This is a genomic window from Trinickia acidisoli, assembly GCF_017315725.1.
GTDB classification, from domain to species: domain Bacteria; phylum Pseudomonadota; class Gammaproteobacteria; order Burkholderiales; family Burkholderiaceae; genus Trinickia; species Trinickia acidisoli.
Map to the genome: position 1 here is coordinate 288,358 of NZ_JAFLRG010000002.1, position 230,686 is coordinate 519,043.

Below are 230,686 nucleotides of genomic sequence, written 5' to 3' on the forward strand. Positions count from 1 at the left end.
GGTATCGAAAGGACGTCGGCGATATTTGAGGCAGGCCAGGCTAACTCGATGGGGCCGGCTTCGCCCGCCATGGCATCCAGATACCAGCAGGGCTCGGTTGCCGTGATGAGTAACGTGGCATCAGGTTCGGTTTGCAAGGATGGACGCACTCTTGTGTCGGGTAGCGTGTGCCACGCAATGCGTCCAGGGCGAGCCGATCCGCCGCGCAGGGGGCTCGGTTGTCCAGAATGCATGGTACTGACCGTGGGCGAAACAAAGGCGCGGCCGGTGGCAATGAGTTTTTCGAGAAGAGCGGCACCGTTGGTGCCTTGCAGGCCAAGCTGACCGGAAAATGCGTTGCGCGAGCGCCCGAGCCACAGTCCGCGCAGGATCGGCAAATCTTCTTCGCTCACAAATTTCGGCGGCTTAACGAGCGCATTCTCGATGTTGTGCCACGCATCATCGAGCGAGCGGATCGTGCCGTCAGCGGCCACGCGCGATTTGTACAATACAAGCTGCGGGCAGCCCTGATACGTGCCGGTGATCACATAGGCAAGCGCATGGGATGACCTTGCACTTGCCTTTTTGCTGCCTGGAGTCGCGCCCAGATGCCTGGCCCGAAAACCCTCGAGCCAGCCTACCAGTTCGGGGCGCACGCCGGTGACGGCTTGTTTGGGTAGGTGGGCGAGGCCCGCGATCAGGAGAGCAGCCACGTGCTTGCAATGGCCGCCGACCGGACAGGTGCATTCGCTCTCGATCCAGATGTCCTCATCGATGTCGTTGAACCAGATCCGCACCTCATAGGGGTGTGAACGGTTACCCTGAACCTTTCCGGTTAGCGTATCGCCGTCCTGCCACTGTAGATGTGAGACGGCATGTGCGTAGTCGTGGGCCTTGATGACCGTGTGGGAGTCCAACCACGCTGTGATTTGTTTGCGATCGTATTGGATGCTCATTGGCAGAAGATCCAGGTCATGCTTAACGTGGGTGGTTTGAAGGCGTTCTCAGGAGCAAGCTGAAGCGATCGTATTTTACGCGTGCGCCGGTAGTGTCAAGTTATTTGGCAGCCGGACAACCGGGTGCGATAGGAATGTCAACTGATTGGTTTGGGCTCACGAAGCCCAGGCCGCCCTGGCCGAGTACGTGCTTCGCGTTTGCACTGCGCGTTGCAGTTGTAACGGTAGCCCATGAACAGATTTGAAACCTGCCCATGGACCGAAGCGAAACGTTGTAGCGGGTGGGCCGATTTGAACTGCCGCATGATCTTCTCGCGCACCCGTGTGGCAGGTGCGCATTCTCCGCCCGGTTGTTCAAGCCTTTGCGTGTAGATGCGCGACGTTCACGCCGGCTGAGCGTGAAGCAAATTACATGAGGCGATGACCCTGGCTTGGTCACAAATAACCTGAGTCAATGCGTGATGAAGTCGCGCCAACCTCGAGATTCTCTTAACGGGCCAATGCCGACGCACCTGTTCGAGCAATTAGTACGGGCCGCGGAGCCACTGCAGCTGCTGAGGAAGTTTGGTGGTCAATTACAACAGGCTGAATGGGAGGAAAAGGCAATGCCATCGCGAAATCGCCGGCATCTGAACAGTCGGGTCGATACAATGATTCGCAAAACTCCTTCAAGAGTATCGCCTCTATGTTTCGCCCAAATTCATGTATGCGTTGTATTGTCTTTGTATGACGACGATCACGAGAATCATCTAGCAGCGAATGTCCATAGTCGGGGTGCTTTTGCACGACCCTCACCTGCTGCGCCGCCGGCGGCGGCTCGCCCGCCGTTAGTGAGGGTAAGAACAATTGCCCGGCATCACATCGGACACACCAATCCTGTGGTGCATCCATCCAGCCGATTTTGGCCTCTTGCCAATACTTTCTTGCCCGGTTGGCCTTCAATTGCATGTCACCCAACCTTGGTGGATCTGCAAAACAGTCGTTAGCGCAGGCCGCTGTCTCAGCGAGCGCTTGTAATGCCCAATACAGGGCGCGGGCTTGCTGAGAGTAGGGCGAATCTTTGTCAAGATACGGCGCTAGGCGGGCACTCGCTTCATCGTATGGCTTTGGATTGAAGACCATACCTTTGCGGCGGTACGGGCCTCGATTCAGTACATCGACTGCTGCCTTGAAATCGTCTTCATACGACATAACGTAGTGACCCGACGTGGTTCATTTTGGGGTTACGCTCGAAACACGGAATCGCTATACCAGTTCGGCTCCGCGCATTCTCAGCGTGATGCGGAAAGCGGGCTTCCGAACCGCGCCGGATTTTTAGAACCGACGGGTGGTGATTGGCCGTGAGGAAAATACCGCGCGACATGAAATCGCTCATCGATACTCTCGTCTGCTCGGGCCCACCGAAGACTTACTGGATCCTTGTTCCAATCGACTTTGTTCGACAGGGGTATGCGGGGCGATTGCATTTGGCCGAGCGGCGCCAGTAAAGAACTTGCAGCCATTCTCGATGCATGCGTCGTCGACCAAGCAACGCCTTCCGCCCATGGCGCTCTTGCTGCAATGCTTGGTTGTCAGCTTGAAAGCCATATCCAATAGGCCTTTGCCAAATGCGATGGTCGTGCGACTAGAAACCCCGTTCATGAATCTGTAAGCAGTTTGTTGTGCGACGTGTGACACCCTGCTTCGAAGCATTTGCGCTCACATACGTCGTCGGAGCGACAGCTAGATCGCCCATAAATGATTAAGCCCAATGCAACAGCCGAGGTGGCCCGGCGAGACCTATCTGAGGCAGGTTAGTTGCAGACGAAGCACCAGTCCTATGCAAAGGAGGTCGCATGCATACCCTGCGCGCGCAGCCGTCCCCAGCAGACCTCGCAAGCTCGACATGGCTTGAGGTCGGCGAGGAAACGGAATGGTGGGTCAGAAGTGGAGTTGCGCCGGACATCACGTTGTGTTCGTCCTTTCAGCCGATCTTTAGTCTACGTTCCGGTAATGTGGCAGGGACGGAAGCCTTACTCAGGGCGTATCTCAATGATGGGGCGCAAATTTCACCGCCGGCAATGTTCGCCCAACGTTCCATGGACGAAGCCGTTTCGCTCGACCAGCGTTGCCATCGCACGCATCTGCATAACGCCGCCAGCGTGCTCTGCAGCGGCGAACAACTTTTTCTCAATTTCAGACCCGAGACGCTGCTCGTGGCCGGCTACGCTAGCGAGCTCGTTCAAACGGTGAAGCGAGCCAGCCTGGCACCGGGGCAGGTCGTCATAGAAGTGGTCGAGGCTGGCGGTTCATTGCATCAGCTTGCTGATGCGGTAGTGGAATTTCGTAATAGTGGTTTTCAGATTGCGCTCGACGATTTCGGTGTCGGCCTGTCTAACATAGACAGGCTGGTCCAGCTTCAGCCGGATGTTGTGAAACTGGATCGCTCGCTGCTTACGTTTGCAATGCGCAATTCGCGGGCAGCAGCGGTGTTTTTGAAACTCGTTGCCCTGCTGCGCGAGGCGGGGAGTGCTGTGGTTGTGGAAGGGGTTGAAACGCAGGCTGATTTGGATTTTGCCGCCATGGTTGAAGCCGATATGGTACAGGGCTTCTATCTTGCTCGGCCCGCGTCACTTCGAATGCCGTACGGCCATGCTAGCACCGTGATCGATAACGTGTGGTTTGTAGCGCGCTCGTTTCGACGTGCACGTAGACGGAATATGGAAGAGTCCAAAATTGTCCGTGACGGTGCGGCCTGCCAGTAAATGAGAATGAATAGGTGGCCCTCTGGATTTAGATCTTCTCGTACTGACCCATATCCTCGATGGCAGTCTTATCGGATTCTATGCGAGCAACCCTTGTACACGCCAGGTGCGAAGGACTGACCGAGAGGATGCGCAACTATTCGCGTCAAGGTTGTGTAGCGTGGCACGATACTGCGGTTGCCGAGTTCGAACGTTTGAAAACAGATATCAAAATTCAACCCATGATCGTCTCCGGGATTCCTCTGGCAAAATGACGTGAACTCGAAGATCCAAATCGACCCGGTAGTCAGCTTCCGCAATTCGCAACGCGAGCAAGTGCGGGGCACCATCATTAATCTCCGGAGAAATTCTCTGGTGATGGAGATTTACAATCCTTACTCGATCGTTCAGGTGAGTGAAGTGCTGAGTGATCTGACTGTTCGCATAGGCACTAGAAACGCATATCTGGGCAAGGCTGTGGTCATTAGCCTTGTGAACACCGGCCTCACTGCCGTAGCTTCTCTGACACTCATCGACGAATGGCGGGACTTGGCCGATCTTCCCAGCGGAGGAAAGTCGGTTGGCCGCGAAGCAGAGCTATTTGTCAGTGATTGGGACGCGCGTTTTAGCATACGCCGAGATTATCAGATCGTGGTAAATGAAATGCGTGCATTTCTAGCGGAAGTTTCGCGCTGGGTCGAGCAAGTTGATCTGACCGAAGATCTTCCGAAGGAAGACGGACGGCTGCGGGTGGATGTGTTCCGCGAACTTGCAGAGCCGATCATGTTAAAGGTCAAATCTTACCTCGGAGGGCTCGAGGAAGAGGCCGCAAGGGTTGATTCTGAAATCGCGCCCGTGCATCGTAACTATGCTCAAATGGCACTGCACCCTTTACTGCTGCGCGCACCTTTTGTGTATAGAACCTTCACTAAACCACTTGGTTATGCAGGTGACTACGAAATGGTCAACCAGATCCTGGGTGACCCGCAGCAAGGCCCCACCACGTACTTTCAAATTGTCAATAGTGCCTTTTTGATGGCACCCGTTGCCACCGCACATCGAAATCGGATCAATATTTTGGTCGATTTCTTGACGCGCCAGGCCGATGCGGCAAACGCCGCAGGTAGGCCGTTTCGCATTCTCAATGTCGGGTGTGGGCCGGCCTGTGAAATCCAGCGCTTCGTGCGTGAATATGTCAGGCCTGAGCTACTGTTATTTCAGTTGGTGGACTTCAGCAAGGAAACGCTATCGTTTACAAAGGACTCGATCGAACGATTCGCCAGTCATGAGGGCTGCAAAGTGTCGGCCGAATTCGTGTGTCAATCCGTGCACGAATTACTTAAGCGAAGGCTTGGTCCGGATCCTGATTTGCGAGAGTTCGACGCGGTGTACTGTGCTGGCCTGTTCGACTATCTCTCGGATAAGGTGTGTGCACGGCTACTTGCCTATTTTGCGGCACGTACGCGACCCGGAGGTCAAGTGCTGGTCACTAACGTTCATTCGTCTAATCCCCAGAAATACGGGATGGAGCATTTGCTCGAGTGGTACCTGATCTACCGGGATGAGGCGGGTATGAACGCCTTGCTGCCGGCGAACTGTGTGGAACGCAATCTTTACGTCGACGAAACAGGTGTCAATGTATTCGTGGAAGCCACCATCAAATGAAACACGGGCAGTCAACCTCGGCCGTGAGTACCGGCCAACTTCATACAGGCTATCAAGCTGAATTGTCGGATTTTCGACTAGTATTCAGTCGTGGTGGAGCCTATACAGCTATCGCATTGGTGTTGTTGGGAGCAGGGCTGGACTATGGACAGTACCCTCATCTGCAGGTGGCATTCGCTGCGGTGCGTGTGCTGGTTTCGCTGCTGATCGCTGGAATTATCATGATTTTGTACAGCGAATACGGAAAGCGCTTTACCTCGGGGTTGACTTTTTTATGGTTATTGCTTCCGCAGATGATGATTTCCTGGATGATTTTCAGGACTGACGGCGCGCAATCTCCCTACTACGTAGGGCTAAATCTGGCTATATTTGCGTCTGGCATCGCTCTGCCTTTCGGCCTGTGGCAGAACGTTGTATTTGGAGGGGTGTCCTGCTTGCTGTATCTGTTGGCCTGTTTGCTGCACAGAGATGGAGGCACGGGGCAGGTGGGCGCGCTGCTGGTCAATACACTATTGTTGTTGTTTGCCGCAGTGGCCAGTGCCGTTTATACCTTTTTCAATGAGCGTGCGCGCTTCATGTTGTTTAGCCTCAAGGTCGAGGTGTCGGAGAAGAATACGGAACTCGAGGCCATCAACCGCAAGCTCGTCGACATTAAAGGGCAATTGCTTCAACAAGAAAAGATGGCTGCAATCGGTACGTTGGCGGCAGGTTTGCTTCATGAGGTGAACAATCCCGTCAATTTTTCTTTGATGGCTATCGAGGTAGCCATGGAAGAGCCTGCTGCGAAGTTTGAATCTGCGTTGCATGAATGTCTGACGGACGCTAGGCAGGGCATGCAGCGTGTTCAGCATATCGTCTCGGATCTCAAGACCTTTGCTTATCGAAAGCCCGGCGCCGAGGTGGAGCAAGGAACGCCTTTCCTGTTTGAAAAGGCGCTTGAGTCTTCGATGCGTTTGACCTCGCATGAACTGCGCGGTGTTGCTACGACACGTGATTTGCCTGCCGATACCCTTGTGCTCGGCGATGAGGCCGCAATCATCGGAGTGCTGATAAATCTCATCTCCAATGCTGTGGTGGCGATGCGTAAGGCGGGGACAGTCGTGCCAGCGATTCATACGTCGGCGAGGTGGATAGAAGAGCGTCTGCATATCACTGTTCGCGACAACGGTCCTGGGATAGCTAGTGAAAATCTTGCCCGAGTATTCGAACCGTTCTTCACTACGCGCGACGTTGGGCAAGGATTGGGCCTTGGTTTGTCGATCAGTTATGCGGTCATTGAACGCCATGGAGGCGTTCTTTACGCTGAAAGTGAGCTAGGTAGCTGGGCCGCGTTCAGCTTCGATCTTCCTAGAGCTAGTTAAGCGATGTTGATTTTCTCATTGTGGTGCAGATGATTTCGGATTGTATGGGTATCGAGAGTCGTATACACAGGAGTTGCTGATGAATGAACCGTGTGCCATAGAGGCAAAGCCGCCAATGATCCTGTTCATTGACGATGAGGCGACGGCCGTCAAATACTTTCAGCGAGCTATCGGCAACCTCGCTCCGGTACTGGCCGGTGGCTCGGTTGAAGAAGGCAAGGCCTTGCTGGATGCGCACTCTGATAGAGTAGCTGTTCTAGTGTCTGATCAGCGTATGCCTGGCGAGTGTGGAAACGAGTTACTGCGCTATGCGAGTGAGAGGTATCCGCATGTTGTGCGAATACTGACGACTGCCTATTCTGAAATCGATCAAACCATCGAGGCGGTCAATCACGGACAGATTCATCGGTATATCAAGAAACCGTGGGACATTACCGCATTGCGGCTGGAGTTACGGCAGGCGCTTGAGCTGGCGGGGCTGCGCAAGGAGCGTGATCAGTTGGTGCGAGAGAAACTCACTGTGTTGCAGCGGCAGACTATTGCTACGCGCATTGCGGTAATTCGCACTGTTGCGGCCAGCCTGATCGGTCCGGAGCGCTTCCAGCCAGTGGAAACATATCTCGCTTGCGCCGCGCTTGCGGGGGTTCATGCACCGGAGCTCGATTGGTTGCTGATGGACTACGCTGATCTCGTGGAAGCGGAGAGCCTTCGTGGAGGTGCTTTCGGATATAGGGTGGCAAACCATCTCACCGCTCTGCGCACGCGAGGCACTGGACCTCGGGAAGGCCAGGCCACGATTGTGCTGGCCGAGCTTCTTGAAGCAGCGGGAGGCGCGGTACGGCGCGAGGCCGATACGCTTATTTGGGGCGATCCTGCGGGATTTGCCGAGTTTCTTGGCGCTTCCACAAATACTGCGGTATCGGCTCCGCACGCTGTATGGATGGCTACGCTCCTCTGGCTTGACGAGAATGGCCTCGCACTGGCAGCCGCAAAAGAAGGTGAAGTCATAGTGTTACGGCCTACCATTCCGGCGGCCGAGTGGGGGGGGGACCGGCTAGCAACGTGGATCGAGCATTTCCGAGTGTGAATGTTTCATATGCTCCGTGGAAAATGCGTGAGTCGGTCGAACTCATTCCATTACACACAAGTCGGCATGAGCGGTTTGTAAACTGTCGCGGTTTGCCGTTTGCTCTTGCTTTTTGCGCGGCACGCGAATGGCACGAGCAACGGAGAGCTGGGCGGCAATGGAATTCAAGGGCATCGATCTGGGCGACAAGCGCCTGAACCGGCGGGCGATCCTGCTGGCCGAGCAACTGTCGGGCAATCCGACGGCGAGCATTCCGCTGGCGTGCGGCGGCTGGGCTGAGACGGCGGCGGCTTATCGGTTCTTCGCGCAGGACAAGCTGGAATGGACCGACGTCATGGAGCCGCACTGGCAGAGCTCGACCGAGCGGATGCGGGCATGTGAGGTGGTGCTGTGCCTGGATGACACAACCGAGCTGAACTTTAACGGGCAGGAGATCGCTGGACTGGGGCCGTTGTCGTATGAAGCACAGCGCGGCATGTACGTTCACGCGACCTACGCGGTCACGCCACAGCGTGAACCGTTGGGCGTGCTCAATGCCTGGATGTGGTCGCGTGAGCGCAAGGACGCCCGAGGCAAGCGTGGCGGCCTCAAGGAAAGCACGCGCTGGATCGAGGGATACGAGCGGGTGGCCGAGCAGGCGGTGGATCTGCCCGGCACACGGCTGGTGTATGTCGCAGACCGTGAGTCGGACATTGTCGAGCTGATGGCCAAAGCGCGCGATTTGGGTTATCCGGCCGACTGGCTGATTCGCGCCCAGCACAATCGCGTGTTGCCCGAGGGTCAAAGACTCTGGGATCACGCCACGCAAGGCGAGGCGCTTGGTGAAATCCGCTTCACGTTGCCGGGTCGCCAGCGACAGAAGGCGCGGGAGGTTCAGCAGCAAATCTGGAGTCGTCGGATCGACGTGCCCGATGGCCAGGGCGGTGTTGTGTCGATCAATTGCCTTGTTGCGCGAGAGATTGACGCGTCCGCCGGGGCGACGCCGATCGAATGGCGCTTGCTGACCAATCGCGACGTGCCGGATATGACCGAGGCCGCGCGACTGATCGATTGGTACCGCGCCCGCTGGGAGGTGGAAACCTTCTTTCATGTGCTGAAGAACGGTTGCCGGGTCGAGGCGCTACAACTGAGCACGATCGAGCGCATCGAGCGGGCGCTGGCGGTGTTCATGGTGGTGGCGTGGCGCATTGCCCGTCTCATGCGCTTAGGTCGAACTTGCCCCGACCTCGATGCCGGACTGCTATTCGAGCCCGATGAATGGAGGGCCGCCTTCATCCTCAACAAGAAGGCCCCGCCCGAAAAGCCGCCGCGGCTAAACGAAGTAGTACGGCTCGTCGCCAGGCTCGGCGGTTTCCTCGCCCGCAAAGGCGACGGTGAGCCTGGCGTCAAAACCATCTGGCTAGGCATGCAGCGAGTGGTGGATTTTGCTGCCGGCATCAGATACGCACGCGAGCTTGAGTAGCAGACTTGTGTGTAATGGAATGGGTTTAACCATCATCGGCTCATGGAACCGCTCTGCTATATGACGCCCGCTGAAGCTGACGCAAACTACTATTGCCAATTCAGCGGCGCCATTGCTGTGCCGGCATCAACTTAAACCAACCAGCCTTCAGGATTCCCGGGCGGTTCTGTATTCCAAGGAAGGAGCTGAGGATGCCTTTAATCCCCACGGTGCCACTGGATGCGTTGCAAATCGTCTTCAGTTTTTTGATGCCGCCCGATCTGTGGGCGTTTGCACGGACGAGTTCAGATGCTTGCCATGCGGTAGGGCTTTGGAGATTGGCTGATGCGTGGTTACAACATATGTATGACAACGGGCTCAAGTGCACCCATGGGCCGCTAGGCGATCGGGCAGCGGTAGACCGTCGGGCAAACGCGCTGTGTGGGCTGGCTGAGACCATCCGACACCTGCCGCCAAACCGGCGAGTGGCTGCATATAAAGACTTGTGCGTGGCCGTCAAGCCGCTGCTGTGTCAAGAGCGGTTGGAGTATGCGGCACGCGTGTTGCCCAGGCTGGGTATATCCATCCTGGCCTTGCCGGAACGCGAGCTACAGGAAGAGTATGAAGCGTTGTTCCGCTGCTCACCATTCGCGCGGAGCGGGCTGGTCACGGCCATCTCAGGCTTGCCGCTAGGCACGCGAGCGAAAGAGTATGACCGTCTGTGGGCGGCCTGCGGCTCGTTCCCAACTCGAGCCGAGCTGTGCGCGTTTAGCGCGGTCATCTCAAGCCTGCCGGAAGCAAAGCAAGAGGCGGCGTATCGCAACGTGTGCGAGGTCGCGAACAAGCAGGGGCCACGCGATAAGGCAGCTGTACGAGGCGCGGCCATCCTGGGCCTGCCGGAAGACAAGCGAGTGGCGGAGTATAAGAGCGTGCTCAGGGCCGCCACGAGTCTGAGTTCTCGCGATCGGGCGTGCGTGCTGGACGTGCTATGCACGGTCGTCCCGAGGCTGCCGCAAGACGCGCAGGAGGCGGCTTATCGCAAGCTGTGCAAGGCCGTCATGAAGCCGGATCCTTGCGATCCTGGCTTGCTGGTTAGGCTATGTATGGTCATCCCGACCCTGGAAGGCGGGCGAGAGGTGGCGTATCGTAAGTTGTGCGAGGCCACCGACCAGATGAGGGAGCTGGATCCGGTATTCAGGCTGGGCATGCTATGCGCGGCCATCTCGAGCTGTCCGGCAAACAAGCAAGAGGATGCGTATCATGCGCTGCGCGCGGTCGCCGACAGGATGTCGCCGTTGGACGTGACATGCATGCTGGGCGCGCTGGGCGCGGCCATCGAGCGTTTGTCGACATCTAGATTAGCAACCATGCCCCCATCTGTAGCCGCCGGTGGCTCGGCTGCACCTGCCGGAGGGCCTCAGAGTGGCGCCCCGATCGACAGGAGTCTCAATGTTCTCGACGGGCACTCATGCCGTGCAGACGCACCACCAAGATCGCGCAGACCAGTACGGGTCCCCGACCGTGGTGGTCGTTGTGTGGTGGCGTGAGTGGCGTTGGTGCGTAGAGGAAAGTGAGGGGGCAATGGTCCCTTCCCTCATGCGCGAGGCGGTCTATCCCTTGCTGTCAAATAAAGTACTAAGTTTTTAGAAAGTAATTTCACATCCGTGAGACAATGGCTGGATGAAATGCAAACGTTCATCAGACGGCCGCAAGCTGGATCACCACACGCTCCAGGTCATGCGCCAACAAGCGGTTAAGGCGGCGCACGAAGGCACAACGGTGGCATCGATAGCGGCTGCGTTCGGTGTGAGCACTCGCACGGTTTTTAACTGGCTCGCCCAGTTCGCCGAAGGCGGACAGAATGCACTTTTGGCCAAGCCGATTCCGGGGCGGCCACCGAAGATCAGTGCCGACGAAATGCGTTGGATTGCCCAGGCGGTTCGCGACAACTCTCCCCAACAGTTCAAGTTCGAATTCGGTCTGTGGACACTGTCGTTGATCAGCGAACTGATCAAGCGCCAGTTCGGCAAATCTTTGGCGTTGGCCTCGGTCAGCCGTGTCATGAAGCTGCTTGGCTTTTCCGTCCAAAAGCCGCTGTATCAAGCTTGGCAGCAAGACACCCAACTCGTGCACGAGTGGGAAACCAAGACGTATCCGGCGATCAAGGCGCAAGCCCGCGCGCAAGGCGCGGTGATCTATTTTGCCGATGAAGCGGGCATTCGCTCCGACTACCATACCGGCACGACCTGGGCTCCGGTCGGCCAAACGCCCGTCGTCGAGGTAACTGGGCGACGCTTCTCGTTCAACATGATCTCGGCGGTCAGTCCTGGTGGCGAATTTCGCTTCATGATTCACGAGGGATCGGTGAGGGCGACGACCTTCAAGGAATTTCTCGCTCGTCTGATGGTCGGTGCAAGCAAGCCAATCTTCTTGATCGTCGATGGTCATCCGATCCATAAATCCAAGCTCGTCAAAGACTACGTCGCATCGCTCGATGGGCAGCTCACGTTGTTCTACCTGCCGCCCTACGCGCCGCAGTTGAACCCCGATGAACAAGTGTGGGCACACGTCAAACGGCGAGTCAGCCGGCAGCTTGTGCAAAGCCTGGACGACATGAAGTCGCTCGCCCTCGGTGCGTTGCGACGCATTCAAAAACTGCCCGACCTCGTCAAATCGTTCTTCCGTCAGCCCGAGTGTCAATACGCTAGCGAGTGAGGCTACTTTCTAAAAACTTAGTAACTCTATGGTTCACCCCATTTTTGCAACCCCGGATTATCAATGTCGCGTTAGCTTGCCTAAACGTAGGGGAAAATAAAATTGACTTGGTTTTGGCTGACGCGATAGCCCGAGAATTCGCCAATTGCGGCGACATCCGTAGGTGACGTGTAGGTTGTGCGATGACAGATTGGTTTCAATAGACCGCGCAGTGATTGGCACGGCTTTATGCAGTTTGTCTTTTATTCGGTTTGAATTTGTCCATCTTTAGCGTCACGTCGTAATCAGTGTCTCGCCATCTGGCTATCGTTGCTGCGAGCTTTACCCGGTGAGTCGAGATATGACCATTGGTGCGACGAATATCCGTGCGCAAAAAGTTCCATCGAGAATACACGGCCCTGGTAGGCAGGGTGAACCGGAGAGTCTATGAGCTTCAAACATCGTACTTTGCTGGCTGCTTGCCCCAGGCGCTGCTGGAGAGAAGCACGATGACGCCCGGCGGTGAAGGCGAGGTTATGGGGTTTGCTCAGGCGGCGCCTTCTTTGGCGGTTGCCGACGAAGCAAAGATAGCAATCGCGACCATGGAGCGCGTGCTGGCTCAATTGAGCGAGCTTCAGGACGACGAAACAAGCGCCTGTGCGAAGCAGCTTCAGGTATTGGTTGATGCGTCGATCAGTGCGTGTTGCCTGCTGTGGCAGTACTGTCAAGCATCCGATGCTACAGACGATGTGCGCGAGCAAGTGTCCGCTGTTGCGTGCGACCTCAGTGCCCGCTTACTGCGGACATATTTGGCCCGGGTTCGTGCGCTTGAACAACGAATGTTGGCCAGTCTCAGCGCGCAGTGGGCCGGCGTATTGTTGCGCTCGATGACGACCGCGCGTTGGAGTGCTCGATGGTCATGGCTGCGCTATGAGCGTCCATCTGAGCAGTTCTGGGCGTTTTGCGCTTATATCTACGAAAACGCCGAGCGTGGAGGCGTTGCCCGCACCGAATCCCAGTTGGTGGCCGGCCAAGATCCCGTATCCATTGAGATGGAATACCTTGCGCTATTGTTTGCACAATGGATCAACCCGCTTTCTCTCTCTCCGACGGCATACTTTCTCGTCGAACGCGTTGTCGATTCCTGTCGCAGGGATCTCTCGTTTAGTCCGCTGGAAGGTCCGGACAACGACGAGATCGTGGATCTGGACACCGGGCGGGTCGTGCTGCCCCAAAATGCCATTGCGCCTCGCCGTAAGAGCCGTCATCGCTATGTGCCGCTCGGGCGCTTGCGAGACCGAGTGCGCGCGCAACTACTGCAGGTTAGCGAAGATCGGGCGGCGAGCGTTTTGCTCGATGCGATCGCGCAGATATCGCGCACGGTTATCGGACACCAGCAACGGCATCTAGTTCGTCTGGGATACCGGACCAATATCGTGCGTACCGTTCATGCCACGTTCGGCTATGAACAAATCATGGCCACCTGGGAGGCAGCCGATGCTCAGGTAGCGCAACCTTGGGGGCATGAATGTATGTTGCGCGATCGTAGCATTCAGGGATGTAGGCTTTTCGTCCCATTCCCCAAGGTCAGGATCGGCATGCTGGTTGCGGTTGCGGGCGTGTTCGGCGCCGAGCGTGCGTTGGGCGTCATTCGCTGGCTGACGCGCGCGGGTACGGACAGTTGGGAAGCGGGAGTGTGGTTGTTGCGAGGCACGATCTCCGTTCTGCAAGCTCAGCCGCAAGAGGGCCTTTGGCCCGAAGGGCAGGTTATGCATCCTGTCATGGTCGTCGATACGGAGGAGGCCGAATATAACGGTCTAACGCTCGTTCTACCCAAGCACAGTTGTAAGGCGCAGTGCTCTGCGGAATTGATTACGCCACAGGCACGGCTTCGGTTTCTGCGGCGCAAGTATCTGGAATCAGGCGTCGATTTCGACTTGGGACTATACGTTGCGGAGGAGATCGCGTAGAGCGAAGCTCGCGCGTTGCTGGTTGATAGTCGATTCAAGCTAACGATGAACAATGAACGTTGTCGGTTGCTTCAGCGGCGCCTTGAGACAATGAACGCCTTAGCGTTCGGTGATGGACATGGAACGTTTCTGCAACGAACGTTTCGGAATGATTTCGTAATAATTCCTTTGCTTGCGCGCATTGCTCTGGGGTGAGCGCTAACGGACGCCCAGGCTTGCTGCCACGCTGACGTGCTGCTGCAACGCCGGCGCGAGTGCGTTCGCTAATCAGCGAACGCTCGAACTCAGCGAGCGCGGCGATCATATGGAACATGAACATGCCGGCCGGTGAGTTAGTTTGGATGCTCTCGGTGAGGGAGGCAAATTCAACACCGCGCGCGCGCAACCCGCTCATCACTTCGACCAAATGGCCGAGCGAACGTCCTAATCGGTCAAGGCGCCAGACGACGAGCGTGTCGCCCTTTTGTGCAAGGCTCAATGCCTCTTTGAGTCCGGTTCGATCAAAGCGGACACCGGATATGCCTTGATCAGTCAAAACGCGGTCACAGCCAAACGTATTCAAGGCGATTAGCTGCAAGTCAAGATGCTGTTCTTCTGTCGATACTCGAGCGTAACCAATTTTCATGATGTTATTTGTCGAGTCGTAAAGAAATGCGCGTTGCGTGAATATTTATGATATGGTCTTGCTCGGGTGATATGGATTTCACCTGAAATTTAACAGTACAAATCTATATTTCGCCCAAGAATTCTTCTTGGAGAAATATTTGACTCTAAATAGCATGTCGTGTGGGGACTCGGTGGCGTAGATGTGGCTGTTACTACTCGCTGTGAATTCCCTGATAGCCGCACCGATGCGATCCAGTTGGTTAGTGCGAGCTGCTCCTGATGGAAGGTGCCTTCGCACACAGCGACGCACTCCCATATGCCGCTTGGCATACGTTCCTGAAGTTCAAACATGATGAGTGTCCAACATAACGCTGGGACCCATTGACAGATGGGTGCATCGAGTCGATCCACATGACGGTAAATTCAGTCTGATAACTCGCGAATAAAATTTTCGGCGGCATAGCATCCCGCGAGTACCGCTTCTTGTCGATCAGTGAACGGTACGCCATCTGCCGCATTTAACGTGAAGGTAACGGACGTGGATGATCTGGGTGGGCGGTGAATCTGAACCCTGCAGATGTAGTTTTGTTGTTGCTCCATCGACACACTTCGTTGCGTAGGAGAGACGAGAAGTGGGGCGATGGCGATTTGGAAGTCGCGATAGCGATAGAGGCTCTGTGTCATGGCGCTGCCTTCTCAAGAACATTACGTGTGATCATGGTAGGCAGAGGTGCTTGATGACGGGGGTGTGCAACTATGAAAATTTATGATCAACTATTTTTATAGTTAGGATTTTGTTAGCTTTCCGGGGGGTGGGTGGTAGGGCGAGCGGAATTGCTCATGCGTGGCTCGATCCCGCCCCGATCTCCTCCTTGTCGTGCAACGTGCTTGATGTCGCGCTCATCTGCCGACGCTAGCTACCGTGTACCTGCGCATCTAACGAATTGCGTACCGATTGACTTCGTTGCTCACTGCTTGGTTTGTTGTTATGACATGCTGATTTCTGAGATAGCGGCGCGCGACAGGTTCGTTACGGATCGAGTGAGTTGAAAATTTGCTTCGAGAAACAGAGGAGACCGCCATCGTGAGATGCCGAGTGCAAGTCTTGCTTTTGGTTTTAGTAGGGATGGGATTTTGCCGAGCGGCTTTGGCACAAAACGCAGGCGATACGATTGTCTCGGTCGGTGGTGCTTGGATAGACTTCGCCTACTCATCATCGTCCAATTTTCAAAGTGCCTCGGCGATTGGCGATGTCGTCTCCCCGGGAACTAACGCGCAAATTCACAATGCCGTGACAGGTGAGTTTCAGTTTACGCATTTCTTGTCAGGCCACGCCGCGGTTGAACTCATTATGGGTTGGCCTCCCACACTGAATATGTATGCGCAAGGCAGCGTTGCCCCTCTAGGTGCTGGTGGTCCGCAACTGCCACTTGGTAATTTTCAGCCGCTCGCTAGTGCCAGTGCATGGGCACCGATGGTGCTATTCAAATATTATTTTTCCGGGGCGCAAGCGCGCCTTCGCCCGTTCATTGGATTTGGGGCCAACTACACTTGGTATTCGAATATCGGACTGAATTCGGCGTTTGAACAGGTTGCTCAACAATTTGCTGGTGCTGGTGGTAGTGTGCAGTCTTCTGTCAGCCCATCGTGGAATCCTGTTGCTGAGGCTGGATTTTCCTACCGGCTGGCTGATCGCTGGTTTGCTACGGCCACACTTTTGTATATGCCTACGCGCACCAATGTGACGATCACTTCCGTTGAGGTTAATGGCGTTGCCACGCTGACAAGTAAGACCCGTCTCGTAGCAAATCCGATTATTGCTTATCTTGGCGTTGGATATCGATTCTAAGGGAAGATTATTTGTCCCAGGGCCATCTATCTGAACGTCTGATTTGCCGTTACCATAGCACCATAGATACAGGTTAATGAGTTCGGCCTTCGATCAACTCACATCGATACAAGCGGCGTTCCGCGCAACAACAAATCGGGCGCAAACGCCACGCGAACGCATCCCCAATGCTGGCCTTCGACATGGATCGGTAGCGATAACACGCAGGTGACGTCGCCCGTATCGCGAACATACGTTTGCAACAGATGATGACTGCGGGACATCGCCGCGCGTTTGCCCGTATCGTCGGCAAAGATGCGCTTGTGACGACTGTGTGCCAGATCGATGTGCGGATCGCCGGTCATTGGCGCGGAGAAACGTCGATGATGCGCCGGCATATAGCAGTTGCAATCGTAGGCGACCGCGAAAATCAATCCCTCTCGCGTTTCGAGCATCGCGTCGAAGAGTTGCTGCAACTCCGCTTCGACCGCTTCGTCGTACGATGTCGTGTACTTTTGCGGCGAGGTGCCGGGCACCTCGCGGTAATTTCGGTCGAAGATGTCGATACCGCTTGCCGCTGCTTTGCATAAGTACCGCTGCACTCGATCGCGAAAGGATTCCGAATCCGCTAGCAAGGCATCGTGGACGCTGCCGGGAAGGCGCACCGTCGAGCCGATGCCGTGTAGATTTTCCGTTTCATCGCGCAGCACGACACTGCTAGCCTTCGCACTCGACATCGCATCGGCGACCGTGATCGACCGTTCGTGCATCTCGCGAGACTGAACGGAAAGCGATGCGTTTGCGCGGTGGACGTCCTCGAATGCGCGTCCCACGTGCGCCATGTTGCGGTCCGTCGCTTCGAGCTGAGCGACGACGTCGGCAAAGCGGTCGACGCTATGGTCGATGACCCGCGAGCACTCATTGCTGTCGCTGTGCACGCGCTCGATTTCTTCGCGGAGCCGTTTGATGTCGGACGATATCAGGCCGGCGATGGCGGCGATCGATTGGTTCGCGTCCTGCACGCGCTGCGCGAGCGCCTTCACCTCGGCCGCTACGACTGCGAAGCCGCGGCCGGCGGGGCCCGCGCGCGCCGCCTCGATCGACGCGTTGATCGCCAGCAGCTTCGTCTGTGCCGATACGCCCTCGATGAGTTGCACGACATCGTGGATCTTGGTCGTGTTGCGATGAAGGCCGCTGATGTCGTCGGCAACTTGCCCCAGCCGTTCGTTCGCGGCACGGTTGGTCACCGAGACGCCTGCGAGATCGCCGTGGGCGTTGCGTATCGCCTGAAGATTGGCGGCCGTCGCGTGACACACGGTGTCCACGTAGGCGCGCGCTTCATCGACGACGCGCGTCACTTCCATGGCTTGGCTATCGGCACCCGTTGCGAGTTCGAACTGTTCTTGCGCGAGCTCGGCCGTTGCGACGATGCATCGCCCGAGCCGAGCCGACTCCACGCCGATGCGCGTACTTGCGCTGCGCAGGTCTTCGATCATGGCGGTGCCGAGCCCTTTCTCGCTCCACATCCACGCGCCGATCGCGGTTCGCAGCTTTGCCAGCAAGCTTTTTCGGCCGTCGGTATGCATGCCTTTCGGCGAGCGTGAGGGATGGGGTGAAACTGGCGGCATTGGATTTTGACTGATCGAACCGTGATCCATACATCCTTCCTTGCTATGCCGACGCGCGTTGGCTGGATCGCCTGCGCGCTACCGGTCATGGCTCTTTCGGGCGGATTGTGAAAGGGGCCCTCGCAAGGCGTCCAGGGAGAAAAATAAATCGGACGCATAAAAAAAATGAATGTGATGGTCGAGCGGGGATATGCGACATGTCCGCGGGCGATAGTTTGCGTTTCTACTCCTCAACGCCGGCTGCGGCGCAATTTCTGCCTCGAAATCAGTGTTTCCCCGTACCGCTTATGAAATTTTATTTCCCGGGCTCGACCCTACACTGTGCACGCACCCGGCGCATGCGGAAGGGCGCCCGGAAATGGGCGCTTTCCAACTGGCGTACTATCCATCCTCTTTCAATCAAGCGACATCGATCATGTTCGAACACGTTGACGCCTACCCCGGCGATCCTATCCTGTCCCTGAACGAGAATTTTCAGAAGGACCCGCGCGAGGACAAGATCAACCTGAGTATCGGCATCTATTTCGACGACGACGGCCGTTTGCCTGTCATGCAGGCAGTACGCGAGGCCGAAGGGGCCATGCTGTCCGACCTGGGGCCCAAGCCGTACTTGCCGATGGCGGGCTTGGCCCCCTATCGCGATGCCGTGCAGTCGCTCGTATTCGGGCAGCAATGCGCCGCGCGTACCGAACGGCGTATCGCGACGGTGCAGACGCTCGGCGGCTCGGGCGCGCTGAAGATCGGCGCCGATTTTCTGAAGCGTTATTTCCCGCAGGCGCAAGTTTGGGTCAGCGATCCTACTTGGGAAAACCATCGTTTTATTTTCGAGCGCGCCGGGTTCGCGGTGAACACGTATCCGTACTATGACGATGCAACCGGCGGCCTGAAGTTCGATGCCATGCTGGCCGCGATCGATACATTGGAAAAGCGCAGCATCGTGGTACTGCATGCGTGTTGCCACAATCCGACTGGCGTCGATTTGACCAACGCGCAATGGGAACAGTTGATCGCGGTATTGCAAAAGCGCGAACTGCTGCCGTTCGTCGACATCGCTTATCAAGGATTCGGCACCAGTCTCGAAGACGACGCATTCGCCGTACGCGAACTCGCGCGCCGCGGGATACCCATGCTGGTTGCAAACTCATTCTCGAAGAATTTCTCGCTCTATGGCGAACGTTGCGGCGGGCTCAGCGTGCTTTGCGAAAGCGTGGACGAAGCCGATCGCGTACTCGGCCAACTCACTAGCGCCGTGCGTTCGAACTACAGCAATCCGCCGACTCACGGTGCAAAGATCGTCACCAAGGTTTTGACGACGCCGGCGTTGAGTCAGATGTGGCGCGATGAGTTGTCCGCGATGTGCCGGCGGATCGCCGATATGCGCGTGGCGATTCACGATCGCTTGAGCCGACACATCGGCGGCGAAGCCCTTTCGCGCTACGTCAAGCAACGCGGCATGTTCACCTATACGGGGCTCGACGCCGAGCAAGTCGATCGTCTGCGCGAACAATACGGCGTGTATATCCTGCGTTCGGGCCGCATGTGCGTAGCCGGCTTGAACGAGCGCAACGTCGGGCCGGTAGCGGATGCGATCGCGCAGGTCCTTCCGAACGGCGCTTGACCTAGACGATAGGCATGCAGACGACAGAAATCGAATGCATTGCCGCATCGAAAGACGAACCTATGCATAGGAAAGGTATTTAGCTACATGACACTTCTCAAGACACTCTCTCTCGTCTGCCTGGCGGCTATCGCGGCTTCGGCTTTGCTGCACTATCTGCTTGCGCATCCGCACCTGTAACGAGGTTGTCCGTCCTCGTATCGTTGCCGCTAGTGCGAGTGACGATGGTGAATGTCCGGGTAGTGAGCATGCGTATGCGCGATGGCCGCGTGACGGTGCGGATGCGTATGCGGCTCCGCCCCGTCCCATTCGAAATCATGCTCGTGCTGATGATGTTGATCGTGGCGATGTCTATGGGTGTGCTGCAATGGCTCGTGCGTGTGGGCGTGTTCGTGCCGTTCGCGCAGATGCAGCCATACGCCGATCGCCATTAGTGCAGCCGCGCACCAGAATAGCGGCGACGGCATGGCGGGCCACAGTGCAAGCGATAGCGCCACGCCGAACAGCGGAGCCACGGAGAAATAAGCGCCCGTGCGCGCGGTGCCCAGATTGCGCAGCGCGACAATGAACAGCACGAGGCTTACGCCGTAGCCGGCGAATCCGGTTGCCATTGCCGCAGCCGCTTGGCCTACGCCGGGCGCGGATGCCCCGAGCAAGTGTGCGATGACGAGATTGACGGGCCCCGCGACGAGGCCCTTCAGGCAGGCGATCACCATAGCGTCGTTCGTCGATACCTTGCGCGTCAGATTGTTGTCGATCGCCCAGCACACGCAGGCGCCGGCAACCAGTAACGCACCGATAGGAAGACCGGTAGCAGCGCCGCTTTTCCACGACAGCAAGACTCCGCCGGCGACGATTGCAACCATGCCGAGAAAGATTTGCCGGTCAACGTTCTCGCGAAATACCACCCACGCGATGATCGCGGTGAATACCCCTTCGAGATTGAGCAGCAACGAACCGGTCGCGGCCGGCGTGCTGGTCAGTCCCAACATCAGCAGCGCGGGCCCGGCGACGCCGCCGGCGATGATCGCACCGGCGAGCCACGGAATTTCAGTCTTTTGAATCTTGCTTTCGTGGTGCTGTGCCTGCTCCGTACGGACGGCGCGCCGCGCGAGTATCGTCAGCCCCAGGCCGACGCCGCTTCCCAGATAGAAGAGCCCCGCCAACATGAAAGGGGACAGCGTACCCAGTAAAAGTTTGGCTAGAGGGGTAGTCGCGCCGAACAGGGCGGCGGCGAGCAGGGCGGTCAGCGCTGCGTTCAAGCGGGCATGCATGAGAATTCTCTGTGGGGTGTCAGGCAAGAGAAGAGCATACAGAAATGCTCGCGCAAAGCGTACCTCCCTCATGGGGCCGGCTGCGCCGGAACCAGCATGCCCGGATTGTTCGGCGATACGGCGTACAGGTCAGGCTTTTCGCCATTCAGTGCCGCCAGCACAGCGTTCTTCACTGCGTTGCCGCCGTGTTGACCGACGATATATTTCGTCCGCCCATCCGAATGTCCCATGGCCTTGTGATAATTGAGCAGCGCCACGGCCAGCGTTGCGGCGATCCCCTTGGGCCGGACCGACGGCGGCGGATTCAGGAAGACGCGGTCCGCGTGGAAGTCCAGCGTGTTCGTCGCCGCGTCGTAGCCTGCGCTCGCCCGAAACACGCCGTCCTGAATGGCCTGTCCAACGAGGCGATGCGCTTCCTCGGCGCGCTTCGCGTTCGTGCACGCCGAGATCGTCACGCTGTAGGCGATGGCTTCATGACTCGCCGGCGTATCGTTCGCCGCAAGCGCTCGGGCTTCCTCTAGAAGCCCGAGCGCTTCGCTCAGCCGATTCGCCTTTGCACATGCCAAGATCGCCGCGTTGTAGACGATGATGTCCGGTTGCATCGATCGATCGCGCCGCGCCAGTACTTTCAGTTCTTGGAGTAGGGCCAGCGCCTCGTTCGCCCGGCCCGCTCTCCCGCACGCCGAAACCGCGGCGGTGTAGGTGAGGACGTTTGGATGCATCGCTTGATTCTGTCGAGCCAAGGTTTTCAATTCGCCGAAAAGTTTGAGCGCCTCGTCGGCCTCGCCTTGTGCTTCCCACGCCGAAATCGCCGCGGTATAAGTCACGACGTTCGGATGCATCGACGCATCATGCTCGGCCAGCCCTTGCAGTTCCGCGAGCAGCTTCGCGGCTTCGGTCCCGCGGCCCGCTTTCGCGCACGCCGAAATCGCCGCGGTGTAGGTCATCACGGAAGGCCGTATGGCGAGTGCCTTGAGTTCGCCCATGAGCCCGAGCGCCTCGTCCGCGCGACCCGCCTTTGCGCATGCGGAAATCGCCGCGTTGTAAGTGATGACGTTCGGGCGCATCGACGCATCCGTCCGCATCTGCGCTTTCAGATCTGCAAGCAGCGCTAACGCTTGGTCCGGCCGGCCGGCGTTTCCGCACGCGGAAATCGCGGCGTTGTACGTGGCGAGATCCATGCGCATCGACGGATCTTGAGTGGCCAACGCGTTGAGTTCTTCGAGCAGGCCGAGTGCCTCGTCGGCGCGCCCGGCCTTGACGCACGCGGAAATTGCCGCGTTGTATGCGATAAGGCTCGGACGTATGCCGGCTTTCTGCACCGTCCGGAATAGGTTCATCGTCGTCTCGAAGCTTCCCGGCTGACTTAGGAGCGATGCCGTGACCTTCAGCACGTCGAGCGATGAACGCTTGCCGGCGTTGTACTGCGCGATCACCGTTGCATTCGAGCGTGTATCGGTGCCTTGAAAAGAACCTACGCCTCGGCCGCGCGTATCGCGTGCCCGAAAGCCCGACAATGCCGTGTCGTTTTGCCCACGTAGATCGTAGGCGGGGATGTTTCCCGGCGCGGGCATCGCCCGACCTGCGGCGGGGAGCAGGCGCGCGCTGCCAAAGGCCCGCTGCGATACGGCCGGCCGGGGCTCGGCGGGCCATGTGTGTCGCGCTTCATCGGATACAGCGTCGCTGCGCAGCAGAGATCTGCGCGGGTTATGCGAGCTCGGCGACGGTTGCGTGCCGGTACCGTTGCCCGGAGAGATGACACTGCCCGGCAGGACACCGCGTCGCGGAGCGGAGCGCTCGCTCGGGATGCCGCCCGCCGTGCCTGCGCGAATGGACGCAAGCGCATCGAGCGGGCCGCCGGCCGATGCGCGGGGACTGCTTGACGATGACGACCGTTTCTGCCCCTGGGGCGGTAACGACAATGTGCCGGAAGCCGTGCTCGATGGGGTGTTGGCGACTTTCGAAAGGCTCATTGACTCGCCCGCAGATACAAATAGACTTGGCTGAGGCGCTTCGAGGCAATCGCAAACATCTTCCTTCGAGGCGACCCCTGCCAGGCACTCCGGCACGACGCTGCGACTCTACCGACTTCCAAGATTGCGATGACGCAAAAAGCGAAAGTGCGATTCCGGAAACGATACGAATGAGTCTGTCGAATAAACGGCAGCGGCCCGGAAGCTTGCGCTCGGCATCTGATTCCGCACGCTGTGTCCTGCGCCGTCGGCTATGGATGGATTACCCGGCGCCGTACCGCGAATCGTCCAGGACTCCTCCCCAGAACTCATCGGGCGAAATCCTTGCGGCCCGCGCTGGCCTGACGTCCGAAGTGCCGTCTGCCGTCGCTACGTTGCTGAGCCTCGAGCGCCTACCGCTTGCACCCGCGCCGGCTAGCACCTCGATGGAGGCTCCGCTGAACCGGCTCGATCCATCGTATGAAGTGAGCCTGCGGGACGAATCGCTCGAGTAGGCGAGACGCCGTGATGCAAGCGCGCCGGCGAGATCATGGCGCTCGGACAAATGAAAGCTGCTGTCGGTAGGCGTCGAGGCCCGACTTTCCGTATAGACGCTACCGCGGCCCAACCGCCCCGTGTCGAGCGCGTTGAGGATGTCCTCGCGATCGGTCAGATGCAAGCTGCTCACGTCGGTGGGCGTGGATGCGCGGCTTTCCGCTCGAATGCTGGGCGCAGCGAGCCGCCCTCGAATACGCGCAACCTGCAGCGCGAACTGTCCCGATGGCGTGAGGCTGCCGCGGTAGCTGCGTGTGATGGTCATGGTGTCGCTGGCCACGCTCGACCCCTCATATGACGTGAGCCTGCGAGACGAATCGCTGGAGTAGGCGAGACGCCTTGACGCAAGCCCTTCCATCACGCTCCCATGCTCGGACAGATGGAAACTGTTGTTCTCGTCGAACGAACTCGCTTCCGATGGCGGATTGCCGCGGGATTGATTCGACACGCTCAAGTGGCCGCTGCTCGACCTGGATAGGTTTGGACTTTGACCTACGCTAAAGTTGTAGTCGATCCAATCGCTGCTGCGACTGTGATGCTCGCTGCTCGTTCGGGAGGAGACAAGGCTGGAATTGGCGTGCCGATTACCGTTCGCCTGAGAGAGTATCTCGACGACTCCGGCGTCTCGATCATGCTCCTGAGAGCCTACCTCGCTGGAAAATGACGAGGTCACGGAAAAGAACGACTCGTGGCTGCTTGTTCGGGACAGAACGTTCGAGGTTGGCTGAGACTGCGAGTAGGTGGAATTGACATCCGAGGCATTCGCACTGGAATACGACGATTCACTCTGCGCGTGTGGGCGGGAATCAACGCTGCGCCGCGACAAGTGACTGAGTGCGCTGTTGGTTCCGCGTCGGCTTCGCGGGGAGCCGGATGAGGACTGTTCCGTCACTCCGGCATCGTTAGCCGTATACGTGGATTGAATTTCGGATGAGCTACTGATTTTGCTGAACATAAAGATTTTTTCCTTCACTTCGAACTTGGCATTCTTGCTGCGTTACGCCGAGCGTGAGCACCTTGGTGCACAGCCGCGATCGCAGGGCGCAACGCATCGCTGACGAGCGAAAGCCCACTCGATCGGCTAGTCTTCCCTGAACATCGAAAATGCATTTTCAAACGCCTTGACCCAGTCGTTCTGCGCTTCTGACGTCGCGCCCGATGCACTCCGCGGCGGGCTCGACCAGGCGTAACTGCTGGTTGCCTGTGTTTCAGGTTCCGGAGCGGGTTGCTCCGGCGGCTTCGCCGATACCCATGCGGGTGGCGCCCATGAATGGGTATCGGCTGCCTCAGCGCTTCTTGCCGTGGATCCCGAAGTGGTCCACGGCGGCGGGCTCGGCCAGTGGCGCGCGCCGACTGCCGATGTCGAGGGCTCCGGCTGCCCCGAGGCATGAGGGCTGGATTGCGGCACGCCGAAGCTGCCGAGCGGCGGCTGCTGCGGAGTTGGCACCGGCATGAAGTGTGGCGTCGGTGCATCGTTCAGCGGCGCGCCGATGCCCGATGCGCCGCTTGAATGCTCCGCGTTTTGCAAGCGGGCAAGCTCGGCCATCAGCACGGGCGTGGGCACGCTTGCCAGCAGCGAAACTTTCTCGGCCATTTCAGCCTGCGGCAAGCTCAACAATTGAGTCAATAACGCCCCCACTACGTTTGGGGCGACCTGGGGTGCAAGCGCTGGCGGCGCATACGAATCGAGCATCGGCGCCGCTTGCGCGGCGCTTAACGGGGCCCCCATAGCCATCGAAGAGAAGGTATTCCAATTGGCCGCGTACTGCTGCGGTTGCGTTGGTGGCACGTGAGCGGGCGCGGCACCATACCGATTGCCATAAGCTGCACCCCGTTCATCGAGCCAAGCCCCTGTTCTCTCTTTCGTCCAATCCGGTTGCGCTCCGTACGCGCCGGGCCCCGGCACAGGTTGCTGCTGACCGACACGTTCCATGCCGAGAACCTGTCCGGGTTCGGCGTGTTCCCTGAAGTAGTCGAGCACCGAATAGATCGAATCGCAGTCGGGATCGAACTGCCCCCGGACGGGGGGGCGTTCCTGCGTACGCAATGGCCGATCGCCGACATCGATGCCACGCCCGGGCAGCAAGCGGCCCTCCTGCACCAAACCTTGGCGGATTTGCGTCCCCTCGGTGTCAACCACAATATTGCCGGCGGCATTCTTGAGGAAATGGTCGTTGTATCGGCTCTCATATTGGAATCCCTCGAAGTCTTTCGGCAAACTCACCATGTTTCCGTTTTTCTTGAGATGCAGAGTGAGTTTCTTCACAGGCAGGCCAAATTCCAGAGAGCCGAATGTGGCGGGCAACGCTAGTAAATTGTTGTCATTCAGATCGAGTTTCCGTAGGCGGGCAAAGAGTGAATCCCACTTATCAGGAAGATTGCACAACTGATTGTTGTTGAGATTGATATCGCGCAGTTGCGATAGCTTGTGCATTGACGCCGGGACCTGCGAAAGTCTATTGAATCCCGCGGAAAGGACTTTGAGATTGCTCAGGCAATCCATTTCATCGGGGAACCGACTCAACCTGTTGCGATCCAGATAGAGATGGGTCAACGACGACATCTTGCCGATAGATTTCGGTAGTTCACTCAGTTGGTTGTCTCTCAGATCAAGCCTTCGCAGCCGATGCCATGTACCGAGTTCTTTCGGCAGACGCTGCAGGTCGTTCTCCTGAGCGTGCAATGTCGTGGTTCGCCTGAGCTCCCCAATTTGCTCGGGCAATCGTCGCAAACCGAGTTTCGATAGATCGACCTCGGCTCGATCCGTCAGCTCCGCGGTCTCGAGACGCTCGACCGCCTCCTTGCGCTGTTCCGTGTCGCGTCCGCACTGCGCCCAGCCGTCGAGGCTCTGTTTGAACACCGTACGCTCGCGTGGCGTCAATGCAGCCAGCGCACCATCGCGCCTTCGCGGCCGGGATGCACCGACCTCGGCCACCTGGTGACTTTGCGCACTGCGCTCGCGCGATCCCTGAGCTTGCGGAATGCAATTGACTGCGTCGGCACCGCAGAGTAGCAAAGATAACTTATTGTTTCCCATAGGAAGCTCTTCAATTGGATGACGTGCATGCCGGAAGGCGCGAAAGCCTTCCGCATGCATGTTCAGAACCCATGCGCATAACGCCAGGCTGCCCTGGCTCCCGTTTTCTGCTCCTGCAGAAACTGCTGCCAGAAGGGCTGCCGCCTGACGAACTCGGCCAGATGGCGGCCGCCTTCCCGCGTTTCCGCCTGCCGCACCTCGTCCTTGATCTGCGTTCTGACTACGTCATACCGCTCCGGGGCGGCCACGGACTTGAACATCCTCTTGAAGTCTTCGTTTCCATCCAACTGATTGCGCAAATCGTGGAGCCCGAGGATTTGCAGCTCCGAGGGCTTGCAAACGAGCGTTTGGTAGACGAGTGCGATCGACAACGGATCTTCTATGAGATCGGTTCTGCTCGGGTCCTGCGTTTTCTTCTCTTTATTGACCACTGCGACTCGCTCTGCCAGATTGCAGATGACGTGCTGGCGGAACATCATGATTCCGAGACTCCACAAATCTCTTGCGAGCAGATCTCTTGGGTGGGCTGGGTCTCGTCGATTGGCCTGGGCCTTGAGCTTTGCTTCCTCCACGTACTGTTCCAATCGCGGGCCTTGCAAGTAGATCCGCTCCCGGTGCTCCTCGGCCAGTCCCGCAAGTAAGTTCTGCTGGACCTCCTCTATGCCATGCATGTCGAGTTCGAACTGGTGCTCCGCGTCGTTGTACGCCGGCGTCGAGTAATCGAACAACGTCCTGCGATGATTCGCGGGGGCAACCGGCGCCGAATGAATGTATGGCGCGTATGGCGGTTGCGCTCCATAAGAGAGCGTAGTCAGCCGCTGAAACAACTCCGCGAGAAGCGGGGCTTGCGTGGCCGCCGATGTTTGCGGCGCAAATCCACCGAGAGGATTCGAAGAACTCGGCGGCATATTCGAGGGCGCCGCCGGCGGCGGTGTGAACGAAGGCACGCCTTCGGGCTGGCCCGTTCGTGGGTTGCTCGCGGGAACAGCGGACAGAGGTGGAGAGGCATGAGCCGGGGCGAACGTGGGCGGTTCGCTGGAAGACTCGCTGTCGACGCTCTCGACTTCCGCAAAGTGAACGGCGCGCCGCGGCGGCACGATTCCGGCGTGCTGCTGCGTAGGTGCGCCGCCGTTCGAAGGCATGGCGGTACCCGATTGTTCTTGTGACGCTTGTGTGGAAGCCACGGGTTGCGCGCCGCCCGCCAGGCGTCGCAGCAGTTCATTCAGCGGGCCGAGGTGGGTCGTACCCAGCGCCGTCTGTGCCGCAAACAATTCAGGCATGACCGGTGCCATCGTTGCGATGGGGGGCTGCGTGAACTCGGGTGACGGGCCGTCGTCGTCTGCTTCTTGCAATGCCCTGGCTTCTTTGAAGTAGAGCGGTTCGTATCGCGGTGGCGGTGGTGCATCCGCACCTCTCAAAGCAGTCAGGCGACCTGCCAATGCCATGGGCAGCGGCGTATTGCCGATATGGATCGTCGGGCCACGGGAAAGCAGCGTTCCTTTTCCCAATTGCCTGATGGTCAGCCGACGTTTCGATGCGTACTCGAACGCACCGAAGCTGCTCGGCAGCGACGTCAGCGGGTTGCCCGACACATCGAGTTCCTCGAGATACTTCAATTCTCCGATCGGCTCGGGAATGGCCCGCTCGCGGATTTCGCCCGCCTGGTAGTCGGCCAACTGATTGTTGGCGAGGTTGAGCTTGCGAAGCTTGACCAGCGCACCGACTTCGTTCGGCAACAACGCAAAGTGATTGCGCGAGAGATCGAGCGTTTCCAGGCTGGTGCAGCCCAGGATTTGCTCAGGAAGGTCCGACAGCATGTTTCCGCTGAGGGTCAGTTGCTTTAGTTTGCTAAGGTTGCCGGTCGCGGCGGGCAGGACTTTGAGTGCGTTGTGTCCGAGATTGAGCGACTTGAGTTTGCGAAGATTGCCAATTTCGGGCGAGATCTCTGCAAGCCCGTTATGTGATGCATCGAGCGACCGTAGCTGAGTCAGTTGTCTTAGCTCTGGCGGCAGCGTCCCGATCTCGTTGCGCGATAGGTCGAGCTTCTCCAGTTTGTCGAAGCTCAGCAGCGTGGGTGGAATGGCCGGCAGGTTGTTGCCCGATAGCGACATGCCCTTCGCTCCGGTAGCCGGTTCCAGCACGAACCCTGGCAGCTCTGTCAGCCCCAGTTGGTCCAACTTGAGGTTCGCGTCCGGTTGCGCTTCGTCGATCCTTTTGATGGCCTCATTTCTGCGCTCGTTAGCGTTTCTTCTTCTGTCGTTGATCCAGTTCAATGTCGCGAAATGATTCTCTTCATTTCGGCGGGGTTGAGGCGCATTCGATGCATTCGACTTCGATCCCGGCAGGCCGATCGGGATCGAAATGCTCGTTATTTTCCTGAGATACATCTTGGTTCCCTAAAGACGAAAGGGCGATGAGAAGCAGCCGGCCTGCAAAGGCCGGGCTTCTCGATCAAGCAGGTTTTCTCCGGCGCGCGGCCGGGTGGCGAGCGCTTCCTGGCGTGCCGCTTACGGCTTCGGTGGAAGCGGCGGCCGGCGCGATGGCGGCGGCGCCGATGAGGGGGCGGTGTTCAGATAAAGATCCGAGGCTGTCAACCACTCTTCGTCGCGACGGCGAACGGGACTGCTGACGGCACTGGCGGGTATGTCGACGTCGAGGCCCTCGCGTACGGCAGCCAGTCTTCGGGCTATGTCCGCTCGTTCCGCTGAACTGCTACGACCGGTCATCTCGGATGGCGCTGCTCCACGCCGGCCGAAGCGGCCCGTATCGCGTGCCGCAGCGATCGCCGCAATCTCCGAGTCGTTCAGACTGCTCGGGTTGCCGGACGCTATTGAGCGAAGTTTGCGACGTTCGCTGCTGGCCCCGGAAGACACAACGTTGGAGCTCGACGAAAGTGGGAGGTGAGAGCCACGATCCGACGACCACGAGGAGTGCGAGGACATCTGAATGTGTGACGATGGGCGGTCACCTGCCTCGGAAAGATTCTCACTGACATCGCTGGGGTGGGACGAGAGCGGGAGATGAGATCCACGATCCGATGACCACGAGGAGTGCGACGACATCTGAATGTGCGACGATCGGTGATCGCCCGACTCAGACAATGTGTCGATTGAACTGCTCGATTGATTGGATCCTGCATTCGATCGGCTATCGTTCGAGAACGACGTATTCGCAGTGACGAACGACGCGTCGCTTCCCTTCTCCGTATGGCGAACCCATGCCGAGTGCATTGACGGGTTGTAGAAGGGATTGTCCCAATGCTCCGAAGATGCATGCCGCCAGTCGGTGGCGACGGAGCCGAAGTCGCTGTCTGCCGCATGCCGCGACTGAATTGCGCTGAGTGCAGCGTTGGACGAGCGCCTGCTTCGTCGTGATTCGGGCTCGGACCGAACCGTCGTGGAGTCGTTTGCTTGAGAATAATAAGTTGATGCACCAGATGAACTGCCGACTTTGTCTGGCATGTTTTCCGTCCTTTCATTGATGACCTTCGCCGAATTTTCTGGTGAAACATTCGGCGAACCATAGCCTCCGAATTTATCGGCGGCCCCAAAACACAACGACCGGGTAGATGGCCGAGTGAATTGAGTATGTTGTCGATGTCGAATGTCGAGTGCCTTGCCGGCGAGCGAAAATAGGGCGACGGCAGCGAAACGAAAAATCGCATCGACGAGTGAGTTGCTTTTCGAAAGGATTGGGAGTGTCGTCGAGACGAGGTCACCTCACGCTGCGTAAGCGCCCCATGCGTCGCGGGGCACGTGCAACCTTTTGTCTTCCGCGAATGTTTCCTGCAGGTAGTCCAACGTTACGCTCACGCGTGGCGCCAGCAATGCTCTGTGCGGATATTGCAGGACCATCTCGTAGCTTCCAGGCTGGTGATCGCGATGGAGTACGACTTTCAGCGCACCGGAGCGAAGATGATCCCAGGCGAGATGGACGCCGACTTGGGCGATGCCCACGCCATCGCATGCCGCTCTTACGACCGCTTCGGGTGCCGACAATGTCAGCACCGCGGTTTCCGCTGGATCGAATGCGATGAGGCTGCCGTCTTCCGCCTTACAGCTCCATGGCGAAACCTGGCCATTCAAAAAGCGTCGTGCAATGAGCCTGTGCTCCCGCAACTCATGCGCAGCTTGCGGCACACCGTGGCGAGCCAGATATTCGGGCGATGCGACCAATGCCAGGTTCAAACGAAAGATCGGACGCGATACTAAAGCGGAATCCGGAATGTTGCCGCCTCTGATTGCGATATCGTAGCCGTCGCGCACGAGATCGACGATACGGTCATCGAAATCCACGTCGACGGACAATGCCGGATAGCGCGACAACAGTTCAGGCAGCACGGGCATCAATTGTTCTCGTCCGAACGCCCAGCTCGTCGAGATGCGAACACGTCCGCTGGGTAGGGCACGTTGTGCCGAGACCGTGTCGATTGCCGCATCGAGTGCTTCGAGGGCGATACGGGCCTGCCGGAGAAATGCGATGCCTTCCTCCGTGAGCTTCAGTGTCCTCGTCGTACGGTTCATGAGTCGTACGCCCAGTGCTTTCTCGAGGCTGGCGACGTTCTTACTCACTGCCGCTGAACTAATGCCGATCATGCGGCCCGCCGCTGCGAAACTCCCTGCGTCCGCGGCCTGGACGAACGAAAGAATTGCGCGGACGCGTTGCGATGAATCCAAGCCGTTCTCCCTCTTTTAGCGCGCCGGCACGCGGACGATCCGCATGCGCTTGCGAGGAGGCGTCATTATCAACCTTAGGTTGAGAGCGGTTCAACCTGCTCACGACTTCTGGCAGGCGCCGGTGCCGCGCAAAATGCCGTGCATCGACAACCCATCGCAAAGGATGAAATCCCATGTTGGCAACCATCATCTACGACAGTGGCTATGGCCACACTGAAAAACAAGCGCGTGCTGTCGCGGAAGGCGTTCGTCGCGTGCAGGGCGCCGAGGTGCAACTGATCGCCGTGACCGACGGTGAGATTCCGTGGGACACGCTGAGCGCCAGCGACGCAATCATCTTTGGTTCGCCAACGTACAACGGCACGATCAGCGCACGTCTGAAGAAATTCATGGAGGACTCGACGCGTTCTGCGTGGTTGCCGCAAACCTGGCGCAATAAGGTCGCTGCGGGCTTTACCAACTCTGGCGCTCAGCACGGCGACAAGCTCAATTCGCTGGTCACCATGGCGCTGTTCGCCGCCCAACACGGCATGATTTGGGTCGGGCTCGACCTGTTCGCCGGGCGCGCGGCGGACGAGCCGAACCGCATCGGCGGCTGGCTCGGAGCCATGGCTCAGTCCGACGATGTATCTCCCGACCTCTCACCGATCGCCAGCGATTTGCAGACCGCCGCTCATCTCGGCCAGCGCGTGGCTGAAATAGCAAGCCGATTCAAGGCTACCGCTTGATCTGATTGCCGTATTTCTACACGGGAGCTTGATCGTGAAACTGCTATGCCTTGACATTCCATTGCCCGGCGCGAGCGCGAAAAGTTATCAGCCTCATCTGCGGGACGAAGTGCGTTACGGCTGGGCGCTCTACAAGAGCGGCATCGTTCGCGATATTTATTTTCGGCAAGATCGCCCTGGCGTCGCCATCATTGCCGAGTGCGATTCGGTGGAAGCCGCCAGGCAGGCACTGCGCGAGTTTCCGCTGGCCAAGGTTGGGCTCATTGAGTGGGAAGTCATTCCGCTCGGTCCTTTCGTGGGCTGGGAAGCACTCTTTGCAGCCGACAACGCCTGAAGTTGACGACGATCAATACGTCGATCGAGTGACCTACCTTGACCGCGCAATGGCGTATTTCGGTCAGGCCATTGGAGCAGAAAGCGCGCAAGTACTCGCTAGCATGGGCAACGTAGATCTCTCATCGACCGATATGCAGCAGCCAGGGGCTAGTTGGCGGCGAGAGTGGGGACCCAATCCGGGATCGGCACAGCCGTCCGTGAATGCCGACAAACATACCGATTCGTGATTCGGACGAAGGACACGGCAACATAGCCCCGAGCCTTAGACTCGCCGCCGCCCGCGCGACCTCGGTTTTGCCGGGACGCTTTTTCCATACTCACTCCACCAAGCTGTCAGCGCCTCCATCGTTGGTCCAAGCCCGCGCGCCTTCTGCGTGATCTCGTATTCAACACGAGGAGGGACTTCCGGGAAGACAGTGCGTGACACGAGGCCATCCGCCCCGAGCTCGCGGAGCTGCGCCGTCAACATATGCTGAGTGATGCCGGGAATGGCCTTCCGCAGTTCCCCAAAGCGGTAGATCTGCCGGTTGAGCAGCCACATGACACAGAACGCCGCGCGCGAAGTGCCCTCGCCTTATGCTCCCGCGGCGATGGTGCAGCAGGGAATGCCCGATTGATGCGAGCCGCCATGCGACGCTATATGGGATGTCGGGGCACCTGGTTCACGTTGACCACTTTTGCAGAATGAGAGGCAAGCGGCATCTGGTTCCATCACAGCGATACGACTTGCGAGCGGGGATATACAATCGCTCGTTGGCCGATGCTCGCATGCGGATCGAGATGAGGGCCCAGTCGCTGTGGAGCACGGCCGTGGCGATCTTGGCGGCAACGACGGCACTTTGGCAGGTCGCGGTAGTCCTTGGGGCACCTGCGGCAACGTGAAGGAACACCAATATGATCAAGAGCATCACGCTGACCAGCTTCCTGAGCTATGGGCCGGCGGCAATTCCGATCGAACTTCGTGCATTGAACGTAATCATCGGTGCGAATGGCTCGGGTAAGTCCAACCTCATTGAGTCGCTCGAACTCCTGCGCGCCACCCCGAAGGATCTGCTGACACCCGTGCGAGATGGTGGCGGCGTCCGGGACTGGCTTTGGAAAGGGGCCGCTAAGCCACCAATCGCCAAGATCGATGCGGTGATAGACAACCCAAAAGGTCCTGTTCCTCTTCGCTACGTCCTGAGTTTCACGGAAGTCGGACAACGCTTCGAGATTGTGGACGAGCGAGTAGAGAACGAGACTCCTGATCGCGGGCATCCGAAGCCCTACCTGTACTACAAGTTCGAGCATGGGCACGGCGTCCTCAACGTGAAGGGCAAGGAGCGTCGCTTGCAACATGAGGACATCGACCCGGTGTCATCGATCCTTGCGCAGCGCAAGGACCCTGACCAATACCCGGAGTTGACCTACCTAGGAACGACCTTCGGCAAGATGCGGTTGTACCGAGAGTGGAGCTTTGGCCGCTACACCGTTCCGAGATTGCCCCAGAAGGCAGATCTTCCCAACGAACGTTTGGAGCCGGATGCGAGCAACCTGGGATTGGTGCTCAATCGTCTTCGCCGCGAGCCCGCAGTCAAGAAGCGCTTGCTGGAAGCGCTGCAGGCGTTGTACGAGGGCATCGATGACTTCGACGTGCAGATCGAAGGAGGGACGGTGCAGGTATTCTTTCACGAAGGCCGATACACTATCCCTGCTACACGCCTGTCGGACGGTACGCTCCGCTACCTCTGCTTGCTCGCTGTTCTGTGTCACCCCAGCCCGGGGCCGTTGGTATGTATCGAGGAGCCTGAACTCGGTTTGCACCCCGATGTCCTTCCCGCGTTAGCTGGGCTCCTCAAGGAAGCGTCCGAGCGCACACAGTTGATCGTCACCACGCACTCTGACGTCTTGGTGGATGCGCTGACCGATACGCCCGAGGCCGTTCTAGTCGCCGGGCGCTCGGAGCAGGGCACCACGCTCCAACGGCTGGATGGGGAAAAGCTCAAGCCCTGGCTGGCAAAGTATCGTTTGGGGCAGCTCTGGACTCGTGGCGAGATCGGGGGGACGCGGTGGTAAAGCTCTATGTCGAAGGCGGGGGAGACGCTACCGTACTGAAGACGGCGTGCCGAGAAGGCTTCACGACCTTCTTGACGAAAGCGGGCATTAGAAATCGCCCGCGTGTGGTGGCATGTGGCAGTCGTCAAGATGCCTATGACTCGTTCCGCACGGCCGTCGCGCAGGGAGAAGAAGCGTTGCTGCTCGTGGATAGCGAGGCTGCGGTAGCGGAACAACATCAAACGGGCGACGCGGACCAGTGGCTGCCGTGGGGACACTTGCTTCAGCGCGACAACTGGAACAAACCAGCCGGCTCAAATGAAACCGACTGCCATTTAATGGTGCAGGTGATGGAGACGTGGTTTCTTGCGGATTCGGCGACCCTGAAGTCCTTCTTCGGACAAGGGTTCAGCGCGAACGCATTGCCTGCGGCTGCAAATCGGGTTGAAGACACTGCCAAGGTCACGGTCTATAACACCTTGCAGCAGGCGACGAAGCGCTGCAAGACCAAGTCGGCCTACGGGAAAGGAGAGCATTCATTCAAGTTGCTGGCCAAGATCGATCCAGCCAAGGTAATCGATGCATCGCCCTGGGCGATGCGCTTCATCGACGAGATCAAAAAGAAGATGGACGCATGAACGATCTCGGGCACCGCCCCTATACCCCCCGATGCCAAATCATCGGCACCACCGACGCGACCAGCAACGCCGCCATGCTCCAATTGAAAGCCCGCAGCATCGCCGGACCCGATAAAAATCGCCTTACCCCAAGGCCAAAAGCAGCCCACACCGTGATGCTCGGCAGGTTGACGATGGCGAACGCCACGGTCAAGAAAAGCGCATTGATCAGTAGATTGTCGCTAAGGTGGAACGCCGTTGCGCCGGTGACCGCCATCATCCACGCCTTCGGGTTCACCCATTGAAATGCGACGGCTTGAAAAAACGTCATGGGTCGCTCATGGGCGGCGCTAACCGAGAAGGCACGTGACGCGGCGATTTTCCACGCGAGATAAAGCAAGTAGGCCGCACTAGCGATCTCCATCACGGCGTATAACGTGGGGAAACGCGTGAATATCTGCCCCAGCCCCAGCGCAATCGCCACCATCATGACCATACAGCCGCAGGTAATCCCCAGCATGTGCGGCACCGTGCGGCGAAAACCGAAGTTCACGCCCGAAGCGAGCAGCATCGTGTTGTTCGGCCCCGGCGTGATCGACATCACCAACGCGAAGGTCATGGCCGCGGAAAGCGCGGCGTAAGGCAAAGCAGGCAGCATGGTGTCGGTAACGTGTCGTGTGGTTGCGCGTGAAGACAGTCTACGAGCAGACGACGGCACAGTACCGGTACAGTCTAGTGGATAGTCGACGGTACGGAATAGGGTGATCCTCGAAAGGCTATCCATGAAGACGCGCCGTCTGCCCGCCTAGGTACGCGCTGGGTCCGCTACTTGCTTGCTTCGATGCGTTAACGTATTTGCGTATTTGCGCTGTCCGAAGCGAAGGAGTAAAGCATGGAGAAAGCAATGAGAATGCAAGGGAAGATCGCGCTCGTTACCGGCGCGGGACAAGGCATTGGCCGCGCGATCGCCGTGCGCCTTGCGCAGGAAGGCGCGAAAATCATCGTCAACGATCTTCACGACGACAGCCGCGCCGAGCAGACACTGGCGGCCGTGCGCGCGGCGGGCAGCGATGGATGCGTCGTGGCGGGCGATGTCAGCGTGACGGAGGCGAGTCGCCAATTGGTCGCGCAAGGTATCCGACAGATGGGCCGGATCGACGTGCTCGTCAATAACGCAGGCGTTGAACACAATGCGGCGTTTCTCGATGTGACCGAAGCGGACTACGACCGCGTACTCGACATCAATCTGAAAGGCGCATTCTTCATCACGCAAGCATTCGCCAGTCATTTGCGCGATACGCAGCGCGGCGGCCGCATCGTCAATATCAGCTCGGTCCATGAGGAACTGCCGTTTCCGCATTTCACCAGTTACTGCGCCAGCAAGGGCGGGATGAAGATGATGATGCGCAATCTCGCGATCGAACTCGCTCCGCTCGGCATTACGGTCAACAACATCGCACCGGGGGCGGTCGGCACTTCGATCAATGATCGCTTGCTTCACAATCCGACTGAGCTCAATGCGCTGCTCGCCAACATTCCCCTCAAACGGTTAGGCGATCCGCTCGACGTCGCGAATGCCGTGTTGTTTCTTGCGTCGGACGAGGCCGCCTATGTCACCGGCACGACGCTCTATGTCGACGGCGGTTTGCTGTGGAACTACGCTGAGCAATGAGAATGACGATCACCGCGGAAAAAATGCTGGCGGCCGGCGGCGCCGCACCGGATGTCGGGCACGTCGCGTCCGCCGACGTGCTGACGCCGACCGATCGCTATCAAGAACTGTTCGTCGCTGTGCAGACGGGGCGCGTGTTCGAGGACAGCAAGTCATTCGTGGATTGCGTGCCGCTCGTAGAACCCGAGGAGATCATGCGGCGCTACCGCGCCGATCATGCGCTGCCGGGTTTCGATCTGAAGGGCTTCGTCAACGCGCATTTCGCACACGAGCCCGTGCCGGCCGATCACTATGTGGCCGATCCGCAGCAGACGCTCGCAGCGCACATCGACGGGTTATGGCCGGTATTGAGCCGTCATCCGACCGAGCATCCGGCAAACAGTTCGCTGCTGCCGCTGCCCTACGACTATGTCGTGCCGGGAGGCCGCTTCAGCGAGATGTACTACTGGGACTCGTATTTCACGATGCTCGGTCTCGCGCAAAGCGGTCGGCACGATCTGCTGCGCAGCATGGCGGACAATTTTTCGTTCTTGATCGATCACTACGGACACATCCCGAACGGTAATCGCACCTATTACCTGAGCCGTTCGCAGCCGCCCGTGTTTGCGCTGATGGTCGACTTGTTCGAAGCCCATGGTGTGAAGCGGGCGGTCCGGTATCTGCCGCAGTTGAAGCGCGAGCACGCGTACTGGATGGAAGGCGCGGAGGGTCTCGCGTCGGGCGATGCGGCGCGGCACGTCGTGCGTTTGCCCGACGGCGGTCTGTTGAATCGCTACTGGGATGAGCGCGAGACGCCGCGCGACGAGGGGTATCTCGAAGACATTGCAGCGGCGGCGCACAGTACGCGCGCGCCCGGCGAAGTCTATCGCGACCTGCGTGCCGGGGCGGAATCGGGTTGGGACTTCAGCTCGCGCTGGCTGGCCGATCCGAACGATCTATCGACGATACGTACGACGTCGATCTTGCCCATCGATCTCAATAGCCTCCTGTATGGGCTCGAAGTGCAGATCGAGAAGCTTGCGCGCGTGCAGGGCGATACGGCGACGGCCGATTCGTTTCGAGGCCATGTCGACGCGCGGCGCCGCGCTATCGATCGCTATTTGTGGAGCGAAACGGACGGCGCATTCGTCGATTACGATTGGCAACTCGGCGCGCAACGAAACGAGCTCAGCGCCGCGCTCGCGGTGCCTTTATATATGGGGCTTGCAACGCGCGAGCAGGCGCATCGGAGTGCACGCGCGCTGGAGGCCCGGCTATTGGCGCCGGGCGGGATCAGGACGACCGAGCAAGCGAGCCCGCAGCAATGGGATCGATCCAACGGATGGGCGCCGCTGCAATGGATGGCGACGCGCGGATTGATTCGCTACGGCGAAGGCGCGTTGGGGCGCGATATCGGCCATCGCTGGCTCGCTACCGTAGCGGCGCTCTACGAGCGCGAGTACAAGCTCGTCGAGAAATACGCCTTGCATGTCGACGTCGACGCGACCCGTGGCGGAGGCGGCGGCGAGTATCCGCTGCAGGACGGCTTCGGTTGGACTAACGGAGTAGTACGCAAGCTGCTCGAGGACCATCCGGACCATGAGGCGCATAGCAGCCGAGCCGGTGAGCCGCGCCGACGGAGCAAGCGGTAGTGTTGCGTCGACGGGCGGTTCTTTGAACGGTTGATCAAAGCACATTCAGCATCGCAAGCGCGGTTTCTTGCAAACGCGGCAATACGCGCTTGAGCGCGGCATCGGCGCTTTCATTGCCGATGGGCATGTTCGTGCTGAGCGCGGCGATGACTTCTCCGTGCCGATTCCTGAGCGGTACCGCGATGCCGCGCACGCCGACCTGCAATTGTTGTTCGATCAACGCGTAGCCGTCGGCGCGCGCCTGTTCGATCTTTTCCTGCAAACGTGCTTTGATCGTCAGCGTGTGCGGCGTGTACGGCGGCAACTCGACGCTATCGAGCCACGCTGCGACGGCGTCCTGGTCGTCGTCGTAAGCGAGCAGCACGACGCCGGGTGAAATCAGCGGTGCAGGCACGCGAGCGCCTAGCACGAAGCCCGTGGTCATCACGCGCGAGACGCCGTTTCGAGCAATCACGACGAGTTCCCAATCGTCGAGCACGCTCACGTACGCCGATTCGTTGATCGATGCGCTGAGCTGCTGCAAGTACGGCTGAACGGTGCGCGGCAACCGCGCCGAATCGAAGTAGGACCAGCCGACCCGAAGCACGCGCGGCGTCAGGCCGAACAGGCGGCCGTCCGTATAAACGTAGCCGAGCGATTCGAGCGTCAACAGATAGCGGCGCGCGGCGGTACGCGATAGCCCCGTTCGTGCGGCGGCTTGCGTTGGCGTCATGCGCGCATGCTCGTTGTCGAAAGCCTCGAGTATCGCGAGGCCCTTCTCGAGCCCCGCAATCCAGTCGCGCTTGTCGAGCGGAACCTTCTTCATGCCAGCCGTGGCCTCGTCGTCATGTCATTGTGGCTTCATTCGTGCGCCGACGATCAGCGAAAGCAAGCAGCCTATTGCCAGATAGCCGGCAACGAGATGCCACGAGCCGCCCGCGAGGCTCGTGAGCGCCACCGCGATGAACGGCGTGAAGCCGCCGCCGACCACGCTCGCGAATTGGTAGCCGACGCCGGCGCCGCTATAGCGATACTCTGCGCCGAACAGTTCGGTGAAGAGCGGCTGTTGCACGCTGACGACCATGTCGTGCGCGATGTTGGCGAGGAGCACCGCGAAGATCACGATCCAGACCGTCGCGCGCGCCTCGAGCGCCATGAAGAACGGCACCGCGGATACGAGGCCGATCGTCGCGCCGACGAGGTAGATGCGCTTGAGCCCGAAGCGGTCGGCGAGCCAGGCGAAACAGGGGATCGTCACACAACTGACCGCGCCGACGAGCAGCCCGATGTTGAGGAACAGATCGCGCGACATGCCGAGGTTGGTCGTCGAATAGCTCAATGCGAACGCGGTGACGATATACATCGAGAACAACTCGGCGAGCCGCAACGCGATGATGTACGCAAACGCCTTCGGATGACGCGTGAGTGCTTCGACGACGGGAAGCTTCAGCTTGCGATGCTGGTGCTCGACGTTTTCGACGAACTCTTGCGACTCATCCATGCTCGCGCGCACCCAGAGGCCGATCGCGACGAGGACGATGCTGAATACGAAAGGCAACCGCCAGCCCCACGCGCGAAATGCCGCATCGCCGAAAGCATGACTCAACAAGGAGACGATGCCGGTGGCGAGCACGAGGCCGATCCCGTATCCCACTTGCACGCCGCTGCTGTAGAACGCCTTGTTGCCGCGCGGTGCGGATTCGACGGCCATCAGCGCCGCGCCACCCCATTCGCCGCCCACGGCAAAGCCCTGGATCGCACGCATCGTCACGAGCAGTACAGGGGCCCACCAGCCGATCGATGCGAATGTCGGCAAGAACCCGATCGCAACCGTGGACAGGCCCATCATCATCACGGTCAGTACCAGCATCCGCTTGCGCCCGAGCCGGTCGCCATAGTGGCCGAACACGATGCCGCCCAATGGGCGAAACAGAAAACCTACGCCGAACGTTGCGAAGGCGGCGAGGGTGCCCATCGTCGGGCTGACCTTCGGAAAGAATGCGGTATTGAATACCAAGGCGGCGACGATGCCGTAGAGCAGAAAATCGTACCAATCGACGACGGCGCCCACGGCACTGCCGATCGCGGCTCGATGCGCCTGGCTCTTGGGTTGATAGTGGCTCGTGGTATCCGCGGTATGAGCGGTATCGAGGTGCGGGGTCATTCGGTGTCTCCTACTGTATTGGCTGCCGAGTCGTTGCAGCATAGGGCTGCCGGCACACCATACGCAATGCGGCTTTCGCGCTTTTCGCGCGATTATCGCGCAAATATGTTCGATAATCGCACGGTTTTCGGGTTTGCCCCGACCCGGTCGATTGCCTCTAGCGTTTCCCTGCGCTGCCGCACGGTGAACGATTTGGTTAAAATTGGCGCAACGCCGTTCGGAGGTTTTGCATGTGCCCTGTCGTTTCACCGTCTGACGATGCATCGGCCCCGGTTACCGGTCCGTTCAATCAGTTCAACCCGCTCGGTTTGGCCGGCCTCGAGTTCGTCGAATTCGCCGCGCGCGAGCCTGCGGAACTCGGCCGGCGGCTCGAGCAGCTCGGCTTCAAGGCCATTGCTCGGCACATCAGCAAGGAAGTGAAGCTGTATCGGCAGGGCGACATGAATTTTCTCGTCAATGCCGAACCCGACTCTTTTGCGGCGCGGTATGCGCAAGAGTACGGCATGGGCATCTGCGCGCTCGGCATGCGGGTCGAGAACGCGTCACGCGCGTTCAAGCGGGCGATCGGGCTCGGTGCTTGGCCGTTCGAGGGGGAGCGCACCGGTGAGTCCGAATTGAAGATTCCGGCGATTCAAGGGATCGGCGATTCGCACATCTATTTCGTCGATCGTTGGCGCGGGCGCGGCGGCTTGCGCGGCGGCGTAGGCGACATCTCGATCTTCGACATCGACTTCAGGCCGATCGACATCGCAACCGCGCATGCGGACCTCGCCCATCCGGGCACTGGCTTGCAGCGCGTCGATCATATGGCGCAAACGGTCGGTGCTGGGCGAATGCAAGAATGGCTCGAGTTTTATCGGGACCTGCTGCATTTCAGCGAAATCCACGAAGTCGATCCGGACGGACGCGTCTCGAACGATTCGCGTGTAATGGTGTCGCCTTGCGGGGAAGTGCGGATTCCGCTCTACGAGGAAGGGACGGCGCGCACGGAACAGATGCATGCGTATCTGCCCGATCATCCGGGCGAAGGCGTGCAGCATATCGCGCTCGCGACCGATGACATATTCGCGTGCGTCGATGCGCTCGGCGGCAACGGCGTGGAGTTCATCGAGCCGCCGCCCGCCTATTACGATGCCATCGATGCGCGTTTGCCCGGCCATGGCGTCGATATCGACGCGCTGCGTTCGCGCGGTATTTTGATCGACGGAGAAATCGGCGCGGATAGCGTGCCGCACCTTTTCTTTCAGACCTTCGTCAAGCATCGGCCCGGCGAAATCTTCTTCGAAGTCGTGCAGCGCAGCGGTCACCACGGTTTCGGCGAAGGCAATCTCGCGGCATTGGCGAGCGCGCGCTCGGCGGCTCGATCGGCGTAAGCCTAGCGTTCCTTCTTCACGAACCGCAGGATCGCATCGACGATCATCTCGCGATGCTTCGCGCGTAGGCGCGGATGCGAAGGATCTCGCCCGAACGCCGTGCCGAACGTCGATCGATTGCTGACGCGATGAAAGCAAAGCGAGCTGATCATGAGATGCAGATCGATCGGATCGACGTCGCTTCTGAATTTCCCCGACGCCATGCCGCGTGCGAGCAAGTCTTCGATCGTGACGATCGCGCTCGCGTTGCGGCTTCGGAACGTCTTCAATTGCTCGAGATACTTCGCGCCGTGAATGTTTTCGATCGTGACTAAACGGACGAAATCGCGATGCCGGTCGTGGTAATCGAAAGTGAATTCGACGAGCCTGCGCATGCCCTCGACCGGCTCGAGCTCGCTCACGTGCAAATCTTGCTCCAATGCACGGATGTCGCCGTATACCTTGTCGAGCACCGCTTCGTACAGCCCTTCCTTGCTGCCGAAGTAGTAATAGAGCATGCGCTTCGTCGTATTCGTGCGCTCGGCGATAGCATCGACGCGCGCGCCGGCGAGGCCCATTGCGGAGAACTCGGCCGTCGCTACTTCGAGAATATTGCGCTTGGTCTCTTCCGGATCGTACTTACGCCGAGCGTCGACTTTGGCGCGGCTGCTGTTGGACGAGGCCGCCGGTCTTCCCATGTCGTCTTGCATCTTCAGAGTGGAATGCGCGCGATTCTAGCATGGCGCCTTTCTCCAAAAAACGACCAAGCCCGGCGATAGAGCTTGGTCGTAGGGCGGCCGGCGGTGCCTACAGTTCGATGCGCTTGATGTCGCCGACGATGAAGATATAAGACGCCGCACCGATCAGCGCGATGACGCCGATGAACGCAAGCGCCCAGACGAACGAGCCCGTTGCCGCCACGATCAGGCCGATGACGAGCGGCGTGATGATGCCGGCGAGATTCGCCGCGACGTTGAAAATCCCGCCGGTCAAACCGAGCAAGTCGCTCGGGGCGATGTCGGAAACGAGCGTCCAACCGAGCGCGGCCATGCCTTGCGCGAAGAACGCGAGCGACAGAATCGCAATGACGGCCATGTTGCTCTGCACGAAGTTCGCGAGGACGATCGTCGACGCGAGCAGCAGCCCGGCGATGATCGGCAGCTTGCGTGCAACGTTCGGCGATTTGCCGCGGCGCAGCAGCCAATCCGAGAACGTACCGCCGAACATCACGCCGATCGATGCGGCGATGAAAGGCATGACCGCGAAAAAGCCGATCTTCAGCCAACCCATATGGCGCTCCGTTGCCAGGTAGGTCGGAAACCAGGTCAAGAAGAATACGAGCGTCGAGTTGCCGGCGAACTGGCCGAGGCAAATGCCCGTGAGTTGCCGGTGCTTGAGTAGCCGGCCGATATCGCGCCAATCGACCTTGGCATGCTTGCCCGCTTGTTCGCTCGGGCTGTGCCGAGTGACACCGCCGCCCGCTTCGATGTACGCGAGTTCGGCATCGTTGGCTGCGGGATGATCGAGCGGTTCGCGATAGAAGCGCCACCACACGAGACCAAAGACAACACCGACACCGCCGACCACGTAGAAGAGGGAGCGCCACCCGAACGTGCCCATCAGCGCGAACAGAAGGGGACTGAAGAATGCGAGGCCGATATATTCGCCGACCGTATAGGTGCCCGTGGCGAATGCGCGCTCCGTTTGCGGAAACCACGTCGCCACGATTCGGCTATTGGTCGGAAAGCACGGCGATTCGGTCACGCCGAGGCCGAGCCGACAAGCGAAGAGCGCGCCGACGCCATTTACGAGTCCCTGCGTTAGCGTGCACAGCGACCACAGCGTCATCGACAGAAAATAGGTCAGCTTGCTGCCGAAGCGGTCGAGGAATACACCGCCGGGTATCTGCGATACGACATAGCTCCACGAAAACGCCGAAAAGATCAAACCCATCAACGCCGCGTTGATGCCGAGCTCCTTCGTCATTTGCGGAGCCGCAATACCGAGCACGGTTCGGTCGAGGTAATTGATCATCGTCCCCGCGGCCAGCAGACCTAGGACACGGTAGCGGGCGCGCGAGCGCCGAACCGTGGACGGTTGCGCAGCCGCTTGCGGTGGCGCCGAGCCGAGCGAGCGCGGTGAAATCGGAGGGGCCATGTCGTTGTGTCTCCTATCGACCTGAGTCGAGGTTATTGAATGAGCGCGAGCTATCGCGCGAGCAGCGCTTGCAGATGCGCGAACATCCGGTCGGCGTCCGGCTCTACGCCGGTGAAAATGCGGAACGCGTCCACGGCTTGGTAGACGGCCATGCCGCCGCCGCTCAGCGTGCGGCAACCGATTTTTTCGGCGGCTTCGATGAGTGCGGTGCGGATTGGGAAATAGACGATGTCGGCGACCCACAGCGCGCGATGCAGCAACTCGGCGGACAAAGGCATGCCCGGCAGCTTGGCCATGCCCGTCGGCGTGGCGTGAATGAGACCGGTTGCCTCGCACATCGCGTCCGCGAGCGAGCCGCCCGACACGATCTCTGCCGTGGTGAACCGTTGTTGCAATTCGGCCGCGAGCGAGGCTGCGCGCGTCTCGTCGACGTCGAACAACATCAGTTGCTCGACGCCGAGGCTCAGTGCAGCGTGCGCCACCGCGGCGCCCGCACCGCCCGCGCCGAGTTGCACGACGCGCGCGAGCGATGCATTGGGCAGGCCGCGCTGAAACGAGCGCGTGAAGCCGGACCAATCGGTGTTGTAGCCGAGCCGCCGGCCGTCTTTGAACAGCACGGTGTTCACCGCGCCCAATGCGTTGGCGTCGTCGGACAGTTCGTCGAGCAGCGGAATCACCGCTTGCTTGCACGGATAGGTGATGTTCAGGCCGTCGAAGCCCATGCGCTCGGCGGCCGTGAGCAGGTCGGGCAGTGCGCTCACGTCGACGCCGAGTGCTTCGAGATCGATGCGCCGATACACGCAGGTGAGCCCTTGTTGCCGCGCTTCTTCCTCGTGCATCGCCGGGCTCAGCGATCCGCCGATGCCCGCGCCGATCAGCCCGAGCAGGATCGAACGCTGATCTCGCTTCGTCTCGGCGCTCATTGCTTGCCTCCCTTATCGAGCAGGGCTGCCATCCGTTCCAGCGCCAAGACATACCCTTGGGTGCCGCAGCCGATGATGATCGCCTCGGCAATGGGCGAGACGAACGAATGATGTCGGAATGCTTCGCGCTTGTGCACGTTCGAGATATGAACTTCGATCACGGGCTTGGCGATTGCCGTCAGCGCGTCGGCCAGCGCGATCGACGTGTGCGTATAGGCGGCGGGATTGATCACGATGCCGTCGACGCGCTCGCGTGCGTCATGGAGCCAGTCGATCAATTGATGTTCGGCGTTCGACTGCCGGAAGTCGACGGCCAGCCCGAGACGTTCGGCGGCTTGCGTGCAGCGCAAAGCGACATCGGCAAGCGTCTCGCTGCCATAGATAGCCGGCTCACGTGTGCCGAGCAGATTGAGATTCGGTCCATTGAGGACCAGAACTGAAGCCAGTGCCATAACAACCACTCCATCTTGTAAGGGAACGCTGCACGAACCGCGCAGGTATCGTTCCGAATGCACGCAAGTGTGCAGCCGATCGCGTCACAAGTCATTCTAGGGTTTTCTCGAATTTGTACCAACTAGTTAGTTCACGTACAGTTCGCCTTATTCTCGCAAGCGGGCATACCGCCGCCTCGTTACCAGCCGCATTCGTATGAACGGAGTGCGGAAAGATCGGCGCGAAGCGGCAGTTCGTTTGCTTCATCCATCGTTTCCAGCGCAGCACATAGCCCATGCAGACCCATTCTTTTCGTCGTGCCGATGCGCCGTTGCAGCGCTCGATCGCCACCGTTTCGATCAGCGGCACGCTCGTCGAGAAGCTGCGGGCGATTCACGCGGCGGGGTTTCGCTGCGTCGAGATCTTCGAGAACGACTTGCTCTACTACGACGGAACGCCCGCCGACGTCCGCCGCATTGCCGACGATCTCGAGTTGCGGATCGTGCTCTATCAGCCGTTTCGCGATTTCGAGGGCGTGAGCGTCGAGCGGCTGATGCGCAACGTCGAGCGCGTCAAACGCAAGTTCGACGTGATGCATGCGCTCGGCACCGACCGGCTGCTCGTCTGCAGCAATGTGTCCCCTGACACGGTTCGTGACGACGGGTTGATCGTCGATCAACTGGGCGTGCTCGCGCAGCAGGCGCAAGCGGCCGGCGTGACCGCGTGCTATGAGGCGCTCGCTTGGGGACGGCACGTCAATTCGTATCGTCATGCGTGGCGGCTCGTCGATGCAGTCGATTCACCGAACCTTACGCTCGCGCTCGACAGCTTTCATACGCTGTCGATCGGCGATTCGCTCGATGAAATCGCATCGATTCCGGGGGAGCGGATCGGATTCGTGCAGATTGCCGATGCGCCGCAAATGAGCATGGACGTGCTCGAATGGAGCCGCCACTATCGCTGTTTTCCCGGGCAGGGCGATTTCGCGTTGGCCGAGTTTTCCGCACGCGTGATCGAGAGCGGCTATCGCGGCCCGCTTTCGCTCGAGATCTTCAACGACGGCTTTCGCGGTGCACCGCCTGTTGCGACTGCTGCCGACGGGTACCGCTCGCTTCTGCTGCTGGAAGAGGACACGCGTGCAGGGTTGGGCGGCGGGGAAACGACCGCCGCGTTGCCGCTCTATGCGCCGCCCAAAGCACCCGCGCATCTGTCTACGCAATTTCTGGAGTTTGCCGTCGATACCGCGTCGCGCACGCATCTCGTCGACTGGCTCGAGAAACTGCACTTCCATTGCGCGGGGCAGCATCGATCGAAAGACGTCACGCTGTATCGGCACGGCGCGGCCGCCATCGTGCTGAACTCGGAACCCGATTCGTTCGCGAGTTCGTTCTTTCAGCAACATGGTCTTTCGCTTTGCGCGTCGGCGTTTCGTCTCGACGATGCGCAGCTTGCGCTCGAACGTGCTGCCGGTTTCGGCTATGTCCCGTTCTCGGGACGCATCGGGCCGAACGAGCGCGTGGTGCCGTCCGTGCGTTCGCCCGATGGCAGTCTTAACTACTTAGTGAACGAAAAGTCGGGGCAGCCGACGTTGTTCGAAGCCGATTTCGTGCTGACGGACATCGATGTTTCGAGCGAGGCCGGGCCGTTGATCGGCATCGATCACCTATGCCTAGCGCTGCCGATGGGGGCGCTCGATAGCTGGACGTTGTTCTTGAAAGCCGTGTTCGGGCTTGAAGCATCGCCTGGCGTCGTAGTGCCTGATCCGTATGGGCTCGTGCGATCGCGTGCGTTCTGCAATCGCGATCGCACGCTGCGCCTCGTGCTCAATGCGTCGGTCGATCGCCACACGGCCGTGGCCGAGACGATTCAGGCGTATCGCGGCACGGGGCTCAACCACGTCGCGTTCGGTACCGCCGACATCTTTCGTGCGGTTGCCGACTTCGAGGCGGCGGGCCTTCCGCTTTTGCGCATTCCTCGCAACTACTACGACGATCTGGAAGCCCGTTATGCATTGCCCGAATCCGTTCTCGCCAGTCTGCAAGCGCACAACCTGCTCTATGACCGCGACGAGCGTGGTGGCGAGTTTTTGCATGCCTATACGGAAACGCTCGATCAGCGCTTCTTTCTAGAAATCGTCGAGCGGCGCGGCGGGTACGACGGCTACGGCGCGCCCAATGCCGCGGTGAGATTGGCCGCCCAAGCTCGGCACCGGCAGGAACGTGCTGCGAATTAGCAGCCGGTCGGCCCTCGGAGCAAGAGGCCGAGCATGTGTTGTTCCCATTTGCTTTATCACAGAGACCTCGGACGCAACCTGGGGCGATGACCTTTGGAGTGGAGAAAAAAGCTAGATGAAGACCTACAGCAAACAGATCGGCCGTGTGGCCGCCGCCGCAGCGACCCTCGCGTGCACGTCGGCGTTCGCGCAGAGCAGCGTCACGCTTTACGGCGCGGTGGACGACGCCTTGACCTACGTCAGCAATCAGAAGGGCAGCTCGAACGTTTATCTGCGGCAGGGCAACCTTTACGCATCGAAGTTCGGTTTGCAAGGCAAGGAAGATCTCGGCGACGGCACGACCGCCGTCTTCGATCTGCAAAACGGCTTCGATCCGAACACGGGAGCGCTTTCGTCGTCGGGCGTCCTGTTCAATCGCGAGGCATACGTAGGACTCCAAAACGTTCGCGCGGGCACGCTGACGGCCGGACGCCAATACACACCGTATTACATGTTCGTCGGCCCGCTGACCGGCAGCTCATGGCTCACGGGTGCAACGGGCGCACACCCCGGCGACATCGACGGACTCGATACGACAGTGCGCATCAATAGTTCGTTGGTCTATACGTCGCCGAACTGGGGCGGGTTGCAGGCGAGCGCGATGTACGCGCTAGGCGGCATTGCGGGCAGTACGGGGAAGGGGGAGACCTATAGCGGCGCGCTGCGCTACGCGAGCGGCCCGGTTTCGCTCGGGCTCGGCTATCTGCGCATGGACAACGCACAGCAAACCACCGGCTTCGATTCCGCGTCGACGGGCAGCTTCGGTGTCTCGGCGCTCAATGCCGGCTATGTGTCGGCGAAGGCGGTTCAACACGTCGCCGCGGCCGGCAACTATACGCTCGGCAATCTCGTGCTCGGGCTTTCGTATTCGAACGTCGAGTATCAGGCCGGCGCGCATTCGCTGTTCGGTTCGACGGCGGTCTTCAATACGTACGCCGCGCTGGCCGTCTATCACTTCACGCCCGCGTTCGACGTCGGCACGGGTTTCGCGTTCACGGCGGCATCGAAGGCGAACGGCATCAGCGATGCGGCACGCTATGAGCAATATTCGCTCAAGGAGGCGTACCACTTGTCCAAGCGCACGACGCTCTACGCGTTGCAGGCTTATCAGCATTCGAGCGGGCAAACGCTCGGCAGCGCCGGGGCCGGCGATATCATCGACGCGGCACCGGACGTGGGCGATTCGCAAGATTCAACGCCGTCGTCGACGCATGGACAATTCGTCAGCATGTTCGGTATCGCGACGCTGTTCTGATCGCGTTTCCTGACGAGCGCCGCGCGGTCATCGCGCGGCGCTCGTAGCCAGCGTTCGTCGGTGCCGCTTACCTGTGTGCCGGTCACCGGTACGAACGCGATTCAAGCCTGCCCGTCTTCCTCACGAAAGATCCGGTCGGCCAGGTGGAAGGCCGAATTCGCCGCGGGCACGCCGCAATAGATGGCCGTTTGCATCAGCACTTCCTTGATCTCGTCGCGCGTCACGCCGTTGTTCTTCGCGGCGCGCAGATGGAGCGCCAACTCTTCGCCGCGGTTGAGCGCGACCATCATCGCGATCGTCAGCAGGCTGCGCGTATGGCGCGGCAATCCCTCGCGCGTCCAGATCTCGCCCCACGCATAGCGTGTGATCAGTGCCTGAAATTCTTCGGTCAAAGCGGTGCGGTGGGCAAGCGAACGGTCCACATGGGCGTCGCCGAGTACCGCGCGTCGCACCTGCATGCCTGCTTCATAGCGTTCTTCGTCTTTCATTTTCGTAATCGCAGATTTCGGTAGTCGCAGATCGATTCAAACAAGCATTTCACGAGCGCGCAGCCCGATAGCGTTCGAGCACGGCATCGACGAACTGTTGCGCCTGCCCGCTGTAATTGGCCGGATCGAACAGGGTGTCGAGTCGAGGTTCGTCGAGCGCGCGCGTGACGTCGGGATTGTCGCCGAGCACTTGACGCAGGGTGCGTCCGCTTCGGATGGCTTCATGCGATGCGTGCTCGACGAGTTCGTGAGCCCGCAGGCGTCCGATCGATGCGCCGAGCGCGAGCATCACGGCCTCGCCGAGGATCAGGCCACGCGTCATATCCAGATTCGTCGCCAGTCGTGCGGTATCGACGTCGATACCGTCCACGATTTCGGTGACGCTCGCCAGTGCGCCCGCGCAGAGCCTTGCGATGTCCGGCAACGTTTCCCATTCGGCTTGCCAGCCGCCGAGCGCGCGTTCGTGCTCTTGCACCATCGCGGCGAGCATCGTGGCGACGAGCCCCGGTACGCGCGCGGCAGCCGTCAGCGCCGCGGCGCAGCCGACGGGATTGCGTTTATGCGGCATGGTCGACGAGCCGCCTTTGCCCGACGATGACGGCTCGGTCAACTCGCCGACTTCGGTTTGCATCTGCAGCGAGACGTCACGCGCGATCTTGCCGAGCGTGCCTGTCAGAAGGCCCAGCACCATTGCCGCTTCCGCGATGCGATCGCGTTGCGTATGCCACGGCACGGTAGGCAAGGGCAATTCGAGCGTGTGCGCCAGCGCTTGCGCGACGCCCTGTGCCGCATCGCCGAGGCTGGCCAGCGTACCCGCTGCGCCGCCGAACTGTAGGGCGAGGGAGCGCTCGCGCAACTGCGCGAGCCGTGTGCGATGGCGCTCGAACGCATCGAGCCATTGCGCGCATTTCAACCCCAACGTGATCGGCAACGCGTGTTGCAGCCATGTGCGGCCGATCATCGGCGTATCGCGGTACTTCGCGGCTTGACGCGCGAGCACGTCGCACAGCGTATCGACGCCACGGTCGATGAGATCGAGCGCATCGCGCAACTGCAGCACCATGCCGCTGTCGATGATGTCCTGGCTCGTCGCACCCCAATGCACGTATTTGGCGGCGTCAGGCGCTTGTTCGGCGACGCGCGTCGTCAACTGCTTGACGAGTGGTATGGCAAGGTTGCCCGCGCTTGCGGCCGCCGCGGTCAAGGCGTCGGCATCGATTCGATCCGCATCGCAGGCCGCTTCGATCGGCGCGACCGCGTCGGCCGGAATGACGCCGCCTTTGGCGAGTGCGCGCGCGAGCGCCGCTTCGACGTCGAGCATCCGTTGCACGGTGGCCTTCGGCGAAAACACGGCGAGCATGGCGTCGGTCGAGGTTAGCCTGTCGTTGAGTCGTCCTTGATACGCGAACATGGGCGCCGGATTCAGCTATGAAGAGAAAGGAGAGCGATGACGCGGGCGTCGTGGGGCGAGCGCAGCGCAGTCACGCATTCGATAACCGAATCGTTCATTCGGCGATTTGTTCGATGGCTTGTGCGATTATCGAACAAGTTAGTGAATATCGAGCAAGTGCCTAGATCGTAAGCTCGTGAGATGGCGATGGTCAAGTCTGTTCTCTCCACTTTGTTCGCCGCCTGGTTCACCAGTTAGTTCACCCGCTATGTTCGCGCGGTCAGCGTTTTTGTTCGCGTGATGCGGGTGGGCGGCGCACGGGACGACGCGCACGCGATTGTTCCGGCTGTGCCTCTGCGCTCGTCAGGTCGCGCAAGATCTCGGCTAGCGCTTCGACGATCTCGGACGGTTCGACTTCGCTGCGGCGCAGGATACCGACAGGCTCCTCGGCATTGGCGATCGCGAGCGGCAGCCTGGCCAGTTCGCCGCGTTCGAGATCGTCGCGGGCCGCCGATTCCGGCGTAATCCAGACAGCGTCGGAGCGCCGCGCGAGCAAGCGGGCGACGGATACGGATAGCGTTTCCGTGCAACTGCCCGGCACGCGCAACGCGTGGGCGTCGAAGAACGCATCGGTGTGGAGCCGCGGCACCGTGCCGCTCGGCGCCACGACGAGCGGATAGGCGAGTACGGATTGCGGAGATACCGATCGTGCGCGCAGCAAAGGGTGCCGGGTTTGCACGGCCATGACCAGCGGCTCCGCGTACAGCAATTCGAACGACATGCCTTGCATCATCGATGGCTCCGCCATGCGGCCGATCGCACAATCGAGGCGCCCCGCTTTGAGGGCCGATAGCAATGCTTCATTCGTCGCCGTATGCAGCCGCACGCCCGTTCGAGGCTGACGTTCGCGCAGCCGCAGGAGGGCATCGGGGAGGATGCCGCTCGCGACGGTCGGCAACGCGCCGAGTTCGAGGATGGTGGCCGGCGGCGCGCCCGGGCCTTGCAACGCGGATGCCGCCGATTCCATGGCCTGTTCGACACCGATGGCATAGCGAAGGAAATGCTCGCCGGCCGGTGTCAAACGCGCGCCATGTCTACCGCGTTCGACGAGACGAACGTTCGCGAGCGATTCGAGCTCGGACAGCGTTTTCGAAACGGCCGGCTGCGTCAGGTTCAGTCGCCCGGCGGCGCGGCCGAGATGGCGCTCGCGAGCGATCGCGAGAAAGCAACTGACGTGACGAAAACTGATTCTGGTTTCCATTACCGGAGGTTATGGATTGACGGAACGGAAGTCAATTTACGCGCGCGTGCGTGCGCCATAGAGTGGACCTCGAAAATATCGGCCCTGCGGCGGCTAGCGGCGGGGCGTTTATGCGCAGGAGAGCGATCACCATGTCAGACCTACCGACGGCTGTTCCTGGCCGCCTTTACGGCGACTTTGCCCAGCGCGACACGGCCGCGCATCCGGCGGCTTATACGCCGGGCTATAAGACGAGCGTGCTGCGCTCGCCGCGCAACGCGTTGATTTCCACGCTCAACACCTTATCGGAGCGGACCGCCCCGGTTTTTCGCGCCGACGAGCTGGGGCCGCTGGACAACGACCTCATCCTCAACTTCGCCAAGGACGGCTTGCCGATCGGCGAGCGCGTCGTCGTGCACGGCTATGTGCGCGATGAATTCGGACGTCCCGTGCCGAATGCCCTGGTGGAAGTCTGGCAGGCGAATGCGGGCGGACGGTATCGACATCGCAACGACAAGTACATCGCCCCGATCGATCCGAACTTCGGCGGCTGCGGGCGCATGCTCACCGACGAAAACGGCTATTACGTCTATCGCACGATCAAACCGGGACCGTATCCGTGGCGCAACCGGATCAACGATTGGCGGCCCTCGCATATTCATTACTCACTGAGCGGCGACGGTTGGGCTCAGCGCCTGATTACGCAAATGTACTTCGAAGGCGATCCGCTCATTGCGCAATGTCCGATCATCAAGACGATGCCGAGCGAGGAACAGGTGCGAGGATTGATCGCGCTTCAAGACACCGGCAACAACATCGCGCTCGACAGCCGTTGTTATCGCTTCGACATCACGCTGCGCGGGCGGCGTATGACCTATTTCGAGCCCACGAAGCAAGGGGATAAATAATGAGTCGCTTCGCGTTTTCTCCGCTTCCTCCGAACGTCCCGTTCGCTCCGGTTCGTCTGCCCGAGACGGCCTCGCAGACGGCCGGCCCCTATGTGCACATAGGGCTCGCGCCCAAACAGGCCGGCTTCGATATCTTCGAAAACAATTTCGGCCCGGTGCTCGTTGCACCTGATACGCGCGGCGAGCGTATCGCCATCGAAGGGCGCGTGTTCGACGGATCGGGCTCGCTCGTCCGCGATGTTCTCGTCGAGATCTGGCAGGCGAATGCGCAGGGCAAATACGCGCATCCGGGCGATCGCCAAGATTTACCGGCCGATCCGTCGTTCCGGGGTTGGGGACGGGCGTGCGCCAGTTTCGAAACGGGCGTGTTCCGCTTCGACACGATCAAGCCGGGACGCGTGGCTGGGGTCGGCAACGCGCAGCAAGCGCCGCACGTGTGTCTCGTTCTATTCGCGCGCGGCATCAATCTGGGGCTGCATACGCGACTCTATTTCGACGATGAGGCCGAAGCGAATCGGAGCGACCCCGTCCTGACCGGTATCGAATGGGAAGTGCGGCGCCGGACGCTGATCGCGCAACGCGGCGAGCGCGATGGCGCCGTTGTCTACACGCTCGATATCCGTCTGCAAGATACGCCGGACGGCGGAATCGAGACGGTGTTCTTCGATATTTGAGCCCGTGCCGATCCGGATCATGTGTGTTCGATAATCGAACAGTATTTCGATAATCGCCGTTGACTGAGAGCGGGTAGCCCTCTACATTGTTCGGCAACCCGAAGCTGGAGGCGCTACCGCTGGCGCATATACGATGATCGACAAGACTATTTCTTCGCTCGAAGCCGCCGTTGCCGATATTGCCGATGGCGCTACCGTCATGATCGGCGGCTTCGGCTCGGCCGGGCAGCCGGCAGAGCTGATCGATGCACTGATTGCGCAAGGCGCGCGCGAACTCACTATCGTCAACAACAACGCCGGCAACGGCGAGATTGGCCTGGCGGCATTGCTCAAAGCGCGGCGCGTGCGCAAGATCATTTGTTCGTTTCCTCGGCAGGCGGATTCGCAAGTGTTCGACGCGCTGTTCCGTGCCGGCGAAATCGAGCTCGAACTCGTACCGCAGGGCAATCTCGCGCTGCGGATACAAGCGGCCGGCGCTGGACTCGGTGCGGTCTTCACGCCGACCGGTTATGGCACGCGCTTGGCCGAAGGTAAGGAAACGCGCGTGATCGACGGCAAGCCGTACGTGCTCGAATATCCGATCAAAGCGCAATTCGCGCTGATCAAGGCGCATCGCGGCGATCGCTGGGGCAATCTTGTTTACCGCAAGGCGGCGCGCAATTTCGGCCCGATCATGGCGATGGCGGCAACGACGACGATCGCGCAAGTTTCGGAGATCGTGCCGCTCGGCGCACTCGATCCCGAGACCATCGTCACCCCGGGGATTTTTACGCAGCGCGTCGTTGCGGTGCCCCAAGCGCATGCGCGCGCCGCGTGAGGAGATTCAGATGAACAAATGGACGCGCGATCAGATCGCTCAACGTGTTGCCCGCGACATTCCCGAAGGTTCGTACGTGAACCTCGGCATCGGCCTGCCGACGAAGGTCGCCAATTACTTGCCGGCCGAGCGCGAGATTTTCCTTCATAGCGAGAACGGTTTGCTGGGCATGGGCCGCGCGCCCGAGCCGGGCGAGGAAGATCCCGAATTGATCAATGCCGGCAAAGAGCCGGTGACGTTGCTCGAGGGCGGTGCGTTCTTCCACCATGGCGATTCGTTCGCGATGATGCGAGGCGGCCATCTCGACATCTGCGTGCTCGGTGCATTTCAGGTATCGAAAACCGGTGACTTGGCGAACTGGCACACGGGTGCGGCCGATGCGATTCCCGCGGTCGGCGGCGCCATGGATCTCGCGATCGGGGCCAAACAGGTTTTCGTCATGATGGATCATCTGACGAAGTCCGGGCAATGCAAGCTCGTGCCGGAATGCACTTATCCGCTGACGGGTATCGGATGTGTCGATCGTATCTATACGGATCTGGCCGTGATCGACGTGACGGCGCATGGCCTTGTCGTCGTCGATATCGTCGAGGGGCTCACTTTCGAAGCACTGCAGGAAGTGACGCCTGTGCCGCTTGCGCGGTCCTGATCTAGCCTGAAGTTAGGAATCCTAATTATCTACCTGACCTGGATGCCGGATCGAATCGGCATCGCGGTGAATCATCGGCATTTCGTCTCATCGGGACACTGACATGCAGCATGCGCACGGCATCGCCTATACCACCGCAGGCCCGGACGGCGCACCTGCCATCGTCCTATCGAACTCGTTGGGCACGACGCTCGACATGTGGCTGCCGCAACTCGACGCGCTGGCGCAGCGGTATCGCGTCGTACGCTACGATACGCGCGGCCATGGGGCCTCGCTTGCGCCATCGGGTGAATGCACGCTCGACGTACTGGGCCGCGACGTCCTTGCCGTGCTCGACGCGTTGAATATCGAGCGCGCGCATTTTTGCGGCATCTCGATGGGTGGTTTGACCGGGCAATGGCTCGGCGTGCATGCAGCCGAGCGCATCGGTAAGTTGATCGTCGCCAATACTGCCGCGCGCATCGGATCGTTCGAGGGATGGCATGAGCGGGCAGCGCTGGTGCGCGCTCGCGGCATGGACGAGGTGGCGGCCGGCGCGGCAGGGCGTTGGTTCACGGCCGATTTCATGGCGCGAGAGCCGGACGTCGCGGCACGACTGACCGATCAATTGCGCGGCACGCCCGCTGACGGCTACGCGGCTTGTTGCGATGCGTTGTCTTCGGCGGACCTACGTGAAGAGATCGGCCAGATCGCGGCACCGATGCTCGTGATAGCGGGCCGATACGATCCGGTGACGAGCGTCGACGATGCACGATTCATCGCCGAGCGCGTGCCGGGTGCGCGTACCGTCACGCTAGATGCTTCGCATTTGTCGAACATCGAGGCGGCGGACGCATTCACCGCGGCAGTCTTGGCGTTCTTGGCGTAGTCAGAGCGCGAGCAGCGCCAACTCTTGGGCCCCCTCACGCAGAACCGGCAGGATGCGGCTCTCCATTTCCGCCGTCGATACGCGCGCGGCCTGCACGCCGACATTGAGCGCGGCAATCGCACGGCCGTTCGCGCCATAAACGGGCACGGCGATCGAGCGCAGCCCAATCTCCAATTCTTGATCGACGAGCGCATAGCCATTGGCGCGCACGGAGCCGAGCGTACTGCGCAATCCTTCCCGCGAAACGATCGTGCGCGGCGTGTATTGAATCAGCTTCGTGCGATCGAGATAGGCGTCGAGCGCTTCGGCGCTAAGTTCTGCCAGCAATACACGGCCCATCGACGTGCAGTACGCGGGCAGCCGGCTGCCGATATGAAGATCGATCGACATGATGCGCGAGGTCGACGCGCGTGCGATGTAGAGGATTTCATCGCCGTCGAGCAGCGCGACCGAACTCGACTCGTTGAGCGTGCCGCTGATATGGCGTAAGACAGGCTGTGCTGCGTGCGCCAGCGGCGTGGTAGCGAGGTACGCGTGGCCGAGCTTGAGTACGCGAGGGCGTAGCGAAAACAATCGATTGTCTTCCTCGGCCACGAAGCCCAGCTTGGCGAGCGTATAGAGGCAACGCCTGACGGCCGCACGCGGAATGCCCGTGCGCTGACTGATCTGAGACGTCGTCAAGACGCGGCGTTCTTGCGAAAACGCTTGAAGCACGGCCAAACCCCGCTCGAGCGAGGTCATGAAATTCGGATCGCTGGGCGGGGCCGCATCCGCATTCGCATCCGATGATTCGGTGTTGTCGGGCGTGGCGTGCTCGATGGTCTCTTCGGGTGTTTCCGGTTCCGGACGGCGGCTCGCTCGTTTCATGGTGTTCGCTTATTTCCGTATGAGGTTCGATAATCGCACGGTATTCTGATAATCGCACTTGACGATTGTGCCATGCATCCCCAAGATTTGTCTTCGAATGCCATGAAGCGGGGACTGCCGGCGTGTTGATGGGCCGACGATGTTGAAACACCCTAGCGCCAGGCATCGTTGCCAATCTGATGCGCGGCGTGCGATGGCCGCGCCTATGCCAAGGACTTTCGATGGAAAACGCCTTTATCTGCGATGCAATTAGGACTCCTATCGGTCGCTACGGCGGCGCGCTGGCGGCAGTGCGGGCCGATGACCTCGCCGCGGTGCCGATCAAGGCGCTGATCTCGCGCAATCCGGAAGTCGATTGGAGTGCAATCGACGACGTCATCTTCGGTTGTGCGAACCAGGCGGGCGAAGATAACCGCAACGTTGCGCGCATGGCGAGCCTGCTTGCTGGTTTGCCCGAAGGGGTGCCGGGGGGCACCGTCAATCGTCTTTGCGGTTCAGGGCTCGATGCGCTGGGGAGTGCGGCACGCGCCATCAAGAGCGGAGAGACTGAACTGATGATTGCGGGCGGCATCGAGAGCATGAGCCGCGCCCCGTTCGTCATGGGCAAAGCCGAGAGCGCGTTCAGTCGTGCCGCCAAGATCGAAGACACGACGATCGGCTGGCGATTCGTCAATCCCGCGATGCGCGCCATGTACGGCGTGGATTCGATGCCCGAGACCGCGGAGAACGTGGCGGCCGAATTCGGCGTGAGCCGTGAGGATCAAGATGCGTTTGCGCTGCGCAGTCAGCAGCGCGCGGCGGCGGCTCAAGCGAGCGGTCGCTTCGATGAAGAGATCGTCTCGGTCACGATTGCTCAGAAGAAAGGCGATTCCATCGTCGTCACGAAGGATGAGCACCCGCGCGCGACGACGCTCGAGGCGCTCGCCAAGCTCAAGGGTGTGGTGCGTCCCGACGGCACGGTGACGGCGGGCAACGCATCGGGCGTTAATGATGGCGCTTGTGCGCTCTTGCTGGCCAACGAACGGGCGGCATCACGGTTTGGCTTGCAGCCGCGTGCGCGCGTCGTAGCGATGGCGACCGCGGGCGTTGCGCCGCGCATCATGGGCGTGGGGCCGATCGATGCCGTGCGTAAGGTGTTGAAGGTTGCGGGGCTGACGCTCGATCAAATGGACGTGATCGAACTGAACGAAGCGTTTGCCGCGCAGGCACTGGCTGTCGCACGCGTGCTCAATATCGATGCCGACGACGAGCGCGTCAATCCCAATGGCGGCGCGATTGCACTCGGCCACCCGCTGGGCGCTTCCGGTGCGCGTCTCGCGACGACGGCGGCGTATCAGCTCGCACGCACAGGCGGCCGTTATGCGCTGTGCACGATGTGCATCGGCGTGGGGCAGGGCATCGCGGTCATTCTCGAACGCGTTTAGATTGGAGCGCGGTGCTTATTTGGCGTCGTTGTAGACGGTTGCGCGCGATACGCCCACATGTTGCGCCACGGTCTCCATCGACCGCCGCAAATCCAGATAGCCTTCTTCCTTCAAGGCCTGCATCAGCGCCTTGCGCTGCTCGGTGCGAAGGGCCTGCGGTGTCGTTGCAAGACTGACCGCGAAGCGGTCGATTCGCTCGCGCAGCGAGTCGGCCGTCGACGGGTCCAGCGATTCCTTGACCACGGCCCCTTTCGGAACGGAAAACTGTTCGAGCATCGTCGCGATGCTGCGAAACAGGGTCACGTCCACATTCAGACAGAGTGCGGCGAAGTAATGCCCCTCGGAATCCTTGATGCCGATCGAGGTGCTCTTCGCCTGGCGGCCATCGCTAAATCGGTTCGCGTAGTTCGCGAGAATCTGCGGGTAGTCGTCATCCGCAATTCGGGCTAGACCCAATTCCGTCGTGGGGTCGCCGACTTGGCGTCCCGACAGATTGTTGTGGATCGCCAGCACGGAATGCTTCGGCGAGCGCAGATCGTGGACCACCACCTCCGTAAACGGCGCAAACGTTTCCCCCAGGCCCTCCGCGATTTGCTTGACTTGGTCGAGGATGGCCTGTTGTTCGCTGGTGAATTTTCTTTTGCCCATATTAGACGCTTCATCTAATTTTGGCCTCATTGTATAGGGTACTTCGGCGATCTAGCAAACCGGCTCGATTCGCAGCTCGATTCACAGCCCGATTCACAGCCCGATTTGCAGCGGATTCCCCGTAGTTGAAGGTACCGTCGAAGTGGCGCTTCCAGCCTCCAGCGCACGATCGCGTCGATTTGACAATCGGTAGAAAATTGGACACACTGTCTAACGAGGTCGATGGTCTCGGCTATCGAACCGAATACCGTGGCCCACGAAAATACCGGGATGGGTCAGTTCGTCATCGTCTTTTTTCGCCAATGCCTACCGACGCCCAACTCCTTCTTCTCGATCGCGATGCGGTTGAGCCTGCCTTGCAAAGCGAGCACGTGATGGCCGCGGTTCGCGAAGCCTTCGTCTTGCATAGCCAGCGAGCCGGACGGGTTTTCCCGCTTGTCCGTGAGAAGCTGCACACCGGCGGCGTCTTTGGAATCAAGTCAGGGGACGTCGCAAGCCAAGATTTGCTCGGGTTCAAAGCGGCCGGGTTTTGGCCAGGTAATCGAGCGCTGGGTGGCGAACCTCATCAGGCGACCGTCGTGCTCTTCGATCCGCATACGGGGCGCCCGCTGTGCATCATGGACGGCAATGCGATTACCACGGCGCGCACCGGTGCGGCCGGCGGCCTGGGGCTGCAGCTTCTCGGGAGGCGGGACAGTACGCGCATTTGCGTGTTCGGCACCGGGGTGCAAGCACGTGTTCAACTCGAGTACACGCTGCAGGTTCTTTCGCAACCATGCACGGTCCAATATGTCGGCCGCAGCGCAGAGCCCGAGCCGGCGTTCGAGGCCGCGTTTCAGGGCCGATGCGCGATTGGCCTCGCGCGGGAGCGCAATGAGGCGGTGGCCAATAGTGACGTCGTCATTACGGCGACGACGGGCAGCGGCACGTTGTTTGACGGTGACGCTGTTCAGCCCGGCACGCATTTGACTTGCGTGGGCACCGATACGGCCGGCAAACGCGAACTTCCGGAAGGCGTGTTGAAGCGCGCGCATATTTTCGTCGACGATCGAGCGCAGGCTCGCAGCATCGGAGAATGCCAGTGGGCGCCGGCGCTGCCTTGCACGGAAATTGGCGATCTTCTTGCCGGTACGGCTACCATCGAGCGGTCACCTACCGACATCACCGTATTCGACATGACCGGGCTCGCGCTTCAGGACCTGACGGTCGCACGCTTTCTTTATGATTCGGCTATCCGCAAGGGATTTGGAACGGCCGTTGCATGGCCTTGGTAAATGACATCCGACTAGCGAGTCACTTATATGACCACCGTTGAACTTCCCACCTATGCAGACGTCGAGGCAGCAGCGAAGCGTATCGAAGGGCACGCAAATCGCACCCCGGTGCAAACGTCGCGCACGCTGAACGAACTCGTCGGCGCCGAGGTTTTTTTCAAGTGCGAAAACTTCCAGCGCATGGGCGCCTTCAAGTTTCGCGGCGCCTTCAATGCGCTCTCCAAGTTCTCGCCCGAGCAGCGTCAAGCGGGCGTAGTGGCTTTTTCTTCAGGAAACCACGCGCAGGGCATCGCCCTTTCCGCGCGGATTCTGGGTATGCCCGCGACGATCATCATGCCGCACGATGCGCCCGCGGCAAAGGTTGCGGCGACCAAAGGCTACGGTGCCAACGTCGTCGTCTACGATCGCTATACCGAAGATCGTGAAGCGATCGGGCGTCGCCTCGCGCAGGAACAAGGGCTCACGCTGATTCCGCCCTACGATCATCCTGATGTGCTTGCTGGGCAAGGCACCGCGGCGAAGGAGCTGTTCGAGGAAGTCGGCGCGCTCGATAGCCTGTATGTGCCGTTGGGCGGCGGCGGGCTGCTGTCCGGCACGGCGCTCTCGACGCGGGCGCTTGCGCCGCGGTGCGCGTTGTACGGTGTCGAACCCGAAGCCGGCAACGATGGCCAGCAATCGTTTCGCCGTGGCGAGATCGTGCATATCGATACGCCCAAGACCATCGCCGATGGTGCGCAGACTCAGCACTTGGGTGCTTATACGTTTGAAATCATCAAGCGCGATGTCGACGATGTCCTCACGGCGTCGGATGCGGAGTTGGTGCAGGCCATGAAGTTCTTCGCCTCGCGCATGAAGATGATCGTGGAGCCCACCGGGTGCCTCGGGCTCGCCGCGGTGCTGCGCACGAAAGACGCGCTCAAGGGTAAGCGTGTGGGCGTCATGATCAGCGGCGGCAACATCGACCTCGATCGATTTTGCTCGCTCGTGTCGGCTGAGTAGGTGTCGATTGGTCGTCGAGTGTGCTGGACTTGAAAATGACTCGAGAGGGGAGTAATCATGCAAGTCGCAAAATGGGGCGATAGCCTTGCCGTCCGACTGCCCGCGAGCGTCGTAGAGGCGCTCGGACTGCAGGAAGGTGACGACATCGAAATTTACGCCGACAAATCTGGTGCGTTCTCTGTGAGCAAAAAGCCCACGGTCAATGAACGGATCGAGCGTCTGCGGAAGTATCGTGGTCGCCTGCCTGCCGACTTCAAGTTTGATCGGGAATCGCTCAGCGAGAGGGGAAACGCAGAATGACCGTTGACGCGCCGGCGCAGTTCGCCGTCGATAGTAACGTGATCGTGTTCCTGCTTTCTGGCGATCAGGCAAAGGCGGAATTCAGCCTACCTCAGTCCGACGCATCCTCCGATTCCGTCACGCGTTCGAGATACGCCCATGGGTAGATTCCGCGCGTGTGGCCGTCGCTGAATCGGAACTGGACGCCATAGCCCATCGGTTCGATGCCGAGCAGCATGATGTCTGTTTCTATGTCGATGTGGCCGCCGCTACGACGGTGCGCCGTGCATTGCGCGCAGCGACAGGCGGCACGCAACCGCGCGTACTCGATACGCTGCGTGCGTCCGTCCGGCCACGACAGATTCAGCGTGCGCGTGGCGGCGTCGAGCGAGATCTGCGCGGGTATCGTCATCGATCGTCCTCTCCGATTTGTGCGATTGCGATCCGCGCTGCCTTGCGTACGTCCGGATCGCTGTCGAGTAGCGCGTCGCGCAGCGCTGGCAGCGTGCCTGTATCGCGCAGCTCGCCAAGTGCAAGCGCCGCCTCACGGCGCAGATTGCCGATCGGGTGGGTGAGCAAAGCGGCAACGGCGGGCGCTGCGCGCGCATTACGGATCTGCCCGAGCGAGCGAACGGCGCGCAACTGAATTTGCCAATAGGGATCGTCGAGCGCGGCGACGAGCGGATCGACGGCCGATGGCGTGCGCAGTTTGCCGAGTGTTGCCGTGGCTTCTTCGCGGACCTGCCACGCGTCGTCGCGCAATGCAGCGAGCAGCGCGCGCGCCGTCGTCTCATCGGCGGCGGGCGCGAAGCCGAGTGCGCCAACGGCCGCACGGCGTACCCCGGCGTCGGCATCGCCGGCGGCGCGTTGAGCAAGCGGCCCGAGCGCACGCTCGTCTTTCAGCCAGCCGAGCACCGCGACGGCTTCGAGCCGCACGGTGGCATCGTCGTCGTCGAGCGCCGACAGGGCGTGACCGAATGCTTCGGCACAGCGCAGCTCTCGCAGGCCGCGAAGAACGGAACGCCTAACGAATGGGTCCGGCTGTCGTACCCAGCGTTGCAGCACCGCGCCGGAGGATGCCTGCTTCAATTCCGAGAGGCTGTCGGCCGCGGCGGCTCGAACGTCGTCGTCCGCGTCGAGCAGTGCCGCGCAGAGCGCGTCGACTACGTCGTCACGTTCCCACGCGCCGAGTATCGATGCAGCTTCTTGCCGGATCTCGGCTGCCTCGTCGCCGCGTAGTGCGGCGATGAACGCAGGTATCGTCGCGGCGCTTTCGAGATCGGCGAGTTGGAGCAGTGCGATGCGGCGCACGGCTTCGTCGGGTGATTGCAAGCGCGCGAGCGCATCGGCTGCGCGGTCGGCGATTGCGTCGAGGTCTTGAAGAACAATGGGACTCGTATTCATCGGGGCAGGGCGAGATCCGTCAGGTCGTGGCTGGTCGGGGCATCCGCCGCGCGTCGCGGCGAAGCGGGCGGATGCGCGGCATCGCGCAGTGCGCGAATGCAGCGGCGTTTGAGTTCGATGAATGCCGGCTCTGTCGTGCTTTCTTCGCGACGAGGCCGAGGCAACGGCACCGCGAAGTCGTCGACGATACGCGCGGGGCGGTTCGACAGCATCACGATGCGATCGCCGAGGAAGAGCGCTTCGTCGATATCGTGTGTGACGAATACCACTGTCGTGCGGATCGTCGACCAAATATCGAGCAATAGCGTCTGCATCATCCGGCGCGTTTGCGCATCCAGCGCGCCGAATGGTTCATCCATCAATAGGACTCGCGGGCGGTTGATCAGCACGCGGGCGATCTCGACACGCTGCTGCATGCCGCCCGACAAGTGTGCGGGATAGTGATGCTCGAAGCCGGCGAGACCGACGAGCGCAAGCAACTCTGCCGCCTTCTGCCGCCGCTCATGCTGAGCGATACCCTGCATCTTCAATCCGAACGCAACGTTGTCGATCACGCGCTTCCACGGGAACAGCGTGTGCTGCTGAAACACGAGCCCGCGCTCGGGATGCGGGCTATCGACGAGGCGACCATCGATGCGGATTTCGCCGTGCGTGGGCGGCACGTGTCCGGCGATCGCACCGAGCAGCGTGGACTTGCCGCAGCCGGACGGGCCGAGCACGCAGAGGAATTCGCCCGGCGCGATGTCGAGGTCGAGCGAGCTGAGTGTGCTCAGGCGTGCGTCGGGGGGGCCGACGTCGATCGATAGCGCCTGCGCTTGCACGCGCGCGGCGCGATTCGTGGCGAGTTCGCTCATCGATGGCCTCGGCGTGCTTGATGCCAGGGGGTGAGCGCGATGCCGACGCGCTTGAGCAGCAGGCTGCTGCCCATGCCGAGCACGCCGATGAATGCCATGCCGACGACGATGTCCGCATAGTTCTGCAGCGTGTACGACTCCCACGTGAAATAGCCGATCCCATACTGGCCCGCGATCATCTCGGCGGTGACGAGGCAGAACCACGCGGTGCCCATGCCGATCGCGAGCCCGGCGAAGATCGCGGGTGCGGCAGCCGGCAGGATCACCTCGGTGTACACGCCGAGCCGAGTCGCGCCGAGGCCGCGTGCGGTGGCGACGAGGCGCGGGTCCACGGTATCGACGCCATGCAGCGTATTGAGCAGGATCGGGAAGAGGGCACCGACGAACGTGATGAAGATCATGCTGATTTCGGACGACGGAAAGAGCAGGATCGCGAGCGGAATCCACGCCACGGCCGGGATCGGCCGCAGCATTTCGAGCGGCGGAAGCAATAGGTCTTCGAGCGCGCGATGGCGGCCGATCGCGAGTCCGAGCAAGATGCCTGTCGCGGCAGCGGCACAGAAGCCGGCGAGCACGCGATAGACGCTGGCCGCGAGATCGAGCGGCAGCTTCATCGAATGCAGCAGACTCCACAGCGCAGGCGCGACATCGGCAGGCGCGGGCACGTTCCCGAAGGAGATGAAGCCAAGCGATAGCTTGTACCGGACCGCAAGCTGCCACAGCCCGATGCAAAGGGCGATCGAACCGACGCGCAGGAACCGCCTGCGTCGTTGCGACGTGACGTTGTGAGTGCGGTTGGCTAAGCGCGGAGCCGGGGTTTCGGTTTCGGGTCGTTCCGTAAATTCGAGTATGGCTGCCATCTGCGTTTCCGTTCGATTGAGGTGCGTCGGAGGTCTGCGGGTTTGTCAGCGTGCTGCAACCGCTTCGGTCGCGCCCGATGTCGCGTTGGCGTAATCGACGACGGCGCCGGCCGTCGAGCGGGCATAGGCGTCGGCGCTCGATTTGAGCAGGAACGCGGCCAGGCCGCCGTGCGCATCGCGCACATACCACGCTTGTTTCGCGAAGAGTTCGAGCCCGCTCGTGTGGTCATGCACGAACACGGCCCTGACTTTGCCGTCGGATCGCTCGATCGTCTTCAGCGATGCGAAGGCTTCGGCGGGTTTGTCGTAGCTGCGGACCTTCGATTCATTGACGACCCACACTCGCGCGACGTCTTTGAAGTTGCGAATCGGCTTGCCTGTCACGGCATCGTTGGCGACGAGCGGCTCCGGCGCGTAGTTTTTGAGTGCGGCTTCATAGTCGAGCCCGGATTCCTTGAATGCCTCGCGGATGAAGCGATCGTCGACGAACGTATCGACGTTCAGATCCACATCGGTTTTCTTGAGCAGCTTGAGCGTGGCGATAGCGGTGGCGACCGCACGGCGATATTCGGGCTTCCACGTCAGGTCGCGCGTTTGCAGGCCGAGCGGGCCCAGGTAGAGGTAGTCGACGGGCGCTTCGATGCCCGTGACCTTTTCGATCATCAGGCTATATTTCTCGGGGTCCTGCGTGAGAAGGCGATTGGCTTCGAGTGCCGCGCGCAGATAGGCGACCACCACTTCCGGATATTGCTTTGCATAGGCGGCGTCGACGAGCGAGCCGTGGAAGGTGGGCGCGTGGCTTTGCGAGCCGTCATAGATTTTGCGGGCGATGCCGCGGTATTCGAATAGTTCGGAGAACGGCGCGAAATCCGCATGCGCGGCGATGCGCCCTGCCTTCAACGCACTGCCGGCCACTTCCGGAGCCTGCGTGATGACGTTCACGTCGACATCCTGTTTCCATCCTTGCGCGGCGATCGCACGCAGCAACATGCCGTGCGACGTCGATGCGAATGGAACGGAAATCGTCTTGCCTTTTAAATCGGCGAACGAGTGAATCTTGGAATCGAGCGGCACCACGATGCCGTTGCCGCTGCCGTCGATACTGCCCGACAACACCGTGATGAACACGCTTTTCTTGCCGGCTTTTTGAAACGCGGCGCCGTTGAGGGAGCCGGGGAAGTCGGCCATTACGCCGAAATCGAGCTTGCCGGCGACCATCTCGTTCGTGATCGGCGCGCCCGACGTGAAGTCTTTCCATTGCACGTCGTAGGTCACGTGTGCATATCGGCCAGTATGCGGCAGGTATTTGTCGAGCAGATGCAATTCGCGGATCAGCAGGCCGCCTGCCGCGCAATTGATGGTCGTATCTTGCGTACCGATGGCGACGCGGATCGTTTCGGCGCGGACGGTGCCGACGGTGGCGAGCAGCGCGAGCGCGAGCAGGCCGAAGATCGGATGACGAAGTTTCATGGTGTGCCTGGCTTTGTCGTGTTTCGTTGTAACGGAATCGAGTCGCGCGTCAGCGCAGCAGATACGGAATGTCGACCTTCACGGCGCCCGTCGGGCAATCCTTTTCACACGGCATGCAGTACCAGCATTCGTCGAACTGCATATAGGCCTTGCCTTTCGTCAGGTCGATCGCGAGCAGGTCGAGCGGGCAGACGTCGACGCAGACCGTGCAGCCCTTATCGGCGATGCAGCGCGTTTCGTCGATCGTCACGGGCGCGCTCGTGCGGCTCGCGATGGTTCGTGGCAAGTAGGACACGGTGTGATCTCCTTAGATTGCGGTGGCAGGTGTCCGGATGCGCAGGCGCTCGTAAGCGCCGCGATCGACTTCGTCGAGCGGCACGACATAGGGCTCGACGCGATGTTTCTCGGTCAACATGTGGCCGCGCTCGTCCTTGCGCAGCCACGTGTGGCAGAACCATTCGGCGTCGTTGCGCTGCGGATAGTCGACACGATGGTGGTAGAGTCCCCAGCGGCTTTCCGTGCGAAATAGCGACGCACGTGCTGCCATCTCCGCACAGTCTCTGATTGCGCGCACTTCGGCCGCACGCATCAGTTCGTGCGGGTGCTGCGCCGAAATCGCGTCGATGTCATCGGCGATTTCCTCGAATCGCTCGAGGCCGATCTCCATCTTGCGGGTGACCTTCGGCGGTTGCAGATAATCGTTCACCATGCGGCGCAGCTTGTATTCGACCTGAGCGGGCGGTAGGCCATGCTCACGGTCGAGCGGCGCGTAAATGCGTGCGCGTTCGGCTTCGACTTGAGCCTCGTCGACGCTCGCATGCTCGCGGCCGGCAATATAATCAGCGGCGTTCTGGCCGGCGAACCAACCATAGGTGAACGCGCCGAGCATGTAGTTGTGCGGGACGGCGGCCATGTCGCCCGCCGCATAGAGCCCGGGCACCGTGGTTTCCGCTCGTTCGTTGACGTAGACGCCCGACGCGCTGTGGCCGCTGCAGAACCCGATCTCGGAGATATGCATTTCCACCATCCGTTGCCGGTAGTCGGTGCCGCGTCCGGCGTGAAAGCGGCCGCGGCTCGGCCGCTCGTTCGTGTGGAGAATTTGCTCGATGGTCTGGATCGTTTCTTCCGCGAGATGGTCGAGCTTCAGGAATACGGGACCGTTGCCGCCCTGCAGTTCCTGGTAGAACTCCCACATCATCTGTCCGCTCCAGTAGTCGCATTCGATGAAGCGCTCGCCTTTGCCGTTCGCCGTGAAGCCGCCGAGCGGCCCCGTCACGTACGCACACGCGGGACCGTTGTAGTCCTTGATGAGCGGGTTGATCTGAAAGCATTCGAGGTTCGAGAGCGCCGCACCCGCGTGATAGGCCATCGCGTAGCCGTCGCCGGCATTGGTCGGATTTTCGTAAGTGCCCATCAGATAACCGGACGCGGGCAGACCGAGCCGCCCGGCCGCGCCGCAGCAGAGGACGACGGCCTTCGCGCGGATCACTTGAAACTCGGCCGTCCGGCAGTCGAAGCCGAGTACGCCGCTCACGTGTCCGTTCGAATCGGTCAACAGGCGCGTCGCGACGATTCGGTTCGTGATCGCAATGCGCGAGCGCTTCAATTGCCGATACAGCATCTTCTTGATGTCGTGACCTTCGGGCATGGGCAGAACGTACGATCCCATGTGGTGAACCTTCTTCACCGCATAGTCGCCGTTGCCGTCCTTTTCGAATTTCACGCCCCAGCGGTCGAGTTCTTCGATGGTGGTAAAGCTGTGCTTCGCATAGGCGTAGACGGCCGACTGATCGACGATGCCCTCGTTCGCGAGGGTGATCTCGCGCGTGTATTGCTCGGGCGTGGCGTGGCCGGGAATGATGGCGTTGTTCAGACCATCCATGCCCATCGAGATTGCGCCGCTGCGCTTGACGTGCGCTTTCTCGAGCAAAAGCACCTTGAGTGCGGGGTTGCGCTCCTTGGCCTTGATGGCGGCCATCGGGCCGGCTGTTCCGCCGCCGACAACCACTAGGTCGTATTCGTGGACTTGCGTGTTCATTGCGGGTTTCCCATGTCGTGCTTATCGTGCATGCCGTGCTTATAGTGCTTGCGGTCCGTGTTGTGCCGGCCTGTTGCGATCGGTCCTGAATCGGTACTGAAACGCGTCGCCGCGGAAATAGAGGTGCTCGTAGTCGATCGGCTTGCCCGTCGCGTCGTGGGTGAGGCGATCGACGCGCAGCACCGGGCTGCCTTCCGTGATATGCAGGGCGTCGACGATGTCATCGTCGGCAAGGACGGCGTCGATCGCGATGTCCGCGTGACCGAGCGCGATCGCGCAGTCGTTCTCGAGTACCAGAAAAATGTCGCGTGTCGCGAGGTCGGCATTCATGACGCGTGCGCCGAGATCGCGCGGCAGCCAAGTGATCTCGAGCGATACGGGTTCGCGATTGAGCAGGCGGACCCGACGAATCTGCGTGACGGGCGTGGCGGGCTCGAGGCGAAGGCGCGCGGCGACTTGGCGGTCCGCCTCGACCGTTCGGGCGCTGCGCAACTGGTTGACGATTTCATATCCCATTGACGACATCGCTTCCGCGAAGCCTTGAAGCGAACCGATGTTTTGAAATGCCTTCGGCTTGGATACATACGTGCCTTTGCCATGCAGCTTGAAGAGCAGGCCTTCCTTTTGCAGATCGCCGAGCGCCTGGCGCACCGTAATGCGACTCACGCCGAACGTCGCGCAGAGCTCATGCTCGGACGGCATCTGGCTGAGCGGCGCATACGTGCCGTCGAGGATGCGCGTGCGCAAAATGTCCTTGATTTGGGCATAAAGCGGCGCGGCGGTTAGGGCAATGAGGTTGCTGGCTGGGTTCGTCATGGCTCGACTTGTTATGACAAGCTGCATCGCAGTGTATGGAGGCTGCGTGCCGAGCCAAACCAACTATTTCTGCTATCGATATCGCGACACGGTGTCGCGGCACTGTGATTCGACTCATTCGAATCACTCGAATGGCGCATTGCCTGCCGTGGCGCGAGGTAGCGTTCGAGCGCAGGACGTCGGGTGAATGCGCGCCGCGGACTTTGCTTAGTCGAAAGTATTCGTTCGCTTTCGTTTCCTGGCTTTCGATAATCGTTGTTCGATATGCGTGGACCAAGACGCCCGCGCGATGGACACGACAGGGGATAAACGATGAGCGGACCTCAATCCGGCGCGGCTCATGCCGGGAACGTGAATGGGCACGAAGGCGAGCACAACGCGGGCCGTGACGCGACGCGGCGCGGCTTCTGGCGCGAGTGGACGGCGAAGGAGGATGGGTGGGCGATCTGGATCGGCTTGGGTCTGGTTCTTGTCGCTTACGTCCTTTATGCGAGCGGTACCAGCATCCGTTGGCTCGCCGTGGCACCGGCGCAATGGGCGAGCATCGACAACGCCGCGCATCACTTCGCCGTGCATCTGCCGAACTACATCGCGCTGTTCGTCGTACTCGGCGGACTCTTTTCGATCGCCGTCGCGGCGCTCGGCCAGCGGGTTACGCACTTCATTGCGTCGTTTGCGATCGTGTTCATCGGTTCGGTCGTCATCTTCGAACTCGGCGCGTGGGTCGATGCGTCGAAGTACAACCTCGAGCCGCCGCTCGTCGCGCTTCTTGCGGGTCTTCTGCTGTCGAACTTGTTCAAGCTGCCTGAATGGTTTCATGCGGGGCTGCGCGTTGAGCTTTACATCAAAGTCGGCATCGTGCTGCTCGGCGCGACGTTGCCGTTCACGTTGATCATCTGGGCCGGCCCCGTCGCGGTGGGACAGGCGAGCATCGTGTCGCTGCTGACGTTCTCCACGATATTTTTCGTTGCTTCGGCGCTGGGTCTCGACAAGCGCTTCGCCGCGGTGCTGGGCACGGGCGGCGCGGTGTGCGGCGTATCGGCATCGATTGCGATCGCGGGCGCGGTGCGCGCGAAGCGCGAGCATGCATCGGTTGCGATTACGCTCGTCATCGTCTGGGCCATTGTGATGATCTTCGCGCTGCCGTTCGTGTCGCGTGCGTTCGGCTTGCCGACGGGCATCGCTGGGGCATGGATCGGGACGTCCGAGTTCGCCGATGCCGCCGGTATTGCCGCGGCACAGGCGTACGGCGATTTTGCGAAACATGGGGTCGGTGCGATTGCCGGTGCGCCCGAAGCGTCACTGCAGGCATTCACGTTGATGAAGGTCGTCGGCCGCGATATCTGGATCGGCATTTGGGCATTCGTCCTCTCGATCGTCGCGACGACGCTTTGGGAGCGCGAGGGCGATCTAACCGCGCGGGCGAACGCGAGCGAGATCTGGGCGCGTTTCCCGAAGTTCGTGATCGGCTTCGTCGTCGCGTCGGCGTTCGTCACGTGGGTCGCGAGCGGCCATACGCTCGGCGATTACCGTAAGGTCGTTACGCCGGCATTTACCGCGCCGGTGACGGTGCTGCGCACGTGGGCGTTCATCTTCTGCTTCTTCTCGATCGGATTGACGACGCGCCTGAAGTCGCTGTCCGCGACGGGCGTCAAACCGTTCCTCGCATTCACCACGGGGGTGGTGGTCAACGTGATCGTCGGGTACGTGCTGTCGGTACATGTCTTCGGACACTACTGGGCGGGCCTTGGGCAATGAATACAACTTCTCGTGGTTTCCTGCAGGGCGCATCGTTCGCCTCGCCCGAGTTGCCCGCTTCGCTCGCATTGCAATGCGCCAATTGCATCCATGGCGACCACGATCCGGCCAGCATCGAACGTGCGATCGCAGGGCTCGTTGCATTCGGCTCCGCATACGGATCGAGCATCGCCGACAGCCTGCTCTGTATGGTGCTCGACCGATTCGTGTCGCCGGGCGATTGCTGCTCCGACTTCGCGCCGAAGCAGGCCGGCCGTCAAGTGTGAGCGGGACGGCTGCTCTAACTGCCATTGGTGGAGAGATAAATGCGCACGTGCGGTAGGAACGATTGGCCCCCACGACTCGTGACGGTCCCAGGCCTGCATGGCAGTGAGGACGCTCATTGGCAAAGCTGGCTCGAGCGGCAGTTCGCTCGCTCGCTTCGCGTCGAACAGTCCGATTGGGATGCGCCGAGTCTCGAGGAATGGGCCAAGACGATCGACGATCAGCTCGCGAACGAGCGAGGGCGGTTCATCCTCGCAGCCCATAGCTACGGGTGTCTTGCGGCCGCGCACGCGCTTGCACGTAGCGGACGCACGGCGGACGTTGCCGGCATTCTGTTCGTTGCCCCCGCGAGCCCTGGGAAGTTTGCGTCTTGCGGTAGGTTCGATGCGCGGCGGCTCAACGTGCCGTCGATTTTGATCGGCAGCGAGAACGATCCGTGGATGCAGGCGGACGAGGCGCGCGAACTGGCACGGCGCTTCGGTAGCGCGTTCGTCAATTTAGGCGAGGCAGGGCATATCAATACGGTGGCGGGTTTTGGCCCTTGGCCGCGCGCTAAATTCTTCGTCGATACGCTGATTCATTGCGCTGCTGCTAGAGCCTTCGGTCATGCTAATGAGGAGCGCGTGAGCGAGTTGAACTGACGATCGGGTTTTTCCCTGGCACTCGTGACAAAGCTCGCGAAGACGGCTCTCGTGACCGCGCACCTGTCGCGGCCTGAAACAGTCCGTCGTCACATTCTGAAGCAGTGATCAAGGAGGTAGATCCTTTCGGCGTTCGCATCGCCAACGCCGAAGCCCATCGAGCTCGTCCCGCATGGTTGGCATACATGTTGCTCTTCTCGCGCCGCATTGATTTAGATCGATATCAGCGGAGAGACATCAGTGACCTCGATGGAATTGACCACGCAGAAGCATCGCAGCTTCGAACCGTCCGACGACGCGCGCGCCGGCGCGAACATTGCCGGCATGGAGGCTTATCGCGCGTTGGTCGCGCAGGCCGAACATGATTACGAAGGGTTCTGGGCGCGGCTCGCGCGCGAAACGATCGAATGGCACGAGCCGTTTTCCAAGGTGCTCGACGAGTCCAACGCGCCGTTCTATACGTGGTTCGAAGACGGTGAACTCAACGCGTCGTACAACTGCCTCGATCGCCATGTCGCCGCCGGCCACGGCGAGCGCGTAGCGATCATCTTCGAGGCCGACGACGGCGCCGTCACACGCGTCACCTACGCACAGATGCTCGCGCGCGTCTCGCGGTTGGCCAATGCGCTCAAGCGGCGCGGCATCGCACGCGGCGATCGGGTCGTCATCTACATGCCGATGTCCGTTGAAGGCATCGTCGCCATGCATGCCTGCGCGCGGATCGGCGCGACGCACTCGGTCGTCTTCGGCGGCTTCTCGGCGAAGTCGCTTCATGAGCGCATCGTCGACGTGGGTGCGGTGGCCATCATCACGGCAGACGAGCAGATGCGCGGCGGCAAAACGCTGCCGCTGAAACCCATTGTCGACGACGCGCTTGCCATGGGTGGCTGCGAAGCCGTTGAAAGCGTGATCGTCTATCGCCGCACCGGCGGCGAGATCGCATGGAACGCGGGCCGCGATTGCTGGATGCACGACGTCGTGGCCAACGAGTCTGACGTTTGCGAGCCGGAGTGGGTCGGCACCGAGCATCCGCTCTTTATCCTTTACACGTCCGGTTCCACCGGCAAGCCAAAGGGCGTGCAGCACAGCACGGGCGGCTATCTGCTCTGGGCCGCGCAGACGATGAAGTGGACGTTCGACTGGAAGCGCGAAGACGTCTTCTGGTGCACGGCCGACATCGGTTGGATCACGGGCCACACCTATATCGCCTATGGCCCGCTCGCATTGGGCGCGACACAAGTCGTGTTCGAAGGGGTGCCCACTTATCCGAACGCCGGGCGCTTCTGGAAGATGATCGACGATCACCAGGTATCGCTTTTCTATACGGCACCGACCGCCATCCGTTCGCTCATCAAAGCGGCCGAGGCCGACGAGCGCGTGCATCCCGCACGTTATGACCTCTCGAGTCTGCGTATCATCGGCACGGTCGGCGAGCCGATCAACCCCGAGGCCTGGTTGTGGTATCGCCAGCACGTCGGCGCGCTGCGCTGTCCGGTCGTCGATACCTGGTGGCAAACCGAAACGGGCGGCCACATGATCACGCCGTTGCCGGGCGCCACGCCAACGGTGCCAGGCTCGTGCACGCTGCCGCTTCCCGGCATCATGGCTGCCGTCGTCGACGAGACGGGGCAGGATGTGCCCGACGGGCAGGGCGGAATACTCGTCGTGAAGCGGCCGTGGCCATCGATGATCCGAACGATCTGGGGCGATGCGGAGCGCTTCACGAAGAGCTACTACCCGCAAGAGCTCGGCGGCGCGCTGTACCTCGCCGGCGACGGCGCGGTGCGCGACACGAACACGGCCTACTTCACGATCACGGGCCGAATCGACGATGTCCTCAATGTGTCGGGTCACCGGCTGGGGACGATGGAGATCGAATCGGCGCTCGTTTCGCACGAACTCGTCGCGGAAGCGGCCGTGGTCGGGCGGCCTGACGAGACGACGGGCGAAGCTGTCGTGGCGTTCGTCGTGCTCAAACGCGGCTGCCCGCGGGGCGAGGAGGCCGCGCAACTCGCGAAGGCGCTGCGAGACTGGGTCGGCAAAGAAATCGGTCCGATCGCGAAGCCGAAAGACATCCGATTCGGCGACAACCTGCCGAAGACACGCTCGGGCAAGATCATGCGGCGCCTCTTGCGTTCGCTCGCGAAGGGCGAGGCGATCGCGCAGGACACCTCCACACTCGAGAACCCCGACATCCTCAATCAGTTGGGTCAAGCGCGCTAACGGCGGCTGAAGCGCTGAGTATCGCAATATCGCTCAGCCGAGTACTCACTCGTCAAAATAATTAGTACTCCTATTTAATCAATAGGGTGAGTTGTTCGATAAATCAAAGTCAACACAACGGAGGTAGACAATGAGTAGCAAAAAAATGTTTTGGTCGGTAGCCCTGCTCGGCGCGGTTGCCAGCGCGCCGTGCTTCGCACAGAGTAGCGTTACGCTTTACGGGGATCTCGATGGTGGGCTCCTTTATACGAACCGCACACCCGGTGCGAGCGCCGGCCAGAATGCAGGCCATCAGTTCTCGTTCATGGATACGGGCTTGACCCCGTCGGCGTTCGGGCTGATGGGCACCGAGGATCTGGGCGGCGGCCTGAAGGCGAAGTTCCAACTCGAGAGCGGCATCAGCGTGGCGAACGGCGCGCTGAGCCATTCGAACGGCAATTATTTTGGACGCCAAGCCTGGGTTGCGCTCGACGGCGGTTTCGGCGAGGCAAAGGCCGGATTGCAGTTTTCGCCGTTCTTGCTTGCGATCGACGGCTCCGATCCTCGCAGCTTCGCGCACTTCGGCAGCGGCCTCATTACCTACGTCGACAATGTGCTCGCCACCGGCCTGTTCAATTCGAACGCGATCTCGTACACGAGCCCGACGCTCGCGGGCCTAACGGGCAGCGCGATGCTCGCGCTCGGCGGCCAGGCGGGCGACTTCCAGGCAGGACGCCAGTACTCGGGCAGCCTCACCTACCAGAGCGGCGGCCTGATGATCAACGCGGCGCTTTATGACGGCAACAGCGGCGGCACGGCCATCACGCCGCTTTCGAGCACGGTCGCCTTCGTGGGCCGCACGGTCGGCGCAGCCTATCAGTTCGGCGCGCTGACGGGCAAGGCCTCGGCTACAAGCTACAAGGTAGCGGGATCGTTCAGCAATAACGTCTATAGCGGGGGGATCGATTATCAAGCGAGCCCGGCGCTCGATCTGAACGGCGGCGTTTGGTTCACGAGCGACCGCAACGATACGAAGAACCATTCGGTGATGGCGGCGCTCGGCACCGTCTACAGCCTCTCGAAAGCAACGCAACTCTATGGGCAAGTTGCCATGGTCGACAACCATGGTGCGATGGATACCGGGTTCGGCCTCAGCGACAGCACGGTTTTTGGGTTGCCGGGTACGACCGTTGGTGTCGATCTCGGTGTGCGCCACACGTTCTAAAGCAATTTAAAGCGTTATAAAGCGTTTTAAATGTAAAGACCGCTCGAGCGCCGCTTGCAGTTGCGGCGCTCGAGCGAATGTTTCGCCGTGGTCGAATCCACGGCTTCGTCAATGCGCGCTCGCGCTGACGTAAGCCTTCAGGCCGGCAAAACCCGGCTCGCCCCTCAACCGCTCGAACGCCATCACTTCGATCTGGCGCACACGCTCGGCGGATAGGTTCAACTGTCGGCCGACTTCGCGCAGCGAATGCTCGTCGGCGACGCCGATTCCGAAGCGCAGCCGCAGCACTTGCGCTTCGCGCGCGGGCAGTTGATCGATGGCCGCCATTACCGCACGCCGCATATGTCGGACCATCGTGATTTCTTCGGGCGTCGGCCTATCGGCGTCGGCGATCGCGTCGCCGACCGTCGTGTCGCTTCCCGGCCCAACGAGCGTTTCCATCGAAACGGGATCGCGAACGATGTTCGTCAGGTCGCGGACTTTGTCGAGCGACATGCCCATCTTTTTCGCCAGCGCCGCGTGCGTGGGCCTGCCGCCCACGCGGTTCACATGATCGAGCGTGATGCGGCTGAGCTTGCTTAGCGAATCGGCTGTGTGCACGGGCACGCGGATCATCCTTCCTTGGTCGCCGAGCGCATGCAGCACGGCTTGGCGTATCCACCAGGTCGCATACGTGGAGAACTTGAAGCCGCGCCGATGATCGTATCGCTCGATGGCCTTCACGAGCCCGATGTTGCCCTCCTGCACGAGATCGGCGAGCGGCAGCCCGCGTTCGGCATAACGCCTCGCAATCGAAACGACGAGGCGTAGGTTGCCTTTGAGCAATCGCACTCTCGCCTGGGCTGCACAGTGATCGATGGCGTGCAGGCGATCATGGATACGTCGAGCAAGCTGCTCCGGCATACCGTCCTGCCGCTGTACGAGCGACTGAGCCAGGCGCTCGATGGTGCGCGCCGTGAAGCGTAGCGCCGCCAGTCGCGCGCGCAGTTTGCGACGTGCGCGCCGATAAGGCGCCGAGCCGTAGCGATCGTGTCGCATCGTTTCGCGCAGCGTCGAGGCGGCTTCGTCGATGCAAGTCAACTGGGCGACGATTGCCGCCTGCCATGCAGGCGATTCTTCCTCTTCAAAGACGCCGCTCGGCGCCATGCCATCGAGCAAAGCCGAATCGGCCCCCTCTTGAATGAGGCCGATCACATAACTGCCGATAGGCGCGCGGCGCTGGACGATCTCTTGTCTGATCGACGCGAGTGCGTCCAGCGCCGCCGGATGCGCTGCGAACTGCATCATGCTCGTGGCGCGTGCCGCTTCGATTTGCCGCGCGAAGCCGAGCTCTTGCTCGCGCGTGAGAAGGGGCGTCGCCGCCAGATCGCGCAGATAGAACGAGACGGGGTCGTTCGATGCGGAGCGGCTCGGTTGCAGCGCCTTTGCCAAGGGGCTCATCGATCACGCACTCACTTCGACGAAACGGTGCCCGCGCCCGCATGGGCGGCGCCGAGCGGGCCCGCGTTGAGCAGCATGGTTGAACCGCGCGCACTGTCGCCCGTCATTTTGGCGCTGCCGGGAGCGTATCCGTTCGCGTTCAGCAAGTACGCCATGAGGTCGGCATACTCGTCGTCCTTGAGTTTGCCTGGGCGGTCGGCCGGCATGTTGGTCGACATGTAGGTATAGATGCCGCCGATCGTCAGATGCGAACCGGTTGCGGGTGCAAACGCCGGCCCGCTCAGCGCCGGCGCCGTGATGCCTTGCATGTTCGCGCCATGACACTTGGCGCAGTTGCTCCCGTAAAGGCTCTTACCGTGCGCGATTTGAGCGCGGTCGAACGAGGGGGAGGCCAGCGTCGCCGCCGCTGACGACGAAGCGATGGCGAGTGCGGAGGCGGCCACCGCGGCCACCGCAAAATGCTGAAGATGCGTTTTCATGATCGTACTTTCGATGAGTGCTGCGTCGCGCCACGACCGCCGCACCGAGCGGGCGGCCGTGACGCTTCATACCAGCGCTTGAGATGAGGCGGGCTAATCTAGGCCGCGCGAATCAGCCGTGATGCAAGGCGAACACATAGAGCGTGCCCCCGCGCGGCACCTTGTCCGCAATCTTCGCCATCGGGCCGCCCCAGATCGGGTTCGCCCCGCCGTAACCGGCGAGCACGGCCACGTACTCTTGCCCGTGCGCTTCGAACACGGAGGGCTGCGCGACGATGCCGCTCGCCAGCTTCGGGCTCTGCCAGAGGACCTTGCCCGTCGCTTCGTCGAACGCGTAGAGGTGACCGTCGAGCGAACCGCTGAACGCCAGGCCGCCGGCCGTGCTCGCCACGCCACCGTTCCACGGCATCTTGCTCCAATGGCTCCAGACCTTCTTGCCCGTGTCCACGTCGATCGCCTGCAACTCGCCGTAGCCGTGGCTGCTGGGTTCGGGCTCGATCTCGAAGCCTTCGCCGAGATAGGGCAAGCCCTCCATGTAGCTGACCGACTTGCCCGAGAGGCTCATGCACGCATGCAGCGACGGCACGAACGCCAGATGCTTGGCCGGATCGTACGAGACGGACCACCAGTTCTTGCCGCCCAGAAAGCTCGGGCAGGTATCGATCGTCGTGCCGACGTTGGGGTACTTCGAAGCGTCCTCGATCGGCTCGCCGTCATGCGTATAACCGGTGACCGAAGTCGCCTTCACGAACGCGCTGGCGTAGATGAGCTTGCCCGTCGCGCGATCGATCGCGTGGAAAAAGCCGTTGCGATCGGCATGGATGATGGCGTCGTAGTCCTTGCCGTCGTATTGGATCTTCGCAAGGACCGGCGTGTTCACGCCGTCGTAGTCCCACGTGTCGTTACGCGTGTATTGGTAGTGCCATTTGATGTCGCCTGTTTTCGGATCGAGCGCGAGCAGCGAATCGGTGTAGAGGTTGCTGCCGGGGCGCAGCTTCGCGAGCCACGGGCCCGGATTGCCGACGCCCCAGAACAGCGTCTTCGTGGCCGGATCGAAGGTGCCGGTCAGCCACGAGGCGCCGCCGCCGTGCGCCTGCATGCCGTTGGGCCAGGTGTCGCCGCCTTTTTCCTGGGCGCTTGGAATCGTCGTGCGCTTCCACAGCACGTTGCCGTTGTCGGGATCGAGCGCGGCGATGAACCCGCGTGCGCCGTATTCGCCGCCCGAGTTGCCGACCACGATCGCGCCGTCGATCGCAAGCGGGGCGAGCGAGAACGCGTAGCCGGTGCCCGGATCGAACATGCGCTTTTTCCAGGCGACGGCCCCCGATTGCGCATCGAGTGCGACGATTTCACCGTCGAGCATCGCGATATAAGCATTCTTGCCGTAGAGCGCGACACCGCGATTGACGACGTCGCAGCAGGCGTTCTTGAACGCTTCGGGACCGAGCTTCGGCTCGAACTTCCAGAGCTGCTTGCCTGTGATCGCATCGAATGCGTAGACGTTATCCTTAGGCGTACTAACGAAAAGATAGCTGCCGTTGACGATCGGGGTTGCCTCGAATCCTTGCTGCAGATCGGCGGGAAATTTGTAGCTCCATGCGAGCGAGAGCTTGCTCACGTTCGACGTATCGATTTGCTTGGCGGGGGAATGCGACTGCCCGTCGTACGTGCGGTAGTAGGTGAGCCAACCCGGATCGCTCTGCGCGTTCGAGAGGCGCTCGTAGGTGACCGGTGGATAGTCGCTGCCCGCGTGCGAGCATTGCGGGGCGAGGCCGATGGCGGCGAGGGCGCATGCTGCGAGCGCTTTTCGCCAAACGGTCGAAGCGGAACTTCGATTCATGTATGTCTCCTGTGTCGATCCGAGTGGGGGCCTCAGCGCTGGCTCCGCTCTCATGCGGATCACTCGAACAGAGTCAGCGCTTTGGAACCCAATGCGGTCCTATGCCAAGCTTTGGTTTGTCGATTTATCGCGGCGCGACTGCGTCGAGTGCGAGTACTCGGCGCTCGAGCAATGGCCGCGGGCCACGCTGAACGCAAATGGTGTGCCATCGCCGCTGCGATGCCGCGTGAAGCTGCGCGAAGCGCCGATGGCCGTCTTGCGCTTACGTTTATCGCGCATCGATCTCGATGTGACCGGCGAAACCGGTCGCTAAAAACTGAAACACCCTTGGCGAGCCAAGTGTCGCGAAACGAAACACTGCGTTCGCCGTGAGATATCCCGATCGAGCGTCATGGCGCAGCACGTCGACACACATGGGATTGCCCCGTCGATGGAAGCGGGGGTATCCCCCGATACTCGTCGGCGCACTCGAGCGTCATCGTATTGGATCGATGCGCTCGAGATCACGCTTTGACGGGAGGGCATCGCAGGCGGTTGAGAGCTGGCGCAATTTTTGCTCTTGTGGGAGTCAAAAGCGTTTAGGCTGCGAGCCGACGCTCGATCAGGAGGAGACAATGCGCAACGTCGTTCATCGCCCCACGGATCCCGTGGCGGGTGGCGAATCGAGTTGGCCTACGCCGTGCATTCAAAAGGCGCATGAACGCTCGGAGGGCTACGGCCTCATGATGGGCGCGCGGCCCGACTACGACATCCTGCCGGCCCCCGAGCTGGCGCTGAAAGTCGAGCAGAACCGCATTCTCTGCGCGCACGCCATGCCGGTGATGGAAACGCTGCGCGAGCAGATCGTCAACACGCAAAGTATGGTTGCCCTGACCGACGCGCAAGGGCTCATCCTGCATTCGATCGGCGACGACGACTTTCTCGCCCGCGCCGAAAAGGTCGCGCTGCGCCCCGGTGCGCAATGGTCGGAGGATAGGCAAGGCACTAACGCGATCGGTACGGCGCTCGCCGAGCGCAGCCCCACCGTCGTGCACGGCGACCAGCATTTTCTCGAAGCGAATCACTTCCTGACTTGCTCGAGCGTGCCGATTCTCGACCCCTACGGCGATCTCATCGGCGTGCTCGACGTGACGGGCGACTACCGCAGCTACCATCAGCACACGATGGCGCTCGCGAAGATGTCGGTGCAGATGATCGAGAATCACCTGTTTGCCACCACGTTTCGCGACACGCTGCAGGTGGCTTTCCATAGCCGCCCCGAGTTTCTCGGCACGCTGATGGAGGGCATCGCTGCCTTCACCGGCGACGGCCGCTTCCTATCGGCCAATCGCAGCGCTCAATTCCAGCTCGGCATGCCGCTCGCCGCGCTTCGCGCGCATACGCTCTCGTCGCTGTTCGGCATGACGAGCGCTGAACTCGTCGACCGCTTGCGCACGAGCCACGACCCGATGCTTTCGCTCAATCTGCACAACGGCGCTGTCGTCTGCGCGAACGTGACGTTTCGACGGGCGCTGCTCACGGCCAGCGGCTGGCAGTCCGAGGCACGCCGCGAGACGAGCGTGCAAGGACAAGCGTGCGCGGCCGCGGCGGCGCGCAGCAGCCTGCGCATGCTGCGCCTCGATCAACTCGATACCGGTGATCCGCAAATCGCGGCTGTCATCGCGAAACTGCGCAAAGTGATCGGCAAGGACATTCCGTTGCTGATCACCGGCGAGACGGGTACCGGCAAGGAACTGCTCGCTCAGGCCATCCATAACGAATCGTCGCGGCGCTCGGGGCCATTCGTCGCCGTCAATTGCGCATCGATTCCCGAGACACTGATCGAATCGGAGCTGTTCGGCTACGAAGAGGGTGCCTTCACCGGTGCGCGGCGCAAGGGTGCGGTTGGCAAGATCGTGCAAGCGCACGGCGGCACGCTCTTTCTCGATGAAATCGGCGACATGCCCTACCCGTTGCAAGTGCGGCTGCTGCGCGTGTTGCAGGAGCGCGTCGTCAACCCGCTCGGTTCGACGAAGACGATTCCCGTCGACATCGCCATCGTCTGCGCAACGCACCGCGATCTGCGCGAGATGATCGCGCAAAACCGCTTTCGCGAAGACCTTTATTACCGCTTGAACGGCCTCGTCGTGAAGCTACCTCCGCTGCGCGAACGCAAGGATCTCGCGATCGTGATCGGCAAGATGCTCGAGCGCGAGGCGCTGACGGGCGGCGACGGGCAGTGCCTATCGGTTGCGCCCGAGGTGATGACGCTGTTCGAGCAATGCACGTGGCCCGGCAACTTCCGTCAGCTCGGCAACTTGCTGCGCACGGCGGCCGCCATGGTCGACGAAGACGGCGAGATTCGCCGCGAACACCTGCCCGATGACTTCTTCGACGATCTGCAGCAGGGCGATACGCAACCGCCGCCGGTTGCCGCCGTGGAAACACCTGCGCAGCAAGGCACGCGGCTCGAGGATGTCGCCGCTCAAGCGATCGCGGCCACGCTCGCGCAATATGGCGGCAACGTCTCGGCCGCGGCGCGCGCGCTCGGAGTTTCACGCGCCACCCTCTATCGCAAGATGCCGAACGTCGGGCTCGCGAAGCGCGACGATCGAGACTAGCGCTCATCGCTTGGCATTCGCCTGTGTCGCATTTTGCGACATGTGTCGCGGATTGAAACACAGGCTGTCACATGATTGCGTCCACAACGAGTTGGAGCCAATCCGCGCGACCCCGCATGTAACGGCACATTCGCGGTAGGCGCAACATCCCCCCACTCATCCGCTCGACGATGTGGCCCCCGCACGGGCCGTACGTTCCCATCGCATCGCTTCCATTGCGTTGAACTGCCGCACCCATTGCGTTCGGCATAGGCCTTGCTTTAACGAAGCGGCCGCACATTGAACAACCGCGGTTGCTCGGCATCATCGAGTTTCACTCAATCAAGGAGACAGTTATGCAGTGGACTACGCCCGCCTATACCGACCTGCGCTTCGGCTTTGAAATCACGATGTACATCGCCAACCGCTAACTCCGGATCGCGAAAGGCGAGATGAAACTACAGGTGCAGCCGTGAATACCCTATCGACCCCCGCCACCCCGACAGAGCAGCCGAGCGATTCGCCCTGGACACCGGATCAGTTCGAAGCGCATTTGCGTGCGCTCGGTGCGCGCTACCACATTCATCATCCGTTCAACGTGCGGCTGAACAGCGGCCAGTGCTCGCCCGATGAGATTCGTGGCTGGGTGGCGAACCGCTTTTACTATCAAATCAATATTCCGCTGAAGGACGCGGCGATTCTTTCCAATTGCGACGATCGCGAGACGCGGCGCCTTTGGGTTCAGCGCATCCTCGACCATGATGGATATGGCGACGATGCGGGCGGCATCGAAGCCTGGGCGCGGCTCGCCGATGCCGTGGGCCTGTCGCGCGATGCGCTCTGGTCGCTCGAGCATGTGGTGCCGGGCGTGCGTTTCGCCGTCGACGCCTACGTCAATTTCGCGCGCCGCGTGCCGTGGCAGGAAGCCGTTTGCTCGTCGCTCACCGAGATGTTCGCGCCGCAGATTCACAAGGACCGGCTCTCGGGGTGGCCTGCGCTCTATCCGTGGATCGACCAGCAAGGGCTCCATTACTTTCGAAGCCGCATACCGCTTGCCACGCGCGATGTCGAGCATGGACTGGCCGTTACGCTCGACTACTTCCGAACGCGTGCGACGCAACGGCGCGCGCTCGAGATTCTCGCGTTCAAACTCGACATCCTATGGTCGATGCTCGATTCCGTCGAAAAGGCGTACACGTGATGAACTATGCCAACGCCGAGGGCGGTGCGCCGTTGCGTCCTCGCCTACGTCCGATGTTCAGATTGCAATGGGAAATCGAGCAAGACGCTTATGTGCTGCTCTATCAGGAGGAGCGGGTCAAGCTCAACCCGAGCGCGGGCCAGATACTCGCGCGTTGCGACGGCACACGAGAACTCGACGACATCATCGCCGAACTCGAAGCGCTGTTCAACGCGCAGGATCTCGCGGCCGACGTCTATCGGTTTCTCGATCACGCGCGACAACTCGGCTGGGTCGACTGACATGAATGCGATCGCTCCCGCACCCGTATCGGCACCGCTCTGGCTGCTTGCCGAGCTCACTTACCGCTGCCCGCTTCATTGCGCGTTCTGCTACAACCCGGTCGACTTCGCGAGTCACGGCCCCGAACTCGATACCGAAACATGGCTTCGCGTCATCACGGAGGCGCGGGCATTGGGTGCCGTCCAGATCGGGTTTTCCGGCGGCGAGCCGCTCGTGCGCGACGATCTCGAAACGCTCGTCGCGCATGCGCGCAGGCTCGGTTTCTATACGAATCTGATCACCTCGGGCGTCGGCCTCACCGAGCCGCGCATTGCCGCGCTGAAAACAGCCGGGCTCGATCACATTCAACTCTCGTTTCAGGATTCCACGCGCGAGCTCAACGATTTTCTCTCGAGCACGCGCACGTTCGAGCTCAAGCGCAAAGTGGCGCACTTGATCAAAGCGCACGGTTACCCGATGGTGCTCAACTGTGTGCTCCATCGCTACAACCTGCCGCACGTTGCACAGATCATCGAGATGGCGCTCGATATCGGCGCCGAGTATCTCGAACTTGCCAACACGCAGTACTACGGCTGGGCGCTGCTCAATCGCGAGCAATTGATGCCGACGCATGAGGCGCTGCGCGAAGCCGAGGATACCGTCAATCGCTATCGAGCCCTGGTAGGCGAGCGCTGCCGAATACTGTTCGTCGTACCCGACTACTTCGAGACACGCCCCAAAGCCTGCATGAACGGATTGGGTTCCGTGTTTCTCGGCGTTGCCCCCGACGGCACCGCACTACCGTGCCATGCCGCTCGCTCGCTACCGGGGCTCGATCTGCCGAACGTGCGGGAGACGCCGTTATCGACGGTTTGGTACGAGAGTGCCGCGTTCAATGCATTTCGCGGCGAGCATTGGATGCGCGAGCCGTGCCGAAGCTGCGATGAGCGCGCGACGGACCACGGCGGATGCCGCTGCCAAGCCTATCTTCTGACGGGCGACGCACGCGCGGCAGACCCCGTATGCGCGAAATCGCCGCATCACGGCGAGGTCGAACGTGTCGTCGCGTTTGCCCGACAATCGCCGCGTAGCGATGAGCGACCGCTCGTCTTTCGCAGCATGAAGTTGGACTCGAAGCGGGAGTAAGCCCATGTCACCGATCGCCCTACATTTCATCGTCGATGCTGCGTTGAGTCTGCTTGGCGCAGCTTCGGCGCTTACGTGGATCGTCATTCTGCAAAAGGGTTCGGGGTATTGGCGCCTCGCCATCCAGAATCGCGGATTCGATACGGCATGGGGCGAGGCACTCGAGCAGGCTTCGTTTGCATCGATGCGTATCGGGCTTGCCGATGCAAAAGGCCCCAAAGCGCGCGTGACGCGTGCCGCAGTGGCCGCGTTGGCGCTTGCGGCGCCCTTTGATGGGGCCGATCGTCCGCTTCCTCCCGAGGTGGCACGGCAAGCGCGCAGGGCGCAGCTCGAGCGCGTGCTTGCGCAGCAAATCCAGCGCGAGCGCCGAATGCAGGAAGCCGGACTGACGCTGCTCGCCTCGGTCGCGAACGTCGCGCCGTTCATCGGGCTGTTCGGTACGGTCTTCGGCATCATTCATGCGCTCCACGCCGTGACGGCCGATGGCGCCGGCGGCATCGGCGATATTGCCGGGCCCGTCGGCGATGCGCTCATTGCGACGGGGCTCGGGATCGCCGTCGCGATTCCGGCCGTGCTGGGCTATAACGCCTTCGTGCATCGCACGCGAACGAGCATCGATGAACTCGAGGAATTGAGCGCCGAATTGGTCGATGTTGCCGAGCGGAGTGGCTTTCGGATTCGTGAAGGTGAAAGCGGCATGCGCCAACCGAGCGCGCAGGCGAGTGCGTTTTCGGATCGCGAGGTGGCGGCGTGATCTCGGGCTCGAAAGGCGGCCGTCACGATGTGCCGCTTGCCGACATCAACGTGACGCCGCTCGTCGATGTCATGTTGGTGATGCTCGCGATCTTTCTTGTCGTGGCGCCTGTGATGACGAAGGCGCTCAAGGTCGAATTGCCGAGCGTTGCGGCACAAGCGGCCTTGCCGCGTAATCATGCCGTGACGGTAAGCCTCGATGTCGGCAATCGGGTTTTTGTCGATGGGCGGCAAATCGAGGCGGGTCAGCTAGAACCGGTGCTCGCGCGTGCCGTCGCGCGAGATGCCGACGCGAGTGTGAGCCTGCGGGCCGATCGTCGGGAATCGTTCGATCAGGTGGCTAAGGTGCTTGCTGTGATCGGGCAGGCGGGCGTGACGCAGGTATCCGTTGTGACGGCGGCCGGTGCTTTGCCGGCTCGGGCTGCACCGTGAACAAGGCACCTGAGGCATTCGGCGCGCGTGGCGAGAATCACGACGCGCGCGCTTCTTGCTCGGCGAGGGCACGCAGCGCGAGTTCGGACGTGCGCTTGATATGCGCGCAGGACGCCGCCGCCGCCGTTTCCCCGTCGTGACGCTCGATTGCGTCGAGCAGCGCGTTCATCTCCCGGTTCGATTCCTCGCCGCGGCCTGGCGTTGCGATGGTCAGCGCACGCAACCGGTTGATCCGAGCATTGAGCGATTTCACGACGCTCAGTGACACGAGCTTGTCCGCGCCTTCGAACATCGCGTCGTAGAACGCTTCGGTATGGATGAGCACATCGCGCATGTCGCCTTCGGCGAACGCAGCTTCGATCTTGCGACGGACGTCGCGCAGCCGGAGGACGAGGTCCGGCGTCGCCCGCTCGGCGCATGCACGTGCCGCGTTGGCTTCGAGCAGGCTGCGCAGCTCGTAAATCTCCCCAACCTGGGATGGATCGAGGCGCGCGACGATCGGCCCTTGCCGCGCGACGGTTTCGACTAGACCTTCGGTCTCGAGGTGCCTCAGCACTTCGCGCACGACGGTGCGGCTCACGCCCAGTTCGTCGCACAGCGTGCGCTCGACGAGGCGCGCCCCCGGCTTGAAATAGCCTTGCACGATCGCGCCGCGCAGTTTGTCCAGCGTGAGTTCTCTCAGCGTCTTAGCCGTTCGATCGATTTTGAGGTCAGACATGGCGTAGAAAAGGAAAAGCTTCCTTCCAGAAAGTGGCCGGAACCGGTCGGTCCGTACGTTGGCATTCCGTATTATCGGCGATCTCGCGCTCGCGAGCGCATCTGTCCTGACCCCAGCAGCCTACGCCCCGAACACCTGCGAGGATCGTGCCAGTTTCCCTGCAACTCATATCATGGTATTCCATAATATATAGACTTCAGTGCGTGCCATAAGCTGGTATACCATAATCTCAACCAATGACACACGCGGCCTCGCGGCCCGGTCAGGAGAACGTGATGAACCTCGAAGTGCGCAAGCTGGTTACCTATGTCGAAGACACCTTTATCGAAGGCGGGAGGGCGGCGCCGCGGCCGCTGAAGTTGTTTGGCGTCGCGGCCGTGCTCCGTAACCCGTGGGCCGGTCGCGGCTTCGTCGAAGATCTGAAACCGGAGATTCATGGGCTCGCGCCGCAACTCGGCGAACTGCTGACGTCGCAGATCCTGCGGCTCGCGGGCTCGGGAGACGCCGTCGAAGGCTATGGGAAGGCGGCGGTCGTCGGCACATCCGGCGAACTGGAGCACGCTTCCGCGCTGATCCACACGCTGCGATTCGGTAATCACTATCGCAAGGCGGTGGGGGCGAAGAGCTATTTGAGCTTTACCAATTTGCGCGGCGGCCCGAATTGTCCGATCTCGATTCCGCTGATGCATAAGCACGACGAAGGGATGCGCTCGCATTACTTGACCGTGCAGTTCTCGATCGTCGATGCTCCCGCGCCCGATGAACTCGTGATTGCGTTGGGCGCGTCGATCGGAGGACGGCCGCATCATCGCATCGGCGATCGCTATCAGGACCTGAAGGAGCTCGAGTCCCATGAAGCCTGAGCGCGCGCTCGACCACGAGGTGGCGCACGGCATCGCCGCGGGGACGAGCTACGGCGTTCACGCGTCGCAAGCGCGCGGCGCGTGCGAGACGGTCGTGTTGATCCACGGCGTCGGCATGAACCAGAGCGTGTGGTCCGCACAGATCGATGCTTTGACCAAGCGCTTCCGCGTCGTTGCCTACGACATGCTCGGTCATGGCGGCAGTGCTTTGCCGACGGCGAAGCCCACGCTCGACGAATATGCCGCGCAACTCGAAGGGTTGCTCGACGCCTTGCACATCGAGCGCGCGCATGTGGTCGGTCATTCGATGGGCGCACTGGTTGCCCTTGAATTTGCCTTGACGCATCCGGGCCGCACGCTCAGTGTCGTCGCATTGAATGCCGTGTACGACCGCACGCCCGGGCAACGCGAAGCGGTGATGAGCCGCGCGTCGATGCTTGGCGAGGCGCCGCTCGATGCGGGCGTCGACACCACGCTCGAGCGTTGGTTCGGCGATCCTGTTCCGGCTCATCTGACGAAAGCGGCGGAGGCGGTGCGCGCGCTGCTGCTGGCGGTCGATCCGATCGGGTACGCCCGCACGTACCGTCTCTTCGCATCGTCGGACAACGCGCACGTCGGACGGCTGGCCGGTCTTGCCGTGCCCGCGCTCTTCCTGACCGGCGAATGCGACGCGAACTCGAACCCCGCCATGTCGCGCGCGATGGCGGCTGCCGCACCGTTCGGCCAGGCTCAGATCATCGCGAACGAGCGCCATATGATGAACGTGACCGATCCGGCGCAAGTGAACGAACGGCTGCTCGAATTTCTGCTCGGCGCAGCGAAAGTGGGTGCGACGGGCGATCAGTGCAACGACGATGTCGGGAGGATGCAATGACTGAGACGATCAACGAACAGCCGATCGATATCGCCGAATTTCGCCGGGCGCTCGGTGCGTTCGTGACGGGCGTGACGGTGGTCACGACGATTCAGCCGGACGGCTCCCCGCGCGGCTTCACGGCGAATTCGTTCACGTCTGTCTCGCTCGATCCGCCGCTGATCCTCGTTTGTATCGCGAAAACGGCATCGAGCTATGCGGTGTTTTCTCAAACGCGTCATTTCGCGGTCAGTGTGCTTGCCGAGGATCAGAAGGCGGTGTCGGGCGTGTTCGCCTCGAAGGCCATCGACAAGTTTTCCCAAGTGGCCTGGCAGGCGCGTGTGACCGGCGCTCCGATGATCGAGGGTGCCGCCGCGAGCTTCGATTGCGCGACGCATGAAGTCGTCGATGCCGGCGACCACATCATTCTGATCGGCCGCGTCGTGCACTTTCTCCATACGGCCTCGTCGCCGCTCGGTTATTGCCGCGGCGCTTACGTGAACTTCAGCCTGTCGCTCGATGCATTGGCCGCCGCCGGTTCGCGCGCACGGGTCGGCGCGATTCTCGAACATCGCGATGGGCTCGTGCTGATCGATACGCTGCAAGGTCTTCAATTACCGGCGGGTGCGAAGCTCGAACCGGAAAGCGATCCTGCGAGCCTGCTTGGCGCGCTGGCGAAGCTCGGCTTGAAAGCACATCTGGACTTTCTGTTCGCCGTATTCGAGTCGAGCAGCGGACCCGCGCCGGGCGTGCAGATCTATTACCGCGGCCGCGTGAAGAACGATATTTCGCCGCAATCGGGCGGCGCGATCCGGATCGTACCGTTGACGCAGATCCCGTGGGATGCGTTTAGCGACGCCGCCGTGCGCTCGATGCTGGAGCGCTATGTTCGAGAGCGCAGCGAGGACGCATTCGGCATCTATGTCGGCGATACCGAAGCGGGCACGATCCAAGCGCTGGCGCCCGCTCATTGAAACCCGCTCATTGAACGAACTGGATAGTCATGACGGCCGCGCGGCGACCCGATGCATCCGCGATGGCTTACAGGAGACGAGACATCATGAAGTTTTCGCTGTTTCTGCATATGGAGCGCTACGACGCTAAGACGTCGCATCGCGAGCTGTTCGACCAGATGACGGATCTCGTACAAATTGCCGAGCGCGGTGGGTTCGAGACCGCATGGATCGGCGAGCATCACGCGATGGAATTCACGATCGCGCCGAATCCGTTCGTCAATTTGTCGTACCTTGCCGCGAAAACCGAGCGTATTCGCCTCGGCACGGGCACGGTGATCGCGCCGTTCTGGCATCCGATCGCGCTCGCCGGCGAAGCGGGCATGGTCGACGTGGCGAGCAACGGCCGGCTCGATCTTGGCATCGCGCGCGGTGCTTATTCGTTCGAGTACGAGCGTTTGTTGCCGGGACTCGATGCGATGGGCGCGGGCGCGCGGATGCGCGAACTCGTTCCGGCATTGCGCAGGCTCTTCAAGGGTGATTACGCGCACCAGGGCGAGTTCTGGTCATGGCCTTCGACGACGCCCGTGCCGCGTCCCATTCAGCAGCCGCATCCGCCGCTGTGGCTTGCCGCGCGCGATCCCAACTCGCACGCATTCGCGGTGGCCAACGGCTGCAACGTTCAAGTGACGTCGCTGGCGTCAGGCGATGCCGAAGTGGCGAGCCTGATGGATCGGTTCAACGCCGCGTGCGCCGCGAATCCGGATGTGCCGCGCCCGCAAGTGATGATGCTGATGCACACGTTCGTCGGTGCGAATGCGGCGGAAGTGGATGCGGCCGTGGAAGACCTCGCGCGCTTTTATCGATATTTCAGCAAATGGTTCAAGAACGAACGCCCGGTCGAGCAGGGATTCATCGAGCCGCTGACCCAAGCGGACGTCGATATGTTCCCGCAGTACTCGCCCGAAGCGATCCGCAAAAACCTCGTGATCGGCGAGCCGAAGCAAGTGATCGAACGGCTCAAGTGCTACGAGGAACTCGGCTACGACCAGTACAGCTTCTGGCTCGATAGTCATATGAGTTTCGAACGTAAGCGTAAGTCGCTCGAACTGTTTATTTCGGAAGTGATGCCGGCATTCGGCGGGCGTTGATATCGGCCCTTTGGCCACGTTCACGAAGGGAGCGGCCTGACATGTTGCAACGGTTTCAGCAATACATCGATGGTGCATTTGACGATGCCGCTGAGCATTTCGACAGCATCGATCCGTCTACCGGCAACGTATGGGCGCAGATGCCCGCGGCGAGCGCGCACGACGTCGATCGTGCGGTGCGCGCGGCGCATCGCGCGTTGGGCGAGCCCGCATGGGCCAACCTGACCGCGAGCGCGCGCGGCAAGCTCTTGTATCGCCTCGCCGAGTTGATCGAACGGGATGCGCCGCGTCTTGCCGAGCTCGAAACGCGGGACACCGGCAAGATCATCCGCGAAACGCGCAGCCAGATCGGCTATGTCGCCGAGTACTACCGCTATTACGCGGGCGTAGCCGACAAGATCCAAGGCGCATGGCTGCCCGTCGACAAGCCCGATATGGAAGTGACGTTGCGGCGCGAGCCCGTGGGCGTCGTCGCGGCGATCGTTCCATGGAATTCGCAACTGTTCCTATCGGCGGTGAAGCTCGGCCCGGCGCTCGCGGCCGGTTGCACGATCGTACTCAAGGCTTCCGAAGACGGTCCCGCACCGTTGCTGGAATTTGCGCGGCTCGTTCATGAAGCCGGTTTTCCGAAAGGCGTCGTCAATATCGTGACCGGCTTCGGCAACGACTGCGGACGCACGTTGACGAGCCATCCGCTCGTCTCGCGCATTGCGTTCACGGGCGGGCCGGAGACAGCGCGCCACGTGGTGCGCAATTCGGCCGAGAATCTCGCGGCCATGTCGCTCGAGTTGGGCGGCAAATCCCCCGTATTGGTTTTCGACGATGCCGACCTCGACAGCGCATGCAATGCGGTGATCGCAGGCATCTTCGCCGCGACCGGGCAAAGCTGTGTGGCGGGTTCACGCCTACTCGTGCAGCGTGGCCTTCACGATACGCTCGTCGAGCGGTTGATTGCGCGGGCAGCCACGATTCGAATCGGCGATCCGCAGGACACGGCAACCGAGATGGGACCGCTCGCGACGCGCCGGCAACTCGAGCATATCGAGCGCGTGCTGCGTGCGAGCGTCGAAGCGGGCGGCCGCGTCGTCCTCGGCGGATCGCAGCCGCAAGGCCAAAGCGCGGGCCACTATTTCCTGCCGACGATCGTCGATTGCCCGCATGCGCAAGTGCCCAGCGTGACCGAAGAATTGTTCGGTCCCGTGCTCAGCGTCGTTACGTTCGATACCGAAGCCGATGCCATCGCCCTCGCGAACGACACGCGTTACGGCCTCGCGTCCGGCGTGTTCACGCGCGACCTGACGCGCGCGCATCGGCTCACGCGCGCGTTGCGGGCCGGCATCGTATGGGTCAACACCTATCGCGCGGTGTCGCCGATCGTGCCGTTCGGGGGCTATGGCTTGAGCGGTTTGGGACGAGAAGGAGGCTTCGAGGCGGTGCTCGAGTACACGCGGACGAAGTCCGTATGGATTCGCACGTCGGATGAGCCGATCGCCGACCCGTTCGTGATGCGTTGAGAGAACGGACGCGTTGGTTGGAACGCATGCGGCGATGCGATGCGACGCCAGCCACCTACGCAAGTGCTAGAAAAGATAGGAGTCCTAATGTTCTACGAAATCCGAACCTACCGCATCAAGACTGGTGCGGTGCCTGCTTACCTGAAGCTCGTGGCGGAAGAAGGCATCGAGTTGCAGAAGCGGTATCTCGGGCAACTCGTGGGTTACTTCCATTCGGAAATCGGCCCGCTGAATCAGATCGTTCACATCTGGGCCTACCCGAGCCTGGACGAACGCGAGCGCCGGCGTGCGGCGCTCGCCGAAGATCCGGCCTGGCGCGATTTCGCACCGAAGATTCAGGCACTGATGGAAGAGATGGAAAGCAAGATCATGAAGCCGGCCGCTTTCTCGCCGCTCACATGAACGTGCAGGTATTCGCCGATATCGCGGCTCGATGATTCTTAAAACTATTCAGGAGACAAGCATGAACAGCAAAAGCGTTTTTTACGCGGCAGCGGTGATCGCGGCGTGTGCGACGACGTGTGCGGCAACCGGCGCGCAGGCGGCCGACTCCATCGTATTCACGAGTTGGGGCGGCACGACGCAATCATCGCAGGACAAGGACTGGGCGCAGCCCTTCACGAAGGCCACCGGCGTCAACGTGCTGATGGACGGCCCAACCGATTACGGCAAGCTCAAGGCGATGGTCGATAGCGGTAACGTGAACTGGGACGTCGTCGACGTCGAGGGCGATTTCGCCTATGCCGCGCAAAAGGCCGGCTTGATCGAGCCGATCGACTATTCGGTCGTCAAGAAAGACAATCTCGACCCTCGCTTTACCTCGCCCGATGCGGTGGGCAGCTTCTACTACTCGTTCGTGCTCGGCTACAACAAGGCGACGTACAAGGGCGCGCAGCCTTCGACGTGGGCCGACCTCTTCGATACCAAGCGCTTCCCCGGCAAGCGTACGTTTTACAAATGGTCTGCGCCCGGCGTGCTCGAAATTGCGCTGCTCGCGGACGGCGTGCCGCCGAACAAGCTCTATCCGCTCGATCTCGATCGCGCGTTCAAGAAGCTCGACACGATCAAAAGCGACATCGTTTGGTGGGGCGGCGGTGCGCAATCGCAACAATTGCTTGCATCGGGCGAAGCGCCCATCGGCATGTTCTGGAATGGACGTTTGCATGCGCTCGCGCAAACGGGGGTGCCGGTCGGCATCTCGTGGAATCAGAACCTGACGGCAGCCGACATGCTCGTGATCCCGAAAGGGGCCAAGCATCGGGCCGAAGCGATGAAGTACCTCGCGGCCGCGACGAGCGCCGAGGCCCAAGCGAAGTTTGCCGCCGACACCGGCTATGCGCCGATCAACGTAAAGGCACCGTCGCTGATGCCGGCTGCAATCGCCAAGACGCTGCCTGATCAGTACAAGAGCTCGCAGATCGACCTCGATATGAAGTACTGGGCGGAACATCGCGACGAGATTGCGAAGAGCTGGTACGCCTGGCAGTCGAAGTAGGCGATGTCGTCAGGCAAAGCGCTACACGGTTTGTATTGGGAGTCACCATGCCTAACGTCCTAAGTTCCATCGTGCCGCCAGCCGCGACGCCGCCGCGCCGGCGGCGCGATTGGCGCAGCGTCCGTCTGCTGGCGCCGGCGCTGCTGCTGCTCGTCGTTTTCTTCGTCGTGCCGGTGTTGTCGCTGCTGCTGCGCAGCGTGCTCGAGCCGACGCCCGGCTTGCAGAACTACACGCAGTTGCTGGGCTCGACGACGTACCTGCGCGTGTTCGGCAACACGTTTCTCGTGGCAACCGTCGTGACGGTCGTGACCGTTGCGATCGGTTTCCCGACTGCATGGCTGCTCGCGATCGCGCCGCGCAAAGTGAGCTCCCTGTTGTTCGCGATTCTGCTGCTGTCGATGTGGACCAACTTGCTGGCGCGCACGTTTGCCTGGATGGTGCTGCTGCAAGCGACGGGACCGATCAACCGGATGCTGATGGCGCTCGGGATCATCAGCCAGCCGTTGACGCTCGTCAACAACCTCATCGGCGTGACGATCGGCATGACGTACATCATGCTGCCGTTTCTCATCATGCCGTTGCACGCGACGCTGCGCGGTATCGATCCGTCGACGTTGCGGGCCGCGGCGATCTGCGGTGCGAGCCGTTGGCAGGCGTTCTGGCGCGTGCTGGTACCGCTTGCGATGCCCGGCGTTGCATCGGGCGCGCTGATGGTGTTCGTGATGGCGCTCGGCTATTTCGTGACGCCTGCATTGCTCGGCGGCCCTTCGTACATGATGCTCGCCGAACTCATCGCGCAGCTCGTGCAGGAATTGCTGAATTGGGGGCTCGCGGGTGCGGCCGCATTCGTCCTGCTTGCCGTGACGTTGGCGCTCTATGCACTGCAACTGCGCTTCACGGGCGGTGCGCGCGCAAGTCTTGGAGGTCGCTGACATGTTGCTCGATTTCGATCGCCTAGGCGCACTGCGTTGGGCGTTGCTGGCGGTAGGCGGTGCCGTCGCCATCTTTCTCCTGTTGCCGATCGCGTTTATCGTCGCGCTGTCGTTCGGCGATTCGCAATGGTTGATCTTTCCGCCACCTGGCTGGACGCTGCAATGGTATCGCCAGCTCTTGACCGATCCCGGTTGGATCGACTCGCTGCTGACGAGTGCAAAGCTGGCGGCGATCGTCACGACGCTGTCGGTCGTGATCGGTCTGCTCGCCTCGCTCGCCCTCGTGCGTGGCAAGTTTCGCGGACGCGGCGCGCTGCAAGCGTTTTTTCTCACGCCGATGGTGTTACCTGTCGTCGTGCTCGCTGTGGCGTTATATGCCTTTACGCTGCGCGTCGGCCTGAACGGCACGATGACGGGGTTCGTCATCGGCCATCTGATCATTGCGCTGCCGTTCTCGATCATTTCGATCAGCAATTCGCTGGTGAGTTTCGATACGGCACTCGAGGACGCGGCGCTCATCTGCGGCGCATCGCCGCTCGAAGTGAAACTGCGCGTGACGCTGCCCGCCATCAAGCTTGGGCTCTTCGCCGCGGCCATCTTTTCGTTCCTCGCGTCGTGGGACGAAGTGGTGGTGTCGATCTTCATGGCGAGCCCGACCTTGCAGACGCTGCCGGTCCGGATCTGGACCACGTTGCAGCAAGATCTGACGCCCGTCGTCGCGGCGGCGTCTTCGTTGCTCGTCGGCTTGACGACGATATTGATGGTGGCGAGCGCGCTGTTGCGCCGCCGCGCCCGTTAGAGAGGTGAACCGGCCATGACTGCCGCATTCCTGCAAATCCAGCGCTTGCGCAAGACGTACGACGACGTGGTCGCTATCGACCAAGTGTCCTTGGACGTGCGCAAGGGCGAATTCATGACGTTCCTCGGGCCGTCGGGTTCGGGCAAGAGTACGACGCTCTATATCGTCGCGGGTTTCCAAGAGCCGAGCGAAGGGCGCGTTCTGCTGGACGGCAAACCGTTGCTGTCGGTGGCGCCGAACAAGCGCAACATCGGCATGGTGTTTCAGCGCTACACGTTGTTTCCGCATTTGACTGTCGGCGAGAACGTCGCTTTTCCGTTGCGGGTGCGCCGGCGCCCCGATCGCGAGGTGAAGATGAAAGTCGAGCAGATGCTCCGGCTCGTGCATCTCTCCGATTGCCGCGACCGTATGCCTGCGCAGCTATCGGGTGGCCAGCAACAGCGCGTTGCGATCGCGCGTGCGCTGGCTTATGACCCGCCTGTGTTGCTGATGGACGAACCGCTCTCGGCACTCGACAAAAAGCTACGCGAAGAAATTCAACTCGAGTTGCGCCGCATTCATCAGGAGACGGGCGTCACGATTCTCTATGTGACGCACGACCAAGAAGAAGCGCTACGTCTATCGGATCGCATCGCGGTCTTCAACAAAGGGCGTATCGAACAAGTCGGCACCGGCGAAGAACTGTATGCGAACCCCGCGTCGCGGTTCGTCGCGAACTTCATCGGCAATTCGAATTTTCTACCGGTGCGTATCACATCGAGCGGCGAAGGCCGCATGAACGGCGTGTTTCCGAACGGTCACGCGGTGGCGGCGGCGGGGCTCGGCCCGGCGCTTGCGGCCGGCGACGACGGCATGCTGATGATACGCCCCGAGCAAATGCGCATTCGCGCCTTGCCGAGCGCGCAGGGTGCGGCTGGGTTGCCGGTTACGGTGCGCGACATCACCTATCTCGGCGATGCAATGCATTACGCGGTGGCGACGCCTTGGCAGCAGGAAATTTCGATTCGCATGCCGGCGGCCCATCGTCGTGACAATGCGTTGACGATCGGCACGCATGCGCTCGTGGAGTGGGATGCGAGCGATGTGCGTCTCTTTGACGAGGCATGACGACGGATATGGGTGACGCGTTTCCTTCACTGAAAGTCGAGCGCCGTACCACGACGCTGCGCGAACTCGCGCTGGAGAAGATGCGCACCGCCATTCTCGACGCGCATTTCCTGCCCGGCGAGCGGCTTGTCGAACGTGCGTTGTGCGAGGAGCTCGGCGTGAGCCGGACCGTCGTGCGAGAAGTATTGCGACATCTCGAAGCCGAGGGACTCGTCGATTCGATCCCGAACCAGGGGCCGATCGTCGCGGTGCTCGACGCCGAGACGGCGGCGCAAATCTATGAGATTCGCGCGCTGCTCGAAGGCGATGCCGCCATGGCCTGTGCACGGCATGCGGACGAAGCCTTGGTGTCGCGGCTTGCCGATTGCATCGAGGGTATCGCGCGCGCGTTCGAGACGCACGCGCATCAGACGGTGCGCGAACTGACTACGACGTTCTACGAGCATATGTTTCATGGAGGCGACAAGAAAGTCGCTTTGGAAATCGTGCAGACGTTGAACGCCCGGATCAACCGATTGCGTGCGATGACGATCGCGTCGGACGATCGCGGACGCCAAGCCGTGGCGGAAATGAATCTGATACTCGACGCCATTCGTTGTCGCGACCCCGAGCGCGCTCGCGATGCCGCGACAACGCACGTGGAGCGAGTGGCGGCGATTGCCGCGCAACTCTTGCAGCAAGGGCGCGGACAGGCGTCGGGTGCGCACTACGCGCTCGCGAGCTGACGGGTTTTTCGAATGACTTTTTACTGAAGGTGGTTCATGGGGTTGTTCATGGATATCAAGCAGACGTTGAAAGATCCATCGCTACTGAGGCATCAAGCCTATCTCGCCGGCGATTGGCAACCGGCGGACTCGGGCGCGACGATAGAAGTGTTCGACCCGGCCACGGGCGAATCGTTGGGCTACGTGCCGAACATGGGTGCGGCGGAAACGGCGCGCGCGATCGATGCGGCGCAAACCGCATGGGCTGCCTGGAGAAAGAAGACGGCAAAGGAACGTGCCGTCATCATGCGCCGCTGGTACGAACTGATGATCGAGCACAGCGACGATCTCGCGTTGATCCTCACGACGGAGCAGGGCAAGCCGCTTGCCGAAGCCAAAGGCGAGATCGCCTATGCAGCCTCGTTTCTCGAATGGTTCGCCGAGGAAGGAAAACGCGTTGCCGGAGATACGCTCGCCACGCCCGCTTCCGACAAGCGCCTCGTCGTGATCAAAGAGCCGATCGGCGTGTGTGCCGCCATCACGCCGTGGAATTTCCCTGCGGCGATGATTACGCGCAAGGTGGGTCCCGCGCTCGCGGCGGGGTGCCCGATCGTCGTCAAGCCGGCGGAGGCGACGCCGTTTTCCGCGCTCGCCATGGCGGTGCTGGCCGAGCGTGCGGGTGTTCCCAAGGGGGTACTGAGCGTCGTCACCGGCGACCCGAAGGCCATCGGCGCGGAGATGACGCGCAATCCCATCGTCCGCAAGCTGTCGTTCACCGGTTCGACCGCCGTGGGGCGGTTACTGATGGCGCAAAGCGCACCGACCGTCAAGAAGGTCACGCTCGAGTTGGGAGGCAATGCGCCGTTTATCGTGTTCGACGACGCCGATCTCGATGCGGCGGTCGAAGGGGCGATCGCATCCAAGTACCGCAACAACGGACAGACGTGCGTCTGTACCAATCGCTTTTACGTGCATGAGCGGGTCTATGAGGCATTCGCGGACAAGCTCGCGTTGGCGGTGAGCGGGCTCAAAGTGGGTCGCGGGACCGAGCGCGGCGCGGTGCTCGGGCCGTTGATCAACGAGGCAGCGGTGAAGAAGGTCGAATCGCACATTGCCGATGCGCTTGCCAAAGGCGCCACACTTGCGGCGGGCGGAAAGCGACATGCATTGGGACACGGCTTTTTCGAGCCTACCGTGTTGACCGGCGTCATGCCGAACATGAACTTGGCGAAAGAGGAAACCTTCGGGCCAGTTGCGCCGCTGTTCCGGTTTTCGTCGGACGAAGAAGTCGTGCAGTTCGCCAACGATACGGAGTTCGGCCTTGCCGCGTACTTTTACAGCCGCGATATCGGGCGAATCTGGCGCGTTGCCGAAGCGCTCGAATACGGCATGGTCGGCATCAACACGGGATTGATCTCGAATGAAGTCGCGCCGTTCGGCGGCGTGAAGCAATCCGGTCTCGGGCGCGAGGGATCGCATTACGGCATCGACGATTACGTCGTGATCAAGTACTTGTGCATGGCCGTTTGATTGGGTTTGGTGTCGTAGGAAGTTGAATTAGAAAAATCGATTGAAAACTTGGAGACAGTAATGAAATTGAATCATAGAAATCAGTTAGTACTCCTAAGTAGCTTGTGTGTGGGATGCCTGCTTCCCGGTATCGCCGCGGCGCAGTCGTCCGTGACGCTGTACGGGGTGATCGACGAGGGCATCGATTACGTCAACAACAGCGGCAGTCATCCGTTGTGGCAGATGCGCGACGGCACGTACGACGGCATGTACGGCAGCCGCTGGGGCTTGAAAGGCAGCGAGGACCTGGGCGGCGGCTTGAGTGCGATCTTCAAGCTCGAAGCCGGGTTCAGCTTGGAAAACGGACAAATGCGCCAAGGCGGCAGAGAGTTCGGCAGGCAAGCATACGTCGGCCTTTCCAAGGCGAACGTGGGTACGGTGACGTTGGGGCGGCAGTACGACTCCGTGGTCGACTACGTTCAGCCGGTGACTGCGGTAGGTCAATTCGGCGGCCCGTTCGTGCGCGGGGGTGACATCGACAACACGGACAACTCGTTTCGTGTCGACAACGCAATCAAGTATGCGAGCCCGTCGATTGCCGGCTTCACGTTCGGCGGCATGTATTCGTTCACGAATTCGAACGCGCCTGGCGTAGGCACGACGGGTATGTGGAGCGTCGGCGCGGGCTACACGCACGCAGGCTTCAACGCGGGCGCGGCTTACTTCTACGCGAAGAATCCGGCCAGTCTCTTCCCGGACGGCGACTTCATCGGCAATACCACGGGTGCCGCGATCGGCGCGAGCGGCCCCTTCAGTTATGTCGGCAATCCGCAAAACGAGCGCATCGTCGGCGTTGGCGCGGACTATGCGTTCGGGCCGGCCACGGCGGGCATCGACTACACCAACGCGAAATTCGACGATGCCAACGGTACGACGAGTTCGGTCGTGTTCAGCAACTACGAGGTGTGGGGCAAGTACAGCATCACGCCGAAGACGACGCTGGGTGCCGCCTATGCCTTTACCGACGGCAAGGTGAACTACAACGGCAGCAACCCGAAATACCATCAGGTTTCGCTGATGAGCAGTTATTCATTGTCCAAGCGTACGACGTTGTATGCGATGGCGGGATTCCAGCAGGCCGCGGGCGATGCCAAGCAGGCGGACATCTTCGACTTCTCGATCGCCGACGCATCGACGACCAACCGGCAATTGATGTTCCGCCTGGGCATGGTGCATCAGTTCTAAAAAGCGCGCATAGGGGACCGGCGTCGATTGCGCCGGAGCCCCCGTGCGTGTGTGGCTCAGAACTTGTGGACCATGCCGATCCCGATGCCGCGGCTGTCGGTACCGGGCGTGACCGAAAGGCCCGAATACGCTGTGCCGGAGAGCGTGTATTCCGCCTGATTCCTGTTCTGGAGGAAACCGACTGCCGTATAGAGCTCGGTCGATTTGGACAGGTAGTACTCGAAAAGCAGACCCAATTCCTGCGCGTTGTTGCCCTCTCCGGTGCGGTCGTGCACGTAACCGTACATCAACGAAACGAGCGCGAACGGGTCGACCTTGTACGAGTCCGATATCTGGTAGACGTCGTGCTGCAGGTATTTCGGCGAATTGGTCAGTTTCTCCGTGTGATAAGCCAGCCAAACGCGGTCGGCGCCGATCGCATACGAAGCCCCCGCATTGAACACGCTCAGTACCGCGCCGGCACCCGCGATAGCGCCGCCCGACAGCGTATAGGCGCCGCCCGCTCCGACGCTAGGTTCGTCTCCTCGTTCGTAGCCGGCCGCGATATTCAAGGGCCCGTTCTCGTACTGGACGACAGCGTTGTAGAACCCCAGGCCGTTCCCCGTTCCAGTCGTCGGATCGCGCAGCGCCACCATGAACTTAGCATTCAGCCCGTAAAACGTGGGGGTGTAATACGAAATGCCGTCGTTCGCACGGATGATCAGTGAGTTGAAATTATTCATGGGCGACGCAAGACTTTTAACCCATGACGGATCCATTGCCGCCTGAAGTACGTCGTATTCCGGTGAGTTCTGCAAGCCGAGGCGAAACTCTCCGAAATTGCCCGAGAGCCCGACAAACGCTAGACGATTGAAGGCCTCGGCCGGGTTTGTCGCCGCACCCGTTTGCCCCGAAAAAGCCTGCTCCAACTGGAAATTGACGTGCAGGCCGCCGCCGATATCCTCGCTGCCTTTAAAGCCGAAGCGTGTCGAGAAGAGTCCGCCGGGTACCGCTCGGATCGCTGAATTGTTGCCGCCCGCACTCTGATAGACGAGGCCATTGTCGAGCACGCCGTAGAGGGTGACCGACGACTGCGCGAACGCGGAGGAAACGGGCGCGCAGGAAAAGACCGCGCCGAATGCGAGAGGGATAAACCTTTTCATGCCATGTCTCCAGCTTTTATACACATCGAAATGCAGTGGCTTTTATGCACGCCTATTCTTCTGGCGGAGCTATTACGAATGTCTTGCAGAGGATCGATCGCGCGTACCGAACGTACGGTTACGCCTGGGCAAGCCCGGTCTTATGGATCGCGCGTGCGGTTCGGGCACGGCCGGTCCAGGTGTTGTTTGTTGAACTGGGAGGTGGGTAACCGCGGAACGAACCAACGGTTTGAATCAGTTTCGATGCTAAGACTTATCTCCTTTGCTTTCTTTTAATATTGCGATTCCGGCGCAAAACATATCGAACATCATTCGACAAGATTAATGATCTGGACGCGATGGGTCCATGTATAAAACGTCGATTCGATGGCATTTTTTTGCTGGTAGGCGGGCCGGGTAAACCAGTGCCGATCCGGCGAACCGCGCGCAGGCGGTGAAGGTCGCCGGATGGTCTATGAGTGCGAAGTCATGCCGGAAGGACCGCGACGGGTCCCTGCGAAGAGGTGATGCTCGTGGACGGCGCGTGGGCGATGTCGCGATCCAAGTGCGCCGTCACTTCGCTTCGGAGACGATCTGCTTGATGGCCTGCTCGAACGCTTCCACCGGCTGTCCGCCGCTCACCAGATAGCGCCGGTTGAAGATGATGGCCGGCACCGACTGAATGCCCATGGCTTGGTATTCCTGTTCTTCAGCGCGAACCTCATTGGCGAATTTCTCGCTTTCGAGCACCTCGCGCGCCTGCCCGGCATCGAGTCCGACCGAACGTGCGGCATCGATCAGGACGCTGTGGTCGCTGGGGTCCTTTCCGTCCGTATGGTAGGCCTGCAGCAGGGCCAGTTTGAGCGGCACCTGTTTGCCTTCGATCCCGGCCCAATGCAGCAGCCGGTGAGCGTCAAAGGTGTTGTAGACGCGCCCGCGCAAACCGAACTGAAAGCCGACAGCCGCACCTCGCTCGCGGATCATCGCCTGTGTTTCGGCGATCTCGCTCGGCGTGCGGCCGTATTTCTTCCCGAGGTACTCGATGACGTCCTCGCCTCCGGGCGCCATCCCCGGATTCAGCTCGAACGGATGCATGACGATCCGCGCATCGACTGCGCTGCCGAGGCGGGCGAGCGCTTGCTGAAGCGATGAGAGTCCGATTGCACACCACGGGCATGCCACATCGGAGACGAAATCAATTTCAAGCGGTTGTGCTGTCATGGCGATCTTCTGAGGATGAGCTGTCGAGTTGTTTGGCTGACCTGCGGCCGGCCTGGGTCTAGTATCGCCACTGCCCGGATATTTCATCGGCGAGCAAGAGCTTCTGACGAACGATCTCGGCGATTGGGCTTTGCGAGCTGCCCGATGCTTCCATCTGCGCGAGCAGAAATTTTTGCGCTAAAAAATTGATCGATCGCAGCAGCCGACCGTCGATTTCCGACATCCGTTGAGCATTGCGCGTCGCCTCATCAACCAGATTTCTCGCAGCACTGAAGTCTGGTGCCACACCGGTGGCCGCTTGAAACTCGGAACGTAATCCGGCGGCATACGCCGGCGACTGTCCGAGTCGATCGGCGTCAAGCAGGAGATCCACGTCGTTAAGCATCCGCCAGGCGGAGACGATCCACAACGCGACGAATGCCCGATAGGCTTCGACGCCTTCAACCGTCTGTGCGTAATGCGCGCAAGCGGCTGTGTACGCTTCGTCCGAAGCCGTTTCAACACGCGGCAATTTCACGCCGCACGTGGCGATCGCTTGCCTGACGATCGGCTCGCTCTGGTTGAGGCCCAGCACGCGAAACGGCGCTGCAACGAAAAAGGGATTGCGCCACTCCTGCCTCAGCATCCAGCCGGAAGCAAACTGGGCAGCGGGGTTGCGCAGGAGGCCCATGTGCATGACGTTGGGAAACGCGCGCTTGAGCCAGGGTGTCCGTCCTTGAGAGCGGCAGAACTTGAGCACCGGGACCTTGCCGTTCTCCGCCGAGATGTCGCAGAGATCTTTCAAATAGGCGCACAAGGCCGAAAAATCGTCTCCCGGTATGTCTCCAAAGCGATCGATTCCGAAATTCTTTCGATATCCATTCACACCACGCCCGGCCTTTCGCATGAATGGCCGGTACTCTTCATAGTAGGGCGAACGCATCGATGGGTGGCCCGAGGTGTAATCAGGCCGGATGCTAGGAATATCGGCAACGCTCAACTCTCCGAGCAGTTCGCCCAGCGGTTCATAGAGAGCGCTTACCGATTCCAGTGCGCGGAATCGCGACCATAGCCAGGTCCCCCCGCTCCTCCATCCCGTGTGCAAAAAAATTCCCCGCAGCCGCTTTTCTTGCGGCACCGGAGTGCTTTGCTGGTCGGTTTGAGTTGTCGAAGCATCCACGGAGCCTACTGTCGCACTGGGTGAGTTTGCATGTATCGGATTCATTGCTTGTTCGCCGTGAGGAAAGAGGGTACGCACTCTGCTTTCGTCTGGAAGAAAGACAATTCCTGTAGGGCACCCTACGGATTCGAGACTATAGCCGAATGAACTTTCGGTTGCATGCGCCGCCCTGGACGTCGGATTGGCTGTGGTAGAAAGGCTATGTGCTTGCGCGTCGGCGTTCCCTCCTACTCACCGCATTCCCCATCGATTGATGAAGTGAAGGCGCGCTACCTCCGTCGCGATATCGTTTATCTGCTTGGTACTAAGGAACCTCTGATCAAGTGACGACCCGGGGGCTTGTGGGTAAGATGCTCGCCGACACGAACGAACCAAGAACAAGAAGGACGATGAAGCAGATCAGCTTTGCAACGCTGGCCGAGACGGGCAAGAAACGCAGGACCAAGCGCGAGCGGTTCCTCGAAGAGATGGAGCAGGTGGTGCCGTGGGCGAAGCTGATTGCATTGATCGAACCGCACTACCCGAAAGCGGGCCGAGGTCGCCGGCCGCGCGGCTTGGAAACGATGCTGCGCATTTACTTCATGCAGCAATGGTTCAACTTGTCCGATCCGGGCATGGAAGACACGCTCTATGACGTGCCGTGCATGCGGGCGTTCGCGAAGCTGGACCTGTTCGACGAGTCGATGCCGGACGAAACGACGATCCTGAAGTTTCGGCGCCTGCTGGAGCAGCACCGGTTGATGGCAGCGATCATGAACACGATCAACGAGGTGCTGGAGGGCAAGGGCCTGCTGCTCAAGGGCGGCACGATGGTCGATGCGACGATCATTCATGCACCGCCGTCGACCAAGAACGAGAGCAAGCAACGCGATCCCCAGATGCACCAGACGAAAAAGGGCAACAACTGGTTCTTCGGCATGAAGATTCATGTGGGAGCAGACGTGGACAGCGGACTGGTCCATACGGTCTCGGTGACGCCGGCCAACGCGCCGGATGTGAGCCAGTTGCCCAAACTGCTGCGCGAAGACGACCGGGCCGTATTCGGCGACAAAGGCTACGTCGATAATCGCATCAAGCGCGCGGCGCGTCAGGCAGGCGTGTTCTGGGGCGTGTCGCTCAAAGCGAGCGCGCAGCACAAGCTGTCCGGGGCGAACAAGCGGTTCAACCGGAAGATGTCGTCGATTCGCAGCCGAGTCGAGCATGTGTTTCGCGTTATCAAGCGGCAATTCGGCTATAGCAAGGTGCGCTACAAGGGACTGGCGAAGAACGCGGCCCAAGTGTTCACCTTGATCGGGCTGACCAATCTCTATCTGGCGAGGCGAGCGATGCTGACGTAAGCGGGGAAGATGCGTCCGCTGCACGCCCAGCGGGCGCACACCGGGGCGAAAAGCCACGGGATCAGCGGGAAATCGGGCGTATTTCAGACCCACCCCAAAAAAATCGGCCCTTCCGGCCGATCGGCAACGCATCAGCAGAACCTGTTCAGAGGTTCCCTAAAGACACCGCACCGGACGCAGACGGACTAGATCGGTCGTGTGCTGCCGAGGCGCAAGGGGCGTCGCGTTATGCTCGCGGACTGGCGGCATTGTTTGACAGGCCGGGCTGCGGTACAGCTTCGGAATGAGTGCCTTGTGCAGTGGCGACTACTGTCCTTAGGTGGGCTACGCCACTTGGATGAATCTCCATGCAACTGCACGGAGTGGGCGTGGTTGGCCGGGTGCGGCCAGTTTCTGCCGCTCGCCTCAGTGACAGGGTGGCCACTTGAACGGTCGGTTCAGTTAATGGAACGGACTCATCGTTTTTCTTATTCTCAATTGAAAAGACCATCAGAGTTGACGCCCACGGCAACGTTTTAAGGCGATCAAGGATGACCTCCTTCATGCCTTGCGGCGTCGGGAGCTCGTCGATCATCTTCGGCCATGTGTGCTGAGCGTCGGATACCGCTGCTCTCACCGCGGCGGTCGCGATACGCTGAGCAATTCCTGCGGCTTTAGCGAGTTCCATGTAGGTATCGAACGTCTGAGCGCGCTGCAAAACTGCGACTCAACGCGACAAAAACTGCCGTTTTTGTGAGCCGACGCGACAAAAACCCGAGTCGGGAGCGCTCTCTGTGACTCTACGCGACACGCGTGCCTCCCCACGGGTGCGCGACGATCTGCCCCGTATTGAATTCTGTTAGCCTATGCGACAAATTTGATCACTTCTGAGACTCTACGCGACAAAATCTCGTTTCAAGGCGATAAAATGTGAATCTACGCGACAACCCAGCACCTTCATGACTGCGACCCTAGAGCCCGTAACCAAGGATGTCATCTTCATGTCCGGCCTCTCGACGGCGGAGAGACGGCGTGTCCAGCGCCTCGCTGCGGCTGGCGTGCTCACGAATGTGTTTAAGGGCGTGTATGTCAAGAGCGAAGGCGGGGATGCGGAAGTGGAGAGGCGAATTCGCACGCACTGGATGGCTATCGGCGGTGTGCTCATGCCTGGCGGTGTGGTCTCGCACGTGAGCGCCCTCCGGGGCATGGCCCAGGAAAACGTCTGGACCGTATCGCATCCGACACTCGTCCGTCGAAAGCTCGAGTTACCAGGCCTTGCGTTCCAGGTCGTCGAAGGGCCGGGGCCGTTACCCGGAGACATGACGCTGGGGCAAACCGGGCTGCACTGGGCGAGTCAGCCACGTATCCTGCTTGAGAACCTAGGTCACAAAGCGGCGCGCCGTGCGGGCGCTCACGAAGTTGAAGATTGGCTCATCAAACATCTGAATGCGTCTGGGGAGCAGTTTCTCAACGATATTCGGGACAAGGCGGCGTCGCTGGCCGAACGACTTGGCATGCAGGAGCAACTTGAGACGCTGCGCGGCATGATTGGCGAACTCCTCGGCACGCACGAAAAGGGTGAGCTGAAAACTCACGATGGCATCCTCATCGCCAAGGGCAAGTCCGTCGACCGAGACCGTATTGAGCGTTTTGGACTGCTCGCGAACTACCTGCGAGCCGCTGCTTTACCGCGTGTTGAAGAAACGGTGCCCGTCGGCACGGCGCGGCACAATCGCGCCTTCGTAGAGTCGTATTTTTCGAACTACGTCGAGGGGACAAAATTCGCCATTGAGGATGCGCGCGACATTGTCATGCACCAGAAGGTGATGTCCACCCGCCCGAAGGACTCCCACGACATCCTCGGGGTGTACCAACTGGCGGTCGAAGCGCCATACCGACATAGCCCGCCTGTGTCCGGCGAAGAGTTCCTGCCGGCGCTGCAGGAGTGGCACGCTCTCATGTTGCAGGCCCGGCCGGAGGCGAACCCCGGCGGGCTGAAGACAGAAATCAACTATGCCGGGACGACTCAGTTCGTGAACCCTGGGCAGGTTCGCGGAACGTTTGAAGAGGGCTCGCGCCTGGCCATGAGTGTTCCTGAAGGCATTGCGCGGGCGATTTTCTACCTGTTCCTGGTGGCAGAGATTCATCCGTTCGTTGACGGAAACGGTCGGGTTTCACGCCTCGTGATGAACGCGGAACTCTCACGTACAGGGCTGTCCCGCATTATTGTGCCAACCCTCTTTCATCCGCAGTTCGTCGATTGCCTGCGTAAGCTCACCCGCGAGAACGAGCCCGCCGACTACGCGCGCAGTCTTGCAAAAATGGCGCGCTGGTGCGCACAGTTCGACTACGCGAATCTGGACGGCGTCATTGCGAACCTGAAGAAAACGAATGCGATGGAAGAATCACTAACCAAGTTTCAGCTACTCAACATCGACGGCTCACGCATCCTTCCTGAATGACGCCTTGTCACGCAAGGCAAGAAATCTCACCTTACGGGTTCCGCTACAGGTTGATGAATCGCCCGCCGGAACTCTGAGTGGCCGGTCCCCAACCAAAACCTGCCCCTGGAACGAAACGTACTCGAACGGCGGAAACGGGTCGAAGGACTAAACCGCTCGCGCGGTAGGGGCTACGATCCGACGCTGAAGGTCAGGGAGAGGCCGGTCGCGCGGCTTTATGTTGGCGAATGAGGCAATCCGCCTCGTTCTTCAGCAGGAGTCCCATCATGACCTCCTCACAGTCAAACGTCAGTCCGCTGCGCCAGCGCATGATCGACGACATGCGCATGCGCCAGCTTGCCCCCAAGACGCAGGACATCTATCTGCACATCGTGCGTGAGTTCGCGCGGTTTCTCGGACGCTCACCGGACACGGCCACCGTCGAGGACCTGCGCCGCTACCAGCTCCATCTGGTCGACCACGGCACATCGGCCGTGTCGCTGAACCACGCGATCACCGGCCTGAAGTTCTTCTTCACCGTCACGCTCGACCGGCCCGAGCTGATGGTCAGAATGCATCCCGTGCGCGTGCCCCGCATATTGCCCGTCGTGCTCAGTCCCGATGAGGTCCGGCGCCTCATCGAGGCGGCCGGCAACCTCAAGCACCAGACCGCGCTGTCGGTCGCGTACGGCGCGGGGCTACGCGCCAGCGAAGTGGTCGCGCTGAAGGTCACCGACGTCGACAGCGAACGCATGACACTGCGTATCGAGCAGGGCAAGGGCCGCCGCGACCGCTATGCGATGCTCTCACCGGTGCTGCTCGAGCGTCTGCGTGCGTGGTGGCGCGTGGCGCGTGCGCAGGGCAAGATGCTCGATGGCGGGTGGCTGTTTCCCGGCCTCGATCCGCTCGATCAGTTGAGCACGCGGCAACTGAACCGCGCCATTCATGCCGCCGCCGAGGCTGCGAACATCGACAAGCGCGTGTCCATGCACACGCTTCGGCATAGCTTCGCGACACACTTGCTTGAACAGAAGGTGGACATCCGCGTGATCCAGGTGCTGCTCGGCCATGCGAAGCTCGAGAACACCGCGCTCTACGTCCAGGTGGCCACCGACCTGCTGCGCGAGGTCACCAGTCCGCTGGACCGTCTGCCCTCCGAGTAGACCCGCGTGCTGTAGCGCCTCATGCTGGAGGTTGCGGACATCTTCCGCAGCCACGGGCCAGCGTGGCGGGCCACCACACAGTTGAGCCTGGGGCAGCTGAAGGTCATGTCGGCCATCGAACGGTGCCGCACGGCGGCACTGGGCGGGCATGTGCTGCGCTGTTCAGGCTGCGCAAGGACAGAGGTGTCCTTCAACTCGTGCCGCAACCGGCATTGCCCGAAGTGCCAGGCCAGCGCAGCACACCGCTGGCTGGAGGCACGCCAGGCCGATCTGCTGCCCGTCGAATATTTCCACGTCGTCTTCACGCTGCCCGCGCCCGTCAGCGCCATCGCCTGGTACAACAAGCGGATCATCTACGGCCTGCTGCTCGACATCGCCTTTGAGACGCTGCGCACGATCGCCGCCGATCCCAAACACCTCGGCGCCCAGATCGCGGCCACGCTCGTACTGCATACCTGGGGCTCGGCCCTCACGCATCACCCGCATGTGCACGGCATCGTGCCCGGTGGCGGGCTGTCGCCCGATGGTGAGCGCTGGATCGCCTGCCGGCCCGGCTTCTTCCTGCCGGTGCGCGTGCTCTCACGCCTGTTCCGCCGACGCTTCCTCGAAGCGCTCGAAGTGGCCCACCGCAATGGCCAGCTACAGTTCTTCGGCGAGTACACCGGGCTCGCGGACCCCGCCACCTTTGCCCGGTGGCTGGCACCGCTGCGTACCTGCGAATGGGTGGTCTACGCAAAGCGCCCGTTCGCCGGACCGAAGGCGGTGCTCGAGTACCTCTCACGCTACACGCACCGCGTCGCCATCTCCAACCAGCGTCTGCTCGCCTTCGACGAGCGCGGCGTGACGTTCCGTTGGAAGGACTATCGCGCGAAGGGGCGCACCCGCTACAAAACCATGACGCTAGAGGCTAGCGAATTCATGCGCCGCTTCCTGCTCCATGTGCTGCCCGGTGGTTTCCATCGCATCCGTCACTACGGGCTGCTCGCCAACCCGGTCCGACGCGCCAGTCTCGCCAAAGTGCGCGAGCTGCTGCACGTCGCACCCGGCATCGCCCCGTCACCGGACACCACCATCGCTACCCGGCCCGTCTTCGTCTGCCGCCACTGCGGCGCGCCGATGATCGTCATCGACGTATTCGCGCGCAGCGCCCCAATCCGCGCACCCCCAACGCACCGGCCGCACACATGAACTCCACGGTTCCCCGATATCCGAACCGACCGTCGGCTTTGCGGCAACGCGGCCCACGAGCGGACGTTTGCGCGTGTCACGTCGCCACGCTCCTCGCACGGCCGCCTCGTCATCGCGATTACACGACGGCACCGCTTCGCTACCCTGTCAGCGCCCAGCCAGCATCCAACTCCGTCCAGTTGCACCCGGCACGATTGAGCATCCCCGCCTATCAATCGCCATAGCCGCGAAATCTCCAACCGCATCGGGGCACTCCGCGGTTTCCTCCATCGGGCTTATTCGACGCCTGCCGACATGTGCAGAGGTATGCACATTCATGCGCCCGATGGCTGGCATCGAATAAACCTTAACGGGCTGCGACCGCCCGACCCGGCGCACACTCAATCTCCCTTTGCCTGAAAGGAGATTGTCATGGAAGCCCCGAATGTCGTTGTTGGCCACCGTGTGCCATGGAACAAAGGCAAGCTCACCGGACAGAAGCCGCCATTAAAGCTCGGAGAAATCTGGGCGATCCGGACGAGACTTGAGATGGCGTCAAACCTTCGCGAGCTCGCGATGTTCAATCTCGCAATTGATAGCAAGCTCCGAGCGTGCGACCTTACGCGGTTGCAGGTCCAGGATGTCCGTCACGGCAGCCACGTGGCGTCCAGGGCGACTGTGATGCAGCAGAAGACCCAGCGGCCGGTGCAATTCGAGATCACGGAACAGACCCGTGAGAGCCTCGAGGCATGGATCGAAGCGCGGGGACTGAAGGCGGCGGGTTTTCTGTTCCCGAGCCGGGTGCATACGTCACCACATCTGTCGACGCGGCAATATGCTCGGCGGGTACATCGCTGGATTGCATCGATTGGCCTGGACGACACCGCATACGGTACCCATACGATGCGCCGCACGAAAGCTTCGCTGATCTATCGGCGGACAAAGAACCTTCGGGCGGTGCAGTTGCTGCTCGGACATTCCATGTTGGAGAGTACGGTGCGCTATCTCGGCATTGAGGTCGACGATGCCCTTGAGATGGCGGAGCAGACCGAGGTTTGACAACGGGGTCGCGGCCGACGAGCGGTGGCTTGCCAGCCAGGAAGCAACCTTCGGCAATATCGTCGTAGGCCATTTTTGTGTTGTGCTAGTCCCGAATTGGGACTAAGATGCAAGGCATGCGAATCGTTGCCAAAAGAACCTTGCTTGACTTCATCGCGCGTCACGCGCAAGCCGAACAGCCGTTGTTGGCGTGGCACGCGGAAGCGTCGAAGGCCAACTGGAAGACTCCGCAGAACATCAAGGACCAGTACGCCAGCGCGAGCTTCGTCGGTCGGAACCGCGTGGTTTTTAACATCAATGGCAACGATTTCCGGTTGATCGTCGCGGTGGCCTACCAGATCGGCGTGGTGTATGTGAAGTTTGTCGGTACGCACGCGGAATACGACAAGGTCGATGCGGTAACCGTAGAAATGGAGTAACGAGATGGATATTCACCCGATTCGAACCGAGGCCGATTACGAGGCCGCCCTGAAGGCGGTGTCTGCGCTCGTCGACATGGATCCTGCTTCGGGCACGCCGGAAGGCGACGAATTGGAGATTCTGGCGATTCTCGTCGAGAAGTATGAGGCGGAGCACTTCCCGATGGCGGCGCCGAACCCGATCGACGCGATCAAATATCGGATGGAACAGGCGGGGCTGTCGGTGCGCGACATGCAGCCGTACATTGGGAACAGCAACCGCGTGTATGAGGTGCTGGCGGGCCGGCGCGCGTTGAGCCTCGGTATGATCCGCAAGCTGCACGATGGGCTGCATATTCCCGCCGACGTGCTGATCGGAATCGCGTAACTGCGACATCGACAACGGTCGCCGAAGAGGTGCCGGCTGTCGCAAATAAACCAATGAGCGCGGCATCTCCGCAACCGCCGATTACATGATGAGACGTGCAAGGACAGAGATGAGTAGGCTCCGGCGTCGTCTTCTCCTTCCGGCCAAAAGCAGCCGTTCGACAGAGCGGGCTAGATAGCAGAGAATCCAACAGGCGACGACGCTTAATTTTCACAATCTCCTTGATATGGCTAATCGACGTACGACTATTTGGGTAAGCGCCGTCATAGCTTTTGGGGCATTGTTATTTTGGCTCGCGTGCCTGTCACGGGATGCCTACCCAACGCCAGTCCTTGGACGCTGGCTGCCAATAGCCAGTGGCGTGGTTGCCGGAGTTATTAGCATCTGGCTGTCGCGTGGACTACGTCCGCCTTTAGAAAATCCTTTGAAGCATATCGCTACGTCTTTCGCGACTGGCGCTATGGCTGCGGGTATGTTGGTAACAGTGGCGCTGAATACATTGGTGCGCTTTACGTCAGATCAACCACATACAGAAACAGCAACTTACTCACATACATCAGGATCAAGAAGCTGTTCGTATGGGATTGTGTTTATGGATTCTGTGCTGCATGGGGGCATCCATTTCTGTGGGCCACGCTGGGATGTTCCTGCAAACTCCAATTCGGGCGTACTTCATATTACCGAGACAAGCGGACCATTCGGCGTAGTGCTTCAGCAGGTGACGGTAGAGAGTACGTCGCAATGAGGTGCCGGATTCGGCCACAAACAGCCAGTCGACACGGCTGTGGAAATCGCTGACACTACCTCCAGTGTTGGACGGCGAGATCACATTGCTGCGGACCCAACCAGTCCCGGTCGATTTGACGAAGAAATCACACGAGCTATGACGACGTTAATTAAGCGAGCAACGGATACCGGGGAAACTATCGAGTTTAGGTTGGGCGGGTGGCCGTTGGGCATAAATCTCATTCTCTTCCTGTGGTCGTTCCATTCCATTTTTCATCCGAGCACCTGGATGATCTTGTTCCGATGGCCTTGGCTCTCGGCCTTGTGGTGTCTTGCGCTTCTCATCATTATTTTGTGCCACGTAGCATGGTCGCCATTTTATGTTGGACCGACGATCAAACTGACTAACACCGCGATATCGGGTCGGGGAGGTTGGGGGCACAGACCTTGGCAATTGAACTTAGATCAGGTGGAACGTGTCGATTGCGGACGCAACGGCGTCGTTATTTACAAGAAAGGGCGACAGAGTTGGGACGTTCCATACTGTCAGCCCGGCCCATTCAACATCTCTTGCCGAACAATTGTGCGATGCATTGAAGCGCGACTGAAAAAATGACAATAGTTTCTCGCGCGTCGACAGCCAATAGCCCTGTCAATGTGCTGCGAGCGCCCGTTTTCGAGATCGGTGATCGGCTGCTCCGGGTCGGGCTAGATCTCCTGCGGCGTCGAGCGTCGAGGCGGCGTCGTCGGTCGCCGGTCGGTCAGCACGCGCCATTCGACGGGAGTGTCTGTCGGGCATTCCGGTGTCAGCGCTCCCTAAGCGGCCGTCCTGTTGCTCCCTCAAGTTTCACGTGCGGCTGCCGTATAGCTGGTGTGATCGCCCCATGTTCGGGTTCGGACGGGCTGTCCAATGCATCCGGGGAGAGCTGCAATGCTAGAAGCGAAGAGCCTCACGATCATGCCGATCAATGATCTGGACGTTTACTACTGCGAGAGGATGCGCAGCTACACCACGTTAAGCTTGCATGTCGATGGGGCGACTGTCTATACGTTGGATGTGCGCGGCGTTGTTAAGCCCCTTTCTGGAACAGGCACAGTGGGCGCGTTCACTAGTTCCGACAAAGGCTCGCTGGTTGCATGGATTGATCCAGTGTCAGGCGAGTTTGTATCGGCCGATTCAACTGTTTCCGATGCGCTTTATTCGATTCCCATCTTCATTGGTGTTGGGGTGATGCTAAGCGCCGCGTTTCATTTGAATAAGTGGCTTATTGCGTCGCTCTTCTCTGTGATAATCGTTGCAGTATGTCGACGTTTATTGCGCGGGTGGAAGAACGATTCCGAGCTGAAAGCCATTCTGCGAGGTGCGCGAGGTTGGGGGGCTGGATGGGGCCAACACGAGAAATTTGCCTGTGTGGCCGATATTGGCAACAATTTGCCATGCTCGCCCAGCAACGTCACTATCAAGAGATTCGGAAAATGAGGCACCAGCGCGCCGTGTGGATGGTGGTGACACTAACAATATTTGCGGTATGGGTATCCAACTGTGGGGCATTTGAGGTTTGGGGTTTCACCAGTGGCACAAATCGGGCGGCCGTAGAAAGCCAAGCGCGTCTGGAAGGGGACCAAGTCAAAGCTCTCGCGGGTGTGACTGCCATTAATCGGTTCGACAAAGGGTCCGGGACATGGAGTGTTCTGCTCCTCCAGTTTTGTGACGATCGGCTCTTCAAGATCGGAAAGCCGCGGAATATCAACTCGCCGTCTGCAGCAGATTTCCTGAACACCTTGTATGGTTACATAGAAGAGCGCGGAAGCCCGACTGTGTTGGTCGCACGTAACCCGCTGCCGAACGGAAATTCTATCGAGGAGATCGAATACAGATGGGGAGACCCCCCTGATACGACCTCCCTCATCTTTAACACTCCGGCGCACCCGGTGGAAAACGTGATCCCAGGAATAAGAGAGGAGCACCGCGACACGACGCAGTGCGCCAAGGTGCCCGATCACCTGCGCTGAAAAAGCTTGCTGTGCATGTGAATGTCTGTTTTTCGGGAGCGCCAACGTCTCTTCAGGGTCGGCTGCGTCCTTCCGAAAACACCGCGTAGAACTCGTTTTTGCTGGCCAAAATAGGGCGTCACTGACATTGCCACATAAATCGATCTGCCGTAGATCGATAACGCATTCCTCGGGATCTGAGGCGCGCTTACGCGGGCGCGCCTCCGGTCAGGCGAACAATGGCTGCGTGAGGGAACACGCCTCGGCAGAACACTGCATTCGGCATGATGCCGACGAGATGCGGGATCATTGCATCAAGCCGCGTGCCGAGGAAGCGGTTTAATCTTCGGGGTAGGCTGCTGCAGCGCCTGCCACAAATCCCATTGCGCCTGCATGCCGACCCACATTTCGGGCGACGTGCCGAGCCACGCGGCAAGCCTAAGCGCGAAACTGGCCGTCACGCCCGACTTGCCGTTCAGCACGTTGGACAGCGTAACGCGGTTGATCTGCAACGCCTGCGCCGCCTGCCCCACGGTCATGTCCTCAGGGATCCACTCCCGCAGCACTTCGCCTGGGTGCGCAGGATTGTGCATCATCGTCATAACAATCACCTTAATGATAGTCCTGGTAATCGACCAGGATTGCGTCCGTACCTTCGAACGTGAAGGTCAGCCGCCAGTTTCCGTTGACCCAAATCGACCAATGCCCTTTCAGATCGTCTTCGAGCGAATGCAATTTCCAGCCCGGAGCGTTCATGTCGTCCGGCTTTGCGGCTGAATTCAGAGCCGTTAGCTGGATACGAAGGCGCGTCGCATGATGCGGTTGGATTCCAGCTTTGCTGCCTTTCATGAAAAACCGTTCGAGCCCTTTATGTCGGAAGGTTTTGATCATGAACGCTATTGTAGCCTGTAATGCAACACACTACAATGGCTCCCGTCGCATTGGTCCGTTCCGAAAGCTCGGAGCGCCCGTCGTCAGACGGGCCTATCGCCGAGTGGCCGTTGTAGTCGGGTAGCTGCCATCGAAGCGTCGCGGGGTGGAGTGACGCCTCTGGGTCGAGCACCGACGTCCATCGTCGAACATCCCCACTGGCCTCACGCTTCTCACCCCGATTGAACCCGCTGGCATTCCGTTTCGAACCAATGGTCAACCATGCGCTGCGCCGCCTGTAGATCCTCTGGGTAATTGGGGTCGTCGTAAAACGGTGACGGGTCGTAGCCTGCTTTCCTGAGGGCCGTAAGCTCGCTGCGATGTTCCGCCATGGTCGGAGGCGCGTTGCTCCTGAGCGCGGCTAAGTCGCGACACTCCGTTGGGCTCAAGTGCTGCCCGCTTTGCGGCACGCCGGCGGCGACACACCCCGTCAGCCACAACACGGACACGATAAGCGTCGAACGGCTTCGCAGCAGGTTTTCCATAGCGCATCTCCATGCGTCCGATTCCGATGGGGCCCGATCGCTCTAGGCCTGAACTATGCGACAACATACTTAGCCAGACCCGGTAGACACGATGACTTGCGACACAAGTAGCGCTCGGTCGCCGCCGGCACCATATCCGGTCTTACCAAACGGGTAGCAACATGATCATTGCAGTAATCATTTTTCTTGTGGTCCTTTTCGTCGTCATCGCTGCGACGCACCGCACCGTGAACCGCCGAGCAGACGCGCAAATTCGCAAGCAATTCGACGCGGAGGGCGCGGGCTGTGAGAAGTCGCGCCGGTCGATGCGCGATTCGGGTTATGACGTCTGACAACAACACGCCGGCAACGCCGACCCAAAATCGCCGGTAGCGCCCCAAAAAAATTAGAGCGCCAAGTTAGCGTGAAGGTCCCGTCAAAGAATGCGGTCCAATGCGCTGGCGAGCCTAGAGACCGCGCCGTCGACGTCATGTAGTTTTTCAAGGCCGAACAATCCGATGCGGAAGGTCTTGAAATCTTCAGGCTCGTCGCATTGCAAGGGAACGCCGGCCGCGATCTGCAAGCCGGCATCGGCGAATTTCTTGCCGGATCGCACGCCGTCATCGTCCGTGTAGCTGACCACGACGCCCGGTGCCTGAAAGCCTTCGGCCGCCACGCTTTTGAAGCCTTTGCCGACCAAGAGTGAGCGAACGCGCTTGCCTAGTTCACGCTGTTCCTCTTTTACTTTGTCGAATCCGTATGCCTCCGTTTCCTTCATCACGTCGCGTAGCGTCGTGAGACTATCCGTCGGCATCGTGGCGTGATAAGCGGACCCGCCGTTCTCATAGGCTTCCATGATCTGCAGCCATTTGCGAAGATCGCAGGCGAAGCTGGTGCTGGTTGTCCCGTCGATTCTTTCGCGGGCGAGGGCGCTGAGCATGACCATCGCGCAGCATGGCGACGCGCTCCACCCTTTTTGCGGCGCACTGATTAGGACATCGACGCCGGTGGCCTGCATGTCGACCCACACCGTACCGGAGGCGATGCAATCCAGTACGAACATGCCACCGACGGCATGCACCGCGTCGGACACTGCGCGCAGGTAGACATCAGGCAGCATCATCCCGGATGCGGTTTCGACGTGCGGCGCAAAGACAAGATCCGGTTTGTTTTCCTTGATCGCAGCGACTACCTCTTCGATCGGGGGCGGTGCATATGCGGCCTGCCTTCCTTGTTCGACCGGACGCGCCTTCAATACGATCGATTCAGACGGAATGCCGCCCATGTCGAAAATCTGCGACCAGCGGAAACTGAACCAACCGTTGCGGATGACCAGACACTGCTTGTTCGTCGCGAACTGCCGGGCAACGGCTTCCATGCCGAAAGTCCCGCTGCCGGGGACGACAACGGCCGACTTCGCGCTGTAGACTTTTTTCAGGATGTCGGAGATGTCGCGCATGACGCCTTGAAAGCGTTGCGACATGTGATTGATCGAACGGTCGGTGTAGACGACTGAATACTCGAGGAGTCCCTCGCGGTCGACATGAGGAAGTAAACCTGGCACGCTCGCCTCCGATAAAGGATGAACAATGTGAGCGGTATGTGTGATTGGATACCGCTGACAACCATGCTGCTTTTCTCTTCCACGACAGCAGATTCTAACGAAAGCTGCCTGCGAAGGCCCTCATGACTTGCCCGCTGAGAGAGATGACTTGCTCCCGGTGGCGTTGTGAACCTACCGGTGACCTGGTGTCGGTGATTCAACCGATATCGACGTTCAAGGCGATGTCGAAGGTGCCGGCGCCGTTCCGGGCCAGGCCGATGAGCATCAGGGCGAGCGCCTCGAGCGTCTGAGCCATGTGTAGGCCGCCTACGTCCAACGGACGCAGGCCGAGACTCTCGAGGAAAGTCGAGACGCGCGCCTTGACCTGCGCATCGTCGGCCGCGATGAACGCGTCGAGGCGTCCGCCCCGAGCAAGTACGTGGCCGAAGATGGTGTTGAACGCTTTGACGACTTGCGCATCGGCAGGGGCGGCCTTGGCGATCTCCTGCGCGCCAGAACTGCCGTGGGGGGTGACGAGGCCCGTGGCGTCGGGGGAGATCGGGTTGGTGATGTCGATGATCACCTTGCCGTCGAGCGCGTCGCCGTAATCGACCACCACCGCGGCCGCACTGGTGTACGGCACGGCGAGGATGACGATATCGCCCGCCGGCGCGGCGCCGTACGTCCCTGCGGTCGCTCCGGCTGCAAGCTGGTCGGCCAGCGCCCGCGCCTTGTCGGGGTTGCGGCTGATCACCTCGACGGTGTGTCCAGCTTTGGCGATACGGCCCGCGATCGCCGCAGCCATGCCTCCTGTGCCGATGATGCTGATCGTGCTCATGTGCAGTTTCCTCGTGAGTTGGGGTATTGCTCGTCGTCTCTAAACTCAGCTCAATTCAACGGGCAGGGAAGTAGTGGCCGTTGTCGAGGTCGTCGAGCAGGCCCGGCTGTGCGGGTTCCCAGCCGAGGGTCTGGCGGGTGATGAGGTTGGACGCCGGGAGGTCCAGCGTGACCAAATTCGCAAGGAACCCAAAGTATCCCGGCAGCATCAGTACGTCCGCGGGAATGCTCACGGCCGGCACGCCCAGACGGCTGCCAATGGCCTCGGCGATCTCGCGGAACCGGATGCCCTCGCCCTCGATCCCGTGCCAATTTTTGCCGGCCGGACCCTTCTCCAGCGCGAGGCGGAACAAGGTTGCGAGGTCGCGGCTGTGCACGGCCGGCCACAGGTTCGCGCCGTCTCCGGGGTAGCCGATGACGCCTTTCTCCTTCGCGAGCCCAATCAGCAGCGGGAGGAAGCCGGCATCGGTCGTGCTGTGCGCGATCGGAGGAATCCGCACGATCGAAGACCGCACGCCCCGCTGCGCGAGGCCGACTACGGTGAGCTCCACGACGTTACGAACCCGCAGGGTACCCTTGTATGCATCGCCGCCGGGAAGAGCCGGGTCCTCCTCGGTGGCTGGCCGGCCCAGGTTTTCCCACCCGGGCGAGCCAACGCTTCCCGACACGACCAGCGGCTTTCCGGTTCCGGCCAGTGCCTCGCCGTACGCGAGCATGATCTGGCGCTCCGCGGCGGCCACGGCGTCAATCCCGCCGGAGGGAAGCAGGTCTTGCCTGTGCGCAACATGGATGACGCCGTCGGACTCCGCCGCCGCCGCCTTGAGCCCATCGAGGTCGGAAATATCCCCGCGACGCACCTTGGCGCCGAGCGCGGATACTGCCGCCGCGGATTCGTCCGACCTGGCCAAGCCGGTAACCTCGTGGCCGGCGGCAATGAGCTCGGGGATGATGTACGACCCAATATGGCCGGTGCCGCCAGTGACGAAAACGTGCATGGTACTGCTCCTTCTGAGCGATGTGATGCGACAAGTGGTGGTGTCGGCGCACTCAGCCGAGCAGGCTGACGCCGATTGAGAAGTGGGTGCCCTTGACGGCGTGGGTGAGCAGGCCCAGCGACAGCAGGCAGGCGTGCTCCAGCGTCCGCGCCATGGGCAGCGGCCCGGTATCCATCGGGCGCAGTCCGAGGCTCTCGATGAACGCTAAGACGCGTGCCTTCGCCTGCGAGTCGTCCCCGGCGATGAACACGTCCAACGGGTGGCCCTCGGTGGGGCCGCCAGAACGACGATGTCCCCGGCCGGGGCGGCGCCGAACATTCCTGTCGTCGCGCCGGCTCCGACCTGCTCGGCCAGCGCCCGCGCCTTGGCGGCGTCGCGACTCATCACCTCGACGGTGTGTCCGGCCTTGGCGGCAAGGCCGCCGATCGCTGCGGCCATTCCGCCTGCGCCGATGATGCTGATAGTGCTCATGTACAGTCCCGTGGTGAGTTGGGTGGTGCTCGTACCCTCGAGCAATCATCTTAGTCCAAATTACTTGCAAAAAACAAGTGAATTGCGGAATTATACTTGCGACATGCAAGCGATGTTAGGATCCAGCCATGAAGGCGACATCTAAAGAAGACGTTCGGTCCCATTGCGCAGTGAACTACGGCGTGGAGATCTTCGGCGACCGGTGGTCGCTCTTGATCATTCGCGACATCGTTTTTGCTGGCAAGAAGACGTATGGCGAGTTCCTGAAATCGGAAGAGGGAATCGCGACCAATGTGCTTGCTTCCCGCCTTGCCTTTCTTGATGAGCAAGGAATTCTCTCGAGGGCACCCAGCCCCGACGATGGGCGCAAGGACTTCTACACGCTGACCGAGAAGGGCCTGGACCTCATTCCCATCGTGCTTAACATAGTCCTTTGGAGCGCGAAGCACGATTCGAAGTCGTACGTGCGGCACCGCAAGGAGTTCGTTGCTCGATTGAGTCGAAACCCCAAGCAGGTGAGCGAAGACGTGAAGGCGCTGGTCCGCAATGGCGGATGTATCTTTCCTGAAAGCCAGGAATGAGCAAGACGGCAAGCGCGCCCTATCATGTCGCGCGAACGATATGCACACACCGCTGGCTACGAGATGCGGCGACTAGCGGGTGAATCGCTGACACCCATTAGCGGGCTCGGTGTCGAGTGAGCGAACAATACCGTCAACCGCCAGCGGGTTTAACTCAGGCGCTGACCTTCTGCTCCCCGGCAGCCTGCTCGCGCATGCGACGGGCTTCGTCGCGCAGGAACTGCTGGTAATCGTCCAGATCGCCGTCGAAGGGCTCGACGCCGCCCTTGGTAACGAGCCAGAACTCGTCACATACCGCGCGCAGCAGCGACCGGTCGTGACTGACTAGCATCACTGTGCCTTCGAATTCGTTGAGTGCCATGCCTAGCGCTTCGCGTGTGGCCAGGTCGAGGTGGTTGGTAGGCTCGTCGAGCAGCAGCAGGTTGGGGCGTTGCCACACGATCATGCACAGCACGAGCCGCGCCTTTTCGCCGCCGCTCATCGTGCTGACTGCCTGATGGACCATGTCGCCACTGAAGTTGAACGTGCCGAGGAAGGTGCGAAGCGATTGTTCGGTGCCGCTCTGGCCGGGGGCGCGCATATGCGCCGGCGTGTCCTTGGCAAGGCGGATCATGTGTTCCATCGGCGTGTCGAGAGGACGCAGCACGTCGAGTTCCTGCTGTGCGAAGTAGCCGATGTTCAGGCCTTTGCCTTCGCTGATTTCGCCGGCAATCGGCGCCAGCTCGTGCGCCACCGTCTTCACCAGCGTGGACTTGCCTTGGCCGTTGGCGCCGAGAATGCCGATGCGCTGCCCGGCCAGCACGGATCGGTTGATGCCCCGCACGATGACCGTCGGCGGCGTGCCCGGCGGTGCGCCGGTCGGCGCCGCGTAGCCGAAGCTCGCGTCCAGCATCGACAACAGCGGGTTCGGGACGTTGAGCGGCTCCTTGAACTCGAAGTTGAACTCTGCGTCGGCAAGCACGGGTGCGATCTTCTCCATGCGTTCGAGTGCCTTGACCCGGCTCTGCGCCTGCTTCGCCTTCGAGGCCTTGGCCTTGAAACGATCGATGAATTTCTGCAGGTGGGCGATCTTGTCCGCCTGCTTGGCCATCGCGGCCTGCTGCAACACCAGTTGCTCAGCGCGCAGGTCTTCGAACTTGCTGTAGTTGCCGCCATAACGCACGAGCTTGGCGTTGTCGACGTGCACGGTCACCTGCGTCACCGCGTCGAGGAATTCGCGATCGTGGCTGATCACTACCAAGGTTCCTTGATAGCGCTTGAGCCACGCTTCCAGCCAGACCAGCGCATCGAGGTCGAGGTGATTGGTCGGCTCGTCGAGCAACAGCAAGTCGGACGGGCACATGAGCGCGCGCGCCAGTTGCAGTCGCATGCGCCAGCCGCCGGAGAAACTGTTGACCGGCTGGCTAAGCTGCGCAGCACCAAAGCCAAGGCCCAGGATCAGCGCTTGGGCACGTGCGGGGGCATCATGTGCACCGGCGTCGTGCAGGGCCATGTAGGCGTGCGCCATGCGCATGCCATCTTCGCTGGCCTCAGCGGCGGCTACTTCGGTCTGCGCAGCCAGCAGTAGGGTGTCACCCTCGATCACGAAGTCGGTCGCGCTCTGCTCGGTCTCCGGCATCTCCTGCGCGACTTGGCCCATCTTCCATGCAGCGGGAATCGAGAATTCGCCACCGTCTTCGTGCAGCGTGCCGTTGAGAAGGCCGAAGAAGGATGACTTGCCGGCGCCATTGCGGCCGACAAGGCCAATCTTTTCGCCGGGGGTGAAGGTGACGGAGGCGCGGTCGAGTACGACATTGACGCCGCGGCGCAGCGTGACATTACGGACGGAAATCATAAGGAGCTACTTCGGAGAGGATAGGCATGATAGCCGACCGGACGTGCAGGGCTGTCTCTTTTCGAGGCGGGCACTGGCGCACTGGGCGTTTCGGCTGCGGAGCCAGCGAACAAGCGGTGAGTGCCGGTTCCTGGCCTGTAGCACGCATTTGACGTGCGCACAGGGAGTGGTATTGACAAGGCTCACTTGAAGGCGGGGCAGTATCTATTTCCCAGCCGCTTCCTCCGCTCACCCCACGCTTCAACACGGCAATACGCCCGAATCGAGCATCAGTGTTCGTGAACCATGCGAGCCACTATCGCGGGCCGGCTGCGTTGCTGGGGACGGTACTGCAGGAAGGGACGCCCGGCTGCCATGCCGGACGTGAAGAAGGACGCCGGCTACTCCAGCGCGCGCAAGCGGCAGGGGTGGTTCGCAGGGACGTTTCTATCGACGATCTGGTGTGTGTGGTCACGGCGATCGCTCTCGCCGTCGAGCAAGGCGGTGCAACGAAATCGCGTGTCGCCCACCTCGTCGATCTCTTCCTCGACGGCATAGGCAATACTCAGGATGCCTAAAGAAATTAGTCTTCTTCTCGCCGAGAAGCAAACCCGCCGTTATTCCGCCTGCCCCCGTTCACGCAGCAAATCGGCCAGGCTACGCTTAGCCGGCTTGAGCGGTATCCGATAGCGCGTCCAACCGGCCTGTCGCGCCGGCGCCAACGCATTTAACCGCGTGGCCAACCAGCGAAACACGCGATAGCGCGCCGGCCGCGCGAACGCGCCGCTCCAGAAGCGCCAAATCAATTGCTCGCCTCGGCTGTACTTCGCTCCTTGCCCACGCAACGGATGCGCGACTCGTTGATGCGGAGCACGGTTGGCCTCGGTGCGCAGGCGTATCAGCAATTGCGGAATCGGAATGCGCACCGGACACACCTCGCCGCACGCGCCGCATAAGCTCGATGCGGTCGCGAGGTCCGCGGTTGCTTCGAGTCCCAGCAGATGAGGCGAGATGATCTTCCCGATAGGGCCCGGATAGGTCGTGCCATAGGCGTGGCCGCCGATGCGCGTATAAACCGGGCAATGATTCATGCAAGCGCCGCAGCGAATGCATTGCAGCGTGGCGCGCAATTCGATATCGGCATAGGCTTGGCTGCGGCCGTTGTCGAGCAACACGAGATGCATTTCGCGCGGGCCGTCGAGTTCGCCGCGACGTCGCGGGCCCGAGATCATGTTGATATAAGTGGTGATGGCCTGGCCGGTAGCCGAGCGCGTCAGCAGGCTCGCGAGCGGAACGATATGTTCGAGCTTCGCGACCACTTTTTCGATGCCCATGATCGCGATGTGAATGTCGGGCACAGTGGTGGAGAGGCGGCCGTTGCCCTCGTTCTCGACGAGAAACAATGTGCCGGTGTCGGCGGCGGCGAAATTGACGCCGGATAGTCCGATGTCCGCGTCGATAAACGCTTGGCGTAGCGCGCGACGACCGGTTTGAATCAATGCATCGACATCTTCGGTATAGGTCGTGTCGGGAATGTGCTGTTCGAATAGTTTCCCAATGTCGCCGCGCGTTTTGTGGATGGCCGGCATCACGATATGCGAAGGCTTTTCGCCTGCAAGCTGGACGATGTACTCACCCATGTCCGATTCGATGCAGTTCACGCCGCGTTGCGCGAGGTAATGATTCAATTCCATTTCCTCGCTCGCCATTGACTTGCCCTTGATGACGCGCCGTGCGCCGCGCGCTTGCGCGATGCCGAGCACGATCGCATTGGCCTCGTCAGCGGTGTCGGCCCAATGCACGTGCACGCCGGCCGCCATTAGGGTCTCTTCCAATTGAACGAGCAGATCCGGCAAATGCGCCAATGCATGCTTGCGGATGGCCTCGCCGAGGTCGCGCAGTTGCTCGAGTTCCTCGCCATCGGGGAACTGCGCGGCGCGTTTGGCTTGCAGGAAATCCATTGCGCCGCGGAAACTGCTGCGTAGTTTGTCGTCGCCCAGTGCTGCGCGTGCGCGCGATTTGAAATCCGCGGGTGAAACGAATTCGATAGGGTGCTCGCTCATGGCGTGCCTCCTTGCTCATCTGCGGCGGCTTCTACGATCACAACCCATAAGCGGCTTGGGCCGTGCGCACCGTAGGCCAGCGTTTGCTGGATGTCGGATGTTTTCGAGGGACCCGATACGAGCACTAGATTGGTTGGCATGTTGGCCGACCATTGCTCAGTTCGCGCGGCGGCATGCAGGTCAGGATGCAGCGTCGCTGCGTGAACCAGCGCGATATGCAGCGGCGGGACGAGCGAAACGGTACGAGGGGTACCGGCATCCGGTGCCAGGATCAATGTGCCGGTGGACGCAATGCCGGAGCGGGCGACTGTAAAGCCCGCATCGACTGTGTCGAAGAGATCGGTCTTCCATTCTTCCAATGGACGCACATACGGGAGTGCTTCCACGGAAGGCGGTAGAGCTTGCGACAGCGCGGCGCATTCCGCTCGGTTCGGATCGAGCAGAATGCGTCGGATACCGGCTGCTTCCAAACGCTGCGCCAGAAGCGCGGGCCAGGAGACGGCATCGGTGAGCCATACGTCGGCATGGGCGGCTTCGAGCGCGGTTCGGAATCGCTTCGTCAGATCAGGGGCGATGGCCTCGGCTACGCGCCGCGACGCATAGTGAGCATCGATGCGTTCGCTTAGATCGCTTAAATCGCTCAAACGCGTTGCATCGTCGAGCACGACCGGCACGCGGCTAGCCGCGCGCAACCGCTCGAGCATGCGCGCTCGCGATTTCGAAGGCGCAAGTGCGCTCATAGCGCTTCTCCGTCGACATCGTTCGTGCGGCGCCACAAGAAGCTGGCGAGGTGTTCCACCGGCAACGCGGCAGCCGATTGCCGCGCTGCGTGTCCGATGTTGAGCAGACAGCCGCAATCGGCCGAGACGAGACGATCGCAGCCGGTGGCGCAGGCCGATGCGATCTTGTCCTTGACCATTGCGCCGGAGATGTCGGGATGCTTGAGCGAGAACGTACCGCCGAATCCGCAGCATTCCGCCTCACGCGCATGCTCCACGCGCGTTACGCCGGGTAGGGCGTCGACGAGTTCTACGCCGTGAACGCGCGTGCCCATTTCTCGACGCGCGGCGCAGGACGTATGCAGCACGATGCGCTCCGGCGCCTGTGCATTGAGTGACGTATCGCTGAAATCCAGCTTCAGCACGCGCAGCAGAAATTCGCTGAGTTCATAGACACGCTCCGCCAGTGCACGAGCTTTGGGCCCTGCCTCGGGATCGTCCTCGAACAAATGCGGCCAGTGATGTCGCATCATGCCGGCACAAGAGCCCGACGGTACGATGACAGGCCACGGCTCGGCAAAGAGATCGAGTTGCGCACGCGCCACTTCGCGCGCCTCTTGCGGATGGCCGCTGCTGTATGCCGGCTGCCCGCAGCAGCTTTGCTTGCGCGGAAAGTGAACCATCAGGCCCGCGCGTTCCAACAGCCGGACGGCGTCGAGTCCTGCTTGCGGGACGAACAGATCGATCAGACAAGTGGCGAATAGATAGACGTGGTGCGGGGGCGCGGGATAGTGTCGTTCCGTCATTGGGGTTCCACAAGGCTAGGCTCGGTTGGCGCGTGCGGGGCGATGCTCACGGTGGTGGTCGATGCCGCGCAGTGTTTTCGCTTGCATGGTTTGGCGGGATAATCCCCGCCTGCTTGCAGTAGTGCAAATTGGTTGGACCAGTTGTTCGAACTAGTTCGGGGAATCAGAGACATGCGCAAGGCGGAGGGCGAACGATGAAGGCGGGCACGTTGACCGGCGGGCGCGTTGAAGCGGTGATGCGCCGCTTGGAAACCGCTTTGCTCGACGGCACTTGGGCACCAGGCGCACGGCTGCCGTCTGAGCGGCAACTCGCCGAGCAATACGCCGTTGCGCGCAATACCGTGCGCGAGGCGACCCAGCGGCTGATCGCACGCGGACTATTGCGAAGCCGGCGCGGCGCTGGTGTCTACGCTACCGATCGATTGCGCAGCGGCATCATCTCGCCGTGGGGGGAACTCGTAGCCGATCATCCTGCGTTGCGTGAGGACATCTTGGAGTTTCGTCGCGTACTCGAGGCCGCTACTGCTTATTTTGCTGCGCTGCGTGCGGACGCTGCCGATCTGGCTCGCGTTCGGACGCTGATGCGCGAACTCGAGCGGGCGCGCAACGCCGACGACAAAGCCGCGGAAGCCGATGCCGACGCGAAGTTGCACGACGCGATTGCGCGCGCTTCGCACAACACCATGTTCTTGCATTTGCACGCCAGCGTGGTCGGTATGCTGCGAGAGCACATCGCCATCAACGGTACCGGCCTGCGCGAGGCGCATCCCGATGCGTCGGAACAATTGCTCACGCAACATCGCGCGCTATGCGACGCCATTCTGGCGCGGCGGCCTGAGCAGGCGCGTACGGCGATGCAGGCTCATATCGATTTCGTTCGCCACTGCACGGAATTGGGCGATTAGCGCCGCAGCGCAAGCAGTCGAGCCAGCGCGACCTACTCAAGTCCTCGATCCTCCGATTCGAATTCGTTATCGACGGATGCGCGTTTCGGATTGTTAGGCTATTGACGCCCCTCTATAGTCCTTCGTCATCAGCATCCCAATCCAGACGAGGAGACAGTCGCATGAAACTGGTGCGTTTCGGTAGCCGGGGCGAGGAACGCCCGGGCGTGTTGGACCGGCAAGGCCGTATCCGCGATTTATCGGGCCGCATAGCCGACCTGTTCGATGTAGCCGACATCGCGTCGGACGCCCTATCGCCGGCCGGCTTACAACGTATTGCGGCAATCGACCCGGAGTCGTTGCCGCTCGCGCCCGCCGATGTGCGGCTCGGGCCGTGCGTCGGCCGCGTCGGCAAGATGATTTGCGTTGGCCTCAATTATTCCGACCACGCGGCGGAATCGAATATGCCGGTGCCGACCGAGCCCGTGCTGTTCATGAAGGCGACGAGCGCGATCGTCGGCCCGAACGACGACGTCGAGATTCCTCCCGGTGCAGGCAAGGTCGACTGGGAGGTCGAACTGGGCGTGGTCATCGGCCGCGAAGCGCGCTACGTCTCCCGTGAACGCGCGCTCGAATACGTAGCCGGATACTGCGTCGTCAACGACGTATCCGAACGTGCCTATCAACTCGAACGCGGCGGCCAATGGGACAAGGGCAAAGGCTGCGACACGTTCGGTCCGCTCGGGCCGTGGCTCGTTACGCGTGACGAGGTGCCCGATCCGCAAGCGCTGGACATGTGGCTCGAGGTGGACGGCAAGCGCTATCAGAACGGCAACACGAAAACGATGATCTTCGACGTTGCGACGCTCGTGTCGTACATCAGTCAGTTCATGAGTTTGCAGCCGGGCGACGTGATTTCGACCGGCACGCCGCCGGGCGTCGGCATGGGGCAGAAGCCCGAGCCCGTGTATTTGCGCGCGGGGCAGACGATGCGTCTTGGCATCGCTGGCCTCGGCGAGCAACGTCAACGTACCGTCGATGCACGTATTGAGGAGGCACTGTGAACGCGATCGATCTGAAGCACCGCACCATCGTCATCACGGGCGGCGCACGTGGAATCGGCTATGCGGTTGCGCAGCGCGCGTTGCGCTCGGGCGCTTCTGTCGCACTGTGGGACGTCGACGCCGCGCGTCTCGAACGCAGCCGACGCGAACTATCGGAGCTCGGGAAGGTGTCCGCCGTCACGGTCGATCTGGTCGACGAAGCCGCGGTTGAAGCGGCCGCTGCCTCGACCTTCGCGGAACATGGCTCGATCGATGGCCTCATCAACAGCGCCGGTATTACAGGTGGCAACGGCGCGACTTGGGAACTCGACCCAGCCGTATGGCGCCGCGTCATCGAAGTGAATTTGATCGGTTCGTATCTGACTTGCCGAGCGGTCGTGCCGCGGATGCTGGAAAAGGGCTATGGCCGCATCGTCAACATCGCTTCGGTGGCCGGTAAGGAAGGCAACCCCAATGCGTCGCACTACAGCGCATCGAAGGCCGGCCTCATCGGGCTCACCAAGTCGCTCGGCAAAGAGTTGGCCACGCGCAACATCCTCGTCAATGCGGTAACGCCGGCCGCGGCGAAGACCGAGATATTCGATTCGATGTCGCAGCAGCACATCGATTACATGCTGGCGAAAATTCCGATGAATCGCTTCCTGATGCCGGAAGAGGCCGCGTCGATGATCCTCTGGCTCGCTTCCGAGGACTGCGCCTTCAGCACGGGCGCGGTGTTCGATCTGTCGGGCGGCCGCGCTACCTACTAGACGATCGAGCAAAGGCCCGCGCACGGGCTGCGCAAACACGACAACCTCACGGAGTTTTTTTTCATGGGCATGCCAACCATTACGCACGTGCGCGCCTTCACGGTTCGCGGCGGCGGTGCGGACTATCACGATCAGTCGGACGGGCACTGGATCGACGATCACATTGCAACGCCGATGTCGCGCTACCCCGAATATCGCCAAAGCCGGCGCTCGTTCGGGATCAACGTGCTGGGCACGCTCGTCGTCGAAATCGAGGCGAGCGACGGCAACGTCGGCTTCGCGGTGACGACGGGCGGCGAAGTCGGCGCGTTCATCGTCGAAAAGCACCTCGCGCGATTTCTCGAAGGCCGTTGCGTGACCGACATCGAGACGATGTGGGATCAGATGTATTACGCGACGCTCTATTACGGGCGCAAGGGCATCGTGCTCAACACGATCTCGGGCGTTGATCTCGCGCTGTGGGATCTGCTCGGGAAGGTTCGTCAGGAGCCCGTTTTTCAATTGCTCGGCGGCCCGGTACGCGATGAACTCGTGTTCTATGCGACGGGTGCGCGCCCCGATCTCGCGAAGCAGATGGGCTTTATCGGCGGCAAGCTGCCGTTGCAGCACGGCCCTGCGGAGAACGAAGAGGGTCTACGCAAGAACCTCGATACGCTCGCGGAAATGCGCAATCGCGTCGGCGACGACTTCTGGCTGATGCTCGATTGCTGGATGAGTCTCGACGTGCGCTATGCGACGCGCCTCGCGCACGCCGCGCATGAATACGGGCTGAAATGGATCGAGGAATGCCTACCGCCCGACGACTATTGGGGCTATGCGGAGCTTCGCCGCAATGTGCCGCGCGGCATGATGGTATCCACGGGCGAGCACGAAGCCACGCGTTGGGGCTTCCGCATGCTGCTGGAAATGGGGTGCTGCGATCTGATTCAGCCGGATGTGGGCTGGTGCGGCGGCTTGACCGAGTTGATGAAGATCTCGGCGCTTGCCGATGCGCACAACGTCATGGTGGTGCCGCATGGTTCGTCGGTCTACAGCTACCATTTCGTCGTGACGCGGCACAACTCGCCGTTTGCGGAGTTTCTGATGATGGCGCCGCAGGCGGATCGCGTGGTGCCGATGTTTACGCCGCTGTTGCTCGACGAACCCGTTCCGGTCAACGGACGGATGAAAGTACCGGATACGCCCGGCTTCGGCGTGCGCCTCAATCCGGAGTGCGCGCTCGTGCGCCCTCATACACATTGAGCAGGCATTGAGTCAGTATTGACGTATGGAGTCAATACTGACGCACTTGAGTCAACATTGACGCATTGAGCTGCCGACGACAAGGCGCAAGGAGAAGCAGGTGTTACTCGAAAGCAAGGTGGCGATCGTCACCGGAGGATCGCGCGGGATCGGCCGCGCCATTGCCGTTGCCTGTGCGCGCGAGGGCGCCGACGTCGTGATCAATTACTGGGGCGAGAACGACGCGTCGTATGGGCGCCGCTCGGCGATCGATGAGGTGGTCGGCGAGATCGAGGCGCACGGCCGCCGCGCGATCGCGGTTGAAGGCAACGTTGCGCTCCCGCAAACGGGCATCGATCTCGTCCGCCATGCGGTCGATGCGTTCGGCAAGGTCGACGTGCTTGCGAGCAATGCCGGCATCTGTCCGTTTCACGCGTTCCTCGATATGCCGCCGTCCGTACTCGAACGGACCGTGGGCGTGAATCTGAATGGCGCGTTCTATGTTACGCAAGCCGTGGCGCGACAAATGAAGGAACAAGGAACGGGTGGTTCGATCGTCGCGACCAGTTCGATCAGCGCGCTCGTGGGCGGCGGCATGCAGACGCATTACACGCCGACCAAAGCCGGTGTGCATTCGCTGATGCAGTCGTGCGCCATCGCGCTCGGGCCGCATGGCATCCGTTGCAATTCGGTGATGCCGGGCACGATCGCGACCGACCTCAATGCAGACGATTTGGCCGACGTCGAGAAGCGTGCCTATTTCGAGCGGCGCATTCCGCTCGGCAGACTAGGCGCGCCGGACGAGGTGGCCGATTGCGTGGTGTTCCTCGCATCGGATCTCGCCCGCTATGTCACGGGCGCGGCGTTGCTCGTCGACGGAGGTTTGTTCGTCAATCTTCAATGACCGCTGCGATCGGGCGCATCCGCAATCGGTTGGGAAAATCGACGCAACAAGCTGACGAAGTGGTGCGCTGCCTCGGGCAGGGCTTCTTCTTTACGCGTGAGGATGCCGTAGCCCGGCAGGCTCTTGCCGATTTCGAGCGGGAGCGGGACGAGCAGTTTTCCGCGCACGTGATCGCGCACGACGGATTCGGGCAGCATCGCGATCGCGTCGTACGTTTCGATGAGTTGCAAGGTGGCGAATATCGAGCCGCACTCGATCATGTTCGATGGCGTATTGAGGTCGGCTTGCGCGAGCTCTTCCTCGAACAGCACGCGGGCCGGGCTCGTGACGGGCTGCGCAACCCACGGCCACTCGACCAGCTCCGCCAACGATACCGAGTCGCGACGCGCGAGCGGATGATGCGCTCGCACCACGAGCACGAGCGTTTCGCGGGCCAGCGGTTCGAAGTGGAAGTCGTTGTGTTGCAGCGAAGTGGTCAGGCGCGCCAGTGCGAGATCGATCTCGCGGCGGTACAGCAGTTGCACGATCTGATCGCTCGTCTCGCCGAGGATACGCACGTTCAGGCGCGGCCGCTCGGTTTTGAGCGCCGCGACGGCGAGCGCGAGGACGTCGGGCGCGGCGCCCATGATCGCGCCGACCGTCAATTGGCCGTGGCCGCCCTTGCGTTTGACGTCGAGATCCTCGGCGAAGCGGGTCAGCTCCGAGAGCGCGCGGCGGGCATAGGCAAGGACGACGGCGCCCAGTGCGGTGGGCGTCATGCCGCGCGCGTTGCGCTCGAAGAGTTGGAAGCCGAACGCCTCTTCGACGTCGCCGAGCATGCGGCTCGCACTGGGTTGCGCGACGTTGATCTGATCGGCGGCTTGGTGCACGTTGCGCACGTCGTCGAGTGCGACGAGCAGCGCGAGATGCTTGAACTTGAGCCGATTGACGAGGGAGAGGGCTGCAGCGTGCGGGGTCATGAAGTGATTCGCTTTCTGGATCGCCCAATCATGAGAACGGATTGGTTTGTTATCGCTCGGCGAATTATAGTCCCTGCAACGCTGATGCAAAGCAAAGAAATCGGCTTAAAAAAGTGGGAGACACGAGATGGAGACGATTGCGTTCCGAATGGTCCTCAATCAAGGGCAACGCGAGGAGTACAAGCGGCGTCATCGCGACATTTGGCCCGAACTCGTCGATACGCTGCGCGAGGCGGGTATACGCGACTACTGGATCTTCCTCGACGATGCGACCGACCATTTGTTCGCCGTGCTCAAGCGTGACAGCGGTCACAAGATGGATCAGCTCGTACGCGACGATGTGATGCGCAAGTGGTGGGCGTTCATGTCCGACATTATGTTGACGGGATCGGACGGCGCACCCGCGCAGAAGCCGCTCGTTCCGCTCTTCTATCTTCCCTGACGGCAAAGGAGCGGCACCATGCAAGTGGTCGATCCGCATGTGCATTTCTGGGATCTGCGCACGCATCGCTATCCGTGGCTCGAGCAGCCCGGTACATCGTTCGTCGGCGACGCGGCTGCGCTGAAGCACGATTATTTGCCCGACACCCTGTTGAACGAGGCCGGCGAAATCGAGGTGCTGAAGGTCGTTCACGTCGAAGCCAATCATGATCCCGCGAATCCGGTCGAAGAAACGCGCTGGTTGCAGTCGCTCGCCGATGGTGCGCACGAGGCGCACGGTGTACACGGTTCTCCCAGGGCATTGCCGAACGCGATCGTCGCCTGGGCCGACTTGAGTGCGCCGGATGCGGAAGCGACGCTTGCCGCGCACGCGGCATTCGCGAACACGCGTGGCATCCGGCAGATCCTGAACGTGCATGCCGATCCGCTGTACGGCTACGTTGACCGGCACTTCATGCGCGATCCCGTTTGGCTCGACCACGTTGGGCTGCTCGCGCGTTACGGGCTTTCGTTCGACCTGCAACTCTATCCGTCGCAAATGCGGGAGGCTGCGCAACTCGCGCGTCGGCATCCAGATATCCAATTCGTGCTCAATCACGCCGGCATGTTCGTCGATCGCGATAGTTTGGCCGGATACCGAGCGTGGCGCGATGGATTGCGGCTGCTGTCGTCGTGCCCGAACGTCGCGGTAAAGATCAGCGGTCTCGCGATGTTCGACCATCTATGGACCGTCGAAAGCCTGAGGCCTTATGTACTCGAAGCGATCGATGCATTCGGCACCGAGCGCGCGATGTTCGCGTCGAATTTTCCGGTCGATCGCCTGTTCGGCAGCTATGAGGCGCTATGGCATGCGTATGCGCGGATCGTCGTGGGGGCGAGCGACAGCGAGCGCACCGCGCTTTTTAGAAGCAACGCCGAACGCATCTATCGCATTTAGGTTCGACGCGCTGAGCACATTGAGCACATTGAGCACATTGAGCACATTGAGCACATTGAGCACATTGAGCAAGACATAAAAGACGGAGACGAATTTGGATACGGACAAGTCATCGCCGCACACGCCGCGTTTGACGTTGCGCGCAGCGAGCAAATCATTTGGGCAGGTGCGTGCGTTGATCGACGGCAATCTCGTGCTCATGCCGGGAGAAGTGCATGCACTGCTCGGCGAGAACGGCGCAGGCAAGTCGACGCTAGTCAAGATCCTTGCCGGCGTGCATGCGCCCGATACGGGCGAATTGCAGGTCGACGGTACCGCACGGCGCTTCGCCTCGCCGGCCGATGCGCGCGATGCCGGTATCGCCGTGATCTATCAGGAACCAACGTTGTTCTTCGATCTGTCGATCGCCGAGAACATCTATATGGGCCGCCAGCCGGTGGATCGGATCGGTCGCATCGACTACGACGCGATGCATCGCGAAGTGGCCAGCCTGCTCGTGTCGCTCGGGGTCGATTTGAAGCCGCAGCAACTGGTGCGCGGGCTGTCGATCGCCGATCAACAGGTGATCGAGATCGCAAAAGCGCTGTCGCTGAACGCGAACGTGCTCGTCATGGACGAGCCGACTGCCGCCTTGTCGCTGCCCGAGGTGGAGCGGCTATTCACGATCGTGCGAACGCTGCGCGAGCGCGGTGCGGCGATTCTCTTCATTACCCACCGGCTCGAGGAAGTCTTCGTTCTGACGCAGCACGTCACGATCATGCGCGACGGCGCGAAGGTCTTCGATGCACCGACGCCCGAGCTGACGACCGCCGACATCGTCGCAAAGATGGTGGGACGGGATTTGGAGACGTTCTACCCGAAAGCCGAAGTGACGCCCGGCGACATCAAGCTCTCGGTGAGAGGACTCACGCGGACGGGTGTGTTCAAGGATGTGTCGTTCGACGTGCGCGCGGGCGAGATCGTCGCGCTCGCAGGGCTCGTCGGCGCCGGGCGCAGCGAAGTGGCACGCGCGATTTTCGGTATCGATCCGATCGACGGCGGCGAGATATATGTCGCCGGCCGGCGCCTCGCATCGGGCCGCCCGAATCGGGCCGTCAAAGCCGGGCTCGCGATGGTGCCCGAGGATCGTCGGCAGCAGGGGCTTGCGCTCGAGCTCAGTATTGCGCGCAATGCGTCGATGACGGTGCTCGGCCGCCTCACGCGTTTCGGCCTTATTTCGAGTGCGCGCGAGGTATCGCTCGCGCGCGATTGGGGCACGCGCCTGCGGCTGAAGGCCGGCGATCTGATGGCGCCGGTCGGCACGCTGTCGGGCGGCAACCAGCAGAAGGTCGTGCTTGGCAAATGGCTCGCCACCGGGCCCAAGGTGTTGATCATCGACGAGCCCACACGCGGCATCGACGTCGGCGCGAAAACCGAGGTGTATGCCGCGTTGTCCGAACTCGTCCGAAACGGAATGGCGGTTTTGATGATTTCGAGTGAATTGCCGGAAGTGCTCGGTATGGCCGACCGCGTGCTCGTGATGCACGAGGGGCGCATCAGCGCCGACATCGCACGCGCAGAGGCGAACGAAGAGCGGATCATGCGCGCGGCGCTCGGGCAGTCGGACATTCATTTGGAGCGGGCAGCATGACCATTCGAGCCGATACGATGCATCGAGACAATCCCTCAGTCGTGCCATCGCTTCCGGGCTGGATCGCGCATCTGGCCAAGAGCCGGGAAACCGCGCTGTTCGTCGTGCTCATCGCGCTGGTTGCGTGCACGGGGCTCGCGCGTCCGCAGTTTCTGAACATGCAGAATCTGCGTGACGTATTGCTCAACGTTTCCGTCATCAGCCTGCTGACCGCGGGCATGACGGTCGTGATGCTCATGCGGCACATCGATCTGTCGGTCGGGTCGGTCGTCGGCATCAGCGCGTACGGCGTGGGTTGCCTGTTCGTGACATTTCCGCATATGCCGGTCGTCGTCGCGCTCGCAGCCGGCGTCGGCATCGGCATGCTCGCGGGATCGGTCAATGCCGTGCTCGTCGCGCTCGGGCGCGTGCCGTCGCTCGTCGCGACGCTGTCCACGCTCTATATCTTCCGCGGCGCGGACTACGCGTGGGTCAATGGCGGCCAGATCAACGCCAGCAGCTTGCCCGACGCGTTCTCGAAACTTGCGACCGGCTCGGTGCTCGGGATACCGGTGCTTGCCGTGATCGCCGCGGTCGTGCTGAGCGGGCTTGGGGTTTACCTCAAGCAGTTTCGAGGCGGCCGCGAGCACTATGCGATCGGCTCGAATCCCGAAGCCGCGCGGCTCGCGGGCATTCAGGTCGAACGTCGCTTGATGGGCGGGTTTCTGATCTCGGGCGCCGTCGCCGGCCTGGCGGGGGCATTGTGGCTGGCGCGCTTCGGCACGGTCGACGCGAGCACGGCAAAGGGCATCGAGTTGCAGGTCGTCGCCGCCGCCGTCGTCGGCAGCGTGGCCATCAACGGCGGCTCCGGCACGATTCTCGGCGCGACGCTCGGCGCGTTGGTATTGGGCGTCATCAGCATCGCGCTGGTGGTGCTGCGCATCTCTCCATTTTGGGAGCAGGCGATCCAGGGCGCGCTGATCGTAGCCGCCGTCGCGATCGATACGCTGCTTGCCCGTTCCCTGGCAAAACGCATGATGAGGAAACGTGACCATGGCTAACATCGCTAAGCCCGGCGAGGTGCGCAAGCGTGCCGTCCACTTGAGCTGGGAGGTGCTGCTCGCGGTCATCCTCATCGGATCGCTGGTGCTCGGGCGTGTGCTGTCGTCCGTCTTCCTGGAAGCGGACAACCTCAGCAACATCTTGCTCGACATCACCGAGATCTCGCTGATGGCACTGCCGATGACCTTCATCATCGTGACGGGCGAGATCGATCTGTCGGTGGCATCCGTGCTCGGCGCATCGAGCGCGCTGATGGGCGTGCTCTGGCATGCGGGGCTGCCGATGCCCTGGGCGATGGCGCTCGCGATTGCCGGCGGCGCGGCGGCCGGCTTCCTGAACGGTTGGATCATCGTGCGGCTGAACTTGCCGTCGCTTGCGGTGACGATCGGCACGCTCGCGCTGTTTCGCGGCCTCGCCTATGTGTTGCTGGGCGATCACGCCGTGGCGGATTTCCCGGCATCGTATACGGCCTTCGGCATGAACGCGCTCGGTTCGACCTTCATTCCGCTGCCGTTCACGATCGTCATCGTCGGCGCGGTGTTGTTTGCCGTCGTGCTGCATGCGACGCCGTTCGGCCGCAGCCTCTATGCGATCGGCGCCAATCCCTCGGCCGCGCGCTTCTCCGGCATCGACGTCGAGAAGATCAAGCTCCGGCTGTTCGTTTTGTCCGGGATCGTGAGCGCGATCGCCGGCATCGTCTTCACGCTGCGCTTCACGAGCGCGCGCGGCGACAACGGCGAAGGTTTCGAGCTCGCCGTGATCGCCGCGGTGTTGTTCGGTGGTGTCAGCATTTTCGGCGGACGGGGTTCGCTGTACGGCGTGCTGCTGTCGCTGCTGATCGTTGGTGTACTCAGGAATGCGTTGACGCTCGTCGACGTATCGAGCGAGACGCTGACGATCGTGACCGGATTGCTTTTGCTGTCGTCCGTCCTGATCCCCAATCTCGTTGCAGGCTGGCGAGCGCGCAAGGACAGGCTGCATGCGGCGACGCAGCGCTGAGTGCGGGCCGATCGGCAAAAGCGATATCGAAGAGACCGGACGATCGGTCCGGTCATTCAAAGTGGAAGGAGCTATGAGGAGACATATGATGCAACAACCCTTGCGTACCGCGGCGGCGGCGACTCTCGTCGGCGTTCTGCTCGGATTCGCTTCCGTGGCGGGTGCGGCCAGCATCAAGGACGGTCTGAAGATCGCCTTCGTGCCCAAGCAGATCAACAATCCCTACGAAGTGACGGCCGATAACGGCGGCATGGCCGCGATCAAGGAGTTCAAGGGAGACGGCAAGGTCGTCGGCCCGTCGGATGCGGGCGCGTCGTCGCAGGTTCAATACATCAATACGTTGACGACGCAGCGCGTAAACGCGATCGTGATCGCCGCAAACGATCCGAATGCCGTCGTGCCTTATTTGAAGCGTGCGATGGCATCCGGTATCAAGGTCGTCACCTTCGATTCGGATTCGGCCCCGGCCGGCCGCCAGATTTTCGTCAATCAGGCGAACGCGGAGGGCATCGGCCGCGGCCAGATTCAGTTGGTGGCCAAGTTGATGGGTAATGAGGGTGAGTTTGCGATCCTCTCGGCCACGCCCAACGCAACCAATCAGAACACCTGGATCCAATGGATGAAGGAGGAACTGAAGAAGCCGCAATACGCGAAGATGAAACTCGTCAAGATCGCGTACGGCAACGACGACGATCAGCAGTCGTTCGTCGAAACCCAAGGCTTGCTCCAGGCTTACCCGAATCTGAAGGCGATCGTTGCGCCCACATCGGTTGGCCTTGCCGCCGCCGCTCGCTATATTTCGTCGTCGCCGAGCAAAGGCAAGGTTGCGGTAACGGGCCTCGGCACGCCGAACCAGATGCGCGAATTCGTCAAGAACGGCACGGTCAAGGCGTTCCAACTGTGGGATCCGGGTCAATTGGGATATTTGGCCGCCTATGCCGCCGCGAATCTCGCGTCGGGCGCGATCGACGGCAAGCCGGGCGAGACCTTTACGGCGGGCAAGCTCGGCAAGCGGACGATCGGCAAGGACGGCGAGGTGATTCTCGGACCGCCCACGACGTTCGATGCGAGCAACATCGACCAATTCAACTTCTGATCGACTGACCCGCGCAATGTCACGCGCCCCGGCCCGCATACGGCCGGGGCGCGTCGCATTGCGCGGGTTTTCGGTTTACGGCGTTTTGACATTTGCGTGCCGACAGTAGAATATTGCTTCGAAAAACCGCCGTAGCGGTGTAGCGAGCGCGTCGCGGGGTGAAATTGCGTATTTTCGTCACTTCGTGCGGTTCGGAACTTGCTACTCGCTAACGTGCCATTTGCGTGGGTTTCAACGGGGCAAGCTATGTTCGACGACAATGACTGCGCGGTGCTCGACGTCCTTTTTGGAACGAAAAGCCCCTGCTGGCGCCTTGGCTGCGACAGCAATGCGTTGGAATTGGCGGCAATTCGCAGCCAAACCAATGTCAGCGTCGCGCTGACTGCCGAACAGGCGCAAGCGATTCGCGCGTTGACGGGTGTCACCTCGCACCTGTTGCTCGACGTCTCGCTCTATGGCAATTCGGTGACACTTCACCTCGTCGGCAAAAAAATCGATACGAACGAATGGGCAGGGACCGCATCCGACTATTCGGATACGCTCTCCGTCGCGGGCGCACTGTCGAGCAGCCTCGCTTCGGCCGAGCAAGTCGTGTCGGAAGTCAATTCGCTCGTCGTGATTCTCGACCGCAAGGGCATCGTGCAGCGCTTCAATCGGATGTGCGAGGAAGTCACGGGCATGCGCGAAGTCGATGTCATCGGCCGTAGCGCGTTCGAACTCTTCATGAGCCCGGAACAAGGCCAGCAGTCGCGCACGAACATTCAGCAGTTTTTCGAGAGCCGGCAGTCGTTCGAGGTCGAGCGCGTCATCAACACGATCAAAGGCCCGCGGGTATTTCAGTTTCGCAATAAGTTCGTTCATAGCGGTAGCGGGGTCGACGAGGAATTCATCATCTGTTCCGGCACGGACATCACCGTTGAGCGAGACGCCCAGCATCGCCTGAAAGAGTTGGCCTCGAAAGACGTTCTGACTGGTCTGATGAATCGCTATGCGATCAACGCGAAGATTCAGTCGACGCTCGATGATGCGCGCGCCGCGTCGCGTCCGCTCGGAATCGTGTTTCTCGATCTCGACAACTTCAAGCGCGTCAACGATCACTACGGACACGTCAATGGCGATCGGCTGATCAAGCGTGTGGCGGAGCTCGTCAGTGCCTGTCTGCCTGACGGCGCCACGCTTGCCCGCCTTGGCGGCGACGAATTCCTGATTCTCGTCGATTCATGTTCTCAAGCGCTGCTCGAGACGCTGGCGCAAACGATCATCGACTGCCTGCGCCTGCCCGTTCATCTGGACTTCATGGATGTTTACACCAGTTGCTCGATCGGCATCGCCCTTTATCCGCAGCACGGCGAAACGCTGGAGGCATTGATCTCGCACGCGGACACGGCGATGTACGCGGCGAAGGAAGCGGGCAAGCATACCTATCGTTTCTTCTCGCCTGAGATGAACCAAAAGGTCGCCAAGTATATTTGGCTCGACACCGAGCTGAGAAAAGCGATCGAGGACAAGCAGTTCATCCTTCATTACCAGCCTTTGATCGATCTTCGCCGCGGGCATCTCCATAGCGTCGAAGCGTTGATTCGCTGGCAATCGACGAGTCACGGGCTCGTTGCGCCGTCGGAATTCATTCGCTTCACGGAGGAATCGGGCCTCATCATCCCCATCGGTCGATGGTTGATGAACGAAGCAGCCACTCAGGCCGCGCGCTGGCATGAAAACGGGTTGGACTTCAGAGTGTCCATCAATGTGTCCGCAAGACAGTTGCGCGACGCGGAAATCGTCAAGCAGCTTCGCACCTTCGTCGAGCAGAGCGGTGCGGCGCAGACCTGGATCGACATCGAATTGACGGAAAGCTGCTTCATCGAGGACGAGAAGGCGGCAATCGACCTGATGAAGCAATTCAAGCAGTTGGGCGCGCGCATTCTGCTCGACGATTTCGGCACCGGTTATTCGTCATTGTCGCAATTGACGAGACTGCCGATCGACGTGATCAAACTGGACCGGAGCTTCATCACCGGTATCGATCAGAATTTTCAGTCGCAGTCGCTCGTGAACTCGGTCGTCGGTCTCGCGCGAGCCTTCGGCATCGCGGTCGTGGCCGAAGGGGTCGAGACCGAGCGCGAAGTCAAGTTTCTCAAGGACGCCGGCGTCGATTACGCGCAGGGCTTTTTCTACGCGAGGCCGATGCCCGCGGAGATGCTCGAAACGTGGCTTGCCGATAAAAAGAAGCTCAGGCTTATTGCCTGAGCTTCTTGGCGTTTGACTGATGGGCGACGGCGTTCCCGAGGCCGTCGCTCGTCACACCGCCTTCAGTTTGGATACGCGCCTATTTTGCAGCACGACGAGCCGTTCCATGAACGCAATGTCCTTTTCTCCGAGCATGAAGGCGGATTGCACCCAGTCTTCCGTAATCTCCATGAGTTCGGGGCGTGAAAGCGGCAACACCCGTTGACGGGCTCGCAGCATCGCACGCGTACCGTTGAGCATCGGCCGTATGACGTCGATGAACGTGCGCGTTGCCAGCAGCGCATCGCCAGGCTCGAACAGCTCATCGACGAGCCCACGTTCCGCGTGCCATTCGGCGAAACGCGATTCCCCTGTGCTGATCAGCGTTTCCGCGACACGCATGTTCGATTTGCGGGTAACGAGCGAATAGCCGCCCATGCCCGGAAATAAATTGAATGCGATCTCCGGAAAACCGAGCTTCGCGCCTCGTTGCGCGAGTACGTAATGGTGAGCCAAGGCGGCTTCGAAGCCTCCTCCTAGCGCGCTGCCTTCCACCATCGCAATGCTGATCGCACCTGTGCCGAAGCCATTGTAGATTTCCCAAACGCCATCGATGCACGAGCGGGCATAGGCCATCAGCCGATCGCGTTCGCCTTTGCGGATCGCATCGACGAAGAAGCTGAGATCGCCTCCGATATTGAAAATCTCGGGAACGAGGGAGCCCGTGACCCAGAAGTCGAATCTGAGCCCGGACTCGCGAGCCGCGCGTGCCAAACGAATGATGTCCGACACCAACTGCTGGTTGAAGCAAGGCCGCGGTTCCGAGCGCAACATCATCCACATGACGTGCCGGTCCTCCTCATAGTAGGCCGAGAGTTGAGTGAATTCGCCTGCTTCGTGGAAAGGCCGGCATGTGGAGCCGAGGTCGAATTGCATGGTTTTCCCTTTGCGTGGTGGAGAGAACGGATCTCAAAGGCGCGGGTGCGCCTTTGAGCTTCGCCAATTTTGCGGGAGGGAATGCGCCGGCCGAACGCAGTTAGTAGAATTACGTAGGAAGCTATCGGGCATGGGCGATTTGCCGCATGCCGAATTGCTTTCATTTAAAGAACGAGTTGAATTGACAGCGCGAGCACGAACCCGCGTGGATGTCGGGTCGTTAGAAGGGGGGGGGCGGGGGGAGGGGCGGCGCGGCTTGCCCGGCTGGGGGCTGCCGCGACGCTATCTCGCGAAGGGCGAGACGGCCGACGTCAATCGACGTCGTGGATGAGGGCGGAAGTTGCGATTACTGTGCGATGGGTTGAGTCACGTCGGTGCCGAACCAGTGCATGGAGATCTTTTTCAACGTGCCGTCTTGTTTCATCGCGCTCAGCGCATCGTTGATTGCTTTTTCGAATTGCGGATTGCCCTTGCGAAACGGGATGCCCATTTCCTGCTCTCCTCCCTTCAGGATCGCGCCGGACCGAAGCGGGAGATTCGACGTCTTGATGATATACGGCAGCATCAGCCGGTCGTCGAGCGTGGCGTCGATTCGACCTGTCGCGAGGTCGCGCAGTTTTTCAGGGGCGCCCGGATAAGTTTGCACGTTGATGCCTGAAACGGCGCGAGCCATTTGATCGTAGTTCGTGCCGAGGGTGACGCCGATCTTTTTATCGCCGGTGAATTCCGCGAGTGATTTGAATTCACGTTTGTCGTTGGCACGCTGTATCAACTGCGCCGCTGAAAACGTATAGGGCTGGCTGAAATCGAGTATCTGTTGGCGCTGTGGCGTAATGGTGACCTGGTTGACGATCACGTCGAATTTTCCAGCTTGCAATCCCGCGATGATGCCGCTCCATTCGGTGGCGATGAATTGAGCCTTGACGCCGAGCCTGGCTGCGACGGCTTTTGCAACGTCCACATCGAAGCCTTCCAGGTTGCCGGCGGAATTGCGGTAGTCGAAGGGCGGGTAGGTGCCTTCCAAACCAACGCGCAGCACGCCGTTCGATTTCACGGTTTGGAGCAGGTCTTGCGCTTGAGCAGTGGTGCCGATAAAACTGAATGCCGATGCAACGATTGCCCCACGTAAAAGCGAGCCGATGACGTTCTTGAATATCATTGTCTCCTCCTTGGGTTTAAGGAATGACCGCCTATTATCGCCGATAAGATAGATACCCTAATCGGCATGCTGGCTACTTTTGATAGATCGCTCAAGAAGAAATACGGTGCGGCATGGCAGCCGAAAGCCGACGGTAAGCAATCGATTATGTTGGGTATGGCGCGAACGGGCGAAGGAAAATACATCCTCGCATACATCGGTTTCGATGATCGTGGCCGCGCCGCGGCCGCCATGCAAAGGAGTCCTAAATGAGCGTGTCAAAACAACGCCGCGAGGGCTCCGAGCCCGCCCGCTAGCTCCACCGCTCCGGCGGCAACGCCGCCCAACACGACGGCAACGCCGGCTGGTACGCCGATCTCTTCGGCATGTCCCGCGATGAAATGCCCGCTCGTGCTTGCTGCGTCTTCAACCGCATGCAAGACGTGGCCAGCCGTATGCGCTAGCGAAGCAAATCCGTTTGACGCGCTGTCCGATGCCTCTCCGGTTTCGGGCTCGTCGCCTTCTCCTCGCTGCTTTTTTCCCAGCTCTTTCGCGAGCGCCCGCTGTTGCGCTTTACTCAACGGGATGCCCGACTCCTTCGCGGCTTTTCGAACCTCTTCCAGTCTTTTTTGACCTGCCTTGGTGCTTCCCATCCCCATCGTCGACATTGGACTCGACGGATTGGATTCAGGCGCGGTTGCTGGAGCGGTTTGCGACGCGGTGGTTGTTGGTGCGGCTAAACGGGGTTGTGCCGGCGGTGCTGGTCGGTTCGACTCCTGCATCGGTAAAACCGCGGGCATCACGGGACCATATAGGCTGACTGCAAATGTCACGACAGATCCTCCATTCAGGCTTGGATTAGGCGCAAGATTCGTTATCCGAGCAGCCTGCGGCCAGCCGCCCGCAACGGTTCGTTGCACTGCGAGGTGCATGCAGGCTATACGAACCGGACGCAGCGTTGTAGAGGGTGGTTTCGTAGTTTCACTTCCGCGAGCGCGGGTGGACTACGGGTGTCGAGGCGTGTTTGCTGTGTCGGCGCTTTTATGGTATGTGGGGACCGTGTAGAATCGTGCCCGAATGCTGATCGGGGCTAGACCTGCTATCGCACGACAGACAGCCACGAACGAACATACGGAAGCTCTCATCACGCATGCGGCGATTACTCTCTATATCGGCTAAGAATTTCAAAAGCCTGCAATCGGTTGACGTTGAACTGCAGGAACTGAGCGTTTTGGTCGGGCCGAATGGTGCCGGAAAGACCAATCTTCTACGCGTCATTGAATTTCTTGGCGACACTGCTCGGCTTGACCTAGGGCCTGCGATTTCAAAGCATGGCGGGTTTGAGCACGTCCGGTTTCGAGGCGTGCCCTTTAAGAAGGGCAAACAGCGCGTGAAGTTGACGGTAGAGGCCGTCGTTACTCAGTACGCTTCCGAACAGGCTCCGGACAAATACTCCTTGTCGTTCTGGGAGGACTCCGTTCGCTTCCGCCAGAAGCCGCTTGCGGGAACGAAGGAGGCCGTTCGCTTTACATCGCGTGAAGAGGAGTTCGTCTTCAAGCGAACAAGTGGGCGCGGTAGGCGAATTACCGTAAGCGGGGAGTCCGTCGAGATCGACGAGCTTATGAGCGGCGATGAACGTGGGAAGCGACTTGCGATGTCTAAACAGTCCGCTGCGCTTTCTACATTGCGTCGACTTTCATCAAAAGAGGGTGCGACGCAAGTCGAGCAGGTTGCGTCGTTATTCGAGAGCTTTCGTGTATTTGAGGTCGACGTTAATGAGGCGCGCAAGCCGCATGCAATGCCGCCCTTGAATGATGGGGAAGAGGGCGAGGCTCGCGTAGTGCTTGCAAGCAATGCGAGTAACGTAGCAGCGTTCTTGGCGTATCTCGACAAGCATCATCGCGAGATTTTCGAGGCCGTCGAGCGCGACTTAGTCCGCGTCTCCCCCAACATTAAACGCCTTCTCGTTAAGGAGAAGGGGTTAGGCTCGTCTGAAGGTACCGTGATCGAACTGGAAGAGCGCGGCTTACGCGGTACAACGCCGTTCTCCGAAGCGTCGTTTGGGACTGTGCGCGCAGTCGCGCTACTGGCCATGTTGCATGACCCGAATCCACCCATGCTGACCTGTGTGGAAGAAATCGATCACGGTCTGCACCCTCATGCGCTCGACATTATCGTTGAACGTATGCGCAGTGCGGCATCGAGAACTCAATTGCTGGTCGCCACTCATTCACCCGCCCTCGTGAACCGACTTGATGCTTCGGAATTGATCGTCTGTGAGAGAGATGGCGAGAGCGGGGCCTCTTTGATTCCTGTTATCGAATCGTCCGCCGTGGCCGAGATGGTCGAGCAATCCAACTTGCTTCCTGGGGAACTGTGGTTTTCGGGTGCCCTTGGGGGTGGATTGTCCTGACAAAGAATAAGTCGTGAGGATGTCAACGTGGCAGCAAAGCAGAAGCAGCATAAGGAACGATCGAAGCGGCGGGTCGTGTTGGTGTTCGGGGAAGACGATAATGACCGCGAGGCGGTGAAGCATCTTGTCCAGGCGATATGGCCCGAGGTTCCCTCCATTGAGCCTAGGCGCGCGCCGCTCATCCTGCAAAAGGGCAGAGACGCCGCCGAACAACGCAAAAACGCGGCTGCGGTGGCAAACGTCGTGCGAGGCTCTTCTGTTACCGTCGACGTTGTTGCGGTGCTAGCGCATCAGGATTGCGATGCTGTCGAACCAGCACACGTTGCGCTAAGCGAGCAGATCGAGATGGAGCTTGGAGACGCAGGTGTTCCGTTGCCCTGCGCGGCAACGCCTGCTTGGGAGATCGAGTCTTGGTGGTATCTCTGGCCGGAGGCCGTGGCGCAAGTGAACCCACGGTGGTGCAAGCTTGCTCGCGAGGGTGAAGAGGTTGGCCGCATCGTCAATGTTAAAGAGCGGCTCATTAAGGACCTGCGTCCGAAAGCAAAAGACAAGCGGACCGCGGACTATGTCGAAAGCGACGCTCCACGCATCGCATCGACCATCCGCGAACGCAATCATGTTAACGACGTGCGCGCGAAATCGGCGTCGTTTATGCGATTTCGAAAACGCGTCCTTGAAATCCGGGACGCATTAGCCTCGGAAGTTGCTTGACTCGCCACGCGGGTCCATTCATGCGCCAGTACGGGAACGAAGGGCCAAGCAAATAGATGCGCTCGTGCGCAGCAGTGGCCGCATCTTTCCCCATCCCCCCTCAAATCCCAACCTTGGGCGCCGTCAGAATCAACCTGAGCCCAAGCGCCGAAATCGCCCCCGCCGCGATCCGATCGATCCATTTCTTCGCGCGCAGATACACCTCCCTCGGGCCCTTGGTCGAAAAGCACAGCGCAACGATCGTGTACCAGCCGCATTCGACGGCAAACACGAGCGGCGGCAGTACGAAATAACACCAGAGCGGAGGATGTTGCGGCAGCAGCGCGGCAAAGATACTGCCGTACCAAATGGCCGTCTTCGGATTGCTCAACTGAGTCGACAGACCGATCCAAAACGATTTGCGTGCATTGCCCGGCCGCGCTTTGATCGTGTCGTCCACCGTGATGGGCCGGCCCGCGCCGCGCCATATCTTCGATGCAACGAAAATCAAATACAGCCCACCCGCGATCTTCAGACCGATATAGAGCCATTCAACGGCCTGCAAGAGCGTATAGAGCCCGGCGAGCGCGATGCCGCCAAAAAAGATGCCTCCCGCGCCCATCCCGAGCGCGGTAGCCAAGCCGTCGCCGCGAGACAGACCGATGGCGTTGCGGGCCACGAGCACGAAGCTGGGCCCGGGAATCATGGCGCCCAACCACAACGCGACGAGAATGGCGAAAACGGCAGTCAATGCGGTCATCTAACCTTCCTTGAAGTAAACACGACATAGGGCATGCAAGCGGGAATTGTCCCAATGGCGTGCATCCAAGGCAAGCGGCAGAAGCAGTGGCATTGGCAGTGCCTGCTGCGGCAACGCCCGTTCGCCAGGTACGAACGTTGCATCGTTCTCGCGCCAACACGAAACCGCCGAGGGTGACATGCCGAGCATTACGTCGATCGCCGAGGGGCAGCCGTTTCCGCTTGGCGCAAGCTGGGACGGCGCGGGCGTGAACTTCGCCCTTTTTTCCGCGAACGCTACGAAAGTCGAACTGTGCTTGTTCGATGAAAGCGGCCAGCGTGAACTTCAACGCATCGATCTGCCCGAATTTACCGATGAGGTTTGGCATATCTATCTGCCGGACCTGAAACCAGGGGCCGTCTACGGCTATCGCGTGCATGGTCCCTATGAGCCGGAAGCGGGCCATCGCTTCAATCCGAACAAACTGCTGCTCGATCCGTATGCGAAGGCACACGTCGGCGTATTGAAATGGGACCCGGCTGTGTTCGGCTACACGATCGGCGCGGAAGGGGACGATCTGACGTTCGATGAGCGCGACAGCGCGCGATTCGTGCCGAAATGCGTCGTCGTCGATCAGCGCTTTTCTTGGACGCACCCGACGCGCGTGCGCGTGTCGTGGGACCGTACGATCATCTATGAGCTGCACGTGCGCGGCTACACGAAGCAGCACCCCGATCTACCGCAGCGGTTGCGCGGCACGTTCGAAGGTCTCGGCCAAAAGGAGATGGTGGATTACATCAAGCATCTCGGCGTGACGGCCATCGAATTGATGCCAATTCATTCGTTCGTCAACGACAACCATCTGCTTGACCAAGGTTTGACGAACTACTGGGGGTACAGCACGATCGGCTTTTTTGCTGCCGATCCGCGCTTTTTCGCGCAAGGCGCGGGCGCGGTCGGCGAGTTCAAGGAAATGATCGACCGTTACCATGACGCGGGGCTCGAAGTCGTGCTCGACGTCGTCTACAACCACACGGCCGAAGGCAACGAACGCGGTCCGACGCTGTCGTTTCGCGGCATCGACAACGCATCGTATTACCGGCTGCTGCCTGAGCAGCCGCGCTACTACATCAACGATACGGGCACCGGCAATACGCTGAATCTATCGCATCCGCGCGTGCTGCAGATGGTGATGGATTCGCTGCGTTATTGGGTCGGCGAGATGAATGTCGATGGCTTCCGTTTCGATCTCGCGACGATTCTCGGGCGAGAACCTTATGGGTTCGACGAGGGGGGCGGTTTTTTGCATAGCTGCCGGCAGGACCCCGTACTCTCGAGCGTCAAGCTGATCGCGGAGCCGTGGGATTGCGGCCCTGGTGGCTATCAGGTCGGGGGCTTTCCTCCAGGCTGGGCCGAATGGAACGATCGGTTTCGCGATACGGTGCGCGCATTCTGGAAGGGCGACGACGGCGTTGCCGCCGATCTGGCGAGCCGCATGACCGGTTCCGGCGACAGGTTCGATCGGCGCGGCAGGCGGCCGTGGGCCAGCGTGAATTTCGTGACGGCGCACGATGGCTTCACGTTGCATGATCTCGTGTCTTACAACGATAAGCACAACGAAGCAAACGGCGAAGACAACAACGACGGTCACACCGACAACAAATCGTGGAACTGCGGAGTGGAAGGTCCAACGGACGATGCGCAGGTTCGCGCGCTGCGCGAACGCCAAAAGCGCAATCTGCTGGCGACATTGTTGTTCGCGCAAGGTACGCCGATGATCGTCGCCGGCGACGAGTTCGGCCGTACGCAACGCGGCAACAACAACGCCTATTGTCAGGACAACGAAATAAGTTGGGTCGATTGGACGGGGGTCGACGATGAGGGCCGAGCCCTGACGGATTTCGTCGTCAAGCTCACGACGTTGCGCCATACGTTGCCCGTGTTACGCCGCAACCGCTTCTTGACCGGGCAATTCGTCGAATGGCAGCAGTTGAGCGAGGTGCGCTGGATGAGCCCGGTCGGCACCGAGCTGACGGACGAGCAATGGAACGATCCGGCGATGCGTTGTTTCGGCGTCGTCATCGATGGCCGCGCGCAAACGAGCGGCATTCGGCGGCCCGCTTCCGATGCGACGTTGCTGATCGTATTGAACGCGCATCATGACGTCGTCGACTTCAAGCTGCCCGACATTCCAGGCAGCGATCAATGGAGCTGTCTCATCGATACGAACGTGCCCGTGCGCGACGAGTTGCCCGAGTTCGAATCGGGCGAAATCTATCAAGTCACGGGGCGTTCGCTGTTGTTGTTCGCACTGCACGCGAAAGGGCAGACGCAGCGGATTTTCATGAGCCTGGAAAAGAAGCTGACCGAGGATACCGAGCCGAAGTGAGGGGATGCGCGGCGCAGGGAGGTCGATCGCTGCGATCGCCGATGGGCCCGGCCTGCACGCTCGCGGGACGACGATCGGTTCAGCCGAGCGTGCTTCGTGCAACGCGGCATGCGGCCAGATCCCATGCCGCGCACCCGACGCTCTTGAAGAAGATCGGCGCGTCCGGCGCGAGCTGACCATCGAGCGCTTGCGACAATGACCTCACGCGATTCCAGTCGATGTTTGCCTGAATGAGGTCGCCCGCTTCGTATTTCGCGCCCGCCGGATCGTCTACGACGACGAAGCTGCTGTCGACGGTTTGCTTGCCGATCTCGGCGGCGTCGGGTGTAAAGGCACCCACCCCGATCACCAGCCGGCCGTTCCGTGCTGCCTCGCGATAGACGGGCGTACGGCTGGTCGTGACCGTGACGACGACGTCGACAGCGTCGGGAGTGTCGCCGATGAGCGCGCCGAGATTCGGGGCAATCGACTCGTGCTGTTCGACGAAGCGTTGAGCGGAGGCGTCGGAGGTGCCTTTGACCAGGATTGTCGATTCCGGGAACAGGCAGGCAAGTGCCTCGACATGATTCGCTGCCTGCTTGCCGGTACCGATGACGAGCATCTGCTCGGGACGTTTGCCATGCAACGTCACGATGCCAAGGGCCGTCACCGCCGCCGTGCGTCGACCCGTGACCGTGGGGCCGTCCAGCACGAAGCGCATTTCCCCTGTGTGCGAATCGCACGCGACGACCTGGCCGTGAATGGTCGGGAGTTGTCGAGCACTATTGGACGGGCAGACCGTGACGAGTTTGTGTATGGCCAGGTCCACCGCGCTCGACGGCATGGACAGCATCAGCCCACCTTCTTGCATGGGGATCGCGAGCCGTTCGGGGCTGACGATGCGCCCCGCGCCATATTCCACGACGGCCTCGCGCAGCGCCTGCACGAGCAAGGGATAGGGCAGCAATGCCGCGGTCGAGTCGGCGTCGAACAATCTGGGATGAGAGGTGTTCATGGCGATTCCACGAAGTTCGAAGTTGAAGAGGTTTTCAGTCTTGCGATCGATGCGAAGCTAGGCCACCGAGACACCGGGAAGATGCCACTGGTTTAGCCTTTTTGGTCCAACTTTATACCAGTAGTGGCGTCGATTCAACCCAAACTAGCGAGTTTAGGTCGTAATTTGGCTTGTGATGAATCCACGTTAATGCCGGATGGGTCGTTGTGGCACCGTAAGCGTTTCGTGTCCGGTCGATTGGTCGGAGGCGGTACGCGAAGTGGTATATTACAAACCACCAGACACGACTGAGCTGCATCATGGCCTCCGCCCGCCCCGAATTGCCACGCAAGTTTCGTCCTTTGCAGATCTACGAGCAGGTCTCGGAGAAGATCCGTGCGGAGATCCGTGCCGGGCGGTTCTTGCCTGAAGCACGGCTACCGTCGGAGCGGGAATTGGCCTCGTTGTTCGGCGTAGGGCGTCCGGCGGTGCGCGAAGCGATCGGCGCGCTTCAGAACGAAGGGCTGGTTGTGACCAAACGCAACTCGGGGTCCTACGTCGCACTCGATGCCCCGGAAATTCTGGCAACGGTAGGCGAATCGAGCGATGAGGCCGGCGATGTGCTGCAGGCCGACTACAGCCCCTCGGCCACGCTCGACGTCCGTTTGATCCTCGAGCCGGCGATCGCGCGCCGCGCCGCGGCCAAACACAAACGCGACCCGCTCGCCGAGCATTATTTGGATCAGATGGAAACGCTGACCGACATCGCCGACCCCGAGCAGCGCGCGTTGTGGAACAACAGCGACAGGCTTTTCCATCGTCAACTGGCCGCCATGACCGGCGACGTATTGCTCGCGAAATTGGCCGAAGAGATTGCCGATACGATGGATCAGTCGTTGTGGAAGCGTCTCAAGGACGACGGCATCTATGATTCGGCGCGGATTCGGCTCTATGTGGCGGAGCATCGCTTGATCTATGAGGCGATCGTCACGGGCGATGCCGATGCCGCGGCATTCTATGTCGAGCAACACATCCTTCGCGTCAAGCGAGACATCGCGCCGAACTAAGGGGAAGCGCGGTGTGCGGTGCGTCGCGCACATCTAAAGAAAGCGCGTGCCCGGATTCGGGATCACGCGCCCAACCCCTTGGTATTCCGCTTTTACCGAACGAGAAATCCGTAGGCGAGCGGGTCGCGCTCGTCGATGATCCAGTTCCCGAAACCGCAGATATACGCGCTGCCTTCGACTTCGGGGATGACGGCCGGAATCTCCCCGACTTTCGTTTCGCGCAGTACGCGTCCCTTGAAGACCGTTCCCACGATCGATTCGTTGACAAGCGTTTCGTTCGCTTTCAACAGCCCACGCTGATAGAGTTGCGCGACGCGTCCGCCCGTGCCCGAGCCGGTTGGCGAGCGGTCGACTTCGCGATCGGCGAACACGCAGCAATTGGCCTGCGTCGAGCCCGGATGGCGAGGCGCATTCGCGATGATCGTTCCGTAAATGTGGTTGATCTCGGGAATCTCCGGGTGCTCGACCGGATACTTCGCGTTGGCCGCTGCTTTGACTTCGGCGCCGAAGCGGATCAGCCGCTCGACTGCTGCCTCGCGGATCGGCAGATCGAACGGCGCACCGTCGGTGTAGAAGTAAAACGCGCCGCCGTAGGCGATGTCGCCGGTCACGGTACCGAACGATGGGGTATCGACCGAGACGTCGCGCTGCCAAATGAACGACGGCACGTTCACGAAGCGCACGCCGGACGCATGCTCGCCGTCCCACTTCACGAACGCCTCGATGAAGCCGCACGGTGCGTCGATCCCGACCCGCGTTTCCGGTTCGGCGCGCTGCACCCACCCGAGCTCGACGGCAGCGGTTGCCAGCGCGATCACGCCGTGTCCGCAGTGGTCGCTATAGCCTTCGTTGTGGATGAAGATCACGCCGAAATCGGCACCGGGCGAGATGGGCTCCGTCAGATAGCCGCCATACATGTCCGCATGCCCGCGCGGCTCGAACATCAAGGCGCGGCGGATCTCGTCGGCGTGCGCTTTGAGCCACGCGCGCCGCTGGACGATCGTCTCGCCCGGCAGACGCGGCAGCCCGCTCGTGACGATGCGAAATGCCTCGCCGCCCGTATGGACCTCGACAGTCGAGATCGATCGATTCAATTTCATGTAGTGCTCGAGTACGCGTGGGTGACGCCGATGATGAACGTTACTTCGCGTTCTGGCCGTACGGTACGGGCAAGCCGTTGCGAATGACGTAGACCGTCGTCGGTGCACCCTCGAGATCGCCGTTCTCGTCGAACGAATAGGTGCCGGCGATACCCTTGTAGTGCTCCTTCTTCAACTGTGCGATGAGCTTGGCTTTGTCCGTCGTCGTGCCGGCCTTCTGCATCGCGTCGGCGAGCATCTTCACACCGTCGTAGTAGTTCACGCCGTAGACCTGCGGTTGGGTGTTGTAGGTGGCAAGGTACTTGTGCAGGAACGCACGGCCCGCCGGCGTGGAATCGAGCGCGACGCCGCCTTGCGAGCAATAGACGATCGATCCCGCGGGGCCCGCTACCTTGCCCATGTCGGCCGAGCAGATGCCGTCGCCGCCGAGCAGCTTCGCGCGCAGGCTGCGCTGCAGCATCTGCTTGGCCATCGGCGCACCTTGCGCCGCATAGCCGCCGAAGAAGATCACGTCGGGGTTCTTCGCTTTGATCGTCGTCAGAATGCCGAGAAAGTCGGTGGCCTGCGAGTTCGTATATTCGCGATCGACGATCTGCAGGTGGTTCTTCTTCGCTTCCTTGATGAACTCGTCGGCCACGCCTTGCCCGTAAGCGGTTCGATCGTCGATGACGGCGGCTGTCTTGGCCTTGAGCGTCTTCGCCGCGAAATCGGCCATCGTGCCGCCTAGCTGCGAATCGTTCGCGCCGATACGGAAGATATTGTTGAAGCCTTGTTTCGTGAGGTCGGGGTTCGAGGCGACGGGAAGCATCGGGATGCCCGCGCTGTTATAGACGCGCGACGCCGGGATCGCCACGCCGGAGTTGTACGGCCCGACCACCGCGACCACGTTCTTGTCGACCAAGTTTTGCGCGACTTGCACGCCCACCTTCGGGTCTGCCTGATCGTCTTCCGAAACCAGTTGGAACTTAACCGCCTTACCGTCTACTTTGATCTGTTGCTTATTCAGTTCTTCGACGGCAAGACGCGCGCCGTTTTCGTTGTCTTTTCCGTTCGCGGCCTGTGGGCCCGTGAGCGGTGCCGAATGACCGATCAAGACCTCTTCCTGGGCCTGTGCTGCCGTAACAGCGCCGAGTGCCGACATGACCGCGAGGGTAGTAAGAAGGTAGCGCATGATTTGTTCGGAATTGGGTTGAAGGAGGAACCAATGTAGACCACATTTGGTCCTGGAACAAGCAGTTTAAAAAATATGCTTTGTAAGGTGGATCGAAACTAGACCAGGTTGGCGGTTTTGCCGCCTGAGGTGGTTTCTAGACTCAGGGATAACGATAGGCCGGCTCGGCATCGAGTATCCGCGCGGGACATCGACGCCGGCCCGCCGCGATCCTGATGAAGCAGCTAAAGAAAACACCTGCGCTGCCGTGATATGAAGAATGAACTTCGGTAACTTGCAGTAATGTTTCGACCCTACTCGTTTGGCCCTGTGCGCGCTTCCGCAGCGGCCGCTGTTGTCTTTCTGTTCGCGGCGCCTGCGGCGCACGCCGATAACTTCTTTTCCATGTTTACGCTGAGCGGCTTCGGGACGCTCGGCGCGACGTATTCGAGCCTTCGCACGGCCGACTATGCGAGCACGGCCTTTCAGCCGTCGGGCGCCGGCGCGTCCCGCACCGTCGACTTCGCCGACGATTCGCGTTTCGGCGTTCAACTGACCGCGAAGTTCACGAGCCAGCTATCGGCGTTGGTCCAAGTCGTATCGCACGAGAATTACGACAACACCTTCACGCCGACCGTGGAGTGGGCCAATCTGAGCTACGCCTTCACACCCGATCTGAGCTTGCGAGTGGCCCGCATCGAGATGCCCACGTTTCTCACGTCCGACTATCGAGAAGTCGGCTATGCGAACCCATGGGTTCGCGTGCCGTCCGAGCTCTACGATATGGAGCCGGTCACGAACAGCGATGGCGTCGACGGCTCGTATCGGGCCCATTTCGGCCCGGTGACCAACACGGTGCACCTGATCTATGGCGAGAGCACCTTTCATGCGGTGCCGGGGCCGCTGCGCGCTCAGGTCGACGGCATCTTCGGCGCTTTCGATACGGTCGAGTACGCGGCATTGACGACGCACGTGGGCTATCTCCATGCGCACGTGACGGTGCCGTTCGCGAGCGATATGCCGATTTCCGTCTACAGTGCCGCCGCGAGCCTCGACATGGAGCGATGGTTCGTGCAGGCCGAGCTCGCGCGGGCGACCGTCGAGTTTTTGACGCCGGGGTATCTCGCAGGCTATGCGACCGCGGGCGTGCGAATCGGCAAGTTCACGCCCTATGTGACCTATGCGGTCGAGCATTCGCTCGGCCGTCCAGCCGTCGCCGAAAACCTCAACGCCGGGCAGAGTTCGGTATCGGGCGGCGTGCGCTGGGATTTCGCCAAGAACTTCGATTTGAAAGTGCAGTACGACCATGTGTGGACGCCGGCGGGATCGGCGGGGCTCTTCGCGAACGAGCAGCCTGACTTCCAGCTCGGAAGCGGGACCAACGTGGTCACGGCGACCCTCGACTTCGTCTTCTGAAAGGGCGCGATGAAACATTCGATACGGATTCTGTGGTCAGGCGTGGTGGGCGCGGCGCTCGGGTTCTGCGCCTCCGTGTGCGACGCGCAATTGGTGGTGATCGTCTCGGCGAAGAGCGCGGTGAGCGCGTTGACGGAGAACGAAGTGGCCGACATTTACCTCGGCCGCACGAGCCAGTTGCCCGGCGGTGCGGCGGTGGTGCCGATCGATCTCGCCGACGATGCGGCGAATCGCGCGAATTTCTACCGCATCGTGTGCGGCAAGTCGCCGGCGCAGTTGCGCGCGTACTGGTCGAAGCTGATCTTTACCGGGAGCGGGCAGCCTCCGCGCGAAGTGGCGGATGCCGACGCGATGAAAAAACGGGTGGCCGGCGGCACGAGTGCGATCGGCTACATCGACAGCAGTCAGCTCGACCCCAGCGTCAAAGCTGTTTTGACACTGCATTGACCGTGCCGGCGACGCAAGACCCATGAGCGATAGACCCACTACTGTCCGCATAGGCCCTCACGCCGCGCTTCATGCGGCAGGCGTGCGGCTGCGCCGGCGGGTGATCTTCGCGAGGCGGCGCCTCGCGCAGACGTGGCTCTGGTTTCCGCTGTTTGCGTTCGTGCTGCTGGCGCTCGTGTGGGGATCGCTGATCCACGTGCTGCAGCTCGAGCACGCCGCGGTCACGAGCGCGGCCATCGAAACGAGCCGGGAACTGGCCGATACGTACGAAGCGCAGGTCGTGCGCAGCCTCGTATCGATCGACCAAACGCTCAAGACGATCGCCTATGCCTATGCGGTGAGCGGCAACGATGCGCTCGAGAAATTGCAGAACCGAGACATGCTGCCTTCGGCGATCGTCTTCCAGATGACGATTACGAATAGCCGCGGCGATGCGATTGCGAGTACGCGTCCTTCCGCGCCGCGCAATGTCGCCGATCAACTGTATTTTCAGGCGCAGCGGCGAGTCGACCGGCTTTTCATCGGCCGCGCCGAAACCGACGGAATCACCGGGGCGCCGGAAATCATCTTCAGCCGCCGATTATCGAATGCGGCCGGCGGTTTCGCCGGCGTCGTGACGCTCGTCGTCGATCCGTCGTATTTCACGGGCAGCTACGATTCGCTGCGATTGGGCAAGCTGGGTCTGCTCGGTCTGCTCGGCACCGATGGGTCGATGCGCGTGCAGCAAACCGGCGAAGACGTATCGTGGGGCGCAGCGGTACCCCGCGAATTCGCCAGCGCGGACACGGCCGAGGCGCCCGTGGTCCGCCCGTGGGACCACGGCGTCGAGCGCTTCACGACCGTGCGGGTGCTGCACGCCTTTCCGCTTGCGGTCATCGTCGGCCTCTCGCGCGACGAACAGCTCGTGCGCTATTGGCACCACCGCGTCGTCTATATCAGCGAAACCGCCGCGGGCAGCGTGCTGCTCGTGATACTGACGATCATCCTGAGCCTGAAGAGCCTCGAGTTGTCGAAAAGCCGCGTTCGCGCACGGCGGCTGCAGCAGACTTACTTCGCCGCGTCCGAAGCCAGCTTGGATGCGTTCTTCGTTTGGGAGCGCCTGGCCGGCGAGAACGATCGTTCGGCGAAGGCGGCGCTGCGTAGGGCGACGGGCACCGATTGCCGCTTCGTGTTGCGCGACGTCAGCCGGCGCGGCCTCGAAATGATGGGCAAGCCGCGCGACGCGCTGGTCGGGGCCACGCTGGAAGCCGTCTTTTCCGATCGCGGCGAAGGCGGCATGGTTCGCGAGTTCGCGCATGTCTTCGAGGCGGGCGAGGTGGCCGAGCGCGAGTGGCAACATGCGAGGCCCGATCACTCGCAGGTTTGGCTGCATCGGCAATTGATCCGCGTGGACGACGGCGTGGTCGCCATCGTGAGGGACATCAGCGGACGCAAGCGCGGCGAGGTATTGCGCGCCGAGCAAAACCGCGTGCTCGAGATGATTGCGGCCAGCACGCCGCTCGACGAAGTGCTGAGCTTGCTCATGCATTTGCTCGAATCGCAGATTCCCGATTGCGCGTGCGCGGTGCTGCTGCGCGACGACGATGGGCTGCATCTGCGCGTCGGGGCGGCACCGAGCCTGCCCGCCGCTTTCAGCCAGCATGCGAATGGCTGGACGATCGGCCCCGATTCAGGGCCGAGCGGGCTGGCGATCTATACGCATCAGCCGGTCACGCTCACGAATTTGCTCGCCAGCCCGAGGCATCGCGAATTTTTGAGCATGGCGCAGATGCTCGATTACACCACGTCTCGCTCGATGCCGATTCTGTCGCACGACGGCAGCGCGCTCGGGGCGCTGACGATATTCGCGCGTGCCGAACATGCGCCCGACGGCATCGAGGCGCAGACGGTGGCGATGGCGGTGCGCATTGCCGGCATCGCGATCGAGCGGACCCGTGCGGAAGACAGCATCCGTCACATGGCCAATCACGATGCGCTGACCGGGCTGCCGAACCGCACGCTGCTCGCCGACAGGCTCAGCCAGGCGCTGCTGCATGCCAAGCGCTATAAGCGCGGCGTGACGGTGGCGTTCGTCGACCTCGACAACTTCAAGCTGATCAACGACAGCCTCGGCCACCACGCCGGCGACGACTTGCTCAAGACGATCGCCGCGCGGATGCGCGACTGCGTGCGCAGCACCGATACCGTCGTCCGCCTTGGCGGCGACGAGTTCGTGCTCGTGCTGTTCGACGATTCGCACGAAGAGCATGACTTGAAAGGGGTGATCGACCGGTTGCGCAACGCGATAGCCGAACCGGTCCCACTGGGCGCTCAGATGTACCAGGTGACGAGCAGCATGGGTCTCGCGCGCTATCCCGTCGACGGCGAGGATGCCGAAACCTTGCTGATGAACGCGGATGCCGCGATGTACCGCGCGAAGGAACTGGGTCGCAACAACTACCAGTTCTACACGTCGGAAATGAACATCAAGGTGCACGAGCGGCTGCGCCGCCGCGAGCAATTGCGCGTGGCGCTGGAGGAAGGCCAATTCCGCCTGGTCTATCAGCCGCAGGTGGACGCGCGCACGGGCGAAATCTTCGGGGTCGAGGCGCTGCTGCGCTGGGATCATCCGACCGAAGGCACGATCCCGCCCGCCGATTTCATTCCGATCGCGGAGGAAACCGGCTTGATCGTGCCGATCGGCGACTGGGTGCTGGAGACGGCCTGTACGCAGAATCGCCGATGGCAAGACGAAGGGCTGCCCCGGATCACCATGTCGGTCAACGTCTCGGCGCATCAGTTTCAGCAGAAAGCATGGGTCGACAGTGTCGCGACGACCCTCGCGCGCACGGCCCTCGAGCCGCATCATCTCGAACTCGAACTGACTGAAAGCATGATCATGCGCGATCTCGAGGCCTCGATCGAGACAATGCAGCGTTTGCAGCAAATGGGCGTGCGGCTTTCGATCGACGACTTCGGCACGGGGTATTCGAGCCTGAGCGCATTGAAGCATTTCCCCGTCGGCCGGCTCAAGATCGACAAGTCGTTCGTGCGTGAGCTGCCGCATGGCGAGGACGATAAGGCGATCGCGATCGCCGTGATTTCGCTGGGCCAGCGTTTGAACATGAGCGTGACGGCCGAGGGCGTCGAGACTCAGGAGCAAGTGGACTTTTTGGGCGACAACAATTGCCATGAAATCCAGGGCTATCACTTCAGCAGGCCCGTCGCACCGGGCGAGATCGAGGCGATGTTGCGCGATGCGGGGAGGGTGACGCTCGGCAAGTAATGCGCCGTAAGGCATTGCGACGGATCGGCGCGAAGCGGCTGGGCGGATCCGTCGATGCGGAAGTTGGGGGCGAATGCGATTCGCCGTGCTCGAAATGCGCAAGCGTTTTGCGTACTTGAATCGCTATGTCATAAAACTGAAAGGTTGATGTGGATTGCAATACGGATTATTCAGCTCAGGAACCGATTTCCTTGCGACAAGGCGGTGGACTTTCTTGTCGTCGATAGGAAAGCAAGGAGTGGGAGGGATGGCTCGGCTAAGGGCGTGACCCGCGCCCGGCTTAGGGTTTGCACGCAGTCGGACAGCGGTCGTTTCGCTGTAAATTCCTATTGGGTGGCGTGCAACCGCGAGTGCGCAATCGCGCCAAAAATACGAATGCCGGGAATCGCTTTGATCTGCGCGACTTTTCAATATTTGTGTGTTAGAGTCCCGCCACAAAGACATCAGAACAGAATTTTGCTAAGCGTGTCGGACCACATCAGCTTTGCCAAAAAGGGACATCCACGGTAGTTGAACGTCGACGATTTGAGTGAATTACGTCGGGGTGCGCGTGACGTCGATCGACGATCGCGTTTGCCTCGGTAGTGAATCGGTGTGCGGTCGGGGGGCGTGCCGATTCATTGCTACCGCCGGGAAACGGCGCGGAGCAACGGCCTGTTGGCTCGTCTCGCATCGCGCAGCGTCTCGGTATCTCCAGGGGTGATGTCCTCGCCCCACTTCGAAGCAGCCCGCCCCCCTACGAATCCTGAGTCATTTCATCGCGAAGTGCCACGCAGGCGGTCACGTCGATTGCGTGTTTGTGTTTTCTAGTCCGGAGGGGACCATGTCCAATAGTTTGCAGAAGTGGGTCGGGCGCAATCGTCCGCCGCGCGTCCAGATCACTTATGACGTCGAGATCGGCGATGCGGTCGAAAAGCGCGAGTTGCCGTTGGTCGTCGGCTTGCTCGCCGATCTGTCGGGCCAGCCGGCCAAGCCGCTTCCCAAGTTGAAAGAGCGTCGCTTCGTCGAGATCGATCGCGACAACTTCGACGAGATCATGGGCAAGATCGCGCCGCGTCTGGACCTCTCGGTGCCGGACACGATGAAGAAGGAGGGGGGCAACCTGAAGGTCGAGTTGAACTTCAAGCAGTTCTCCGATTTCCATCCGGAAAGCATCGTGCATCAAGTGCCGCGTCTCGCGAAGCTGCTCGAAGCGCGCCAGCAGTTGCGCGACCTGCTCGGCAAGCTCGACGGTAACGACGAGCTCGATTCGATCCTCGAAGGCATCGTGCTGAGCACCGAAGAGCTGAAGAAAGTGCAGAGCGAGGCGAATGCCGGTGCGGCTCCCGCTGCCGCTCCCGCCGAGCCGGCAGCCGAAGGCACGCCGTCGGCATGATCGGCGCGACGTGGGCCCAGGGCCCGCAGTCGCTGATGCAACGAACTCACAAAGGACTACCAGATGGAAACGAATTCCGCCGCCGAATCCTCTGCCGCCGGCGCCACGACGAACGCAGAGTTGAGCATGCTCGACCGCATCGTGCTCGAAGGCAAGATGGCCGTCGAGGCCTCGCAGGGCGTTTATGCTAAAAAGCTGATCGGCCAGCTTGCTTCGCAGATCCTGGACGAAGGCATGCGTACGAGCCCGGACAAGGGCGTGGTCACGATGATCAACGAGCGTGTCGCGGAGATCGACAAGCTGCTCACGGATCAGCTCAACGCGATCATGCACGACGAGGCGTTCCAAGCACTCGAAGCTTCGTGGTCGGGCCTGCACGACATGGTCTACGGTACGGAGACGAGCACGCACCTGAAGCTGCGCTTGCTCAACGTGGGGAAGAAGGAGTTGCTCAAGGACCTCGAGTCCGCTGTCGATCACGACATGAGCGTGCTCTTCAAGAAGGTTTATGAAGAGGAATACGGCACCTTCGGCGGGTATCCGTACTCGCTGCTGATCGGCGATTACACGTTCGGCCGGCATCCGCAGGACGTCGCGCTGCTCGAGCGGATTTCGAAAGTGGCCGCTGCCGCGCATGCGCCGTTCATCGCCGCCGCCGCCCCGAGCCTGTTCGACATCAAGTCGTACACCGAACTCGGCGTGACGCGCGATCTGTCGAAGATCTTCGAAAGCGCCGAACTCGCAACGTGGCGCAGCTTCCGCGCCTCCGAGGATTCGCGCTACGTCTCGCTCGTGCTGCCGAGCTATGCCGCGCGCTTGCCCTATGGCGCGAAGACGAAGCCGGTCGAGTCGTTCAATTTCGAGGAAGACGTCGACGGTACGGATCACGGCAAGTACCTCTGGGCGAACTCCGCCTACCAGATGGGCCTGCGTATCACCGATGCGTTCGCCAAGCATAGCTGGTCCACCGCGATCCGCGGCGTGGAAGGCGGCGGCAAGGTCGACGGTATCGCCGCGCATGCGTACAAGACTTCGGAAGGCGACGTCACGCTCAAGTGCCCGACCGAAGTGACGATCACCGATCGTCGCGAGAAAGAGCTCAGCGATCTCGGCTTCATCGCGCTCGTCAACTCGAAGGGATCGAACTTCGCGGCTTTCTTCGGCGGTCAGACGACCAACAAGCCGGTCCTGTACAACAAGGACGAAGCCAATGCGAACGCTCAGCTCTCGGCACGCTTGCCGTACGTGCTCGCGGCGTCGCGCTTCGCGCATTACCTGAAGGTGATCATGCGCGACAAGATCGGCAGCTTCCAGACGCGCGGCGGCATCGAGGCGTATCTGAACAACTGGATCTCCGATTACGTGCTGATCAATCCGTCGGCATCGCAGGAGCAGAAGGCGCGCTACCCGCTCGGCGAGGCACGCGTGGACGTGACGGAAGTCCCCGGCAAGCCCGGCTCGTACCGCGCCACTTGCTTCATCAAGCCGCACTTCCAAATGGAAGACCTGACGGCTTCGATCCGGCTCGTGGCCGATCTGCCGGCGGCCGCTGCCTAACGGCAAGCGACGCATGAACGCGCGGCGTGCGCTTCGGCGCCGCCGCCCCTTTCGCCAATCACCGATTCGGATCACACATGGATACAGTCATCCTGCAGTTCAAGGACATCAAGGGTAACTCGATGATCGACGGCTACGCCGACGGCATCATTCTCTATTCGTTCAGCCACAGCGTCAGCATGCCGATGAACGCCGATACGTCGAACACGGAACGTACGATGGGGCGTCCGAGTTTCAGCGAGTATTCGGTCACCAAGGCAACGGATCAGGCAACGCCGGCCCTGTACGCCGCCTGTACCGCGGGCACGAAGCTCGGCGACGCGACGATTTCGATCGGCCGTAACGAAGGCGGCAAGTTCATGCTGCTGATGAAGTACGTGTTGAGCAACGCGATGATTTCGCACATCAGCACGGGCGGCGGCAGCTCGGAAATGTCGGATTCGGTCACGATCCACTTCACGGCGATGACGTCGCAATACACGCAGCAAAGCACCGACTCGACGAAGAAGGGTAATGCTTCGTTCGGTTGGGATCTGTCCGCGAACAAGGCGGTCAGCGCGTCGTGATGAAGTGAACGCGGTGCGCTGCCGAAAGGTGGCGCACCCGGCTGTTTTTCGTCCAACGCTTACGCTATGCCGACAATGCGCCAGGGCTATCCGGTACCGCTGTTCGAGCGTCTCGTCGAGGATGCCGACGCTTGGCTCGAAGGCAAGGGCGCGCTGCGGGAATCGGTGGCGCGCGAACTCGCACGCCTGCTCAATGCTCGCTCGCGCCTGACGATGGCCGAATTCGCCGACAGCGACTGCGGCGTGCTCGACTATGGCGTGCCCGATTTTTCGGAGCGCTCGTTGCGCTCTGGGGCGGACCGTGAAGCGATCCTCGCGGCCGTGCGTCGCGCGATCGCGCTGTTCGAGCCCAGGCTCGTCAACGTCGCCGTGAAGTTCGGCTTCCAAGGTGAAACGACCCGCGATGCCGTGCTCGTCGTCGAGGGCGACATTCGCGTCGAGCAATCGGTGGAGCACGTATTTTTCGAATTGGCGGCCGGCGCCGGCGAGTGCTTGGACGACTCGGACGACCCGGATGACCCGGACGGATGCTGACCGACATGGCGCCAGACGATATTCTTCAGTACTACAAGCGCGAGCTGTCCTACCTTCGGGTGCAGGGCACCGACTTCGCGCAGCGCTACCCGAAGGTTGCCGCGCGTCTTGCGCTGCACGGCACGGAATCGCTCGATCCGCACACCGAGCGGCTGATCGAAGCAACGGCGTTTCTCGCCGCACGCGTGCATCGCGATCTCGATCAGGCGTTTCCGCAGATCGCCTCGGCGCTGCTCGAGAACGTTTGCCCGTCGCTCGCGCAGATCGTGCCGTCGATGACGATCGCCCAATTCGAACTCGATCCGACGCAGGGCAAGGTGACGGCGGGCTTTCGCGTGCCGCGCCATACCGGCCTTGCGGCGATCACGGAAGGCGGCGATTCGTGCCGTTTCCGCACCGCATGGGAAACCGTGCTGTGGCCGCTCGTCATTTCCGATGCGCATTTCGGCGACGACTCGACGCTGCGCCTTCGGCTCGACTGCGAGCCGGGCGTCGATTTCTCCGAACTCGAGGTGCGCACGCTACGGCTGCACTTGCACGGCGACTGGATGATGACGATGCCGCTCTACGAGCTGCTCGTGTCGGGCGTCGTCGGCGTCTCGCTGCGGCCGGAGGGCGCGTCGCCCGTGCGCCTTGCGCAAACGGCGTGGCGCGAAGTGGGGTATGCCGAGGAGGATCGCGTGTTGCCTCAGCCGGCTCACGCTCATCCGGCCTACGGGCTGCTGCAGGAGTACTTCGCATTCGCCCGCAAGTTTCACTTCTTCGATTTGGCGGTGCCGGCCGGCGTCTTCGGCACCGGGCGCAGTTGCGAAATCGTTCTGCATCTGGACCGGATGCCGCGCTCGCTCGCGCACATCGGCGCACACCATTTCCGCCTGGGCTGTACGCCCATCGTCAACCTGTTCGCGCAGACGACCGAACCGCTCGTCGTGGACGGGCGCCGCTACGAGCATCGTCTCGTGGCTGATCAAAAGCGCGAGGCCATCACCGAGATCCATTCGATCGTGTCGGTGATCGCTTCGGACCCGGTCGCGGACCGCGCGATCGTGTTGCCCGGCTATACGGCGATCGATCGCATGGACGCGGACGCCTCGGGCAAGCAGCCGACGTTTTGGTTTGCACGGCGCGAACGCAGCGTGCGCGGCAATGTGCCGGGCATCGACACGTATCTGAGCTTCGTCGATGCGAGCCACAGCTTCGTCGATCCGGCTTCGCCGATCGTCTATGCGAACGTGCTCTGCACGAACCGCCGCCTTGCCGAGCATGTACCGATCGGCGCACGCATGTTGGTCGAGCGTGTGTCGCGCAACGCGCGCGTGCGATGCCTGTACGAGCCGACGGCGCAGCGCGATCCGCCGCTCGGCAGCGAAACGCTGTGGCGCCTGGTGTCGTTGCTGACGTGCAACTATCACTCCCTCGTGAGCGGCCCGAACGGCCGGCGCGAGTTGCAGGACATGCTGCGATTGTTCGCGTCGGACGGCCTGCGGGAGCAAGACCAGATTCGCGGGATCAGCCGCATCGGCGCTCGCCATGTTACCGCCCACGTCGGCACCGACGCGTGGCGCGGCTATTGCCGCGGCACCGAGGTGAACGTCGAGTTCGACGCGGATGCGTTCGTGGGCGATTCGCCGCTGTTGATGGCCGCCGTGCTCGCGCGTTTCTTCGCGATGTGTACTTCGGTCAACTCCTTCGTTCGCCTCGTGGTTTGCCGTGGAGATGAGATATGGAAGCAATGGGAACCGATGACCGGTTGCCAGCAGCTACTCTGATCGCTCGGCTTCTCGCTCATCCTCACGATTTCGACTTGTTCCAGGCGATCCATCTGCTGGAGCGGGCGCAGTCGTGGGCGCGGCCGCTCGGAACGGGGGACGGGAAAGACGAAGCGGTGCGTTTCGCGGGCCATGTGTCGCTCGCGTTCGAGCCGAGCGATATCCGCAGCGTGCGTAAGCAGGCCGCGGGCGACGATCGCGCCACGTACACCGTGAGCACCGCGGCAATGACGCTGGCCGGTGCCAACGGGCCGCTGCCGCTGCCGTTCACCGAGTGGCTCTTGATGCGGCGTGCGGCGCGCGAGACGGCGATGTCGGATTTTCTCGACATCTTCAATCACCGCTTTCTTTCGTTTCTGTATCGCAGCCGGCAGAAGCATGCACCGGGACTGAACGGGCTCGCGCCGGACGATACGGCGCTAACCGCCTGCCTCGACGCGCTCGGCAACCTCGGGTTGCGCGCCGGCGAGCGTGGGCCGGCTGGCGCCCGGCGGTGGCTGCGCCATGCCGGGTTGCTCGGCGGCGCGCCGCGCTCGATGTCGGGTTTGCTCGCCATGCTGTCCGACCGGCTCGGCGTCGCGGTGCGCGGCGCGCAGTTCGTCGGCGGCTGGCGCGATCTCGATGCGCGCGATTCGGCGCGATTGTCGGGCGGCGGCCGCGCGGTCTCGCGCCTGAACGGCCGCGCGGTCGTCGGGCGGCGCTGCTGGGATCAGGCGGCGGGCATTCGCATCGAATTCGTCGATCTGTCGCCGGAACGGTTCGAAGCCCTGCTGCCCGGAGGTGCGTTGCATGAATTGACCGCGTGGCTCGTCCACTCGTATCTGGAGCAGGATCTCGATGTCCATGTCGTGCTGCGGCCGGCGCCGCGACAGGCCGCCTGTGCGGTCGGCGGCGCGCGCGCGGCGCGGCTGGGCTGGACGGCCTGGCTCGGCGCGCGGCGTGCCGCGGGCGCGGATGCCGCGCCGCTCAAGCCGCCCGCGCCAGCCGCACCGCTTGCGCCGGCCCGATTCACCCTGCGCATGCTGCCCTCCGCGGCGGCATGGCGCTCATCGAATGCGTAGAGCCATCGACCATCATGGAAATTGACATTCGCACGTTGGTGAGCCGGCTCGATCCGGCATGTAAGCACGCCATGGAGCTGGCGGCGCAGTTGTGCGTGCGGCAGACTCACTACAACGTCGACGTCGAGCATTTCCTGCTGCAACTGCTCGAATCCGACGCGCCCGATCTGAAGGCCATTCTCGAGCACTTCGAAGTCGCCGCCGCCGATGTCTGCGCGCAGCTTCAAAAAGCCGTCGACCAGTTCAAGCGCGGTAACGGCCGTACGCCCGCGCTGTCGCCGAATTTTTCGCGTCTATTTCAAGAGGCTTGGCTGCTCAGTTCGATGCTGCTCGGGCAGCAACAGATTCGCTCTGGCACGATTCTGCTGGCGTTGCTCGAGATCGACAGCCTGCGCGGCTTGCTGATCGATTCCGCGCCCTCGCTGCTCAAGATTCCGCGCGCGACGCTGCGCGAATCGTTGCCGGCCGTGCTCGCCGGTTCCAACGAAGACGGTGGGCCGGCCGCGGCGCCGAGCAACGGCGCTGCCGGCGCGGCGGGTTCGTCTTCGGGACAAGCGCCGCTGCCGGCGATGCCGTCGGCGGCTGGGTCGAGCGGCGGGTCGGCGCTCGCGCAGTACACGGTCGATCTCACCGCGTTGGCCCGGGAGGGGGCGATCGATCCGATCTGCGGGCGCGACCTCGAGATTCGTCAATTGATCGACGTGCTGCTGCGGCGGCGTCAGAACAATCCCATCCTCACCGGCGAGGCCGGCGTCGGCAAGACCGCCGTCGTGGAGGGGTTCGCTCAGCGCATCGTACAAGGCCAAGTGCCGCCCGCATTGACGAACGTCACCGTGCGCTCGCTCGATCTCGCGCTGCTGCAGGCCGGCGCGGGCGTGAAGGGCGAGTTCGAGAATCGGCTCAAATCGGTCATCGCGGAGGTCAAGGCGTCGCCGGTCCCCGTGATTCTTTTCATCGACGAAGCGCACCAACTGATCGGCGCGGGCGGCAGCGAGGGCCAGGGCGATGCGGCCAACCTGCTCAAGCCGGCGCTTGCGCGCGGCGAGTTGCGCACGATCGCGGCCACCACGTGGGCCGAGTACAAGAAGTACGTGGAGCGCGATCCGGCGCTCGCGCGCCGCTTCCAGGTGGTCAAGGTGGACGAGCCCAGCGAGGCGGTCGCGATCGAAATGCTGCGCGGCATGGTGGCGAAGCTCGCACACCATCACGGCGTCGAGATTCTCGACGAAGCGGTGCGCGACGCGGTCAAGCTCTCGCATCGTTACATATCGGGCCGCCAGTTGCCGGACAAGGCGATCAGCGTACTCGACACGGCCTGCGCGCGCGTTGCGATCGGTCAAAGCGGGGTCCCGGAAGACATCGAAGCGCTCGGCCGCTCGCTCGAATCCGGTCAAAACCAATTGCGCATTTTGCGTCACGAGGCCGCGACGGGCGCCGATCATGCCGATGCGATCGCCGCACTGACGCGGCAGCTCGACGAGCAGCGTGCGAAGCATGCGCGGCTGACCGACAAGCTTGCGACCGAGCAGCGCGCCGTGGAAGAGATTCTCGCGTGGCGCAGCAAGATCGCCCGGCAAGTGGATGCGCACGAGCCGGCCGAAGAGGGTGAGGACGCGCCGTCGCTGCTGGCCAACCTCGGCCGCCTCGAGAAGGGTTTGGAGGCCGTGCAGAACGACGAGCCGATGGTGCCGGTGTACGTCGATTCGGAGATGGTCGCCGAGGTGATCTCGGGTTGGACCGGCATCCCCGTCGGCCGCATGCTGGCCGACGAGCTGCATACGGTGCTCTATCTTCACGACAAGCTCGCCGAGCGCGTCGTCGGTCAAGACGAGGCGCTCGACGCCATCGCGCGGCGCGTGCGCACGTTCCGGGCGGATCTCGACGATCCCGGCAAGCCCGTCGGCGTGTTTCTGCTGGTGGGTCCGAGCGGCGTGGGCAAGACCGAGACGGCGGCCGCGCTCGCGGATACGCTCTACGGCGGCGAGCGCAACATGATCACGGTCAACATGTCGGAGTTCCAAGAGGCGCATAGCGTCTCGGGGCTCAAGGGCGCGCCGCCGGGCTATGTCGGCTATGGGCGCGGCGGGGTGCTGACCGAAGCGGTGCGGCGTCGTCCGTACAGCGTCGTGCTGCTCGACGAGATGGAGAAGGCGCATCCGGACGTGCTCGAGCTGTTCTTCCAGGTATTCGACAAAGGGGTGATGGAGGACGGCGAAGGCGTGCCGATCGACTTCAAGAACACGCTGATCCTGCTGACGTCGAACGCCGCTCAGGAAGTCATTACCGAGGCGAGCCAGGGGGGACGCCGGCCGCCGCCCGAGGAGTTGATCGAGCGGCTGAGGCCTGCGCTGCTGCGTCAGTTCAGCCCGGCGTTCCTCGGCCGGCTCGCGCTCGTGCCGTATTACCACCTCGGCGATGCGCAGATCGCGGCGATCGTGAATCTGAAGCTCGACCGGCTCGCCGAGCGCTTCGCGCGCAACCATCATGCCCAAATGACGTGGGACGATGACTTCGCGCGCGTCATTACCGAGCGCTGCAAGGAAGTCGACAGCGGTGCGCGCAACGTGGATCACATCCTCACGCACATCGTGCTGCCCGAGCTTGCGCGCGAGGTGCTCGAGCGGATTTCGGTGGCCGAGTCGTTCGATGCCGTGCATCTCTCGTTCACGCCAGCCGGCGGCCTCGCGTTCAGCTTCACGACGCGCGACGGAGCCTGACATGCAGCAAGCCACGACGGTCCAAGCAGGCAGCTTTCTTTCGGTGAGTACGCCCTTCGGTGCGGACGTGCTGCTGCTCGAGGGCTTCTCGGGTCGCGAGGCGATCTCCGAGCCGTTCCATTTCGAGCTGCGCATGCGCTCGACCAACACCGCGTTGTCGGCGGCATCGATCGTCGGCCAAAGCGCGACCGTGACGATACAGACGCAAAGCGGAGCGGTACGCTACTTCAACGGTATCGTCACCCGCTTCGCGCAAGTCGGCGCGGACGCGACGTACGGGTACTATTCGGCGGCGCTGGCGCCGCGCTTGTGGCTCGCCACGCTCGGCAGCGACCGTGTGATTTATCAGAATCTGAGCGTACTCGCTATCGTCCAGCAGGTGCTGTCCAATCTCAACGTCACCGTGAAGCAAAGCACGACGGGCACTTACGCGGTACGTGAGTACTGTGTGCAGTACGACGAGAGCCCGTTCAATTTCATCTCGCGGCTGATGGAAGAAGAGGGCATCTTCTACTTCTTCACGTTCGCCAACGGCAGCCATACGATGGTGCTCGCGGACAGCCCGTCCGCGCACGAGCCGGGCGCCAATGCCTCGCCGCTCTGGTTTTCGAGCGATTCGGTGACGCACAGCGCGTCGGAGCGCGTGAGCGGGTTCGAACTGATCACGGGACTGACCGAGCGCACGCACATCGTGGCCGATTACGACTACACGTCGGCCGCGGTGTCCACGGCCACTTCGACGGCATCGGGCGGCGTGACCAACGGTACGCGCTACACGTTTCCGGGGCGCTATGCGCAGGCATCGGACAGCACCCGTACCGCGGACTTGCGGCTCGCGGCGCAGCAGCTCGGCCAGCAATCCGGCCGCGGCGTGAGCGCCTGCTATTCGCTCGCCGCCGGCGCGAGCTTCACGCTCGGCGGCCATCCCAACAGCGCGCTGAATGCGAGCTACGTCGTGCGGAGCGTCGAGCACAGCGCGAGCAACGATATCTACAGCAACGAATTCACGGTGTTTCCTTCGTCGGTGCCGTTTCGGCCGCCGCTCGTCGCGCCGCGGCCCGTCGTCGCCGGCAACCATACGGCGACCGTGACCGGCTCCTCGGGGGAAGAGATTTGGACGGATGCGTATGGGCGCATCAAGGTCAAGTTCCATTGGGACCGTACGAGTACCGCCGACGAGAACAGCTCATGCTGGGTACGCGTCGCGCAAACCATCGCGGGCAACGGGTGGGGCCACGTCTTCTTGCCGCGCGTCGGACAAGAGGTGATCGTGAGCTACGTCGACGGCGATCCCGACCGTCCGCTCGTGACCGGCAGTGTATACAACCAGTCGAGCACGCTCCCGTACGCGCTGCCGTCGATGCAGACGCGCAGCACGATCATGTCGCGTTCGTCCAAGGGCGGCACGGCCGGCAACGAGATCCGCATGGAGGACAAGACCGGCAGCGAGGAGTTGTACGTGCATGCCCAGAAGGACATGACCGTCGCGATCGAGAATGCGCTTTCGACCACCGTGACCGGCGGCAACGAGACTCACACGATTTCGAAGGGCGATCGGACCGTCGATGTGCAGACGGGCAAGGAAACGCATACGGTCAAAGGCACGCGCTCGCTCACTGTGACCGGAGACGAAACGCATACCAACAGCGCGAAATTCACGCACAACGTGACGGGAGACTATACGCTCAAGGTGAGCGGCAATTTGACGATCGACGTCACGGGTTCTATTACATTGAAGTCGGGCACGTCCTTGGCCATCCAGGCCGGTACGTCGCTGTCCAGTCAGGCGGGTACCACGCTCGAGAACAAGGCCGGCACGACGCTCACGGACCAGGGGCTGGAGGTGCAGATCAAGGCGTCGGCAACCGGCACGATCGACGGCGGCGGAATGCTGGCCCTGAAGGGCGGCCTCGTGAAGATCAATTGACATTGCCGCCCACCTGCCGAGACCGCCATGCCCGATCCGAAGCCTACGAGTTCACCGCCTTCCCCGGCCGCGCTGCCGGCGGCGGATGTGCGCGAGGTGGTCGAGCAGCGTGCCGAGAACGGCGCCGTGATCGCACGTACCTCGTTGCTGAACGGCGTGCCGCACGGCCCGATGACGCGCTGCACGCCGGACGGCAAGCCCACGTTCGATGCGCACTATGCGCATGGGGCCTTGTCCGGGCCGCTGCGTGCGTTCGATCCGCCGGGCGTGCCTGTGAAAGAGGCGCACTACGTGGACGGCAAGGAGCATGGCGTGACGACGCTGTATCAGGAAGGCCGCGTGGCGGCGCGGCAGCGGTACGTGGCGGGGATTCTGCAGGGCGAGAGCGTGTCGTATGCGCCGTCGGGGCAAGTGACGTCGCGTCTTCACTATCAGGCCGGGAAGCTCGAGGGCGAGGGGGTCTATTTATACGAAGGCGTCGTCGTGCGCCGTGCACGCTATCGCGCGGGTGCGCTCGAGGGCGAAACGCGCGAGTTCGCCGCGGACGGCACTTTGGTTCAGAGCCTGCCCTATCACGCCGGCTTGTTGCACGGGACCGCACGGCGCTTCGATCCGGACGGCGGGGTGAGCGCGGAGCGCCGCTACGTGAGCGGCAAGCCGCAAGAGGCGTGGCGCAATGTCGACGCGCCCCTTGCCGGCGCGGCGAGCGGGCTGCCGAAGGTAGTCGCGAACTTCGAAAAATGGGTGAAGGGCTGACGATGGGCATTCAGGTCACCATGGGCACTACGCTGCAATGCAGCTTCGGCGCAGCGCCTTCGTCGCTGGTCGTGCTGCCGACCGCGGGCGTCCTGTCGGGCGCACCGGCCGCGACCATCATGGACAACGTGCCGCTCCTCAACGTCATGCCGTTCGGCGTGTGCAACTGCCCGGCGAACCCGATGGTTGCGGCCGCTACCGCGGCGGCGCTGGGCGTGCTGACGCCGATGCCGTGCATACCGGCCACGGCCGCGCCGTGGGCGCCGGGTTCGCCGACCGTGTTGATCGGCGGCCAGCCGGCGCTGCAAAACAGCTCGAAATTGATGTGCAACTGGGGCGGCGTGATCCAGGTCGTCGCGCCCGCACAATTCACCACTATGGTTCCCTGAGGACGATCTTCCGATGCCCTATGTTTTTTCCTTGACTGCACGAATGGCGACGATCGCGGCGAGCTGCGTTCTGCTGCTGTGCGTGCTGCTGTTCCTGCTCGGCGTCGAGATCGGCGCGCGCTATGCCGCGCCCGCGCCCACGACCGCCGCGCCCGGCGGTCCGACCGTCAGCGAACGCGCTCCCGCGCCGGCGAGTTCGGACGCTGCCGCGTCCGCTGTCCCGGCTTCCACCGCTTCTTGAAACTGCAAACGGTAATCGCTATGCCTACGCTTCAAATTTCGGGTTCCGCGCCGCATAGGCGCCACGTTGCGGCGATCTCGCTGCGCGGTCTTGCCGGCCGCGTGGCGGGCGTTCTTGCCATGAGCCTCGCGCTTTTCGCCGGAGCGGGTGTCGCGCACGCGGCCCGTCCGGCAGCGCCTGCGCCTGCCCCGGCGCTCGCGTCGTCGTCGACTGCCGGCGCGCCGCTTCCCTTGACGTCGACGGGCCTCGTGCAAATGCCCGACGGACGCTTGCTCGCACCCGAATTCGCCCGCATCGAAAGCCGGGGCGAACTCGTGGTTGCCATGCTGGGCGTCGATCAGCCGCCGTTCTTCGAAACGCGTAACGGCCGCCTGATGGGCATCGACGTCGACATCGCCAACGAACTCGCCGCGAAACTCGGCGTCACGGTGCGCTTCAATCGCGACGCGAAGACCTTCGACGGCGTGGTGCGTCTGCTCGCGAACGGCGATGCCGATCTGGCGATCAGCAAGCTGTCGCGAACGCTGCCGCGCGCGGAGCTCATCAGCTTCAGCACGCCGTATATCAGCCTGCATCGCGCACTGCTGCTCAATCGCATGAACTTCGCACAGATCGCGCGCGGGCGCACGGCACCGGATGTGATCCGCTCCTATGACAGCACGATCGGCGTGGTGATGAACTCCTCGTACTCGGAGTATGTCCGTACCAACTTCCCGAATGCGAAGGTCCGACCCTATCCGAGCTGGGAGGCACTGCTCGGCGCGCTCGATAAAGGCGAGGTGACGGCCGCGTATCGCGACGAATTCGAGGTCAAGCACGTGCTTAAAAGCGATCCCACGGCGTCGCTGAGGCTGCGCGTCGTGACGCTCGACGATCTCGACGACCCGATCGCGATCGGCGTCAACGTGTCCTCGCCCGCGTTGCTCGCCTTCGTCAATCAATTCCTGGCGGAGCGCAGCAAGAAGATCGACGTGAACACGCTGCTGCAGGCAACAGACAAGTAAGAAAGAAAGCGCATTTCGGAGACCGGATGATGAATACCAAAAAGCTTTACGCCTTTGCCGTGAACCCGTGGGTGGTGATCGGCAGCCTCGCGCTCGGCAGCGCGTTCGGATTGTTGGTTCCCCTGTTGGCGCAAAAGCTCGACGTGATCGGCGATCTTTACGTCAACTTGCTGAAGATGACGACGCTGCCGTTCATGGTGTCGGCCGTCATATTCAGCCTGCAGCGTTTGTTTCGCGACGGCGGCACGTCGCGCCTGCTGCTGCGCGTGGTGGTCGTGATTCTCGGTGCGTCGGCGACGGTCGCGGTGGTCGGCGCCATCGTGTTGCTGACGATGCGGCCCGGTGCCAATCTCTCGACTGCGACGATGCATACGTTCGGCGCGATGGTCGGTAGCGACGCCACGGGCTCGAACGAAACCGTGATGAGCCTGTACGGAACGGACACCGTGCAGAAAACCGTCGGTTTGACCGACATGCTCAAGAGCCTCGTGCCGAGCAATATTTTCGCGGCGCTCGCGAGCGGCGACGCCCTCAAGGCGCTGGTGTTCGCGCTGCTGTTCGGCCTTGCCGTCGGCCGCGTGCCGGAACGCATTTCGGTCGGGCTCAGTCAGGCGCTCGAGACGGTCTACTATGCTTGCCAGAAGCTGATGCACTGGCTCAGCTATCCGCTGCCGCTGATTCTGTTCTGCATGAGCGCGGCACAGCTAGGCAAGTCCGGCGTCGGCCCGCTGCACGCGATGTTGCAGTTCGTCATCGCGTTCTTCGTCGTCGCGGTGTTGCTGGTCGTGCTCGCGGGCACGATCATCTGGAAGCGCTCGTCCAATTCGCTCGGCAGCACGCTCGAGGCGCTGCGCGCCCCGTTCGCGCTTGCACTCGCGACGCGCAACAGCGCGGCCTGCATGCCCAGCATGATCGAAAGCCTGGTCGACCGCCTGGGCTTCGCCCGCTCGCGCGTCGAGCTGATGGTGCCGCTGACGGTGTCGCTGCTGCGCGTCGGGCCGATGGTGTACTACGTCTGCGCCACCCTGTTCATCGCGCAGCTCTATGGGCGGCATCTCGGCGTACCCGAGGTCAGCACCGTTTTGCTCGCGTCGGTGCTTGCGGGCTTCGCGTCGGCCGGCATGACCGGCCTCGTGACGGTGTCGCTGATCGGCATGACCTGCGTCTACCTGAGCCTGCCCTTCGAGGCGGCGTTCATTCTCTTTTTGGCAGTCGATCCGCTGTGCGACATGTTGCGCACGCTGATCCTCGTCATCGGCAATACGGCGGCCGTGTCGATCATTTGCCCCCGGCCGCTCAAGCTCTAGGACTTCCGCCATGGCGCTGATAGGCATCCTGGGCGGCATGGGGCCGCTTGCCACCGTCGATTTCATGGAGCGGCTGATCGCGTTGACGTGCTCGGCCGGCGCGTCGCGCGACCAGCAGCATTTGCCGTTGCTGGTCGCGCATCTGCCGCATATTCCCGACCGTTCGGAGGCGTTGCTCGGGACCGGCGAAAACCCGTTGCCGGCGCTGTTGAGCGGTATCGACATGCTGAACCGCAACGAGGTGGAGCTGATCGTCATTCCGTGCAACTCGGCGCATCACTGGTACGACGCGATGCGTGCGAAGAGTCGCGCGCCGATCATCCACATCGCCGAGGCGAGCGTCGCGGCGCTGCCTCCCGGCGTGCGGCGCGTAGCAGCCCTGGCGACGGGCGGCACGTTTCATTCCGGGCTGTATCAGCGGATACTCGCCGCGCGCGGGTTCGAATCCGTCGAACCCGATGCCGCGACGCAGCGGCACATCGACGCCTGCATTCGCGAGGTCAAGGCCGGCGAGATCGAAGCATCGACAGGGCACCTCGCGGCCGCGCTCGATTGGCTCGTCGACCAGGGGGCGCAAGCGGCGGTCTTGGGCTGCACCGAGCTGCCGCTTGCCGCGCGGCCGATGAAAGCGCCGTCGATCCCGATGATCGACAGCACGCTCGAACTCGCGCGCGCGACGGTATCCTACGGTCTCTCGCGCGGCTGGAACCGGGCCCTATGAACACGCTCAGGCAACTGCCCAATTCCGCGCTCGTGCTGCTGCTGTGCGTGCTGCTCGGCAGCCTCGCCGGCGTCTTCGCGGAGCCGCTCGGCGCGGCCGCCTACGCGGTCGGTCAGATCTACATCACGATCGTCAACATGGCTGCCGTGCCATTGCTCGTGGTGGCGATGTTCTTCGGACTGCGCCAGCTCATGGGCTTGCCGCGGCCCGGCCTGCGAATCGGCACGATGCTGATGCTGGCGATCGCGGTCGTCGCGCTGTGCGCGTTCGCCGGCACGCTGGCCGGCGTGGTGGCGGCGCCGGGGCTGCACTTGTCGGACGCCGCGCATGCCGAGCTCGGCCGGCTGGTCCTGAGTAGCGGCGGCAACGCGGGCGAGGTGCGCATGCAGTTGTTCGAGCAAGGCGCGCAAGCCGCGGCCGAGCGGGCATTCGCGCTGACCGACGTCGTGCCCGACAACTTTTTCAGCGCGCTCGCGAGCGGTCGAGCGCTTGGTATCCTGACCTGCACGATTTTCTTCGGCATGGCGTTCGCCGCGCTGTCGAGCGAGCAGACGAAGGTACTCAACGGGATCTTCGAAAGCATCTACCGCGCGCTCGAAACGCTCATCGACTACGCGAACCTGCTGCTGCCGGTGCTCGTGTTCGGCACGGCGGCCCATTTGGTCGCCCACACGCCGCGCGAGGTTCTTTCGGCAATGAGCGGATTCATTTGGGTCTTCCTCGTCTCGGCGGCCGGATTGTCGTGCATCGCGCTGGCCGCCATCGCCGTGCGCACGCGCGTTTCGTTCGGCCGGGCCGTCGCCTGCTTGCGCGCGCCCATGCTGGTCGGCTTCACATCGGGCACGGCGACGGCGGCGATTCCGCATACGATCGAGGCGATGAGCGCCAAGCTCGGCTTTAGCCGCGGCGTCGCTGAACTCGTCGTGCCGTTCGGCGCAGTATTCTTGCGCGCCGGCTCCGCGCTTTATTTCGCGCTCGCCGCGTCGTTCGTGGCGAATTTGTACGGGCACTCCCTAGATATCGGCGATTGTGTAATGATCGCTGCCGCCGCTACCGCGGCCGCTTTCGCGTCGGCCGGACGCAACGGCGTGGGCGGCATCGCCGCCGCGGGGATCGCTTTGTCGCTGCTTCGGCTGCCGGTGGAGGCAGCCTTGGTGCTGTTCGTCGCGATCGATCTGATCTGCGACGGGCCGCGCAATCTGCTGAGCCTGCTGTCCACGTGCACGGTCGTGGCATTGGTGTCGGCGGGTCTGCCGGCCGATCGGACCGCCGCGTCGCCGCAGCCGAAGCCGCTGTACGGCGAATCGGCAATGGTGCGCCTCGCGTTTACGCGGGCGCAGCTCGCGCTGGTAGCGGGCTGCGCGCTCGTGGCGGCTTCTTTGATCGTAATCATGGGTATAGGAGTGGGAGCAAGATGACCGATTGTCGACGCTCTGCGGGACGGCCTCTCTTCGTACGCGGCAGCACACCGCTCGATGCGGATGCGCGCCCGCGCGGGACGAGGTCCGCGGTGCGCGGCGAGACGGCGCGCATCCGGCGGTGCGCCGTCGGACTCATGGCCGTGCTGTGCTTCGTGGGACTCGCCGGATGTTCGATGCTGTTTCCGTCGGGCGACAAAGTGAAGTGGGACGAGCTGACGCTCGCGGCCAGCGACCAGGCGAACAACGACAGTCCCGTTGCGGTCGACGTCGTGTTCGTGACGGACAAGGCCATGCTTGCGCGGATCGCCGAGCTGCCCGCGTCCAAATGGTTTGACGTCCGCACCGATCTGACCGGCACGTTTCCGGATTCGCTCCACTATCAGAGCTGGGAGCTCGTGCCCGGCCAGCGGCTCGTGGTGCCGGGAGACAAGCTGCGGGGGCCGCGCGTGGCAGGCGTCTTCGTGTTCGCGGACTACCCGGGGCCGGGTGCGCATCGCGTACGAGTCGAACGATTCAACGGCCGGCTCGTCGTGCAGCTCGGCGACAACGCATTTTCCGTTTCGAGTGTGAAATGACAGAACTTCGCTGTTCTTCCGATTCCCGACGTGCCGCACCGCTGCGCGGTCGGGCCGTTGCGCGTGGTGCGAGGTGCCGCCATGCCGCCTGATCGTCTGATCCCTGTCGTCGACCGCGTCGAGTGGTTCGAGGGCATGCTGTTGGCGCCGCAGCATTTCCAGCTCCTCGGCGCGCGCGTCGACTCCCTCGTCGCATGGCAGAGCCTGACCGCCGCCCCGTTTAGCTGGGGCGTGCGGCGTCTCGTGTTCGACGAGGGGTTGCTGGCGGACAACTCCGTGCGCGTGCTTGCGCTGGAGGCGATCATGCCGGACGGCACGGCGGTGTCCTACTCGGCCGAATTCGCTCAGCACGGCCGGCTGGAACTTTCGCTCGCGCCGTTCGCGGAAAAGCTCGCCACGTCCGCGCTTGCGCTCTATCTGACGTTGCCCGTCGTATCGTCGATGCGCGGCGGCGGCGACACCGAGATACGCCGGTTTCGCTCGGTGCCGGGCGAACCGGTCGAGGACGACACCTCGGCGGCGCCGCCGGCCGACATTCCCCGCCTCGTGCCGAATCTCGCGCTCGAGGCGGGCGACGTGCCGTCCGCGCGTTTCGTCTCGCTGTGCCTCGGCACCGTCTACAAGGACAACGAAGTCGTGAAGTTCGGGGATCGGCAGCCTCCGCTGCTCGAGATCGCACGCGACAACCCGCTTTGGATCGAAGTTGCCGGGCTGCTCGGCCAGGTGCGCGGCAAGGCCGCATTCGTCGCGCGCCAAACGGCCATTCCCTCGTCGAAGGCAGACGACCGGCTGACGCAACTCGAACTGAAGGACAGGCTGCGCAGCCTGCTCTCGGCGCTGCCGCTCGCCGAAGCGGTATTGCGCACGCCGCATCTGCACCCGCTTGCGCTCTATCATGCGCTCGCGGCAATGCACGGCTCGCTCTCGATGCTCGCGCCGGGCGGCATGTCGCCCGTGCCGCCGGATTACGACCATGCCGATCCGCTTGCCGTATTCACGCCGCTTCTGCGTTCGTTGCGCGAGGCGATCGCGGAGGTCAGCGAAGGGTATCGCGAGCGCAAGTTCCGCTACGGCAACGACACGTTCGATATCGCCCTGCAAGCGCAGTGGCTGGAAGGGCGGCTCGTGATCGGCCTGCGCGGCCAATCGGATCGCGATCTGCTCGCCTGGATGGACGGCGCGGTGATCGGTTCCGAATCGATCTATCCGTCGCTGCGAAGCCGGCGTGTGCTGGGTGCGGCGCGCCGTACGGTGGAATATGCCGAGGAGCTCGGTATCCGGTCGGGCTCCGGCTATCTGCTGTTCGAGGTCGAAGCCGATCCCGTGCTGGTGCTGGCGGGCGACGCGCTCGTCATCAGCAATCCGAGCGAAGGGGCGAGCGCGCAGCGGCCCCAGGAAATGCTGTTGTTCACGAAAGACTGACGGTCGATACCAATGGCACGCACACGTATTGAAACCGAAGAGAGCGACCTGGCGATGGAGCAGTTTCGCGCGTTCCTCGACGAACTCGTCAAGGCGCAAAGGCGTTTCTCCGAAGCATCCGAGACCGACGCGGAGCAGGCCGCCCAAGGCATGTCGCGGCATCTGTTGAACGTGCTCGAGATTCAGACGCTGCAATCGCGCCGCGACAGCACGCGCTTCGACATCGAGAACGTCGCCGACGCACGCTATCTCAAAGCCGTGCTCGCCGATGAATTGCTGCTCAACACGCAGTGGGCGGGCCGCGAGCGATGGACCGCCTACTTGCTCGAATCGACGCTGTTTCGCACCAACATCGCGGGCGATCTCATCTTTAAAAAGATCGAGGAATTGCTGTCGGACCGCGAACCGTCGCGCCGCGAGATCGGGCGTCTCTACCTGTTCGCGCTCGCGATGGGTTTCCAGGGGCGCTTTCGCGGCGCGGGCGAGCAAGCCGATGCGCGTCTTCGCAGCTATCGCGAGGAGCTGTACGAATTCATTTATCAGCGCCGCGCCGATTTGGGCGGCCGTGATCGCGTGGTGACCGAGTCCGCTTACACGAATACGCTTTCCCACATTGCGCCGCGCAAGCTGCCGAGCGTGAGCCGTTGGAGTGTGATGGCGCTGCTCGCGGTGGTTGCGTTGCTCGCAATATCGGAAATTCTATGGCTGTGGCAATCCTGGCCGGTTCGTCAGGCCTTGCACGGCGATACCGTCGTGGGAGTGAGTTCATGAGCGCCATGCATCGTTTGTCCATTGCGGGGGCGGCGCTATGCTGACGAGTAACCTGTTCCTGTTGTCGGTCGCCGTTCTGATCGTCGTCGTGCTCGTGGTGCTTGGGGCCGTCGTCTGGATCGCGGCGCACAGCGCGCAGAGCAAGCCGGCCGCCGAGCGCAAGATCGTCCGGTTGCGCGCCGATTCGCTGCGCAACTCGTTTCGCCAGGCCGTCGAGTTGATCGAAGGCAACATCGCCTCGCGCGGCGAGCGCTACAACATTCCGTGGGTCATCGTCCTCAACGAGGGCGACGATCCGCGGCCGCTGCCGATCGCCCAGGCGGGCGTCGCCAGCGTGTTGAGCTCGGAGGCGGCGAATCCGACCGCGATACAGGGCATTTCGTGGCACTTCTTCGATCGCGGCATCGCCATCGACATCAAGGCCGCGTATCTCGGCTCGCCCGATGACGAGAGCGACGAGAAGCCTTGGGACGAATTCCTGAGCCTGTGCCGCAACTACCGTCCGCAGCGGCCGTTCGACTCCGTCGTGGTGACGGTTCCGGCGTCCATGCTGCTCGCCGAGCATCCCGACGCGCGGCTCGAGATCGAGCGCCATGCGAAGCTCGCGCATCGCCGGCTATGGCTCGCGCAGAACCGCTTTGCGATGCGCTTCGCGGTGTACGTCGTCGTGACCGGTTGCGAGGATCTGCCCGGCTTCGCCGCGTTCGCGCGGGCGCTGCCCGAGGCGCTGCGGGCGAGCATGCTGGGGTGGTCCTCGCCGTTCGATTTGTCCACCACCTATCAGTCGAGCTGGGTCGACACCGCGATGGGCAGCATCGAGAGTGCCGTGTCCGATGCGAGCGCGGAACTCTTCACACTCGATACGGGGATGCTCGACGTGCAAGGCTGCCTGTTGCTGCCGGCCCGCATCGATGCGATCCGGTCGCAGTTGCAGCTCTATGTCGACGAGTTGATGCGGCCGAGTGCCTATCACGAGCCGTTCTTCTTCCGAGGGATCTATCTGACCGGCGATAGCGGCGAGCTCGCGCAGCGCGGCGAAGGCCGACAGGATGCGGGCGAGGCGGCGGTGCTCGATTCGCCCGATGCCTACGATCCGTACGGCGAGCGTGCCGAGCCTAGCTTCGCGTCCGAGGCGGGCGCCGACCCGAGCGGCGCCGATGCCGAGCATGGCGCCGAGGAGGGCAGCCGGGCGCTCAACGATCTGATTCTGCAGCCGGCCTTCTTGCGCGACCTGTTCGAGAAGAAGATCTTCCTCGAATACGGGCTGACGCGGCCGTCGCGCTCGCAGCACCTCACGCGGCCCGTGATGCACCGGGCGGTGCGCTGGGGCGGGATCGTATTGCTGGGCGGCTGGACGATCGGTCTCGCGGGTGCCACGCTGGCGCTGAGCCATCGCAATCCGCGGCTCGTCGCCGCACTGAACGAACTGCACGCCGACGCGCAGGAGCGCGACGCGGCGGTGCGCGGCGGGGAGTCGCTGCCGTCGAATTGGTATCGCAGCAAGACGCTGGCGCTGATCGGCATGAACGACCAGCATATCGGCACGCTCTGGACCGTCTTCATGCCCGGCTCGTGGAGTGTCGTCGACGATCTGAACGAGCGCGTGCGGGCTCGCTTCGAACGCGAATTCGGCGAGATCGCACTCACCGCGCTCGAGCGGGAGATGCTCGCGCATGTGAGCGGGATGACCGGCGTGGCGAGCGATCCGAGCACCGGACAACTGATTGTCGGAGACGATTGCGCCGCCCCTGCGCTTGGCGGCGATGCATCGGTCGTCAACAGTTTGGCCGTCGAGGATTTGCCCGCGATGCATGCGATGCAGCGCTATGTCACCTCGGTCGGCCAGCTCGAGGCCGCGCTTCAGGCCATGCAGCGTTTGCAACGGCCGTCGCCCGACAATGAAGAGGCGCTCAGGCTCGTGGTGCGCTATGCGTTCGGCACGGAGCTGCAGGGCAACGTGGCCGGCAGCCTGCGGTACTTCTATCGCGATGCTTCGCGCAGCGGCGACGCGTATGCGGCGGACGGCACGGGCGGTTTGAACTTGCCGGTGATTCGTCAGGCGGTGCGCTGTACGTTCGACAAGGGCGCGCAGCAGCTCGACGCGCAAATGTTTACGGCCAATCCGCTACTCGCGGCCGAGCGCGGGGTAACGGCGCAGCTCGATGCGCTGTCGGTCGGCAGCGTCGGCCTGGGCGATTTCGCGCAGACGAGCGGCAGCTACCGCGCGGTCGTCGCCGGCATCGACACGCAGCAAGATCTGCTCGCGGCGGGCAAAGCGGGCTGGATGCACCAGACGCAGTTCAATCCCGGCCCCGTATGGGAGCGCACGTTCGTCCAAGCCGCGCAGGATCGGCTGCTCGGAGCGGATCTCGTCGCGCGTCTGCACGATCGTTCCGCCACGGCGTTTCAGGTATTCGCCAGCGAAATGGCGCAGCGCTTCGGCGGCCCCGACGGGGGCATCGTCTGGGTCGACAAAGACGCGCGTTACGTCGTGTCGCCCGCGCGGCTCGCCTTGCGCGACGACTTGGCGAAGCTATTGTCGCAGCCGTTCATGGTGGCGCCGCGCAACCTGCCGCTGCCATCCGTGCCGGACGGCTCGATCGTCACGTGGGACCGGACGCAGCTCGATCAGGCCATCGCGCTGGGCGACGAACGCAAGCACTATCTCGCCGATGGCCTAACTACACTGCCCGACGCGCTTCGGCCTGCCATCCAGCAGGCGCTCGATGCGCAGTTTGCGCGCCTCGTCCTCGACCAAGTCGCGTCGGCGGCGACGGTGTCGCCCGCGGACGGCGATCCGACCAGCACGGCGTTCGACGCCGCGCGCACCCGGCTCGTGAAGATCCGCGGCGCGCTCGCGGAAATGGGTGCCAATGCGCAGGCGGCCGATCTCGACACGCTCGTCTCGAGCGACGCCATGCAGCACCTTCGCCTCGTCGACAACGCGCTCGTGCAATCGGACCTTTACGCCACGCGGCTGGGCGGCGGGGGCTCGGGTAGCGCGAAGCCGGTGCTCGCGGCATTCGGCGTCAACGACGCAGCCGCGCTCAACGTCTATCTCGAACAGCAGGCACTGCGCGCGCTCACGCTCGGCAAGGAAGCGAAGACGTATTTGGCGGCGCTCGATGCCGCCGATGCCAACTCGCCGCTCGCACAGCGTTGGCAGGCGATCGACACGGATCTCGACCGCTACCAACTCAAGAACCCGAACAGCGGCTTGTTGATGCTCGAGCAGTTCCTGCAGACGGTCGCGGCCGACCCGAACGCGAGCGATTGCGTCGATCGATTCCCACCGCGCCCGGCCGGCGTGGGGGGCGATTATTTCACGACGCTGCACATGCGCTTGTACGACAGCCTGCTCGCACGCTGCGGCTCGACCTATGCCGATGCGTTGCGCGGCGAGTGGGACGGCTTCGCCTCGGTGTTCAACCAAAGCGTGGCCTACCGGCGCCCGTTCGCCGGCCCATTGCGGCCCGCGCGGTTGAACGATGCCGATGCGACGCCGGTCGATTACGGCGAACTCGGCGTGGCGCTCAAGCGCTACGAGCAGGTCGCGACCTCGCTTCGTTCGGCGAGCGGCCCCGGCTCGCATGCCATTCGTGCGGACGCGGTACGACAGTTCGTCGAACAATTCGACACGGTCGATGCGCTGCTTGCGCCGCTTTATCCGGCGGCTGACGGCACGACGGCCGGCTACGACGTGAGCGTGGATTTTCGTGCCGACCGTACGGCGGAGGTAGCCGGCAATCAATTGATCGACTGGACGGTCCGAATCGGCGATCAAAGCGTGTCGATGCAAGATGCGCCGCATTCGTTGCACTGGGAATACGGCATGCCCGTCTCGCTCGTGTTGCGCTTCGCGAAGAATTCGCCGCTCGCCGCGAAGAACGATCCGGCACAGCGCAGCTACTCGACCGACGGACACACGCTGACGTGGCAATTCGCCGATCCTTGGGCGCTGATCACGTTCATCTCTGAGCAGCGCGTTGCCGACACGACGGTTCGGGCGGGCACCGGCACGTCGCTTCTGCGATTCGAATTTCCGCTCGATACGGCCACCGTTGCCGACGCGGCGCTCGTATCGAAGCATCCGCTCGGTCGCGTCTACATGCGCGTGAGGCTGACGCCGGGCGGCAAGAAGATTCCGCTGTCCTGGCCGACCAGCTTTCCGACTCATGCGCCGAATTGGAGCACGCTATGAATCCGTCCGATCTGATCGAATCCGAATTGTGCTTCGTGGTCGATCTGGAGCCGCTGCTCAAGCCGTTGCCCGAGGGTGACGGCGTGGGCGTGCCGCTGCGCGCGGACCCCATTTGGCAGCAGATTCGCGACGCGCAACGCGAGGACGATGCGTCGTTGCCGATGGGCGAGTGGGAGCGGCCGCTGGTCAAAGCCGACTGGCGCCGGGTCGCATCCCTGAGTGCCGAGGCGCTGAGTTCGCGGAGCAAGGACTTCCATCTCGCCGTCTGGTTGTGCGAGGCATGGACGCATCAGTATCGGCTCGAGGGCCTGACGGCGGGGCTACGGTTGCTGATCGAATTCGGCGAGCGGTTCTGGGATCGCGCCTACCCGCAGATCGACGGAGAAGACACGGACGCGCGCACCGCGCCCTTGCATTGGCTCGCGCGCAGGCTCGAGGTCGTGCTCAAGCTGCACGTGCCGTTGATGGGCCTGAGCGTCGAGCCGGGTTTCGTGAATCTCGACGACTGGCAACGCGTTGTCGTGGCCTCGCTGCAAGACGAAGGATCGCCCACGCATCTGCCGCGAGAAATGCTCGACCGCGAAGCGGCGCAAGGCGCCAATCTCGCCTTGCTGCGACAACTCGAGCACAGCGCCGCCGCGGCGCTTGCCGCGACCGAAGATCTGTCGGGCCGTCTCGACGAGCGATTGAACGGCGATGCGCCGAGCTTTACGCGCGTGAAGTCGACGCTGGGAGAGTTGCAGCGGGCGGCGCGCGCACTGCGCGGCACGCATGCGCTGGAAGAGGAAGCACGTCTCGCGGCCTCGCAGGTCCAAACGGAAGAAGTCCAAGCGAGCGAGCACGACGATACGCGAATGGAGGTCGACATGCAGCCCATACAGCTACCCATCGCACGCGAGCAAATCGCCGATCGCGCGCATGCGTATCGGCTTCTCGAAGACATCGCCCGGTATCTCGCCGAGCACGAGCCTCACAGCCCGACGCCTTATCTGCTCGCGCGCGCCGTGAGTTGGGGCCGCATGCCGCTGCCCGAGTTGATGCGCGACATCGTCAGCCAGGAAGGCGATCTCGGGCGATACATGGCCATGCTCGGCGTCGAGCCGTAACGCTAATCGCCAGAGCCCGAAACAGCGGGCCCGACCGGCATCGACAACCGTTTCGGAGAACTAAGTATTTCACGCGCTTGCTGTTAATCGCTGCATCGCTCGATAGTCTTGCAGCAAGCGTGCCTTCTTCTTCTCCGCGGCAAGGAGGTTGCGTTCCTTGACATGACCGAACCCGCGGATCTCGTCCGGCAGGCCGGCTAGCTGCAGGGCAACCTCGTACCGATCGGCATCGAGCGTCGCGCACAATTCGCCGACGAGCGCAACGTAATCGACGATCAACTGCCGCTCACTGCGACGCTCGGTGGTTTTGCCGAACACATCGAACGCCGTGCCGCGCAGCCCCTTCATGCGCGCGAGCATGCGCAAAGCCGGCAGTACCCACGGGCCAAAACGCTTCTTCTGCAGGTGGCCGCGCTCATCGCGCTTCGCGAGTAAGGGCGGTGCGAGGTAGAAGTTCAGTTTGTAATCGCGTCCGGGTTCGCCTTCGAATTGCTCGCGCAGCTTTTGCAGATAAGCGGGCTCGGCATAAAGGCGGGCAACTTCGTATTCGTCCTTATAAGCCATCAGCTTGGCCAGATTCGTAGCGATCGCGCGCGTGAGCGGCAGCGTGGCATCGACGGCGATTTGGCTCTCCTTCGCGCGGATTCGATCGATCACGTCGCGATAACGCCGCGCATAGGCCGCGTTTTGATAATCGGTCAGCCGTGCTTCTCGCGCTGTGATGAGCGCCTCCAGCGATTCGGGTACGACCGCCGGTTTCGCGACCGAAGATTCAACGAAGGCCGCAACGGCAGCTTCTCCATGATGGGCGACATACCGCCCCCAATCGAATGCCTGTCGATTTTTTTCGATCGCTACGCCGTTGAGCTCGATGGCGCGCGATAGGCTTGCCAGTTCGAGCGGCAGCCAGCCCTTCTGCCATGCGAAGCCCAGCAGCAGCGGGTTGCTGTAGATCGTGTCGCCAAGCAGTGCCAGCGCGAGCGCATTGGCGTCGATGAACGCGCAGGCATCGCCGATGCCATCGCGAAGCTGCGATTGAGTCTGTGCGCCCGGAAAGCGCCAATTCGGGTTTTGGACGAAATCCGCGGTTGGTGTTGAGCCGCCGTTGATCGCGGCGAACGTCAAGCCGCGCTGCGTGCGCGAGAGCACATCGCTCGACGCCGACACGATCGCATCGCAGCCGATGACGAGCCGCGCTTCGCCGGTCGCGATACGCGTCGCGTAAAGCGTATCGGGCGAGGCGGCAAGTTGCACGTGGCTCAGCACGGCGCCGCCTTTTTGTGCGAGCCCGGCCATATCGAGCACGGTCACGCCTTTGCGTTCGAGATGCGCGGCCATGCCGATCAAGCCGCCGATCGTCACGACGCCCGTGCCGCCGACGCCCGTGACGAGAATGCCGTAGGGCCGCGAGAGCGCAGGTAGCGACGGCGACGGCAACGCGTCGAAGTCGACCTTGCTTGCGCGCAAACCTGCATCGCGCGCGCCCGCGCTCTTGCGAAGCTGCGCGCCTTCGGCCGTTACGAAGCTCGGACAAAAGCCCTTCACGCAAGAGAAATCCTTGTTGCACGAAGACTGATTGATCTTGCGCTTGGTGCCTAGCGGCGTATCGAGCGGTTCGACGGACAGGCAGTTCGATTGCACCGAGCAATCGCCGCAGCCCTCGCAAACGGCATCGTTGATGAACGCTCTGCGTGCCGGATCGGGATAGGTGCCGCGCTTGCGACGGCGCCGCTTCTCCGTCGCGCAGGTTTGGTCGTAGATTAGCACCGTCGTGCCGGATAGCTCGCGCAACTCGCGCTGCATGGCGTCGAGCCGATCGCGATGGTGAACGTCGACGCCTGCCGGCAGGACGATGCCCGAGCCGTATTTCTCAGGCTCGTCCGTGACGATGACGATGCGCTTCGCGCCTTCGGCGTGCACCTGATGCGCGATCTGCGGCACGGTCAGCACGCCGTCGATGGGCTGACCGCCCGTCATGGCCACCGCGTCGTTATAGAGGATCTTGTACGTGACGTTTGCATTCGCGGCGATCGCCGCCCGGATCGCGAGCAGGCCCGAGTGGAAGTAGGTGCCGTCGCCGAGATTGACGAACACGTGCTTATCGCCGGAGAAATGCATTTGCCCGAGCCACGCCACGCCTTCGCCGCCCATCTGGCTGAACGTTTCGGTTTTGCGGTCCATCCACATCGACATGTAATGGCAGCCGATCCCAGCCAGCGCGCGCGAGCCCTCGGGTACGTTCGTCGACGTGTTATGCGGGCAGCCCGAGCAGAACCACGGCTTGCGCTCGACGCTCACGCGCGGCTTCGCCGCCTCGCGTTCCTTGGCCTCGACGATCGCAACGCGTGCGAGCATCCGCGCGCGCACGTCCTCGGGCAAATCGGCGCGCGCGAGACGCCGCGCAATGGCCTTCGCGATCAAGGCAGGCGAGAGTTCGTAGTGCGCCGGCAACAACCAATCGCCGCGCGGCACCGACCACTCGCCGCCCGCGTTGTCGCGCTCATCGAACTTGCCGTAGATGTTCGGGCGAACGTCCTCGCGCCAGTTGTACAACTCCTCTTTCAGCGCGTATTCGAGAATCTGCCGTTTCTCTTCGACGACGAGAATTTCTTCGAGCCCTGTCGCGAACGCGCGTGCATCCTGGGCGTCCAGCGGCCAAACGCAACCCACTTTCAGCACCCGCAGGCCGATCCGCGCGCATGTTTCGTCATCGAGGCCGAGATCGCTGAGCGCCTGACGCACGTCGAGATAGGCCTTGCCCGCGGTCATGATGCCGAAGCGAGGTGTCGGCGAATCGATGACGATACGGTTGAGCTTATTGGCGCGGACATAGGCCAGCGCCGCGTACCATTTCTCGTCGAGCAGCCGCGCTTCCTGCGCGAGGGGCGCATCGGGCCATCGAATGTTGAGCCGGCCGGCCGGCAGGATAGGGTCGGGCGGTATGACGATCTCGAGACGATCCGGATCGAGATCGATCGATGCGCTCGATTCGATCACGTCGGTCACGCACTTCATTGCCACCCACAGCCCCGAGTAGCGGCTCATCGCCCAGCCGTGCAGCCCATAGTCGAGATATTCCTGCACGTTCGCGGGGTACAGCACGGGAATGCCCGCCGCGATGAACGCATGCTCCGATTGGTGTGCGACGGAAGACGATTTGGCCGCGTGATCGTCGCCCGCCAGCACGAGTACGCCGCCGCGCGCATCGCTGCCGGCGGAATTGGCGTGCTTGAAGACGTCGCCGGTTCGGTCGACGCCGGGGCCCTTGCCGTACCACATGCCGAACACGCCGTCGCGCGTCGCGCCCGGCCACAGATTGATTTGCTGCGTGCCCCATACGGATGTGGCGGCCAGATCTTCGTTGACGCCCGGCTGAAACACGATGTCGTGCGCCTGCAGGTGTTTCTTGGCTTTCCACAGCGATTGATCGAGCGCACCGAGCGGCGAGCCGCGATAGCCCGAAATGAACCCGGCCGTGTTCAACCCGGCCTTCCGATCGCGCGCCTTTTGCAGCATCGGCAGCCGCACCAGGGCTTGCGTTCCGCTGATATAGACGCGACCTCGCTCGAGCGTGTATTTGTCGTCGAGCGTGACGGTTGCGGTGTCGGCGTGCATCGATAGGTCGGAAGAAATAGCGTGATCGGGCGCGTTCATGGTGGGGTTGTCTCCGAATATCTCGACTTTCCTGGCGAGTTCCGGACGAGTATAGGAAGCGCGATTGCTATCGTAAAATCACGAATTATCAAACCAGGTATTCGGAAAACAGATGTCATTCGATCTCACTCTCCGGCAACTGCGCTACTTCGTAGCCGCTGCGCAAACGGGCCAGTTCTCGATGGCGGCCGCCAATGAGCACGTATCGCAGTCGGCCATCACCAATGCCGTACTCGCGCTCGAGGTTGGACTCGACACGCGCTTGTTCGAGCGGCTACCGCATGGCGTAGCGCTCACGCCGGACGGGCAGGATTTCTACAATCACGCACGGCGCGTGCTCGATGCGGCGCGCGACGCCGTGCACAAGCCGCCGTTTCGCTCCCACGACATGCGCGGCACCGTGCATATCGCGGCGTCCTACACGGTGTTGGGCTATTTCCTGCCCGAGCTGCTGGCGCGTTTTCGCGCGACCTATCCGTACGTCGAATTCGATCTGCGAGACATGGAACGCGCGGACATCGAGCAGGCGGTGCTCGACGGTGAAATCGACGTCGGCGTGGTGCTGCTGTCGAACGTCGAGAAGCTGAGCCGATTCGGCCGGCAGATATTGATCCGCTCGCGGCGGCAATTGTGGGTTGCGCCCTCGCATCCGTTAGCGCAATTGGAGGCCCCATCGCTGAAGGACATTGCCGCTCATCCGTATATCCTGATCACCGTCGACGAGGGCGAGCAGTCGATGCTGCGCTATTGGAAGAAGAAACGCATCGAGCCGAACATCGCGTTTCGCACGAGTTCGATGGAAGCGTTGCGCGGCCTCGTGGCGCACGGTTTTGGGGTGACGGTGCTGTCGGATATGGTATTTCGCCCGTGGTCGCTCGAAGGCAAGCGGATCGAGGCGCGTCCGATCTTGGACGTCGTGCCTCAAATGGATGCCGGCATGATTTGGCGCAAGGGCGCGCAGCTGAGTGGACCCGCAACGGCATTGCAGCAGTTTCTGATCCACGCATGCGGCACCTGAGGGCCTAAAACGATGACGAAGCGATCGACGAAGCGATCGACGTATAGCGCCGCGCGATCGCGGTGCATGCGCGGTCCGTTCAGTGCGAAATCAACACGCAATCAATGCGAAATGCTCTCGAGCGATCGCCCGAGCGTTCGCGGTCCCATTAGGCCGATGACGAGCATGACGAGCAGCATGGCGCCCGCGATGAACACGAATACGCCTGTGACGCCGAACCCTCTCAGCGTGAACGCAATGACGAACGAACTGAAGACGGCCGAGAGGCGGCTCCACGAATAAACGAAACCCACCGCGCGAGCGCGAATCGCCGTCGGATACAGCTCTTGCTGATACGTGTGGAACGTGAACGAGATGATGTTGCCGGCCAGCGTCAGCAATACGCCCAGCGCGATGATCGCCGCCGCTGCCGATACTTGGCTGAAAACGAGTCCTGCCACGATATTGAGCGCGGCCATCCAGACGATGACCTGCTTGCGCTCGAAGCGATCCGCGAACAAGTACCCGATCAGCGGCCCGAGCGGTGCCGCAAGCCCGATCACGGTCGTGTACAGCAAACTGTGCGTGACAGTGATGCCTTGCTTGATGAGCAGCGTCGGCACCCAGTTCGCAAACCCATAGAATCCTACTGTCTGGAAGATATGGAAGATGATGAGCATGATCGTGCGTTGCCGATAAGGCGGTTTCCACATATCGGCAAATCCTGCTTTTCGCGGCGCCGGATCGGACGGGCCAGGTTGCGGCAGCGGCTTGCCGTATTGACGTTCGATGCGCCGCTCGAGTTGGGCGAGGACGTCGCTAGCTTCGTCCACGCGGCCTTTGCTTGCCAGCCAGCGCGGACTTTCCGGCAGATTGCGCCGGAAGTACCACACGAATAGCGCGCTAACGCCGCCGAGCAGTACGACCCAGCGCCATCCGTCGAGGCCGAACGGCGCGCGCGGGACGAACAGATACGAGAGAAATGCGACGACGGGCACGGCCGAGAAGCCGATCGTCTGGCATATCGCGAAGGCGCGTCCGCGCAGATGCTTGGGCGTGAGTTCGGATAGATAGGTGCCGATGGTGACCAGCTCGACGCCGATGCCCATCCCCGAGATGAAGCGCCAAAGATTCAGTCCGCTCGCCGTGTCCTGAAACGCCATCACCGTATTGGCCGCGACATACCAGAGCAGAGACCACGTGAAGATTGCTCGGCGGCCGAAGCGATCGGCCAAGAAGCCACAGGCGCTCGTGCCGAGAAAGAGCCCGGCGAAAAGCGCCGCGATAAAGGTTGCGACGCCGGAGGTGCCGAACAGGCCGGACGTCGTCGGCGTGAGAATGCCGCTTTTCACGAGGCCGGGTGCGACATAGCCGGTATAGAGCAGATCGTAGAGCTCGAAGAAGAATCCGAGGCTCAGCAGCACGATCAGCTTCCATACCGCGCGCGTGGCGGGAAGCCGATCGAGGCGTGCCGCAATCTCCTGCGTTCTGGCAGGCGCGATGGCATCCACATCCGCACCCGTGGGAAGGGCACGGTCTGTGGCACCAAGACGCGAGGCGCCCTCGAAAATGGCCATGTTTGTCTCCTGTGTCGTTGTTCGAATACGTCGTTCGAATAGTTCGTCGGCCACTCACGTTGGGGCCGATCGCGTCTTGCGATAACTTGCAGTAGCTTGCGATGAGCGCGCCTACCTATGCCGCGCCATACCGCGCTTTCAATTCGGCAAATGAAGCGATCTCGCCGACGAGCGCGCTGGCTGCAACGGTCGGCGGGCTCGCGAGCCACACTTGCCCCGGGCCCGAGCGGCCGGGGAAATTGCGGTTGATTGCACTGAGGGTGATTTGTCCGGCATCGACAGACGCGCCCGGCCCGCAGTTCGCGCACGCGCCGCAAGAGGGTAGCAAAAGCGTGGCGCCGACGCGCTCGAAGGCCTCCACGTAGCCGCGCCGCACGCAGTAGTCCCTGACGTCGAGCGTGCCGAATTGAAGGTAGAGCGTGACACCCTCGGGCACGCGTAAGCCGCGTGCCGCGGCCCATGCCATCACTTCGTGATAGTGGTCGAAGTCCTCGCGCTTGCCGGCCGTGCACGAACCGCCGTACGCGATGTCGATGCGCGGACGTTCGACGAGATCGCACAGAGCGATCCCATTGCCCGGATCGCCGGGTGCGGCGAGCATCGGCGATAGGGCCGCGCAATCGATCTCGATGATCTCGGCATAGCTTGCGCCGGCATCGCTGCACATCCAAGGCTCGATGACGAAGTCGATCCCGCGTCGCGTCTTGAGAAAACGGACTGTTTCCTCATCGGGTGCGACGATCCCGCTGAAACCACCGAGCTCCGCGGTCATGTTCGTGAGCGTCGTGCGCTCGTCGGTCGTCAACTGCGAGATGACCGAGCCTGCGAACTCGAAGATCTTGCCCACGCCCGCGCCGCTGCGAATTCTCGGATCGGCAAGCAGGTGCAGAACCAAATCCTTCGCGGTGACGCCGGGCGGTATCGGTCCATTGAAATCGATACGTAGCGAGGGCGGCACCGTCATCCGCACGGCGCCGGTGACGAATGCGTTCGCCATGTCGGTAGTGCCGACGCCGAATGCCAAGCATCCGAGTGCGCCGCTATGCGGCGTGTGCGAATCCGTTCCGACGATGAGCTGGCCCGGCAACGCATAGCGCTCCGCCATCATCGCGTGCGAAATGCCTTCGGAGCCTTCGCTCATAGCGTCGCCAGCTTCGCTCAAATAGCCGTGGTTCTTGATCCCATAGTCGCTCGCGAACTGCCGATGCGCGGCCGACAATTCACGGACGTCGGGCAGCAAACCGTTCTTCAGATGCAGCTCGCTCTTGTGCGAATACGACAGGTGATCTTCGAATGCGAGGATGGTATTGGGCTCGTGAAGCACGAGCGGCTTGCCGAACGCGGCATGCAACATGTGCGTTGCCATGCCGGTGTAGTACTCGTGAATGAAGCGCCAATCCGCGCGCACGAAGCGGCCGGCTCCGGGCATCAGCGACGGCTCGGTGCCTTCCGTCTGCAATGCATGGCGCTCGAGGATTTTTTGCGCGAGCGTGCGCGGCGCACGGTCCTCGGATATCGGTACCCGTTGAATATCGCGCATGTATTGCGCGCCATAGCGCAGCAAGCCACCGCTTCGAAGAATGGCGGCAGCCAGGCGGTCGCGCGAGGCGGTCAGCGCCTCGATGTCGATCGGCTCGCCGCGCCGAATGCGTTCGATGAGCCCGAAGTCCGTCGACGTGAACAGGCCGATGTTGTCCGCGTTCTGACGATAGATTCGTTCGAAGCTCTTTGCGATCACCAAGCGGATGCCCGCGCGATATTCCGCAAGCGGACTGTGTTCGCGTGAAGATCCCTTGCCGTAGCGATTGCCCGCGACGGTAACGCAAAAGCCGCCCGTACGGATCGCGTCAAGGCCGATCGGGTTGCGCCCTTGCGTCCGAAAGCCGACATAGGGAACCCGACCGAGGCGATCGTCGAAGCGGGTGAGCACGCTCATCGGCGTGATTTCGTCGGTCGACACGTCGTCCCGCAGCGTATCCGTGGATACGTCCGTCAGATCCGCGCCGTCGAGTTGGCGCTTTACCCGCTCGGGGTCGTCGCAAAGAAATATGATGCGACCGGTCAATTGCAGTTGCGCCATCCGATTTCTCCTTCAACGGAAATCTAGACGGCGCAACCATCGACGATGAAGTGCTCGATCGGCAAAGGGGGCATCGCGGATCGCGATGTCCGCGTTAACCCTCGGTCTGCCTCAACGAATCGATCAATGCTTGCACGGCTTTGAGGCGCGACGATTTTCTGAGGGCGTGAATGCGCAAGCTGCGCTCTTGCGCCCAGGTCTCGGCGAGCGGGCGGCGCATGAACGCGCGCGAGCCGGCGAACGCGGAAGCCGCGCTCGTCGGCACGATGCCGATGCCGAGCCCGGCTTCGACCATCCGGCATTGCGCATCGAAACTGTTGACCGTGACGGATAGCTTCAGCGGGGTTCGCGCCGCATCGGCGCGCTCTTTCAACATACTGTCGAGCGAGCCGCCTGCTTGAAGTGCAACGAGCGGAAACTGAATGACGTCGTGGAAGGTCAGCGTATCGACGGCGGCCAGTTCATGGCCGAGGGGCAGCACGACCATGAGCGGATCGCCGGCGAAATGCCATGATTCGATGCCGCCCGGCGTTTTGCTGTTCGCGGAGATACCGACGTCCGCCCGATCGTCGAGGCACGCGCGTATCACCTCGTCGCTGATGTGCTCGGTCAAAGCGATTTGCACGAGCGGATAGCGCGCCTGAAAAGCTTTCAATCGCTCGGGCAAGAAGCCGACGATCGCGGACGCATTGGCATACAGCCGTACGACGCCGGCCACTTGGCCGCTCAGCGATTGCACTTCGCGCGCCAGCGTTTGCAACTGATCGTGGACGGCCACCGCGCGCGCGAATGCATGACGGCCGGCTTCGGTCAACTCGACGCCCGATGGCGAGCGGATGAGCAAGGCGAGACCCATCGCCGCTTCGAGATCGGCGATGCGGCGGCTGAGTGCGGAAGGGGCGATGTGATTGCGGCTGGCCGCCCGAGCGATGGAGCCCTCATGGACGACCGAGATGAACAATTCGAGGCTGTAAGGATCGACCCGCATGCCGCCATATTAACAGTCTGTTTTCACGCTCGGATCGGCCGCGCCGCATGTATCGCGATGCGACGGATCGCTCGAATTGCGACTTCATTGTTCCGCCATCGAATTCATTTATCGCAAATGCTCGCGCCGAGCAGCCTCGACGAGGTGCTCGCGCGATCTCCTCCGATGCAGCGCTGGCAAGGGCCTGCAAGGTGTTTCGATCATCGGCGAGCGGCTGAAATCGCACCGCTTTTCTCGATCGAATCTCGTTAACCGGTGCGTTCAAACGGACGCGCGCCGCATGTAATCTCCAACCTGTTATGGAGAATGACTGAAATGGCACGAATTGTCGGAGGCATCGCGGCCTCGCATACGCCCACGATCGGCTTCGCATTGGACAAGAACAAGCATGACGATCCGGTCTGGGCGCCGATCTTCGCGAGTTTCGCGCCGGTGGCGGCTTGGCTGGCCGAGAAGCGGCCCGACGTTCTGCTGCTGATCTACAACGATCACGTCACGTCGTTCTTCTTCGATCACTATTCGGCTTTCGCACTCGGCGTCGGCGAACGCTGGCACGTCGCGGACGAGGGTGGCGGCGCGCGCGACTTGCCGCCGATCGAGGGACATCCGGCACTCGCCGCGCACATTGGCCGCTCGTTGATGATCGATGAATTCGACATGTCCTTCTTCCAGAACAAGGCGCTCGATCACGGCTGCTTTTCGCCGTTATCGATGCTGTGTCCGCACGAACGCGAGTGGCCGGCGAAGCTCGTTCCGCTGCAGATGGGCGTGCTGCAGATTCCTGTTCCCACCGCGCGGCGTTTCTACAAGCTGGGGCAGGCGCTGCGGCGAGCGATCGAAAGCTATCCGGAAGATTTGCGGGTGGCGATCGTGGCGACCGGCGGCCTATCGCATCAAGTGCACGGCGAGCGCGCCGGCTTCAACAACAGCGAATGGGATCATCGGTTTCTCGACTTGTTCGAGCGCGATCCCGAGCAACTCGCCGAGATGACGATCGCCGAATACGCGCAACTCGGCGGCTTCGAAGGGGCCGAAGTCGTCATGTGGCTCACGATGCGCGGGGCGTTGCCGGCCAACGTCGTGTGCAAGCACCGCAGCTACTACTTGCCGTCGATGACGGGTATCGCCACGGCGATTTACGAAGGCGAGCAGGGCGCGCTTCAGCCCGGCGTAGCGGAACGCCATCGGGAGCGTATGGCGTCCCAACTGGCCGGCATCGAGAAACTCGAAGGCACGCATCCGTTCACGCTCGAAGTGGCCGTCAAGGCGTTCCGAATCAACCGTTACTTGCATCGCATGGTCGAACCCGATCATCGCGAGGCGTTTCTGCGCAATCCCGAAGCGAGTTTCGAAGCCGCGGGATTGACGCAGGAAGAGCGCGACTTGATACGCCGCCGCGACTGGCTCGGCCTGCTGCATTACGGCGTCATCTTTTTCATGCTCGAAAAGCTCGGCGCCGCTACGGGCGTATCGAACCTTCACATCTACGCCGCGATGCGCGGCGAGACGCTGGAAGCATTCCAGCAGACCCGCAACGCTCCCGGCGCCTTGTACTCGGTGGCCGGCAAGGGCTCCGGCGATCTCGCCTGGGATCGCAAGGATTCGTAGTAGAAGCGCCGAGACATAAAGAAATTAGATAGGAGACACACGATGACGAGCAGGAAAACGATCGACATTAAATCTTTCATCGACGAGCGGCCGATATCGCCCTACCAGTGGTTGCTGGTGGTGCTCTGTTGTCTCGTCGTCATCGCCGACGGCATGGACGTGGCCATCATGGGTTTCGTGGCGCCTTCGGTCATCCATCAGTGGGCCATTTCGCGGCCCGAGTTTGGTTTGGTGATGAGCGCCGCGCCGATCGGTCTCGTCATCGGTTCATTGGTTGCGGGGCCGAGCGCGGATCGATTCGGCCGCAAGCGCGTACTGATTGCATCGGTGTTCCTGTTCAGCATCTTCACGATCATGACGTCCCAGGCCGGCTCGCCGGTGACCATGGCTGCGTTGCGCCTGCTGACGGGTATCGGGCTCGGTGCGGCGATGCCAAACACCACGACGCTGCTGTCGGAGTACGCGCCCCAACGTAAGCGGTCGCTCATGATCACGCTGATGTTTACGGGCTTCAACCTCGGGTCGGCGCTGATCGGATTCGTGGCGGGCTGGCTCATTCCGATTCACGGTTGGCGCTCGGTGCTGTTGTTCGGCGGTGCGTTGCCGCTCGTGCTGATTCCGTTGCAACTGTGGCTGCTGCCGGAATCGGCCCGTCTGCTGGCAGTGCGCGGTACGCCGTCCGAGCGCATCGGCACGATTCTGGGCCGAGTATGCGCTGAGCGGTTCACGGGCGACGAGGTGTTCGTGTCGACCGAGCCGCCGCTGCCTACGCGCAAGCCGATCGGCGTGCTGTTCTCGCAGGGTTACGGCTTGACTACCCTGGCGCTGTGGGCCACCTACTTCATGGGCTTGCTGGTCATCTATCTGCTGACGGGTTGGTTGCCGACGCTGATCAAGGATGCCGGCCTTTCTGTGACGACGGCGGCCGACGTAACGGCGATGTTCCAGATCGGCGGCACGATCGGCGCCATCGCGGTCGGCTGGCTCATGGACAAGGTGCGGCCGGCGCCCGTCATCAGCGCTGCCTACGTTGGCGGGGGGCTGTGCGTGCTGGGCTTGGCTTGGATCGGCGCGTTGTCGTCGTCGCTGACCTTGCTCGTGTTCGCGGCAGGCTTCTGCATGAGCGGTGCGCAAACCGGATTGAACGCCTATGCACCGGGCCGCTATCCGACGGCTGCCCGCGCGACGGGCGTGAGTTGGATGCTCGGCATCGGGCGGTTCGGCAGCATCTTCGGCTCCGCGATCGGCGGGGCACTGCTTGGGCTCGGCTGGGAGTTCGTGGGGATCTTGTCGATGCTGGCCGTGCCCGCGACGCTGGCGGCCATCGCCATCTTGATGGCGCAGCGTTCGACCGAGGGCGGGACGACGGCACAGCCGAATGCGGCACATTGAAGTCAGCCGGGGTCGAGCGCGCCGGAGCCGCGCAGCGAGCGATTTTAGTTAGGAGTACAGATGATCATCGATATTCACGGGCACTACACCACTGCGCCAAAAGCGTTGGAGGTGTGGCGCAATCGCCAGATAGCGGGCATCGGCAATCCGTCGGAGATGCCGCGGGCATCCGAGCTGCGGATCGGCGACGACGCGTTACGCGAATCGATCGAATCCAATCAGCTACGGCTGATGCGCGCGCGCGGCATCGATCTCACCGTGTTCAGTCCGCGCGCGAGCTTCATGGCGCATCACATCGGCGATTTTCAGGTGTCGAGCACGTGGGCGGCGATCTGCAACGAACTGTGCTATCGCGTGAGCCAACTCTTCCCCGAGCATTTCGTTTCGGCGGCCATGCTGCCGCAAAGCGTCGGCGTGGATACGGCCACCTGCATTCCCGAACTCGTCAAATGCGTGGAGCAATACGGCAACGTCGCGATCAATCTGAATCCCGATCCCTCGGGCGGGCATTGGACCAGCCCGCCGCTGTCCGATCGCTACTGGTATCCGATCTACGAGAAGATGGTCGAATACGACATCCCGGCGATGATCCATGTCAGCACGAGTTGCAACGCCTGCTTTCATACGACGGGCTCGCATTACTTGAACGCGGACACGACCGCGTTCATGCAGTGCCTCACGTCGGACTTGTTTCGCGATTTTCCGGCGCTGCGTTTCATCATCCCGCACGGCGGCGGCGCAGTGCCGTATCACTGGGGCCGCTTTCGCGGGCTCGCGCAAGCGTTGAAGAAGCCGCTGCTCAATGAACATCTGCTGAACAACGTGTTCTTCGATACCTGTGTCTATCACCAGCCCGGTATCGACCTGCTCACGCGCGTCATCCCTGTGGACAACATTCTGTTTGCGAGCGAGATGATTGGCGCCGTACGCGGCGTCGATCCCGAGACGGGGCACTACTTCGACGATACGAAGCGTTATATCGAAGCCGCGCATGTCGATGCGCAGGAGCGGTACCAGATTTACGAGGGCAACGCGCGACGCGTCTATCCGCGTCTCGATGCTGCGCTCAAAGCAGAAGGACGTTGATCATGAATGAATTGGGAGTCGTTTGCCGCAATATTCCGCGCGCGGACGAGACGATCGCCGCGCAGCTCGGCGCATTCGGCGCCGCAACCGTGCACGAAGCGATGGGACGAACCGGTTTGCTGAAGCCGTATATGCGGCCGATCTATCCACGCGCGCAGGCATCCGGCACGGCCGTTACCGTTCTATTGCACCCAGGCGACAACTGGATGATGCACGTCGCGGCGGAGCAGATTCAGCCGGGCGATATCGTCGTGGCAGCCATCACGGCTGAATGTACCGACGGTTACTTCGGCGATCTATTGGCTACGAGCTTTCAAGCGCGCGGGGCGCAAGCGCTGATCATCGACGCCGGCGTGCGCGACGTGCGGGTGTTGGAAGAAATGAAGTTTCCCGTTTGGAGCAAGGCGATTTCGGCGAAGGGGACGATCAAGGCGACGCTCGGTTCGGTCAATATTCCGGTCGTGTGCGCGGGTGCGCTCGTGAATCCCGGTGACGTCATCGTCGCGGACGACGACGGTGTGGTCGTCGTTCCTTCGCATATCGCGCGGCAAGTGCTCGACAAAGCGGCGGCACGCGAAGCCAATGAAGCGGCCAAGCGCACGAAGCTGGCTGCCGGCGTATTGGGCCTCGATATGTACGACATGCGCGGGCCGCTCGCGCAGGCGGGACTGCGATACATCGATTGAAGCAAGCCGCTGCCGATATGAAGATCAATCGAATTGAAGGCGCGCCGCTCAGCGGTATCTCGTCGATGGCGACGCGCCACGTGCTCGCCGAACTCGTCGACGATTACGAGCGCCGGTGGGGCCAGCGGGTCAGGATCGAGTCGGTCGGAGGGGTCGATGCCGCACGGCGCGTCAGCGAGGGCGAGCCGTTCGATATCGTCGTGCTGGCAGCCGATGCGATCGATCGTCTAACGACCGCGCGGCGTATCGATCCGACCAGCCGAATCGACTTGGCGCGCTCGGGGATGGCGATCGCGGTGGCGCGCGGCGCGCCGCATCCCGGCATCGGTACGCAGGCCGCGATGCGCGACACGCTCTTGGCTGCCCGACGCATCGGCTATTCCACGGGGCCTAGCGGTACTCATCTGCTTAGCTTGTTCGAGCGGCTGGGTATCGCCGAGACGATGGCATCGCGCATCGTGCAGGTGCCGCCTGGCGTTCCGGTCGGCTCGCTCTTAGCGAACGGAGAAGTCGAGTTGGGCTTTCAGCAGTTGAGCGAGCTCATGCATTTGCGCGATATCGAAGTGGTCGGCTCGCTTCCGCCCGAAACGCAGAGCTTCACCGTTTTCCGTGCCGCAGTTTGCACGGTGTCGACGTGCAAGGATGCGGCCAAGGCATTGCTGTCTTTTCTCGCTTCGCCTTCAGCCGCACCGGCAATAAGACGCCACGGTATGGAGCCTATGACATGACGAAAATGACGCACACGGTCGATCGGATCGCTTTCATCGGCTTCGGTGAAGCCGGCGGTCTACTCGGTGCTGCGCTCGCGAAAACGGGCGTGAGCGTGTCGATGTACGACCGCTTGCTCGACGATCCGGCAACCGTATCGGCCATGCTCGACAAAGCGGAGCGCGTGGGAGTGCGCTCTGAGAAGACGATCGCCGAGGCCATTGCGGGTGCGAAGTGGGTCGTGTCGGCCGTGACGGCGGCATCCGATGCGGCAGTCGCGGAAGTGGTCGCGACATGCATCGAAGCGGGTCAGACCTATGTCGACATCAATTCCGTGTCGCCGATGACGAAGCAGCACGGCCGGCAGATCATCGAAGACGCGGGTGCCGACTACGTCGAAGCGGCCGTGATGGCGCCGGTGCCGCCCTATGGTTTATCGGTGCCGATGCTGCTGGCTGGAAAGCGGGCGGATACCGTGGCGGTTCAGTTGCGCGCATTGGGTTTCAATGCGCGAGCGGTCTCGGACAAAGTCGGCGTCGCTTCGGCGGCGAAGATGTGCCGCAGCGTCATGATCAAGGGCATCGAGGCGTTGACCGTCGAATGCCTCAGCGCGGCACGCGCGTATGGCGCGGAAGAGATCGTGTTGGCTTCGCTGCATGAGACCTTCGACAAGATGCGTGGCACGGACGATTTACCCGGCTATCTGATCAGCCGCGTGGCTGAACACGGCCGACGTCGGGCGGAGGAAATGCGCGAGGTAAGCGAAACATTGTGCGACGCGGGGATTCGACCTTGGATGAGCGACGCGTGCGCGCAATTGCAGGATCGGTTCGTCGATGGGATGGTGGAACAGGGCGTTCAATACGAAGCGCTATTGCCTTTCATTTGGCGAGACGTACTCGATCGGCTGTCGCATCCGCATCGAGACAGCTAGCGACGGATGACGCGCGTCGTGCGCGCGACGTCCCCCACCACCCTCCGTATTGCGTCGATCAACGCTCGCGCCGCGGGCGACGGCGTGCTGCCGGCGCGTAGCGTCAAACCAATATCGCGGTTCGTATTCCGAGTAGGCGCATCGAGCACCACGAGCTGCCCCGATTGGCATTCATAGTGCAACTGCTGGGCCGACAACACGGCGAGCATGTCCGTGCGCAGGAGCAAGCCGCGTATCACCGCGAGGTCGGCCGATTCGACGGTCGGTTGCGGAGGTTTGGTTTTCGTGCGCTTGAACATCGATTCAAACAGGCCACGAGCGGGCGACTGCCGGCGCGGCATGATCCATTGCGCGTGCGCCAATTGGCTGACCGTCAGATCGTGCTCGGCCGCGAGCGGATGACCATGACGGGCCAGCACGACCAGCTCCTCCGACATCAGCTTTTCGTTTTCGAGGCCGCTGGCCACATCGTTGGATCTCAACGCGCCGAGGATGAAATCGACGTCGCCTGCGCGCAGCCCGCCTACGAGCGACTCGTAATTGCTTTCGTCCGTCACCACGCGTACGCCTGGAAATCGGGCGATGACGCGAGCGATGGCGTCGGGCAAGATCAGCGTGCGCCCGAGCGGCAACGCTCCCACCGTCACACTGCCTTGAATGCTGCCGCGCAACGCGGCAACGTCGTCGGACACGTGCCGCAGTTCGTTCAGCGCACGGCGCACGTGCAGCAGAAACGTCTCGCCTTCGCTCGTCAATAGAAGCCCGCGCGGGTTTCGGTGAAACAGCGGCATGCCTGCGCCGCTTTCGAGAATCTTTATCGCACTGCTGATGGCCGGCTGCGTGATGCCGAGGGCTCGTGCGGCGCTCGGCATATGTTTGTGCCGCGCGAGCGTGACGAACAATTGCAGCCTGCGCGTATTGAGCAAGTATGCGGGCAGGGCCCCATCCGCGCCCGTTTGCCGCGGTGAGCGCCGCGCGCGGCTCCATCGCGCGACTTCCTGTAGTTCATCGAACACGCGCGCGCTGCGATGCAGTACCGCACGACAAACAGCCGTCGGCAACATGCCCGAGGATTTGCGATCGAACAGACGCTCGCCGAGCGCAGATTCCGTTTCCTGCACCGCTCGCGTGACGGCCGATTGAGCCCGAAACAGCACGATGGCGGCGCCGCTTACGCTGCCTGTCTCGGCGATGACGCGCACGGCGTGCAGATGGGCGAGGTTCAGAGAATCGCTATCGTTCATCGTGGATGGAGGAATGTCGAATCGGTGCGCGCAGGGCGGTGACGATCTGCGTGGAAGTACGAAGTATAGCCATGGGCGTTGCAACCGGGCGAGTGGAAAAGTTCATTTGCGACTTGATTCTACGGCCATCTGTTTTATTTATCGGCTGCACGTGGAGTCGCGGCCGCATCGCAGTCGATGCACGAGCGGCGTGCTGCCCGCGGAGCCGTGCGCTACGGACTTCTCCGCCATCTAACGGTCGAGCGACATGCGGGCTCGACCGCACGCCGCGTACCAAACCGCCGATCCGCTCACGTTTACCCTCGCTGTCGATGGGCGATCTCGTTTTCTATCGTTTCGTCACGCGAGGGCCACCCCCCGCGCAGCATTTCATCGAACACGTGAGGAGAACGAAGATGGGCGGGAACTACAGCATGAGCAACAGCCAGGTCGGCGACGATCAACAGTCCGGCATGCCGGCGCAATCGAGCATCAAGCAAACCATTCGCGCGGGGCTGGTCGGCGGACTAACCGGAGCGATGCTCATTTGGGTGTACGAGGCGCTGGTATGGGTGGGCGTGCAGCACCTGATGCCGCTCGGCGGCATTCCTCGCAATGCGACGGGTCTCGTTTTCGGCAAGGACGTGCAAGATGCGCTCGGCATCTGGGCCTACCTGCTCGGCACCGCAATTCATTTCGTCTTCGCACTTTCCTGGGGCGTGCTGTTTGCCGTGATTTGGCCGTACTTCCGCCGGCGCGGATATGAAGCGACGTTCGTCGCGTTGTTTTATGCGATCGTCGCTTGGCTCGTGATGCATACGCTCATCATGATCGCCTCCAGCAATCACCCGAACTACTTCGATCCCAACGTGGTGATCGGCGGCTTCATGTCGCATTTCGTCTTCACCGTTCCGCTCGCGCTCGTCGTCAAGCGCATGCTCGCACCGCGTTGATTCGAGGAAACGAAAGTCGAAACGGATACATAAAACGTAGACAATATTTCGGAGACGCAATGAAAAGGAAGCTTACCGCGACGCTGCTGGGCGTCGTGGCCGCGATCGTCGGATCGTCGCAGGCACATGCCCAATCGTCGGTCACGCTGTACGGGGTGCTCGATGAGTTCATCGGCTATCAGTCGGCAAAAGTCGGCGGCAAAAGCACGTCCCTGTATGCGCTCGGGAACAACGGCGAGATGACGAGCCGTTGGGGGCTGCGCGGATCGGAGGATCTGGGGGGAGGCTACCGCGTCACGTTCGATTTGGAGAGCGGTTTCGATCCCGGCACGGGGAAACTGCAGAACCAGTATCGGTTCTTCGACCGGCAGGCATGGCTCGGCATTGCGGCACCGTACGGCGAGTTCAGATTCGGTCGGCAGAACACGCCGATGTTCGCTTGGAGCGGCAATATGGATGCGTTCGGCGCGGCGACCTATGGGTCCGGCTACAACGATTTCGCCAATTGGCTGGCGCGCGTCGATAACGACATCAGCTACATTTCCCCGAAATGGGCCAATACGCAAGTCGAGCTTCATTATTCGGTCGGGGGGCAGCCGGGGACGCTCGCGGGCAACGCGGTTTACCAAGCAGGAGCGCAGACCGCGTGGGGGCCGGTTTATTTGGCGGCGGCCTATCTGAATGCGGCGAATGCGACAGCCACCAACCGCGTTCAGGAAATCATGGCGGGCGGAAATATCGATTACGGCTGGGGCAAGATCTACTTCGGCTACTTCAGGGCGAATGAAATCATCTCCGACACGACGGGCAATGCGTTGAGCAATCCGGCAGGCAAGTACGATCCGTCGGTGGGCCCCGTAAGCAACACGCCCGGCAACTGGCACAGCACCTATTCGCTGTCGGCGGATTATCGATTCAGTCCGTTCTTGTCGGCAGGCATCGGTTACGCCTTCCTCAAAGACAGTTCGTCGCTGGGCGACAACGCCAGCCAGATGAGCGCGATCGTCAACTACGACCTTTCGAAAAAGACGCGCGTGTACGGTGTCGTGTCGCATCTGAACAATGCCAACGGCGCTCAGTACAAGATGACGGGCGCCAGTGTCACGACCGGTTCGTTTCTCACGCCGGATGCGGGACAGAGCGAAACCGGCGTGCAGGTCGGCATTCGGCATTTGTTCTGACGGCCGCGCGGCAGTTCTACTCCCCCACCCACGACCCCCGCAGATCGCTGTCGTGCAGCAACTGCAGCAGCGTTCCCGCGGGGCGGCTGAGCCGCTTCGCCGCGAGCGCGATGAATTCGACGTCGGGCAGCACGGGCAGGCTGGACGCATTGACGGGTTGCGAGAGCCCGCGCGCCGATAGATATTGCGCGCGCACCGTAATGCCGAGACCACCGCGCGCCGCCGCGATGCAGCCGGAATGACTGCTGCTCGTGCAGACTACCTGCCAACGAAAATCCGTTTCCGCGAGTGCATCGAGTACGACGGCACGCGTCACGCTGGGTTCGGCAACGAGGATCAACGGCAACGGTTGGTCGATGTCCACGCGCGTACCCGTCCGTGCGATCCATTCGAGCCGGCCCGTAAACAGCGGAACGCCGCGCTTGTCGCCAAGCCGCCGTTTGCCGACCAATAAATCGATCGCACCGGCATCGAGCAACTCGTAAAGCCGACCCGTCATGCCGATCGTGATTTCGAGTTCCACATCGGGATGCGCGTTGCGAAACGCCGCGAGGACGGTCGGCAACGGCCCGAGCGCGATATCGTCGGATGAACCGAGACGCACGCGCCCTTTCAGCCGGGGCCCGCGGAATTGTGATTCGGCACGGTTCAGCGCTTGCAGGATCGCACCAGCATGCGCGAGCATCGCTTCGCCGTCGGCAGTCATCGAGAGCGAGTGTGTATCGCGCACCAGCAGCCGCCGGCCGATCGCGTGTTCGAGGCGACGGATATGTTCGCTGACGCTCGATTGCGTCAGCCCCAATTGGCGCGCGGCCTCGGTGAAGCTGTGGCACGCCGACACCGTCGCGAACGTTTTCAACCAGACAGGATTGAGCATGCAGCCATTGTTATCGGCAATGCCGATAACAGTCAACGCCGCTAGTGGGGTTCTCGATTGAAACTGATTCCAATATGATGTAGGGGTTTTCAATGATTGCGTCGAACGCACTCCGCATGGTCGTACCGCGAAGCCTCGTTCGTTCGGCTCGGCCGCGCACTCGAGAATTTCAGATGAACCAGGATTCAAATCAAACAGCGTTGTTGTGGATCGTCGCCGCAGGGTTTTTCATGCAGGCGCTCGACACGACGATCGTGAACACCGCGCTTCCGTCCATCGCGCACAGCATGGGCGTGCGACCGCTGGTGATGCAATGGGCGATCGTCGCCTATACGTTGACGATGGCCATGCTGACACCCGCGTCCGGATGGCTCGCCGACCGCTTCGGCACGCGCCGTGTGTATTTCGCTGCGATCCTGATTTTCGTGCTCGGCTCGCTGTGTTGCGCCGGTGCGCATACGCTCGGGCAATTGGTGATCGCGCGTGTCCTGCAGGGCATCGGCGGATCGATGCTGCTGCCGATCGGCCGGCTCGCCGTCCTGCGCAGCGTCAGCAGTGAGCAATACGTCTCGGCGCTCGCGATGATTTCCGTGGCCGGACAGGTGGGGCCGATCGTCGGGCCGACGCTCGGCGGCTGGTTCGTCGAAGCCATCTCCTGGCATTGGATTTTCTTGATCAACGTGCCGATCGGCGCAGTCGGGTTGTTTGCGGTGCACCGTTATTTACCGCGTGCCACGAGCACGGCCGCACCTCGTTTCGATCTGGCCGGGTGCGCGCTCATTTCCTTGTGCATGATTGCGTTCTCGCTCGCGGTCGATGCGCCGGCTCAATCGCATCGCACCGCGTGGTCCGCCGGACTGTTCGCGCTCGGGATCGCCTCCGCCCTCGCTTATGTACCGTATGCGCGCGGCCGCGCTAATCCGCTGTTCAAATTGTCGTTATTCGGCGAGCCTAATTTTAGCGTGGGGCTGATCGGCAATTTGGTGTGCCGGATCGGATCGAGCGCCGTGCCGTTCCTCGTTCCGCTGTTGCTGCAACTCGAGCTGGGCTACACCCCGCTGCACTCGGGTTTGATGATGCTGCCCGCGGCACTCGCGGGGGCGCTCGCCAAACGCTGGATCGCGCCGTTGATTCGCCGCTATGGCTACGACACGTTCTTGTTGGTGAATACGCTGATCGTCGGCGCGGCGATTGTGTCGTTCGCGCTGATCACGCGTACGACACCGGTCGTCGTTGCGCTCATTGTGCTGGCCGTTTTCGGTGCGGCCAATTCGATGCAGTTCGCTGCGATGAACAGCGTTACGCTGAAGGGGCTGTCGCACGAAGATGCCGGGGGCGGCAACAGTCTCTTTTCGATGGTGCAGATGCTTGCGATGGGATTGGGCGTATCGATCGGCGGCTCGTTGGTCGAGCTGTTCTCCGACCAATGGCAATCGGCGCTGCTCGGGTTCCGCATGAGCTTCGTTTGCGTAGGCGGCATTACGCTTGCTGCCGCGCTTATCTTCCGTCGGCTCGAAGAAGCGCCGATGGTCATCTCTTCAGTGAAGCACGCCACGGCTAGCGGGCGATAGCGTCAATCGCGCAAAGCAGTCGACAGCCGTCGCATCGCATCGGGGATCGTCGCGGCCGGTTTGCCGAAGTGATAGCCCTGCATGAAGCGGCAGCCAAGCTCGGCAAGCGCCGCTGCTTGGCGCTCGGTTTCGACGCCTTCGATCACGCAACTCAGCCCGAGGTTGCGGCACAGCTCGACGACACTGCGAACGATCCCTTGCGCCAGCGTGTCGCGCTCGATGTTCTCGACGAACGTGCGGTCCACCTTGACGCTATTGAGCGGTAGTTGATGAATGCAGTGCAGGCTCGAGTAGCCGGTGCCGAAGTCGTCCAGTGCGATCTTCGCGCCGAGCGCGCTCAATTGCGATAGTGCCGCACGGCCTTTCGCGAAATCCTCGATGACCGCGGTTTCCGTGACCTCGAACGTGAGTCGGGCTGCATTCACGCTGCTTTGTTGGACGATTTGCCGGATGTTTTCGACGGCATCGGGGGAGGCAAGATCGCGCGCGGACAGATTGAATGAGAAGCCGACGCCCGGATCGCTTTCCGCCATGAACGCTAGCGCCTTGCGCAGTAGAACGGCCGTCAATTGATGAATCAGGTCGCTCTTCTCGGCGACGCGAATGAACGCGTCCGGCGAGACCGGGCCCAGTACGGGACTGTGCCAGCGCGCGAGCGATTCGTACGACACGACGTCGCCCGTTGCGACGTTCAGAATCGGCTGGAAATGCAGTGTCATTTCCCGCTCGAGATCGGCTTGCCGAAGCGCTTGCTCGACGCGGCCAAGCTGTCGAATCGCGCTTTCATGTTGCTGAGAAAAAATCGTTGCTTGCCCGCGGCGGTGTGCCTTGGCATGGTAGAGCGCATAGTCGGCGCGCTCGAACAATTGTTCGGCGGTACGGCCTGCTTCCGGAAAAAGGGCGATGCCGATGGTGGCTGAAATGCGCACCGTCGCTTGCGGCAGCGCGTACGGTTCGCGCAACGCATCGCAAACGGTCGCGCCGATCGAGAGCAGATCGTCGTCGGCCGTGATGCGTTGAAACAGCAGGCCGAATTCGTCGCCTCCGAGGCGAGCGATCTGCAAATCGTCGGAAGCGAGCGCCGCCAGTCTGCGCCCGACTTCTTGCAGCAAGCCGTCGCCCGCGCGATGACCATGCAAATCGTTGACCTGCTTGAAACCGTCGAGATCGACGATGCCGACGGCGAAGCGTTTTTCTTCCACGTCGCCGGTCATGAAGCTTTCGCTGAGCCGGGCCAAGAACTGACGCCGATTCGGCAGTGCCGTGAGGCTGTCGATATTCGCGAGGCGCTGGTTTTCGCTATTCAGCGCTAGCAGTTGCTGCTGTTTGTCCTCGAGCCCCTTCTTTGCGTTGACGAGATCGGCGAAGTCGCGATAGTAAGTCAGCAGCACCTTGATCATCGCGACCGCGACGAGCAGAACGTTGATCGCGATGGCGATGAGCACGGGATTGGCCGTCAGCGAAAAGAAGACGACGAACGGAACGAGGACGATGGCGGTGAGCAGCAGCGCGGCCATGCGCATATGCATCAGGCAGAAGATGCAGGCGATCACGGTGATCGACATGTAAAAGGCCACGTGCGCGCGCTCGTAAGCCCCACCGTACGGATAGAGGCTCAAGCCCCAGGCCGTGAACGCAGCGCCGAACAGCACGACGAGCACAATCGTGTTTCTCATGCGCACGGCGATCTGCTCGTCGGTCATCGGGCACAGCGCCGTGCGACGGCGCGCCCAAACGCAAAGCCGAAGCAAGCAGGCTGCGCAAAGCACCGACGGCACGATCTTGCCCAAGATGACCGGTGCGAAATGGGCGTGCGTAAACGCGACGGCCACGCTGTTGGCGATCAGGGTGAAATAGAGCAGCGGAAGCTGTCGCGAGAACGCCTCGAACTGACTGCGCATCAACGCGACGTTCAACGCGTCATCGTGCTCGCGTGGTTTGGTCAATCGCATCAAAAGGACATGTGTTCGATTCAATGTGCTGTCGGTACCGCGGCGCGCCGGCGTGGGGCCGGATCAATGCACGAGAAGCCGACCGCCGACCGCGGCTGCTGAGGCCCGCCCGTAAGCGCTTGTTGCGTGCGCATCGACTTTTGCGGAGCGCTTTGCCTCTGTTTACGGCGATTCCGTCGATTTCTGAAGGCGGGCCGCGCACACAATTACAGCGCGTTAGAACCGTTCGAACGATCGTTTTGCCGACGTAGCTGCTGAAACAAGTCCCGTCGATGCCTGGACTTCTTCTGCGACAATGACGTCCCTTCGTTTTTTGCATTGCGGATACGTCTTCGGTATGGCATCGCATAGTGCGCATCACGCGACCGGCTGGGCAGCCGGAATGATCGCGGCCGCGCTCGTCGCTCAGGCGGGTGCGGCGGGCCCTTGGCATTCAGGCAGCCTCGTCGCATTCATCGCCGGCGTCGCCGGCGGCACGGCGCCCGATTGGTTGGAAATCGCATGGTGGAGTCGTGCGCGGCGGCTTTGGATCACCCATCGCACCGCGACGCATTGGGGCGTGGGTTGGGTGGCGGCGCTCGTCTTCGCGTATGGTTCGCTGGGCCGCGCGCATCCGTTTGCCGCGGCACTGTTCGGCTTCGCTTGCGGCGGCCTCATGCATCTGCTGGCCGACTGGCCGAACCCACTCGGCGTACCGTGGATTTGGAAACGGCACTCGTTGAATCTGTGGAAGAGCGGGCGCTGCGATTTGCTCGTCGTGGCGCTGGCTTGGGCAGGCGCATGCTGGGTTGCTCGGCCGCTATGGGCACCGCGCGTTGCGCCTTTGACGCACTGGCTGCATGCATTCGTTCGCTGACATGCGTGTGCGAGGACGTTGAGCACCGCATCGCGATGCTCGGGTGAATGCCCGGCGCTCAGTTGGCGTAGTCCGTGCTATGGCTGACGTTGTCGGTCGGCCACCAGTACAAGCCTTGATCGGCCGTCGTGTAGGACGTATTGCCGTCGCCGGGTCGCACTTGATACAGGTTGTTTCGCCACGTGGAGCCTTGTGCCTGCCCGCCCCAGAGGTTTCCGTACAGCGGCCCCCAGAGCTCGGTGAGTTCCGCGGAGAACACATTGCCCGTTACCGTCAGATTCGTCGCGTTGTTCGACGTGCCGAACGACAACGCGTAGCCCCAACCCGACACATAGTTGTTCGTGAAGGTGATGTGGTCATACACGCCGCCGCCTTGAAGCGCCAGGCCGTTCGTGTTGCCTAGCGACGCGATCGTGTTGTGATCGATCAACATAGGACCACCGTTGCCGCCGCTTTGCGGCCCGATACCGTCTTGGTGGTAGACATTGTTCGCGGTATCGGCGGCGTCGTGAATGTAGTTGTTCGTCCATGTCGACGGGTGCCCCGGAAAGCCCGTCACCATCTCCATGCCCGCGTTGCCCCAGATGTCGTCGTGGTCCATGAGCACGACGGCCGGTTCCATCGTCGTCGAGATTTGCCACGAGTCGTTGAAAGGCGTGCCCGGTGTCGAGTGGGCCGACGACACAGTCCCGTCGTTGCCCGGCGGCATGGCGTACGCGCTCGGCTTGAAGGTCGAGTAGCGGAACGTGATGTTCGTCGGCGAATAAATCTGGACGAGATTGTCGTTCGGATCCGTGCCCTCGAACAGGCAACCGACGAAGGTCAGGTTGTCGCCATAGATGAGGATTTTGAGGCCGCGAAAATGCATGTAGGCAATGACGCTGCCGTCAGGGTACGTGACAGAGAGCGGTTGGGTGTCGTTCATGCCCGCGGCGTAGTCGGTCAAATGCCCCGGATAGGCGGGAAGCCCTAGGCCGCCGGCATTGGCGGGCGTATTCGCATAGCCGGTGTTGGAGAAATCCGGCCAGTATCCCGAGCCGTCGTTGGGTCGCGCATCGACGGCGGAGATGGGCGTGCTGGTGCTGGGCCCTGTGCCGGTACCTGTTCCCGAGCCGTTGCTTGTACCGTTGCCGGTGGTCGTGCTCACGGATCCGGAAGGCGCAGCCGCGACCGCCGACGATCCGGGGGACGAATCGCTGCTTCCGCCACATGCGGCGAGCGTGGCGAGCATGCCGAAAGCGCTGAGGCGCGTCAATATCGTTGCGCGTGCAAGCATTCGAATCCCTCGTTTGCGTTTTGATTGCGTTGTGATCGGAGACGATCGCATATTCCCGATCCGCAATTCGCGCCAAGATCCGTAAGAGTCACTGAGATTGACGAGCCTAATGCCGGCTATTCTTACGGCTTATCGACACGGCCCGACCCGGCGCGGCAGTGCTTCGGAAGAAGCCGTCGCCGCGCCTCACGGTAGTCCTTCAACGGCCTTTTAGTACATGCCGTAATTGTTCAGCCCGGTCGGATCCGGCGACGTATGGCCGATGTGCGCAATGAGGCTCAGCTTCTGCACGCCCGTGCCTTCCTGTTCCGGCTTCAGCGCGCCGATGAATCCCGTTGCCCACAATCCGCCGAGTGCCTGTAGGGGCTGGCCGCCTTCGATCTTGTCGCCGACGTAATGGACATCGAGAAAAATCTTCGTCATGCCCGTGGGCAACCCCGTGCCGCTGAACATGACGACGAACGTGTTCGGATACGTTTCCGCGCTCGGGCGCTTCAGAATTTCGATGTGCGAAGCGGGGCAATGATTGTCGACCCAATTCCAAATGGTGTGCGGGTCTAGCGGCGGTTTCGGCAGAGTGCTCATGGTTCGCTCCTTCGTGAAGTCGGGCGAGTGCCCGGGTGCAAAGGAGCGTATGGCGCCATGAGCAGCGGCGAAATGAGGCGGACGTCAGGGTCGATGCATCGTGACGGACGTCACGGGCGTGGCGGCATTCATGCGCCGGCACGAGGAGGAGGCCGTCGTGCCGGCAACCATATGCGTTAGATCGCGACCAGCTTCAGTACCTTCGCGGGGCCGGCGCGAAAGGACTTGTTCTTGCCGCTCGCCTCGATCATGTGTGGAGCAACGTCATGGGCAGCCAACGCTGCTTCCGATTCCCATTGCTCGGTCAGTACGAATTGATTTTCGTTTCCATCTACGCGATGGAGCTGGTATTCGATACATCCCGCCTCGGCTCGAACCAATGGTGCGATGCTTTGAAACGCTTCCAATTGTTGATCCGCTTTCCCAGGCTGAACTTCGATTAGGACTACTAATGAAAGACTCATTCGATCCTCTCATGTCGAAATGGATTGTGTCGGCCTTCGATCATGCCACATCGATAACGAATGAGGCACCTGGCCAAAGCTACTTTTTTGCTAAGAGGCCGTGTCTGCGGCTGCAATCCAACGGACGTTCATATAACGAATAGCAGCGATAAGCATCGATAAGATTGACGAGCGCATGATTTGCGGGCAGACTCATCGCCATGCGTGCTTTTTCCTCCCTCACGATGACGTTTCATCATCATCCGCATACCCACTCGGGTTCGCGGTTGGGTACGTGCATGCACTAGAAATTCGCAGCAACGTGTGCTACGAAGCCCCGCCGACAACGACGGGGCTTTTTGCATTTTCACTCACCCCGCCGGTCGTCGGCTCAACGAGAGCTAAAAACATGACGACCTCTGTACTGAATCCGTTCGCGACACCCGTCGATTTATATCGAGTCATTTCTCGCTTATGGTCAGGCGACACATCGAGCCCAACCAACGCATGGTCACTGTCGAATCCTGCGCAGAACCACTGCAGCGTTACGGCGCTCGTCGTGCAGGATTATTTCGGTGGGGAGATTCTGAGTACTCGTACTTCCGGGGGAACTCACTTTTACAATGTGGTCGACGGGAAGAAGTGGGATCTTACCGCCAGTCAGTTTGTCGAGCCGATACCGTACGACGACACCGCTTCAAGCCGCGACGCCGCGCTGGCGGACACATCGCTTGTAAAGCACGCGCTTCTCGTATCGAGACTAAAGACCGCGATCGCTCGGAGTCGATGAGTGTCGTGATAACGCCTCGAGCCTCGCCGGCGACTGGGTTTGCGCGGACGACCTTTCCAAGCTGGCGGGGTACGCGGCCGACGATGTGGTCTGCTCGATCGCTGGGACGCCGCTTGCGAAGATGCCGAAAAGACCTGCTTTTGCGGAGCGTTACGAGAAGCGATTCGGAACGTCCCCGGTGCTCGATTCGCCGTTCGTCTATGAGGTGATGGACATGCCTGGCCGACAATGTTCTTATACACGGGGAAACGGGAACGGAGGAAAGGATGACGGATGTACGCGGAATCGAAAGCCAACTCCTGACGCGGTGTGTACAGGCAGCACGTGATCCTTGCGCGTCTTCCGCAGATGCTGTCGAGGCGAACGTGTTCCGGCTGGCCGGGATGGTGGTGCGCAGCGAGTTCCCGGTGGAGTGGCGGAATCTGGTGGCAGCCAGCCGACGGTATTTCGACACCCATCCTGGCACGCTGGTGGAGCCGGGGGAGGTCGTGCGCAAAGGCTGGATCGTGAGTTTGCCGCGCCTGCGTGACTTGCTGTGCGCGCAGCTTCGTCAGGTGTAGGTGATATGCGTCAGGATCCGACATTCTCGGCGTAGCCTGCACGGTGCTTGAAGCACGGATAGCAATTTCTTTCTCGCCTTCAATCCGTCAAATTCATCCGCGCCATCACCGCTTCGGTTTCCTCTTTCTCGATCGCGCTGCGCATGGCCAGCAGCATGACGATCACGCTCCAGATCGAGACGGCCAGCGTGTCCCAGCCGAAGGAGAGCAAACCGCGTCCGCCGCCTATTGCGCCAAGCCACGAGAGGATCCAGATGCCGCCGAACCACGGCAGCAGCCAAGCGATCTGCCGCCAGCCGAATTCTCGCGCGGGTTTGCGCAAAACGAGGTGGTAGTACAGCGCATAAATCGCGAAACCGATCGCCACGAGCGAAAACAGGAAGATGTTGGTTTCGAACCCGGTCCAGTAAATGATGAGGTTGCTGCAGATGAATGCGAGCGGCGCCAGCACGGGGGCGGCCCACATGCGGAACGGACGCCGCAGGTCGGGCAGGTTGCGACGCATCACGAGCAGCGCGACCGGGCCGAGGCCGTAGGTGAGTACCGTGATCGACGTGATGTAGTTGACCATCTTTTGCCACGCCGGAAACGGCAGCAAGAAGATCACGCCGACCACCCACATGACGAGCACGGCAACCCACGGCACCTTGTTGCCGTTCAGCTTAGACCACTGCCCGCATCCTCGCGCGGTGAGCAAAGGCACTCTCTGCTTCGGACCGTTCTCCTTACTTTTTCGTCACGAAAGCTTCAGTTGATGCCCGAGAGCTCGGGTTGATAGTCTTTCGTCACGCCGCGAGGCGAAGTAAAGGAGAATCGAATGAAATTTGCGAGCGTTCTTATCGGTGGATTGTTGTCGTCGATGAGCGTCGGCGCGTTTGCCGACGTCATCCATTTCAATGCTCAGACCTACGACGAACTGCGTCGGGAGGGCAAGCCCGTAGTCATCCACACCGACGCGACGTGGTGCCCGATTTGCAGGAAGCAGAAAGACTTGTTGTCGACGATCGAGGAAGAGCCTCGATTTCAAAGGGTGACGGTGTTGGTCGTCGATATCGACGCCGACAAGGCCATCATGCAGTCGCTCCATTTGACCAAGCGCAGTCTTTTTATCGCCTACAAGGGCGACACCGAAGTGGGGCGTTCGATTGCGGATACCGACAAGGAATCGATCGAAACCTTGTTTGCCAAAACGCTTTGAAACATGCATGTCCTTCTGGAGCGGAACGATGGGGTTCGGATTCGCAACGTATGCGCTCGGTTATTTCTCAGGCGTTCTCTCTACCCTGTCTCCCTGCGTGCTGCCGTTGCTGCCCATCTTGCTCGGTAGCGCGGCAACATCGGGTCGGTTCGGGGCGAGGGCGCTCACAGCGGGCGTCATGCTTTCGTTCAGCGCGATGGGTATTCTCTTGGCCACTTTGGGCGCCACGCTCGGTTTGAATGAAGAGGCGTTTCGCTCGGTTGCCGCGATGCTGCTCGTCATCGTCGGCATCGTATTGATCGTGCCGGCGATGCAACGCCGCTTCGCCCTGCTTGCAAACGGCGTGGCGGGACGCGGGCACGCTCTCTTGCATGGACTGAAACTCGGCGGCAGCGGCGGGCAATTCGTGATCGGCCTGACGTTGGGCGCGGTGTGGAGCCCCTGCATTGGACCGACGCTCGGCGCCGCGATCGCACTCGCGTCGCGAGGAAAGGATGTGGCTCAAGTGACTGTGCTCATGGCAATCTACGGCCTGGGGGCCGGCACGCCCATGCTGCTGCTTGGTTTGGCGTCGCGCACTGCGACAGCGCGATTACACAGCCGGCTGAGTGCGTTCGGCAATGCGGGCAAGTACGTGCTCGGCGGCTCGTTGTGCATACTCGGCATCCTGACGCTGGGCGGATTCGACAAGACGCTCGAAGCCGCGGCGGTCGACCATTCGCCGGCTTGGCTGATCGATCTGACCACGCGTATTTGAAGGCGATACGAGCAAGGGTTGGTGCTCCGCGCGTTTGGGTAAGCTGCCGATGAGTATGCTTTCATGTTTGACGACGTCGGAACTCTAACAACGAACCATGCGCATTTTGATTGTTGAAGACGAACAGAAGCTCGCCCACGCGTTGAAGGAGTGCCTCGAATACGAGCGGTTCGTCGTGGATGTCGCTCATACCGGCGAGGAGGGTTTCTTCCAAGTCAACGAGCGGCATTTCGACCTGATCGTTCTCGACATCATGCTGCCGGGGCGGGACGGTTTCGATGTTTTGTCGACGCTGAGAAAACGCAATCTGCAGACGCCGGTCATCATTCTCACCGCCAAAGACACGGTTGAAGATCGCGTGCTAGGCCTGGATCGTGGAGCGGACGACTATCTCGTCAAACCCTTCGCCGTGGCCGAATTGCTGGCGCGCATACGAGCATTGCTCAGACGCGGCCGCGCCGACAATCCGGCCCTGCTGAAGGTAGCCGACCTCGAAATGAATTTGATCACGCGCGATGTCTCGCGCGAAGGGAAGCCGATAGATCTGACGACGAAAGAATTCGAATTGCTCGAATTTCTCTTGCGGCGCCAGGGGACGGTCGTGACGCGTGAGATGCTGGCCCGAGACGTATGGAAAGTGTCGGTCAGGGCGGTGCCGTTGGACAACGTGATCGACGTCCATATGACGAGGCTGCGCAAAAAAATCGATCAAGGGTTTGCATGCCCCGTCGTTCAGACCATTCGCGGCGTCGGGTTCATCGTCAGGGAGCCGAGTTGATGAGGGCACTCGTCGGACGCGTTCGCTGGCGCATGACGCTGTGGTATTCCCTGTCGATCGCACTGATTTACCTCGTATTCGCGGGCTGCGTATTCCTAACGTTTCGCTACGGCTGCATCGCGGAGTCGCGCCTTCGGCTCAATAGCGCGCTCACGCTCGTGACGAGCGCGCTCGCGAAAACCCCGGACCGTATGGCATCGATAGAAAGCGATTTCCCCGCGTGCAATTTCTATGTCGCGGCGAATCGGCGTGTGCTCTATGCGAGCACTGGGTGGGCGGCAACCGGAATCGCCATTCCCGTCGGCATCGATTCCGGCGGGTATGCGTTTCGCGCGTCCGCGAGCGGGCGGCACTATGCTATTCGCGAGACGAATATTCGGCTCGACGGCCGGCCGCTACGGGTCGGCATAGCCGAGGATGATCAGCAAACGTTCGAGAATTTGGAAAGGCTTTGGGTGGTTTTGCTTTTCAGCCTCCCTGGGCTTTTGCTCGTCAGCCTTCCGGGCGGATATTGGCTGGCGGGGCGGCTGCTATCGCCGATGGATGCAATGGCTCGCAAAGCCAAAGAGATCACGGCGGATGATCTCTCGCAACGGCTGACGGTCGGCACGCAAGGAGACGAATTCGATCGCCTGGCATGCGTGTTCAATGAAACCTTCGATCGGCTGGAAGATTCATTCAAGCGAATGCGGCGGTTCACAGGCGATGCGTCGCACGAACTGCGCACCCCGCTCGCGGTGATCCGAAGCATGGGCGAGAACGCGCTGAAAGGGCCACGCGATGCCGTGATATACGAGGATGCGATCGGCGGCATGTTGGAGGAAACCGATCGAATGACGCGTTTGCTGGAAGGTTTGTTGACGCTGACGCGCGCCGAATCCGAACGATTGCCGTTGGTTTTCGACGCAGTGCGTCTCGGCGAGGTCTCGCTGAATGTGGTCAATTGCCTGCGCGTGCTGGCCGAGGAGAAAGCGCAGACGCTCGCTTGTCATGAAGAAGCCGAGTTGAACGTTGTGCTGGACAAGGCCACGTTCGAGCAAGCCTTGATCAATCTCGTGGCGAATGCGATCCAGTACACGCAAGCGGGCGGCGAAATCACCGTGCGCGTACGGGCGTGTCCTGAGAGAGGAGCGCTCGTGGAGGTCGACGACAATGGCCCCGGAATTGCCGCCGAACATAGAGAACGCATTTTCGAGCGCTTCTACCGAATCGATGAAGCGCGTTCGCGAGCAGCGGGCGGCTCGGGGCTCGGGCTGGCCATCGCGCGCTGGGCAATCGGGCTCAACGGCGGCACGGTGGATGTCGAGGCCAAGCCCGATCAAGGCAGCATCTTTCGCATCGCGCTGCCTTCGCGGTGAATGCAGGCGAGTTGCAATGACCGGCGCGACGCGCCCATCTCTCTTCTATTGCGCGATGCTTCCTTCCTCGATCGGCGCGGCCAGCATGTCCTTGCAGTGCACGAGCGCATTGCGGACCGACGCGCCTCCGGCATAGAACATCAACTGCAGAATCGATTCGATCACTTGCTCGCGCGTCGCGCCCGCTGCCAACGCGGCATGCACGTGCGCGCGCAACTGCGTGACGGGATGGCCCAACGTCACACACGATGCAATCACGACCAGCTCGCGCGTGACGAGATCGAGCCCTGGGCGTGCCATGACCCCGCCCAGCGCCCATTCGATCGACATGTCGACGAAATCCGGGCAGAGTCCTGCCATATCGTCCTTCAGCGCCTGCGCGGCGCCCGTGCCGTGCAATTGCTCGAGCAAAGCCGTGCCGCGTTCGCGAAGGGTCGGTTGCGATAGCATGATGTTTCTCCTGTAGTGGGTTCGCCATGTCGTGCGAAGTCGAAGTCGAAATCGCATGCTCGACGACATTGTTGCCGCGCGGGCGGCACGGAGAAAGACCGCTTCGCTTCGAACATAACCAAAGGATGCTTCGCAATTGGACCGATTGGAAAGCATGACGATATTCGTGCGGGTCGTGGAACGCGGCAGTTTCGCGGCCGCGGCGGAGGAATTTCGGCTGACCGGGACGATGGTCGGCCATCACGTCAGGGCGCTCGAAGCGATGCTCGGCGGCCGTCTGCTCAATCGCACGACGCGCCGTCAGAGTCTGACCGAGTTGGGTTCGCATTATTACGAGCGATGCAGGCGCATTCTCGCGGACGTGCGTGACGCCGAAGCACTCGGCGCCGAATTGCACGGGGCGGCGCGGGGGCGTTTGCGCGTGTTGTCGCCCGTGTCGTTCGGCGTTCACGCGTTGGCGCCTGTTTGCGTCGACTATCGCGCGGCTCACCCCGACGTCGACATCGATCTGGTCGTTAGCGATCGCGTGCTCGATCTCGTCGACGAAGGCTTCGACGTGGCGGTGCGTATCGGCGAATTGCCCGATTCTTCGTTGATTGCGCGACGGCTGCGTCCTTATCGTTCCGTGATATGCGCGGCGCCCAGCTACCTCGATCGGCACGGCGTGCCGTCCGTGCCTGCGGATCTTTCACAGCATCAGTGCCTCGGCTTCGCGCATCCCGCGGCGGGCCGCCGTTGGCGCCTGCATGGTCCGGAAGGGGAAGTGGTCGTGCCGGTGTCGCTTGCGCTAACCGCGAACAACGGCGAGGCATTGCGGATGGCGGCGTTGAGTGGGCTCGGCATCGTCATGCAGCCCGAGATCCTGCTCGAGGACGATCTGCGCGCGGGCCGGCTCGTTCAGGTGTTGCCCGACTACGCGCCCGCCGCGCGGCCGATGCACCTGCTGACCGCCGCGGACCGAAGGCCGCCCGCGAAGATCGGCACGTTCGTGGACTTCATCGTTAAACGGTTTGGAGATCGAGGCGCGTTGCGCAAGCGTGCGCAGTCATAAGGGGGGAATCGAATCCCTTTCGACTTTCGTCGTCGTACCCACGATTTCGCCGCTTCGCTCACGGAGCGCAAGGCGCTGCATCAGCATTCACATTACGGACGCAGCCGCAGCGCCTTGCTTACTGCGGCATAGTGGAAGGCTGCGGTGACATCCTGCCTGCCCCTAGGTTGTCCCTTTATCTAGGATGACCCTCTCGAACCCGCCATCATGCGTGCACGCGCCACAACCCGCTCCCCCGACGATTTGTACTTGGCCAGCGATACGAACAACGCATCGCGTGGCGCCGCAACCGATGGACCCGCATCACCGCGTCCGACCAAGGCGCCGATGCGCGACGCCCTGCTCAGCAGCCTTGCCCGCGCGCCGCAGCGCGATGTCGCCGTCGAAGAGGCGCTGCGCAGCGCAATTGAGCGAAGCCGGCCGATGCCGCGCTCGATGCTGCCGCTCGCGCGCTACATATTGGCTCACAAAGCAGGCGGTGGCCGGGCGACACACGATGATTTCGACCGCCTCGCGTTGGCGGACCGAGCCGTCAACGGCGCTCGCAAAACGCTTGCGCACGGACGAGGTAATGTCGATGCCGACAATCGCAGTGCTCAGTCGGAGAGCGAAGTGCGCGCCGTTGCTGCGCAGTTCTTGGAACTCGAACTCCGGGAAATGGGCTTCCAACATGGACCCGACCCCACGGCCAGCGTCTATGCGACGCTTGCGATGGCTGCAAAGGTCTTCGATGCAGGCGTCTGCGACAACTACGCCAGCGTCGCTGCCCTGTCCTATGGGAAGCTGGCCATAGAGTCCAGCCGTTCATCGCAGGAGGAAGTCCGCATGGTTTCTTGCGGGAGCCACGCATGGGCCGAGGTGAGCGGGCCTGACCAAGACGCTGTGCCCGTCGTCATGGATCCTTGGTCGGAAGGCCACGCCGTGTTCGCGGAAGACAGCCGGTTCGGCAAGAATCGCGAGCAGGTCGAGACGCATACGTCCTTCAATATCGAGCGCGCGGCCGAGTACCACGAGTGGTCGGAGGAATTTGCCGCGGGATTTCGATCGCAAACTTGGCAACGTCTCGACCAGGCCGAGGAGACGTTGGCGCAAATGTCTCCGAGAAATCACCCGATTCCGGAGCCGGTGCTCGAGGACGGCTTCGCTGACCGCGTACAAGACGGCCTGCAGTCCAGCGATCCATGGAAATCGGTAGTGACGGAAGTGCGGGCTGTGGGCGTTGCCGCCACGTTTGGCGGGCGCGGAGTAGGCAGCCTGCTGGCGGACGCAAAAACGATCGTGCGGGAAACGACGAATTCCGTGACACGGGACTCCAAAGAAGCCCCGGAACCCAACCCGCGATCCGAAAGCCTTTGATTCCGGAAGGGCGTTTCGATTGCTCGCCCAAGCGCTTGATTCAACACGCGGTACGACTGGCTGCGCCGCCTACTGCTGAGCTTGTGTAGCAGCGGCCGCTAGGTCGTGGCACAGGGAGGTCAAACCGACCGGACAAGACGAGGCGGAGAACGTCGCATTTTTGGCCAGGTCGTCGGTATCGAGCTTCGAGTAGGTACGGCTCGTTTCGTACATGCGCGTGCCGAGCAGGGCACTGGCCGACAGCATCGATGCGCTACGCGCCGCATACCAGCCCGCGCTGTAGCGCGCCCCGCACCGAACGTCAATGCCATGTCGGCGAGCCCGGCAAAGAGCGCAACTGCAAGCCATAGGTCCATCAACGTCCGCAATCTCGTGACGGAAATGTGGACACAAAGCGCCGCGATGCTGATTGCCTATCGCTCATTGCTTGCGTGAGCTCGTCAGCAGCGTTTGCGCGATCACCGCAACCAAGAGGAACGCGCCGCTCGCGAGGTTCTGATAGTAAGGGCTGAGCGTCCCGACTTGATTGATGACGTTCTCGATCACGCCGAGCAGAATGACGCCGGCCAGCGGCCCGGCCATCGTGCCGACGCCGCCCGTGAGCAGCACGCCGCCGATCACGGCCGCGGCGATCGATTGCAGTTCGTAGCCGGCGCCCGCGCCCGCGAGCCCTGAATCGAGGTGCGAGGCGAGCAGAGCGCCGGCCAAGCCGGCGAGCGCGCCGCTCACGCCGTAGGTGGCGATCTTCACGCGTTCGACGCGCACGCCGAGCATCCGCGCCGCTTCTTCGTTGCCGCCTATCGCGAAGACGGCCGCACCGTATGACGTACGGTTCAGCACGAGCGCGCCGATGGCGTAGGCAACCACCAAGATCGAGATCAGGTTGCTGATGCCGAAGATCGATCCGTTGGCGATATGGGCGAAGAAGCCCGGATTGGCGATCAATAGATCTTGGTTCGCTAGCACCAGCGCAAGACCCTTGAGGCCGAGCAGCGCGGCCAGGGTGACGATGAACGGCGCCATTCGAGCGCGCGCGATCAGCACGCCGTTGACGAGGCCGACACATAGGCCCGCCAAGATCGGTGCCATCAGCGCCGCTACCCAGCCGTAAGGCTCCGCATAGGCTGCGATCACCGTGCCGAGCCCGACGAGCGAGCCGACCGACAGGTCGAAGCCGCCCAGGATGATGACCAGGCTTTGTCCGATCGCGATTAGGCCTAGGAACGCGCTCGCCGATACGATGTCCGCCAAATTGGCGGGATGCAGGAAGTCAGGGAAGATCGCGCCCGCGATCAAGCTGACGACGACCAAGATGCCGATTGCGCCGCGCGCCTGAATCAAGCGCACGACGCGATTGCGGCGCTCTTTGCGATCCCGCAGCGGCGCGGCGCCCGCGGCCGCGTGCGTGGTCGACGTGCTCTGCGTAGCACCGGAATGGGGGTTGGCGCGATTGCCGCTCGTATTCGTGTCCACCTTCATGTTTGCCGAGTCGATACCGGTATCCATGCTCGCGTCAGCCTCCCTGGCGTTGCAGATAGAGCGCTACGACGATGAACACCGCTTTCAGAATCTGTGCATAGGTAAAGCTGATGTTGTTCATGATGAAGCTCGCGTCGAGCACCTCCAGCAGCAGTACGCCGAAAACAGTACCGACGATCGAGATCCGCCCACCCGACAACGGCGTGCCGCCGATCACCGAGGCGGCGATCGAATCGAGCTCGAAGTTCACGCCGACATAGTTCGGATCCGACGCGCCGAGCCGCGACGAAGCGAGCACGCCCGCGAGGCCCGCCAGCGCACCGCTTGCCGCATAGACCATGAAGAGCGTGCGGCGCACCGGGATGCCGGCCAGGAACGCAGCGCCGCGGCTTGCGCCGATCAGGATCGCGTAACGCCCGAGGGTCGTGCGCCGTACGATGAGCGAAATCAAAAGCGCCAGCGCGATGCCGATGAGCATCACGACGGGGATGGGGCCGATCGCGCTCGTGCCGAGCAGATCGAAGGCATCCGAGGGCGGCAGGTTCACGCGCGAGCCGCCGAGCAGCGCTTGGGCGAGGCCGCGCGCGGCGACGAGCAGCGCCAGCCCCGAGATGAGCGGATCGATCCGCACGATCGACACCAGCGCGCCGTTGAAGAAGCCGCAGAGCAGGCCGATCGCGATGCCCGCAAAGATCGCGGTGCCGGTACCGTAGTCGAGGAATACGGCGATCGCGGCGCTCGAGAGCGCCATCACCGAGCCGACCGACAAATCGATGCCGCGCGTCGCGATCGCGAGGTTCTGGCCGAGCGCGATCAAAACGACGGGCGCCGCTTCGAACAGCAGGCTGCGCGCGGCAAGCGGATTCGAAAAGCCTGGCGTGACCGCCAAATTCAGCAGCACGAGCAAGGCGAGCGCGACGTAGACGCTGTTGTCGCGGGCCCAGCGCAAGATCGCGCGACTCGACAGGCGGCCCGCTTGCGTAGCGGGGGCCGTGGAATTCGAAAGACTCAAGCTGTCCTCGTTAGTGCGGATGTGCAGGTTTAGGGCGGCGGCGCGTTGGTCGCGAGGATGGCGAGCACGTCGTCGGCGCTGGCATCGCGCGTGGCGATCTCGCCGATGCTGATGCCTTCGTTGAGCACGACGAGCCGATCGGTCAGTTCGAGCAACTCTTCCATTTCCGACGATGTCACGACGATCGCGAGCCCATCGTCGGCGAAGCCTCGTATCACGCGATGCACCTCCTCTTTCGCGCCAACGTCGATACCGCGCGTCGGATCGTCGAGCAGCAGGACGGTCGGTTGCGTCGACAGGCAGCGCGCGATCAGCGCCTTTTGCTGATTGCCGCCCGATAGCGTCGAGATCGGCGCGCCGGGGCCTGCGGTTTTGATGCCGAGTTGCTCGATGTACTGTTTGACTAGCGCTTCTTGCTTGCGGTAAGAGATGAAACCGAAGCGCGAGATTTGCGGCAACACCGACGCGATGATGTTCTCGCGCACGGACAAGCGAGGAAAGATGCCTTCGGAGCGCCGATCCTCGGACAGGAACGCCAGCCCGCTGCGGATCGAGCGTGCCGGTGCCGTGTTGCCGAGCGCGTGGCCTTTCAGGCGCACGTCGCCGGCGTCGGCCCTTTGCGCGCCGAACACGGCCTTGAAGGTTTCGGTGCGCCCCGAGCCGAGCAGGCCCGCGAGCCCCACGATTTCTTTCGGCGCGACGCGCAACGAGACATGGCGCACGCGCGTGCTCCAGCGCAAACCATCGACTTGCAGCGCGGGCTTTGCATCATCGGCAGCGCTTGTCTCGCGTGCGCCGCCACGCCCGCCGCCGCTGTGGCCTGCGCGTCCGAGCATGGCGGCGATCAATGCATCGCGCGGCACTTCGGCCGGCGTGCCGGTCTTCACGACTGCGCCGTCGCGCATGACCGTGAAGCGGTCGCACAGCCGATAGCATTCGGATAGCCGATGACTGACGAACAGTAGCGCGATGCCGTCGGTTTTCAATTGGTCGACGACGCGGAACAGCACGTCGACTTCCGTGCCCGACAGCGCCGAGGTCGGCTCGTCGAGAATCAGCACGCGCGCGCCGAGGGCCACACCGCGCGCGATCGACACCATCTGTTGCTCGCCGAGCCCCAGCGAACCGAGCTTCGCCGTGGGGTCGACCGTGAGCCCATAGCGGCGCACGATCTCATTCGCCATCGCATTCATCTTGCGACGATCGATTAGGACACCTAAGCGTTTCGGCTCATGGCCGATGAAGATGTTCTCGGCCACGCTGCGATCGGGAATCAGATTGATTTCCTGATACACGGCGCACACGCCGCGTTGCTGCGCGGTTCTCGGCGAATCGAGCGAGACGGGTGTGCCGTCGAGCACGACGGCGCCGTCGTCGGGCTGATAGAAGCCCGTGAGAATCTTGATGAGCGTGGATTTGCCGGCGCCGTTCTCGCCGACGAGGCCGTGTACTTCACCCGCGCGCAGCGCCAGCGATACGTCGCGCAACGCGCGCACCACGCCGAACGTCTTGCTCGCGTTGCGTGTTTCAAGCACGACTGCCCGCATCGAATCGTTCATGCATCGGCCTGCGTCGTAAAGGAACCCGTGTGGGACGAGGTGCGCAAGCGATCGCGCACCCCATACCCACACCACATTAGTACACCGCGCCCTTATCGAGCGATTTCTTCGCGTTCGCTTTGTCGTAGAGCGCGTCGTGCATGATCTGCTTCTGCGCCACCGGCTTGCCCGCGAACCAATCGGCCAGCGACTGGAATGCGAGCGGGCCGAAACGCGGGTTGGTTTCGACGTCGGCGGTGACGATGCCACCCGAGATGTCGCGCACGACGTCCTTGGTACCGTCGATCGATACGATCGTCACGCCCTTGAGTTTGCCGGCCTGGCGCAGTGCGGTGATCGCGCCGAGCGTCATGACGTCGGCATGCGTGTAGACGGCGCTGACGTCGGGGTGCGAGAGCAGGATCTGCTCCATGACCTTCTGCGCTTCCGTCGTCGACCAATTCGCCGTTTGTGCGGCGGCGAGCTTCATGTTCGGGTAGTTCTTCAGCACCTCGGCAAAGCCGTCCGTGCGCTGGCTTTCCACGGTATTGCCGTAGCCGCCTTGAATTTCGGCGATCACGGCTTTGCCGCCCGTTGCATCCGCAAGCGCCTGCGCGGCACGCTTGCCTTGCGCATAGAAATCGGAGCCGAGGAACGTGATGAAGTCTTCGCACACCGTGCCGGCCGTCTGCCGATCGATCGTCACGACGGGGATGCCTTTTGCCTTGGCCTGAGCGAACGCGGGCTGCAAGCCGGTCGAATCGTTGGGCGCGACGATCAGCGCTTGAGCGCCTTGATTGATCATGCTTTCGATGTCGGCCACTTGCTTGGCTTGGTTATCGTTGGCGTTCGTGTAGAGCAGGCGCTTGACGCCGGCAGCCTTCGCCGCTGCGCGCACGGATGCTGTCTCGGTGGCGCGAAACGGGTTTTGTTCGTTTTCCGATTGCGAGAAGCCGACGACCATGCCGCTCAGCTTCAGGTTGCCGGGCTTCGGGTTCGTGCACGTTTGCGTCGATGCGTTCTGCACTTTCTGTGCGCCGTTGTCCTGCGCCCATGCGCCGATCGACCATGCGCCTACGACGCACAAGGTCAGCGCGGCGAGGCGATGCTGCAGCGTTGCTCTAGACATGCTTGTCTCCGGTGTTGTTGACCCAGGCGGGCCCCCGACTTCGTTGTTGTCGACCGCATCGTCCAGCGCAGCATGGCTTCACGTCAGCGTTGGACGAGCTCGATTCCGCACTTGCATAACGCCAATTCCTGAATTTCCGCTCTACCGACTCATTGGCAAGTAATATTACTTGCTATTCATTAAGAATATTAATAAGGGTATCCCCTGCAATCCGATCCCTCGAACCGGGGTTGTCAGTGGCGCTTGCATCGAGGTTGAGGCTCGCGCACGCCGCCGCGACCGACGCACGCTCGATCAGCGGGCCGTCGAGCTTGATGGTGCGGCGCTTGAAAGGGGCGCCGGCGCTGCGGTTTTCTTCTTCCTGCAACAGCGTTTCGACTGCCCAGCGGCCGAGTTCGTAGTTCGGCAATACGACCGTGGTCAGCGGCGGATGCGTGTGTCGTGCGATTTCCTGGTCGTCGTAGCCGATCACCGAGACGTCCTCGGGCACACGCAAGCCGAGTTGCTTGAGCGCCTCGATCGCCCCGATCGCGGTCAGGTCGTTCGCGCAGAAAATCGCGGTGGGCGGGTTCGGTTCGCGCATCAGCGACAGCGTCAGTTCATAGCCCTTGCCGGAGCTCCAGTCGCCGTCGCGCACGAGGTTTTCGTCGAACGGGAGATCGGCCGTCGCGAGCGCTTGGCGGTAGCCCTTGAGGCGGTCTTTCGCCGCGTCCTGCCAGGTTTCGCCGTTGATGAAGCCGATGCGGCGATGGCCGGTCGCGGTCAAGCATTCGGTTGCGGTGTAGCCGCCCGTGACTTCGGCCGGTACCACCGACGACAGCGTGTGTTCGGTCGCATAGCAATTGAGCAGCACCGTCGGCACTTTCAGCAAGGCGGCGGGAATGGTGACCTTGCGGGTATAGACCGTCGCGTAGATCACGCCGAGCACGCTCGGATTCGACAGCGTTTCGCGCAACACGCGCTGCTCGATGTCGGCATTGCCGTGAGTCGAGTACACGGCGAGCAGGCAGCCGTTGTTCCAGGCGGCGTCGCGCGCCCCATCGATGTTGACGACGGGGTGCGGGCTCGTGGCGATTTCATCGGCGACGTAGACGATCAGATTGCGCTCGCCCGGCGCGGCGGGCGTAGTGGCGCGGGTCGGCAACTGGTATCCGAGTTCCTGCGCCGCTTTCAGCACCTTCTTGCGCGTGCCTTCGGAGAACTTGGCGCCGACGGCGCCGTTCAGGACAAGGGAGACGGTCGACTGCGATACGCCGGTTGCCTTGGCGATGTCGGTCATGGTCGGCCGACGCTGGGTGGATTTTTTCATCGATTGCCGAGTAGGCGCATTCCATACGCGCAGAATGGAGGTCACGGTATCACTAATATTAATGACCTGCAATTGACGGTAGTAGGGATGCACCTATGCACCTACGAGCGATGCCGGTGGTTACTTCCCCATCGCGCTCGCGCTCTTCACCGCGCATTCGCTCGTCACTTTCTTGCCGTCGTCGAACGAGAAGGTGAGTGCGATCGACGAACCGACCTCGAGCGGATGCTTCGGTTTTTCAAGCATCAGGTGATAGCCGCCGGGCGCGAAGTGAAGCGTGCCGTTCGCGGGCACGGGGGCTTTGTCGACCATGACCATCGTCGTTGTGCTGCCGTTGCTCTGGGTTTGATGCAGCATGGCCATGCCGAAAGCGTCGGTCTCGACGCCGACGAGGCCGATCGGCTTATCGCTCATGTTCATCACGTTGAAATAGCCGGCGGACGGTAAGTCGCCCGGCAGCGCGCGTATCCAACAGTCGGACACCATGACGGATGCGGGCGCGGCGAGTGCAGGTGCGGCGCAGAGGCAGAGCGCGAGCGAGAGGAGAGACGTTTTCATCGAAGGTTTCATGAGTGCTCCGGTTGACGTGATGCCAAAGATTGATTGCGTATGAGATTGCAATCGCGCGTGGCGGCGCCTACGAGCGCGCGGCCCTCGCGATGCGAAGTACGGCATGGGATTTTTGAAATCGTTGAACGAGCGCGCGGCGCGTGCCCTCGATGGCCGCGCCGAGTCGGCAGCAAATCAACGAATCACGGTGGTCAGGACGGGGCGCCCGTCGAGTCGTCCCGATGCGCCGCTACGATCAATTGGCTCACGAGCGGCGCGAGCACGATGAGCCACATGGCAATGATGCCAAGCCATGCGGTCAGGTGTTTGCGGGATCGGAGGGCCATGGGCGTGCGCGGATCGATGTGCGCCGCAGTCTATCATCCGACGGGACGGCTCTGCCAGCGCGCTATCGGCCGTCAGCCGCTGTGACGCGAAGCCCCGCGGTCAGGATTCGATCAACATTGCCATGGGGCGGCGCTCGACTGCATCGTTTTCCCATAGCGTTCGCGTGCGGCACGCACGATGCCGGGATCGATCGCGCCTTCGTCCGTCAGCGCTTTCAACGCGGCAATCGCGATGCTGCCGCGATCGACTTCGAAGAACGCGCGCAACGCTTGCCTCGTATCGCTGCGACCGAAGCCGTCGGTGCCGAGCGTCACATAGCGGCGCGGCACGTATGCGCGGATCAATTCCGGCACCGCGCGCACGTAATCGGTTGCCGCGACGATGGGCCCACGCGACGCGCCGAGCGCAGTCATGACATACGGCGTCGCGCCGTCTTCGCCGAGCCGCGATTGCCGCTCGGCCGCCATGCCGTCGCGCTGCAGTTCGGTAAAGCTCGTCACGCTCCAGACGGCGGCGTCGATGCCCCAGTCTTCCTTCAGCATCTTTTGCGCAGCGATCGTTTCGCCGAGGATCGCGCCCGCGCCGAGCAATTGCACGCATGCCGCGTCAGGCGAGGCCGGCGTCAGCCGGTACATTCCCTTGAGAATGCCTTCGCGCAATGCGTGCGGGTCGCCGTCGGGCAAGGACGGCTGTGCGTAGTTCTCGTTCGTGACGGTGACGTAATAGAACACGTCGTGCTGCGCTTCGACCATTTCGCGCATCCCTGCATCGACGATCGTCGCAACCTCATAAGCGAACGCCGGATCGTATGCGCGGCAGTTCGGAATCGTGGAGGCTGCCAGATGGCTACTGCCGTCTTGATGCTGCAGACCTTCGCCGCCGAGCGTCGTGCGGCCCGACGTGGCGCCGACGAGGAAGCCGCGCGAGCGCTGATCGGCGGCGGCCCAGATCAGATCGCCGATACGCTGGAAACCGAACATCGAGTAGTAGATATAGAACGGCAGCATCGGCAGATCGTGCACGCTGTATGCCGTCGCCGCGGCGATCCACGACGAGATCGCACCTGCCTCCGAGATCCCTTCCTCGAGGATCTGTCCGCGCGTGTCTTCGCGGTAATAGAGCATCGAGCCGAGATCTTCCGGCTCATAGCGTTGCCCGAGCGGAGAGTAGATCCCGACTTGCCGGAACATATTGGCCATGCCGAACGTGCGCGCTTCGTCGGCGACGATCGGTACGACGCGCGAGCCGATCTCGCCGTCCTTCAGCAACGCCGTGAGCATACGCACGAGCGCCATCGTCGTCGACATTTCGCGGCCGTTCGCATCGAGCGCGAATGCACCCCAAGATTGCACCGAAGGGACGATCAGCCCCTTCGACGCTGCTTTCCGCCTTCTGGGCAGATAGCCTCCGAGGGCAGCCCGGCGTGCATGCAGATATTGCATTTCCGGGCTGTCTTGCGCGGGTTTGTAGAACGTCAGATGCTCGACTTCGTCGTCCGACAGCGGCAGGCGGAAGCGGTCGCGGAACGCTTTCAAGTCGTCGACTTCGAGCTTTTTCTGTTGATGCGTCGTCATCCGGCCTTGGCCCGCGGCACCCATGCCGAAGCCCTTCATCGTTTTGGCGAGGATCACGGTGGGCTGACCTTCGTGTGCGAGCGCGCGTGCATAGGCGGCGTGCAGCTTGCGCGCGTCGTGGCCGCCACGGCGCAGCCGGTCGATCTCGGTGTCGGTGAGCTGCTCGGCCAGCGTGGCCAGCGCGGGATTCTGACTGAAGAAACGTGCGCGGTTGTAGGCGCCGTCGTTGGCCGAGAACGTCTGGAATTGACCGTCGACGGTGCCCGCGAATGCGCGTGCGAGCGCGCCCGCGTGATCGCGAGCGAACAGTGGATCCCAATCCGAGCCCCACAGCACTTTGATGACGTTCCATCCGGCGCCTGCGAATTGCGCTTCGAGTTCGTCGATCACGCGGCCGTTGCCGCGCACGGGGCCGTCGAGCCGCTGCAGATTGCAGTTGATCACGAACACGAGATTGTCGAGCCGCTCGCGTGCGGCGAGCGACAACGCGCCGAGCGATTCGGGCTCGTCCATTTCGCCGTCGCCGAAAAAGCCCCATACGGTGCGCCCTTCGGTGTGCGCGAGCCCGCGGTGCTGCAAGTAGCGCATGAAGCGCGCTTGGTAGATCGCGTTGATCGGGCCGATGCCCATCGAGCCGGTCGGAAATTGCCAGAAGTCGGGCATCAGCCACGGGTGCGGGTACGAGCACAGTCCTGAGCCGGCGATTTCGCGGCGGTAGTGCCGCAAGTGGTCTTCGGTCAAAAAACCTTCGAGATACGCGCGCGCATAGACACCCGGTGACGAATGCGGTTGGAAGTAGACGAGATCGCCGCCGGAGCCTTCGCCGCCTTCGGACGAGCTCGCGCGAAAGAAGTGGTTGAAGCCGACTTCGAACAAGTCGGACGCCGACGCGTAGCTCGCGATATGACCGCCCAACTCGCCATAGGCACGGTTTGCGCGGACGACCATCGCCAAAGCATTCCAGCGCAGCGCGGCCGACAGTCGTTCCTCGACGTCGAGAGCGCCGGGGTAGCGCGGCTGTTCGTCGAGCGGGATCGTATTGAAGTAAGGCGTGGCGCGTGTTCGCGCCGATGCGAGGCCGCCCGCCTGCGCATGATCGGCTAGACGGTCGAGCAAGTATTGCGCGCGCGCCTTGCCGACGTGTGCAACGACGCCGTCGAGCGCGTCGAGCCATTCGGCTGTTTCTTCCGGGTCGGCGTCCGCCGACGCATCGTGGGCGCGCTTCGTCTCTTCGATACCGCTCGATAAATTCGTCATGCCGATCTCCCGCGCCCCGTCTCTGGAGCGTGCATCAATGGGAGTCATGCTACCCAGTAATTCGCAAAATTTGCGTCTCATTTCGCTGGGATTTATTCGTTATATAGTGTAAATATTCTGGGTATCGTCAAATTGAAGGAATATCGGGACCATGAGTGCAAACCTCAGGCGGCTCGACCGCATCGACATCGGCATCCTGAACCAGCTTCAGCACGACGCTGGGATCACGAACGCGGAATTGGCGCGCGCCGTCAACCTTTCGTCGACGCCTTGCTTCAATCGCGTGCGGGCGCTGGAAAAACTGGGTCTGTTCAAGCAGCGGGTGACGTTGCTCGACCCCGAGCCGCTTGGGCTCAGCATCAACGTCTTCATCCAGGTGAGTCTCGAGAAGCAAGTCGAGGACGCGCTGCAGCGCTTCGAGAAAGCGATCTCGGAGCAGCCCGAGGTCATGGAGTGCTATCTGATGTCGGGCGATGCGGATTATTTGCTGCGCGTCGTCATGCCCGACATGCGCGCGCTCGAGCGTTTCATCATCGAGCGGCTCACGACGATTCCCGGTGTCTCGAACATCCGTTCGAGTTTTGCGCTCAAGCAGGTGCGCTACAAGACGGCGCTGCCGCTTCCGGCCGCGGGGCTCACGCTCGTCGATCCGGAAAAGAGCCGGGCCGAGTGGGAGTAGCGCTACTCGATATCGTCGAGGCGATCCGACCCGACCCGACCCGTCGCCTCAATGCGTGATCGACAGAAACAAATACGCGGCGAATAGCGATAGATGTACCGCGCCTTGCAGTACCGTCGTGCGTCCCGTGCTGAGCGTTAGCGTGCTGATGAGCAGCGTGAGGGCCAGCAATACCGTTTCCATGCCGCCGATGCCCAAGTCGAGCGGGCGGCCCGTCCAGATGAACACGGCGGCGACGGTGGGAATGGTGAGCCCGATGCTCGCGAGCGCGGAGCCGAGCGCGAGGTTCATGCTCGTCTGCAGACGGTTCGCGCGTGCGGCGCCGACGGCGGCGAGTCCTTCGGGCAGCAGCACGAGCGCCGCGATCACGATGCCGACCGTGGCGGGCGGCGCGCCGATGCTGAGCACGCCACGCTCGACCGCGGGCGAAAGCAGCTTGGCGAGCAGCACGACGGCCACGAGGCTCACGAACAAAAATGCAAGGCTCGTGAGCGCGACTCGTCCGCTGGGTTGAGCCTGCGCATGCGAGGCGTCGTCGGTGCCGCCCGTCGAGAGGAAGTGTTCGCGGTGCCGCACGGTCTGCACGAAGACGAACACGCCATACAACACGAGCGACGACACGCCCGCGAAGGCCAGTTGCGACGTCGACAACTGCGGCCCCGGCATGGCGCTGAGGTAATTGGGCATCACGAGCGACAGCACCGACAGCGATGCGAGCACCGCGAGCGCCTTGCTGGCGCCGCGCCCCTGAAAGTCCTGCTCGCCGTGTTTCCAGCCGCCGACGAGCAGGCATATTCCCACGATCCCGTTGCAGACGATCATGATCGCGGCGAATACGGTGTCGCGCGCGAGGCCGGATTTCTCGGGGCCTGCGGACAACATCACGGATACGATCAACGCGACCTCGATCACGGTGACGGCAACGGCGAGCACGAGCGTGCCGAACGGTTCGCCGACACGATGCGCGACGACTTCGGCGTGATGAACCGCGGCGAACACGCTGCCGGCGAGCGCGGCAGCGATGAGCGCGATGGCGATGCCGGCCACGGGAATGACGAGCGATACCGCGAGGATCAGCCAGGCGGCGAGCGGAGCCCAAAGCGTCCAGCGCGGGAGTGCCGGCGATGAGGTCGACATGAAGAGGTCCTTGATCGTTGCTGACGCAAGCGGGATATTATCAGGCGCTCCATGACGGACATGCTGTTCGTCATCGTCGCATCGCCATGACCGCCGGACTCGACTATGAACCTTCACCGTCTCGATCTCGTCTCGCTTTCGCTGTTTGCGCTCGTGGCTCGCACGGGAAGCATCAGCAAAGGCGCGCATCTCGCTCATCTCGCGGTAGGCGCCGCGAGCAAGCGCATCGCGGATCTGGAAACGGCGGTGGGGACGGCATTGTTCGAGCGGCACTCGCGCGGCATTACGTTGACCGCCGCGGGCCAGGCGTTGCAGGAGCACGCTCAGCGTATTTTGAACGACGTCGATCTGATGACGGCCGATCTTTCAGACTACGCGGCCGGCGTCGTGGGCGTCGTTCGACTGTGGGCGAATACCTCGGCCGTCACGCAATTTCTGCCGGCCGACATCGCGTCGTTCGCCGCCGTGAACCCCGAGATTCGCATCGAACTCGAGGAGCAGGACAGCGAACAAGTGGCGCTGGCCGTGGTCGACGGGCAGGCAGATTTCGGGATCATGGCGGACCAGATGCCGACGCTGGGGCTGCAAACCACACCGTATCGGCGCGATCAACTCGTGCTGGTCACGCCCGCGGCGCACCCGCTGGCGCGACGCAAGTCCGTGGCGTTCGACGAAGCGCTGCAGTTCGATTTCGTGAGCCTCGCGCGCAACACATCGCTCGCGAGGCGGTTGCAGTCGGCGACGAGCTTTGCGGGCGGGCGGCTGAAGCTGCGCATCCAGGTTCGCAGCTTCGATGCCATGTGTCTGATGGTTGCCGCCGGGCTCGGCATCGCCGTGCTGCCGGATGCGGCCGTGCGTCCGCATCTGCGGTCGATGGGCTTGCGCAAGATCGCGTTATCCGAAGCGTGGGCGTGCCGCGAATTGCTGATCTGCGCGCGTGATCTGCATGCGCTGCCCAAGCCCGCGCGGTTGCTCGTCAATCATCTGATCGGCCCTGCATCGGGCGCGGCGGGCGCTAGGGGGGGTATGGGCGTCGGCTGAGTTCGCCGAGCGCTTTCGCGAATTGCGAAAGCAGGCTTGCCGACTCTGGGATTCCATTGGGGCGCTCGCGCGCGGAGAATCGTCTCCATCAAATACAGGAGACTTCGCCATGAGTGGTCAATCCGCTTTCCCGAGCACGCCCGCGGCGCTCAAAGGCGTTCGCGTGATCGAAATGGGTCAGTTGATTGCCGGCCCGTTCGCCGGCAAGACGCTTGGCGAATTCGGCGCCGACGTCGTCAAGATCGAGCCGCCCGGCGCCGGCGATCCGCTGCGCAACTGGCGTTTGATGAAAGACGGCACGTCGGTCTGGTGGCAGGTGCAGTCGCGCAACAAGCGCTCCGTCGCGCTCGATTTGCGCAGCCCGGAAGGGCAGGACATCGCCCGCAAATTGATCGCCGAAGCCGACGTCCTCATCGAAAACTTCCGTCCGGGTACGCTCGAAAGCTGGGGCATGGGCTACGAGCAATTGTCCGCGCTCAATCCCGGGCTCATCATGTTGCGCATCTCCGGCTATGGCCAGAGCGGCCCCTATCGCGACCTTCCGGGCTTCGGTTCGATCGGCGAGGCAATGGGCGGCTTGCGGCACCTGACCGGCGAGCCGGGACGTGTGCCCGTGCGCTGCGGTATTTCGATCGGCGATACGCTGGCCGCGCTGCACGGTGTCATCGGCGTGCTCACCGCGCTGTATCACCGCACGGCGAATGGCGGCAATGGGCAGATGATCGATGTCGCATTGCACGAAGCGGTCTTCAACGTCATGGAGAGTTTGATCCCCGAATACAGTGCGTTCGGTGTGGCGCGCGAGGCGGCGGGCAGTGCGTTGCCCGGCATTGCACCGTCCAATGCCTATCGCTGCAACGACGGCTATGTCCTGATTGCCGGCAATGGCGACAGCATCTTCAAGCGGCTGATGCTCGCGATCGGCCGGCGCGATCTGGCTGACGATCCGGCACTCGCCAATAACGCGGGCCGCGTTGCGCGCGTGACGGAAATCGATGCGGCGATCGAGGCGTGGAGTGCGCCCCGATCGGTCGAAGACGTGCTCATCGTCCTGACCGAAGCGCGTGTGCCGGCGGGCAAGATCTATACGGCACGCGACATCGCCGAAGACCCGCATTACCGCGCGCGCGACATGATCCTGCGACAGTCCACGCGCGACGGCTACGAAGTGGACGTGCCCGGCATCGTTCCGAAGTTGATGAGCACGCCCGGCACGGTACGTTCGTCCGCGCCGAAGCTGGGCGACGATACCGACGAAGTGCTGCGCGAAATGGGTCTGCCTGCCGCGCGCATCGCCGAACTGCGTGCCAAAGGAGCCATCGCATGAGTATCTGGAACGGAACGCGCCGGCGCATCCATCTGCAAGAGGTGGGGCCGCGCGACGGCTTGCAGGCCGAATGCGCGTTCGT

The 230,686-nt window shown here is 61.7% G+C and carries 206 protein-coding genes and 3 pseudogenes (2 of these 209 running past the window's edge); 128 read left to right on the forward strand and 81 right to left on the reverse strand.

Annotated elements, in window-relative coordinates:
• Both J3485_RS19855 and J3485_RS29670 read right to left on the reverse strand, forming a co-directional pair.
• Positions 1–935: the 5' end (the start) of a DEAD/DEAH box helicase gene (locus J3485_RS19855; protein ID WP_206956052.1), read on the reverse strand. Its footprint begins 2,416 nt before the window's first position; 935 of the gene's 3,351 nt are visible here — the first part of the coding sequence; it begins with the start codon at positions 933–935; its stop codon lies off the left edge, out of view.
• A gap of 137 nt (positions 936–1,072) precedes the next feature.
• Positions 1,073–1,325, reverse strand: a pseudogene (locus J3485_RS29670) (DDE-type integrase/transposase/recombinase); the annotation flags it as partial.
• A gap of 1,445 nt (positions 1,326–2,770) precedes the next feature.
• On the opposite strand from J3485_RS29670, the gene J3485_RS19860 reads away from it, so the two are divergent.
• The 8 genes from J3485_RS19860 to J3485_RS19895 all read left to right on the forward strand — a co-directional run bounded on the left by J3485_RS19860 (position 2,771) and on the right by J3485_RS19895 (position 13,876).
• Positions 2,771–3,679: an EAL domain-containing protein gene (locus J3485_RS19860; protein ID WP_206956053.1), complete on the forward strand. Its 909-nt coding sequence runs from the start codon at positions 2,771–2,773 to the stop codon at positions 3,677–3,679.
• Between the two features lie 255 nt (positions 3,680–3,934).
• A complete protein-coding gene (locus J3485_RS19865) occupies positions 3,935–5,323 on the forward strand; it encodes a class I SAM-dependent methyltransferase (RefSeq protein ID WP_206956054.1) in 1,389 nt (462 codons plus the stop codon).
• Positions 5,320–6,684, forward strand: a complete 1,365-nt coding sequence (locus J3485_RS19870) for a sensor histidine kinase (protein ID WP_242538861.1) — start codon at positions 5,320–5,322, stop codon at positions 6,682–6,684. Before J3485_RS19865 ends, J3485_RS19870 begins: the two co-directional genes overlap by 4 nt.
• Positions 6,685–6,763: 79 nt before the next feature.
• Positions 6,764–7,771 (forward strand): response regulator, encoded by a 1,008-nt coding sequence (locus tag J3485_RS19875; protein ID WP_206956055.1) that lies wholly within the window; start codon positions 6,764–6,766, stop codon positions 7,769–7,771.
• Between the two features lie 127 nt (positions 7,772–7,898).
• The gene (locus J3485_RS19880; protein WP_445267852.1) at positions 7,899–9,233 is read left to right on the forward strand and encodes an IS4 family transposase; all 1,335 of its coding nucleotides are present in this window, start codon (positions 7,899–7,901) and stop codon (positions 9,231–9,233) included.
• Between the two features lie 191 nt (positions 9,234–9,424).
• A complete protein-coding gene (locus tag J3485_RS19885) occupies positions 9,425–10,759 on the forward strand; it encodes a hypothetical protein (protein ID WP_206956057.1) in 1,335 nt (444 codons plus the stop codon).
• 133 nt (positions 10,760–10,892) lie between these two features.
• Positions 10,893–11,927, forward strand: coding sequence for an IS630 family transposase (locus J3485_RS19890; RefSeq protein WP_206952580.1), 1,035 nt, complete (start codon positions 10,893–10,895; stop codon positions 11,925–11,927).
• 365 nt (positions 11,928–12,292) lie between these two features.
• Complete coding sequence (locus tag J3485_RS19895) at positions 12,293–13,876, forward strand: cyclic-di-GMP receptor FimW-related protein (protein ID WP_206956058.1); 1,584 nt, start codon at positions 12,293–12,295, stop codon at positions 13,874–13,876.
• Positions 13,877–13,910: 34 nt separating this feature from the next.
• On the opposite strand, the gene J3485_RS19900 is transcribed toward J3485_RS19895, so the two are convergent.
• Positions 13,911–14,501, reverse strand: coding sequence for a recombinase family protein (locus tag J3485_RS19900; RefSeq protein ID WP_206956059.1), 591 nt, complete (start codon positions 14,499–14,501; stop codon positions 13,911–13,913).
• Positions 14,502–15,587: 1,086 nt separating this feature from the next.
• Between J3485_RS19900 and J3485_RS19905 the strand changes: the two genes are divergently transcribed.
• Positions 15,588–16,331 (forward strand): OmpW/AlkL family protein, encoded by a 744-nt coding sequence (locus J3485_RS19905; RefSeq protein WP_206956060.1) that lies wholly within the window; start codon positions 15,588–15,590, stop codon positions 16,329–16,331.
• A 98-nt stretch (positions 16,332–16,429) separates the two neighbouring features.
• Here J3485_RS19905 and J3485_RS19910 read toward each other — a convergent pair whose 3' ends face one another.
• The gene (locus J3485_RS19910; protein ID WP_206956061.1) at positions 16,430–17,896 is read right to left on the reverse strand and encodes a methyl-accepting chemotaxis protein; all 1,467 of its coding nucleotides are present in this window, start codon (positions 17,894–17,896) and stop codon (positions 16,430–16,432) included.
• Between the two features lie 457 nt (positions 17,897–18,353).
• Here J3485_RS19910 and J3485_RS19915 point away from each other — a divergent pair, with 457 nt between their 5' ends.
• Positions 18,354–19,556, forward strand: a complete 1,203-nt coding sequence (locus J3485_RS19915) for an amino acid aminotransferase (protein WP_206956062.1) — start codon at positions 18,354–18,356, stop codon at positions 19,554–19,556.
• A gap of 209 nt (positions 19,557–19,765) precedes the next feature.
• On the opposite strand, the gene J3485_RS19920 is transcribed toward J3485_RS19915, so the two are convergent.
• From J3485_RS19920 to J3485_RS19945, 6 genes are all read right to left on the reverse strand, one after another.
• Positions 19,766–20,830: a DMT family transporter gene (locus tag J3485_RS19920; RefSeq protein WP_206956063.1), complete on the reverse strand. Its 1,065-nt coding sequence runs from the start codon at positions 20,828–20,830 to the stop codon at positions 19,766–19,768.
• A 68-nt stretch (positions 20,831–20,898) separates the two neighbouring features.
• Positions 20,899–22,404 (reverse strand): pentatricopeptide repeat-containing protein, encoded by a 1,506-nt coding sequence (locus J3485_RS19925; protein ID WP_206956064.1) that lies wholly within the window; start codon positions 22,402–22,404, stop codon positions 20,899–20,901.
• A 661-nt stretch (positions 22,405–23,065) separates the two neighbouring features.
• Positions 23,066–23,785 (reverse strand): hypothetical protein, encoded by a 720-nt coding sequence (locus J3485_RS19930; protein WP_206956065.1) that lies wholly within the window; start codon positions 23,783–23,785, stop codon positions 23,066–23,068.
• Positions 23,786–24,418: 633 nt separating this feature from the next.
• A complete protein-coding gene (locus J3485_RS19935) occupies positions 24,419–26,374 on the reverse strand; it encodes a leucine-rich repeat domain-containing protein (protein ID WP_206956066.1) in 1,956 nt (651 codons plus the stop codon).
• Positions 26,375–26,436: 62 nt separating this feature from the next.
• Positions 26,437–28,761 carry a leucine-rich repeat domain-containing protein gene (locus J3485_RS19940; RefSeq protein WP_206956067.1) on the reverse strand — a complete coding sequence of 775 codons (2,325 nt, stop codon included), beginning with the start codon at positions 28,759–28,761 and terminating at the stop codon, positions 26,437–26,439.
• A gap of 1,332 nt (positions 28,762–30,093) precedes the next feature.
• Positions 30,094–31,050, reverse strand: coding sequence for a LysR family transcriptional regulator (locus J3485_RS19945; RefSeq protein WP_206956068.1), 957 nt, complete (start codon positions 31,048–31,050; stop codon positions 30,094–30,096).
• A 173-nt stretch (positions 31,051–31,223) separates the two neighbouring features.
• Here J3485_RS19945 and J3485_RS19950 point away from each other — a divergent pair, with 173 nt between their 5' ends.
• On the forward strand, positions 31,224–31,778 hold the full coding sequence (locus tag J3485_RS19950) for a flavodoxin family protein (RefSeq protein ID WP_206956069.1): 555 nt from the start codon (positions 31,224–31,226) through the stop codon (positions 31,776–31,778).
• 34 nt (positions 31,779–31,812) lie between these two features.
• Complete coding sequence (locus J3485_RS19955) at positions 31,813–32,112, forward strand: superoxide dismutase (protein WP_206958212.1); 300 nt, start codon at positions 31,813–31,815, stop codon at positions 32,110–32,112.
• A 264-nt stretch (positions 32,113–32,376) separates the two neighbouring features.
• Here J3485_RS19955 and J3485_RS19960 read toward each other — a convergent pair whose 3' ends face one another.
• A complete protein-coding gene (locus J3485_RS19960) occupies positions 32,377–32,655 on the reverse strand; it encodes a winged helix-turn-helix transcriptional regulator (RefSeq protein WP_242538863.1) in 279 nt (92 codons plus the stop codon).
• A gap of 353 nt (positions 32,656–33,008) precedes the next feature.
• Between J3485_RS19960 and J3485_RS19965 the strand changes: the two genes are divergently transcribed.
• Positions 33,009–34,169, forward strand: coding sequence for an AAA family ATPase (locus tag J3485_RS19965; protein ID WP_206956070.1), 1,161 nt, complete (start codon positions 33,009–33,011; stop codon positions 34,167–34,169).
• Positions 34,163–34,786 carry a DUF4276 family protein gene (locus tag J3485_RS19970; RefSeq protein ID WP_206956071.1) on the forward strand — a complete coding sequence of 208 codons (624 nt, stop codon included), beginning with the start codon at positions 34,163–34,165 and terminating at the stop codon, positions 34,784–34,786. The genes J3485_RS19965 and J3485_RS19970 overlap by 7 nt, the downstream gene beginning before the upstream one ends.
• Positions 34,787–34,805: 19 nt before the next feature.
• Here the strand turns inward: J3485_RS19970 and J3485_RS19975 are convergent, their stop codons facing one another.
• Positions 34,806–35,420, reverse strand: coding sequence for a LysE family translocator (locus J3485_RS19975; protein WP_374192479.1), 615 nt, complete (start codon positions 35,418–35,420; stop codon positions 34,806–34,808).
• Between the two features lie 237 nt (positions 35,421–35,657).
• Between J3485_RS19975 and J3485_RS19980 the strand changes: the two genes are divergently transcribed.
• Together J3485_RS19980 and treF are read left to right on the forward strand one after the other, a co-directional pair.
• A complete protein-coding gene (locus tag J3485_RS19980) occupies positions 35,658–36,437 on the forward strand; it encodes an SDR family NAD(P)-dependent oxidoreductase (RefSeq protein ID WP_242538864.1) in 780 nt (259 codons plus the stop codon).
• Between the two features lie 2 nt (positions 36,438–36,439).
• Positions 36,440–38,068 carry an alpha,alpha-trehalase TreF gene (gene treF, locus J3485_RS19985; RefSeq protein WP_242538865.1) on the forward strand — a complete coding sequence of 543 codons (1,629 nt, stop codon included), beginning with the start codon at positions 36,440–36,442 and terminating at the stop codon, positions 38,066–38,068.
• A 34-nt stretch (positions 38,069–38,102) separates the two neighbouring features.
• Here the strand turns inward: treF and J3485_RS19990 are convergent, their stop codons facing one another.
• The gene (locus J3485_RS19990; RefSeq protein ID WP_206956073.1) at positions 38,103–38,873 is read right to left on the reverse strand and encodes an IclR family transcriptional regulator domain-containing protein; all 771 of its coding nucleotides are present in this window, start codon (positions 38,871–38,873) and stop codon (positions 38,103–38,105) included.
• A 24-nt stretch (positions 38,874–38,897) separates the two neighbouring features.
• The gene (gene shiA / locus J3485_RS19995) at positions 38,898–40,211 is read right to left on the reverse strand and encodes a shikimate transporter (RefSeq protein ID WP_206956074.1); all 1,314 of its coding nucleotides are present in this window, start codon (positions 40,209–40,211) and stop codon (positions 38,898–38,900) included.
• 230 nt (positions 40,212–40,441) lie between these two features.
• On the opposite strand from shiA, the gene J3485_RS20000 reads away from it, so the two are divergent.
• Positions 40,442–41,584, forward strand: coding sequence for a 4-hydroxyphenylpyruvate dioxygenase family protein (locus tag J3485_RS20000; RefSeq protein WP_206956075.1), 1,143 nt, complete (start codon positions 40,442–40,444; stop codon positions 41,582–41,584).
• A gap of 2 nt (positions 41,585–41,586) precedes the next feature.
• Here the strand turns inward: J3485_RS20000 and J3485_RS20005 are convergent, their stop codons facing one another.
• From J3485_RS20005 to aroQ, 4 genes are all read right to left on the reverse strand, one after another.
• Positions 41,587–42,261 carry a TetR/AcrR family transcriptional regulator gene (locus J3485_RS20005; protein ID WP_242538866.1) on the reverse strand — a complete coding sequence of 225 codons (675 nt, stop codon included), beginning with the start codon at positions 42,259–42,261 and terminating at the stop codon, positions 41,587–41,589.
• Between the two features lie 109 nt (positions 42,262–42,370).
• Positions 42,371–43,720 (reverse strand): MFS transporter, encoded by a 1,350-nt coding sequence (locus J3485_RS20010; RefSeq protein ID WP_206956077.1) that lies wholly within the window; start codon positions 43,718–43,720, stop codon positions 42,371–42,373.
• Positions 43,721–43,770: 50 nt separating this feature from the next.
• Complete coding sequence (locus tag J3485_RS20015) at positions 43,771–44,643, reverse strand: shikimate dehydrogenase (RefSeq protein WP_206956078.1); 873 nt, start codon at positions 44,641–44,643, stop codon at positions 43,771–43,773.
• Complete coding sequence (gene aroQ / locus J3485_RS20020) at positions 44,640–45,095, reverse strand: type II 3-dehydroquinate dehydratase (RefSeq protein ID WP_206956079.1); 456 nt, start codon at positions 45,093–45,095, stop codon at positions 44,640–44,642. Before aroQ ends, J3485_RS20015 begins: the two co-directional genes overlap by 4 nt.
• Before the next feature lie 311 nt (positions 45,096–45,406).
• On the opposite strand from aroQ, the gene J3485_RS20025 reads away from it, so the two are divergent.
• A complete protein-coding gene (locus tag J3485_RS20025) occupies positions 45,407–47,308 on the forward strand; it encodes a bifunctional sugar phosphate isomerase/epimerase/4-hydroxyphenylpyruvate dioxygenase family protein (protein WP_206958217.1) in 1,902 nt (633 codons plus the stop codon).
• 115 nt (positions 47,309–47,423) lie between these two features.
• A complete protein-coding gene (locus tag J3485_RS20030; protein WP_206956080.1) occupies positions 47,424–48,602 on the forward strand; it encodes a porin in 1,179 nt (392 codons plus the stop codon).
• A gap of 101 nt (positions 48,603–48,703) precedes the next feature.
• On the opposite strand, the gene pcaC is transcribed toward J3485_RS20030, so the two are convergent.
• The 3 genes from pcaC to J3485_RS20045 form a co-directional block, all read right to left on the reverse strand.
• A complete protein-coding gene (gene pcaC / locus J3485_RS20035; protein ID WP_206956081.1) occupies positions 48,704–49,090 on the reverse strand; it encodes a 4-carboxymuconolactone decarboxylase in 387 nt (128 codons plus the stop codon).
• A gap of 49 nt (positions 49,091–49,139) precedes the next feature.
• Positions 49,140–50,501 carry a 3-carboxy-cis,cis-muconate cycloisomerase gene (locus J3485_RS20040; RefSeq protein ID WP_206956082.1) on the reverse strand — a complete coding sequence of 454 codons (1,362 nt, stop codon included), beginning with the start codon at positions 50,499–50,501 and terminating at the stop codon, positions 49,140–49,142.
• Between the two features lie 259 nt (positions 50,502–50,760).
• Positions 50,761–51,741: a LysR substrate-binding domain-containing protein gene (locus J3485_RS20045; protein ID WP_206956083.1), complete on the reverse strand. Its 981-nt coding sequence runs from the start codon at positions 51,739–51,741 to the stop codon at positions 50,761–50,763.
• Positions 51,742–51,872: 131 nt separating this feature from the next.
• On the opposite strand from J3485_RS20045, the gene pcaH reads away from it, so the two are divergent.
• From pcaH to pcaD, 5 genes are all read left to right on the forward strand, one after another.
• Positions 51,873–52,628 (forward strand): protocatechuate 3,4-dioxygenase subunit beta, encoded by a 756-nt coding sequence (gene pcaH, locus J3485_RS20050; protein ID WP_206956084.1) that lies wholly within the window; start codon positions 51,873–51,875, stop codon positions 52,626–52,628.
• Complete coding sequence (gene pcaG / locus J3485_RS20055; protein ID WP_206956085.1) at positions 52,628–53,302, forward strand: protocatechuate 3,4-dioxygenase subunit alpha; 675 nt, start codon at positions 52,628–52,630, stop codon at positions 53,300–53,302. The genes pcaH and pcaG overlap by 1 nt, the downstream gene beginning before the upstream one ends.
• A gap of 133 nt (positions 53,303–53,435) precedes the next feature.
• A complete protein-coding gene (locus J3485_RS20060) occupies positions 53,436–54,119 on the forward strand; it encodes a 3-oxoacid CoA-transferase subunit A (protein ID WP_206956086.1) in 684 nt (227 codons plus the stop codon).
• Between the two features lie 10 nt (positions 54,120–54,129).
• A complete protein-coding gene (locus J3485_RS20065) occupies positions 54,130–54,768 on the forward strand; it encodes a 3-oxoacid CoA-transferase subunit B (RefSeq protein WP_242538867.1) in 639 nt (212 codons plus the stop codon).
• Between the two features lie 103 nt (positions 54,769–54,871).
• Positions 54,872–55,636, forward strand: a complete 765-nt coding sequence (gene pcaD / locus J3485_RS20070; protein WP_206956087.1) for a 3-oxoadipate enol-lactonase — start codon at positions 54,872–54,874, stop codon at positions 55,634–55,636.
• On the opposite strand, the gene J3485_RS20075 is transcribed toward pcaD, so the two are convergent.
• A complete protein-coding gene (locus tag J3485_RS20075) occupies positions 55,637–56,503 on the reverse strand; it encodes an IclR family transcriptional regulator domain-containing protein (RefSeq protein WP_206956088.1) in 867 nt (288 codons plus the stop codon).
• A gap of 221 nt (positions 56,504–56,724) precedes the next feature.
• On the opposite strand from J3485_RS20075, the gene pcaF reads away from it, so the two are divergent.
• Complete coding sequence (pcaF, locus tag J3485_RS20080) at positions 56,725–57,927, forward strand: 3-oxoadipyl-CoA thiolase (RefSeq protein ID WP_206956089.1); 1,203 nt, start codon at positions 56,725–56,727, stop codon at positions 57,925–57,927.
• Positions 57,928–57,942: 15 nt separating this feature from the next.
• Here pcaF and J3485_RS20085 read toward each other — a convergent pair whose 3' ends face one another.
• Positions 57,943–58,575 (reverse strand): helix-turn-helix transcriptional regulator, encoded by a 633-nt coding sequence (locus J3485_RS20085; RefSeq protein ID WP_206956090.1) that lies wholly within the window; start codon positions 58,573–58,575, stop codon positions 57,943–57,945.
• A 275-nt stretch (positions 58,576–58,850) separates the two neighbouring features.
• Positions 58,851–59,030, reverse strand: a complete 180-nt coding sequence (locus J3485_RS29460; RefSeq protein ID WP_309477102.1) for a hypothetical protein — start codon at positions 59,028–59,030, stop codon at positions 58,851–58,853.
• Here J3485_RS29460 and J3485_RS20090 point away from each other — a divergent pair.
• From J3485_RS20090 to J3485_RS20100, 3 genes are read left to right on the forward strand one after another with little or no spacing between them, the layout of a single operon-like run.
• Positions 58,950–59,849, forward strand: a complete 900-nt coding sequence (locus J3485_RS20090) for an ornithine cyclodeaminase family protein (RefSeq protein ID WP_309477060.1) — start codon at positions 58,950–58,952, stop codon at positions 59,847–59,849. The genes J3485_RS29460 and J3485_RS20090 overlap by 81 nt on opposite strands.
• Before the next feature lie 27 nt (positions 59,850–59,876).
• Positions 59,877–60,848 carry a threo-3-hydroxy-L-aspartate ammonia-lyase gene (locus tag J3485_RS20095; protein ID WP_206956092.1) on the forward strand — a complete coding sequence of 324 codons (972 nt, stop codon included), beginning with the start codon at positions 59,877–59,879 and terminating at the stop codon, positions 60,846–60,848.
• A gap of 57 nt (positions 60,849–60,905) precedes the next feature.
• On the forward strand, positions 60,906–61,148 hold the full coding sequence (locus tag J3485_RS20100; protein ID WP_206956093.1) for an AbrB/MazE/SpoVT family DNA-binding domain-containing protein: 243 nt from the start codon (positions 60,906–60,908) through the stop codon (positions 61,146–61,148).
• Between the two features lie 91 nt (positions 61,149–61,239).
• Here J3485_RS20100 and J3485_RS20105 read toward each other — a convergent pair whose 3' ends face one another.
• Genes J3485_RS20105 through J3485_RS20140 form a run of 8 tightly spaced genes read right to left on the reverse strand, consistent with a single transcriptional unit; the run spans position 61,240 to position 68,569 of the window.
• Positions 61,240–61,539, reverse strand: coding sequence for a DUF971 domain-containing protein (locus J3485_RS20105; protein WP_206956094.1), 300 nt, complete (start codon positions 61,537–61,539; stop codon positions 61,240–61,242).
• The gene (locus J3485_RS20110) at positions 61,536–62,531 is read right to left on the reverse strand and encodes a HEAT repeat domain-containing protein (protein WP_206956095.1); all 996 of its coding nucleotides are present in this window, start codon (positions 62,529–62,531) and stop codon (positions 61,536–61,538) included. Before J3485_RS20110 ends, J3485_RS20105 begins: the two co-directional genes overlap by 4 nt.
• Positions 62,528–63,385, reverse strand: a complete 858-nt coding sequence (locus J3485_RS20115) for an ABC transporter ATP-binding protein (protein ID WP_206956096.1) — start codon at positions 63,383–63,385, stop codon at positions 62,528–62,530. The genes J3485_RS20110 and J3485_RS20115 overlap by 4 nt, the downstream gene beginning before the upstream one ends.
• On the reverse strand, positions 63,382–64,245 hold the full coding sequence (locus J3485_RS20120) for an ABC transporter permease (protein ID WP_206956097.1): 864 nt from the start codon (positions 64,243–64,245) through the stop codon (positions 63,382–63,384). Before J3485_RS20120 ends, J3485_RS20115 begins: the two co-directional genes overlap by 4 nt.
• 45 nt (positions 64,246–64,290) lie before the next feature.
• Positions 64,291–65,715, reverse strand: a complete 1,425-nt coding sequence (locus J3485_RS20125) for an ABC transporter substrate-binding protein (RefSeq protein ID WP_206956098.1) — start codon at positions 65,713–65,715, stop codon at positions 64,291–64,293.
• Positions 65,716–65,764: 49 nt separating this feature from the next.
• Complete coding sequence (locus J3485_RS20130) at positions 65,765–66,010, reverse strand: 4Fe-4S dicluster domain-containing protein (protein WP_206956099.1); 246 nt, start codon at positions 66,008–66,010, stop codon at positions 65,765–65,767.
• A 12-nt stretch (positions 66,011–66,022) separates the two neighbouring features.
• Positions 66,023–67,753 carry a fumarate reductase/succinate dehydrogenase flavoprotein subunit gene (locus tag J3485_RS20135; RefSeq protein ID WP_206956100.1) on the reverse strand — a complete coding sequence of 577 codons (1,731 nt, stop codon included), beginning with the start codon at positions 67,751–67,753 and terminating at the stop codon, positions 66,023–66,025.
• Between the two features lie 39 nt (positions 67,754–67,792).
• Entirely contained in the window at positions 67,793–68,569 is a 777-nt protein-coding gene (locus J3485_RS20140; protein ID WP_206956101.1) for a GntR family transcriptional regulator, read from the reverse strand.
• Between the two features lie 312 nt (positions 68,570–68,881).
• On the opposite strand from J3485_RS20140, the gene J3485_RS20145 reads away from it, so the two are divergent.
• The 5 genes from J3485_RS20145 (at position 68,882) to J3485_RS20165 (ending at position 74,659) form a co-directional block, all read left to right on the forward strand.
• Positions 68,882–70,327 (forward strand): YeiH family protein, encoded by a 1,446-nt coding sequence (locus J3485_RS20145; protein WP_206956102.1) that lies wholly within the window; start codon positions 68,882–68,884, stop codon positions 70,325–70,327.
• On the forward strand, positions 70,324–70,593 hold the full coding sequence (locus J3485_RS20150) for a hypothetical protein (RefSeq protein ID WP_206956103.1): 270 nt from the start codon (positions 70,324–70,326) through the stop codon (positions 70,591–70,593). Before J3485_RS20145 ends, J3485_RS20150 begins: the two co-directional genes overlap by 4 nt.
• A gap of 39 nt (positions 70,594–70,632) precedes the next feature.
• Positions 70,633–71,232, forward strand: coding sequence for an RBBP9/YdeN family alpha/beta hydrolase (locus J3485_RS20155; protein ID WP_206956104.1), 600 nt, complete (start codon positions 70,633–70,635; stop codon positions 71,230–71,232).
• A 249-nt stretch (positions 71,233–71,481) separates the two neighbouring features.
• A complete protein-coding gene (gene acs, locus J3485_RS20160) occupies positions 71,482–73,455 on the forward strand; it encodes an acetate--CoA ligase (RefSeq protein ID WP_206958221.1) in 1,974 nt (657 codons plus the stop codon).
• A gap of 130 nt (positions 73,456–73,585) precedes the next feature.
• Positions 73,586–74,659 (forward strand): porin, encoded by a 1,074-nt coding sequence (locus tag J3485_RS20165; RefSeq protein ID WP_206956105.1) that lies wholly within the window; start codon positions 73,586–73,588, stop codon positions 74,657–74,659.
• 108 nt (positions 74,660–74,767) lie between these two features.
• Here J3485_RS20165 and J3485_RS20170 read toward each other — a convergent pair whose 3' ends face one another.
• The 3 genes and pseudogenes from J3485_RS20170 to J3485_RS20180 form a co-directional block, all read right to left on the reverse strand.
• The gene (locus tag J3485_RS20170) at positions 74,768–76,099 is read right to left on the reverse strand and encodes an RNA polymerase sigma factor RpoD/SigA (protein ID WP_206956106.1); all 1,332 of its coding nucleotides are present in this window, start codon (positions 76,097–76,099) and stop codon (positions 74,768–74,770) included.
• Between the two features lie 11 nt (positions 76,100–76,110).
• A pseudogene (locus J3485_RS20175) lies at positions 76,111–76,503 on the reverse strand (c-type cytochrome); the annotation flags it as partial.
• A gap of 187 nt (positions 76,504–76,690) precedes the next feature.
• Positions 76,691–78,418 (reverse strand): methanol/ethanol family PQQ-dependent dehydrogenase, encoded by a 1,728-nt coding sequence (locus tag J3485_RS20180; RefSeq protein ID WP_206956108.1) that lies wholly within the window; start codon positions 78,416–78,418, stop codon positions 76,691–76,693.
• A gap of 91 nt (positions 78,419–78,509) precedes the next feature.
• Between J3485_RS20180 and J3485_RS20185 the strand changes: the two genes are divergently transcribed.
• The 8 genes from J3485_RS20185 (at position 78,510) to J3485_RS20220 (ending at position 84,790) form a co-directional block, all read left to right on the forward strand.
• On the forward strand, positions 78,510–78,731 hold the full coding sequence (locus J3485_RS20185) for a hypothetical protein (protein WP_206956109.1): 222 nt from the start codon (positions 78,510–78,512) through the stop codon (positions 78,729–78,731).
• A gap of 301 nt (positions 78,732–79,032) precedes the next feature.
• On the forward strand, positions 79,033–81,018 hold the full coding sequence (locus tag J3485_RS20190; RefSeq protein WP_206956110.1) for a sigma-54-dependent Fis family transcriptional regulator: 1,986 nt from the start codon (positions 79,033–79,035) through the stop codon (positions 81,016–81,018).
• A gap of 335 nt (positions 81,019–81,353) precedes the next feature.
• Positions 81,354–81,428, forward strand: coding sequence for a pyrroloquinoline quinone precursor peptide PqqA (gene pqqA, locus J3485_RS20195; RefSeq protein ID WP_006410019.1), 75 nt, complete (start codon positions 81,354–81,356; stop codon positions 81,426–81,428).
• Between the two features lie 41 nt (positions 81,429–81,469).
• Complete coding sequence (gene pqqC, locus J3485_RS20200) at positions 81,470–82,198, forward strand: pyrroloquinoline-quinone synthase PqqC (RefSeq protein WP_206956111.1); 729 nt, start codon at positions 81,470–81,472, stop codon at positions 82,196–82,198.
• On the forward strand, positions 82,198–82,479 hold the full coding sequence (pqqD, locus tag J3485_RS20205; RefSeq protein WP_206956112.1) for a pyrroloquinoline quinone biosynthesis peptide chaperone PqqD: 282 nt from the start codon (positions 82,198–82,200) through the stop codon (positions 82,477–82,479). Before pqqC ends, pqqD begins: the two co-directional genes overlap by 1 nt.
• A 1-nt stretch (position 82,480) precedes the next feature.
• A complete protein-coding gene (pqqE, locus tag J3485_RS20210) occupies positions 82,481–83,605 on the forward strand; it encodes a pyrroloquinoline quinone biosynthesis protein PqqE (RefSeq protein ID WP_206956113.1) in 1,125 nt (374 codons plus the stop codon).
• 4 nt (positions 83,606–83,609) lie between these two features.
• Positions 83,610–84,359 carry a MotA/TolQ/ExbB proton channel family protein gene (locus J3485_RS20215; protein WP_206956114.1) on the forward strand — a complete coding sequence of 250 codons (750 nt, stop codon included), beginning with the start codon at positions 83,610–83,612 and terminating at the stop codon, positions 84,357–84,359.
• A complete protein-coding gene (locus tag J3485_RS20220; protein ID WP_206956115.1) occupies positions 84,356–84,790 on the forward strand; it encodes an ExbD/TolR family protein in 435 nt (144 codons plus the stop codon). Before J3485_RS20215 ends, J3485_RS20220 begins: the two co-directional genes overlap by 4 nt.
• A 37-nt stretch (positions 84,791–84,827) precedes the next feature.
• Here the strand turns inward: J3485_RS20220 and J3485_RS20225 are convergent, their stop codons facing one another.
• Positions 84,828–85,508, reverse strand: a complete 681-nt coding sequence (locus J3485_RS20225; RefSeq protein ID WP_206956116.1) for a GntR family transcriptional regulator — start codon at positions 85,506–85,508, stop codon at positions 84,828–84,830.
• 275 nt (positions 85,509–85,783) lie between these two features.
• Here J3485_RS20225 and J3485_RS20230 point away from each other — a divergent pair, with 275 nt between their 5' ends.
• From J3485_RS20230 to J3485_RS20290, 13 genes are all read left to right on the forward strand, one after another.
• Positions 85,784–86,371: an amino acid synthesis family protein gene (locus J3485_RS20230; RefSeq protein ID WP_206956117.1), complete on the forward strand. Its 588-nt coding sequence runs from the start codon at positions 85,784–85,786 to the stop codon at positions 86,369–86,371.
• Complete coding sequence (locus J3485_RS20235; RefSeq protein WP_206956118.1) at positions 86,361–87,245, forward strand: alpha/beta fold hydrolase; 885 nt, start codon at positions 86,361–86,363, stop codon at positions 87,243–87,245. The genes J3485_RS20230 and J3485_RS20235 overlap by 11 nt, the downstream gene beginning before the upstream one ends.
• The gene (locus tag J3485_RS20240; RefSeq protein WP_206956119.1) at positions 87,242–88,198 is read left to right on the forward strand and encodes a flavin reductase family protein; all 957 of its coding nucleotides are present in this window, start codon (positions 87,242–87,244) and stop codon (positions 88,196–88,198) included. Before J3485_RS20235 ends, J3485_RS20240 begins: the two co-directional genes overlap by 4 nt.
• An 86-nt stretch (positions 88,199–88,284) precedes the next feature.
• Positions 88,285–89,328: an LLM class flavin-dependent oxidoreductase gene (locus J3485_RS20245; protein WP_206956120.1), complete on the forward strand. Its 1,044-nt coding sequence runs from the start codon at positions 88,285–88,287 to the stop codon at positions 89,326–89,328.
• 41 nt (positions 89,329–89,369) lie between these two features.
• The gene (locus J3485_RS20250; protein ID WP_206956121.1) at positions 89,370–90,842 is read left to right on the forward strand and encodes an aldehyde dehydrogenase; all 1,473 of its coding nucleotides are present in this window, start codon (positions 89,370–89,372) and stop codon (positions 90,840–90,842) included.
• An 87-nt stretch (positions 90,843–90,929) separates the two neighbouring features.
• Positions 90,930–91,244 (forward strand): NIPSNAP family protein, encoded by a 315-nt coding sequence (locus tag J3485_RS20255; protein WP_206956122.1) that lies wholly within the window; start codon positions 90,930–90,932, stop codon positions 91,242–91,244.
• A 61-nt stretch (positions 91,245–91,305) separates the two neighbouring features.
• Complete coding sequence (locus J3485_RS20260) at positions 91,306–92,337, forward strand: ABC transporter substrate-binding protein (RefSeq protein WP_206956123.1); 1,032 nt, start codon at positions 91,306–91,308, stop codon at positions 92,335–92,337.
• Positions 92,338–92,384: 47 nt separating this feature from the next.
• Positions 92,385–93,269, forward strand: a complete 885-nt coding sequence (locus J3485_RS20265; protein WP_206956124.1) for an ABC transporter permease — start codon at positions 92,385–92,387, stop codon at positions 93,267–93,269.
• A 1-nt stretch (position 93,270) separates the two neighbouring features.
• A complete protein-coding gene (locus tag J3485_RS20270) occupies positions 93,271–94,068 on the forward strand; it encodes an ABC transporter permease (protein WP_206956125.1) in 798 nt (265 codons plus the stop codon).
• Between the two features lie 15 nt (positions 94,069–94,083).
• Entirely contained in the window at positions 94,084–95,175 is a 1,092-nt protein-coding gene (locus J3485_RS20275; RefSeq protein WP_206956126.1) for an ABC transporter ATP-binding protein, read from the forward strand.
• An 8-nt stretch (positions 95,176–95,183) separates the two neighbouring features.
• Positions 95,184–95,900: a GntR family transcriptional regulator gene (locus tag J3485_RS20280; protein ID WP_206958223.1), complete on the forward strand. Its 717-nt coding sequence runs from the start codon at positions 95,184–95,186 to the stop codon at positions 95,898–95,900.
• A 48-nt stretch (positions 95,901–95,948) separates the two neighbouring features.
• Positions 95,949–97,409 (forward strand): NAD-dependent succinate-semialdehyde dehydrogenase, encoded by a 1,461-nt coding sequence (locus tag J3485_RS20285; RefSeq protein WP_206956127.1) that lies wholly within the window; start codon positions 95,949–95,951, stop codon positions 97,407–97,409.
• Between the two features lie 60 nt (positions 97,410–97,469).
• A complete protein-coding gene (locus tag J3485_RS20290; protein WP_206956128.1) occupies positions 97,470–98,633 on the forward strand; it encodes a porin in 1,164 nt (387 codons plus the stop codon).
• A gap of 56 nt (positions 98,634–98,689) precedes the next feature.
• On the opposite strand, the gene J3485_RS20295 is transcribed toward J3485_RS20290, so the two are convergent.
• The 3 genes from J3485_RS20295 to J3485_RS20305 form a co-directional block, all read right to left on the reverse strand.
• Positions 98,690–99,775, reverse strand: coding sequence for a porin (locus tag J3485_RS20295; RefSeq protein WP_206956129.1), 1,086 nt, complete (start codon positions 99,773–99,775; stop codon positions 98,690–98,692).
• 552 nt (positions 99,776–100,327) lie between these two features.
• Positions 100,328–100,975 (reverse strand): DsbA family oxidoreductase, encoded by a 648-nt coding sequence (locus tag J3485_RS20300; RefSeq protein WP_206958225.1) that lies wholly within the window; start codon positions 100,973–100,975, stop codon positions 100,328–100,330.
• A 58-nt stretch (positions 100,976–101,033) separates the two neighbouring features.
• Positions 101,034–102,134: a hypothetical protein gene (locus tag J3485_RS20305; protein WP_309477061.1), complete on the reverse strand. Its 1,101-nt coding sequence runs from the start codon at positions 102,132–102,134 to the stop codon at positions 101,034–101,036.
• Between the two features lie 389 nt (positions 102,135–102,523).
• Between J3485_RS20305 and J3485_RS20310 the strand changes: the two genes are divergently transcribed.
• Positions 102,524–103,471 (forward strand): IS5 family transposase, encoded by a 948-nt coding sequence (locus tag J3485_RS20310; protein WP_206952392.1) that lies wholly within the window; start codon positions 102,524–102,526, stop codon positions 103,469–103,471.
• Positions 103,472–103,697: 226 nt separating this feature from the next.
• On the opposite strand, the gene J3485_RS20315 is transcribed toward J3485_RS20310, so the two are convergent.
• The gene (locus J3485_RS20315; RefSeq protein WP_206956130.1) at positions 103,698–104,138 is read right to left on the reverse strand and encodes a hypothetical protein; all 441 of its coding nucleotides are present in this window, start codon (positions 104,136–104,138) and stop codon (positions 103,698–103,700) included.
• 313 nt (positions 104,139–104,451) lie between these two features.
• Between J3485_RS20315 and J3485_RS20320 the strand changes: the two genes are divergently transcribed.
• The 8 genes from J3485_RS20320 to J3485_RS20355 all read left to right on the forward strand — a co-directional run bounded on the left by J3485_RS20320 (position 104,452) and on the right by J3485_RS20355 (position 112,805).
• Entirely contained in the window at positions 104,452–105,912 is a 1,461-nt protein-coding gene (locus J3485_RS20320) for a Fic family protein (RefSeq protein WP_206956131.1), read from the forward strand.
• A 266-nt stretch (positions 105,913–106,178) separates the two neighbouring features.
• The gene (locus J3485_RS20325; protein ID WP_206955967.1) at positions 106,179–107,054 is read left to right on the forward strand and encodes a tyrosine-type recombinase/integrase; all 876 of its coding nucleotides are present in this window, start codon (positions 106,179–106,181) and stop codon (positions 107,052–107,054) included.
• 21 nt (positions 107,055–107,075) lie between these two features.
• Positions 107,076–108,242, forward strand: coding sequence for an IS91 family transposase (locus J3485_RS20330; RefSeq protein ID WP_206955966.1), 1,167 nt, complete (start codon positions 107,076–107,078; stop codon positions 108,240–108,242).
• Between the two features lie 411 nt (positions 108,243–108,653).
• Complete coding sequence (locus tag J3485_RS20335) at positions 108,654–109,280, forward strand: tyrosine-type recombinase/integrase (protein WP_206956132.1); 627 nt, start codon at positions 108,654–108,656, stop codon at positions 109,278–109,280.
• Positions 109,281–109,396: 116 nt separating this feature from the next.
• Positions 109,397–109,699, forward strand: a complete 303-nt coding sequence (locus J3485_RS20340) for a type II toxin-antitoxin system HigB family toxin (RefSeq protein ID WP_206956133.1) — start codon at positions 109,397–109,399, stop codon at positions 109,697–109,699.
• 4 nt (positions 109,700–109,703) lie between these two features.
• The gene (locus J3485_RS20345; RefSeq protein WP_206956134.1) at positions 109,704–110,066 is read left to right on the forward strand and encodes a helix-turn-helix domain-containing protein; all 363 of its coding nucleotides are present in this window, start codon (positions 109,704–109,706) and stop codon (positions 110,064–110,066) included.
• 1,657 nt (positions 110,067–111,723) lie between these two features.
• The gene (locus J3485_RS20350; RefSeq protein WP_206956135.1) at positions 111,724–112,272 is read left to right on the forward strand and encodes a hypothetical protein; all 549 of its coding nucleotides are present in this window, start codon (positions 111,724–111,726) and stop codon (positions 112,270–112,272) included.
• Positions 112,230–112,805 (forward strand): hypothetical protein, encoded by a 576-nt coding sequence (locus J3485_RS20355; protein WP_206956136.1) that lies wholly within the window; start codon positions 112,230–112,232, stop codon positions 112,803–112,805. Before J3485_RS20350 ends, J3485_RS20355 begins: the two co-directional genes overlap by 43 nt.
• Before the next feature lie 293 nt (positions 112,806–113,098).
• On the opposite strand, the gene J3485_RS20360 is transcribed toward J3485_RS20355, so the two are convergent.
• From J3485_RS20360 to J3485_RS20390, 7 genes and pseudogenes are all read right to left on the reverse strand, one after another.
• On the reverse strand, positions 113,099–113,386 hold the full coding sequence (locus J3485_RS20360) for a HigA family addiction module antitoxin (RefSeq protein ID WP_206956137.1): 288 nt from the start codon (positions 113,384–113,386) through the stop codon (positions 113,099–113,101).
• 10 nt (positions 113,387–113,396) lie between these two features.
• Positions 113,397–113,675: a type II toxin-antitoxin system RelE/ParE family toxin gene (locus tag J3485_RS20365; RefSeq protein WP_206956138.1), complete on the reverse strand. Its 279-nt coding sequence runs from the start codon at positions 113,673–113,675 to the stop codon at positions 113,397–113,399.
• Between the two features lie 212 nt (positions 113,676–113,887).
• Positions 113,888–114,199 (reverse strand): DUF4148 domain-containing protein, encoded by a 312-nt coding sequence (locus J3485_RS20370; protein WP_206956139.1) that lies wholly within the window; start codon positions 114,197–114,199, stop codon positions 113,888–113,890.
• Between the two features lie 415 nt (positions 114,200–114,614).
• Positions 114,615–115,742 (reverse strand): aminotransferase class V-fold PLP-dependent enzyme, encoded by a 1,128-nt coding sequence (locus J3485_RS20375; protein WP_206956140.1) that lies wholly within the window; start codon positions 115,740–115,742, stop codon positions 114,615–114,617.
• Positions 115,743–115,938: 196 nt separating this feature from the next.
• A complete protein-coding gene (locus J3485_RS20380; protein WP_206956141.1) occupies positions 115,939–116,559 on the reverse strand; it encodes an NADPH-dependent F420 reductase in 621 nt (206 codons plus the stop codon).
• 55 nt (positions 116,560–116,614) lie between these two features.
• Entirely contained in the window at positions 116,615–117,553 is a 939-nt protein-coding gene (locus J3485_RS20385) for an SDR family oxidoreductase (RefSeq protein ID WP_206956142.1), read from the reverse strand.
• Positions 117,554–117,605: 52 nt separating this feature from the next.
• Positions 117,606–118,024, reverse strand: a pseudogene (locus J3485_RS20390) (NAD(P)-binding domain-containing protein).
• Positions 118,025–118,152: 128 nt separating this feature from the next.
• Here J3485_RS20390 and J3485_RS20395 point away from each other — a divergent pair.
• On the forward strand, positions 118,153–118,605 hold the full coding sequence (locus tag J3485_RS20395) for a winged helix-turn-helix transcriptional regulator (protein ID WP_206956143.1): 453 nt from the start codon (positions 118,153–118,155) through the stop codon (positions 118,603–118,605).
• A gap of 154 nt (positions 118,606–118,759) precedes the next feature.
• On the opposite strand, the gene J3485_RS20400 is transcribed toward J3485_RS20395, so the two are convergent.
• Positions 118,760–120,439, reverse strand: coding sequence for an ABC-F family ATP-binding cassette domain-containing protein (locus tag J3485_RS20400; RefSeq protein ID WP_206956144.1), 1,680 nt, complete (start codon positions 120,437–120,439; stop codon positions 118,760–118,762).
• Positions 120,440–120,711: 272 nt separating this feature from the next.
• Between J3485_RS20400 and J3485_RS20405 the strand changes: the two genes are divergently transcribed.
• Positions 120,712–120,996: an SbtR family transcriptional regulator gene (locus J3485_RS20405; protein WP_242538869.1), complete on the forward strand. Its 285-nt coding sequence runs from the start codon at positions 120,712–120,714 to the stop codon at positions 120,994–120,996.
• A gap of 39 nt (positions 120,997–121,035) precedes the next feature.
• Here the strand turns inward: J3485_RS20405 and J3485_RS20410 are convergent, their stop codons facing one another.
• Genes J3485_RS20410 through J3485_RS20420 form a run of 3 tightly spaced genes read right to left on the reverse strand, consistent with a single transcriptional unit; the run spans position 121,036 to position 124,006 of the window.
• Positions 121,036–122,481, reverse strand: coding sequence for a LutB/LldF family L-lactate oxidation iron-sulfur protein (locus tag J3485_RS20410; protein WP_206956145.1), 1,446 nt, complete (start codon positions 122,479–122,481; stop codon positions 121,036–121,038).
• Positions 122,478–123,221: a LutC/YkgG family protein gene (locus J3485_RS20415; RefSeq protein WP_206956146.1), complete on the reverse strand. Its 744-nt coding sequence runs from the start codon at positions 123,219–123,221 to the stop codon at positions 122,478–122,480. Before J3485_RS20415 ends, J3485_RS20410 begins: the two co-directional genes overlap by 4 nt.
• Entirely contained in the window at positions 123,218–124,006 is a 789-nt protein-coding gene (locus J3485_RS20420) for a (Fe-S)-binding protein (RefSeq protein WP_206956147.1), read from the reverse strand. The genes J3485_RS20415 and J3485_RS20420 overlap by 4 nt, the downstream gene beginning before the upstream one ends.
• 194 nt (positions 124,007–124,200) lie before the next feature.
• Here J3485_RS20420 and J3485_RS20425 point away from each other — a divergent pair, with 194 nt between their 5' ends.
• From J3485_RS20425 to lra1, 5 genes are all read left to right on the forward strand, one after another.
• The gene (locus tag J3485_RS20425; RefSeq protein ID WP_242538870.1) at positions 124,201–124,911 is read left to right on the forward strand and encodes a FadR/GntR family transcriptional regulator; all 711 of its coding nucleotides are present in this window, start codon (positions 124,201–124,203) and stop codon (positions 124,909–124,911) included.
• Between the two features lie 161 nt (positions 124,912–125,072).
• Complete coding sequence (locus J3485_RS20430; RefSeq protein ID WP_206956148.1) at positions 125,073–125,954, forward strand: fumarylacetoacetate hydrolase family protein; 882 nt, start codon at positions 125,073–125,075, stop codon at positions 125,952–125,954.
• Positions 125,951–126,703: an SDR family NAD(P)-dependent oxidoreductase gene (locus J3485_RS20435; RefSeq protein ID WP_206956149.1), complete on the forward strand. Its 753-nt coding sequence runs from the start codon at positions 125,951–125,953 to the stop codon at positions 126,701–126,703. The genes J3485_RS20430 and J3485_RS20435 overlap by 4 nt, the downstream gene beginning before the upstream one ends.
• Before the next feature lie 63 nt (positions 126,704–126,766).
• Positions 126,767–127,945: an L-rhamnonate dehydratase gene (rhmD, locus tag J3485_RS20440; protein WP_206956150.1), complete on the forward strand. Its 1,179-nt coding sequence runs from the start codon at positions 126,767–126,769 to the stop codon at positions 127,943–127,945.
• 100 nt (positions 127,946–128,045) lie between these two features.
• On the forward strand, positions 128,046–128,828 hold the full coding sequence (gene lra1, locus J3485_RS20445) for an L-rhamnose 1-dehydrogenase Lra1 (protein WP_206956151.1): 783 nt from the start codon (positions 128,046–128,048) through the stop codon (positions 128,826–128,828).
• On the opposite strand, the gene J3485_RS20450 is transcribed toward lra1, so the two are convergent.
• Positions 128,822–129,787, reverse strand: coding sequence for a LysR family transcriptional regulator (locus tag J3485_RS20450; protein WP_206956152.1), 966 nt, complete (start codon positions 129,785–129,787; stop codon positions 128,822–128,824). The two genes, lra1 and J3485_RS20450, sit on opposite strands and share 7 nt — an antisense overlap.
• 127 nt (positions 129,788–129,914) lie before the next feature.
• Between J3485_RS20450 and J3485_RS20455 the strand changes: the two genes are divergently transcribed.
• From J3485_RS20455 to pdeR, 7 genes are all read left to right on the forward strand, one after another.
• Entirely contained in the window at positions 129,915–130,229 is a 315-nt protein-coding gene (locus J3485_RS20455) for an L-rhamnose mutarotase (RefSeq protein ID WP_206956153.1), read from the forward strand.
• Positions 130,230–130,247: 18 nt separating this feature from the next.
• Positions 130,248–131,165: an amidohydrolase family protein gene (locus J3485_RS20460; RefSeq protein WP_206956154.1), complete on the forward strand. Its 918-nt coding sequence runs from the start codon at positions 130,248–130,250 to the stop codon at positions 131,163–131,165.
• A gap of 94 nt (positions 131,166–131,259) precedes the next feature.
• Complete coding sequence (locus tag J3485_RS20465) at positions 131,260–132,795, forward strand: sugar ABC transporter ATP-binding protein (RefSeq protein WP_206956155.1); 1,536 nt, start codon at positions 131,260–131,262, stop codon at positions 132,793–132,795.
• 17 nt (positions 132,796–132,812) lie between these two features.
• The gene (locus tag J3485_RS20470) at positions 132,813–133,835 is read left to right on the forward strand and encodes an ABC transporter permease (protein ID WP_242539006.1); all 1,023 of its coding nucleotides are present in this window, start codon (positions 132,813–132,815) and stop codon (positions 133,833–133,835) included.
• On the forward strand, positions 133,828–134,835 hold the full coding sequence (locus tag J3485_RS20475) for an ABC transporter permease (RefSeq protein WP_206956157.1): 1,008 nt from the start codon (positions 133,828–133,830) through the stop codon (positions 134,833–134,835). Before J3485_RS20470 ends, J3485_RS20475 begins: the two co-directional genes overlap by 8 nt.
• Before the next feature lie 88 nt (positions 134,836–134,923).
• Entirely contained in the window at positions 134,924–135,931 is a 1,008-nt protein-coding gene (gene rhaS / locus J3485_RS20480; protein ID WP_206956158.1) for a rhamnose ABC transporter substrate-binding protein, read from the forward strand.
• A gap of 246 nt (positions 135,932–136,177) precedes the next feature.
• Positions 136,178–138,178: a cyclic di-GMP phosphodiesterase gene (gene pdeR, locus J3485_RS20485; RefSeq protein WP_206956159.1), complete on the forward strand. Its 2,001-nt coding sequence runs from the start codon at positions 136,178–136,180 to the stop codon at positions 138,176–138,178.
• A gap of 51 nt (positions 138,179–138,229) precedes the next feature.
• Here pdeR and J3485_RS20490 read toward each other — a convergent pair whose 3' ends face one another.
• Both J3485_RS20490 and J3485_RS20495 read right to left on the reverse strand, forming a co-directional pair.
• The gene (locus tag J3485_RS20490; protein ID WP_206956160.1) at positions 138,230–139,093 is read right to left on the reverse strand and encodes a crotonase/enoyl-CoA hydratase family protein; all 864 of its coding nucleotides are present in this window, start codon (positions 139,091–139,093) and stop codon (positions 138,230–138,232) included.
• Between the two features lie 346 nt (positions 139,094–139,439).
• Positions 139,440–140,252: a transporter substrate-binding domain-containing protein gene (locus tag J3485_RS20495; RefSeq protein WP_206956161.1), complete on the reverse strand. Its 813-nt coding sequence runs from the start codon at positions 140,250–140,252 to the stop codon at positions 139,440–139,442.
• Positions 140,253–140,318: 66 nt separating this feature from the next.
• On the opposite strand from J3485_RS20495, the gene J3485_RS20500 reads away from it, so the two are divergent.
• Positions 140,319–140,504: a hypothetical protein gene (locus J3485_RS20500; protein WP_206956162.1), complete on the forward strand. Its 186-nt coding sequence runs from the start codon at positions 140,319–140,321 to the stop codon at positions 140,502–140,504.
• Between the two features lie 5 nt (positions 140,505–140,509).
• Here the strand turns inward: J3485_RS20500 and J3485_RS20505 are convergent, their stop codons facing one another.
• Positions 140,510–141,064, reverse strand: a complete 555-nt coding sequence (locus J3485_RS20505) for a hypothetical protein (RefSeq protein ID WP_206956163.1) — start codon at positions 141,062–141,064, stop codon at positions 140,510–140,512.
• A 317-nt stretch (positions 141,065–141,381) separates the two neighbouring features.
• On the opposite strand from J3485_RS20505, the gene J3485_RS20510 reads away from it, so the two are divergent.
• Both J3485_RS20510 and J3485_RS20515 read left to right on the forward strand, forming a co-directional pair.
• Positions 141,382–142,644, forward strand: coding sequence for an AAA family ATPase (locus tag J3485_RS20510; RefSeq protein WP_206956164.1), 1,263 nt, complete (start codon positions 141,382–141,384; stop codon positions 142,642–142,644).
• Positions 142,645–142,671: 27 nt separating this feature from the next.
• Positions 142,672–143,355: a hypothetical protein gene (locus J3485_RS20515; RefSeq protein WP_206956165.1), complete on the forward strand. Its 684-nt coding sequence runs from the start codon at positions 142,672–142,674 to the stop codon at positions 143,353–143,355.
• Between the two features lie 100 nt (positions 143,356–143,455).
• On the opposite strand, the gene J3485_RS20520 is transcribed toward J3485_RS20515, so the two are convergent.
• A complete protein-coding gene (locus J3485_RS20520) occupies positions 143,456–144,094 on the reverse strand; it encodes a LysE family translocator (RefSeq protein WP_206956166.1) in 639 nt (212 codons plus the stop codon).
• A gap of 178 nt (positions 144,095–144,272) precedes the next feature.
• Between J3485_RS20520 and glgX the strand changes: the two genes are divergently transcribed.
• A complete protein-coding gene (glgX, locus tag J3485_RS20525) occupies positions 144,273–146,462 on the forward strand; it encodes a glycogen debranching protein GlgX (RefSeq protein ID WP_206956167.1) in 2,190 nt (729 codons plus the stop codon).
• A gap of 79 nt (positions 146,463–146,541) precedes the next feature.
• Here the strand turns inward: glgX and lhpI are convergent, their stop codons facing one another.
• Positions 146,542–147,456: a bifunctional Delta(1)-pyrroline-2-carboxylate/Delta(1)-piperideine-2-carboxylate reductase gene (gene lhpI / locus J3485_RS20530; RefSeq protein ID WP_206956168.1), complete on the reverse strand. Its 915-nt coding sequence runs from the start codon at positions 147,454–147,456 to the stop codon at positions 146,542–146,544.
• A gap of 299 nt (positions 147,457–147,755) precedes the next feature.
• On the opposite strand from lhpI, the gene J3485_RS20535 reads away from it, so the two are divergent.
• Positions 147,756–148,502 (forward strand): FadR/GntR family transcriptional regulator, encoded by a 747-nt coding sequence (locus tag J3485_RS20535; protein WP_206956169.1) that lies wholly within the window; start codon positions 147,756–147,758, stop codon positions 148,500–148,502.
• A 92-nt stretch (positions 148,503–148,594) separates the two neighbouring features.
• On the opposite strand, the gene lhpH is transcribed toward J3485_RS20535, so the two are convergent.
• On the reverse strand, positions 148,595–149,602 hold the full coding sequence (gene lhpH, locus J3485_RS20540) for a trans-3-hydroxy-L-proline dehydratase (protein WP_206956170.1): 1,008 nt from the start codon (positions 149,600–149,602) through the stop codon (positions 148,595–148,597).
• Between the two features lie 40 nt (positions 149,603–149,642).
• Entirely contained in the window at positions 149,643–150,773 is a 1,131-nt protein-coding gene (locus tag J3485_RS20545; protein WP_206956171.1) for a branched-chain amino acid ABC transporter substrate-binding protein, read from the reverse strand.
• 309 nt (positions 150,774–151,082) lie between these two features.
• Here J3485_RS20545 and J3485_RS20550 point away from each other — a divergent pair, with 309 nt between their 5' ends.
• From J3485_RS20550 to tssA, 23 genes are all read left to right on the forward strand, one after another.
• The gene (locus tag J3485_RS20550; RefSeq protein ID WP_206956172.1) at positions 151,083–152,168 is read left to right on the forward strand and encodes a hypothetical protein; all 1,086 of its coding nucleotides are present in this window, start codon (positions 151,083–151,085) and stop codon (positions 152,166–152,168) included.
• Between the two features lie 9 nt (positions 152,169–152,177).
• Positions 152,178–152,615, forward strand: a complete 438-nt coding sequence (locus tag J3485_RS20555; protein WP_206956173.1) for a type 2 periplasmic-binding domain-containing protein — start codon at positions 152,178–152,180, stop codon at positions 152,613–152,615.
• A gap of 22 nt (positions 152,616–152,637) precedes the next feature.
• Complete coding sequence (locus tag J3485_RS20560; protein ID WP_206956174.1) at positions 152,638–155,880, forward strand: bifunctional diguanylate cyclase/phosphodiesterase; 3,243 nt, start codon at positions 152,638–152,640, stop codon at positions 155,878–155,880.
• Positions 155,881–156,703: 823 nt separating this feature from the next.
• Positions 156,704–157,255, forward strand: coding sequence for a type VI secretion system contractile sheath small subunit (gene tssB, locus J3485_RS20565; RefSeq protein WP_206956175.1), 552 nt, complete (start codon positions 156,704–156,706; stop codon positions 157,253–157,255).
• A gap of 63 nt (positions 157,256–157,318) precedes the next feature.
• Positions 157,319–158,812, forward strand: coding sequence for a type VI secretion system contractile sheath large subunit (tssC, locus tag J3485_RS20570; protein ID WP_206956176.1), 1,494 nt, complete (start codon positions 157,319–157,321; stop codon positions 158,810–158,812).
• A 77-nt stretch (positions 158,813–158,889) separates the two neighbouring features.
• On the forward strand, positions 158,890–159,378 hold the full coding sequence (locus tag J3485_RS20575) for an Hcp family type VI secretion system effector (protein ID WP_206956177.1): 489 nt from the start codon (positions 158,890–158,892) through the stop codon (positions 159,376–159,378).
• 66 nt (positions 159,379–159,444) lie between these two features.
• On the forward strand, positions 159,445–159,912 hold the full coding sequence (gene tssE / locus J3485_RS20580; RefSeq protein ID WP_206956178.1) for a type VI secretion system baseplate subunit TssE: 468 nt from the start codon (positions 159,445–159,447) through the stop codon (positions 159,910–159,912).
• A 5-nt stretch (positions 159,913–159,917) separates the two neighbouring features.
• Positions 159,918–161,681 (forward strand): type VI secretion system baseplate subunit TssF, encoded by a 1,764-nt coding sequence (gene tssF, locus J3485_RS20585; protein WP_206956179.1) that lies wholly within the window; start codon positions 159,918–159,920, stop codon positions 161,679–161,681.
• Positions 161,636–162,742 carry a type VI secretion system baseplate subunit TssG gene (tssG, locus tag J3485_RS20590; RefSeq protein ID WP_206956180.1) on the forward strand — a complete coding sequence of 369 codons (1,107 nt, stop codon included), beginning with the start codon at positions 161,636–161,638 and terminating at the stop codon, positions 162,740–162,742. The genes tssF and tssG overlap by 46 nt, the downstream gene beginning before the upstream one ends.
• Before the next feature lie 14 nt (positions 162,743–162,756).
• Entirely contained in the window at positions 162,757–165,459 is a 2,703-nt protein-coding gene (gene tssH / locus J3485_RS20595) for a type VI secretion system ATPase TssH (RefSeq protein ID WP_206956181.1), read from the forward strand.
• 1 nt (position 165,460) lies between these two features.
• Positions 165,461–167,386, forward strand: coding sequence for a type VI secretion system Vgr family protein (locus J3485_RS20600; protein ID WP_206956182.1), 1,926 nt, complete (start codon positions 165,461–165,463; stop codon positions 167,384–167,386).
• A gap of 27 nt (positions 167,387–167,413) precedes the next feature.
• Entirely contained in the window at positions 167,414–168,142 is a 729-nt protein-coding gene (locus tag J3485_RS20605; RefSeq protein ID WP_242538871.1) for a toxin-antitoxin system YwqK family antitoxin, read from the forward strand.
• Between the two features lie 2 nt (positions 168,143–168,144).
• The gene (locus J3485_RS20610; protein WP_206958233.1) at positions 168,145–168,531 is read left to right on the forward strand and encodes a DUF4280 domain-containing protein; all 387 of its coding nucleotides are present in this window, start codon (positions 168,145–168,147) and stop codon (positions 168,529–168,531) included.
• A 43-nt stretch (positions 168,532–168,574) separates the two neighbouring features.
• Complete coding sequence (locus tag J3485_RS20615; RefSeq protein ID WP_309477063.1) at positions 168,575–168,772, forward strand: hypothetical protein; 198 nt, start codon at positions 168,575–168,577, stop codon at positions 168,770–168,772.
• A 20-nt stretch (positions 168,773–168,792) separates the two neighbouring features.
• On the forward strand, positions 168,793–169,776 hold the full coding sequence (locus tag J3485_RS20620) for a substrate-binding periplasmic protein (protein WP_206956184.1): 984 nt from the start codon (positions 168,793–168,795) through the stop codon (positions 169,774–169,776).
• A gap of 29 nt (positions 169,777–169,805) precedes the next feature.
• Positions 169,806–171,083 carry a dicarboxylate/amino acid:cation symporter gene (locus J3485_RS20625; protein WP_206956185.1) on the forward strand — a complete coding sequence of 426 codons (1,278 nt, stop codon included), beginning with the start codon at positions 169,806–169,808 and terminating at the stop codon, positions 171,081–171,083.
• A gap of 10 nt (positions 171,084–171,093) precedes the next feature.
• Positions 171,094–171,804 carry a cysteate racemase gene (gene cuyB, locus J3485_RS20630; protein ID WP_206956186.1) on the forward strand — a complete coding sequence of 237 codons (711 nt, stop codon included), beginning with the start codon at positions 171,094–171,096 and terminating at the stop codon, positions 171,802–171,804.
• Positions 171,801–173,222: a dicarboxylate/amino acid:cation symporter gene (locus J3485_RS20635; RefSeq protein ID WP_206956187.1), complete on the forward strand. Its 1,422-nt coding sequence runs from the start codon at positions 171,801–171,803 to the stop codon at positions 173,220–173,222. The genes cuyB and J3485_RS20635 overlap by 4 nt, the downstream gene beginning before the upstream one ends.
• 92 nt (positions 173,223–173,314) lie before the next feature.
• On the forward strand, positions 173,315–173,800 hold the full coding sequence (locus J3485_RS20640) for a hypothetical protein (protein WP_309477064.1): 486 nt from the start codon (positions 173,315–173,317) through the stop codon (positions 173,798–173,800).
• Between the two features lie 81 nt (positions 173,801–173,881).
• Entirely contained in the window at positions 173,882–175,222 is a 1,341-nt protein-coding gene (gene tssK, locus J3485_RS20645) for a type VI secretion system baseplate subunit TssK (protein WP_206956188.1), read from the forward strand.
• Positions 175,223–175,234: 12 nt separating this feature from the next.
• On the forward strand, positions 175,235–175,993 hold the full coding sequence (locus J3485_RS20650) for a DotU family type IV/VI secretion system protein (RefSeq protein WP_206956189.1): 759 nt from the start codon (positions 175,235–175,237) through the stop codon (positions 175,991–175,993).
• A 37-nt stretch (positions 175,994–176,030) separates the two neighbouring features.
• Positions 176,031–180,194, forward strand: a complete 4,164-nt coding sequence (locus tag J3485_RS20655; protein ID WP_206956190.1) for a type VI secretion system protein — start codon at positions 176,031–176,033, stop codon at positions 180,192–180,194.
• Positions 180,191–181,300, forward strand: a complete 1,110-nt coding sequence (gene tssA / locus J3485_RS20660) for a type VI secretion system protein TssA (protein WP_206956191.1) — start codon at positions 180,191–180,193, stop codon at positions 181,298–181,300. Before J3485_RS20655 ends, tssA begins: the two co-directional genes overlap by 4 nt.
• Positions 181,301–181,369: 69 nt before the next feature.
• Here tssA and J3485_RS20665 read toward each other — a convergent pair whose 3' ends face one another.
• Positions 181,370–184,954, reverse strand: a complete 3,585-nt coding sequence (locus J3485_RS20665; protein WP_206956192.1) for an indolepyruvate ferredoxin oxidoreductase family protein — start codon at positions 184,952–184,954, stop codon at positions 181,370–181,372.
• 112 nt (positions 184,955–185,066) lie between these two features.
• Between J3485_RS20665 and J3485_RS20670 the strand changes: the two genes are divergently transcribed.
• A complete protein-coding gene (locus tag J3485_RS20670; RefSeq protein ID WP_206956193.1) occupies positions 185,067–185,972 on the forward strand; it encodes a LysR family transcriptional regulator in 906 nt (301 codons plus the stop codon).
• Positions 185,973–186,073: 101 nt separating this feature from the next.
• Here the strand turns inward: J3485_RS20670 and J3485_RS20675 are convergent, their stop codons facing one another.
• The 3 genes from J3485_RS20675 to J3485_RS20685 form a co-directional block, all read right to left on the reverse strand.
• Positions 186,074–187,528 (reverse strand): MFS transporter, encoded by a 1,455-nt coding sequence (locus tag J3485_RS20675; RefSeq protein ID WP_206956194.1) that lies wholly within the window; start codon positions 187,526–187,528, stop codon positions 186,074–186,076.
• A gap of 115 nt (positions 187,529–187,643) precedes the next feature.
• Positions 187,644–189,608, reverse strand: coding sequence for an aconitase family protein (locus J3485_RS20680; RefSeq protein WP_206956195.1), 1,965 nt, complete (start codon positions 189,606–189,608; stop codon positions 187,644–187,646).
• Positions 189,609–189,702: 94 nt separating this feature from the next.
• Positions 189,703–190,596, reverse strand: coding sequence for a LysR family transcriptional regulator (locus J3485_RS20685; protein ID WP_206956196.1), 894 nt, complete (start codon positions 190,594–190,596; stop codon positions 189,703–189,705).
• Positions 190,597–190,911: 315 nt separating this feature from the next.
• On the opposite strand from J3485_RS20685, the gene J3485_RS20690 reads away from it, so the two are divergent.
• From J3485_RS20690 to J3485_RS20715, 6 genes are read left to right on the forward strand one after another with little or no spacing between them, the layout of a single operon-like run.
• Positions 190,912–192,204, forward strand: a complete 1,293-nt coding sequence (locus J3485_RS20690) for a gallate dioxygenase (RefSeq protein ID WP_206956197.1) — start codon at positions 190,912–190,914, stop codon at positions 192,202–192,204.
• 42 nt (positions 192,205–192,246) lie between these two features.
• Positions 192,247–193,596 carry an MFS transporter gene (locus J3485_RS20695; protein WP_206956198.1) on the forward strand — a complete coding sequence of 450 codons (1,350 nt, stop codon included), beginning with the start codon at positions 192,247–192,249 and terminating at the stop codon, positions 193,594–193,596.
• A gap of 60 nt (positions 193,597–193,656) precedes the next feature.
• Positions 193,657–194,682, forward strand: a complete 1,026-nt coding sequence (locus J3485_RS20700; protein WP_206956199.1) for an amidohydrolase family protein — start codon at positions 193,657–193,659, stop codon at positions 194,680–194,682.
• A 2-nt stretch (positions 194,683–194,684) separates the two neighbouring features.
• Positions 194,685–195,368, forward strand: coding sequence for a 4-carboxy-4-hydroxy-2-oxoadipate aldolase/oxaloacetate decarboxylase (ligK, locus tag J3485_RS20705; protein WP_206956200.1), 684 nt, complete (start codon positions 194,685–194,687; stop codon positions 195,366–195,368).
• Between the two features lie 17 nt (positions 195,369–195,385).
• Positions 195,386–196,096 (forward strand): substrate-binding domain-containing protein, encoded by a 711-nt coding sequence (locus J3485_RS20710; protein WP_206958237.1) that lies wholly within the window; start codon positions 195,386–195,388, stop codon positions 196,094–196,096.
• Entirely contained in the window at positions 196,093–197,010 is a 918-nt protein-coding gene (locus J3485_RS20715; RefSeq protein ID WP_206956201.1) for an NAD(P)-dependent oxidoreductase, read from the forward strand. Before J3485_RS20710 ends, J3485_RS20715 begins: the two co-directional genes overlap by 4 nt.
• On the opposite strand, the gene J3485_RS20720 is transcribed toward J3485_RS20715, so the two are convergent.
• Positions 197,007–198,254 (reverse strand): LysR family transcriptional regulator, encoded by a 1,248-nt coding sequence (locus J3485_RS20720; protein ID WP_206956202.1) that lies wholly within the window; start codon positions 198,252–198,254, stop codon positions 197,007–197,009. The genes J3485_RS20715 and J3485_RS20720 overlap by 4 nt on opposite strands.
• 395 nt (positions 198,255–198,649) lie before the next feature.
• Here J3485_RS20720 and J3485_RS20725 point away from each other — a divergent pair, with 395 nt between their 5' ends.
• The gene (locus tag J3485_RS20725; protein WP_206956203.1) at positions 198,650–199,186 is read left to right on the forward strand and encodes a hypothetical protein; all 537 of its coding nucleotides are present in this window, start codon (positions 198,650–198,652) and stop codon (positions 199,184–199,186) included.
• A gap of 59 nt (positions 199,187–199,245) precedes the next feature.
• Entirely contained in the window at positions 199,246–200,367 is a 1,122-nt protein-coding gene (locus J3485_RS20730; protein ID WP_206956204.1) for a porin, read from the forward strand.
• A gap of 16 nt (positions 200,368–200,383) precedes the next feature.
• Here the strand turns inward: J3485_RS20730 and J3485_RS20735 are convergent, their stop codons facing one another.
• A complete protein-coding gene (locus J3485_RS20735) occupies positions 200,384–201,244 on the reverse strand; it encodes a LysR family transcriptional regulator (protein ID WP_206956205.1) in 861 nt (286 codons plus the stop codon).
• Positions 201,245–201,417: 173 nt separating this feature from the next.
• On the opposite strand from J3485_RS20735, the gene mdtD reads away from it, so the two are divergent.
• A complete protein-coding gene (gene mdtD, locus J3485_RS20740) occupies positions 201,418–202,815 on the forward strand; it encodes a multidrug transporter subunit MdtD (RefSeq protein WP_374192451.1) in 1,398 nt (465 codons plus the stop codon).
• A gap of 2 nt (positions 202,816–202,817) precedes the next feature.
• On the opposite strand, the gene J3485_RS20745 is transcribed toward mdtD, so the two are convergent.
• A complete protein-coding gene (locus tag J3485_RS20745) occupies positions 202,818–204,767 on the reverse strand; it encodes a putative bifunctional diguanylate cyclase/phosphodiesterase (protein ID WP_206956207.1) in 1,950 nt (649 codons plus the stop codon).
• A gap of 337 nt (positions 204,768–205,104) precedes the next feature.
• Here J3485_RS20745 and J3485_RS20750 point away from each other — a divergent pair, with 337 nt between their 5' ends.
• The gene (locus J3485_RS20750) at positions 205,105–205,623 is read left to right on the forward strand and encodes a metal-dependent hydrolase (RefSeq protein ID WP_206956208.1); all 519 of its coding nucleotides are present in this window, start codon (positions 205,105–205,107) and stop codon (positions 205,621–205,623) included.
• 58 nt (positions 205,624–205,681) lie between these two features.
• On the opposite strand, the gene J3485_RS20755 is transcribed toward J3485_RS20750, so the two are convergent.
• From J3485_RS20755 to J3485_RS20765, 3 genes are all read right to left on the reverse strand, one after another.
• A complete protein-coding gene (locus J3485_RS20755) occupies positions 205,682–206,899 on the reverse strand; it encodes a hypothetical protein (protein ID WP_206956209.1) in 1,218 nt (405 codons plus the stop codon).
• 210 nt (positions 206,900–207,109) lie between these two features.
• The gene (locus J3485_RS20760; RefSeq protein ID WP_206956210.1) at positions 207,110–207,484 is read right to left on the reverse strand and encodes a hypothetical protein; all 375 of its coding nucleotides are present in this window, start codon (positions 207,482–207,484) and stop codon (positions 207,110–207,112) included.
• Positions 207,485–207,660: 176 nt separating this feature from the next.
• Complete coding sequence (locus J3485_RS20765) at positions 207,661–207,948, reverse strand: putative quinol monooxygenase (protein WP_206956211.1); 288 nt, start codon at positions 207,946–207,948, stop codon at positions 207,661–207,663.
• A gap of 388 nt (positions 207,949–208,336) precedes the next feature.
• Here J3485_RS20765 and J3485_RS20770 point away from each other — a divergent pair, with 388 nt between their 5' ends.
• Both J3485_RS20770 and J3485_RS20775 read left to right on the forward strand, forming a co-directional pair.
• Entirely contained in the window at positions 208,337–208,717 is a 381-nt protein-coding gene (locus J3485_RS20770) for a YunG family protein (protein ID WP_206956212.1), read from the forward strand.
• Positions 208,718–208,983: 266 nt separating this feature from the next.
• Complete coding sequence (locus J3485_RS20775; protein ID WP_206956213.1) at positions 208,984–209,277, forward strand: hypothetical protein; 294 nt, start codon at positions 208,984–208,986, stop codon at positions 209,275–209,277.
• A 79-nt stretch (positions 209,278–209,356) separates the two neighbouring features.
• Here the strand turns inward: J3485_RS20775 and J3485_RS20780 are convergent, their stop codons facing one another.
• Positions 209,357–209,980 carry an APC family permease gene (locus J3485_RS20780; RefSeq protein ID WP_242538873.1) on the reverse strand — a complete coding sequence of 208 codons (624 nt, stop codon included), beginning with the start codon at positions 209,978–209,980 and terminating at the stop codon, positions 209,357–209,359.
• 114 nt (positions 209,981–210,094) lie between these two features.
• Between J3485_RS20780 and J3485_RS20785 the strand changes: the two genes are divergently transcribed.
• From J3485_RS20785 to J3485_RS20800, 4 genes are all read left to right on the forward strand, one after another.
• A complete protein-coding gene (locus J3485_RS20785) occupies positions 210,095–210,475 on the forward strand; it encodes a thioredoxin family protein (protein WP_206956214.1) in 381 nt (126 codons plus the stop codon).
• 28 nt (positions 210,476–210,503) lie between these two features.
• Complete coding sequence (locus tag J3485_RS20790; RefSeq protein ID WP_206956215.1) at positions 210,504–211,232, forward strand: cytochrome c biogenesis CcdA family protein; 729 nt, start codon at positions 210,504–210,506, stop codon at positions 211,230–211,232.
• Between the two features lie 97 nt (positions 211,233–211,329).
• Positions 211,330–212,010 (forward strand): response regulator transcription factor, encoded by a 681-nt coding sequence (locus tag J3485_RS20795; protein WP_206956216.1) that lies wholly within the window; start codon positions 211,330–211,332, stop codon positions 212,008–212,010.
• A complete protein-coding gene (locus J3485_RS20800) occupies positions 212,010–213,368 on the forward strand; it encodes a sensor histidine kinase (protein WP_206956217.1) in 1,359 nt (452 codons plus the stop codon). Before J3485_RS20795 ends, J3485_RS20800 begins: the two co-directional genes overlap by 1 nt.
• 45 nt (positions 213,369–213,413) lie before the next feature.
• Here the strand turns inward: J3485_RS20800 and J3485_RS20805 are convergent, their stop codons facing one another.
• Entirely contained in the window at positions 213,414–213,818 is a 405-nt protein-coding gene (locus J3485_RS20805) for a carboxymuconolactone decarboxylase family protein (RefSeq protein WP_206956218.1), read from the reverse strand.
• Positions 213,819–213,954: 136 nt separating this feature from the next.
• Here J3485_RS20805 and J3485_RS20810 point away from each other — a divergent pair, with 136 nt between their 5' ends.
• Together J3485_RS20810 and J3485_RS20815 are read left to right on the forward strand one after the other, a co-directional pair.
• On the forward strand, positions 213,955–214,869 hold the full coding sequence (locus tag J3485_RS20810; protein WP_206956219.1) for a LysR family transcriptional regulator: 915 nt from the start codon (positions 213,955–213,957) through the stop codon (positions 214,867–214,869).
• 435 nt (positions 214,870–215,304) lie between these two features.
• Entirely contained in the window at positions 215,305–216,225 is a 921-nt protein-coding gene (locus J3485_RS20815) for a hypothetical protein (protein WP_206956220.1), read from the forward strand.
• Positions 216,226–216,294: 69 nt separating this feature from the next.
• On the opposite strand, the gene J3485_RS20820 is transcribed toward J3485_RS20815, so the two are convergent.
• The 9 genes from J3485_RS20820 to mdeB all read right to left on the reverse strand — a co-directional run bounded on the left by J3485_RS20820 (position 216,295) and on the right by mdeB (position 226,420).
• The gene (locus J3485_RS20820; protein WP_206956221.1) at positions 216,295–216,471 is read right to left on the reverse strand and encodes a hypothetical protein; all 177 of its coding nucleotides are present in this window, start codon (positions 216,469–216,471) and stop codon (positions 216,295–216,297) included.
• Between the two features lie 174 nt (positions 216,472–216,645).
• The gene (locus tag J3485_RS20825; RefSeq protein ID WP_242538874.1) at positions 216,646–217,731 is read right to left on the reverse strand and encodes an ABC transporter permease; all 1,086 of its coding nucleotides are present in this window, start codon (positions 217,729–217,731) and stop codon (positions 216,646–216,648) included.
• Positions 217,732–217,738: 7 nt separating this feature from the next.
• On the reverse strand, positions 217,739–218,716 hold the full coding sequence (locus J3485_RS20830) for an ABC transporter permease (RefSeq protein ID WP_206956222.1): 978 nt from the start codon (positions 218,714–218,716) through the stop codon (positions 217,739–217,741).
• Between the two features lie 29 nt (positions 218,717–218,745).
• Positions 218,746–220,275: a sugar ABC transporter ATP-binding protein gene (locus J3485_RS20835; RefSeq protein ID WP_206956223.1), complete on the reverse strand. Its 1,530-nt coding sequence runs from the start codon at positions 220,273–220,275 to the stop codon at positions 218,746–218,748.
• Positions 220,276–220,351: 76 nt separating this feature from the next.
• Positions 220,352–221,383, reverse strand: coding sequence for an ABC transporter substrate-binding protein (locus tag J3485_RS20840; RefSeq protein ID WP_206956224.1), 1,032 nt, complete (start codon positions 221,381–221,383; stop codon positions 220,352–220,354).
• Positions 221,384–221,555: 172 nt separating this feature from the next.
• Positions 221,556–222,692: a LacI family DNA-binding transcriptional regulator gene (locus tag J3485_RS20845; protein WP_206956225.1), complete on the reverse strand. Its 1,137-nt coding sequence runs from the start codon at positions 222,690–222,692 to the stop codon at positions 221,556–221,558.
• Positions 222,693–222,812: 120 nt separating this feature from the next.
• The gene (locus J3485_RS20850) at positions 222,813–223,250 is read right to left on the reverse strand and encodes a copper chaperone PCu(A)C (RefSeq protein WP_206956226.1); all 438 of its coding nucleotides are present in this window, start codon (positions 223,248–223,250) and stop codon (positions 222,813–222,815) included.
• Between the two features lie 203 nt (positions 223,251–223,453).
• Complete coding sequence (locus tag J3485_RS20855) at positions 223,454–223,588, reverse strand: hypothetical protein (protein WP_374192452.1); 135 nt, start codon at positions 223,586–223,588, stop codon at positions 223,454–223,456.
• 111 nt (positions 223,589–223,699) lie between these two features.
• The gene (gene mdeB, locus J3485_RS20860) at positions 223,700–226,420 is read right to left on the reverse strand and encodes an alpha-ketoglutarate dehydrogenase (RefSeq protein ID WP_206956227.1); all 2,721 of its coding nucleotides are present in this window, start codon (positions 226,418–226,420) and stop codon (positions 223,700–223,702) included.
• A gap of 151 nt (positions 226,421–226,571) precedes the next feature.
• Here mdeB and J3485_RS20865 point away from each other — a divergent pair, with 151 nt between their 5' ends.
• On the forward strand, positions 226,572–227,099 hold the full coding sequence (locus J3485_RS20865) for an Lrp/AsnC family transcriptional regulator (protein WP_206956228.1): 528 nt from the start codon (positions 226,572–226,574) through the stop codon (positions 227,097–227,099).
• 48 nt (positions 227,100–227,147) lie between these two features.
• Here the strand turns inward: J3485_RS20865 and J3485_RS20870 are convergent, their stop codons facing one another.
• The gene (locus J3485_RS20870; protein ID WP_206956229.1) at positions 227,148–228,236 is read right to left on the reverse strand and encodes a calcium:cation antiporter; all 1,089 of its coding nucleotides are present in this window, start codon (positions 228,234–228,236) and stop codon (positions 227,148–227,150) included.
• A gap of 105 nt (positions 228,237–228,341) precedes the next feature.
• On the opposite strand from J3485_RS20870, the gene J3485_RS20875 reads away from it, so the two are divergent.
• The 3 genes from J3485_RS20875 to J3485_RS20885 all read left to right on the forward strand — a co-directional run.
• On the forward strand, positions 228,342–229,277 hold the full coding sequence (locus J3485_RS20875) for a LysR family transcriptional regulator (RefSeq protein WP_206956230.1): 936 nt from the start codon (positions 228,342–228,344) through the stop codon (positions 229,275–229,277).
• Between the two features lie 109 nt (positions 229,278–229,386).
• Complete coding sequence (locus J3485_RS20880; RefSeq protein ID WP_206956231.1) at positions 229,387–230,604, forward strand: CaiB/BaiF CoA transferase family protein; 1,218 nt, start codon at positions 229,387–229,389, stop codon at positions 230,602–230,604.
• On the forward strand, positions 230,601–230,686 hold the beginning of the coding sequence (locus tag J3485_RS20885; RefSeq protein ID WP_206956232.1) for a hydroxymethylglutaryl-CoA lyase. The gene runs 910 nt beyond the window's last position; only the first 86 of its 996 coding nucleotides appear in the window; the start codon lies at positions 230,601–230,603; the stop codon falls past the right edge of the window. The genes J3485_RS20880 and J3485_RS20885 overlap by 4 nt, the downstream gene beginning before the upstream one ends.

What these genes read in the sequence shown, in the direction of transcription:
- J3485_RS19860 (WP_206956053.1), top strand. Translation starts at nt 2,771, where the DNA reads ATGCATACCCTGCGCGCGCAGCCGTCCCCAGCAGACCTCGCAAGCTCG.
- J3485_RS19870 (WP_242538861.1), top strand. Translation starts at nt 5,320, where the DNA reads ATGAAACACGGGCAGTCAACCTCGGCCGTGAGTACCGGCCAACTTCAT.
- J3485_RS19875 (WP_206956055.1), top strand. Translation starts at nt 6,764, where the DNA reads ATGAATGAACCGTGTGCCATAGAGGCAAAGCCGCCAATGATCCTGTTC.
- J3485_RS19880 (WP_445267852.1), top strand. Translation starts at nt 7,899, where the DNA reads ATGGCACGAGCAACGGAGAGCTGGGCGGCAATGGAATTCAAGGGCATC.
- J3485_RS19885 (WP_206956057.1), top strand. Translation starts at nt 9,425, where the DNA reads ATGCCTTTAATCCCCACGGTGCCACTGGATGCGTTGCAAATCGTCTTC.
- J3485_RS19890 (WP_206952580.1), top strand. Translation starts at nt 10,893, where the DNA reads ATGAAATGCAAACGTTCATCAGACGGCCGCAAGCTGGATCACCACACG.
- J3485_RS19900 (WP_206956059.1), bottom strand. Translation starts at nt 14,501, where the DNA reads ATGAAAATTGGTTACGCTCGAGTATCGACAGAAGAACAGCATCTTGAC.
- J3485_RS19910 (WP_206956061.1), bottom strand. Translation starts at nt 17,896, where the DNA reads ATGCATACCGACGGCCGAAAAAGCTTGCTGGCAAAGCTGCGAACCGCG.
- J3485_RS19915 (WP_206956062.1), top strand. Translation starts at nt 18,354, where the DNA reads ATGTTCGAACACGTTGACGCCTACCCCGGCGATCCTATCCTGTCCCTG.
- J3485_RS19920 (WP_206956063.1), bottom strand. Translation starts at nt 20,830, where the DNA reads ATGCATGCCCGCTTGAACGCAGCGCTGACCGCCCTGCTCGCCGCCGCC.
- J3485_RS19925 (WP_206956064.1), bottom strand. Translation starts at nt 22,404, where the DNA reads ATGCCCGCGCCGGGAAACATCCCCGCCTACGATCTACGTGGGCAAAAC.
- J3485_RS19935 (WP_206956066.1), bottom strand. Translation starts at nt 26,374, where the DNA reads ATGGGAAACAATAAGTTATCTTTGCTACTCTGCGGTGCCGACGCAGTC.
- J3485_RS19940 (WP_206956067.1), bottom strand. Translation starts at nt 28,761, where the DNA reads ATGTATCTCAGGAAAATAACGAGCATTTCGATCCCGATCGGCCTGCCG.
- J3485_RS19950 (WP_206956069.1), top strand. Translation starts at nt 31,224, where the DNA reads ATGTTGGCAACCATCATCTACGACAGTGGCTATGGCCACACTGAAAAA.
- J3485_RS19960 (WP_242538863.1), bottom strand. Translation starts at nt 32,655, where the DNA reads ATGTGGCTGCTCAACCGGCAGATCTACCGCTTTGGGGAACTGCGGAAG.
- J3485_RS19965 (WP_206956070.1), top strand. Translation starts at nt 33,009, where the DNA reads ATGATCAAGAGCATCACGCTGACCAGCTTCCTGAGCTATGGGCCGGCG.
- J3485_RS19980 (WP_242538864.1), top strand. Translation starts at nt 35,658, where the DNA reads ATGGAGAAAGCAATGAGAATGCAAGGGAAGATCGCGCTCGTTACCGGC.
- treF (WP_242538865.1), top strand. Translation starts at nt 36,440, where the DNA reads ATGACGATCACCGCGGAAAAAATGCTGGCGGCCGGCGGCGCCGCACCG.
- J3485_RS19990 (WP_206956073.1), bottom strand. Translation starts at nt 38,873, where the DNA reads ATGAAGAAGGTTCCGCTCGACAAGCGCGACTGGATTGCGGGGCTCGAG.
- shiA (WP_206956074.1), bottom strand. Translation starts at nt 40,211, where the DNA reads ATGACCCCGCACCTCGATACCGCTCATACCGCGGATACCACGAGCCAC.
- J3485_RS20000 (WP_206956075.1), top strand. Translation starts at nt 40,442, where the DNA reads ATGTGCCCTGTCGTTTCACCGTCTGACGATGCATCGGCCCCGGTTACC.
- J3485_RS20005 (WP_242538866.1), bottom strand. Translation starts at nt 42,261, where the DNA reads ATGGGAAGACCGGCGGCCTCGTCCAACAGCAGCCGCGCCAAAGTCGAC.
- J3485_RS20010 (WP_206956077.1), bottom strand. Translation starts at nt 43,720, where the DNA reads ATGGCCCCTCCGATTTCACCGCGCTCGCTCGGCTCGGCGCCACCGCAA.
- J3485_RS20015 (WP_206956078.1), bottom strand. Translation starts at nt 44,643, where the DNA reads ATGAGCGCCGAGACGAAGCGAGATCAGCGTTCGATCCTGCTCGGGCTG.
- aroQ (WP_206956079.1), bottom strand. Translation starts at nt 45,095, where the DNA reads ATGGCACTGGCTTCAGTTCTGGTCCTCAATGGACCGAATCTCAATCTG.
- J3485_RS20030 (WP_206956080.1), top strand. Translation starts at nt 47,424, where the DNA reads ATGAAGACCTACAGCAAACAGATCGGCCGTGTGGCCGCCGCCGCAGCG.
- pcaC (WP_206956081.1), bottom strand. Translation starts at nt 49,090, where the DNA reads ATGAAAGACGAAGAACGCTATGAAGCAGGCATGCAGGTGCGACGCGCG.
- J3485_RS20040 (WP_206956082.1), bottom strand. Translation starts at nt 50,501, where the DNA reads ATGTTCGCGTATCAAGGACGACTCAACGACAGGCTAACCTCGACCGAC.
- J3485_RS20045 (WP_206956083.1), bottom strand. Translation starts at nt 51,741, where the DNA reads ATGGAAACCAGAATCAGTTTTCGTCACGTCAGTTGCTTTCTCGCGATC.
- pcaH (WP_206956084.1), top strand. Translation starts at nt 51,873, where the DNA reads ATGTCAGACCTACCGACGGCTGTTCCTGGCCGCCTTTACGGCGACTTT.
- pcaG (WP_206956085.1), top strand. Translation starts at nt 52,628, where the DNA reads ATGAGTCGCTTCGCGTTTTCTCCGCTTCCTCCGAACGTCCCGTTCGCT.
- J3485_RS20060 (WP_206956086.1), top strand. Translation starts at nt 53,436, where the DNA reads ATGATCGACAAGACTATTTCTTCGCTCGAAGCCGCCGTTGCCGATATT.
- J3485_RS20065 (WP_242538867.1), top strand. Translation starts at nt 54,130, where the DNA reads ATGAACAAATGGACGCGCGATCAGATCGCTCAACGTGTTGCCCGCGAC.
- pcaD (WP_206956087.1), top strand. Translation starts at nt 54,872, where the DNA reads ATGCAGCATGCGCACGGCATCGCCTATACCACCGCAGGCCCGGACGGC.
- J3485_RS20075 (WP_206956088.1), bottom strand. Translation starts at nt 56,503, where the DNA reads ATGAAACGAGCGAGCCGCCGTCCGGAACCGGAAACACCCGAAGAGACC.
- pcaF (WP_206956089.1), top strand. Translation starts at nt 56,725, where the DNA reads ATGGAAAACGCCTTTATCTGCGATGCAATTAGGACTCCTATCGGTCGC.
- J3485_RS20085 (WP_206956090.1), bottom strand. Translation starts at nt 58,575, where the DNA reads ATGGGCAAAAGAAAATTCACCAGCGAACAACAGGCCATCCTCGACCAA.
- J3485_RS20090 (WP_309477060.1), top strand. Translation starts at nt 58,950, where the DNA reads ATGGCCGCGGTTCGCGAAGCCTTCGTCTTGCATAGCCAGCGAGCCGGA.
- J3485_RS20095 (WP_206956092.1), top strand. Translation starts at nt 59,877, where the DNA reads ATGACCACCGTTGAACTTCCCACCTATGCAGACGTCGAGGCAGCAGCG.
- J3485_RS20100 (WP_206956093.1), top strand. Translation starts at nt 60,906, where the DNA reads ATGCAAGTCGCAAAATGGGGCGATAGCCTTGCCGTCCGACTGCCCGCG.
- J3485_RS20105 (WP_206956094.1), bottom strand. Translation starts at nt 61,539, where the DNA reads ATGACGATACCCGCGCAGATCTCGCTCGACGCCGCCACGCGCACGCTG.
- J3485_RS20110 (WP_206956095.1), bottom strand. Translation starts at nt 62,531, where the DNA reads ATGAATACGAGTCCCATTGTTCTTCAAGACCTCGACGCAATCGCCGAC.
- J3485_RS20115 (WP_206956096.1), bottom strand. Translation starts at nt 63,385, where the DNA reads ATGAGCGAACTCGCCACGAATCGCGCCGCGCGCGTGCAAGCGCAGGCG.
- J3485_RS20120 (WP_206956097.1), bottom strand. Translation starts at nt 64,245, where the DNA reads ATGGCAGCCATACTCGAATTTACGGAACGACCCGAAACCGAAACCCCG.
- J3485_RS20125 (WP_206956098.1), bottom strand. Translation starts at nt 65,715, where the DNA reads ATGAAACTTCGTCATCCGATCTTCGGCCTGCTCGCGCTCGCGCTGCTC.
- J3485_RS20135 (WP_206956100.1), bottom strand. Translation starts at nt 67,753, where the DNA reads ATGAACACGCAAGTCCACGAATACGACCTAGTGGTTGTCGGCGGCGGA.
- J3485_RS20140 (WP_206956101.1), bottom strand. Translation starts at nt 68,569, where the DNA reads ATGACGAACCCAGCCAGCAACCTCATTGCCCTAACCGCCGCGCCGCTT.
- J3485_RS20145 (WP_206956102.1), top strand. Translation starts at nt 68,882, where the DNA reads ATGAGCGGACCTCAATCCGGCGCGGCTCATGCCGGGAACGTGAATGGG.
- J3485_RS20150 (WP_206956103.1), top strand. Translation starts at nt 70,324, where the DNA reads ATGAATACAACTTCTCGTGGTTTCCTGCAGGGCGCATCGTTCGCCTCG.
- J3485_RS20155 (WP_206956104.1), top strand. Translation starts at nt 70,633, where the DNA reads ATGCGCACGTGCGGTAGGAACGATTGGCCCCCACGACTCGTGACGGTC.
- acs (WP_206958221.1), top strand. Translation starts at nt 71,482, where the DNA reads ATGGAATTGACCACGCAGAAGCATCGCAGCTTCGAACCGTCCGACGAC.
- J3485_RS20165 (WP_206956105.1), top strand. Translation starts at nt 73,586, where the DNA reads ATGAGTAGCAAAAAAATGTTTTGGTCGGTAGCCCTGCTCGGCGCGGTT.
- J3485_RS20170 (WP_206956106.1), bottom strand. Translation starts at nt 76,099, where the DNA reads ATGAGCCCCTTGGCAAAGGCGCTGCAACCGAGCCGCTCCGCATCGAAC.
- J3485_RS20180 (WP_206956108.1), bottom strand. Translation starts at nt 78,418, where the DNA reads ATGAATCGAAGTTCCGCTTCGACCGTTTGGCGAAAAGCGCTCGCAGCA.
- J3485_RS20185 (WP_206956109.1), top strand. Translation starts at nt 78,510, where the DNA reads ATGCGGTCCTATGCCAAGCTTTGGTTTGTCGATTTATCGCGGCGCGAC.
- J3485_RS20190 (WP_206956110.1), top strand. Translation starts at nt 79,033, where the DNA reads ATGCGCAACGTCGTTCATCGCCCCACGGATCCCGTGGCGGGTGGCGAA.
- pqqD (WP_206956112.1), top strand. Translation starts at nt 82,198, where the DNA reads ATGAACTATGCCAACGCCGAGGGCGGTGCGCCGTTGCGTCCTCGCCTA.
- pqqE (WP_206956113.1), top strand. Translation starts at nt 82,481, where the DNA reads ATGAATGCGATCGCTCCCGCACCCGTATCGGCACCGCTCTGGCTGCTT.
- J3485_RS20215 (WP_206956114.1), top strand. Translation starts at nt 83,610, where the DNA reads ATGTCACCGATCGCCCTACATTTCATCGTCGATGCTGCGTTGAGTCTG.
- J3485_RS20225 (WP_206956116.1), bottom strand. Translation starts at nt 85,508, where the DNA reads ATGTCTGACCTCAAAATCGATCGAACGGCTAAGACGCTGAGAGAACTC.
- J3485_RS20230 (WP_206956117.1), top strand. Translation starts at nt 85,784, where the DNA reads ATGAACCTCGAAGTGCGCAAGCTGGTTACCTATGTCGAAGACACCTTT.
- J3485_RS20235 (WP_206956118.1), top strand. Translation starts at nt 86,361, where the DNA reads ATGAAGCCTGAGCGCGCGCTCGACCACGAGGTGGCGCACGGCATCGCC.
- J3485_RS20240 (WP_206956119.1), top strand. Translation starts at nt 87,242, where the DNA reads ATGACTGAGACGATCAACGAACAGCCGATCGATATCGCCGAATTTCGC.
- J3485_RS20245 (WP_206956120.1), top strand. Translation starts at nt 88,285, where the DNA reads ATGAAGTTTTCGCTGTTTCTGCATATGGAGCGCTACGACGCTAAGACG.
- J3485_RS20250 (WP_206956121.1), top strand. Translation starts at nt 89,370, where the DNA reads ATGTTGCAACGGTTTCAGCAATACATCGATGGTGCATTTGACGATGCC.
- J3485_RS20255 (WP_206956122.1), top strand. Translation starts at nt 90,930, where the DNA reads ATGTTCTACGAAATCCGAACCTACCGCATCAAGACTGGTGCGGTGCCT.
- J3485_RS20260 (WP_206956123.1), top strand. Translation starts at nt 91,306, where the DNA reads ATGAACAGCAAAAGCGTTTTTTACGCGGCAGCGGTGATCGCGGCGTGT.
- J3485_RS20265 (WP_206956124.1), top strand. Translation starts at nt 92,385, where the DNA reads ATGCCTAACGTCCTAAGTTCCATCGTGCCGCCAGCCGCGACGCCGCCG.
- J3485_RS20270 (WP_206956125.1), top strand. Translation starts at nt 93,271, where the DNA reads ATGTTGCTCGATTTCGATCGCCTAGGCGCACTGCGTTGGGCGTTGCTG.
- J3485_RS20275 (WP_206956126.1), top strand. Translation starts at nt 94,084, where the DNA reads ATGACTGCCGCATTCCTGCAAATCCAGCGCTTGCGCAAGACGTACGAC.
- J3485_RS20280 (WP_206958223.1), top strand. Translation starts at nt 95,184, where the DNA reads ATGGGTGACGCGTTTCCTTCACTGAAAGTCGAGCGCCGTACCACGACG.
- J3485_RS20285 (WP_206956127.1), top strand. Translation starts at nt 95,949, where the DNA reads ATGGATATCAAGCAGACGTTGAAAGATCCATCGCTACTGAGGCATCAA.
- J3485_RS20290 (WP_206956128.1), top strand. Translation starts at nt 97,470, where the DNA reads ATGAAATTGAATCATAGAAATCAGTTAGTACTCCTAAGTAGCTTGTGT.
- J3485_RS20295 (WP_206956129.1), bottom strand. Translation starts at nt 99,775, where the DNA reads ATGAAAAGGTTTATCCCTCTCGCATTCGGCGCGGTCTTTTCCTGCGCG.
- J3485_RS20300 (WP_206958225.1), bottom strand. Translation starts at nt 100,975, where the DNA reads ATGACAGCACAACCGCTTGAAATTGATTTCGTCTCCGATGTGGCATGC.
- J3485_RS20310 (WP_206952392.1), top strand. Translation starts at nt 102,524, where the DNA reads ATGAAGCAGATCAGCTTTGCAACGCTGGCCGAGACGGGCAAGAAACGC.
- J3485_RS20315 (WP_206956130.1), bottom strand. Translation starts at nt 104,138, where the DNA reads ATGGAACTCGCTAAAGCCGCAGGAATTGCTCAGCGTATCGCGACCGCC.
- J3485_RS20320 (WP_206956131.1), top strand. Translation starts at nt 104,452, where the DNA reads ATGTCCGGCCTCTCGACGGCGGAGAGACGGCGTGTCCAGCGCCTCGCT.
- J3485_RS20325 (WP_206955967.1), top strand. Translation starts at nt 106,179, where the DNA reads ATGACCTCCTCACAGTCAAACGTCAGTCCGCTGCGCCAGCGCATGATC.
- J3485_RS20330 (WP_206955966.1), top strand. Translation starts at nt 107,076, where the DNA reads ATGCTGGAGGTTGCGGACATCTTCCGCAGCCACGGGCCAGCGTGGCGG.
- J3485_RS20335 (WP_206956132.1), top strand. Translation starts at nt 108,654, where the DNA reads ATGGAAGCCCCGAATGTCGTTGTTGGCCACCGTGTGCCATGGAACAAA.
- J3485_RS20340 (WP_206956133.1), top strand. Translation starts at nt 109,397, where the DNA reads ATGCGAATCGTTGCCAAAAGAACCTTGCTTGACTTCATCGCGCGTCAC.
- J3485_RS20345 (WP_206956134.1), top strand. Translation starts at nt 109,704, where the DNA reads ATGGATATTCACCCGATTCGAACCGAGGCCGATTACGAGGCCGCCCTG.
- J3485_RS20350 (WP_206956135.1), top strand. Translation starts at nt 111,724, where the DNA reads ATGCTAGAAGCGAAGAGCCTCACGATCATGCCGATCAATGATCTGGAC.
- J3485_RS20355 (WP_206956136.1), top strand. Translation starts at nt 112,230, where the DNA reads ATGCTCGCCCAGCAACGTCACTATCAAGAGATTCGGAAAATGAGGCAC.
- J3485_RS20360 (WP_206956137.1), bottom strand. Translation starts at nt 113,386, where the DNA reads ATGACGATGATGCACAATCCTGCGCACCCAGGCGAAGTGCTGCGGGAG.
- J3485_RS20365 (WP_206956138.1), bottom strand. Translation starts at nt 113,675, where the DNA reads ATGATCAAAACCTTCCGACATAAAGGGCTCGAACGGTTTTTCATGAAA.
- J3485_RS20370 (WP_206956139.1), bottom strand. Translation starts at nt 114,199, where the DNA reads ATGGAAAACCTGCTGCGAAGCCGTTCGACGCTTATCGTGTCCGTGTTG.
- J3485_RS20380 (WP_206956141.1), bottom strand. Translation starts at nt 116,559, where the DNA reads ATGAGCACGATCAGCATCATCGGCACAGGAGGCATGGCTGCGGCGATC.
- J3485_RS20385 (WP_206956142.1), bottom strand. Translation starts at nt 117,553, where the DNA reads ATGCACGTTTTCGTCACTGGCGGCACCGGCCATATTGGGTCGTACATC.
- J3485_RS20395 (WP_206956143.1), top strand. Translation starts at nt 118,153, where the DNA reads ATGAAGGCGACATCTAAAGAAGACGTTCGGTCCCATTGCGCAGTGAAC.
- J3485_RS20400 (WP_206956144.1), bottom strand. Translation starts at nt 120,439, where the DNA reads ATGATTTCCGTCCGTAATGTCACGCTGCGCCGCGGCGTCAATGTCGTA.
- J3485_RS20410 (WP_206956145.1), bottom strand. Translation starts at nt 122,481, where the DNA reads ATGAGCGAGCACCCTATCGAATTCGTTTCACCCGCGGATTTCAAATCG.
- J3485_RS20415 (WP_206956146.1), bottom strand. Translation starts at nt 123,221, where the DNA reads ATGAGCGCACTTGCGCCTTCGAAATCGCGAGCGCGCATGCTCGAGCGG.
- J3485_RS20420 (WP_206956147.1), bottom strand. Translation starts at nt 124,006, where the DNA reads ATGACGGAACGACACTATCCCGCGCCCCCGCACCACGTCTATCTATTC.
- J3485_RS20425 (WP_242538870.1), top strand. Translation starts at nt 124,201, where the DNA reads ATGAAGGCGGGCACGTTGACCGGCGGGCGCGTTGAAGCGGTGATGCGC.
- J3485_RS20430 (WP_206956148.1), top strand. Translation starts at nt 125,073, where the DNA reads ATGAAACTGGTGCGTTTCGGTAGCCGGGGCGAGGAACGCCCGGGCGTG.
- rhmD (WP_206956150.1), top strand. Translation starts at nt 126,767, where the DNA reads ATGGGCATGCCAACCATTACGCACGTGCGCGCCTTCACGGTTCGCGGC.
- J3485_RS20450 (WP_206956152.1), bottom strand. Translation starts at nt 129,787, where the DNA reads ATGACCCCGCACGCTGCAGCCCTCTCCCTCGTCAATCGGCTCAAGTTC.
- J3485_RS20455 (WP_206956153.1), top strand. Translation starts at nt 129,915, where the DNA reads ATGGAGACGATTGCGTTCCGAATGGTCCTCAATCAAGGGCAACGCGAG.
- J3485_RS20460 (WP_206956154.1), top strand. Translation starts at nt 130,248, where the DNA reads ATGCAAGTGGTCGATCCGCATGTGCATTTCTGGGATCTGCGCACGCAT.
- J3485_RS20470 (WP_242539006.1), top strand. Translation starts at nt 132,813, where the DNA reads ATGCATCGAGACAATCCCTCAGTCGTGCCATCGCTTCCGGGCTGGATC.
- J3485_RS20475 (WP_206956157.1), top strand. Translation starts at nt 133,828, where the DNA reads ATGGCTAACATCGCTAAGCCCGGCGAGGTGCGCAAGCGTGCCGTCCAC.
- rhaS (WP_206956158.1), top strand. Translation starts at nt 134,924, where the DNA reads ATGCAACAACCCTTGCGTACCGCGGCGGCGGCGACTCTCGTCGGCGTT.
- pdeR (WP_206956159.1), top strand. Translation starts at nt 136,178, where the DNA reads ATGTTCGACGACAATGACTGCGCGGTGCTCGACGTCCTTTTTGGAACG.
- J3485_RS20490 (WP_206956160.1), bottom strand. Translation starts at nt 139,093, where the DNA reads ATGCAATTCGACCTCGGCTCCACATGCCGGCCTTTCCACGAAGCAGGC.
- J3485_RS20495 (WP_206956161.1), bottom strand. Translation starts at nt 140,252, where the DNA reads ATGATATTCAAGAACGTCATCGGCTCGCTTTTACGTGGGGCAATCGTT.
- J3485_RS20500 (WP_206956162.1), top strand. Translation starts at nt 140,319, where the DNA reads ATGCTGGCTACTTTTGATAGATCGCTCAAGAAGAAATACGGTGCGGCA.
- J3485_RS20510 (WP_206956164.1), top strand. Translation starts at nt 141,382, where the DNA reads ATGCGGCGATTACTCTCTATATCGGCTAAGAATTTCAAAAGCCTGCAA.
- J3485_RS20520 (WP_206956166.1), bottom strand. Translation starts at nt 144,094, where the DNA reads ATGACCGCATTGACTGCCGTTTTCGCCATTCTCGTCGCGTTGTGGTTG.
- glgX (WP_206956167.1), top strand. Translation starts at nt 144,273, where the DNA reads ATGCCGAGCATTACGTCGATCGCCGAGGGGCAGCCGTTTCCGCTTGGC.
- lhpI (WP_206956168.1), bottom strand. Translation starts at nt 147,456, where the DNA reads ATGAACACCTCTCATCCCAGATTGTTCGACGCCGACTCGACCGCGGCA.
- J3485_RS20535 (WP_206956169.1), top strand. Translation starts at nt 147,756, where the DNA reads ATGGCCTCCGCCCGCCCCGAATTGCCACGCAAGTTTCGTCCTTTGCAG.
- lhpH (WP_206956170.1), bottom strand. Translation starts at nt 149,602, where the DNA reads ATGAAATTGAATCGATCGATCTCGACTGTCGAGGTCCATACGGGCGGC.
- J3485_RS20545 (WP_206956171.1), bottom strand. Translation starts at nt 150,773, where the DNA reads ATGCGCTACCTTCTTACTACCCTCGCGGTCATGTCGGCACTCGGCGCT.
- J3485_RS20555 (WP_206956173.1), top strand. Translation starts at nt 152,178, where the DNA reads ATGAAACATTCGATACGGATTCTGTGGTCAGGCGTGGTGGGCGCGGCG.
- J3485_RS20560 (WP_206956174.1), top strand. Translation starts at nt 152,638, where the DNA reads ATGAGCGATAGACCCACTACTGTCCGCATAGGCCCTCACGCCGCGCTT.
- tssB (WP_206956175.1), top strand. Translation starts at nt 156,704, where the DNA reads ATGTCCAATAGTTTGCAGAAGTGGGTCGGGCGCAATCGTCCGCCGCGC.
- tssC (WP_206956176.1), top strand. Translation starts at nt 157,319, where the DNA reads ATGGAAACGAATTCCGCCGCCGAATCCTCTGCCGCCGGCGCCACGACG.
- J3485_RS20575 (WP_206956177.1), top strand. Translation starts at nt 158,890, where the DNA reads ATGGATACAGTCATCCTGCAGTTCAAGGACATCAAGGGTAACTCGATG.
- tssE (WP_206956178.1), top strand. Translation starts at nt 159,445, where the DNA reads ATGCCGACAATGCGCCAGGGCTATCCGGTACCGCTGTTCGAGCGTCTC.
- tssF (WP_206956179.1), top strand. Translation starts at nt 159,918, where the DNA reads ATGGCGCCAGACGATATTCTTCAGTACTACAAGCGCGAGCTGTCCTAC.
- tssG (WP_206956180.1), top strand. Translation starts at nt 161,636, where the DNA reads ATGGAAGCAATGGGAACCGATGACCGGTTGCCAGCAGCTACTCTGATC.
- tssH (WP_206956181.1), top strand. Translation starts at nt 162,757, where the DNA reads ATGGAAATTGACATTCGCACGTTGGTGAGCCGGCTCGATCCGGCATGT.
- J3485_RS20600 (WP_206956182.1), top strand. Translation starts at nt 165,461, where the DNA reads ATGCAGCAAGCCACGACGGTCCAAGCAGGCAGCTTTCTTTCGGTGAGT.
- J3485_RS20605 (WP_242538871.1), top strand. Translation starts at nt 167,414, where the DNA reads ATGCCCGATCCGAAGCCTACGAGTTCACCGCCTTCCCCGGCCGCGCTG.
- J3485_RS20610 (WP_206958233.1), top strand. Translation starts at nt 168,145, where the DNA reads ATGGGCATTCAGGTCACCATGGGCACTACGCTGCAATGCAGCTTCGGC.
- J3485_RS20615 (WP_309477063.1), top strand. Translation starts at nt 168,575, where the DNA reads ATGGCGACGATCGCGGCGAGCTGCGTTCTGCTGCTGTGCGTGCTGCTG.
- J3485_RS20620 (WP_206956184.1), top strand. Translation starts at nt 168,793, where the DNA reads ATGCCTACGCTTCAAATTTCGGGTTCCGCGCCGCATAGGCGCCACGTT.
- J3485_RS20625 (WP_206956185.1), top strand. Translation starts at nt 169,806, where the DNA reads ATGAATACCAAAAAGCTTTACGCCTTTGCCGTGAACCCGTGGGTGGTG.
- cuyB (WP_206956186.1), top strand. Translation starts at nt 171,094, where the DNA reads ATGGCGCTGATAGGCATCCTGGGCGGCATGGGGCCGCTTGCCACCGTC.
- J3485_RS20635 (WP_206956187.1), top strand. Translation starts at nt 171,801, where the DNA reads ATGAACACGCTCAGGCAACTGCCCAATTCCGCGCTCGTGCTGCTGCTG.
- tssK (WP_206956188.1), top strand. Translation starts at nt 173,882, where the DNA reads ATGCCGCCTGATCGTCTGATCCCTGTCGTCGACCGCGTCGAGTGGTTC.
- J3485_RS20650 (WP_206956189.1), top strand. Translation starts at nt 175,235, where the DNA reads ATGGCACGCACACGTATTGAAACCGAAGAGAGCGACCTGGCGATGGAG.
- J3485_RS20655 (WP_206956190.1), top strand. Translation starts at nt 176,031, where the DNA reads ATGCTGACGAGTAACCTGTTCCTGTTGTCGGTCGCCGTTCTGATCGTC.
- tssA (WP_206956191.1), top strand. Translation starts at nt 180,191, where the DNA reads ATGAATCCGTCCGATCTGATCGAATCCGAATTGTGCTTCGTGGTCGAT.
- J3485_RS20665 (WP_206956192.1), bottom strand. Translation starts at nt 184,954, where the DNA reads ATGAACGCGCCCGATCACGCTATTTCTTCCGACCTATCGATGCACGCC.
- J3485_RS20670 (WP_206956193.1), top strand. Translation starts at nt 185,067, where the DNA reads ATGTCATTCGATCTCACTCTCCGGCAACTGCGCTACTTCGTAGCCGCT.
- J3485_RS20675 (WP_206956194.1), bottom strand. Translation starts at nt 187,528, where the DNA reads ATGGCCATTTTCGAGGGCGCCTCGCGTCTTGGTGCCACAGACCGTGCC.
- J3485_RS20680 (WP_206956195.1), bottom strand. Translation starts at nt 189,608, where the DNA reads ATGGCGCAACTGCAATTGACCGGTCGCATCATATTTCTTTGCGACGAC.
- J3485_RS20685 (WP_206956196.1), bottom strand. Translation starts at nt 190,596, where the DNA reads ATGCGGGTCGATCCTTACAGCCTCGAATTGTTCATCTCGGTCGTCCAT.
- J3485_RS20690 (WP_206956197.1), top strand. Translation starts at nt 190,912, where the DNA reads ATGGCACGAATTGTCGGAGGCATCGCGGCCTCGCATACGCCCACGATC.
- J3485_RS20695 (WP_206956198.1), top strand. Translation starts at nt 192,247, where the DNA reads ATGACGAGCAGGAAAACGATCGACATTAAATCTTTCATCGACGAGCGG.
- J3485_RS20700 (WP_206956199.1), top strand. Translation starts at nt 193,657, where the DNA reads ATGATCATCGATATTCACGGGCACTACACCACTGCGCCAAAAGCGTTG.
- ligK (WP_206956200.1), top strand. Translation starts at nt 194,685, where the DNA reads ATGAATGAATTGGGAGTCGTTTGCCGCAATATTCCGCGCGCGGACGAG.
- J3485_RS20710 (WP_206958237.1), top strand. Translation starts at nt 195,386, where the DNA reads ATGAAGATCAATCGAATTGAAGGCGCGCCGCTCAGCGGTATCTCGTCG.
- J3485_RS20715 (WP_206956201.1), top strand. Translation starts at nt 196,093, where the DNA reads ATGACGAAAATGACGCACACGGTCGATCGGATCGCTTTCATCGGCTTC.
- J3485_RS20720 (WP_206956202.1), bottom strand. Translation starts at nt 198,254, where the DNA reads ATGAACGATAGCGATTCTCTGAACCTCGCCCATCTGCACGCCGTGCGC.
- J3485_RS20725 (WP_206956203.1), top strand. Translation starts at nt 198,650, where the DNA reads ATGGGCGGGAACTACAGCATGAGCAACAGCCAGGTCGGCGACGATCAA.
- J3485_RS20730 (WP_206956204.1), top strand. Translation starts at nt 199,246, where the DNA reads ATGAAAAGGAAGCTTACCGCGACGCTGCTGGGCGTCGTGGCCGCGATC.
- J3485_RS20735 (WP_206956205.1), bottom strand. Translation starts at nt 201,244, where the DNA reads ATGCTCAATCCTGTCTGGTTGAAAACGTTCGCGACGGTGTCGGCGTGC.
- mdtD (WP_374192451.1), top strand. Translation starts at nt 201,418, where the DNA reads ATGAACCAGGATTCAAATCAAACAGCGTTGTTGTGGATCGTCGCCGCA.
- J3485_RS20745 (WP_206956207.1), bottom strand. Translation starts at nt 204,767, where the DNA reads ATGCGATTGACCAAACCACGCGAGCACGATGACGCGTTGAACGTCGCG.
- J3485_RS20750 (WP_206956208.1), top strand. Translation starts at nt 205,105, where the DNA reads ATGGCATCGCATAGTGCGCATCACGCGACCGGCTGGGCAGCCGGAATG.
- J3485_RS20755 (WP_206956209.1), bottom strand. Translation starts at nt 206,899, where the DNA reads ATGCTTGCACGCGCAACGATATTGACGCGCCTCAGCGCTTTCGGCATG.
- J3485_RS20760 (WP_206956210.1), bottom strand. Translation starts at nt 207,484, where the DNA reads ATGAGCACTCTGCCGAAACCGCCGCTAGACCCGCACACCATTTGGAAT.
- J3485_RS20765 (WP_206956211.1), bottom strand. Translation starts at nt 207,948, where the DNA reads ATGAGTCTTTCATTAGTAGTCCTAATCGAAGTTCAGCCTGGGAAAGCG.
- J3485_RS20770 (WP_206956212.1), top strand. Translation starts at nt 208,337, where the DNA reads ATGACGACCTCTGTACTGAATCCGTTCGCGACACCCGTCGATTTATAT.
- J3485_RS20775 (WP_206956213.1), top strand. Translation starts at nt 208,984, where the DNA reads ATGACGGATGTACGCGGAATCGAAAGCCAACTCCTGACGCGGTGTGTA.
- J3485_RS20785 (WP_206956214.1), top strand. Translation starts at nt 210,095, where the DNA reads ATGAAATTTGCGAGCGTTCTTATCGGTGGATTGTTGTCGTCGATGAGC.
- J3485_RS20790 (WP_206956215.1), top strand. Translation starts at nt 210,504, where the DNA reads ATGGGGTTCGGATTCGCAACGTATGCGCTCGGTTATTTCTCAGGCGTT.
- J3485_RS20795 (WP_206956216.1), top strand. Translation starts at nt 211,330, where the DNA reads ATGCGCATTTTGATTGTTGAAGACGAACAGAAGCTCGCCCACGCGTTG.
- J3485_RS20800 (WP_206956217.1), top strand. Translation starts at nt 212,010, where the DNA reads ATGAGGGCACTCGTCGGACGCGTTCGCTGGCGCATGACGCTGTGGTAT.
- J3485_RS20805 (WP_206956218.1), bottom strand. Translation starts at nt 213,818, where the DNA reads ATGCTATCGCAACCGACCCTTCGCGAACGCGGCACGGCTTTGCTCGAG.
- J3485_RS20815 (WP_206956220.1), top strand. Translation starts at nt 215,305, where the DNA reads ATGCTGCCGCTCGCGCGCTACATATTGGCTCACAAAGCAGGCGGTGGC.
- J3485_RS20820 (WP_206956221.1), bottom strand. Translation starts at nt 216,471, where the DNA reads ATGCTGTCGGCCAGTGCCCTGCTCGGCACGCGCATGTACGAAACGAGC.
- J3485_RS20825 (WP_242538874.1), bottom strand. Translation starts at nt 217,731, where the DNA reads ATGGATACCGGTATCGACTCGGCAAACATGAAGGTGGACACGAATACG.
- J3485_RS20835 (WP_206956223.1), bottom strand. Translation starts at nt 220,275, where the DNA reads ATGAACGATTCGATGCGGGCAGTCGTGCTTGAAACACGCAACGCGAGC.
- J3485_RS20840 (WP_206956224.1), bottom strand. Translation starts at nt 221,383, where the DNA reads ATGTCTAGAGCAACGCTGCAGCATCGCCTCGCCGCGCTGACCTTGTGC.
- J3485_RS20845 (WP_206956225.1), bottom strand. Translation starts at nt 222,692, where the DNA reads ATGAAAAAATCCACCCAGCGTCGGCCGACCATGACCGACATCGCCAAG.
- J3485_RS20850 (WP_206956226.1), bottom strand. Translation starts at nt 223,250, where the DNA reads ATGAAAACGTCTCTCCTCTCGCTCGCGCTCTGCCTCTGCGCCGCACCT.
- J3485_RS20855 (WP_374192452.1), bottom strand. Translation starts at nt 223,588, where the DNA reads ATGGCCCTCCGATCCCGCAAACACCTGACCGCATGGCTTGGCATCATT.
- mdeB (WP_206956227.1), bottom strand. Translation starts at nt 226,420, where the DNA reads ATGACGAATTTATCGAGCGGTATCGAAGAGACGAAGCGCGCCCACGAT.
- J3485_RS20865 (WP_206956228.1), top strand. Translation starts at nt 226,572, where the DNA reads ATGAGTGCAAACCTCAGGCGGCTCGACCGCATCGACATCGGCATCCTG.
- J3485_RS20870 (WP_206956229.1), bottom strand. Translation starts at nt 228,236, where the DNA reads ATGTCGACCTCATCGCCGGCACTCCCGCGCTGGACGCTTTGGGCTCCG.
- J3485_RS20875 (WP_206956230.1), top strand. Translation starts at nt 228,342, where the DNA reads ATGAACCTTCACCGTCTCGATCTCGTCTCGCTTTCGCTGTTTGCGCTC.
- J3485_RS20880 (WP_206956231.1), top strand. Translation starts at nt 229,387, where the DNA reads ATGAGTGGTCAATCCGCTTTCCCGAGCACGCCCGCGGCGCTCAAAGGC.